The organism is Rhodomicrobium lacus (assembly GCF_003992725.1).
Classification (GTDB): domain Bacteria; phylum Pseudomonadota; class Alphaproteobacteria; order Rhizobiales; family Rhodomicrobiaceae; genus Rhodomicrobium; species Rhodomicrobium lacus.
Genome location: NZ_RZNF01000012.1, coordinates 1,360,172 through 1,585,768 on the forward strand (window position 1 = coordinate 1,360,172; position 225,597 = coordinate 1,585,768).

Annotated in this window: 208 protein-coding genes, 4 tRNA genes, 3 pseudogenes and 1 riboswitch (1 of these 216 running past the window's edge); of the genes and pseudogenes, 105 read left to right on the top strand and 110 right to left on the bottom strand. The window is 62.3% G+C overall.

What is annotated here, in order from left to right; all coding sequences use genetic code 11:
• The 6 genes from bchE to EK416_RS15640 all read right to left on the bottom strand — a co-directional run.
• Positions 1-861: the 5' portion of a magnesium-protoporphyrin IX monomethyl ester anaerobic oxidative cyclase gene (bchE, locus tag EK416_RS15615; RefSeq protein ID WP_127079104.1), read on the bottom strand. Its footprint begins 966 nt before the window's first position; 861 of the gene's 1,827 nt are visible here — the first part of the coding sequence; its start codon is at positions 859-861; its stop codon lies off the left edge, out of view.
• Positions 862-1,351: 490 nt separating this feature from the next.
• A complete protein-coding gene (locus EK416_RS15620; RefSeq protein WP_127079106.1) occupies positions 1,352-2,215 on the bottom strand; it encodes an ABC transporter substrate-binding protein in 864 nt (287 codons plus the stop codon).
• Positions 2,212-2,991 carry an ABC transporter ATP-binding protein gene (locus EK416_RS15625; RefSeq protein ID WP_127079108.1) on the bottom strand — a complete coding sequence of 260 codons (780 nt, stop codon included), beginning with the start codon at positions 2,989-2,991 and terminating at the stop codon, positions 2,212-2,214. The genes EK416_RS15620 and EK416_RS15625 overlap by 4 nt, the downstream gene beginning before the upstream one ends.
• Entirely contained in the window at positions 2,988-3,971 is a 984-nt protein-coding gene (locus tag EK416_RS15630; RefSeq protein WP_127079819.1) for a FecCD family ABC transporter permease, read from the bottom strand. Before EK416_RS15630 ends, EK416_RS15625 begins: the two co-directional genes overlap by 4 nt.
• Positions 3,972-4,125: 154 nt before the next feature.
• Positions 4,126-4,323: riboswitch (cobalamin riboswitch) on the bottom strand.
• 49 nt (positions 4,324-4,372) lie between these two features.
• Positions 4,373-5,245 (bottom strand): tRNA glutamyl-Q(34) synthetase GluQRS, encoded by an 873-nt coding sequence (gene gluQRS, locus EK416_RS15635; RefSeq protein WP_127079110.1) that lies wholly within the window; start codon positions 5,243-5,245, stop codon positions 4,373-4,375.
• 21 nt (positions 5,246-5,266) lie between these two features.
• Positions 5,267-6,439, bottom strand: coding sequence for a Fic family protein (locus tag EK416_RS15640; protein ID WP_127079112.1), 1,173 nt, complete (start codon positions 6,437-6,439; stop codon positions 5,267-5,269).
• Positions 6,440-6,684: 245 nt separating this feature from the next.
• On the opposite strand from EK416_RS15640, the gene EK416_RS15645 reads away from it, so the two are divergent.
• From EK416_RS15645 to def, 3 genes are all read left to right on the top strand, one after another.
• Entirely contained in the window at positions 6,685-7,029 is a 345-nt protein-coding gene (locus EK416_RS15645; RefSeq protein WP_127079114.1) for a cysteine-rich small domain-containing protein, read from the top strand.
• Complete coding sequence (locus EK416_RS15650; RefSeq protein WP_127079116.1) at positions 7,026-8,615, top strand: cobyric acid synthase; 1,590 nt, start codon at positions 7,026-7,028, stop codon at positions 8,613-8,615. The genes EK416_RS15645 and EK416_RS15650 overlap by 4 nt, the downstream gene beginning before the upstream one ends.
• Before the next feature lie 122 nt (positions 8,616-8,737).
• Positions 8,738-9,268 (top strand): peptide deformylase, encoded by a 531-nt coding sequence (gene def / locus EK416_RS15655; protein WP_127079118.1) that lies wholly within the window; start codon positions 8,738-8,740, stop codon positions 9,266-9,268.
• A 55-nt stretch (positions 9,269-9,323) separates the two neighbouring features.
• On the opposite strand, the gene EK416_RS15660 is transcribed toward def, so the two are convergent.
• Positions 9,324-10,025 (bottom strand): alpha/beta fold hydrolase, encoded by a 702-nt coding sequence (locus EK416_RS15660; RefSeq protein WP_181952146.1) that lies wholly within the window; start codon positions 10,023-10,025, stop codon positions 9,324-9,326.
• Positions 10,026-10,130: 105 nt separating this feature from the next.
• Positions 10,131-10,973, bottom strand: coding sequence for a response regulator (locus EK416_RS15665; protein WP_127079120.1), 843 nt, complete (start codon positions 10,971-10,973; stop codon positions 10,131-10,133).
• 113 nt (positions 10,974-11,086) lie between these two features.
• Here EK416_RS15665 and EK416_RS15670 point away from each other — a divergent pair, with 113 nt between their 5' ends.
• From EK416_RS15670 to EK416_RS15690, 5 genes are all read left to right on the top strand, one after another.
• Positions 11,087-11,413: a hypothetical protein gene (locus EK416_RS15670; RefSeq protein ID WP_127079122.1), complete on the top strand. Its 327-nt coding sequence runs from the start codon at positions 11,087-11,089 to the stop codon at positions 11,411-11,413.
• Positions 11,414-11,938 carry a sigma-70 family RNA polymerase sigma factor gene (locus EK416_RS15675; RefSeq protein ID WP_127079124.1) on the top strand — a complete coding sequence of 175 codons (525 nt, stop codon included), beginning with the start codon at positions 11,414-11,416 and terminating at the stop codon, positions 11,936-11,938.
• Positions 11,939-12,000: 62 nt separating this feature from the next.
• Positions 12,001-13,482 carry a sensor histidine kinase gene (locus tag EK416_RS15680; RefSeq protein ID WP_281023893.1) on the top strand — a complete coding sequence of 494 codons (1,482 nt, stop codon included), beginning with the start codon at positions 12,001-12,003 and terminating at the stop codon, positions 13,480-13,482.
• On the top strand, positions 13,479-13,916 hold the full coding sequence (locus EK416_RS15685) for a response regulator (protein ID WP_210211007.1): 438 nt from the start codon (positions 13,479-13,481) through the stop codon (positions 13,914-13,916). The genes EK416_RS15680 and EK416_RS15685 overlap by 4 nt, the downstream gene beginning before the upstream one ends.
• On the top strand, positions 13,909-15,009 hold the full coding sequence (locus tag EK416_RS15690; protein ID WP_127079128.1) for a response regulator: 1,101 nt from the start codon (positions 13,909-13,911) through the stop codon (positions 15,007-15,009). Before EK416_RS15685 ends, EK416_RS15690 begins: the two co-directional genes overlap by 8 nt.
• Before the next feature lie 50 nt (positions 15,010-15,059).
• Here the strand turns inward: EK416_RS15690 and EK416_RS15695 are convergent, their stop codons facing one another.
• The 7 genes from EK416_RS15695 to EK416_RS15725 form a co-directional block, all read right to left on the bottom strand.
• Positions 15,060-15,320 (bottom strand): anti-sigma factor family protein, encoded by a 261-nt coding sequence (locus EK416_RS15695; RefSeq protein ID WP_127079130.1) that lies wholly within the window; start codon positions 15,318-15,320, stop codon positions 15,060-15,062.
• A gap of 194 nt (positions 15,321-15,514) precedes the next feature.
• Positions 15,515-15,952, bottom strand: a complete 438-nt coding sequence (locus tag EK416_RS15700; RefSeq protein ID WP_127079132.1) for a hypothetical protein — start codon at positions 15,950-15,952, stop codon at positions 15,515-15,517.
• 766 nt (positions 15,953-16,718) lie between these two features.
• Positions 16,719-17,171, bottom strand: a complete 453-nt coding sequence (locus tag EK416_RS15705) for a cache domain-containing protein (RefSeq protein WP_127079134.1) — start codon at positions 17,169-17,171, stop codon at positions 16,719-16,721.
• A gap of 70 nt (positions 17,172-17,241) precedes the next feature.
• A complete protein-coding gene (locus EK416_RS15710) occupies positions 17,242-20,517 on the bottom strand; it encodes a GH36-type glycosyl hydrolase domain-containing protein (RefSeq protein ID WP_127079136.1) in 3,276 nt (1,091 codons plus the stop codon).
• Entirely contained in the window at positions 20,514-21,833 is a 1,320-nt protein-coding gene (locus EK416_RS15715) for a glycoside hydrolase family 15 protein (protein ID WP_127079138.1), read from the bottom strand. Before EK416_RS15715 ends, EK416_RS15710 begins: the two co-directional genes overlap by 4 nt.
• Positions 21,834-21,878: 45 nt before the next feature.
• The gene (locus EK416_RS15720) at positions 21,879-23,111 is read right to left on the bottom strand and encodes a glucoamylase family protein (protein WP_164730058.1); all 1,233 of its coding nucleotides are present in this window, start codon (positions 23,109-23,111) and stop codon (positions 21,879-21,881) included.
• 147 nt (positions 23,112-23,258) lie between these two features.
• The gene (locus EK416_RS15725) at positions 23,259-24,941 is read right to left on the bottom strand and encodes an ABC transporter ATP-binding protein/permease (protein WP_164730059.1); all 1,683 of its coding nucleotides are present in this window, start codon (positions 24,939-24,941) and stop codon (positions 23,259-23,261) included.
• A gap of 205 nt (positions 24,942-25,146) precedes the next feature.
• Here EK416_RS15725 and EK416_RS15730 point away from each other — a divergent pair, with 205 nt between their 5' ends.
• Together EK416_RS15730 and EK416_RS15735 are read left to right on the top strand one after the other, a co-directional pair.
• Complete coding sequence (locus EK416_RS15730) at positions 25,147-27,273, top strand: glycoside hydrolase family 3 N-terminal domain-containing protein (RefSeq protein ID WP_127079142.1); 2,127 nt, start codon at positions 25,147-25,149, stop codon at positions 27,271-27,273.
• Between the two features lie 48 nt (positions 27,274-27,321).
• Positions 27,322-29,775 carry a phosphoketolase family protein gene (locus EK416_RS15735; RefSeq protein WP_245434078.1) on the top strand — a complete coding sequence of 818 codons (2,454 nt, stop codon included), beginning with the start codon at positions 27,322-27,324 and terminating at the stop codon, positions 29,773-29,775.
• A gap of 720 nt (positions 29,776-30,495) precedes the next feature.
• On the opposite strand, the gene EK416_RS15740 is transcribed toward EK416_RS15735, so the two are convergent.
• Complete coding sequence (locus EK416_RS15740; protein ID WP_127079144.1) at positions 30,496-32,718, bottom strand: amylo-alpha-1,6-glucosidase; 2,223 nt, start codon at positions 32,716-32,718, stop codon at positions 30,496-30,498.
• A gap of 159 nt (positions 32,719-32,877) precedes the next feature.
• Here EK416_RS15740 and EK416_RS15745 point away from each other — a divergent pair, with 159 nt between their 5' ends.
• Positions 32,878-33,096: a hypothetical protein gene (locus EK416_RS15745; RefSeq protein WP_127079146.1), complete on the top strand. Its 219-nt coding sequence runs from the start codon at positions 32,878-32,880 to the stop codon at positions 33,094-33,096.
• Positions 33,097-33,200: 104 nt separating this feature from the next.
• Here the strand turns inward: EK416_RS15745 and lon are convergent, their stop codons facing one another.
• From lon to EK416_RS15760, 3 genes are all read right to left on the bottom strand, one after another.
• Positions 33,201-35,612 carry an endopeptidase La gene (gene lon, locus EK416_RS15750; protein ID WP_127079148.1) on the bottom strand — a complete coding sequence of 804 codons (2,412 nt, stop codon included), beginning with the start codon at positions 35,610-35,612 and terminating at the stop codon, positions 33,201-33,203.
• A gap of 15 nt (positions 35,613-35,627) precedes the next feature.
• Entirely contained in the window at positions 35,628-36,035 is a 408-nt protein-coding gene (locus EK416_RS15755; protein ID WP_127079150.1) for an Hsp20/alpha crystallin family protein, read from the bottom strand.
• Positions 36,036-36,218: 183 nt separating this feature from the next.
• Positions 36,219-36,506, bottom strand: a complete 288-nt coding sequence (locus EK416_RS15760) for a DUF3175 domain-containing protein (RefSeq protein ID WP_127079152.1) — start codon at positions 36,504-36,506, stop codon at positions 36,219-36,221.
• 297 nt (positions 36,507-36,803) lie between these two features.
• On the opposite strand from EK416_RS15760, the gene EK416_RS15765 reads away from it, so the two are divergent.
• The 5 genes from EK416_RS15765 to EK416_RS15785 all read left to right on the top strand — a co-directional run bounded on the left by EK416_RS15765 (position 36,804) and on the right by EK416_RS15785 (position 41,159).
• Positions 36,804-37,712: an amino acid ABC transporter substrate-binding protein gene (locus tag EK416_RS15765; RefSeq protein WP_127079154.1), complete on the top strand. Its 909-nt coding sequence runs from the start codon at positions 36,804-36,806 to the stop codon at positions 37,710-37,712.
• 57 nt (positions 37,713-37,769) lie between these two features.
• Entirely contained in the window at positions 37,770-38,504 is a 735-nt protein-coding gene (locus tag EK416_RS15770) for an amino acid ABC transporter permease (RefSeq protein WP_127079156.1), read from the top strand.
• 7 nt (positions 38,505-38,511) lie between these two features.
• Positions 38,512-39,204, top strand: a complete 693-nt coding sequence (locus tag EK416_RS15775) for an amino acid ABC transporter permease (RefSeq protein ID WP_127079158.1) — start codon at positions 38,512-38,514, stop codon at positions 39,202-39,204.
• A gap of 77 nt (positions 39,205-39,281) precedes the next feature.
• Positions 39,282-40,004 carry an amino acid ABC transporter ATP-binding protein gene (locus tag EK416_RS15780; RefSeq protein ID WP_425376128.1) on the top strand — a complete coding sequence of 241 codons (723 nt, stop codon included), beginning with the start codon at positions 39,282-39,284 and terminating at the stop codon, positions 40,002-40,004.
• Between the two features lie 237 nt (positions 40,005-40,241).
• Positions 40,242-41,159 carry a prephenate dehydratase gene (locus EK416_RS15785; protein ID WP_127079161.1) on the top strand — a complete coding sequence of 306 codons (918 nt, stop codon included), beginning with the start codon at positions 40,242-40,244 and terminating at the stop codon, positions 41,157-41,159.
• A 45-nt stretch (positions 41,160-41,204) separates the two neighbouring features.
• On the opposite strand, the gene EK416_RS15790 is transcribed toward EK416_RS15785, so the two are convergent.
• The 4 genes from EK416_RS15790 to hemE form a co-directional block, all read right to left on the bottom strand.
• Complete coding sequence (locus tag EK416_RS15790; RefSeq protein ID WP_127079163.1) at positions 41,205-41,639, bottom strand: GNAT family N-acetyltransferase; 435 nt, start codon at positions 41,637-41,639, stop codon at positions 41,205-41,207.
• Positions 41,640-41,756: 117 nt separating this feature from the next.
• Entirely contained in the window at positions 41,757-43,022 is a 1,266-nt protein-coding gene (gene rho, locus EK416_RS15795) for a transcription termination factor Rho (RefSeq protein WP_127079165.1), read from the bottom strand.
• Positions 43,023-43,455: 433 nt separating this feature from the next.
• A complete protein-coding gene (gene hemJ / locus EK416_RS15800) occupies positions 43,456-43,908 on the bottom strand; it encodes a protoporphyrinogen oxidase HemJ (protein ID WP_127079167.1) in 453 nt (150 codons plus the stop codon).
• A gap of 102 nt (positions 43,909-44,010) precedes the next feature.
• On the bottom strand, positions 44,011-45,057 hold the full coding sequence (gene hemE / locus EK416_RS15805; protein ID WP_127079169.1) for a uroporphyrinogen decarboxylase: 1,047 nt from the start codon (positions 45,055-45,057) through the stop codon (positions 44,011-44,013).
• Between the two features lie 321 nt (positions 45,058-45,378).
• On the opposite strand from hemE, the gene EK416_RS15810 reads away from it, so the two are divergent.
• Genes EK416_RS15810 through dnaQ form a run of 5 tightly spaced genes read left to right on the top strand, consistent with a single transcriptional unit; the run spans position 45,379 to position 49,145 of the window.
• Positions 45,379-46,266 (top strand): pyruvate, water dikinase regulatory protein, encoded by an 888-nt coding sequence (locus EK416_RS15810; RefSeq protein ID WP_127079171.1) that lies wholly within the window; start codon positions 45,379-45,381, stop codon positions 46,264-46,266.
• A 51-nt stretch (positions 46,267-46,317) separates the two neighbouring features.
• Positions 46,318-46,920 (top strand): Maf family protein, encoded by a 603-nt coding sequence (locus EK416_RS15815; RefSeq protein WP_127079173.1) that lies wholly within the window; start codon positions 46,318-46,320, stop codon positions 46,918-46,920.
• 9 nt (positions 46,921-46,929) lie between these two features.
• Positions 46,930-47,766 carry a shikimate dehydrogenase gene (locus EK416_RS15820; RefSeq protein ID WP_127079175.1) on the top strand — a complete coding sequence of 279 codons (837 nt, stop codon included), beginning with the start codon at positions 46,930-46,932 and terminating at the stop codon, positions 47,764-47,766.
• Positions 47,763-48,389 (top strand): dephospho-CoA kinase, encoded by a 627-nt coding sequence (coaE, locus tag EK416_RS15825; RefSeq protein WP_127079177.1) that lies wholly within the window; start codon positions 47,763-47,765, stop codon positions 48,387-48,389. Before EK416_RS15820 ends, coaE begins: the two co-directional genes overlap by 4 nt.
• Before the next feature lie 30 nt (positions 48,390-48,419).
• A complete protein-coding gene (dnaQ, locus tag EK416_RS15830; protein ID WP_127079179.1) occupies positions 48,420-49,145 on the top strand; it encodes a DNA polymerase III subunit epsilon in 726 nt (241 codons plus the stop codon).
• 19 nt (positions 49,146-49,164) lie between these two features.
• Here dnaQ and EK416_RS15835 read toward each other — a convergent pair whose 3' ends face one another.
• Positions 49,165-50,280, bottom strand: a complete 1,116-nt coding sequence (locus tag EK416_RS15835; protein WP_127079181.1) for a helix-turn-helix transcriptional regulator — start codon at positions 50,278-50,280, stop codon at positions 49,165-49,167.
• Positions 50,281-50,341: 61 nt separating this feature from the next.
• Here EK416_RS15835 and EK416_RS15840 point away from each other — a divergent pair, with 61 nt between their 5' ends.
• From EK416_RS15840 to EK416_RS15855, 4 genes are all read left to right on the top strand, one after another.
• Entirely contained in the window at positions 50,342-51,430 is a 1,089-nt protein-coding gene (locus EK416_RS15840) for a class I SAM-dependent methyltransferase (protein ID WP_127079183.1), read from the top strand.
• A gap of 136 nt (positions 51,431-51,566) precedes the next feature.
• Positions 51,567-52,322, top strand: a complete 756-nt coding sequence (locus EK416_RS15845) for a helix-turn-helix transcriptional regulator (RefSeq protein ID WP_127079185.1) — start codon at positions 51,567-51,569, stop codon at positions 52,320-52,322.
• Between the two features lie 91 nt (positions 52,323-52,413).
• Positions 52,414-53,052, top strand: a complete 639-nt coding sequence (locus EK416_RS15850) for an acyl-homoserine-lactone synthase (protein WP_127079187.1) — start codon at positions 52,414-52,416, stop codon at positions 53,050-53,052.
• Positions 53,053-53,323: 271 nt separating this feature from the next.
• On the top strand, positions 53,324-53,521 hold the full coding sequence (locus tag EK416_RS15855; protein WP_127079189.1) for a hypothetical protein: 198 nt from the start codon (positions 53,324-53,326) through the stop codon (positions 53,519-53,521).
• A gap of 260 nt (positions 53,522-53,781) precedes the next feature.
• On the opposite strand, the gene secB is transcribed toward EK416_RS15855, so the two are convergent.
• From secB to EK416_RS15870, 3 genes are all read right to left on the bottom strand, one after another.
• Positions 53,782-54,273, bottom strand: coding sequence for a protein-export chaperone SecB (gene secB, locus EK416_RS15860; protein WP_127079191.1), 492 nt, complete (start codon positions 54,271-54,273; stop codon positions 53,782-53,784).
• Positions 54,274-54,445: 172 nt separating this feature from the next.
• Complete coding sequence (locus tag EK416_RS15865; protein WP_127079194.1) at positions 54,446-54,814, bottom strand: hypothetical protein; 369 nt, start codon at positions 54,812-54,814, stop codon at positions 54,446-54,448.
• Positions 54,815-54,873: 59 nt separating this feature from the next.
• Positions 54,874-56,076 (bottom strand): MFS transporter, encoded by a 1,203-nt coding sequence (locus EK416_RS15870; protein WP_127079196.1) that lies wholly within the window; start codon positions 56,074-56,076, stop codon positions 54,874-54,876.
• A 149-nt stretch (positions 56,077-56,225) separates the two neighbouring features.
• Here EK416_RS15870 and EK416_RS15875 point away from each other — a divergent pair, with 149 nt between their 5' ends.
• Entirely contained in the window at positions 56,226-56,906 is a 681-nt protein-coding gene (locus tag EK416_RS15875; protein WP_245434079.1) for an AraC family transcriptional regulator, read from the top strand.
• Between the two features lie 3 nt (positions 56,907-56,909).
• Here the strand turns inward: EK416_RS15875 and EK416_RS15880 are convergent, their stop codons facing one another.
• Positions 56,910-57,125 carry a hypothetical protein gene (locus tag EK416_RS15880; RefSeq protein ID WP_127079200.1) on the bottom strand — a complete coding sequence of 72 codons (216 nt, stop codon included), beginning with the start codon at positions 57,123-57,125 and terminating at the stop codon, positions 56,910-56,912.
• 21 nt (positions 57,126-57,146) lie between these two features.
• Between EK416_RS15880 and EK416_RS15885 the strand changes: the two genes are divergently transcribed.
• The 3 genes from EK416_RS15885 (at position 57,147) to nudC (ending at position 59,485) form a co-directional block, all read left to right on the top strand.
• Positions 57,147-57,482: a phosphoribosyl-ATP diphosphatase gene (locus EK416_RS15885; protein ID WP_127079202.1), complete on the top strand. Its 336-nt coding sequence runs from the start codon at positions 57,147-57,149 to the stop codon at positions 57,480-57,482.
• Positions 57,479-58,459, top strand: coding sequence for a type I pantothenate kinase (gene coaA, locus EK416_RS15890; RefSeq protein ID WP_127079204.1), 981 nt, complete (start codon positions 57,479-57,481; stop codon positions 58,457-58,459). Before EK416_RS15885 ends, coaA begins: the two co-directional genes overlap by 4 nt.
• A 75-nt stretch (positions 58,460-58,534) precedes the next feature.
• Positions 58,535-59,485 carry an NAD(+) diphosphatase gene (gene nudC / locus EK416_RS15895; protein ID WP_127079206.1) on the top strand — a complete coding sequence of 317 codons (951 nt, stop codon included), beginning with the start codon at positions 58,535-58,537 and terminating at the stop codon, positions 59,483-59,485.
• A 72-nt stretch (positions 59,486-59,557) separates the two neighbouring features.
• Here the strand turns inward: nudC and EK416_RS15900 are convergent, their stop codons facing one another.
• Together EK416_RS15900 and EK416_RS15905 are read right to left on the bottom strand one after the other, a co-directional pair.
• Positions 59,558-60,160: a helix-turn-helix transcriptional regulator gene (locus tag EK416_RS15900; RefSeq protein WP_127079208.1), complete on the bottom strand. Its 603-nt coding sequence runs from the start codon at positions 60,158-60,160 to the stop codon at positions 59,558-59,560.
• 573 nt (positions 60,161-60,733) lie between these two features.
• On the bottom strand, positions 60,734-62,791 hold the full coding sequence (locus EK416_RS15905) for a thioredoxin domain-containing protein (RefSeq protein WP_127079210.1): 2,058 nt from the start codon (positions 62,789-62,791) through the stop codon (positions 60,734-60,736).
• 134 nt (positions 62,792-62,925) lie between these two features.
• Here EK416_RS15905 and mnmE point away from each other — a divergent pair, with 134 nt between their 5' ends.
• Entirely contained in the window at positions 62,926-64,317 is a 1,392-nt protein-coding gene (gene mnmE / locus EK416_RS15910; RefSeq protein ID WP_127079212.1) for a tRNA uridine-5-carboxymethylaminomethyl(34) synthesis GTPase MnmE, read from the top strand.
• A 181-nt stretch (positions 64,318-64,498) separates the two neighbouring features.
• On the opposite strand, the gene EK416_RS15915 is transcribed toward mnmE, so the two are convergent.
• The gene (locus EK416_RS15915) at positions 64,499-65,479 is read right to left on the bottom strand and encodes a CBS domain-containing protein (RefSeq protein ID WP_164730060.1); all 981 of its coding nucleotides are present in this window, start codon (positions 65,477-65,479) and stop codon (positions 64,499-64,501) included.
• Between the two features lie 263 nt (positions 65,480-65,742).
• Between EK416_RS15915 and mnmG the strand changes: the two genes are divergently transcribed.
• Positions 65,743-67,608: a tRNA uridine-5-carboxymethylaminomethyl(34) synthesis enzyme MnmG gene (gene mnmG, locus EK416_RS15920; protein WP_127079216.1), complete on the top strand. Its 1,866-nt coding sequence runs from the start codon at positions 65,743-65,745 to the stop codon at positions 67,606-67,608.
• Between the two features lie 146 nt (positions 67,609-67,754).
• Positions 67,755-68,393 (top strand): CatB-related O-acetyltransferase, encoded by a 639-nt coding sequence (locus tag EK416_RS15925; RefSeq protein WP_127079218.1) that lies wholly within the window; start codon positions 67,755-67,757, stop codon positions 68,391-68,393.
• Positions 68,394-68,459: 66 nt separating this feature from the next.
• Here EK416_RS15925 and EK416_RS15930 read toward each other — a convergent pair whose 3' ends face one another.
• A complete protein-coding gene (locus tag EK416_RS15930; protein WP_164729956.1) occupies positions 68,460-69,098 on the bottom strand; it encodes a hypothetical protein in 639 nt (212 codons plus the stop codon).
• A 57-nt stretch (positions 69,099-69,155) separates the two neighbouring features.
• Here EK416_RS15930 and rsmG point away from each other — a divergent pair, with 57 nt between their 5' ends.
• The 3 genes from rsmG to EK416_RS15945 all read left to right on the top strand — a co-directional run bounded on the left by rsmG (position 69,156) and on the right by EK416_RS15945 (position 71,679).
• Complete coding sequence (gene rsmG / locus EK416_RS15935) at positions 69,156-69,803, top strand: 16S rRNA (guanine(527)-N(7))-methyltransferase RsmG (protein ID WP_245434080.1); 648 nt, start codon at positions 69,156-69,158, stop codon at positions 69,801-69,803.
• Positions 69,800-70,636, top strand: coding sequence for a ParA family protein (locus EK416_RS15940; protein WP_127079222.1), 837 nt, complete (start codon positions 69,800-69,802; stop codon positions 70,634-70,636). The genes rsmG and EK416_RS15940 overlap by 4 nt, the downstream gene beginning before the upstream one ends.
• A gap of 116 nt (positions 70,637-70,752) precedes the next feature.
• A complete protein-coding gene (locus EK416_RS15945) occupies positions 70,753-71,679 on the top strand; it encodes a ParB/RepB/Spo0J family partition protein (protein ID WP_127079224.1) in 927 nt (308 codons plus the stop codon).
• A 131-nt stretch (positions 71,680-71,810) separates the two neighbouring features.
• Here the strand turns inward: EK416_RS15945 and rimO are convergent, their stop codons facing one another.
• From rimO to EK416_RS15960, 3 genes are all read right to left on the bottom strand, one after another.
• Positions 71,811-73,157 (bottom strand): 30S ribosomal protein S12 methylthiotransferase RimO, encoded by a 1,347-nt coding sequence (rimO, locus tag EK416_RS15950; protein WP_127079226.1) that lies wholly within the window; start codon positions 73,155-73,157, stop codon positions 71,811-71,813.
• 116 nt (positions 73,158-73,273) lie between these two features.
• The gene (locus tag EK416_RS15955; protein WP_127079228.1) at positions 73,274-75,067 is read right to left on the bottom strand and encodes a cation:proton antiporter domain-containing protein; all 1,794 of its coding nucleotides are present in this window, start codon (positions 75,065-75,067) and stop codon (positions 73,274-73,276) included.
• 126 nt (positions 75,068-75,193) lie between these two features.
• Positions 75,194-75,267: transfer RNA gene (locus tag EK416_RS15960), tRNA-Gly, on the bottom strand.
• Between the two features lie 245 nt (positions 75,268-75,512).
• On the opposite strand from EK416_RS15960, the gene EK416_RS15965 reads away from it, so the two are divergent.
• The 10 genes from EK416_RS15965 to EK416_RS16010 all read left to right on the top strand — a co-directional run bounded on the left by EK416_RS15965 (position 75,513) and on the right by EK416_RS16010 (position 89,041).
• A tRNA-Trp gene (locus EK416_RS15965) sits at positions 75,513-75,589 on the top strand.
• Positions 75,590-75,690: 101 nt separating this feature from the next.
• Entirely contained in the window at positions 75,691-75,888 is a 198-nt protein-coding gene (secE, locus tag EK416_RS15970; RefSeq protein ID WP_127079230.1) for a preprotein translocase subunit SecE, read from the top strand.
• 37 nt (positions 75,889-75,925) lie between these two features.
• A complete protein-coding gene (nusG, locus tag EK416_RS15975; protein ID WP_127079232.1) occupies positions 75,926-76,456 on the top strand; it encodes a transcription termination/antitermination protein NusG in 531 nt (176 codons plus the stop codon).
• 126 nt (positions 76,457-76,582) lie between these two features.
• The gene (gene rplK, locus EK416_RS15980; protein WP_127079234.1) at positions 76,583-77,011 is read left to right on the top strand and encodes a 50S ribosomal protein L11; all 429 of its coding nucleotides are present in this window, start codon (positions 76,583-76,585) and stop codon (positions 77,009-77,011) included.
• 5 nt (positions 77,012-77,016) lie between these two features.
• Entirely contained in the window at positions 77,017-77,730 is a 714-nt protein-coding gene (gene rplA / locus EK416_RS15985) for a 50S ribosomal protein L1 (protein WP_127079236.1), read from the top strand.
• A 310-nt stretch (positions 77,731-78,040) separates the two neighbouring features.
• Positions 78,041-78,568, top strand: a complete 528-nt coding sequence (rplJ, locus tag EK416_RS15990) for a 50S ribosomal protein L10 (RefSeq protein WP_127079238.1) — start codon at positions 78,041-78,043, stop codon at positions 78,566-78,568.
• 56 nt (positions 78,569-78,624) lie between these two features.
• Positions 78,625-79,008 (top strand): 50S ribosomal protein L7/L12, encoded by a 384-nt coding sequence (gene rplL, locus EK416_RS15995; protein ID WP_127079240.1) that lies wholly within the window; start codon positions 78,625-78,627, stop codon positions 79,006-79,008.
• Positions 79,009-79,234: 226 nt separating this feature from the next.
• Positions 79,235-83,398 carry a DNA-directed RNA polymerase subunit beta gene (rpoB, locus tag EK416_RS16000; RefSeq protein WP_127079242.1) on the top strand — a complete coding sequence of 1,388 codons (4,164 nt, stop codon included), beginning with the start codon at positions 79,235-79,237 and terminating at the stop codon, positions 83,396-83,398.
• 137 nt (positions 83,399-83,535) lie between these two features.
• On the top strand, positions 83,536-87,762 hold the full coding sequence (gene rpoC / locus EK416_RS16005; protein ID WP_127079244.1) for a DNA-directed RNA polymerase subunit beta': 4,227 nt from the start codon (positions 83,536-83,538) through the stop codon (positions 87,760-87,762).
• A gap of 286 nt (positions 87,763-88,048) precedes the next feature.
• Positions 88,049-89,041 (top strand): hypothetical protein, encoded by a 993-nt coding sequence (locus tag EK416_RS16010; RefSeq protein ID WP_164730062.1) that lies wholly within the window; start codon positions 88,049-88,051, stop codon positions 89,039-89,041.
• A 212-nt stretch (positions 89,042-89,253) separates the two neighbouring features.
• Here EK416_RS16010 and EK416_RS16015 read toward each other — a convergent pair whose 3' ends face one another.
• Together EK416_RS16015 and EK416_RS16020 are read right to left on the bottom strand one after the other, a co-directional pair.
• Entirely contained in the window at positions 89,254-90,219 is a 966-nt protein-coding gene (locus EK416_RS16015) for an alpha/beta fold hydrolase (RefSeq protein WP_127079248.1), read from the bottom strand.
• The gene (locus EK416_RS16020; protein ID WP_127079250.1) at positions 90,216-93,032 is read right to left on the bottom strand and encodes a lytic transglycosylase domain-containing protein; all 2,817 of its coding nucleotides are present in this window, start codon (positions 93,030-93,032) and stop codon (positions 90,216-90,218) included. The genes EK416_RS16015 and EK416_RS16020 overlap by 4 nt, the downstream gene beginning before the upstream one ends.
• A 240-nt stretch (positions 93,033-93,272) precedes the next feature.
• Here EK416_RS16020 and dapA point away from each other — a divergent pair, with 240 nt between their 5' ends.
• From dapA to EK416_RS16035, 3 genes are all read left to right on the top strand, one after another.
• Positions 93,273-94,160 carry a 4-hydroxy-tetrahydrodipicolinate synthase gene (dapA, locus tag EK416_RS16025; RefSeq protein ID WP_127079252.1) on the top strand — a complete coding sequence of 296 codons (888 nt, stop codon included), beginning with the start codon at positions 93,273-93,275 and terminating at the stop codon, positions 94,158-94,160.
• A 2-nt stretch (positions 94,161-94,162) separates the two neighbouring features.
• Positions 94,163-94,639 carry an SsrA-binding protein SmpB gene (gene smpB / locus EK416_RS16030; protein ID WP_127079254.1) on the top strand — a complete coding sequence of 159 codons (477 nt, stop codon included), beginning with the start codon at positions 94,163-94,165 and terminating at the stop codon, positions 94,637-94,639.
• A 610-nt stretch (positions 94,640-95,249) separates the two neighbouring features.
• Complete coding sequence (locus EK416_RS16035; protein WP_127079256.1) at positions 95,250-95,645, top strand: hypothetical protein; 396 nt, start codon at positions 95,250-95,252, stop codon at positions 95,643-95,645.
• Between the two features lie 155 nt (positions 95,646-95,800).
• On the opposite strand, the gene EK416_RS16040 is transcribed toward EK416_RS16035, so the two are convergent.
• Together EK416_RS16040 and EK416_RS16045 are read right to left on the bottom strand one after the other, a co-directional pair.
• A complete protein-coding gene (locus tag EK416_RS16040; protein ID WP_127079258.1) occupies positions 95,801-97,612 on the bottom strand; it encodes a thiamine pyrophosphate-binding protein in 1,812 nt (603 codons plus the stop codon).
• A gap of 99 nt (positions 97,613-97,711) precedes the next feature.
• Positions 97,712-98,569, bottom strand: coding sequence for a class I SAM-dependent methyltransferase (locus tag EK416_RS16045; RefSeq protein WP_127079260.1), 858 nt, complete (start codon positions 98,567-98,569; stop codon positions 97,712-97,714).
• 106 nt (positions 98,570-98,675) lie between these two features.
• Here EK416_RS16045 and EK416_RS16050 point away from each other — a divergent pair, with 106 nt between their 5' ends.
• On the top strand, positions 98,676-98,939 hold the full coding sequence (locus EK416_RS16050) for a hypothetical protein (RefSeq protein WP_127079262.1): 264 nt from the start codon (positions 98,676-98,678) through the stop codon (positions 98,937-98,939).
• A 65-nt stretch (positions 98,940-99,004) separates the two neighbouring features.
• Complete coding sequence (locus EK416_RS16055; protein ID WP_127079264.1) at positions 99,005-99,484, top strand: YaiI/YqxD family protein; 480 nt, start codon at positions 99,005-99,007, stop codon at positions 99,482-99,484.
• 44 nt (positions 99,485-99,528) lie between these two features.
• On the opposite strand, the gene EK416_RS16060 is transcribed toward EK416_RS16055, so the two are convergent.
• The 5 genes from EK416_RS16060 to EK416_RS16080 all read right to left on the bottom strand — a co-directional run bounded on the left by EK416_RS16060 (position 99,529) and on the right by EK416_RS16080 (position 107,243).
• A complete protein-coding gene (locus EK416_RS16060; protein WP_425376122.1) occupies positions 99,529-101,247 on the bottom strand; it encodes a DEAD/DEAH box helicase in 1,719 nt (572 codons plus the stop codon).
• Positions 101,248-101,865: 618 nt separating this feature from the next.
• The gene (locus EK416_RS16065) at positions 101,866-103,233 is read right to left on the bottom strand and encodes a carbohydrate porin (RefSeq protein WP_164730063.1); all 1,368 of its coding nucleotides are present in this window, start codon (positions 103,231-103,233) and stop codon (positions 101,866-101,868) included.
• Between the two features lie 97 nt (positions 103,234-103,330).
• Positions 103,331-104,257, bottom strand: a complete 927-nt coding sequence (aroD, locus tag EK416_RS16070; RefSeq protein ID WP_127079268.1) for a type I 3-dehydroquinate dehydratase — start codon at positions 104,255-104,257, stop codon at positions 103,331-103,333.
• A 21-nt stretch (positions 104,258-104,278) separates the two neighbouring features.
• Positions 104,279-105,829, bottom strand: a complete 1,551-nt coding sequence (locus EK416_RS16075; protein WP_127079270.1) for a NosD domain-containing protein — start codon at positions 105,827-105,829, stop codon at positions 104,279-104,281.
• 463 nt (positions 105,830-106,292) lie between these two features.
• Positions 106,293-107,243 (bottom strand): LysR family transcriptional regulator, encoded by a 951-nt coding sequence (locus tag EK416_RS16080; protein ID WP_164730064.1) that lies wholly within the window; start codon positions 107,241-107,243, stop codon positions 106,293-106,295.
• A gap of 226 nt (positions 107,244-107,469) precedes the next feature.
• Here EK416_RS16080 and EK416_RS16085 point away from each other — a divergent pair, with 226 nt between their 5' ends.
• From EK416_RS16085 to EK416_RS16115, 6 genes are all read left to right on the top strand, one after another.
• Entirely contained in the window at positions 107,470-108,972 is a 1,503-nt protein-coding gene (locus tag EK416_RS16085) for a UbiD family decarboxylase (RefSeq protein WP_127079274.1), read from the top strand.
• 121 nt (positions 108,973-109,093) lie between these two features.
• Entirely contained in the window at positions 109,094-109,720 is a 627-nt protein-coding gene (locus EK416_RS16090; RefSeq protein WP_127079276.1) for a UbiX family flavin prenyltransferase, read from the top strand.
• Positions 109,717-110,445, top strand: a complete 729-nt coding sequence (locus tag EK416_RS16095; RefSeq protein WP_127079278.1) for a DUF554 domain-containing protein — start codon at positions 109,717-109,719, stop codon at positions 110,443-110,445. The genes EK416_RS16090 and EK416_RS16095 overlap by 4 nt, the downstream gene beginning before the upstream one ends.
• Positions 110,446-110,482: 37 nt before the next feature.
• Complete coding sequence (locus tag EK416_RS16100; protein ID WP_164730065.1) at positions 110,483-110,914, top strand: PNPOx family protein; 432 nt, start codon at positions 110,483-110,485, stop codon at positions 110,912-110,914.
• A 95-nt stretch (positions 110,915-111,009) separates the two neighbouring features.
• The gene (locus EK416_RS16105; RefSeq protein ID WP_127079282.1) at positions 111,010-111,837 is read left to right on the top strand and encodes a transporter; all 828 of its coding nucleotides are present in this window, start codon (positions 111,010-111,012) and stop codon (positions 111,835-111,837) included.
• Between the two features lie 430 nt (positions 111,838-112,267).
• Complete coding sequence (locus EK416_RS16115) at positions 112,268-112,546, top strand: hypothetical protein (RefSeq protein WP_127079284.1); 279 nt, start codon at positions 112,268-112,270, stop codon at positions 112,544-112,546.
• 70 nt (positions 112,547-112,616) lie between these two features.
• On the opposite strand, the gene EK416_RS16120 is transcribed toward EK416_RS16115, so the two are convergent.
• The 6 genes from EK416_RS16120 to EK416_RS16145 all read right to left on the bottom strand — a co-directional run bounded on the left by EK416_RS16120 (position 112,617) and on the right by EK416_RS16145 (position 121,865).
• Entirely contained in the window at positions 112,617-115,913 is a 3,297-nt protein-coding gene (locus tag EK416_RS16120) for an efflux RND transporter permease subunit (protein WP_127079286.1), read from the bottom strand.
• A 10-nt stretch (positions 115,914-115,923) separates the two neighbouring features.
• The gene (locus EK416_RS16125; protein WP_127079288.1) at positions 115,924-117,240 is read right to left on the bottom strand and encodes an efflux RND transporter periplasmic adaptor subunit; all 1,317 of its coding nucleotides are present in this window, start codon (positions 117,238-117,240) and stop codon (positions 115,924-115,926) included.
• Between the two features lie 132 nt (positions 117,241-117,372).
• A complete protein-coding gene (locus EK416_RS16130) occupies positions 117,373-117,732 on the bottom strand; it encodes a hypothetical protein (protein ID WP_164730066.1) in 360 nt (119 codons plus the stop codon).
• Between the two features lie 427 nt (positions 117,733-118,159).
• Positions 118,160-119,137, bottom strand: coding sequence for an STM4504/CBY_0614 family protein (locus tag EK416_RS16135; RefSeq protein WP_245434081.1), 978 nt, complete (start codon positions 119,135-119,137; stop codon positions 118,160-118,162).
• A 113-nt stretch (positions 119,138-119,250) separates the two neighbouring features.
• Positions 119,251-119,327, bottom strand: a tRNA-Arg gene (locus EK416_RS16140).
• Between the two features lie 513 nt (positions 119,328-119,840).
• Positions 119,841-121,865 (bottom strand): elongation factor G, encoded by a 2,025-nt coding sequence (locus EK416_RS16145; RefSeq protein ID WP_127079292.1) that lies wholly within the window; start codon positions 121,863-121,865, stop codon positions 119,841-119,843.
• 244 nt (positions 121,866-122,109) lie between these two features.
• Between EK416_RS16145 and EK416_RS16150 the strand changes: the two genes are divergently transcribed.
• The 6 genes from EK416_RS16150 to EK416_RS16175 all read left to right on the top strand — a co-directional run bounded on the left by EK416_RS16150 (position 122,110) and on the right by EK416_RS16175 (position 129,433).
• Positions 122,110-122,592, top strand: a complete 483-nt coding sequence (locus EK416_RS16150) for a hypothetical protein (protein WP_127079294.1) — start codon at positions 122,110-122,112, stop codon at positions 122,590-122,592.
• Positions 122,593-122,731: 139 nt separating this feature from the next.
• Positions 122,732-124,156 (top strand): dihydrolipoyl dehydrogenase family protein, encoded by a 1,425-nt coding sequence (locus EK416_RS16155; protein WP_127079296.1) that lies wholly within the window; start codon positions 122,732-122,734, stop codon positions 124,154-124,156.
• A gap of 170 nt (positions 124,157-124,326) precedes the next feature.
• On the top strand, positions 124,327-125,715 hold the full coding sequence (locus EK416_RS16160; RefSeq protein WP_127079298.1) for a sensor histidine kinase: 1,389 nt from the start codon (positions 124,327-124,329) through the stop codon (positions 125,713-125,715).
• Between the two features lie 375 nt (positions 125,716-126,090).
• Positions 126,091-127,500, top strand: coding sequence for a Do family serine endopeptidase (locus EK416_RS16165; protein WP_127079300.1), 1,410 nt, complete (start codon positions 126,091-126,093; stop codon positions 127,498-127,500).
• 84 nt (positions 127,501-127,584) lie between these two features.
• Positions 127,585-128,340, top strand: coding sequence for a heme ABC transporter ATP-binding protein (locus tag EK416_RS16170; RefSeq protein ID WP_127079302.1), 756 nt, complete (start codon positions 127,585-127,587; stop codon positions 128,338-128,340).
• Positions 128,341-128,374: 34 nt separating this feature from the next.
• The gene (locus tag EK416_RS16175; protein WP_127079304.1) at positions 128,375-129,433 is read left to right on the top strand and encodes a glycosyltransferase family 4 protein; all 1,059 of its coding nucleotides are present in this window, start codon (positions 128,375-128,377) and stop codon (positions 129,431-129,433) included.
• Between the two features lie 113 nt (positions 129,434-129,546).
• Here EK416_RS16175 and EK416_RS16180 read toward each other — a convergent pair whose 3' ends face one another.
• Positions 129,547-130,035 carry a hypothetical protein gene (locus EK416_RS16180; RefSeq protein ID WP_127079306.1) on the bottom strand — a complete coding sequence of 163 codons (489 nt, stop codon included), beginning with the start codon at positions 130,033-130,035 and terminating at the stop codon, positions 129,547-129,549.
• Positions 130,036-130,223: 188 nt separating this feature from the next.
• Between EK416_RS16180 and EK416_RS16185 the strand changes: the two genes are divergently transcribed.
• Together EK416_RS16185 and EK416_RS16190 are read left to right on the top strand one after the other, a co-directional pair.
• Positions 130,224-130,934, top strand: a complete 711-nt coding sequence (locus EK416_RS16185) for a phosphatidylserine decarboxylase (RefSeq protein WP_127079308.1) — start codon at positions 130,224-130,226, stop codon at positions 130,932-130,934.
• 353 nt (positions 130,935-131,287) lie between these two features.
• Positions 131,288-131,944 (top strand): CDP-alcohol phosphatidyltransferase family protein, encoded by a 657-nt coding sequence (locus EK416_RS16190; protein ID WP_127079310.1) that lies wholly within the window; start codon positions 131,288-131,290, stop codon positions 131,942-131,944.
• An 89-nt stretch (positions 131,945-132,033) separates the two neighbouring features.
• On the opposite strand, the gene EK416_RS16195 is transcribed toward EK416_RS16190, so the two are convergent.
• Positions 132,034-132,327: a hypothetical protein gene (locus EK416_RS16195; protein WP_127079312.1), complete on the bottom strand. Its 294-nt coding sequence runs from the start codon at positions 132,325-132,327 to the stop codon at positions 132,034-132,036.
• Positions 132,328-132,464: 137 nt separating this feature from the next.
• Positions 132,465-132,596: a hypothetical protein gene (locus EK416_RS18125; protein ID WP_281023886.1), complete on the bottom strand. Its 132-nt coding sequence runs from the start codon at positions 132,594-132,596 to the stop codon at positions 132,465-132,467.
• Positions 132,597-132,849: 253 nt separating this feature from the next.
• Here EK416_RS18125 and EK416_RS16200 point away from each other — a divergent pair, with 253 nt between their 5' ends.
• The 8 genes from EK416_RS16200 to phoB all read left to right on the top strand — a co-directional run bounded on the left by EK416_RS16200 (position 132,850) and on the right by phoB (position 141,562).
• Positions 132,850-133,227: a gamma-butyrobetaine hydroxylase family protein gene (locus EK416_RS16200; RefSeq protein ID WP_127079314.1), complete on the top strand. Its 378-nt coding sequence runs from the start codon at positions 132,850-132,852 to the stop codon at positions 133,225-133,227.
• Positions 133,228-133,336: 109 nt separating this feature from the next.
• Complete coding sequence (locus tag EK416_RS16205) at positions 133,337-134,755, top strand: ATP-binding protein (protein ID WP_164730067.1); 1,419 nt, start codon at positions 133,337-133,339, stop codon at positions 134,753-134,755.
• Between the two features lie 138 nt (positions 134,756-134,893).
• Positions 134,894-135,979 (top strand): substrate-binding domain-containing protein, encoded by a 1,086-nt coding sequence (locus EK416_RS16210; RefSeq protein ID WP_127079318.1) that lies wholly within the window; start codon positions 134,894-134,896, stop codon positions 135,977-135,979.
• A 308-nt stretch (positions 135,980-136,287) separates the two neighbouring features.
• Positions 136,288-137,748: a phosphate ABC transporter permease subunit PstC gene (gene pstC / locus EK416_RS16215; protein WP_127079320.1), complete on the top strand. Its 1,461-nt coding sequence runs from the start codon at positions 136,288-136,290 to the stop codon at positions 137,746-137,748.
• 23 nt (positions 137,749-137,771) lie between these two features.
• Positions 137,772-139,073: a phosphate ABC transporter permease PstA gene (gene pstA / locus EK416_RS16220; RefSeq protein WP_245434082.1), complete on the top strand. Its 1,302-nt coding sequence runs from the start codon at positions 137,772-137,774 to the stop codon at positions 139,071-139,073.
• Complete coding sequence (gene pstB, locus EK416_RS16225; RefSeq protein ID WP_127079324.1) at positions 139,067-139,900, top strand: phosphate ABC transporter ATP-binding protein PstB; 834 nt, start codon at positions 139,067-139,069, stop codon at positions 139,898-139,900. Before pstA ends, pstB begins: the two co-directional genes overlap by 7 nt.
• 146 nt (positions 139,901-140,046) lie before the next feature.
• Positions 140,047-140,772 carry a phosphate signaling complex protein PhoU gene (phoU, locus tag EK416_RS16230; protein WP_127079326.1) on the top strand — a complete coding sequence of 242 codons (726 nt, stop codon included), beginning with the start codon at positions 140,047-140,049 and terminating at the stop codon, positions 140,770-140,772.
• Between the two features lie 79 nt (positions 140,773-140,851).
• The gene (gene phoB, locus EK416_RS16235) at positions 140,852-141,562 is read left to right on the top strand and encodes a phosphate regulon transcriptional regulator PhoB (RefSeq protein WP_127079328.1); all 711 of its coding nucleotides are present in this window, start codon (positions 140,852-140,854) and stop codon (positions 141,560-141,562) included.
• 164 nt (positions 141,563-141,726) lie between these two features.
• Here the strand turns inward: phoB and EK416_RS16240 are convergent, their stop codons facing one another.
• Positions 141,727-142,230, bottom strand: a complete 504-nt coding sequence (locus EK416_RS16240) for a GcrA family cell cycle regulator (protein ID WP_127079330.1) — start codon at positions 142,228-142,230, stop codon at positions 141,727-141,729.
• A 455-nt stretch (positions 142,231-142,685) separates the two neighbouring features.
• Between EK416_RS16240 and EK416_RS16245 the strand changes: the two genes are divergently transcribed.
• The 4 genes from EK416_RS16245 (at position 142,686) to EK416_RS16260 (ending at position 146,701) form a co-directional block, all read left to right on the top strand.
• Positions 142,686-143,867: an aspartate aminotransferase family protein gene (locus EK416_RS16245; RefSeq protein ID WP_127079332.1), complete on the top strand. Its 1,182-nt coding sequence runs from the start codon at positions 142,686-142,688 to the stop codon at positions 143,865-143,867.
• Between the two features lie 4 nt (positions 143,868-143,871).
• The gene (gene argF / locus EK416_RS16250; RefSeq protein ID WP_245434083.1) at positions 143,872-144,810 is read left to right on the top strand and encodes an ornithine carbamoyltransferase; all 939 of its coding nucleotides are present in this window, start codon (positions 143,872-143,874) and stop codon (positions 144,808-144,810) included.
• Positions 144,810-145,781 (top strand): Hsp33 family molecular chaperone, encoded by a 972-nt coding sequence (locus EK416_RS16255; RefSeq protein WP_127079336.1) that lies wholly within the window; start codon positions 144,810-144,812, stop codon positions 145,779-145,781. Before argF ends, EK416_RS16255 begins: the two co-directional genes overlap by 1 nt.
• A 74-nt stretch (positions 145,782-145,855) precedes the next feature.
• Positions 145,856-146,701 (top strand): AAA family ATPase, encoded by an 846-nt coding sequence (locus tag EK416_RS16260; protein WP_127079338.1) that lies wholly within the window; start codon positions 145,856-145,858, stop codon positions 146,699-146,701.
• Between the two features lie 50 nt (positions 146,702-146,751).
• On the opposite strand, the gene EK416_RS16265 is transcribed toward EK416_RS16260, so the two are convergent.
• From EK416_RS16265 to EK416_RS16275, 3 genes are all read right to left on the bottom strand, one after another.
• Complete coding sequence (locus EK416_RS16265; RefSeq protein ID WP_127079340.1) at positions 146,752-147,240, bottom strand: hypothetical protein; 489 nt, start codon at positions 147,238-147,240, stop codon at positions 146,752-146,754.
• A 129-nt stretch (positions 147,241-147,369) separates the two neighbouring features.
• Positions 147,370-148,395, bottom strand: a complete 1,026-nt coding sequence (locus EK416_RS16270; RefSeq protein ID WP_127079342.1) for a patatin-like phospholipase family protein — start codon at positions 148,393-148,395, stop codon at positions 147,370-147,372.
• Position 148,396: 1 nt separating this feature from the next.
• The gene (locus tag EK416_RS16275) at positions 148,397-148,684 is read right to left on the bottom strand and encodes a GlsB/YeaQ/YmgE family stress response membrane protein (RefSeq protein ID WP_127079344.1); all 288 of its coding nucleotides are present in this window, start codon (positions 148,682-148,684) and stop codon (positions 148,397-148,399) included.
• Between the two features lie 285 nt (positions 148,685-148,969).
• Between EK416_RS16275 and EK416_RS16280 the strand changes: the two genes are divergently transcribed.
• Both EK416_RS16280 and EK416_RS16285 read left to right on the top strand, forming a co-directional pair.
• The gene (locus EK416_RS16280; RefSeq protein ID WP_127079346.1) at positions 148,970-149,452 is read left to right on the top strand and encodes a hypothetical protein; all 483 of its coding nucleotides are present in this window, start codon (positions 148,970-148,972) and stop codon (positions 149,450-149,452) included.
• 197 nt (positions 149,453-149,649) lie between these two features.
• On the top strand, positions 149,650-151,374 hold the full coding sequence (locus tag EK416_RS16285; RefSeq protein WP_127079348.1) for a PHA/PHB synthase family protein: 1,725 nt from the start codon (positions 149,650-149,652) through the stop codon (positions 151,372-151,374).
• Between the two features lie 17 nt (positions 151,375-151,391).
• Here EK416_RS16285 and EK416_RS16290 read toward each other — a convergent pair whose 3' ends face one another.
• The 3 genes from EK416_RS16290 to EK416_RS16300 form a co-directional block, all read right to left on the bottom strand.
• Positions 151,392-152,228: a universal stress protein gene (locus EK416_RS16290; RefSeq protein ID WP_127079350.1), complete on the bottom strand. Its 837-nt coding sequence runs from the start codon at positions 152,226-152,228 to the stop codon at positions 151,392-151,394.
• Between the two features lie 74 nt (positions 152,229-152,302).
• A complete protein-coding gene (locus EK416_RS16295) occupies positions 152,303-152,749 on the bottom strand; it encodes a host attachment protein (RefSeq protein ID WP_164730068.1) in 447 nt (148 codons plus the stop codon).
• Positions 152,750-152,885: 136 nt separating this feature from the next.
• Positions 152,886-154,127 carry an SAM-dependent methyltransferase gene (locus EK416_RS16300; RefSeq protein ID WP_127079354.1) on the bottom strand — a complete coding sequence of 414 codons (1,242 nt, stop codon included), beginning with the start codon at positions 154,125-154,127 and terminating at the stop codon, positions 152,886-152,888.
• 199 nt (positions 154,128-154,326) lie between these two features.
• On the opposite strand from EK416_RS16300, the gene EK416_RS16305 reads away from it, so the two are divergent.
• Positions 154,327-154,680: a DUF5335 domain-containing protein gene (locus EK416_RS16305; RefSeq protein ID WP_127079356.1), complete on the top strand. Its 354-nt coding sequence runs from the start codon at positions 154,327-154,329 to the stop codon at positions 154,678-154,680.
• Between the two features lie 258 nt (positions 154,681-154,938).
• Here the strand turns inward: EK416_RS16305 and EK416_RS16310 are convergent, their stop codons facing one another.
• From EK416_RS16310 to EK416_RS16335, 6 genes are all read right to left on the bottom strand, one after another.
• Entirely contained in the window at positions 154,939-155,196 is a 258-nt protein-coding gene (locus tag EK416_RS16310) for a hypothetical protein (RefSeq protein ID WP_164730069.1), read from the bottom strand.
• 207 nt (positions 155,197-155,403) lie between these two features.
• A complete protein-coding gene (locus tag EK416_RS16315; protein WP_127079360.1) occupies positions 155,404-157,464 on the bottom strand; it encodes a M3 family metallopeptidase in 2,061 nt (686 codons plus the stop codon).
• A gap of 153 nt (positions 157,465-157,617) precedes the next feature.
• Positions 157,618-159,180, bottom strand: a complete 1,563-nt coding sequence (locus tag EK416_RS16320) for an ABC transporter substrate-binding protein (RefSeq protein WP_127079362.1) — start codon at positions 159,178-159,180, stop codon at positions 157,618-157,620.
• A gap of 33 nt (positions 159,181-159,213) precedes the next feature.
• The gene (locus EK416_RS16325; protein ID WP_127079364.1) at positions 159,214-160,101 is read right to left on the bottom strand and encodes a tetratricopeptide repeat protein; all 888 of its coding nucleotides are present in this window, start codon (positions 160,099-160,101) and stop codon (positions 159,214-159,216) included.
• Between the two features lie 255 nt (positions 160,102-160,356).
• Positions 160,357-161,496, bottom strand: coding sequence for an NADH:flavin oxidoreductase/NADH oxidase (locus EK416_RS16330; RefSeq protein ID WP_127079366.1), 1,140 nt, complete (start codon positions 161,494-161,496; stop codon positions 160,357-160,359).
• Between the two features lie 131 nt (positions 161,497-161,627).
• On the bottom strand, positions 161,628-162,884 hold the full coding sequence (locus EK416_RS16335) for a Fic family protein (RefSeq protein ID WP_210211008.1): 1,257 nt from the start codon (positions 162,882-162,884) through the stop codon (positions 161,628-161,630).
• A gap of 333 nt (positions 162,885-163,217) precedes the next feature.
• Between EK416_RS16335 and EK416_RS16340 the strand changes: the two genes are divergently transcribed.
• Positions 163,218-164,180 carry a 2-hydroxyacid dehydrogenase gene (locus EK416_RS16340; RefSeq protein WP_127079368.1) on the top strand — a complete coding sequence of 321 codons (963 nt, stop codon included), beginning with the start codon at positions 163,218-163,220 and terminating at the stop codon, positions 164,178-164,180.
• A 19-nt stretch (positions 164,181-164,199) separates the two neighbouring features.
• A complete protein-coding gene (gene glyS / locus EK416_RS16345) occupies positions 164,200-166,428 on the top strand; it encodes a glycine--tRNA ligase subunit beta (protein WP_127079370.1) in 2,229 nt (742 codons plus the stop codon).
• A 38-nt stretch (positions 166,429-166,466) separates the two neighbouring features.
• Here the strand turns inward: glyS and EK416_RS16350 are convergent, their stop codons facing one another.
• The 3 genes from EK416_RS16350 to EK416_RS16360 form a co-directional block, all read right to left on the bottom strand.
• Complete coding sequence (locus EK416_RS16350) at positions 166,467-166,748, bottom strand: type II toxin-antitoxin system YafQ family toxin (protein ID WP_127079372.1); 282 nt, start codon at positions 166,746-166,748, stop codon at positions 166,467-166,469.
• The gene (locus tag EK416_RS16355) at positions 166,666-166,998 is read right to left on the bottom strand and encodes a type II toxin-antitoxin system RelB/DinJ family antitoxin (protein WP_127079374.1); all 333 of its coding nucleotides are present in this window, start codon (positions 166,996-166,998) and stop codon (positions 166,666-166,668) included. The genes EK416_RS16350 and EK416_RS16355 overlap by 83 nt, the downstream gene beginning before the upstream one ends.
• 111 nt (positions 166,999-167,109) lie before the next feature.
• Positions 167,110-167,643 (bottom strand): FxsA family protein, encoded by a 534-nt coding sequence (locus EK416_RS16360; RefSeq protein ID WP_127079376.1) that lies wholly within the window; start codon positions 167,641-167,643, stop codon positions 167,110-167,112.
• Between the two features lie 203 nt (positions 167,644-167,846).
• On the opposite strand from EK416_RS16360, the gene EK416_RS16365 reads away from it, so the two are divergent.
• Complete coding sequence (locus EK416_RS16365; protein ID WP_127079378.1) at positions 167,847-168,548, top strand: Tim44/TimA family putative adaptor protein; 702 nt, start codon at positions 167,847-167,849, stop codon at positions 168,546-168,548.
• 50 nt (positions 168,549-168,598) lie between these two features.
• On the opposite strand, the gene EK416_RS18130 is transcribed toward EK416_RS16365, so the two are convergent.
• Positions 168,599-168,820, bottom strand: coding sequence for a hypothetical protein (locus tag EK416_RS18130; RefSeq protein ID WP_281023888.1), 222 nt, complete (start codon positions 168,818-168,820; stop codon positions 168,599-168,601).
• Between the two features lie 27 nt (positions 168,821-168,847).
• Here EK416_RS18130 and EK416_RS18250 point away from each other — a divergent pair.
• From EK416_RS18250 to EK416_RS16375, 3 genes and pseudogenes are all read left to right on the top strand, one after another.
• A pseudogene (locus EK416_RS18250) lies at positions 168,848-169,042 on the top strand (MltA domain-containing protein); the annotation flags it as partial.
• A 91-nt stretch (positions 169,043-169,133) separates the two neighbouring features.
• Entirely contained in the window at positions 169,134-169,613 is a 480-nt protein-coding gene (locus tag EK416_RS18040) for an MltA domain-containing protein (protein WP_281023890.1), read from the top strand.
• Positions 169,614-169,639: 26 nt separating this feature from the next.
• Complete coding sequence (locus tag EK416_RS16375; protein WP_127079380.1) at positions 169,640-170,269, top strand: Smr/MutS family protein; 630 nt, start codon at positions 169,640-169,642, stop codon at positions 170,267-170,269.
• A 119-nt stretch (positions 170,270-170,388) separates the two neighbouring features.
• Here EK416_RS16375 and EK416_RS16380 read toward each other — a convergent pair whose 3' ends face one another.
• Both EK416_RS16380 and EK416_RS16385 read right to left on the bottom strand, forming a co-directional pair.
• The gene (locus EK416_RS16380; RefSeq protein WP_127079382.1) at positions 170,389-172,149 is read right to left on the bottom strand and encodes a glucan ABC transporter ATP-binding protein/ permease; all 1,761 of its coding nucleotides are present in this window, start codon (positions 172,147-172,149) and stop codon (positions 170,389-170,391) included.
• A 52-nt stretch (positions 172,150-172,201) separates the two neighbouring features.
• Positions 172,202-172,969 (bottom strand): flagellar hook protein FlgE, encoded by a 768-nt coding sequence (locus EK416_RS16385; protein ID WP_127079384.1) that lies wholly within the window; start codon positions 172,967-172,969, stop codon positions 172,202-172,204.
• Between the two features lie 183 nt (positions 172,970-173,152).
• Here EK416_RS16385 and EK416_RS16390 point away from each other — a divergent pair, with 183 nt between their 5' ends.
• The 4 genes from EK416_RS16390 (at position 173,153) to EK416_RS17785 (ending at position 175,066) form a co-directional block, all read left to right on the top strand.
• Entirely contained in the window at positions 173,153-173,947 is a 795-nt protein-coding gene (locus EK416_RS16390) for a glycosyltransferase family 2 protein (protein WP_127079385.1), read from the top strand.
• Positions 173,948-174,126: 179 nt separating this feature from the next.
• Complete coding sequence (locus EK416_RS16395) at positions 174,127-174,477, top strand: lipid-A-disaccharide synthase N-terminal domain-containing protein (protein ID WP_127079387.1); 351 nt, start codon at positions 174,127-174,129, stop codon at positions 174,475-174,477.
• 243 nt (positions 174,478-174,720) lie between these two features.
• Positions 174,721-174,797 (top strand) — tRNA-Met (locus tag EK416_RS16400).
• 101 nt (positions 174,798-174,898) lie between these two features.
• Positions 174,899-175,066, top strand: coding sequence for a hypothetical protein (locus EK416_RS17785; RefSeq protein WP_164730070.1), 168 nt, complete (start codon positions 174,899-174,901; stop codon positions 175,064-175,066).
• Positions 175,067-175,327: 261 nt separating this feature from the next.
• Here EK416_RS17785 and EK416_RS16405 read toward each other — a convergent pair whose 3' ends face one another.
• Genes EK416_RS16405 through EK416_RS16415 form a run of 3 tightly spaced genes read right to left on the bottom strand, consistent with a single transcriptional unit; the run spans position 175,328 to position 178,286 of the window.
• The gene (locus tag EK416_RS16405) at positions 175,328-176,182 is read right to left on the bottom strand and encodes an ABC transporter permease (RefSeq protein WP_127079389.1); all 855 of its coding nucleotides are present in this window, start codon (positions 176,180-176,182) and stop codon (positions 175,328-175,330) included.
• Positions 176,179-177,432, bottom strand: coding sequence for an ABC transporter substrate-binding protein (locus EK416_RS16410; RefSeq protein ID WP_164730071.1), 1,254 nt, complete (start codon positions 177,430-177,432; stop codon positions 176,179-176,181). The genes EK416_RS16405 and EK416_RS16410 overlap by 4 nt, the downstream gene beginning before the upstream one ends.
• Before the next feature lie 26 nt (positions 177,433-177,458).
• Positions 177,459-178,286, bottom strand: coding sequence for an ABC transporter ATP-binding protein (locus EK416_RS16415; RefSeq protein WP_127079391.1), 828 nt, complete (start codon positions 178,284-178,286; stop codon positions 177,459-177,461).
• A gap of 325 nt (positions 178,287-178,611) precedes the next feature.
• On the opposite strand from EK416_RS16415, the gene EK416_RS16420 reads away from it, so the two are divergent.
• Positions 178,612-179,538, top strand: a complete 927-nt coding sequence (locus EK416_RS16420; RefSeq protein ID WP_164730072.1) for an ATP-binding protein — start codon at positions 178,612-178,614, stop codon at positions 179,536-179,538.
• Positions 179,539-179,541: 3 nt separating this feature from the next.
• A complete protein-coding gene (locus tag EK416_RS16425; RefSeq protein WP_127079395.1) occupies positions 179,542-181,458 on the top strand; it encodes an anaerobic carbon-monoxide dehydrogenase catalytic subunit in 1,917 nt (638 codons plus the stop codon).
• Positions 181,459-181,757: 299 nt separating this feature from the next.
• Here the strand turns inward: EK416_RS16425 and EK416_RS16430 are convergent, their stop codons facing one another.
• Together EK416_RS16430 and EK416_RS16435 are read right to left on the bottom strand one after the other, a co-directional pair.
• Positions 181,758-182,882 (bottom strand): MFS transporter, encoded by a 1,125-nt coding sequence (locus tag EK416_RS16430; RefSeq protein WP_127079397.1) that lies wholly within the window; start codon positions 182,880-182,882, stop codon positions 181,758-181,760.
• A complete protein-coding gene (locus tag EK416_RS16435; RefSeq protein WP_127079399.1) occupies positions 182,879-183,190 on the bottom strand; it encodes an ArsR/SmtB family transcription factor in 312 nt (103 codons plus the stop codon). The genes EK416_RS16430 and EK416_RS16435 overlap by 4 nt, the downstream gene beginning before the upstream one ends.
• Positions 183,191-183,733: 543 nt before the next feature.
• Here EK416_RS16435 and EK416_RS18255 point away from each other — a divergent pair.
• The 5 genes and pseudogenes from EK416_RS18255 to cydB all read left to right on the top strand — a co-directional run.
• On the top strand, positions 183,734-183,895 hold the full coding sequence (locus EK416_RS18255; protein WP_210211009.1) for a FeoA family protein: 162 nt from the start codon (positions 183,734-183,736) through the stop codon (positions 183,893-183,895).
• 61 nt (positions 183,896-183,956) lie between these two features.
• A complete protein-coding gene (locus EK416_RS17870; RefSeq protein ID WP_210211010.1) occupies positions 183,957-185,072 on the top strand; it encodes a ferrous iron transporter B in 1,116 nt (371 codons plus the stop codon).
• Positions 185,029-186,285: a ferrous iron transport protein B gene (feoB, locus tag EK416_RS17875; RefSeq protein ID WP_210211011.1), complete on the top strand. Its 1,257-nt coding sequence runs from the start codon at positions 185,029-185,031 to the stop codon at positions 186,283-186,285. The genes EK416_RS17870 and feoB overlap by 44 nt, the downstream gene beginning before the upstream one ends.
• Before the next feature lie 7 nt (positions 186,286-186,292).
• Entirely contained in the window at positions 186,293-186,538 is a 246-nt protein-coding gene (locus tag EK416_RS16450) for a FeoC-like transcriptional regulator (RefSeq protein WP_127079401.1), read from the top strand.
• Between the two features lie 70 nt (positions 186,539-186,608).
• Positions 186,609-186,863 (top strand): annotated as a pseudogene (cydB, locus tag EK416_RS16455) (cytochrome d ubiquinol oxidase subunit II); the annotation flags it as partial.
• Between the two features lie 81 nt (positions 186,864-186,944).
• Here the strand turns inward: cydB and EK416_RS16460 are convergent.
• Positions 186,945-188,039 carry a TAXI family TRAP transporter solute-binding subunit gene (locus EK416_RS16460; RefSeq protein ID WP_127079403.1) on the bottom strand — a complete coding sequence of 365 codons (1,095 nt, stop codon included), beginning with the start codon at positions 188,037-188,039 and terminating at the stop codon, positions 186,945-186,947.
• Between the two features lie 151 nt (positions 188,040-188,190).
• On the opposite strand from EK416_RS16460, the gene uvrB reads away from it, so the two are divergent.
• Entirely contained in the window at positions 188,191-191,133 is a 2,943-nt protein-coding gene (uvrB, locus tag EK416_RS16465) for an excinuclease ABC subunit UvrB (protein ID WP_127079405.1), read from the top strand.
• Between the two features lie 209 nt (positions 191,134-191,342).
• Here uvrB and modD read toward each other — a convergent pair whose 3' ends face one another.
• From modD to nifB, 12 genes are all read right to left on the bottom strand, one after another.
• Positions 191,343-192,185 (bottom strand): ModD protein, encoded by an 843-nt coding sequence (gene modD / locus EK416_RS16470; RefSeq protein WP_127079407.1) that lies wholly within the window; start codon positions 192,183-192,185, stop codon positions 191,343-191,345.
• 240 nt (positions 192,186-192,425) lie between these two features.
• Complete coding sequence (locus tag EK416_RS16475; RefSeq protein WP_127079409.1) at positions 192,426-193,286, bottom strand: SIR2 family protein; 861 nt, start codon at positions 193,284-193,286, stop codon at positions 192,426-192,428.
• 14 nt (positions 193,287-193,300) lie between these two features.
• On the bottom strand, positions 193,301-193,513 hold the full coding sequence (locus EK416_RS16480) for a hypothetical protein (protein WP_127079411.1): 213 nt from the start codon (positions 193,511-193,513) through the stop codon (positions 193,301-193,303).
• A gap of 146 nt (positions 193,514-193,659) precedes the next feature.
• Positions 193,660-193,932 (bottom strand): DUF6129 family protein, encoded by a 273-nt coding sequence (locus EK416_RS16485; RefSeq protein WP_127079413.1) that lies wholly within the window; start codon positions 193,930-193,932, stop codon positions 193,660-193,662.
• Positions 193,933-193,934: 2 nt separating this feature from the next.
• Positions 193,935-194,144, bottom strand: coding sequence for a putative nitrogen fixation protein NifT (gene nifT / locus EK416_RS16490; RefSeq protein ID WP_013420975.1), 210 nt, complete (start codon positions 194,142-194,144; stop codon positions 193,935-193,937).
• A 45-nt stretch (positions 194,145-194,189) separates the two neighbouring features.
• Positions 194,190-194,420, bottom strand: coding sequence for a nitrogen fixation protein NifZ (locus EK416_RS16495; RefSeq protein ID WP_127079415.1), 231 nt, complete (start codon positions 194,418-194,420; stop codon positions 194,190-194,192).
• A complete protein-coding gene (locus EK416_RS16500) occupies positions 194,417-194,731 on the bottom strand; it encodes a nitrogen fixation protein NifZ (protein ID WP_127079417.1) in 315 nt (104 codons plus the stop codon). The genes EK416_RS16495 and EK416_RS16500 overlap by 4 nt, the downstream gene beginning before the upstream one ends.
• The gene (locus tag EK416_RS16505) at positions 194,728-195,564 is read right to left on the bottom strand and encodes a 4Fe4S-binding leucine-rich repeat protein (protein WP_127079419.1); all 837 of its coding nucleotides are present in this window, start codon (positions 195,562-195,564) and stop codon (positions 194,728-194,730) included. The genes EK416_RS16500 and EK416_RS16505 overlap by 4 nt, the downstream gene beginning before the upstream one ends.
• Positions 195,554-196,096: a hypothetical protein gene (locus EK416_RS16510; RefSeq protein ID WP_342634634.1), complete on the bottom strand. Its 543-nt coding sequence runs from the start codon at positions 196,094-196,096 to the stop codon at positions 195,554-195,556. The genes EK416_RS16505 and EK416_RS16510 overlap by 11 nt, the downstream gene beginning before the upstream one ends.
• Before the next feature lie 76 nt (positions 196,097-196,172).
• Positions 196,173-196,526, bottom strand: a complete 354-nt coding sequence (locus tag EK416_RS16515; RefSeq protein WP_127079421.1) for a HesB/IscA family protein — start codon at positions 196,524-196,526, stop codon at positions 196,173-196,175.
• Between the two features lie 11 nt (positions 196,527-196,537).
• Positions 196,538-196,753: a 4Fe-4S dicluster domain-containing protein gene (locus tag EK416_RS16520; protein ID WP_127079423.1), complete on the bottom strand. Its 216-nt coding sequence runs from the start codon at positions 196,751-196,753 to the stop codon at positions 196,538-196,540.
• A 38-nt stretch (positions 196,754-196,791) separates the two neighbouring features.
• A complete protein-coding gene (nifB, locus tag EK416_RS16525; RefSeq protein ID WP_127079841.1) occupies positions 196,792-198,351 on the bottom strand; it encodes a nitrogenase cofactor biosynthesis protein NifB in 1,560 nt (519 codons plus the stop codon).
• A gap of 558 nt (positions 198,352-198,909) precedes the next feature.
• Here nifB and EK416_RS16530 point away from each other — a divergent pair.
• From EK416_RS16530 to EK416_RS16540, 3 genes are read left to right on the top strand one after another with little or no spacing between them, the layout of a single operon-like run.
• The gene (locus tag EK416_RS16530) at positions 198,910-200,190 is read left to right on the top strand and encodes an OmpP1/FadL family transporter (RefSeq protein ID WP_127079425.1); all 1,281 of its coding nucleotides are present in this window, start codon (positions 198,910-198,912) and stop codon (positions 200,188-200,190) included.
• A gap of 4 nt (positions 200,191-200,194) precedes the next feature.
• Positions 200,195-200,641 (top strand): YeeE/YedE family protein, encoded by a 447-nt coding sequence (locus tag EK416_RS16535; protein ID WP_127079427.1) that lies wholly within the window; start codon positions 200,195-200,197, stop codon positions 200,639-200,641.
• The gene (locus EK416_RS16540; protein WP_127079428.1) at positions 200,642-201,100 is read left to right on the top strand and encodes a DUF6691 family protein; all 459 of its coding nucleotides are present in this window, start codon (positions 200,642-200,644) and stop codon (positions 201,098-201,100) included.
• Between the two features lie 25 nt (positions 201,101-201,125).
• On the opposite strand, the gene EK416_RS16545 is transcribed toward EK416_RS16540, so the two are convergent.
• The 5 genes from EK416_RS16545 to EK416_RS16565 all read right to left on the bottom strand — a co-directional run bounded on the left by EK416_RS16545 (position 201,126) and on the right by EK416_RS16565 (position 208,447).
• Positions 201,126-202,943, bottom strand: coding sequence for an AMP-dependent synthetase/ligase (locus EK416_RS16545; protein ID WP_127079430.1), 1,818 nt, complete (start codon positions 202,941-202,943; stop codon positions 201,126-201,128).
• Positions 202,915-203,814, bottom strand: coding sequence for a beta-keto acid cleavage family enzyme (locus EK416_RS16550; protein WP_127079432.1), 900 nt, complete (start codon positions 203,812-203,814; stop codon positions 202,915-202,917). The genes EK416_RS16545 and EK416_RS16550 overlap by 29 nt, the downstream gene beginning before the upstream one ends.
• On the bottom strand, positions 203,804-205,795 hold the full coding sequence (locus tag EK416_RS16555) for an acetyl/propionyl/methylcrotonyl-CoA carboxylase subunit alpha (RefSeq protein ID WP_127079434.1): 1,992 nt from the start codon (positions 205,793-205,795) through the stop codon (positions 203,804-203,806). Before EK416_RS16555 ends, EK416_RS16550 begins: the two co-directional genes overlap by 11 nt.
• A gap of 166 nt (positions 205,796-205,961) precedes the next feature.
• Positions 205,962-207,065, bottom strand: a complete 1,104-nt coding sequence (locus EK416_RS16560; protein ID WP_127079436.1) for a hypothetical protein — start codon at positions 207,063-207,065, stop codon at positions 205,962-205,964.
• Positions 207,066-207,067: 2 nt separating this feature from the next.
• Positions 207,068-208,447: an APC family permease gene (locus tag EK416_RS16565; RefSeq protein ID WP_127079438.1), complete on the bottom strand. Its 1,380-nt coding sequence runs from the start codon at positions 208,445-208,447 to the stop codon at positions 207,068-207,070.
• A gap of 251 nt (positions 208,448-208,698) precedes the next feature.
• Here EK416_RS16565 and EK416_RS16570 point away from each other — a divergent pair, with 251 nt between their 5' ends.
• Positions 208,699-210,015 (top strand): alpha/beta hydrolase, encoded by a 1,317-nt coding sequence (locus EK416_RS16570; protein ID WP_127079440.1) that lies wholly within the window; start codon positions 208,699-208,701, stop codon positions 210,013-210,015.
• Between the two features lie 67 nt (positions 210,016-210,082).
• Here EK416_RS16570 and EK416_RS16575 read toward each other — a convergent pair whose 3' ends face one another.
• From EK416_RS16575 to EK416_RS16585, 3 genes are read right to left on the bottom strand one after another with little or no spacing between them, the layout of a single operon-like run.
• A complete protein-coding gene (locus EK416_RS16575) occupies positions 210,083-210,556 on the bottom strand; it encodes a periplasmic heavy metal sensor (protein WP_127079442.1) in 474 nt (157 codons plus the stop codon).
• A complete protein-coding gene (locus EK416_RS16580; protein ID WP_127079444.1) occupies positions 210,556-211,053 on the bottom strand; it encodes a hypothetical protein in 498 nt (165 codons plus the stop codon). The genes EK416_RS16575 and EK416_RS16580 overlap by 1 nt, the downstream gene beginning before the upstream one ends.
• Positions 211,050-211,718: an RNA polymerase sigma factor gene (locus tag EK416_RS16585; protein WP_245434085.1), complete on the bottom strand. Its 669-nt coding sequence runs from the start codon at positions 211,716-211,718 to the stop codon at positions 211,050-211,052. The genes EK416_RS16580 and EK416_RS16585 overlap by 4 nt, the downstream gene beginning before the upstream one ends.
• Positions 211,719-212,015: 297 nt before the next feature.
• On the opposite strand from EK416_RS16585, the gene EK416_RS16590 reads away from it, so the two are divergent.
• Entirely contained in the window at positions 212,016-212,510 is a 495-nt protein-coding gene (locus EK416_RS16590) for a DUF4405 domain-containing protein (RefSeq protein WP_127079448.1), read from the top strand.
• A gap of 128 nt (positions 212,511-212,638) precedes the next feature.
• Positions 212,639-213,133, top strand: a complete 495-nt coding sequence (locus EK416_RS16595) for an HMA2 domain-containing protein (protein WP_245434086.1) — start codon at positions 212,639-212,641, stop codon at positions 213,131-213,133.
• Between the two features lie 142 nt (positions 213,134-213,275).
• Here EK416_RS16595 and EK416_RS16600 read toward each other — a convergent pair whose 3' ends face one another.
• From EK416_RS16600 to EK416_RS16610, 3 genes are all read right to left on the bottom strand, one after another.
• Positions 213,276-213,749: a cyclic nucleotide-binding domain-containing protein gene (locus tag EK416_RS16600; RefSeq protein WP_127079452.1), complete on the bottom strand. Its 474-nt coding sequence runs from the start codon at positions 213,747-213,749 to the stop codon at positions 213,276-213,278.
• 105 nt (positions 213,750-213,854) lie between these two features.
• On the bottom strand, positions 213,855-214,418 hold the full coding sequence (locus tag EK416_RS16605) for a cyclic nucleotide-binding domain-containing protein (protein ID WP_127079454.1): 564 nt from the start codon (positions 214,416-214,418) through the stop codon (positions 213,855-213,857).
• 160 nt (positions 214,419-214,578) lie between these two features.
• Positions 214,579-215,265 carry a response regulator transcription factor gene (locus EK416_RS16610; protein WP_127079456.1) on the bottom strand — a complete coding sequence of 229 codons (687 nt, stop codon included), beginning with the start codon at positions 215,263-215,265 and terminating at the stop codon, positions 214,579-214,581.
• A 171-nt stretch (positions 215,266-215,436) separates the two neighbouring features.
• Here EK416_RS16610 and EK416_RS18045 point away from each other — a divergent pair.
• Positions 215,437-215,874 (top strand): annotated as a pseudogene (locus EK416_RS18045) (L,D-transpeptidase family protein); the annotation flags it as partial.
• Between the two features lie 49 nt (positions 215,875-215,923).
• On the opposite strand, the gene EK416_RS16620 reads toward EK416_RS18045, so the two are convergent.
• The 9 genes from EK416_RS16620 to ccoN all read right to left on the bottom strand — a co-directional run bounded on the left by EK416_RS16620 (position 215,924) and on the right by ccoN (position 224,836).
• Complete coding sequence (locus EK416_RS16620; protein WP_127079460.1) at positions 215,924-216,691, bottom strand: hypothetical protein; 768 nt, start codon at positions 216,689-216,691, stop codon at positions 215,924-215,926.
• 130 nt (positions 216,692-216,821) lie between these two features.
• Positions 216,822-216,986 (bottom strand): cbb3-type cytochrome oxidase assembly protein CcoS, encoded by a 165-nt coding sequence (gene ccoS, locus EK416_RS16625; RefSeq protein ID WP_127079462.1) that lies wholly within the window; start codon positions 216,984-216,986, stop codon positions 216,822-216,824.
• On the bottom strand, positions 216,983-219,226 hold the full coding sequence (locus tag EK416_RS16630) for a heavy metal translocating P-type ATPase (RefSeq protein WP_127079464.1): 2,244 nt from the start codon (positions 219,224-219,226) through the stop codon (positions 216,983-216,985). Before EK416_RS16630 ends, ccoS begins: the two co-directional genes overlap by 4 nt.
• Positions 219,196-219,714: a FixH family protein gene (locus EK416_RS16635; RefSeq protein WP_127079466.1), complete on the bottom strand. Its 519-nt coding sequence runs from the start codon at positions 219,712-219,714 to the stop codon at positions 219,196-219,198. The genes EK416_RS16630 and EK416_RS16635 overlap by 31 nt, the downstream gene beginning before the upstream one ends.
• Positions 219,711-221,198, bottom strand: coding sequence for a cytochrome c oxidase accessory protein CcoG (gene ccoG, locus EK416_RS16640; RefSeq protein ID WP_245434087.1), 1,488 nt, complete (start codon positions 221,196-221,198; stop codon positions 219,711-219,713). The genes EK416_RS16635 and ccoG overlap by 4 nt, the downstream gene beginning before the upstream one ends.
• Before the next feature lie 163 nt (positions 221,199-221,361).
• Positions 221,362-222,243: a cytochrome-c oxidase, cbb3-type subunit III gene (gene ccoP / locus EK416_RS16645; protein WP_127079470.1), complete on the bottom strand. Its 882-nt coding sequence runs from the start codon at positions 222,241-222,243 to the stop codon at positions 221,362-221,364.
• Positions 222,233-222,412, bottom strand: a complete 180-nt coding sequence (locus tag EK416_RS16650; RefSeq protein WP_127079472.1) for a cbb3-type cytochrome c oxidase subunit 3 — start codon at positions 222,410-222,412, stop codon at positions 222,233-222,235. Before EK416_RS16650 ends, ccoP begins: the two co-directional genes overlap by 11 nt.
• Positions 222,413-222,424: 12 nt before the next feature.
• Positions 222,425-223,156, bottom strand: coding sequence for a cytochrome-c oxidase, cbb3-type subunit II (ccoO, locus tag EK416_RS16655; protein ID WP_127079474.1), 732 nt, complete (start codon positions 223,154-223,156; stop codon positions 222,425-222,427).
• Positions 223,157-223,165: 9 nt separating this feature from the next.
• A complete protein-coding gene (gene ccoN / locus EK416_RS16660; RefSeq protein WP_127079476.1) occupies positions 223,166-224,836 on the bottom strand; it encodes a cytochrome-c oxidase, cbb3-type subunit I in 1,671 nt (556 codons plus the stop codon).
• Positions 224,837-225,309: 473 nt separating this feature from the next.
• Here ccoN and EK416_RS16665 point away from each other — a divergent pair, with 473 nt between their 5' ends.
• Positions 225,310-225,513, top strand: coding sequence for a hypothetical protein (locus EK416_RS16665; protein WP_127079478.1), 204 nt, complete (start codon positions 225,310-225,312; stop codon positions 225,511-225,513).
• The last annotated feature ends 84 nt before the right edge of the window (positions 225,514-225,597 follow it).

The following is a 225,597-nucleotide window of genomic DNA, read 5'->3' on the forward strand; positions in this document are numbered from 1 at the left end:
TTCGTCGCGCAGGATGTCGGTCACGCGGGTGTTGATACCCCAGAGCACCGGCAGATTGCGGGCGATGAGTTCTTCGCAGAACGCCACGAACGCCTTGCGGTTGATCGTCGGCTCTTCGTCGGCGAGGATGAAGAAGCCCACATTGTGGTCGCGATACAGCGACTCGATTTCGTCGACGACGAGCTTCGGCTTTCTCACGCGATAATCGCGCCAGAACTTCCACTGCGAGCAGAAGGAGCAGGTGAACGGACAGCCGCGCGCCATGTTCGGCGTGGCGACGCGCGTGTTCATCGGGATGTAGTGATACTTCGTCCAGTCGAGGATGGACCAGTCGGCGACGATGGTGTCGACGTCGCGGATCGGCGGCTCGGCCGGGGTGGCGATGACTTTCGAGCCTTCCTGATAGGCGATGCCGTGGACCTGGCCGCGGCTGTCGGGCCATTCGCCCTTGTCGACCGCCTTCACGAGGTTCAGCATCACCGCTTCGCCTTCGCCGCGGATGATGGCGTCGATCCACGGGGCTTCGTGCAGGATCTGGGAATACATGAACGTGCCGTGGATGCCGCCCAGCACCGTCACCACGTTCGGGTGAACTTCCTTGGCGATCTGCAGCGCGCGCTCGGCCTTGTAGATGGACGGCGTAATGGCCGTCGAGCCGACGATGTCGGGCTTTTCCTCGGCGAGGATCGCGCGAAGTTCATCTTCGGTGAGGTTATCCGTCATCGCGTCGATGAAGCGGATGTCGGAATAACCGCCCGCCTTCAGATAACCGGCGAGGTAGGCCACCCACGAGGGGGACCATCGGCCCGCGATTTCGGCGCCGCCCGAATGATAGTTTGGATGGATAAGTACAATCCGCATGCATCGCCTCCTTGGGGGGCCGCTGTCCCGTCAACGCCTTTTGATGAGTGTGATGATGTCGCGGGGTGGACAAAGCCGGAAGCGTGAGCTACGCCATGATCCGATAGGGGCCGTCGTCCGGATATGCCGCACCGACATCAGCAACGCTCCTCAGAAAGCGTCGGCGATTCCGCGACAAATCAGAAACCGGCCGGTAGAGTTGAAGGTCATCATAGCTTCTGAACCACCCTCCAGCGGATTCGGTCTGTTCCAATGGCCGGTAATAGCTTGGCAAACTTGCCACTTCGCGGCAGATATTTACCTGCGCGAACAAAGCCAAGTATCCACCCTTCTTTTATGAGGTTGGAGTGTCAGCCTTATTACCTATTATCTTCGACGATTAAGACCATCGAAGCACCATCAAACTCGACTTATTGCACCCGCTTGAGACGAATGCAAGCGGCCTTTCGCGGCGCTTTGCGCGGCGTTCTGACCCGATGCGCGTTGAATCTCACCGTGAAAACTCAGGCGTGGCTTTACTTGCCTCAAGCGCCGAAACCTGAGCGGCGAGGCTGTCGAGCGCATCCGCCAGCATCGGTCCGCCGCATGTCGTGAGCGGCTCGGGAATCACGATGCGGCGCGCGAGCGGATACAGCTTTTGCAGCGCAGGGTGCACCAGCAGCGCTTCGCCCTGATCGCGCGGGCTATCACGAACATTTGTGACGAGAATGAAATCGGGCCGCGTCATCACGATGGCCTCCAGCGACGCGAAACCGCCATGCGACAGGCCCATGTCTCCGGCGGCGTTCACGAGACCGGCGGCGGCCAGAAGGGACGTTGTCATCGATTCCCCCCCGAACACCCAGCCGCGCCGCGAAACGGCCAGCACCCGCGAATGCACGCGCGACGCCGCGGCGCGGGCGCGAAGCAAAGCGGCGTCGATCCGCGCGATGTGCGGTTCCGCGCGGTCTGGATGGCCGACGAGCGCGGCCATGCGCCGAATTTGCAGTTTCGCGTCGTTGATGGAGCGGGCGACATCGAACTCCGCGACCGGCACACCCTTCGCTTTCAATATCTGACGCGTGGCAAGCCGCGTGAAGCGCCCGGCGAGCACGAGGTCCGGTTCTGCGATAAGGGCATCCTCCGCCGTGCCGGACAATTTCGGGAAAGCGCGCGCTTCCATCGCCAGCCAGCTTTGCGAGGCGTCGCGCGAATAGGGGCTAAGTCCGGCGATCTGATCGCTGTCCGCGAGCGTGAGAAGAAGCTGGTCGGTACAGAGATTGATGGACACGATGCGGCGCGGCGAATCGGCGGCGGCGACAGCGACGGCGAGCGAGGCAAACAGCATCATGCAGGCGGCGGCGAAGCGGATCACGGCGCGACCCACGGAACGAGCACGGGCGCGCCGTCATGCTCCGCCCGGAAGGCACCGATATGGAACGCGTGCGCCAGCATCTCGGGCGACAACGCGACGGCGGGCGCCCCGGATTCGATCAGCCGTCCGTCTTTCATGACCAGCACGCGGTCCGCAAACCGCGCGGCAAGGCCGAGATCGTGCGTCACCACCAGCACGAGCGCACCGCCGAGCGCCGTGTCCCGAAGCAGCGCCATCACGTCGAGCTGATAGCGCGGGTCGAGGGACGCGATGGGCTCGTCCGCCAGCACGACCGGCGCTTCGACCGCCAGCATACGGGCGAGCGCCACGCGGGCCTTCTCGCCGCCGGACAACTCGGTGACGGGGCGGTCGGCGAGCGCGCCCAGATCGGCGGCGGCGATGGCACGCGCGACGGCTTCGGCGTCGCGGGCCGGGAGATTCGCGGGATCGGTCGCGCCATGCGGATAGCGGCCGAGCGCCACCACATCGCGCACCGGCAGCGGCCAATGCACCGCGTGGCCTTGCGGCAGATACGCGAAGCGAAGGGCGCGCTCGCGGATCGGCAGCGCCGCCGCGTCGCCGCCGCCCGCCCGGATTTCCCCGCGCGACGGCACGAGCCCCGCGAGCGCGCGGAGCAGCGTCGTCTTGCCCGCGCCGTTCGGGCCGATCACGGCGGCGAGGCAGCCGCGCGGCAGGTCGAACGACACATCCGCGATGAGGTCGCGCGCGCCGAGCCGGACACCGAGACCGCGCGCCGAGAGATAAGCCGCGCTCATGAGAGGCCGCCCGTCAGTGCGCGGCGGTCGCGCACGATCAGATAAAGAAAGAAAGGAACGCCGATGATCGCCGTCAGCACGCCGACTTTTATGTCGGTCGTCGACGGAATGAGGCGCACGGCGATGTCGGCGGCAAGAAGCAACGCCGCGCCGATGGCCGCGCTCGGCAGCAGCAGCCGCGCGGGGTCGTGGCCGACGAGCGGGCGCGCGAGATGCGGCGCGACCAGGCCGATAAAGCCGATGGTTCCCGAAACCGCCACCGCGCCGCCGACACCGAGCGCCACGCCCGCGATCACCGCGAGCCGGAGCCGCGCCACATCCACGCCGAGGCTTTGCGCCGCCTCTTCGCCGAGGCTCAGCGTCCGAAGCGCGTTCCTGTTGGCGAGCAGGATCGCCGCGCCCCCAAGGATGAAGGGAAGCGCCAGCGCCACATGCTGGAAACTCCGGTCTTCGAGCGAGCCAAGCAGCCAGAAGGTGATTTCGAGCGCGGCGTAAGGATTCGGGGCGAGGTTCACCGCGAGCGCGGTTCCCGCGCCCGCGAGAGCCGAAAGCGCGAGGCCAGCGAGGATGAGGATCAGAAGGTTTGCGTTGCGGCCCGCCACTGCGAGCAGCACGAAAACCGACGCGAACGCCGCCGCGATCGCCGCCACCGGCAGGGCGAAAGACAGCGCATCGGCGAGTCCCGTTGCGATCACGACGACCGCGCCGAACGCCGCAGCCTGCGGCGCGCCGAACAGCGCGGGCGAGGCCAGCGGGTTGCGCAACAGCCCTTGCAGCGCCGCGCCGGAAAGCCCGAGGATCGCGCCGATGGCGAGCGCCAGCACCGCGCGCGGCAGGCGGATTTCCTGCACGATGATACGTTGCGGCTCGGTCCCTGCGCCGAACAGCGCCGCCGTAACCGTATCGGGCGAAAGCGCGACCGGCCCCGCGCCGAGCGAAAGCACGGCCAGCAGCGCCGCCACCGCGAAGAGCGCCAGCATCGTCACCGGCCACTTGCGGCGCGGCGCGAGCACGGCCGCTTTTACGGCCGAATCCGTATGGGGAACCTGTAAAATGACATCCTCCGCCGACCCGCCGTCGCACGTTGCGTGTCCAGAGCGTTTCATGCGACGGAGGCCGCTTGCACGCGTCGAGACAACAGTTACAGCGCCGGCCGGTCTCCTGGCTCGCGGGTCGTGGCCGCCATCGCCTTCCCGAACGCACGCGTTCAGTGGCTTCGATGACGGCTCGCCGCTTACAGTTGCGGGGGAAGCCGCGGAATCGGGATCGAGCGTCCCTCACCGCGTTCCCGTTTCACCCGCTTGCGCGGGCACCGGCGCTCGATGCGGCCTATCATAAAGCCAAAGCGACGGCAATGCGACGGGCTTCCCGTCGCGTGCGATCAGGCGAGCCGCATATGGCTTGTGCGTGGCACGGCGGCGGGGCTCCAATGCCCGACCCCGTGGCGGAGAATTTCCGCGCAGGGCGCAGGCGGCATCTCCGGCGGCACGTCCTGCCCGAGAAAGGCGAGTGCCCGCCACAGTAGGCGGCTATCGGCGGGGGTCGGCAGTTCCTTCGCGTGCGTCTGCTTGGAAAGCTTGCTGCCATCGGCGTTGAGCGCGAGCGGCAGATGCATGTATCGCGGCTCGGGCAGGCCGAGCAGCCGTTGCAGCACGATCTGCCGCGCGGTGTTGTCGAGGAGATCGGCGCCGCGCACGACATCGGTCACAGCCTGAAAGGCATCGTCGACCACCACGGCGAGTTGATAGGCGAACAGCCCGTCGCGGCGCAGCACCACGAAATCGCCCACGGTCGCAGCGACGTCCTCGCGCTGCGGACCGAACACGCGATCGGCGAAGTCCACGACGCCAGCGGGAACGCGGAGGCGCACGGCGGCATCGTCGCGCGGCGCCGTGAAGGCGTGGCATGTGCCGGGATAGACCGCGCCGCCGATCCGGGCGAGATCGGCCCGTGAGCAGCGGCACCAGAAGACGTTTCCCGCGCGCCTGAGCGTTTCGAGCGCGTGCGCGTAGGCATCGAGCCTCCCGCTCTGAAACAACACGTCGCCGTCCCACTCGAAACCGTAAGCCCCAAGTTGCGCGAGGATGCGCGCCGCCGCCCCCGGCATCTCGCGCGGCGGGTCGATGTCTTCCATCCGCACGAGCCAGCGTCCGCCCGCAGCGCGCGCATCGCAATAGCTCGCGACGGCGGCGACGAGCGAGCCGAAATGCAAGGGCCCCGTGGGCGAGGGCGCGAAGCGGCCGATATGGGTCATGCCGCAACCCGTCGCGCTCGACTAATTAGCGAAAGGTTCCGCGCCTTGATTGAGAATAGATAGGTATCTATCATAAACGAATATTTTATGTCGTCCCTTTCCTGTGGCTTCTTTTGTGATGCCAAGACTTTCAAGAGCGTTCAAGGCGCGCAACACGGTTGGAAGCGCAAGATCGCAGTCATCCTTTATTCGGGTTGTGTTCGTGACGGGATACCTCTTCATGAAGTCATACACAGTGAACACACTTGCTGCGTGTCTGCCTGAGTTGACTATTCTCTCCTTATCTTTCGCAAACAAAGCAAGAATATTTTTTGCCGTGTCTGTAGCTTGATTTGCCGTTTCGGCCACGCCCACAAGAAAGAACCTGACCCAATCTTCCAAATTTCCGGTTTCCCTCACAGATTGAAGAAGACCATAATATTTTTCTCTATTGGTTTTGAAATACAAACTAAGATACAACAATGGCTGCTTGAGAATTCCTTTCTCGCACAAGATGAAAGTAATGAGAAGGCGGCCAAGCCGCCCGTTTCCGTCGAGGAAGGGATGGATCGTCTCAAATTGCACATGCGCCATCGCGGCTTTTACGAGCACGGGAAGGGCAGCTTTCTCGTCGTGCAAAAATTTCTCGAATTCGCCGAGCACTTCCATCAAGCGTTCCGGAGGCGGGGGAACGAAAGCCGCGTTGCCCGGTCTGGATCCGCCGATCCAATTTTGTGAAGTTCGAAACTCACCTGGCATTTTGTGCCCGCCACGCGAGTTGTTCATCAGCTTTCCGTGAATTTCTCTGATCAGGCGGAGCGATAGCGGTAGCTCTTTCAGACGCTCCAAACCATATGACATGGCTTCCACATAACAGGAAACTTCCGTCACGTCGTCTATAGGCACACCCGGCGCATCGGTCGTCTCAAAGAGCAAGAGATCGGAAAGAGAAGACTGCGTCCCTTCGATCTGAGAAGACAGCACAGCTTCTTTTCTGACGTACATGTAAATAAAAAGGGAGGGGTCAGGCAAAATCATGCTCATGCCGTCGAGCCTGCCGAGCGCAACGCTGGCTTGATCGAGCAGAGGAAAAAGTTCGTTCATCTCCAGAGGGGGATTTGGTGGCAGAGGATTCGGAACGTAGGAATTGTAATATTCCCCACCGACACCGGAAGACTTTACATATTGCCCAACGCGTCCGCTGGCTTGAGCCATCGATTCCCCTGCTAACGAAAAAAGGCATTTTCGTTCGTCGAATCACACTAACTAACATGATTGAGAGTTGCAAGAAGACATCTAACGATAACAGCGCTTTTTGTTATTATCACCGCACTTCCTGGGATAAATCACGATAACCCCTTTGCTCGGGAATCAAAAAAGCCCAAGTGAATGTTCGTCGTCGCCAGCGGCTCGTCTGTCATCGCCCGCAGCCGCTCCTGTGACACCCGAAAGGCCATGGCATGGAACCGAAAGACACTACGACCAACGAAGGCTTCAAGGGCTTCACCAACCAGGCGTGCCCGTTCTTGCCGTGTCACAAAGGCGTTCGCGGCAAGTTCAATTGCCTGTTTTGCTATTGCCCGCTTATCGCCTATGAATGCCCTGGCCCGTACATCGTCTATACCGACGCGAACGGAATGCGGCGAAAGGATTGCTCGAATTGCACCCTGCCGCATAACGGCTATCGCGGAAGCTGGAACTTCATCCAGAAGTGGCTGAAGAAACCGGAGATCTGGGACGGGCACGATCAGACGCGCGAATTCCGGCTGAAAGCGCCGCCGGTAGAAAACGAAACAGACGAATGACCGCCGACACGATCCCCGCACAGGCCGCCGAACTCATCGCCCGCATCGCCTATCAGCCCGCGCCCGAGGGACTGCCGCGCCGCGCCCGCTCGATCATGATCCAGGGCACGGCGTCGGACGTCGGCAAGAGCATGGTCGTCGCGGGGCTGTGCCGGGCGTATGCGCGGCGCGGCCTCGTGGTGCGTCCGTTCAAGGCGCAGAACATGTCGAACAACGCCGCCGTGGCCGCAGACAGCGACCTGCCGCCCGGCCCAGATGGCGAGATCGTTTACGGTGAGATCGGCCGCGCGCAGGCGATGCAGGCGCGCGCAGCGAAGGCCGCCCCGTCGATCCACATGAACCCCGTGCTTTTGAAGCCGCAGACGGATATCGGCTCGCAGGTCGTTCTGCGCGGGCGCGTGCTCGGCAATTGCCCGGCGCGGATCTATCATCACATGCGCCAGAAGATGATGCCTGCCGTGATCGACAGTCTCGACCGGCTCCGCGCCGAGGCCGATCTCGTCATCGTGGAGGGCGCGGGCAGCGGCGCGGAAATCTATCTTCGCAACTCCGACATCACGAACATGCACCTCGCCGAAGCGGGCGGCCTGCCGGTGGTGATCCTGTCGGACATCGACCGGGGCGGCACGATGGCGGCCATCGTCGGCAGCCATCTGCTTCTGTCCGAGGCCGACCGCGCGCGGGTGAAAGGCTACATCGTCAACAAGTTTCGCGGCGATTTCTCGCTTTTCGAGCCGGGCGTGAAAACCATCACCGAAGCCACGGGGTGGCCCTTCCTCGGCGTGCTGCGCTGGTTCGACAGCGCGGAGCGGCTTCCCGCAGAAGACTCGCTCGCTCTGGAGCGTCCGGCCGAGGGCGAGGGGCGCGGCGTCAAAGTCGCGGTGCCTCGCCTGTCTCGCGTGGCGAATTTCGACGACCTCGATCCGCTGGCGGCGGAACCCGGCGTTTCGCTCAAGTGGATTCAGCCGGGCAACCCGATCCCCGCCGACACCGACGTCGTCATCCTGCCGGGCTCGAAGGCGACGCGCACGGACCTCGACGTGCTCCGCCGCGAGGGCTGGGACATCGACATTCTCGCGCATGCGCGGCGCGGCGGTCGCGTGATCGGACTTTGCGCGGGCTTCCAGATGTTGGGCCGCGTGGTGCGCGATCCGCAAGGCATCGAGGGGCCGGCGGGCGAGAGGGCGGGCCTCGGCCTGCTCGACATCGAGACGGAAATCGGCGGCGAAAAGCGGCTGATCGACATCGACACCACGGACCGCGCGACGGGCTGCCGGGTGACTGGCTATGAGATGCATATGGGGCGCACGACCGGCGCAGGGCTCGAACGTCCCTGGCTCGTGCTCGACGACGGGCGCGGAGGCACCCGGCCCGAGGGCGCGTTATCGGCGAACGGCCTCATCGCGGGCGCCTACGTGCACGGCCTGTTCGGCTCGAACGAGTTTCGCGCGCATTGGCTCCAAAGCATCGGCGCGGCGGCATCCGGCCTGGATTTCGACGCGCGCATCGAAGCGGCTCTCGAAGCGCTGGCGGATCACGTCGAAAAGAACCTCGATCTCGACGCGCTGCTGGCGCTGGCGGTTTGAAGCGCGCTTTGCCTTCACAAGGCGGCGAGCGCGCCACGAAGACTTGAGCGCACCGATAAAACCTGATTTCCGCCGCAAACGAAGCCGTTGACCGCGCCGCGCGCCTCGCTTATCTGCTGAGCATGGCTATACGATCCATTGTCACGATCCCGGACGCGATCCTGCGCGAAAAGTCGAAACCCGTCGAAACGGTCGACGACGAGTTGCGAGCGCTCGCACACGACATGCTTGAAACCATGTACGCCGCGCCGGGCATCGGGCTGGCGGCGGTGCAGGTCGGCGTGCTGCGCCGCCTTATCGTGATGGACGCGCAGAAGGGCGACGAGAAGGGCAAGAATCCGCTCATTCTCATCAACCCCGAGATTCTCGCTCACGGCGACGCGCTGCGCGTTCATGAGGAAGGCTGTCTGTCCATTCCGCAGATGTACGCGGAGGTGGAACGTCCCGCGCTTGTGCGCGTGAGTTACATCGACGCCGACGGCAAGCAGCAGGAACGCGATTTCGCCGATCTTGAGGCGACCCTCGTGCAACACGAGATCGACCACCTGGAAGGACGGCTGTTCATCGATCACCTGTCGCGGCTGAAGCGGACGCTTATCATCCGCAAGTTCCAGAAGATGCAACGCGAGCGCGCCAAGGCCGAGGTTCTGTAAGCGCCGCCGGGTTTTGCAAATACTGACAAGCCCGAAGCGCCATGCTTCGATCAGCTTACGCGCTGTGCCACGCCGCCAGCGTGTGCGCCAGAAAGTCGGGCTGTTCCAGCGTGGACAGATGACCGCAATCCGGCACGACTTCGAGTTTCGCAACGGGAATCGCATCGGCGATTTCCTTCGCGAGCGCGGGCGGCGTTAACTCGTCGCCATAACCCACCACGACGAGCGTCGGGCAGCGGATCGAGCCGAGATAGGGCCGCGAATCCCGCCGCCCCATGATTGCCGTCTGCTGGCGGACGAAGACCTCCGAACCGCCTTCGAGGATCATGCTTTCGACGATAGCGCGAAGAGCATGATCGTTGCGACGGCTTGCGTGCACGAAAACAGGGAACAGCAGCCCCGGCAGATCGCCGAACTTGCCGGTTTGCGCCATCTCGATCTGGTGCTTGCGGCGCGCCGTCTGCTCCGGGGTATCCGGGCGCGCCGTGGTATCGAGCAGCGCGAGCTTGGCCACGCGATCGGGAGCGCGCCGCAGGATCTCGAAAGCGACATAGCCGCCCATCGAAAGCCCGGCAAGCGCGAAACGCGGCGGAGCGGCGGCCAGCACATCGTCGGCGAGGCCCGCTATGGAGTCGCTTCGTGTGTGGTTGGCCACCGTGACGGCCGCTCCCTGTCTGAACAGCACGGGAAGCTGGCTGCCGTAAAGCCGCGTGTCGCAGCCGAGGCCCGGGATCAACAGCGTTGGCAAGATTTCCATGATGCGTCTCTCCGGCTCCCCTCGTGCAACCCCCGTGACTTCCGACCGGGGATGCACGCGACTTGAGCAGCACATTCTTATGTAAGCGCTCTATGTAAGCGCTCGTCAACGCGCGTCGGCAGCCGACTCCGAGGCGTTCCGGGAGAGCACGCCGTTGCCGTCCTTCACGCGCGAGCGCACCTGGAAGAACAGCGCCTGCCCGATGATGGCTTTCACGGTTTCGGCGTTGAACGGCTTCGCGATGAGGAAGGTGGGTTCCGGCTTGGCACCGGTAAGCAGAAGCTCCGGATGCCCCGTTATGAAGATGACCGGAAGTTCGAGGGAACCCAGGATTTCGTTCACGGCCTCCACGCCCGAACTGCCATCCGCCAGCTGAATATCGGAGAGGATGAGATCCGGCTGGTTTTCCTTCGCGAGCTTGAGCGCGGCGCTGTGCGTACGCGCGGTGCCCGTCACGTTGTGGCCGATGCCCGTAACGATTTCTTCGAGATGAGCGGCGGTGAGCGGTTCATCCTCGATGATGAGGATGTCGGCCGGATCGAGCTGGCTCGCAATTTCATGATCCGCCGCCGCGATCAGCAGCGCGACTTCGCCCGTGTCGATATCGAGGATTTTTGCGATCGCGTCGGCGTCGAAGCCTTCCACCGACAGGAGCAGAAAGGCCTGCCTAGGCTTTGGCGTGAGCGTTTGCAGCCCATGGATCGCCTCGGAAGTCTCGCTGGCGAAGGTCGGAAAGTCGTTGGTCCCGACCGAATTCCAGATCTTCAGGAAGACGCGATAGAGCGCAATCTTCGGTTCAAGCCCCGCAGGAAAAAGGGCCGGATCGTCGACCAGCGCTTCAAGGAGCGCAACGACGTAGGCATCTCCGCTTTCCTGCGAACCGGAAAGCGCACGCGCAAATCGCCGAAGCGATGGCAGATGCGGAGCAATTGATTGCGAAACAGACATATGGCGTACCCCAAGAGATAATTGTCCAGGCGTAGTTGATTTTACTGCAACAAACGCCCGTAGCGGGTGTTCCGGTACATTGATGATTTGTGAAAATTTGCTCCCTGTCCAGAGTGGCCGGTGACTCCTCTCAACAACAAGGAACCATGATGAACGAAAACGATACGAGCGAGCGCGAAGCGAGCGCTCCTCTCCCGCAGTCGCCTCTGAAAAGCGAAGAGGCCGGTTTGGTTCTGAATTTGAAAGATGGTCCCGGAGAAAAAAAAGACGCTCCCGACGGGGCCGGCGATCTCGCGCAAACAACGTCTTTCAACCCCACTTATGATGAGGCTCGGTTCGCCGCCGGTGTGGTCAAACTCTACGAGAAGCTTCTCGCGGAGCCCATTCCCGACGAAATGCTGGCTCTTATCAACAAGATCGAAAAGCAGGAGCGCAACTGAATGGGTAATCCCGCCGATGCAAACCTGCGGCAAGAGTTGGTCAAGTGGATCCCGAACCTGCGCGCATTCGCATTGTCGCTGACACAAAGCTCGCAGCATTCGGACGATCTGGTTCAGGACACGCTCGTCAAGGCCCTGTCAAATCTCGACAAGTTTCAGGAGGGCACGAACCTGCGCGCATGGCTGTTCACGATCCTTCGCAACAGCTTCTACAATGACATTCGTTACAAGAAATATCACCAGACCGCTCCGCTCGACGACGTCGACCCGTCAAATCTGGAAACCCGCGCAACGCAGGAAAAATACATCGAGTTCAAGGACGTCTTGAAAGGACTCAGCGGCCTCGTCCCCGAGCAGCGCGAGGCAATCATCCTGATCGCGGCGGAGGGATTATCCTATGAGGAGGCGGCGGCCGTCTGTAATTGCCCCGTGGGGACCGTGAAAAGTCGCCTCAGCCGCGCCCGCCAGCGCCTTGAAGAATTCGTGAACGGTGAAAAGGCGCTTCCGATTGACGCGACACCATGAAGCCACATCGTGTATCTTTCATCGACGGCCGACATTCGGTCGCGAAAAAGAGCATGGGCGCGATGAAGGGTGTGCGCGACATCGTTTCGCTTTTCAGCGAAAGCCGCCGCGAAGCAGCGCTTCTGGGCGCGGCGGCCATTGTGCTTATCATTCTCGCCGCATTTTCCTTCTGGTTATCCCATCGCCTTGAAAACGATGCGCAAAAAGCCGCCGAACTGAACCGCTACAGTGCAAAGCTCGGCCGCGCCGCTCGAATAATGCGCACCGTGGAAAGCAGTCAGCGCGGTTTCCTGCTTACGGGAACGGAGCAATATCTTCGGCCTTACAACGAGCTGCATTCGCAGCTTCTTCCGCAAACGAGGAGATTGATCGAGAGCGCGCCGGAAAGCTTGGAGGGAGGGGACCGCCTGGAAGTTCTGCTCGATCTGATGACTCGCAAGGCCGACGAGATGGCCGCCACGGTTTCCGACGCGACGAGCGACCGGCGCGACGCCGCCCTCGCGCGTCTCAAGGACAATTACGGCATCAAGCTTTCCGAACAAATCGAAGAACACATCACCGCGTTGCAGGATGAGGCTGCGGAAAAGCGCGAGGAAATCGAAACGACCGCGGCAGAGCTGCGGGAGAAAAAAATCATCGTCGATGTCGTTGGCGGTGTCGCCATCCTGGCCTTCTCTTTTCTTAGCATCTGGTTCCTGATGAGGTCGAACGCGGCGCTGGTGAAAGCTCACGGTGCGCTTGAACGAACGAACAACGACCTCGAAGATATTGTCATGCACCGTACAGCGGCGTTGCAGCGCGCGAACGACGAAATTCAGCGCTTTGCCTACATCGTGAGCCATGACCTTCGCTCGCCGCTCGTCAATATCATGGGGTTCACGTCCGAGCTGGAAACGCTTCGCAAGGAATTGTTCGAACGGCTGGAGAAGGCGAACGCGCTGGCGGACACGGACGTACTCGGCAAGGATTTCGACGAGGCTTTCGGCTTCATCAAAAGCTCGATCGCCAGGATGGACCGGCTGATCAACGCCATTCTGAAGATTTCCCGTCAGGGAAGCCGCCCGCTTCACTCCGAATTGATCGACGCAAAGGCCCTCGTTGAAACGGTCGTGTCCAACGTGGCTCATCAAGTTCGGGAGAAGGATGCCCAAATCACGATTGGCGATTTACCGCCGATCCTCAGCGATCGGATGTCGATGGAGCAGATTTTTTCCAACCTCATCGAAAATGCCATCAAGTTCCTTAAAAACGACGGGCACGGAGAAATAAAGATAGAAGGATACTTGCGGGGTGTTGACGTCGTATATTCGGTTTCCGATAATGGCCGCGGTATCGATCCACGCGATCATCAACGGATCTTCGAGCTTTTTCGGCGGGCAGGCCCGCAGGATGTGCCCGGCGAGGGGATGGGTCTGGCATTTGTGTCCGCACTGGTGCGGCGTCTTGGCGGGTCTATCGCCGTCGAATCCGTCTTGGGAAGCGGAAGCACTTTCAAGTTGACGTTTCCCGGCACCATTGCGCAAAATAGAGGGATGGCCGCGTGAACAAGCCTGTAACAATCATCATGATCGAAGACGATCATGGACACGCCCGCCTCATTGAGCGGAACATCAGGCGCGCCGGCGTAACGAACGAGATCACGCATTTCGAAGATGGGTCGTCGGCGCTCGAATATTTCAGGCGTATCGAGAACGAACCGGCTGACATGAACCCGATCCTGGTGCTGCTCGATCTGAACCTGCCCGATATGTCTGGCATCGACATTCTTGAATATCTCAAGAACGACGGCCACCTTCGCATTGCGCCCGTGATCGTTCTCACGACGACGGACGATCAGCTCGAAATACGACGCTGCTACGATCTCGGTTGCAACGTCTACATCACGAAGCCCGTCGATTATGAGCAGTTTGCAGTAGCCATACGGCAGCTTGGCCTGTTCTTTTCCGTCATCAAGGTTCCGGACCCGCTTAATGCCTAACAAGAATCCGCGAATCCTTATCATCGACGATGATGAAGGCTTTTGCCGGTTGGTTTCAAACCGTCTTGAACGCAACGGCTTTTCCGTCGTTTCGGCCTATTCGGCGGCCGCGGGCCTCAAGGAGAACGCAGCGTCCGAATTCGATGTCGTGCTGCTCGATCACGTCCTCCCTGAACAGGATGGCCTGACCCTCCTTGCCGCGCTTCAATCGCGCTCGAACGCTCCGCCCGTCGTCTATCTCACCGGAACGCAGGATAGCCGTGTCGCTGTCGCCGCGTTGAAGGCGGGCGCGGCGGATTATGTGGTTAAAGACCTCCACGGCGATTTCCTGCTGCTGCTCGAAAACGCGATCACCAACGCAATGTTCACGACCGCCCTCAAGCGCGAACGGGAACGGGCCGAGGCCGCCGTTCGCACGGCTCGCGACGAGTTCAAGGCGCTGGCGGAGGAACGCGCGCTGCTGCTGCGCGAAGTCAACCACAGGGTCAGCAACAGCCTGCAACTTATCGCTTCGCTGCTTCACTTCCAGGGGGATGTAAGCGGCAGCGCCGATGTAAAAGCAGCGCTGAAGGAGGCGAACGGCCGCGTGCTGGCGGTCGCGCGCGTTCACCGCTCCCTTTACACCTCGTTTGACGTTCGATGGGTGACACTCTCGGAATATCTGACGAGCCTCATTCGCGATCTGGAGGATGTGTCTGGCGGCGAAAGCTCGAACAGCGTCATTTCCTTCAGCGGTTCTCCCATCCAGATTTCTCCCGACGCAGCCGTCTCGATTGGCATCGTGACCACCGAACTAATTCTCAACGCGCTCAAGCATGCCTATCCGAACGGGCGCGGCCAGGTGCGCGTATTCATTCGGGTACGCGGGCCGGAGGTCGATCTTGTGGTTGAGGATGACGGGGTGGGCACCAAGGACGATCCGCTGGAAAGAAAAAACCGGCGTGGGCTTGGTCAGCGCATCATCGCCGGAATGGCGGAAAAGCTGGAAGGCGCTCTTCGATACGAAAAACTGTCACCTGGAACGAGGGCCACGCTGACGTTTCCCATCGGCGAGCATATTCGTGTTCTGGAAAGCGAGAAGGTGCTGACCTGAAGGAGCGGTCAAAGATAACGGCGCGGCGTTCGCTGTTGGAGGCAACCGCGCTAGCTCCTTTCGAACTCCGCAATCGCCTGCAGAAGCGCTTCCGGTACGGGCTCCGCGAGAATGTCGGTCCCGATCTTCGCGAGTTGCTCTTCAATTTGCCGCATCTCCGCGACTTCCGAAGCGAGCGCGGGATTGTCCTTGAGAAGGGCCTCAAACGCGGCGAGCTCTTCTCCCAGAAGCTCTCCGTCGAGGTAGGCCGACACGATCAAGGGAAGCCGGTCGTCTCGAAAAGCTTCCGACGACGTATCGTCGGGCTCCAAGATAGGCTTCGGTTGCTTTCTCATTTGCATGTTACATACGAGGTTTAGATTTCGGTAGCCAGACGAACCAAACATGCCGACCGAAATTCTGTTCCCTCGCCAGCCCCAGAATAGCGATAACCTGCAGACCTTGAGGCAATAAAGCCGCAAAGGCAAGCCCTCCGGGCTCACTTTTGGTTAACGTTAAGGTGCCACTAGTTCGTGGCGTTCCCTGAACTTGTCCTGTTGTCACGCAGCCGCTTGTCGCGCCGCGGATTTTTTACCCGCCCCTGGCCTGTTGGCCCTTCACGGTTTTCGGACAGGCGCCGATCGTTTTTCGGGTCTTTGACGCGGCCCTGGCCGGTCGGTCCTTCGCGGTTGGTCGACAGGCGCCTGTCACGCTCGGGATCCTTGACGCGGCCTTGACCGGTCGGACCAGGCCTGTTCTGAGCAAGTCGGCGATCCTGAGAGCTGTCCTTGACGCGGCCCTGACCCGTAGGACCCGTGCGATTTTGTGCCAGACGCCTGTCACTGGTCGGGTCTTTGACGCGGCCTTGGCCACCTTGCTTGACGCGCGCGGTCGTATTCATTGCTGCTTTCTCGGTCGTACGTCCGGGAATGATCCCGTCGTTTTGTTCTTTCCCGGCAGACATGCGGGTATCCAAGTCTCCATTTCGAGCCGGGGCTGTATTATTTCCCCTAAAGCGAGTTGAGAAAATAGACAACCCGTATATCGGCAAATCACTGTCAATCGATTATTAAATATCGAGTAGTTTGAGCATGAGATTCAGGTTATATTAAAAATTGGTATTTACTATGCAGCGTTGAGCGCGGCATTCCTCTTTTCGATCTCGCCGTAGTTCCAGTCGAAAATCTCACTCACAACATGAGGATACAGGCGAAATCAGGTGAAGAATATGCCGACCCATAGCAGTTGGGTCGCAAATTTCCGCACATTACCGTGATTGGAAAATAACGTTGAGGCTAGCTTGGTTTCGCAAATAACTCGGTTTTGTTGTCGGTGACGCCCAAAGGCGAGGGACGTTTTGACGCGTCGACTGTATACCAGCACAAAAGTCGATGCCAGCGCTTTGTGTATACCCTTCGGTCAGTGAACGCGTTGAATGTGCACACGTTTATCGCGGAATGCTGGTCTGACCAAACACAATTCTTTTACCGATGCCGTGGATCGGTCGTCGCTATATGAGCGCGCTTTAACGCAGGCTTATCTGAAAAAGCCTCACGCCGTCGTGCCGCGTCTGATTTGCGGCATGGCGCTGCAAGAAGCGCCACCCCTGGCCGTTGAGACGCGGCGGTTCTGCACAAAAAAAAGCGCCGAGGACAGGCCCCGGCGCTCCAATGGTCTCGATTCGATGCCACGCCAACACCCCGGCGGGGGTGCGGCCTCAAGGCAGGATATCACTTGTAGTAGCCGACGCCGCAGATCTGGCCGCCCGCCTTGGTGACGAACGTCACCTTCTCCACCGGCTCGGTCTGGCCGGGACGCGGGAACCAATAATCGACCTCGGCGAACTTGCCGTCCGCCGCATTCTTGATCAGCTCTTCGCCAAGCTTCTTGCCCTTCTTGTCGACGAGATCGGAAAGTTTTGTGCCGCGCAGCTTCTCATTCGCATGCGCCGTGAAGACGTTGTCAGCGCCGCCCGCGCAGAAAACATAAAGGTCGCGGTCGCGAAAACCGCCGGTCGGATTGTTGAAGTCTTCGATTGCCTTCTTCTCGTCGGCCTTGACCGCAGTTACCGCCTTTTCGAGCAACGCCTTGGCTTCTGCGGCAGTCCCCGACGCCTGAGCAAGCGCACCGCCCGTAAAAGCGATCGTCGTTGCGAAAATGCCTGCCAAGAAAGAACGAAGCATCTTTTCCTCCCATTTTGATTATCTGGTTTGATGCAGTTCTTATAGACAGGAGCGCGGGCGGTGCTTCAACCTAGACCATAGACTTACCACTTTCGCGGGAACCTTTGCGACCGGCGCGCGTATCGCTGTTGAGCGTGAGAACGACGGTTTCGCCGGGTATGGGCGCGAAAGGCGCGGCCACTTCATCGCCATAACTGCGACGAAGGCCCGCAAGGTGGCGTATCAGGAGATCGAGATACAGGCCCGGTCCGCCGGAGTAGATCCGCCAGCCCGCCTCGGCCGCGGTGTCGCCCGCTCGCACGCGTTCCCACTCCGCGCTCGCCTCGTAACGGTCGGAGAAAGCCGCGTCGCTGCTGCTCGCGTAACAATTGCGTTGGCGAAGCGCCGCGTTGCCGACTGCTCCCGCCACGGTCACGGGATTGACGACGCGAAGGCCCCACCAGAACGCTTCGTCGTCGCCCATGAGCGCCATCGCCTCGCACCAGCGCAGATGCGCGTGGACGTACATCTGACCCACCTCGCGCCCGAAAAACGGCGACGACTCCGCGCGGCGGAAGATGCGTTCCTCGCCGCCGTAATAAGGAAGCGGCCGATCCATCAGGCGCACCCCGTCGGGGAAGTTGAGATGCTCGCGGATGAGACCGAGATGGGTGCGCGCCTGTTCAGCCGTGAAGAGACCGCCCGAGATCGCGCAATTCATCGGGATGAGCGAATAGGAGACGCCCGTCTTCTTGTCGCTCGGATGAAGGAGAAGCTCGGGCTCCGCATCCGCGCCGTCGAAAATCGCATAACCCGCCACCACGCCATCGCGGATGAGCCAGCGGTTGAAGTCCGCGCGGATCGCGCCGGCGAGCGCGGCGAGCCGCGCCGCATCGTCGCCATTGCCGGCGAGCGCCGAAAGGACGGCGTATCGTGAGACCTGTTGGAACAGAAGCGCCGCCGTCCAACTGCTCGCCATGCGCTCGGCGAGCGACGCGTCGGCGGGTTGCAGGGTGTCGTTCCAGTCGCCCTCGCCATAGCGCGGCAGATGCGTGCCCGGCAGGAAGCGCGCCTCGATCTCGGCAAGCTCCGCCGCGAGGTGATCTGACACGCTCGACGGCGCGGCCTCGGCCTCTCGCCATCCGACCGGCTCGGACAGAAACGCGAAATCCTGCGTCGCCTCAATGTAATCGCACACGGCCTTGAGCGGCCACACGATCACATCGCCATGGCTCGGCACGCCCGCGATCCAGGCATAGCGGTCGAACATGAACCATTGCGGCCAATCGCTATCCGTCTTGCTCTGACGCGCGATAACGCGGCGCAGAACCTCTTTCGCGGTCTCGTCGTGATGGAAGGCCAGCAGGAATTCCATCGGTCCCTGGCATACGTCGCGCGTGCCCCACGCCGCGCCCGAATATTGTTCGAGGCCGTGCGGCGCGGTGAGGTGGATAATCGCATTATGCACGAGCCACGGCAGCAGCGTGTCGAACGCAGCGATGTCGGTGTCGCCGGACTGGAGCCGCGCGCCGCGTGTGACGCTCGCCCAGAAGTCCTTCGCCGAAGCCAGCATGGCGCGGGTGTCGATGCCGCCCGCGTATTTCGCGGCGAGACGGTCCGCATCCGCAGCGTCTGTCATCGAACCTGTGACCGCGAGGCGCAGCGCATTGGTCGGTCTGGTTCGCAGGGCGATGAACGGGCCCCCCCGCGCGGCTTCATCCTTATAAAGAAGCTCGTCACCGCCGATGGCTTCGACGGCTTCTGGCGTGCTGGTGGTCAGGTGATAAACCGCATCCGGGTATTGCTGACCCCAGAGCGATTCCGGGTCGGGCCGGAAAGCGGCGCGCTTTTCAGCTTCGTCGATCTCGACGCAGCCCGCATGCGCATAGTCGAACTCGCCGAGCGTCAGATTGCCGAACACGAGGAGCCGCACCGGCGCGCCTTCGACAAGCACCTCGATTTGCAGCGCAGCGTCTTCGCCGGTCGACACCGCGCGAACCGCGATCGCGCCGCCATCGTGCTCATAGATCCAGCGCGCATCGGCCAGCCCCATCTCGAAGCGCGACGGCAGCGTGAGCAGCCGCCATTCGCCGCCGATCTCGGCCAGCACGCGAACGCCGCTCCACCGCGTGATGTTGTACGGGTCGCGCGACACGGAAAACAGCTTGTGAAACGAGGTGTTGCCGATGGTGAGCTGCGCCGCGAATGCGCCATGCATCCACGCGGTGGCCGCGAGCGTCGTCTCTTGGGGCAGAAGGCTGCCGCCGCTGCGAAGGATCGTGCCGTGCCGGCGTTTCACGAGCCGGTCTTTTTCCGTCAGCACGACGTGGCGGCTTTCCGCGCAATCGCCTTCGAACCAGGAGAGCAGCCGTCCGCTCCACCATTCCGCATGCTTTCGCTTTTCGTCGTCGCGCCCGGCATCTTCGCGGCAGGCGAGCGGCCGCGCATCGCGGAGGATGTCGCGCACGGGCACGCTGACGGCTACCTCGCGCGGGAAGAACTCGCTCGCGGCGCCTTCGGCGGAATCGATGCGCGAAAGGTCGGCGTAGCTTGTCGGCGCGGCATGGTCGGCATCGTAGACCGCGAAGAAGGTCCAGGTCGCCGTCTGCCCCGGCTGCAATTCCGCCGCGCTCGACTGCACGATGGCGCAAGCCGTTTCGTACTGAAGTCGCTCGCCGGGCAGACTTTCGCCGAACGGCAGATCGAGCGCCGCCGCGTCGCGATAGGCCGGGCCAAACACTTGCAGCGCATCGGTCGCGAAGCTCGCCGCGCCATCGAAGCAGCCGTGCGCCACCCAGGGATGACGACCGCCATCCTGCGTCATGTTCTGGCGGCTCATGATGACCGGGCCGAAACGCGGATGCCGCTCCACCGTATGGTCGATATATTGCGAGGCGTAAGCTTCGTTGCCCATCACGAAGCCGCGCGCGCCGAGGCCCAGATCCTGCACGAGGATCGCATCGCAGGGCACTTGGCCGCCGCCCGCGTTCGTCACCTCCACGCGCCAGAGCCAGAGGGGCTGCTCGGGATGCAGCCACAGCGTGACGCGATGCGCGAGCCCGTTCGTCTCGCCCGCCCACACGAACCGGTCTTCGTACGCGCCGAAGGCGACATGCGCCCCCGGCCCGACGATCTCCACCGCGCGCGGCGCGGCGCCGCCTGTGCGCAGCAAGATCCGCATGATGCCGCCGCCGACGGGCGAGCCGAGAACCTGATTGACGAGGATGCGGCGCGGGCCGTCCTCATGTTCGATGGCGAACAGGCACCCATTCGGCAGTACGGCGATGCGAAGGCCCGCCGCGTTCGCGATGCGCGCGAGGCCGAGGCCCTCTTCGCGCGGCGTGCGGAAGCTCCTGGTTGCGGTCATGATCGGGCTCCAGCTTGTGAAAGCGCAGCTTCACGCGCCGCCCATGCGGTGACGAAACCTGCATAACTCCATGTAAGGTCTTCGGCGGACGTCGGCTCGCCGGTCGTCTGGTCGAATTGTTCGGAGAGATCGCCCGAGGCGGGGATGAAGTTGCGCACGCGGGCGAGGATCGCGTCGCCGCTCGCGATGTGTTCCTCGCTCTCGCTCGGCACCGCGACGGCCAGCCGGTAATGATATTCGGCGGCAGCGAAGGTGCTGATATACCACGCGCCGCCGCTGATGTAGGTGTCGCCCTTGTAGCGGCCGAACATGATACCGGACGAACGACCCGCATTGATCGCGTAAGTGTCCCGGAACATCGCCTGCTGCCAGAGAAACGTCGTGCGCACGCGCGGATCTGCGACGCTGTGCGGACCGCTTTCGAGACCGGCATGCACCACGCCGAGGATCAGCGAGAAGTCGAGCGCCTTCTCGTCAGCCTTCTCGCCTCCCGGAAGGCGGCTGCGGAGAAGCCCCCCGCTTTCGTCCCAATAGCGATCCAGCAGATCGGCGAGTTCGTCGCGCCGTGCCGCAAGCTCAGCCGCGAAGGCCGCTTCGCCGCGCTCTTCCGCCCAGCGCGCGCCGTGACGCAGCGCCGCGTACTGCGCAATCACCGTGTTGTAATGCTGCGCCCAGTCTTCTTCCCAGATGTCGTAGCAGGGCGCGCCCGCGTTTCGCGCGGTGTAGGCGAGGTCGCCCCGAATGAGCGCGTCCGCCGCAGCGCTTCCGATCCCGTCGTCGGCGAAGCGCAGACAGGTGAGCGCGCGAAGCGCCGGGCCGTCGTTCTGCGGGCGGTGCCAGTCGAAATAGTCGATGGTGCCGTCGGCGTTGAAGCGCACGTCGCCCGGCACGCGGGCACCATGCACGGCGGAAAGCTCCTCGTCCGGGCGGATGTATTTCAGATGATCGGCTTGTGCGCGTTCGCGGAAACCGCCCGCCGCCACGAGCGCGCGGCCGTCGATGGCATTGAGTCCAAGGCTGAAGCGCACGAAATCGTGGTAGCGGCTCACCCACGCATCCGCATCGAGGCCGCGCCGGATGAACACGCGCGTCGCGTCGATGACAAGCGCGCTGTCGCGCAACCAGTGAAAGAAATAGTCGAGCTGCGTCGAGGCCGCGCTCGCGAGAACCGAACCCTGCGCAGGCCGCACCGTCTGCCCGAAGCCCGCCCGCTCCTTCACAAGCGACGTGGCCGAGATCGCCCGCGGGATCTTCGCCGCGGCGTGCCGCACAAGCGCATCGCCCCAGCGTTCGAGCGAGGTTCCGGAAGCCGTCATCGTCCCATCTCCTTCTCGCGTGAACCGCCGCGCTTGCCCCTGCCGTCAGGCGACGAGCGGTTCCGCCGTGAAGCCCAAAACCTCAAGTCCCGGTTTCACTTCCGGGCAACTCATGAACAGCCGCCACAAGAGCCCGCTTCGATAATTCTCGATCATCGCGATGATCGGTCCCTGATTGATCGCAAGGTTATCCTCGGCGACCCAGCCGACCGTTTCGTTAAAGGCATCCGCGAAGCCGAAACGTCCCCAGAGGCGCGGGCCGAGATCGAAATAGAAGTGGCGCAGCGCAGCGAGCGAGTGCGCGGGCGTGTAGGGCAGGCTCGATAGCGCGGCGGTGGGCGCGATCACGCCCTCGTCCTGATCCGGCGCGAAGGCGCGGTAACCCTTGTTGCCATCGCTCGCGGTCAGGCCCCATGCCTTCGGCCCATAGCCCTTGAAGCCTTTCGGGTTGGCGACGCAATAGCTGTAATTCACCAGCGTGTGCGCGTGGTTCTGCTGCCAGTAGTCCGCGTAGCGGTCGCGAAGGCCGCGCGGGTCGAGGCCGAGGAAGGAGTAATGTGCGAAGAAGAGCGGGCCCCCGAGATCGGGGCCGAGCGGCAGTTCGACGCCGTAATAGTCGCGGCCGTTGCGGAACACCTTACCGCGCGCCCAGCCCTCGTGATAAGGTCGCGCGTCGATGGGGTAGGTGGGCGACATCGCGGCGAGCACATAGGTAATGAGGCACTCATTCCAGCCCTCGATGCGCTGGAAAGCCTGATGCTCCTTCGTCGGCAGCCAGTGCCAGAGCATGATGTCGTCGTTCTCGACATGCGCTTGCCAGTTCACCGCGCGCCACAGAGCGTCGATCTTCGCGGCGAGCGCGCGCTCCTCCGGATCACCGTTCGCGAAATACTGGCGCGCGCAAAGGAGGCCCTGCACGAGATAGGCCGTCTCCACCACGTCCGCGCCCGCATTGTCGGACCAGAGCGAGATTTCCCGGCCCGTATTGCCGTCGATGTAATGCGGGAAGACACCGTTATATTGTTCGGCGGTGTCGAGGAAGCCCAGCATCGCGGCGAGCCGCTCAACGGCCTCGCGGCGCTCGATCCAGCCGCGTTCCGTCGCGACGATGATCGCCATCACGCCAAAGCCCGTTCCGCCGATGGAAATCAGATCGTTTCCCGTAGTGCGATCCGGGTTGCCGCGATCGCGGGCAAGCCCGCAATTCGGGTGCGCATAGTCCCAGAAATAGCGGAAGGTCTGCCGCTGCACGAGATCAAGCAACGCTTCGTCGTCCATATGGTCAGGCGTCCAAGGCTCGCTATGCACAGTCACCTCGCTTTGCGCAGTCTCTCAACCGGAAGTAACCGCACTTTTGGCCTTCTTCCAAGCCGGGTCTGGTAACAAATCCTGCCATGCCGGCGCTCTGGCGAAAATAGCGCGTTTTCAGGCGTGCTCGGGCGTTTCACGCAACTCGCCATTCTCAAGCCTGAGCGGCATGTGCAGCGACGGCGGCGCGGTGCACAAGTCGACCTTCCGCGTGTAGAAGCCATTCCCGGGATCGAACCGCCCGACGCTGATAAGAGCCGTGTCGGCGAGTTCATGCGTGAAAATGGAAGCTGCAAGATTGCGGCTCTCATCGTCGAGTTCGACGATGGATTCGTCCTGGATGATCCATTGCGGCTTATAGAGAAGCATGTTGGCGAGCAACAGGCGGCGCTGCTCGTCGAGTGCAAGCTCCTTTTCCCAGCGCCGTTCGACATTCAGGTCCGCAGAGAGCTTCCCGAGCCTCACGCGCTCAAGCGCCTTGATGGCTTCTTCGTCGTCGATTTCCTCAGCGGGGCGGGGATAGGCGAGAGCTGTCTTCAGGCTAGCGGTCGGCAGATAGATCGTATCCGGCACGAAGGCCACGCGCTGGCCGGCCGGATAGCGGATCGTCCCCTTGCCCCAGCCCCAGATGCCTGCGAGCGCCTTCACGAATGTCGTCTTGCCCGACTTCGGAGCGGCAGAGATCAGAACGCGCTCGCCGGGGGCCACCCTCACGAGCGGTTCGCTCAACGAAACGCGACCGCTCGGGGCGTAAACACAGAGCTTTTCGAGCGTCACCGAATCGTCGGGGCTTTGCTCGTAACGGATGTGCGATGTCTTGCTGCTCTTCTCTTCGAGCGTTTGCAGCGCTGTCCGGTAGCCGATGACGCGCGCGAGCATGGCGCGCCATTCAGCGATCGTGGGAAAGCGGTCAACATACCACCGAAGCGCCGCCTGAACCTGACCGAAAGCGCCGACGACCATCATCAGGCCGCCCAGCGAAAGCGAGCCGGAGAAATAGCCGGGAGCGGCAAGAAGCAAAGGCGCGAGAAGCGCGAGCCAGCCGTAACTGCCCGTCACCCAGCCGAGCGCCGCGAGCCTGTTCGCGATCTTCTGCATGATCGTGAGCACGGTGTCGACAGGGTGGCGCAGAAGTTCGCGCTCGGCCTGTTCGCCGTGCATGAGCGCAATTTCCTCGGCCGATTCGTTCACGCGGACGAGATTGATGCGGAAATCCGCCTCGGCGACGCGCAGATCGGTGTGCGCGGCGATGAGCGGTCGACCGACAAGCCAGGTGAAAAGCGAGCCGATGGCCGCATAGCCGATGGCGGCCCAGACCATGTAGCCCGGAATGGTGAACGCCTTGCCCTCGTAGACGAACACAACCTGCGCCGACAATCCCCAAAGCACGCCGACGAAGGCGCCAAGCAAGAGGGTGGACTGGATCAATCCCACGACGAGATCGACTGTGAGTTCGCAAAGCCGCCGCGTGTCTTCCTGAATGCGCTGGTCCGGATTGACGCTGATCGCGCCCGTGAGCGGCAGTTGAAACGCGCGGCGAGGCGAAAGCCATTCCTTCAGGAGGTCGAAGGTCACAGCCTTGCGCAATCGCACCTTCAGCGTTTCATGCAGCCAGGTCTGCGCGACGCCCAGACACAGCAGCGTGCTCACGATCACCAGGAAGATGACGACCTCATTCATGAAGATCGACAGATTGCGGGTGCCGATAGCGTCGTAGATGTTTCCTTGCCACGTATTGAGGCGAATCTGAACGAGCGCATTCGCTGCAATGACGGCGGTTATACCCCCACCAAACAACAAAAGACCATTGCGCGCCTTAGGACCATCTATAATTTTCCAAAGAGAGCGTATCTGACTATATACACTTTCCTGAGGCGCCGTCTCATTTTGCTTCACGGAAGACATACTTTCTAACACGCTCGGAAGAAGGGGGGTTGACCGGCTTTGGCGGTCCTTATAATCCGTAAGTCGAAGATTGACCACCCAAGGGCCAAGGCTGCGTTCGATGACGGAAGACGCTGCACGGATCGAAGGCCTGCTTCGGGCTATGACCCTCGAAGAGAAGGTCGGCCAGCTTACGATGATAAGGGCCGATTTTGACGCGGCCGGTTCGACGCTTCTGGCGCCGAAGCTGGCCGATATTGCGGCGGGCCGCGCGGGCAGCGTTCTCGATTTGCGTGGCGCGAGCGCAATCCTTATGGGGCAGAAGGCTGCCGTAGAAAACTCCCGCCTGAAAATCCCGCTTCTCTTCACGCTCGACGTGCTGCACGGCTATCGCACGATCTTTCCCGTACCGCTCGGCGAAGCGGCGGCCTTCGATCCCGACTTGTGGACGCGCACCGCGCGCGCGGCGGCTGTCGAGGCGGCGGCGGATGGCATCGCGCTGACCTATGCGCCGATGCTCGACGTGGCGCGCGATCCGCGCTGGGGCCGCATCGTCGAAAGCGCGGGCGAGGATCCATTTGTGACGGCGCGCTTCGCCGAGGCGAAGGTGAAGGGCTTCCAGACGGACGATCTCGCGCGCAGCGACGCCGTGGCGGCAACCGCCAAGCACTTCGCGGGCTACGCCGCCGTCAATGCGGGGCGCGAATACGCTTCCGCCGACTTCTCGCAACGCACACTGGAAGAGGTTTACCTTCCGCCCTTCGCCGCCTCCGTGAATGCGGGCGTTGCGGCCATCATGCCAGCCTTCATCGAACTGGCGGGCGTGCCGCTGACCGCGCATCGCGCGCTGCTGACCGGCGTTCTGCGCGAACGCTTCGGCTTCGACGGCGTGCTCATCAGCGATTTCTTCGCCGTGGCGGAACTCATCAGGCACGGCGTCGCCGCGGATGCTGCGGAAGCGGCGGCGCTCGCGCTGAATGCGGGCGTCGACATCGACATGGCGAGCGGCACCTACACCGAAGGGTTGCCGGATGCGCTCGGGCGCGGTCTCGTTCGCATCGAGACCATCGACGCCGCCGTGCGCCGGGTGCTTGCGCTGAAACTCGCGCTCGGCCTTTTCGAAAAGCCGTACGCGCGCGGCGAGGGCGCACTTGCGCCCGCAACGATCAAGGCGCACCGGGCGCTTTCCCGCGAGGCCGCCCGGCAATCCGTCGTGCTCCTGCAAAACAACGGCGCGCTGCCGCTCCCGGCTCAAACGAGCCGCCTCGCCGTCATCGGGCCATTGGCTGACGCGCCAGGCGAAATGCTCGGACCCTGGCGGGCGGCGGGCGAAGCGTCCGAAACGGTGAGTTTCCTCGCAGGTGTGGAGACTGCGTTTCCGCAAGCTACTGTATTCCACGCGAACGGCGGAGATATCCCCGCCGCGCTCGAAGCCGCGCGCGCATCGGATGCGGTGCTTCTGTTCCTTGGGGAAACCGCCAACATGTCGGGCGAGGCCAACAGCCGCGCACGGCCCGTCATTCCCGAAGCGCAGCGCGCGCTGGCCGAAGCTGTTTTCGCGCTCGGCAAGCCGGTTATCGTGACGTTGACATCCGGCCGCCCACTGGTCGCGCCGTGGCTGTTCGAGAAGGCGCACGCCGTTCTGGCAGCCTGGTTTCTCGGCTCTGAAGCTGGCAACGCGCTTGGCGACATCCTCAGCGGCGCAGCGGCGCCCGGGGGCAAGCTGCCGCTGAGCTGGCCGTTCGATGCGGGCCAGATCCCCGTCTACTACGGCGAACGACCGACGGGCCGCCCCGCCGACCCCGAAAATCACGACACGAGCAAATATCTCGACGTGCCGAACGCACCGCAGTTTCCTTTTGGCCACGGCTTGACGTACACGCGCTTCGACTACACCGAGCCGCGTGCGAGCGTCGCAACCTTGAGGCCGGGAGAGATCCTTACCGTCGAAGTCGACATCGCGAACATCGGGGATGTGGCGGGCGAAGAAATTGTATATTTGTTTATCCGCGATCCGCTCGCTTCCGTGACGCGGCCCCTGCTCGAACTGAAAGCCTTCACCAGGATAAAAGCGCTTCCCGGCGAACGCGTTACGGCGCATTTCCGTCTGGCTACGGACGCTTTTTCCTTCCCCGACGCCGACGGGAAACCGCGCCTCGAATCCGGCGAAATCGAAATCCTCACAGGCCCAGGCGCCGCCCCTTCATTGTTAAAACGCTGTCGTGTTCATATCCTAACAAACGAATAACCGGCGCGATGACCCAACTTCCTCCCCCTCAAACGGATGGTATGATACATGTCTGAATCGGAATACGAGCTTGCGAATCACACGTCTCTCGACGTGTCGGAGCTGGCTGCAGCCTTGCGCGGCCAGAACCCGCTGTTCCGGAAGTGGGCCGAAGGCTATGGTGTCGTCAAGCACCAGGACGTTACCCAGGTACGCATTTACGGGCTGGCCGAGACGCTGATCAAGGCGGGCAAGGCGAAGAACCTCGACGAGATCCTGCATAAGCTCATCGCGGCCGACCGCCTGACAAGCGCCGCGATGTGGATCGTCGTTCACATGACCTACGCGACCCGCGTCGACCTCGAAGGCCGGCCCCTCGCTCCCGAGGACTTCAAGCACGCGCCGGAAGGCCACACCGGCGGCTCGCTCAACGTCGCGCCCGCCTATGTCGGCTATTTCCTCGCGAATGCCCTGACCGGCGAAACGCGCTCATGGGTCATGGGGCAGGGACACACCGTCGCCGCCATCGAATCCGTGAACCTTCTGCTCGATAATCAGACGCCGCAGCAGAAAGACCGCTACACGCGCGACGCGGCGGGCCTGCAAAATCTCGTGCGCGACTTCTACTCCTACGCCATCGCACCGGACGGCTCGCCCGGCGTTCCGCTCGGCAGCCACGCAAACCCGAACACGGCGGGCGCGACGATGGAAGGCGGCTATCTCGGTTTCGCGGAAGTGGAATATGTCCACATGCCGCTGAAGGGCGAGAAGCTCGTCGCGATCCTCTCCGACGGCGCTTTCGAGGAACAGCGCGGCAGCGAATGGTCCCCGCGCTGGTGGCGTCCGGGCGACAGCGGGCTCGTTTCGCCGATCATGATCCTGAACGGCCGCCGCATCGAGGAACGCAGCGAGATCGAGCAGCAGGGCGGCACCGAATGGCTGAACGACCATCTGCGCATCAACAATTTCGACCCGATCGATATCGACGGAACCGACCCGGCCGCTTTCGCCTGGGCGATCCTCATTTCGGAGTTCAAGCTCGAAGGTCGCGGCGCGCTGACGCTCGCGGGCAAGCGCGATTATCCGATCCGTCTGCCTTACACGGTCGCGCGCACCATCAAGGGCTACGGCTTCCCCGGTGCCGGCACGAATCGCGCGCACGGAACGCCGCTCATCGGCAATCCGCGCCACGACGAAGCCGCACGCGCGGAGTTCAACGAGGGCGCGGCAGCTCTGTTCGTGCCGCCGGCAGAACTCGAAGAGTCCATCGCGGCGTTCAACGTCCATGCCGAGCAGCACCGCCCGAAGGAAGGCGACCATCCGATTGCTGCGCGCAATGTGGCAACGCCGACTTTCCCCGAACCCGTGTGGTCCGAGGTCGGTGGCGACGTCTCGCCGATGGCGGCTGTCGACCGCTTCTTCGTCGATCTCGTGAAGGCGAACCCGAACCTTCGCCCACGCGTCGGCAACCCCGACGAACTCGGCTCGAACCAGATGAGCCAGACGCTCGCGCATCTGAAGCACCGTGTGAACGTGCCGGAAGAGGGCGTGCCGGAATCGACCGAAGGCGCGATCATCACGGCGCTTAACGAAGAGGCCGTGATCGGCGCGGCGCTCGGCAACAAGGGCGGCCTCAATCTCTCGGTCAGCTACGAAGCCTTCGCAGTCAAGATGCTCGGCGCGCTCCGCCAGGACATCATCTTCGCGCGGCACCAGAAGCATATCGGCAAGAAGCCGGGCTGGATCGGCGTGCCGGTCATCGCCACGTCGCATGCGTGGGAAAACGGCAAGAACGAACAGTCTCACCAGGATCCAACGCTCGCCGAGGCGCTGCTCGGCGAAATGTCGGACACGTCGCGCGTGCTGTTCCCGGTGGACGCGAATACCGCCGTCGAGGCTTTGCGCACGATCTATCGCGACCATGGCACCATCGGCACGCTCGTCGTATCAAAGCGCCCGGTGCCGTCGCTCGTTTCGCCGGAACTCGCGGTAAAGCTTTATGAGAAGGGCGCGGCGACGTACTCGGGCGATCTCGCGTCAGCGGACGTTCAGTTGATCGCGCTTGGCTCTTATCAGCTGGTTGAGGCCATCAAGGCCGGAAAGCGGCTCGAAGCGAAGGGCGTCAAGGTGGCGATTACGATCGTCGTCGAGCCGGGCCGCCTGCGCGAGCCGCGCGACCACGTCGAAGGCAAGTTCGTGCTGTCCGATGCGGAACTGGAAGCGCTGTTCCCGGCGCGACTGCCGCGCGTCGTCGTCACGCATACGCGGCCTGAGCCCATCATCGGCGTGCTTCGGCGCATCGACGGCGGCCCGAAGCACCTGCGCGTGCTGGGCTACGTCAATCGCGGCGGCACGCTCGACGCGGCGGGCCTCCTGTTCGCCAACTACTCGACCTGGGCGCATATCGCGCGCGCGGCGGCGAAGCTCATCGGCAAGGACGCGCACGAAGTCCTGAGCGAGGAAGAAGTCCGTACGATCGACGGGCACGGCAATCCGCATCTCGTGATGCATGCCGTGATCTGACGGATTTGAGGCGGGATGTTCGGTGGTCCCGCCTTTCTCAGACCGGAAAAATCCTGATCGAGGAAGGGCGGGGGTAATGTCTCCGCCCTTCTTTTTTCATGATCGCGCAAACCGTTGCAACTACGCAACGCCCCGTGGAACACCTCGCAATATTCCGATGCTTTTCGCGCCTTTTCAAACAATGAAATTGCCACCAAAAAAACCTGAACACGTTCTACACATGACTTGGTGTATTCTTTGTTAATAAAAAAGTGACGATTTGTTCCTATAAAGCCTCTCATCGATGCAAGACCTGCATCTCTGAAGCAAAACGGAGCACATCATGAATATTCTCTTTGACGGCCTCTCTTCCATCTTCGCCTTCATCAAGGAAGAATTCGATCTCGACCCCGCCAACCTCTGGCTTCGCTAAACATCAGCAAGATCGAACATTCTACCGATACTCAGGTTCGCACGGCGAACGATGCAGAGCTCCAGAATTTGTATCCGTTGCGTTTAAGCAGCGACGGCGAGTCTTCAGACCTCGCCAAGGGACAGTCGCTTTTCTGAATTGAGACCGTCGAAAGCAGCAAACCGGCGATTACCGGCCGCCCGATCCGGCTCCTGCTTTCGTGATTGCCGCGCTTTCCGCGGACCGCGGCGCACACAACAGCCGAAAATCCGGCGCGAGGTCGCTCATCGCGTGCATGAGCGACCGCCACATCATTTTGCCCGCCGCACTCACGCGGCGGCGCTGTCGCCCTCATCGAGAAGAACGGCGATATTGATCTTCCCTGACCGTTCCAGCACTCCGACGGAGACCGTTCCGCTTGGCTCCGGCCGCACCGTGAAGCTGATCGACGCATCGCCGAGCCTCATGTTGCGAATCGTGATTTCGCCGAGCGATATCGGCACCGCCGGGTTTCGCAATGTGATTGTGCGGTTTGGCAAGCTGTAATGCAGCCCGAGTACCGCCTGAAGCAAATGGAACACCGCGCCGCTCGCCCAAGCCTGTGGCGAACACGCGACAGGATAAAGCGTCGGGCCCCGGCTCCGCCGACGCGGAAAACCGCAAAACAGCTCCGGCAACCGCCGCTGATCCATATAGGACGCCGCCTGGAGCAGCCCGTCGAAGATCGGGCCGATGCCTTGCGTCAGCCCGTAGCGGGCGAGGCCGATGGCGATGATGGCGTTGTCGTGCGGCCAGATCGAACCATTGTGATAGGACATCGGATTGTAGCGCGCCTCGCCTGAAGCGACGGTACGAATACCCCAGCCCGAGTTGAAACGCGGCCGCAACAGGTCATTCGCCACATGCCGCGCCCGTTCCTGCATCATGATGCCGGTTGCCATGGCATGCGCGGCATTGCTCGTGCGAACGCGACAGGGCTGCTTCTTTCCGTCGAGCGCCAGCGCGTATGTGCCCATGTCATCGCACCAGAAAGCGGCCTCGAACTTGAGGCGAAGAAGCTCCGCCTTCGCGATCAGCGTATCCGCGCGCTCGATTTCACCGAGAAGCTTCGCGCAATCCGCCGCCGCCTTCAGCGCCGCGTAAACGTAACCCTGCACCTCCACCAGAGCGATCGGCCCGTCCGCAAGCGAGCCGTCGGCATGGAACACCGCGTCGTGCGAATCCTTCCAGCCCTGGTTGACGAGCCCGTTCTGATTGGCGCGCGCGTATTCGACGAAGCCGTCGCCGTCCGCATCGCCCGGCCCCTCGATCCAATCGAGCGCCGCGATCACATTCGGCCAGATCTCGCGCAGAAATGCGAGGTCACCCGTACGTTCGACGTAAAGCCCCGCGAGCAGGACAAAAAGCGGCGTTGAATCGACGCTGCCATAATAGAGACCAAAGGGCACCTCGCCGAGCGCGGCCATTTCACCACCGCGCATCTCGTGCAGGATCTTGCCGGGCTGCGCATCCGCCGCGTCGTCGAAGGTGGTGGCCTGAAAACGAGCGAGCCGTTTCAGCACGCCGCGCGCCACGGAGGGGTCGAACCACAGAAGCTGCATCGCGGTGATGAGGCCGTCGCGCCCGAATGTGGTGGAATACCACGGAATGCCCGCATAGGGATATTTGCCGTCCGAGGTCTTCGTCATCAGCATGCGCAGGTCGGCGAGCGACCGGCAGATGATTTCGTTCGCCACGGCATTCGATGTGGTGACGCTGGCAATCTCGTGCGGCTTGCCCACCAGATCGCGGCGCGCGTGAAACAGGCCCCAAAGGAACGAATCGGCGGCGGGCTGCCCTTCGCCATCGCATTTGATCGCCACATAGAGGCGCTCGGTCTCGCGCGGCGCGAGCGTAATCTTGAAACGCGCCGTCGTCTCGGTCAGTTCGACCGGAGCGGGCTGGAAGGTAAGCGTCGTCTCGCGCACCTTTCCGTCGAGGCCGGTGTAATGAAGCGTGACCTTGTCCTTGCCGACGACTTTCTTCTTGAGGGAGCCGCGCGCGGGACGCCGCATACCGCGCACCTCGAACAGGTCGGCGAAATCGGCGTCGAAATGAAACAGAAGGTCGAGCGAGACCGGCTCCGCGCCATGATTGACGAACGCGTTGCGTTGCGCCAGGCCGCCATTGTGAAGATAGATCGTGCGCTTGATATGCACGGTGTCCTTGAGAAGCCCGATCCCTTCGCCGTCGACATGGATGTCGGGGTTGGTCAGGTCCGCGCGCATGTTCAGATTGTCGTCGCGCATGGTCGAGCCGAGCAGAAGCGGCATCTCGCCGTTGACGCATACCGACAGCTTCGACAGGTGGCGCGTGTCGTGCGAATAAAGGCCGCTGGCTTCATCGCTGGCGCAACCGATGTCGCCGTAATTGTCCATCACCGCGAAGCAATCGTTTTGCTTCAGAATGCAGCGCGGCCGCGATGGAGCGCCTGCCGAGGCGATATAGAACGGGGATTGCTCGCTCTCCGGTATCGTGTCGCAGGCGCTCGTTTCTTTCGGCGCATCCAGCATTCAAGACCTCTTCGTTCGCTGACGGTTAGGCCCCCCGACCCCTCTTGTTAACAAATGACCCGGCGCCAAAGCGCCGCCGCTCGGGCAATTGTTGATGCTTTTCAGGATATTTTACTGCATCATCGCATAAAACCGCGATCAGTTTCATGGGAGAATGACATGGCCTTCGAAGCGCTGAAAGCTGAACTCGATCTTCTCCTGCAAACGGTTGCGGACGCGCCGGAAGACCGCTTCGGCTTCTACATCCAGTTGAAGGAAAAACTGAACCAGGCTCGCGCCTTCGGTTACACGCCTCCGCAGGATCTGCTCGATCTCGAAGCCGAACTCGACAAGGAGTTCACGGAAGAGAACGTCGAGAAATTTCCTCGTCCGTCCTGATCGATCCAGCCGGGCTGTTGGCCGCCCGTCCAGCCCCTGCCGATGAACCCGGCGTTGCGCGCCTGTGAGCGCGCCGCGCCGAGACTTCGCGGGCAGCCTTGAAATCAATGCACCGAGGCCGGAGCTTCGGGTTGAGGCTCGCTTTCGAGCGCGGCCGCGATAACATCGTCCACCCGTTCGAGCCAGATGAAATCCAGGCTCTTGCGCGTCTCTTCCGGGATGTCGTCGTAATCGCGGCGATTGCGCGCGGGCAACATAACACGCGTCAACCCGGCACGGGCTGCCGCAGTCACCTTTTCCTTAATGCCGCCGACCGGCAGCACAAGGCCGCGCAAGCTGATCTCGCCCGTCATCGCCGTGTCGCTGCGCACCGTGCGCCCCGAAAGCAGCGAATAGAGCGCGGTGAACATGGCCACGCCCGCGCTCGGGCCATCCTTCGGTGTCGCACCCGCAGGAACGTGAATATGGATGTCGCTCTTCTCGAAAACGGTCGGATCGAGTCCGAGCGACGCCGCCCGGTTCTTCACGAGGCTAAGCGCGGCCTGAGCGCTTTCGCGCATAACGTCGCCGAGTTGGCCGGTGAGGATCAGCACCCCCTTGCCCGGTGCGCGTGTCGCCTCGATGAAGAGGATATCGCCACCGACCGGCGTCCAGGCGAGACCCGTCGCCACGCCCGGAACGCTGGTGCGCATCGCCACTTCATTCTCGAAACGCGGCTGGCCGAGGATGGCCACGAGGTCGCCCGGGTGGATCTGGACCTTTTCGCCGGGCGCTTCTGCAATGCGCACCGCGACGTTGCGGAACACCTTGCCGATTTCGCGTTCGAGCGAGCGCACACCGGCCTCGCGCGTGTAATCCTCGATGATGCCCGTCAAGGCGTCGTCATCGATGGCCGCCTGCTCGGCGGTGAGGCCGTTCGCTTCAAGCTGGCGCACCACGAGATAGCGCTTCGCGATTTCGAGCTTCTCTTTCGCCGTGTAGCCCGAAAGCTGGATGATTTCCATGCGGTCGAGAAGCGGGCCCGGGATCGTGTCCAGCATGTTCGCGGTCGCGATGAAGGTCACGCGCGACAGGTCGAACGGCACGCCGAGATAGGCGTCGCGGAACGTATTGTTCTGCTCGGGGTCGAGCACTTCGAGCATCGCCGCGAACGGATCGCCCTGAATGCCGCGCCCCATCTTGTCGATCTCGTCCAGCATCATGACGGCGTTGCGCTGGCCTGCCTTCTTGATGCCCTGAATGATGTTGCCGGGAAGCGACCCGATATAGGTACGCCGATGGCCGCGGATTTCCGCCTCATCATGCACACCGCCGAGGCTGACGCGCACGAAGGGGCGCTCCATCGCGCGGGCTATGGACTGGCCGAGCGAGGTCTTGCCGACGCCGGGCGGCCCGACAAAGCACAGAATCGGTGCCTTGCCCTGCGGCGCGAGCTTGCGGACGGCGAGATATTCGATGATGCGCTGCTTGATCTTGTCGAGGCCGAAATGCTCGTCTTCGAGGATCTTGCGCGCCTGACCGATGTCGATCGGCTTTTCATCCGGCAGCGCCCATGGCAGTTCCGTGAGCGTGTCGAGGTAGGTGCGGATCATGCCCGCTTCGGCAGCCTGCTCGGGCAAACGCTCGTAGCGGCGCAGTTCCTTCTTCGCCTGCGTCTCGACCTCGGACGGCATCTGCGCCTTGGCGATGGCTGCGGAGAGTTCCGCGATTTCATCGGCCTTGCCGTCGCCCTCGCCAAGCTGGCGCTGGATCGCGGCCATCTGCTCGCGCAGGACGGCCTCGCGCTGGCGCTCGTCGAACACCGCTTTCGTCTGACGTCCGATTTCCTGCGTGAGGCGCAGCACCTCGATGCGCTCGGACAGAAGCCGCGAAACCTTGTCCATGCGGATGGGCAGGTCGATGGTTTCGAGGATTTCCTGCTTCTGCTCGCTCGGGATGTCCATATACGCCGTCACGAGGTCGGCCAGCATCGAGCCCGACGTCGCGTTCTGCATCGCGTTGACGAGTTCCGTCGGCACCTGCGGCAGAAGCTCCAGGGCTTCGACCGCCTTCTGGCGCAGTACCATCATGCGCGCTTCGATCTCCGCTCCATCCTCCGATGGCTCGACGATGCGCTGCACATTCGCGACGAGCACGGGGCGTTCCTGCGGGAAGTCGAGCACGCGGAACCGCTCGACGCCCTGCACGATGACGTGATGGGTGCCGTCCGGCGCGGTGACGTAGCGCGCAATGTTCGCGACCGTGCCGACGCGGTGCATGTCGTTGCCGTGGGGCTCGGCGTTCGCGCTGTCGCGCTGCATGAGGATGCCGATCTGCTTTTCCTCGCGCATCGCCTGCTGAACCGCCGCGATGGAAATCGGCCGGCCGATGGAGATGGGAAAGAGCGTGCCCGGAAATATCGTCGTCTCCCGGATCGGAAGGATCAGGAGCGAGTTCGAGCCTTCGTTGGCGTCTGCCACGGTTTCGCCGGGCTGCGTTTCGGCCTCCGGCGACGGACCGGTGTTGGATTGATCCATTGTGCCGCTTCCTTGTCAGAGAGATTTCTTTTCGAGGGTGATGAGCAGGCAACCGTTGGCGGCCTGCCGCTGGACAGAAACGTAATGCGCTGGCGGTAGCGGAATGCGCCGCGCGAAACGTCCTTGCGGCAACTCAAGCTGATGGATGAGAGCCGTGCGCAGTTCTTCCGGCAGCGAGCGTTTGCCCGAGACGGTAAGCATGCCGCCCTCGATCACTGCATCCACGGTTTCGGGATCGACGCCCGGCAACGCGCACAGGATCAGCACCTCGGTCTTCGTTTCGAGAACGTCGACCGGCGGCTCCCAGGCCGGTTGCCCCGCCTGATGATGAACCTGAAAGAACTGCTGGTGAAGACGCTGGGCGCGGGAAAGGCGGTCGAGCGCCTCGAACCACATCCAGGTCGTGAATTCCTTTTTTGTCATGAAGTGCGTTCCTGACATCGAATGCTCGGACTGCGCATGAGACGCAACAGACCGGCCGGATCGAGGGAATGGAGATGCCTGCTATTCCTTGAAGAATATGGACGATGGGTGGGATAGCTTTCAAGGCTTCGCAATACCGATTAAGCGCTCGATCGGAATGCAAGGGTGCAGGTGTGCCGACGCTCATTCGCGCGGGGCTTTCCCGTAGAGCTTGCGAAGCTCGTCCTTCGCGCGTTCGAGCACATGCCTTCGTTCGTCGGGAAGTGTGCGGCCCGCGCGGTTGATGTAGAAGGTAAGCATCGACATGGCGGAGCGGAACGGAGGCGCCTTGCGGCGCTCGCTCCTTTCCGCCGATGCCTTCAGCGAGGCGGCGATTTTCTTCGGATCGTCGAGCGTGAACACATCGGGCTCAAGACTCAACGCGTCGCTCGTTTCGGTCACATGCTGCGACCACGTGTTCTGACGGGGCATGTGCTTTCTCCCAATGCGCCTCCATAGAGCGCATCAGGGGGAAACTCTGGCGTGCAACCGAAGTTCTCGGCAACGAATGCGTGAGTGCAAAGACCGAATGCCTGCCGCGAGGGTGTGCGTCACGGAGACGCGCGCTTATGCAAATGGCGTAAAATTGAGCACAGATGAGGCTTGCCCGTTTCACATGCAGATTTACTGTGAGCAGATGAAACATATAATGCCACTCGCGCTGGCTTTTTGCCTATCCTGACAATGCGCTCTAATCCGCCGAACCAACCAACAAAGGAGTTTGCATTCATGGCCCTTTCCCGCTGGGTACTCGGACTTGCCTTGTTTGCAATGCCGGGGCTCGCTCAGGCGCAAGATCTGACGGGTACACTGAAAAAGATCAAGGACACCGGCACCATCACCATCGGTTATCGCGAAACGTCGATCCCGTTCTCGTATCTTGGCGCTGAAAACAAGCCCGTCGGCTTCGCGATGGACATCTGCGAAAAGGTCGTCGATGCGGTGAAGAAAGAGCTGAAGGACGACACCATCAAGACGAACTACGTCGCGGTTACGTCCTCGACGCGCATCCCGCTGATCGCCAACGGCACGGTAGACCTCGAATGCGGCTCGACAACCAACAACGCCGAGCGCCAGAAGCAGGTTTCCTACACCAACTCGCATTACCTCTCGGAAAGCAAATACGTCACCAAGAAGGCCAGCAACATCAACTCGATTGCCGATCTGAAGGGCAAGACGGTCGTTTCCACGGCGGGCACGACCAACATCAAGCAGCTCAACGAACGCAATCAGGCGGATAATCTCGGGCTGACGATCCTTGCGGCGAAGGATCATGCGGAAGCGTTCCTGAACGTCGAGACCGATCGCGCGGTCGCCTTCGTGATGGACGACATCCTGCTCGCGGGCCTTGCCGCCAACTCGAAGGATCCGAGCCTGTATGTGATTTCCACGGACTCGTTCTCCAAGGCCGAGCCTTACGGCATCATGTTGCCGAAGGGCGACGAGCCGTTCAAGAAGGTTGTCGATGCCGCAACGGCTGAGATCTACAAGACCGAAGGCCCGGAACTTTACAAGAAGTGGTTCCAGAGCCCGATTCAGCCGAAGAACATCAACCTCAATCTGCCGCTGTCGCCCGCGCTCGCAAAGCAGTTCGAGGCCCCGCTCGATGCGGCCGATCCTGACGCGTACATTCGTTAATCGCATCGCGAGGCGCTCCGGCGCCTCGCTTCTTATTCGCAGCGCGGAGACGGGGCCGTGGACAAGATCGTCGATTGGTTCAGCATCTTCTGGCAGGAGTCTGCGGAGGGAACGGGCACCTATGCCTATACCCTCCTGCTCGGCCTTCAGTTGACCCTCGAAATTTCAATAATCGCGGCGCTGGTTGCCTTCGTGATGGGATCCATCGTCGGTGTTTGCCGCACGCTTCCCTCTCCGCTGGTAAGGCGCTTGAGCGGAGGCTATGTCGAGTTCTTTCGCAACATCCCGCTGCTCGTCCAGCTCTTCCTCTGGTACTTCGTGCTGCCCGAGCTTCTGCCGCGCGATATCGGCATGTGGATGAAGCAGATTCCTCACGCGAATTTCTACACAGCCGCCGTGGGGTTGGGCCTCTTCACATCGGCCCGCGTCGCGGTTCAGCTTTCGGCGGCGATCACGTCCATGCCGCGCGGCCAGAAAATGGCGGCAACCGCGCTCGGCCTGACGACGCGGCAGAGCTACACCAACGTGCTGCTGCCGATGGCCTATCGCATCGTGTTTCCACCGCTGACGTCGGAGCTTCTGAACCTCATCAAGAATTCGTCGGTCGCGTTGACCATCGGCGTGGCGGAACTGACGCAAAGCGCTCGCAACATGGACAGCTACACGTTTCAGACTTTTCAGGCCTTTACGGCGGCAACGCTGATCTACCTTGTGCTTAACATCCTGGTGACAACGGTCATGCGGCGGATCGAGCGCGGCGTCGCCGTTCCCGGCATGCTTGTTGCGAAGTGAGGCGGCGATGTTCTCGAACTTCGATTTTCAGGTCGTCATCGACGCGCTGCCCTACCTCTTCCTTCAGGGGATGGTCTTCACGCTTAAGCTGACGATTCTCGCGGCGATTTTCGGCACTCTCTTTGGCACCGTGCTCGCGCTGATGCGCCTGTCGGGCGTATGGCCGCTGCCGCAGATCGCGGGCGCGTATGTGAATTTCGTGCGGTCGCTGCCGCTGCTGCTCGTGATCTTCTGGTTCTTCTTCCTCGTGCCATTCATCGCGCAAAAGATCGTCGGCTCGCCGCGTCCGATCCCCATCGATCCGTTTCTCACCGCGCTGATCACCTTCAGCCTGTTCGAAGCGGTCTTCTTCTCGGAGATCATGCGCGCGGGGATCCAGTCCCTGCCGAAAGGACAGGTCGCGGCGGGCTACGCGCTGGGCCTCACTTATTCGCAGGTGATGCGGCGCATCGTGCTGCCGCAGGCATTCCGCAACATGCTCCCGGTGCTGCTGACGCAGACCATCGTCCTTTTTCAGGACACCTCGCTCGTTTACGTGCTGTCTCTGAACGACTTCCTAGGCATCGCGGGCAAGATCGGCCAGCGCGACGGACGCCTTACGGAAATGTATATTTTCGCCGCGCTCGTCTATTTCCTCATTTCCTTCGCGGCCTCGCAGGCGGTCCGACGCTTGCAGGCGCACACGGCAATCATTCGGTAGGGCTTCCACTCATGACCACGGCAACGACAACGCCGACTTCGGCCGCGACACAGTCCCCTGGCGCGCCCGTCATCCAGATGATCGGCGTCAGCAAATGGTATACGCCGGAATTTCAGGTGCTCGACACCTGCACGACATCGGTTCAAAAAGGCGAGGTGGTGGTCGTGTGCGGGCCGTCCGGCTCAGGCAAGTCCACGCTCATCAAATGCGTGAATGCGCTCGAACCGTTTCAGCAGGGCGACATCCTCGTCAACGGTCAGAAGGTGAACGACCCGAAGACCAACCTGCCGAAGCTTCGCTCGCATATCGGCATGGTGTTCCAGAACTTCGAGCTTTTCCCGCATCTCACCATCATGGAAAACCTCACGCTCGCGCAACGCAAGGTGCTGAAGCGCGGCAAGGACGAAGCGGAGGCAAAGGCGCGGAAGCTGCTCCAGCGCGTCGGCCTCGCCGATCAGGCGCCGAAATATCCGGGCCAGCTTTCGGGCGGACAGCAGCAACGCGTCGCCATCGCCCGCGCGCTCGCCATGGACCCGATCGCCATGCTTTTCGACGAGCCCACCTCCGCGCTCGACCCGGAAATGGTTAGCGAGGTGCTCGACGTGATGGTCGAACTTGCCCGCGAGGGCATGACGATGATGGTCGTCACGCACGAAATGGGATTTGCGCGAAAGGTGGCGAATCGGGTTATCTTCATGGACAGGGGCGCCATCGTCGAAGACGTGCCCACGGAAGAGTTTTTCGGCAGTCCGCGCTCCGAGCGCGCGCAGCTCTTCCTCTCGAAAATCCTCTCCCATTGATGAAGCGGCGAAAGTTAACGGGCGTTAACCTTCGTTAACGAGCGGTTAACGCCCCAACCGAAGCGACCTGCGGGTCAAGGCGACGCGCGCCGCCAACAGCCGACGGTTCCCGGCCCATTCCAATTTCTGCGGTTGACACCGCGTGTCTCGGGGTGGACACCGAACCGATCTTGAAAAAGCGCGCGATATCCTCGCAAGGTGAAGGCGCGCGCCGCTCCGGCGAAACAGGTTAGAGTGATGACATCAATTGCAACGGCCGCGACGGCCACGCCCGCGAAGATCGCCTATCAGGGCGAACCCGGCGCGAATTCGCATATCGCCTGCATCAATTACGACGCGTCGCTCGAACCCTTTCCCTGCGCCACCTTCGAGGAAGCGCTGCTTGCCGTTAAGCACCGCGAAGTGCGCTATGCGCTGATTCCGGTAGAGAATTCGGTCGCTGGCCGCGTCGCCGACGTGCATTACCTCCTGCCGCATTCGGGCGTGCATATCGTCGGAGAGCATTTCGAGCGCATCTATCACCAGCTCATGGCGCTGCCCGGCGTGGATCTGGCCACGCTGAAGACGGTTCACAGCCATACGCAGGCGCTCGGCCAGTGCCGCAACACAATCCAACGGCTCGGCCTGCGCCCCGTTCCCGAGGCCGACACCGCCGGGGCCGCGCGCATGGTGGCTGAGGAAGGCGACCCGACCAAGGCCGCCATCGCCTCCAAGCTCGCCGCCGAGATCTACGGCCTGCGCATCCTGAAGAGCGACATCGAGGACGCGGCGCATAATACAACGCGCTTTCTCGCCCTTGCCGACGAAGCGGTGATGCCGGCGTCCGGCAACGGGCCCACGCTGACGACTTTCATCTTCCGTGTCCGCAACGTGCCCGCCGCGCTCTACAAGGCGCTCGGCGGTTTCGCGACGAACGGCGTGAACATGACGAAGCTCGAATCCTATCAGCCGGAAGGCAGCTTCAGCGCCACGATGTTCTATGCCGACGTTGAAGGCCACCCGGAGGATCGCTCGCTCAGGCTCGCACTGGAAGAACTGGCGTTCTACTCGACCGAGCTTGTGGTGCTCGGCACCTATCCGGCGAGCCCATTTCGCGAGACGCTGAAGAAGGCGCCGCTGGACGACGATCCCCACCCGCTTTTTTCCGCGAGGTAGGCGGGTCGGCCTCGCGTTCCATCTGAAGCGGCGCATCGGCCGCTTTCACCCCTGCGGGTTGCCGGTCGGCAGGAACGACAGCCGCACGAGTTCGGGGCGCTCGAACCAGCCCGCCGCCTGCCAGAAGGCGAGGCCATCGGCGTTGTCAGCCAGGAGATCGATGTGAACCTTGCCGATGCCTTCCGCTGCCAGCGCGTCCAACGCGTTGCGCACGAGGGCGGATGCAATGCCGCGCCTGCGGTGCGTCGGCGCGACGGCGAGATGATAGAGATAGCCGCGCCGCCCATCGTGGCCGCCGAAAACGCAGCCGACGAACGCGCCATCCTCTTCCGCCGCGAAGCTCAGGCCGGGGTTGCGCCTGAGGTAACGCGCGAACCCCTCGAACGAATCCGCATCGCGCACCTTAACGCCGGGCATGGCATCGAGAAGCGCCATGATCGCGGCGTGGTCGTCGTTCGTCATCGCCTTGTAAACGATCATGCCTGCCCCCTCTGCTTTCAAAGCTTCTCCCGTGCAGCAAAAGGGCCGGAAACTCCGGCCCTTTTGCGATCGCGATATGGTTTGACGCAAGCGGCAGCAGGCAAGCCGCCCGGCGCTTTACGTATTCATCGAATCGAAGAAATCGCCGTTTGACTTCGTCTGGCGCAGCTTGTCGAGCAGGAATTCGATGCCGTCCATCGGTCCCATCGGGTTCAGGATGCGGCGCAGTACATACATCTTGCGAAGCTGGGCCTGCGGAACGAGCAGTTCTTCCTTGCGGGTGCCGGACTTCGCGATGTCCATCGCCGGGAACACGCGCTTGTCGGCCACCTTGCGGTCGAGCACGAGTTCGGAGTTGCCGGTGCCCTTGAATTCTTCAAAGATCACTTCGTCCATGCGGCTGCCGGTCTCGACCAGCGCCGTCGCAATGATGGTGAGCGAGCCGCCCTCCTCGATATTGCGTGCCGCGCCGAAGAAGCGCTTCGGGCGTTGCAGCGCGTTCGCGTCCACGCCGCCGGTGAGCACCTTGCCGGAGGACGGCACCACCGTGTTGTAGGCGCGGCCGAGACGCGTGATGGAATCGAGCAGAATGACGACGTCCAGCTTGTGCTCCACGAGGCGCTTGGCCTTCTCGATGACCATTTCGGCCACCTGCACGTGTCGCGATGCCGGTTCGTCGAAGGTGGAGCTGATGACCTCGCCGCGCACCGAGCGCTGCATATCGGTCACTTCTTCGGGGCGTTCGTCAATGAGAAGAACGATGAGATAGCACTCGGGATGGTTCGCCGTGATCGAATGCGCAATGTTCTGGAGCAGGACGGTCTTGCCGGTACGGGGCGGTGCCACGATCAGGCCGCGCTGACCCTTGCCGAGCGGCGCCACGATGTCGATGACGCGCGGGCTCAGATCCTTCGACTGCGGTGTGTCGGTTTCCATCTTCAGCCAGCTGTTTGGATAGAGCGGCGTCAGATTGTCGAAGTGGACCTTGTGGCGGATCTTCTCCGGGTCGTCGAAGTTGATCTTGTTGACCTTGAGCAGCGCGAAATAGCGCTCGCCCTCTTTGGGCCCGCGGATCTGGCCTTCGACCGTGTCGCCCGTGCGCAGGCCGAAACGGCGGATCTGGCTGGGGCTGACATAAATGTCGTCCGGTCCTGGAAGATAATTCGAATCCGGCGACCGGAGGAAGCCGAACCCGTCCTGCAAGGTCTCCACAACGCCGACGCCCGTGATCTCGATGTCGCGCGCCGCGAGCTGTTTGAGAATCGCAAACATCAGCTCCTGTTTGCGGAGCGCGCTCGCATTCTCGACTGCGAATTCCTCGGCGACCGCAAGAAGTTCCGTAGGGGATTTAACTTTGAGGTCTTGAAGCTTCATTTCTTGCATGATGGTCGACGACTTTTTTGGGGGAGCATGAGTTGGAGCGGACAGTGGAGCCCGCGAACCGGGGAGGAGAGGACGTTCGCTGAGCCGCTTGTCTTGTCTGGAGGGCAGATCGCGGCTGCTTCACTCAAATGCGGGATCGGGGTGACCGATCTTTGAACGGCAAATGTCGGACGCTTAACGACAAGCGCCAATATAGCAGCGTTTGCGCCCTTCGCAAAGACGGGAAAAAGCCCCGTCTCATTTTTTCCCGTGAGAAGAAGACGTGGAGCCGGATCCGATCAAGTTTGTTGAATCCGCCTCTGACCTTCAAGAAGAGACCGCTTTACCGATCTTATTGCGATTCAATCAGATCGGAACGGCCTCGACGGGCCCGTTTCCGCCATTTGCATTCGTTCAGCACGCTTGCGAGCAAATGTCGGGATCAAAAGCACCCCTAGAAAGGCTTCACGATGACGAGCAGGACGATCCCGACCAGAAGCAACGTCGGAATTTCGTTTATGATCCTGAAGAAGCGCGTGCTGTGCGGGATGCGGTCGGCCTCGAAATCCTTGCGCCATTTGGCGAGGAAACCATGGATGACGAGCAGGCCGATCACCAGCGCGATCTTTGCATGCAGCCAAGGCGCATGCCGCCAGTCGATATAGTCCGTGACGAAGGCGATCCACAGGCCGAGCCCCACGGTGACGATCATCGCGGGGTTCATGATCGCCTTCAGAAGCCGTCGTTCCATGACCTTGAAGGTTTCGGATTGCGGCGTGCCGACCCCGATCTGCGAGTGATAGACGTAGAGCCTCGGCAGGTAGAACATGCCCGCCATCCACGCGAAGGCCGCGATCAGGTGAAAGGACTTCAGGTAAAGATAGGCGTCATTCATGAGACTGATCATGGCAGGCCGTTCACGGGCGGTTTTCGAAGCGCCGCAAAGCCCGGCGCTTCAGATCTCGCTATAGCTCGATTCGTTCGGATCGTCCGAACAAGTGCGACGGCCTCAGCCGCGCACCTGGCGGATGAGACGTTCGACATGCTCGACGGGCGTATCCGGAAGAATGCCGTGACCGAGGTTGAAGACGTAAGGCTTGCCGGCCAGAGCCTCCAGCGTCGCGTTCACCCGGCGGTCCATAGCATCGCCGCCGGCAAGCAGCAACAGCGGATCGAGGTTACCCTGCACGGTGACCTTGTCCTGCTGGGCGGCAATCGTCGGAAGCGGCGCGGCCGTGTCGCAGCCGAGCGCATCGACGCCGGTGCGGGCCACGTAATCGGCGTATTTCGGCGAGGCGCCGCGCGGGAAGCCGATGACCGGCACGTTCGGATGCACGGCCTTCACGCGCTTCACGATCTCGGCGGTCGGTTCGATCACGAAGGCGTCGAAGTCGTTGTCGGCAAGCGCGCTCGCCCAGCTGTCGAAAATCTGCAGAGCGCGAGCGCCCGCATTGACCTGGCCGATGAGATACGTCGCCGATGCTTCAACGAGAAGATCGAGGATGGCCTTGAAGGTCTCCGGCTCGCGATAGGCGAGCAGCTTCGCCGCGCGGTAGTCGCTCGACCCATGGCCTTCGACCATGTAGCTCGCCACCGTCCACGGCGCGCCGCAGAAGCCGATCAGCGGGGTCCGATCGCCAAGCCCCGTGATGGTGCGGTCGATCGCTTCGTACACGATGGAAAACGTGGACTTCGCCTTCTCGACGGAGAGCTTCGAAAGATCGGCGAGGCTCGTGATGGGATCGAGATGCGGGCCTTCGCCCTCGCGAAATTCGAGATGCTGGCCGAGGGCGTGCGGCACGACGAGGATGTCTGAAAAGATGATCGCGGCATCGAAGTCGAAACGCCGGATCGGCTGGAGAGTCACTTCCGCCGCCAGTTCGGGATTGTAGCAGAGGTTCAGGAACGAACCTGCCTGAGCGCGCACTTCGCGATACTCGGCGAGATAGCGTCCCGCCTGCCGCATGAGCCACATGGGCGGTGCCTTGTGGGCGGTGCCCTTCAGAGCGGCAATGAACTTCGGATCGGTCTTCGGCGTGTCAGCGGCGATGTTCATCAATAAGATTCCATCTTAAGGTTCTGTTGTTTCTTATAGGGGAGGCAACTTGCGGAAACATCGCGTTGTGCCGCGTTCTTCCCCTTGTTTGGAGAGCACGTTCTCCTGCCGATGCGTCGCGACGAGTTCTTGTTGAAAAATCGCGCTTGCGGGGGCTTTCATCCCTGCTCTTTAGCCTTGCTTTGCCCCTCTCAGCAATGAATAACGTAGGGGACAACCTGTGAAGACTCAGCGCAGGTCGCGGGCCGGGTAAGAACCAAGGGCTTTTTTTCCAGAGCGTCACGAGCTGTGCGTTCTTTTTTAATTGGCGTGGAGGACTCAATGGCCCCGGAAAATGCCAAGCCCGAGCGAAGCGCCGAAGAGGGCGCTTTATCCCCGGAATTGACAGCTGTCCCCACCGCAAAGCACTTCCACCTGCATCTCGTCTCCGACGCTTCCGGAGAGACGCTGACGACCATGGCGAAGGCGGCCGTGGTGCGCCTTCCGGGCGCGAAACCGAACCGGCACATGCACCCGCTCGTGCGCAACCCGCGTCAACTTGCCGTCGTGTTGCAGCATATCGAGGCGTCGCCCGGCATCGTGCTGTTCACGCTCGCGAACCCGAATCTCGCGGAGCTTCTGGAAACGCGCTGCGAAGAGCTTGGCGTGCCATGCGTGGCCGTGCTCCGCCCCGTTTTGAAGGCATTCGAGGACTATCTGAAAATGCCGGCTCACGCGGTCGTCGCGGCGCAGCACACGCTCGACGCCGATTATTTCCGCCGCATCGAGGCGATGAACTATACGCTCGCGCACGACGACAGCCAGCGCACGGACGATCTCGACAAGGCCGACATCGTGCTCGTGGGGGCGAGCCGCACGTCGAAAACGCCGACAAGCATCTATCTGGCGAACCGCGGTTACAAGACGGCGAACGTCTCGCTCGTGCCGAACATCCCGCCGCCGCCGAACCTGACGAGCTTGAAGACGGCGTTCGTCATCGGCCTTGTCGCAAGCGCCGAAAGGCTCTCCGAGATCAGGCGCAACAGATTGCTTGCGCTGAACAGCAATAATTTTGAAGATTATGTCGACACCGACGTTATAAAGAACGAAATAGCGTTCACGAAGAGACTTTGCTCGCAGAATGGCTGGCATTTCGTCGACGTGACGAGAAAATCGATTGAGGAAACCGCCGCTCAGATCATCGCGATCTATGAGGGGAGCCGTCGCTAGAAAAATAGCACTTCGCTTTGGCTGGATCTCGAAAAGGTACCTAATCGGCGCATGCAATCGGATTATCCTGAAATCATCCTCGCGTCCGCGAGCCCCGCGCGCGCGGCAATTCTTGCGAGCGCGGGGCTGCGCTTTCATACGCAGCCGTCGATGGTCGACGAGGCGGAAGAGCACAAGCACTTCGCACGCAACATCGCGCCGCCCGATGTGGCGCTCGCGCTTGCGCGGTTGAAGGCAGATAACGTGCTTGAGACGGAACCGGGAGCGATCGTCATCGGCGCCGATCAGGTGCTCGCGGTCGGCAACGAAATCCTGCAGAAACCGAAGAGTCAGGAGGAAGCGCGCGGCCAGCTCCTGAAACTGCGCGGCCGTCAGCACCAGCTTCATTCGGCTGCAGTCTTGCTGCATGGGGGACATGTCGCGCAATTCGTCGATACGGCCACGCTCACGATGCGCGACTTCACCGACGACTTCCTCGACTGGTACATGGAGACGGCGGGCGAGGGCGTGCAGACATCCGTGGGCGCGTATCACATCGAGGGTCTCGGCATTCACCTCTTCAGTGAAGTGAAAGGCGACTATTTCACCATTCTCGGCATGCCGATCGTCCCGGTGCTCGATGAGTTGCGGCGCATTTCGGTGCTGAAGAAGTAGGGGGCGGTTATGAAACGCGCCTGTGTCATCGGCTGGCCCATCTCCCATTCGCTTTCGCCCGTGATCCACGGGTTCTGGCTGCGCGAGCACGGGATCGAGGGTGAATATGGCAAGGCGGCGATCGAGCCGAAGGATTTCGCCGATTTCGTACGGGGCTTCGCGGCGGCGGGGCTTGCCGGCGGCAACGTGACCGTGCCGCATAAGCTTGAAGCCTTCCGGCTCGCCGAACGGCGCGATGCGGCGGCGGTGGCCATCGGCGCTGTGAATACCTTGTGGCTCGATGGTGGAAAACTTCACGGCGCGAACACGGATGCCTTCGGTTTTCTGGCCAATCTCGACGAGCAGGCTCCCGGTTGGGACAAGCCGGGCGCGGCGGTGGTGATCGGCGCGGGCGGGGCGGCGCGCGCCATCGTGTGGGCGCTGATCCAGCGCGGCTTCGCCGACATCCGCATCGTCAACCGCACGAAGGCGACGGCTGACGCTCTCGCCGCCGAATTCCCGCCCGCAACGAGCTTCGCGCTTGCCGACCTTCCGGTGGCGCTCGACCGCGCGCGCTTCGTCGTCAACACGTCGACGCTTGGCATGAAGGGGCAGCCGCCGCTCGACATCGACCTGTCGCCGGTCGCCGCCGACGCGACCGTGAACGACATCGTCTATACCCCGCTTGAAACGCCGCTTCTGGCGCAGGCCCGCGCGCGTGGGCTTGTCGCGGTGGATGGCCTCGGCATGCTGTTGCATCAGGCCGCGCCGGGCTTCGAGCGCTGGTTCGGCGCGCGGCCGCGCGTGACGCCCGAACTTCGCGCGGCGGTGCTCGATGCCATCGCGGCGCGGGAGGCAGGCGGATGATCGTCATCGGGCTGACAGGGTCCATCGGCATGGGAAAGAGCACGGTCGCCGCCTATTTGCGCGGGCTCGGTATCCCCGTGCTCGACGCGGACCGCGTTGTGCACGAGCTTTACGCGGGCGCAGCCGTGCCGCTGATCGAGGCTGCTTTTCCGGGCACCACCGCGGGCGGCGTGGTCGATCGACCGGCGCTGGGCGCGCGCGTTCTCGGCTCGCCCGAAGCGATGAAACGGCTTGAAGCTATCGTTCATCCGCTCGTTCGCGCGGCGGAATGGCGCTTCCTGCGCGCCGAGCAGGACAAGGGCACGCCGCTTGCGATCCTTGAAATCCCGCTCCTTTTCGAGACCGGCGCAGGCGATCTGTTCGACGCCGTCATTGTGGTCAGCGCATCGGCCGAGGCACAGCGCGAGCGGCTTCTCGCCCGCACCGGCATGACGGTCGAAAAGCTCGAAGCCATCGTCGCAAAGCAGATGCCCGACGCCGAGAAGCGCGCCCTGGCCGACTACGTTGTGGATACGGAAGTCGGGCACGAGGACAGCCGACAGCAAATCGATGCAATCTTGAAGGATATCGTGACGCGGCCCCCGCTGGCATATCAACGCTGGGCCGCCCTTCAAGACATCTGACGCATCGAATACGGGGTCCATCAGGCGAGCATGCGCGAACTTGTTCTCGACACCGAGACGACAGGGCTCGACCCAAAGGACGGCCACCGCATCATCGAACTGGCCTGCGTCGAACTGCACAATTACATTCCGACCGGCGTTTTCTGGCACTGGTACTTCAACCCGGAACGGCCGGTGCCGAAAGAGGCGACCGCGATCCACGGGCTGACGGACGCCTTTCTTGCCGACAAGCCGCTTTTTTCCTCGCTCGCTTCGGAAATGCTGGCCGTGCTCGAAGGCGCGCGCCTCATCATCCACAACGCGGCATTCGACGTCGGCTTCCTGAACTTCGAGTTTCAGAAACTTGGCTATCCACCGCCGATCTCCATGGAGCGGGTGACAGACACGCTCGCGCTTGCCCGGCGCAAGCACCCCGGAAGCCCGAACAATCTCGACGCGCTTTGCCGCCGCTACGGCATCGACAATTCCACGCGCACGAAGCACGGCGCGCTGCTCGATAGCGAGTTGCTGGCGGATGTGTATCTGCGGCTTATCGGAGCGGAGCAGGCGGGGCTCGATCTGGGCGCACGCTCGGCGGAAGTTGCCGTCGCGGGCCAGGCAGCGGCGGTGCAGGTGCGGCTCAAGCCGCTGGCGCCGAGGCTTACCGCTGAAGAAGCCGCCGCGCACGCCGCCTTCGTCGCATCGCTCGGCGACAAGGCGATCTGGAAGCGTTATGACGATGCGCCACCCGCCCAGCCCGTGCAGACGGCGGCCTGAGCCATCGTTTCCGGGGCTCTCAGCCCGTTGTTGTCATGGTGCTGCGCAGAATGAGCTGGAGCAGCTCGCTCTGCCGGTGTGTTCCGGTCTTGGACATGATGTGCGACAGCCTGTTTCGGCTCGTCGCGCGGGTGATGTTCAGGATGCCGGCAGCTTCCTGCAATGTGCGCCCTGCGAGAAGCTCATGAACCAGCCGCTTTTCGGCTGGCGTAAGACCGAATGAAGTCATCACGTCGGTCGCCGCATCGTGTACAGGCGCGCCCGGATCCGTGATCAGTACAATTGCACGCGTTCCGATCCCGAGCGGGAAATCGGAAGTCTGCCCGAATGGCATGATTCTGACGATGAGAGGGCGCAACCCGCTTTCCTGCGGCACGAGGACTATATCGCCGCGCCTGTGCGTGAGGGCAAGCGCCGCGCGCGCGGCCTCAGCCAGACGGGCGTCGATCAGGGGACTGACCGCAGCCAGCCGTCCCTGAACAATGCGAAGGACGTCTCCACGGCGGAAAAGCCGCTGCGCGGCCTCATTCTCGTAGCAGATCTTGCGGTCTTCGGAGAGGACGGCCACCGCCTGGCCCAATCTCTCCAACGCCTCCTCGAAGGTCCGCCGCTCGCCGTCGAGTTGCGCGAGGCGTCTGTTGAGCGCAAGCGCTCGCGTCAGATGCGGCGCAGCCCGCTGCACGAACGCGACCTCAGGGGGCTCGAAGGTCTCGGAGTGGTAGGGCCGGATTACGCCAAGGCAGGCCAGGCGCTGTGCGTTTCGGGCGGCAAGCAGCGTGATCGAACCGCGTATGTCGAAACGGCGCGAGTAATCGTGGATGAATTCGCTTTTCTTGTAAGCCTCGCGCGGAACGAGAGCGTGATCGGCGATGGCAACGCCGGCCGGGACCATGGCCAGGGGGGCGGCCAGAGGGTTAACCGAGTGATAGTAATCGGCGTATTGCCGCTGCGCTTCGGGATCGACCTGCCAGCTCATTCCGAAGCCAAAACCGGAGTTGTCCGCCTCGCTCGCATGAAAAGCCGCGCCCGAACCGCCGACGGCGGCGGTCAGGTGAGCAAGAACCCGTTCCCACTTCAGCGGGTCTTCCGCAGCCTCATAAATCAGGTCGATGAGTGTTTCGAAGGAATCGACCATGGCCATTCGTATACAGTTTTATCAGCCTTAGAGAGGAAGCCGCTCGGTTTGGGCGAAGTCAATGGCTTTTCGAAAAATGCAGGATGCATTTCCATCCTGCAAATTGGAGGCATCCTCCCTAGAATGCCAGTTTACCTTGTGGAGCGGGCGGCTTCTCGCCCATGGCGAGGCGCGGGATTGTATGCGAAGAACCGGGAAAAACCTGTCCCTTGCGGCGGATCCAGCAGCACAGGGAAGCAAGCAGCGTCTGGCCACTTTCACGCCGGACAGCTTGCTGTTTCTGGCGCAGGGCATTCTCGATGATTCGGCGGATCTTCTCGAAGAAGGCGATGTTCCCGCTGCGTACAAGCTTCTGGAGCGGGAGCTTTCCGAGGTCTTCGACCTTGCAAAAAGACTGCAATGCCTAAGCCGCCTTCGCCTCATAACGCGTTCGCACCGGATGTACCGGCATTGCCGTGAAGACCCTTTCACAAGCTATGCATCAACGAAGTCCGGCGGCTACGCGGTCTCCCTCGACTTTCTCAATGGTGGCTTATTGCCGCTGGGAACGCCGAAGCCCGCCGCAATGATCTTCGACCAGCTTACGACGAGCACTTTCGCGCTTTCGGTGCGTCTCCTGAAAACGCTGACGCGCGCGTATATCGAGGATGTAAGCACCCGCCGCGCCAGCCCTCGAATTCTTGCGCTCGGCGCGGGACATCTTCGTGAACTGGAAGACGGCCCCCTCGACCTCAGTCGCATGGAGTTCACCGCGTTGGAGCGGGACGAGGCGGTCTGTGCATTCCTCAGCCGCAAATATCAGAGCCAAATCACGATTATTCAGCCTTCGTCAGGTGACATTGAAGACTTGTTTCGCGAGAAGGGCGGTTTCGATCTGATTTATGGCCCCTTGCTTCTGACGCTCCTGTCCGACAGGCGGGCGCGCCGCCTTCTCGGCGTCCTTAATAATCAGTTAGCCAGCGGCGGGAAATTGATCGTCTGTAATGTGGCCGCCACAGCGGATTTACGCGGCTACCTGGCGTTGTTCTCAAGACCGGGACTGCAATTTCGGAGCCGGCCTGATCTGAAAGCTCTAGCCGAGGGTGCAAGATCCGATGTCTTTGGCGATCCATTTAATAATATCAACTACTTAATATTGGAAAGGGTCTGAAGCTCAAGCCATAACCAAACGTTCACGCATTAATCCTAGCCCCGGTTGCCGTGATGTTTAGGCTACACTAGTGAGTTTGTGCGTGTTACGATAAATTCATGCACTGACCTCACCTCCATTCGGCGCGCATTTGGTTATGGACAGGTTTGCGATAGAGCGATTCATCGAGGACGCCAACGCGTCGAAGTCGAGCAAGGAGGTTTCCGAGCTTTTTGGAAAAGCCCTCGCAGTCTTCGGCTATGATCGCTATTGCTACAGCCTTATCACCAATCATCCATCCGTGGGATTGAACGCGGGACACGGTATCGTCTGCAATTACCCGGACGATTGGATGGATCATTACCGGATCAATCAGTACGAGAAAAAAGACCCCGTTCCGCAATTCGGGGTTTGCGCGAGCAGGCCGTTTACCTGGGCGTCGGTGCTTACTCAACGCAAGTGGCACACGGACCAGATAAAGGTCATGAACGAGGCGGAGGAAGCGCGCCTGTGCGACGGCATCGCCGTGCCCATCTGCGGTGTGAACGGTGAACTGGCTGGCTTCGGTATTGCAAGCAGCCATGGCGGCATAAACCCGGACAGGGCGCTGCTCCACAAGGTGCAGGCGCTTGCCTTTCAATTTCATCTTGCCTTCACGGAGCTGGAAAAAATCGAGTCTCCGTTGACGGAGGATATCGGCGAGGTTTATCTCACCGAACGCGAAAGGGAGATCATGTCCTGGGCGGCGGAAGGAAAGAGCGACTCCGTCATCGCCGATATCCTGGGGGTGTCCCACTCCACCGTTCGTTTTCATATGAGTAATGTTTTCAAGAAGTTAAATGCTAACGAGCGCACACTTGCGACCGTCAAGGCCATTCGTCACGGTCTGATTCTCCCCTCCTTCTTCGGCTGATTCCCGTAGGAACCTGTCAAGGTTGCTAGCTGCGAAGCGGCAGCCGTTCCGCGATTATGCCCCTCGTTGTTCACGCGTAGCGAGGGCGCTGATGATTGACTGCATTTCGATCAGTACAAGTCACCTGTTTGCGGGAAATCCTATCTACGAGCAGCACCGGCTTAGGCACGAATGCATCGTGCAGCGGCAACACTGGAAGGTGCCTACGATCCGGAACATGGAATACGACCAGTATGACAATCCGGCCGCCTGGTATCTCGTCTGGCGGGATGAGGCGGGAAGAGCGCGGGGGTCGTCGCGGCTTTATCCGACGGATCGCCCGTACATGCTGCAGGAGGTTTTTCCCCATCTCGTCAGCAACATCGCCATCCCGAAAGCAGCCGAAGTCTGGGAGGGGAGCCGTTTCTGCGTGGACGAGAAGATGCCGACCGAGAAGCGCAAGCGGATCATTCAGGAACTCATCATCGGGTATCTGGAGTTCGGACTTGCGCAGGGCATAAACCGCATCGTCGGCGTCATGTACCCGGCGTACTGCCGCAATATCTTCGTGCGTAACGGTTGGGAAGTCGAGTGGCTGGGAGACGTAGCGAGAAGTGAAGAAGGCTACAAAATAATAGCAGGTTCGCTGACAGTATCGAGGGCGGTCCTGCAGAAGGTCCGGGAGAAAACGGGTATTTATGAGAACGTCCTCAATTATGGCGAACACACTGAAATGCAGCTCGCTGCCTAGCAGCGCAGTCGAAGACGGCTTTTTTTCGGAAAAGAAACAGCAGGATGTCAACGGTATACTGGCAGCTCTGCGGTATCTCTCCCGCGAAGCCGAAGGTGCCGGCCTAAGCGAACTCGCAAAGGCACTGGTCGAGGCGGAGATGAAATGTGATCAGGACTTTCGCAGGCACACTCATTGGCAAGCGTGACGTCATGATCGTCACGATTACTTTCGACACGATAGCAACAGGATAGGCATGATGCCCTTACGTAACGAGCTGAGACCGATGGATATGGACTCCCTCTTCCCGGGAAATCCGCAACCGCTGATCGCGGAGCACGTCTCGGATATGCTTCAGTCTCAATTGACGAACGCATTCGAGGCCGCGCTCTGCGAGGGAATGCAGCCGACCGATGCCCTGGCCGTCATGTTGTCGTGGATGTCGTCGGAGATGATGCGCATCCAGGTTGACGCCCCCGCCAATCCTTGACTGCTATCGGCGCGCTGCGTCGCACAGCAATACACCAACTCCGCGCAGGCGGAGGGATTTCATGTCGGCATGATAAACCGCTTCGCCAAAGGCGAAAGCGGTTGCATGCTTTGGCCCTGGGCGGACTTCCGATGGTCAGGTCCATCCGGCGCCGCGCCGCCTCAATAAAAAAGCACCGCACTTTGTTAAAGCGCGATGCCCAGCATGAGCGGTGCTCGTCGAGCAGAGAAGGCGAACCTCCTGCTGCATCGTCCCAAGTTCTAGCTGACGGTCGGCTGCTGGCCTTCAGCGGCGCGACGGCGATAGAGACCGGCGAAATCGATCGGATCGAGCAGCAGCGGCGGGAACCCGCCCTCGCGCGTCAGGTCCGCTACGAGACGGCGCACGAAGGGGAAGAGCAGCGCCGGCGCTTCGATGAACAGAACGGGCTGAACGGCTTCCTGCGGCAGATTTTTCAGAACGAACGCGCCCGCGTAAAGCAGCTCGATGTTGTAAAGCACGCCCTCATCGCTTTTGGCTTCGCCTTCGAGCGCAAGGCCAACCTCAAAAACGCCATCCTGAATGTTGTTCACCTGCACATTGAAGTTCAGCTGCAGGTTCGGGTTGTTGCCGGGGCCGCGAAAGAAGCGCGTGGGATCCGGGCACTCAAAGGACAGATCCTTGATATACTGTCCGATGACGTTGACTTGCGGCTGACCCGGATTCAGTTCGGGCTGTTGGGTGCCGCCGTTCGTTCCATTGGTCTCGGCCATTGGCTCATTCTCCGGAATGTCTGAGTCTACGCTTTTGCGGCTGGCCACGGGCGGCGCGCCTTCAGCGGTGAGCTACCATGCCGCACACGCGACTGCAACGCCTTCGCAGGCGCACGTCGCCGTCATCCCAAGAAATGGAGCAAGGTTTTCGTCCCCGAACGGAGGCGATCTTCTATTTCGGTTCGATGCTCTGATCGCCGCCCGGCGTGCCCGGTGGAGGAATGACCGGCGTCGTGTTCGGATGAGGCTCAGGCGGCATCACGGTCGACATGTTGGGTGTATTGCGTTCCTGCGGGCGGATGACGCCGTCGTTGCGGTCGAGATGCTCGGTCAGCGTTTCGCCAGGCCGCAAGTCAGGCACCGGCACCTGAACGCGGTTCGGATCGCTCGACAGCGTATCCTCGGGCGCGGCTTTCGGCTTCGGCGCGTCGACATCCGCCTGAAGCGGAAGACTTGTGAATGCCGCCAAGGCCGCTCCCAGCGCCAAAGCCGGGAGCAGCCTGTTTGCCGCGGTGCGCGGTTCCACGGTCTTTCTCGGCATGGTCGTTTCCTCCGTTGGCCCTTTTTGGAGAACGACCGCAAGTGCCGTCAGTTCCGGCGCTATTCCGCCGGAGCCACCGCGGGCTGCGTCTTCCCATGCACCAGCGCCCATGTCGCAAGCGCGCAGATGAGGATGACCGCCGCCACGGCGGCCGAGACGAGCAGCACCTCCTGAAATCCGCCGTGAGCGCGCAGAAGGCTGATGAGCGGCACCGCGAGGCCGCCCACCGTGAAGCCGACGAAGAAGCGCACGGAATATAAGCGGTTACGGAATTCGTCGGCGACGTAGCGGCCCACCATGGCGTCGTTCAACACCACCTGTCCGTAAATCGCTGCTGTCGCCAGCACGAGCCCCGCCGCCATCGGCACGCCCGTCGTCAGCGCTGAGAGCAGCAGGCCACCTGCCTGCAACGCGGACAGGGCAACGAACAGCAACGGCAGTTCCAGCTTGTCGATGAGCCGCCCCATAGTGACCTGAGTGAGCGCGCCGCAGACGAAAATGCTCGTCGTGATCCAGCCCGTCAGCTCCAGCGGGAGCGAGAAGCCGAGCCGCTCGTCGATCACCTTCGGCATGGCGATCGTCACGATGTTGAACGTCAGGCCGCCCGCGAGGATTGCTGTCATGAAAGCGAGCAGCAGCCACACAAGGCGCTGGCGGCTCATGACGAGCGCGTGGCTCGCGGCGCCCTTCTTGCCGGTCATGGTGTCATCGCGGACGAGCGCCACGAACGCGATGCCGAGCGCGACAAGGATCACGCCGGGAACGATGAATGCCGCGCGCCATCCGAAATTCGCGGCCAGAAGCGCCGTGATGCCGGAAGCGAGTGCCGCGCCCATGTTGCCCCATACGCCGTTGATGCCGAGCGCGCGGCCGAGCTTCGTCGCGTTCGCCACAATCATGGCGGACCCGATGGGATGATAGATCGCGCTGAACATGCCGAGCATGAGCAACGACCCGGCGATCATCGGGAAGCTCGTCGATGACGCCACCGCGAGACACGCCGCGCCGTAGCCGAAGAAAAAGGCGGTCAGGAGCGCGCGCCGCCCGAAGCGGTCCGCGAGCCAGCCCACCGGAAGCGCGAAGAAACCGAACGCGACGAAAGCGCCGGTCGTGAGCCAGATGAGATCGCCGTAATCGCGGCCGAGGTCCGCCGCGATGGCAATGACGGCGGTCGGGAAAATCAGCAGAACGAAATGATCCAGCGCGTGTGCGATGTTCACGAAAAGCAGCGTCTTGTGCGGCGCGTCGCCCTTTGCGGTCATGGTGTTGGCGTATCCCTCTCTTGCTTGCGGACCTGCCGAAAGCGTAGTCTGGCCTGAAAACGCACGGGGGCCGAAAACTGTCTCAAGCGGGCCAAAATCGCAGCACCGATCGCGCCGACTACCAGAATGTGCCGCGCGCGGTCGCCGTTATGGCGAAGGACTATCCGGCGGGAGCCAGCACGCAGCCGCATTTTCACCCGCGCGGACAGCTCCTTCATGCGGTCGAGGGCGTCATGCTGGCGAAGACCGCGCAAGGGGCGTGGATCGTGCCGCCGCGTCATGCGCTCTGGATACCGGCGCACACGGTTCATTGCGTGGATTTTCGCGTGCCCGTTTCTCTTCGCACCGCCTACATCCGGGGGGAGGAAGCCGGCGTCATCCCGACGCAATGCAAGGTGATCGCCGTGCCGGTCCTCCTGCGCGAAGCGATCCTCGCCCTTCTCGAAGAGCCGGTACTTTACGACGAGAGCGGACGAGGCGGCGCGCTGGCGGCGCTCGTCGTCCACGAGGTGGCGCGCGCAGCGAGGGCGGAGTTCGAGCTTCCGCTTCCGGGGGACCGCAGGCTGGCCGCGCTTTGCGAAGCGCTGATCGAGAATTGCGCGCTTCCACTCAACATCGACGATTGGGCGATACGGTGCGGCCTTTCCCGCCGCACATTGACGCGCCGCTTCCGGGAGGAAACGGGTCTTTCCTTCGCGGAATGGCGGCGGCGGTTGCGCGCGATGAGCGCCGCGGCCCTGCTGAGCGAGGGCGCGAAGGCCGAGGCCACCGCGCGCCGGGTCGGCTATCGCAGCGCAAGCGCGCTTGTCGCCATGATGCGACGTCGATAGGTGTCAATCCGACCCTTGTTCGCCGTATGGATAAGCGTCGTGGATCTTGACAAAGAGGGCGGAGAAAGAGCACGGGATCTTTCCCAAGGCGGGACCGGTTATGATCTTTCTTCCGAGGCCGCTGAGCGCGACTTCGCATTTCCGCAGTTCGTGAAGTTCGGCATTTAATTTCGCCTTGATCCGGAAAAGCCGCTCATTGATGATTGCGGCGACGGTCACGGCGGCCCGAGGGGCTTAGGCATGAGTGAACATACGCTCGCACGACTGGCCGCGACGATAAAGGCGCGCCGCGCTTCCACTGCTTCCGCGTCATATACGAAATCGCTGCTCGACAAGGGCGCGGCGGCCTGCGCCAAGAAACTTGGCGAGGAAGCGGTCGAAACCGTGATCGCAGGCGTCGCGGAGAGCGACGAAAAGCTCCGCGCGGAGGCCGCGGACCTTCTCTATCACCTGATGGTTCTGCTCGAAGCGCGCAATGTCCCGATCGAGGCGGTGTTCGCCGAACTCGACAGCCGCACCGCTCAATCAGGACATGCGGAAAAGGCGTCGCGGCCGAAGGATGGCTCGCAGTCATGAGCATGCCGAGCCCCGTTCTGGAGTTCGAGTTGCCCCAGGCCCTGCAGCTCTCTCCCTATCGTACCTTCTCGCGCGAGGAATGGTCGAAGCTGCGCGACGGCGTTCACATGACGCTGTCCGAGGCCGATCTTGCGCGCCTTTCGGGCCTCATCGAAAAGATCTCGCAGGAAGAAGTGACGGACATCTATCTGCCCGTTGCCAAGCTCGTGAACTATTACGTTCGCGCGGCGCAGCTTCTGCACAGCGCGACGACGCGCTTCTTCAATCACGGCGACGCCAAGATGCCGTTCATCATCGGTGTCGCGGGCAGCGTGGCGGTGGGCAAGAGCACGTCGGCGCGCGTGCTTCGCGAGCTGCTTGTGCGCTGGCCGAACCATCCCCGCGTCGATCTCGTTCCGACGGATGGGTTTCTGTGGCCGAATGCCGAACTTGAACGGCGCGGCATCATGCACAAGAAGGGCTTTCCCGAGAGCTTCGACCAGGCGCGGCTACTGCAATTCGTCGCCGACGTGAAGGCGGGCAAGGCGCGCGTGGAAGCGCCCGTTTATTCTCACTTCTCCTACGATATCATTCCCGGCGAAAAGATCGTCGTCGACCGGCCCGACATCCTCATCATCGAGGGGCTGAACGTGCTCCAGCCCGCGAAGCTGCCGAAGCACGGCGACGCGGTGCCCTTCGTCTCCGACCTTCTGGACTTCTCGATCTACATCGACGCGGAACCGGCGGTGATCGAAAAGTGGTACGTGACCCGCTTCCTGCGCCTCTACAGCACCGCGTTCCGCGACAGGGACGCCTATTTCTACCGCTATTCCAAGCTGACGCAGGAACAGGCCATTGCGCAGGCGCTGAAGCTCTGGCGCACGATCAACCTCGTGAACCTGAAGAAGAACATCCTGCCGACGAGAAAGCGCGCCAACCTCATCCTGTCGAAGGGCGACTCGCATCGCGTGGAGACGGTGGCGCTGCGGAAGCTGTGAGCACCCGCCCGCTTTGCTGACTGAAGCGATGTCTCTTCATTGAAGGCCGTCGCTTCAGTCGTTAAGGTTTGAGCGATGCCGCTTCTCCATTTACCCACGATTACCTCTGAAAAGGGCCTCAACCGCCGCGCGGAGGTGCGGCGCGATGCGGCTTTCATCGACGCCCGGTTCAATGCTCCCGGCACCAGGGTTCTGGTCCTCGCCGACCTTCGGATTCCCATCCATCCGACGCCGGACCGCGCGCCGCCCGCCATTCGCTGGCTGAGTGTGCCGGAAGTGCAGGCCCTCGCCGCGCCGGCCGACTTCGCGTTTCTGGGTGAGGACGGGACGGGGGCCAGCGTGTTCGCCTGCAACGTGCCGCCCTACCACAGAGACTTCGCGGCGGTGGAAAAGGCGCTCTCTCCGCTTGTCGATCTGCGCTCGCTCGCGCTTCAGGGTGTTTCACATGAAACGGATTTGCTGATCGCGGCGGAAGCGCGGGCGCTGCTCGGCTGGCATGCCCATCAACGCTGCTGCTCGCGCTGCGGCGGTCCGCTGCATGCGATCGAGGGCGGATGGTGCCGAACCTGCGCGGGGTGCGGGCAAAGCACATGGCCGCGAACCGACCCCGCCGTGATCATGCTCGTCACGCGCGGCGACCGTGCGCTGCTCGGCCATGAGCTTCGCTTTCCGGACAAGTTCTATTCGACGCTCGCCGGTTATGTCGAACCCGGCGACGACGTCGAGCACGCCGTTCGCCGCGAGGTGAAGGAGGAGACGGGCGTGGAGGTGGGTGCGGTCGAATATGTGGCGAGCCAGCCTTGGCCCTTTCCGCACTCGTTGATGATCGGCTGCTGGGGCGAGGCTCTCACCGAGGCGATTACGATCGACCGCACGGAGTTGTCCGATGCGCGTTGGTTCGACCGGGTGGAACTTGCCTCGATGCTTGCGTTCTCTCACCCGGAAGGGCTGTTCGTCCCGCCGCGAATTTCGATGGCGCATTCGCTGATCCGCGCGTTCGTGGATGGCGTGCTTCCCCGCCCGTGAGTGGGGGAAGCTGTTCCGCCGCCCCCGTTGTCGCATCCTCGGAGCGGTGCGCCAACGCGGATGTGAGACTTCTCAATTCTCGCTGCGGGGACGATAAAAATATGCGCGTGCCCCCTCCACGATGCGAAGCAGGTCTGCCTGCCGTGAGCACTGCGTTTTGCTCAGAATCCGGCGCATGTGGCTCTTGACGGTAGGAAGCGACAGATTGAGGCGCTGCGCGACCTCGGGGAGCGACTGCGCCTCCACGACGTGCTTGAGAATGCGCGTTTCGGCCTTGCTGAGGTTATAGCTGCTGGCCAGACCTTCTATTCCGTAGGCGGTCGATCGTCCGGTTTGCGTGACGAGCAACATGGAAGCCGAGGTATCGGCCCCCGGGATGGCCCTCAGATATCCGATGGCGCTCGGCCTTCCCTGTCCCGCAATGGCAAGACAAATGGCCTGATCGCTCGCGCCATCGGCATGCCTTTTGTCGAGAGCCTTCTTCAAAGCCTCCGAGGCGGGGGTGTCGATCCCCGTGAGAACGCCGTTGGTGAAACGGACCGGCCAACCCTCGTCGATCATGGCTTGGCCGGCGCGATTGGAGAAAAGGAGGCTCCCGCTACCGGAAATGATAAAAACAGCGACGGCAATCTGATCGAACAGGTCCGATAATACTGTGGCTATGCCACTCGACATGGCGAATTCCTAAAGCAGGTTTGTGCACAAGAGTTAGGAGTGCGCAGATAAGTTGAATGAGTGGGCATCAAACGAAAAAGCGGAAATAGGCGTTGCGAAGCCGAAACCGACCCGGTTCCGGTACCGACTAAAGCAAGCAGCTACTATGACATCGTACGCACTTTAAGGCAAATCGCATGCGTGTTCTGGCACCCATCCCATTCTGGGCCAAAGAGCTTGTCTGGAGCCTTCTGCGAATTCCTATGGGACTAAAGAAGCCCTGATGTCGCGCAACGATGCTCCCGGAGCGGCTCCCCCGCTCCTGGCCTTGCAGTCATTCGAGGGGTTCAGTCGTTCGAGGCCGGATAGGCCCTCACAGCCTGCTTCGCATGCAGGACAGCGCCGCGCGGCTCAGCGCGTCGGCGCGCTCGAACCGGAAGGGTATCCGTTCCATCCGAAGCACGATACCGTGGAGGTTTCCTGGCTTGGGGGTCATAAAGCCCCGTTTCCAGCGCCGGCACGGTGGGACGCGGCTCGCGACGCAATCCCTGTATCGCGCCGCGTTGCGTTCCAGATAAAACCGGCGGCGCTCCGCTAAACGGGCGAAGCGGCCACCTGCACAGAAACGGCACGCTCTTCCTTAAGCCGCTCCTTCAGGGTAGCGGGATCTGTGATCGGTTCGGAACACCGCGGTCCGAAACAGATGTAGGCTGTCGTGTTGCCGCCGATAGCCTTCTTTCCGAAGGCAGGGGAGGAAGCCGGGAGCGTCTCGTCCGGGCTTACCCACTGCACGGTTGCGCCCGGCAAGGACACTTCCGCCAGAGCCCTGCGCCACGCGGCTGCGTCGGGACCGGCACGGTCGCCCGCGATGGCGATGGATTGCGGCGATATCAGCGTAAGCGCGCCGGAGAGAAGGCCGGTGTATCCGATGGCCATCGTCTGGGCCGCGCCCTGGAAAGCGGTCAGCAGACCGTCGGCGCGCGTCAGATAGGCGGCGTCTCCGGTCAGCGTATAGAGGTCCGCGAGGTTCTGCAGCATGGTCGCGTTCGCGTTCGGCACGGCGTCGTCACTCGCCGAGAGCGGGCGCAGGATGAGGTCGCTCGTGTCGTCCGCCGCGAAATAGTAGCCGCCCTGCTCCGCGTCGTAGTGACGGTTCATGATGGCAGTCCACTCCACCCCGTCGTCCAGATAGCGCGCCTCGCCCGTCACCTGATGGAGGACGAGAGCGGCGGAAATCATGTTGGCATAGTCGGCGGCCGTGGCGGGGCCTTTCAGCTTGCCGTCGCGCCAGGAGTGAAACAGGCGGCCGTTCTCGATCATGCGGCTTTTCACGAAGCCATAGGCATCCACCGCGAGTGCGATCCAGTCGGGCTGGACGAAGACGTCGCCGGCGCGGGCCAGCGCGCGAATGGCGAGGCCGTTCCAATCCGCCAGCACCTTGTCGTCCCAGCCCGGCTTCACGCGCCGCTCGCGCTCGGCGAGCAGCTTGGCGCGGCATTCATCCATCGCGCGCTCTTCGCTGCCGTTGAGCAGCGCCAGCGCCTTCAGGCGGTTCAGAATGGTCTTGCCTTCCCAGTTGCCGCCTTCCGTCACGTCGTAGGTCTGCGCGAAGATCGCGGCCTCTTCGCCGTGGCCGAGAATGTCGGTGATCTCCCGCGCGCTCCAGACGTAGAACTTGCCTTCGATACCGTCGGAGTCCGCGTCATAGGAAGCGGCGAAGGCGCCGCCCGGAACGATCATGTCGCGCTTGAGCCAGCCGATGGTTTCGGCCACGCGCGTCTTGAGGCGGTCGGACTGCGTTTCCTTCCAGACCTCGGTCATGAACTCGATGAGAAGCGCATTGTCGTAGAGCATCTTCTCGAAGTGCGGCACGAGCCAGCGCTCATCCACGGTATAGCGGGAGAAGCCGCCGCCGAGGTGATCGTAGATGCCGCCCTGACAGATATGCAGGAGCGTGTTCTTCACCTCCTCGATACAGGTCTTCAGATTGTAACGAAGGCCCGCGCGCCAGAGGAACTGGAAGATCGTGGTGTTCGGGAATTTTGGCGCGCCGCGAAGGCCCCCGTTCGTCGGGTCGATGGCGCCGATGAACTTTGCCGCGATGGCGGCAAGCTGCTCCTCCGAGAATTCGGGCGCCGCGCCGTAGTTCAGCCGGGGCGTGAGCCGCTGCTTCAGATAGGCGGTATTCTGCGCGATGGTCTCCTTTTCCTGCGCGTAGACCCGCGCGACGTTCACGAGCACGTCCTTGAAGGAGGGTTTGCCGAAGCGCGGCTTGTCGGGGAAGTACGTGCCGCCGAAGAAGGGCATGCCGTCGGGCGTGAGAAACATCGTGAGCGGCCATCCGCCCTGTTCCCCCAGTTCCTGAAGCGCGGTCATATAGAGGGTGTCGACGTCCGGGCGCTCTTCGCGGTCCACCTTGATGTTGATGAACAGCTGGTTCATCAACTCGGCGGTATCCTCCTTCTCGAAGCTCTCGTGCGCCATGACATGGCACCAGTGGCAGGCGGCATAGCCGACCGAGAGCAGCACGGGCTTGTCGAGCCGCTGCGCTTCCTCGAAGGCCTCCTGGCACCAGGGCCACCATTCGACCGGATTGTGTTTGTGCTGCTGAAGGTAGGGACTAGTCTCTTCGCTCAAACGATTTAACGCCATGAGGCAACCTTGTTGACTGCTTTGCCCAATGAAAGTCCGCCAGAAGCACGGCAAGCCCTCGGGACGATTATACCCAAATTTCGAAAATGTATCGTGCAACTTGTCTTTGAAGCCTTAAGAAGCAGGAAACGTTCATGACCATCTACGCGCTGTCGTCCGCGCCGGGCCGGGCCGGGATCGCCGTGATCCGGATTTCCGGGCGTGCTTCGAGAAAGACGCTGTACGAGCTTTGCAACGGACGGCTGCCTGCGCCGCGCGTGTCGAGCTTCCGGCGGCTGCGTCATCCAAAGTCACGCGAGATGCTCGACGAGGCGATGGTGCTCTGGCTTCCCGGCCCCGCGAACTTCACCGGCGAGGACATGGCGGAGCTTTATGTCCATGGCGGACGCGCGGTCGTGGCGGCGGTCATGAATGCTCTGGCCGACATCGGTCTGCGGCTGGCCGAGCCGGGGGAGTTCACGCGCCGCGCCTTCGGTAACGGCAAGCTCGATCTGACCGAGGCCGAGGGGCTGGCCGATCTCATCAACGCAGACACCGAAGTGCAGCGGCGGCAGGCGCTGGCGCAGCATTCGGGCGCGATGCGGGCGCGATACGAGAAATGGCGCCGCACGCTTCTCAAGGCGATGGCTTACGTCGAGGCGAGCCTCGATTTTTCCGACGAGGCGGACATCGCGGACGGTGCTTTCAGGGAAGCCGTGCCGGAGGCCCGCGCTCTCGTCGCCGATCTTGAGAGCGCGCTGGCCGATGGCCGCCGGGGCGAGATCCTGCGCGAGGGCATATCGGTCGCGATCGTCGGCGAGCCGAATGTCGGCAAGTCGAGCTTGCTCAACGCGCTCGCCGGACGCGAGGCCGCCATCGTCTACGACGAGCCGGGAACCACGCGCGACGTGATCGAAGTGTCGCTCGATCTTGACGGCTATCCGTTCGTGTTGCGCGATACGGCCGGTATCCGCGAGGCGACGAGCCCCGTCGAACAGGAGGGTGTCCGCCGTGCGCTGGCCGCAGCCGAGGCGGCCGACGTCGTTCTCGCGATGGTGGACGGTTCGCGCGAAGGTGCGGGCACGGCGAAGGCCAAAGCCGGCGGAGAGGCAGCCGCCTCGCCCCCATCCGCGCACATCGAGGGTGCCACCGTCACCTCATCGTCCGGTGTAAGGCTCCTCGTCGTGAACAAGGTGGACGTGGCTCCGTCACCCGCGCCCGGAAACTTCGGCAGCGAGGCGGTCTACATTTCCGCCAAGACCGGTCTCGGGCTCGATGCTCTGAAGGCGGCGCTCGTGCGGTTTGCTGGCGAGACCTATGGCAGAGGCGAAGCGCCGGCGATAACGCGCTTCCGGCATCGGCAGGAGATCGGGCGCGCGCGGCTTGCTCTTGCTCGGTTCCTCGAAGGCGTCGAAGCGGGTGAGGCGCCGGAGCTTGCCGCCGAACATCTGCGCGAAGCCGCCGACGCGCTCGGGCGCCTCACCGGTCGCCTCGATGTCGAGGATGTGCTGGGCCAGATCTTCGGCGAGTTCTGCATCGGGAAGTGACCGCAGCGACGGGAAGCCCCGCCCGTCGGCCGGAAGAAGTAAACAAACTGTTTCACATGAAACATCGGCGACTGAAAGGCGGTGAGCCCGAAGCAGCCCCAACCGGCTCGTGCGGAAGCCTGTGCGCGAAGGAAGGCAGGCCGCGGACCGCAGACCGAATGCGAGGGCCTTCCGGCTCGCACTACTCCATGATGCCGCCCCAGTGCAGGAACAGACCGATGTCGCCGAGATAGCCGTTCGGGAAGCTGAGCACGCGCGCTATCATGTGGAAGCCGCGATCCTTGAGGGTGCGCTCATAGCGCAGGAAGGTCTCGGCCGCCTCGCCGCGAAGGGTCGCTGGCCAGCCCGGCTCGCCGACATTGATCGCGCGGCCCCCGTCGCTGCAAAGCTCGGCCGGAAACTGGAGCACGAGATATTCCCGCTCGCCGCGTTCAGCCGCCTCGCGCGACCTTTGCAGGACCGTGAGCCACTCGTCCTCCGACAGGTGGGTGTCCACGAGTTGCTTCACGCGCGCCATGCGGTCGTCGCTTTTGACGTGGTCCTGGATTGCGCGCTGACGCAGTTTCTTCGCTGCTGCCTCCTGGGCGATGAGGCGGAAGTCGGAGGCGGTCAAAGGGGCATCGGGGCGCGGCTCCGGTGTGGCGGGCGTGGGTGGCGTCTTGTCCTTGTCGCGGTCGAAAGGATCGAAGTGCAACGTCCATCCGAAGATGCCTTCGCCCTGCGGCGGTTCCGGCTTCATCTGCGCGATGCGGGCGATGATGTCCGAGCGGCTGACGATCCCGACGAGCCGCCCCTCGCGCGTCACCGGTACGCGCTTGATGCCCGTGTCCACGAACATCTTGCAGATCTCCAGCACCTCGGCCCCGTCCGGCACGGTCATGACAGGAGCAGACATCACGTCGCGCGCGGTGAGGCGGGCCTGAAGTTTGTCGAGAAGAGGCTGCGCGAGCGCCTTCGGGTCCAGAAGAAGCGAGAGACGCCAGTCGTGAATTTTCTGCTGGTCCGGCGATCTGAGGCGAAGGAGGTCTCCTTCTGTGACGATCCCGACGACGACACCGCTGGAGTCGACCACGGGCAAGCCCCCGATCTGCTTCTCCATCATGATGGATGCGATCTTGCGGATGTCGGTGTCGGGCGTCGCCGTGATGACAGGTTTCGTCATGACATCTCGCGCCTGCATCGCTCTCTCCTTGAATTCATCAACGAATGACTGGACCTAATCGCAGAGGCGCCCTTTTGCTAGCGGTGGCGTCGCCGGACGATCCCAAAAAAGTGTCGCGTCTTTTCGCAAGTGCAGCAAGCGCCGCGTTCACGTGAAGCCATGCCGCCATTTCAATTGCGGCGCGGCGTTGCTATCTTCGGTGCGCGCCGAGTGGGGGTTCTCCACGTCGGCAGCATCTTCCCCGAGACGACAGGATGTGAGCGATGGCCGAGCGGGCTTTCGATGTGATTGTGGTGGGTGGCGGGCACGCGGGATGCGAGGCCGCAGCTGCCGCCGCGCGTCTGGGCGCGGCCACGGCGCTCGTCACGCACAAGGCGGCGACGCTCGGCGAGATGTCCTGCAACCCGGCCATCGGAGGTCTCGGCAAAGGGCACCTCGTCCGGGAGGTCGACGCGCTCGACGGGCTCATGGGCAGGGTCATCGACAAGGCAGGCATCCAGTTCCGCATGCTGAACCGCTCCAAGGGTCCGGCGGTGCAGGGGCCGCGCGCGCAGGCCGACCGAAAGCTCTATCGCCGCGAGATGCAGGCCGCGCTCGCCGCCCAGGACCGGCTGACCGTGGTGGAAGACGCTGTCGAGGATCTTCTGGTCGAGGGCGAGGCCGTGGCAGGCGTCGTCACGGCGAGCGGGCGCGAGCTGCGCAGCGGAGCCGTCGTCATCACCACGGGCACCTTCCTCAAGGGCGTCATCCATCTCGGCGAGACGCGAACGCCTGCGGGCCGTGTGGGGGAGGCTCCGTCCATCGGCCTCAGCGACCGGCTCTATGCGCTCGGCCTTCGGATGGGGCGCCTCAAGACCGGCACGCCCGCGCGCCTCGACGGACGCACCATCGACTTCGCGCGCCTCGCCCGTCAGCCCGGCGATGAGCCGCCCGTGCCGTTCTCCTTCATGACCGATCACATCGAGACGCCGCAGATCGCCTGCGCCATCACGGCGACGACGGCGGAGACGCACGCCATCATCCGCGCGAACATCCACCGTGCGCCGATGTACTCCGGCCAGATCGAGGGTGTCGGCCCGCGCTATTGTCCGTCCATCGAGGACAAGGTGGTGCGTTTCGCCGACCGCGAGAGCCACCAGATCTTTCTGGAGCCGGAGGGCCTCGACGATCCGGCCGTCTATCCGAACGGCATTTCCACTTCGCTGCCGGAGGACGTGCAGCGCGCGTTCATCGCGACGATCCCCGGCCTGGAGAATGTGACAATCATCCGGCCCGGCTACGCCATCGAATACGACTATGTGGACCCGCGCGAACTTGGCCCCACGCTCGAAGCGAAGCGGCTGCCGGGGCTCTTCCTCGCGGGGCAGATCAACGGCACGACCGGCTATGAGGAGGCGGCGGCGCAAGGCGTCGTCGCGGGCGTCAACGCGGCGCTGGCGGCGGGCGGCGGCGTGCCGGATTTCGTCGTGTCGCGGACGGATGGGTATATCGGCGTGATGATCGATGACCTCGTGACGCGCGGGGTGTCCGAGCCCTATCGTATGTTCACCAGCCGCGCGGAGTATCGCTTGCGGCTCCGTGCCGACAACGCGGATGAACGGCTCACGCCGCTGGGCGCTCGTGTCGGCTGCGTCGGTTCAATGCGCGAGGCTGCCTATGCCGCAAAAGCGGAGACCCTCGGCTCGGCGCGTCGGCTGCTCGAAACGCTCACGCTCACGCCCGACGAGGCGGCGCGCCACGGCATCGTGTTGAACCGCGACGGCCGCCGCCGCTCGGCCTTCGACCTGCTGGCACTGCCGGGACAGTCGGTCGGCGCGCTTGCCCGCGTCTGGCCGGAGCTGGCCGACCTGCCGCGCGGAACCGTGGAGCGGCTGGAAGTGGATGCGCGCTACGCCGTCTATCTCGACCGGCAGGAGGCGAGCATTGTTTCCTTCCGCAAGGACGAGGCCGTGGCCATTCCTTCCGCGCTCGACTTTACGGCGATCCAGGGACTTTCCAACGAGGTGCGGCAGAAGCTCGACCGCCATCGCCCGGCGACGCTCGCGCAGGCGGCCCGCATCGACGGCATGACGCCCGCCGCGCTGATGGTGCTGCTCGCTCATATCCGGAAGACGGCGCGCGCCGCGTGAGGATAGGCTGTACCCGCTGCCGAGCGTTAGCGCGATCCAAAGCCGGCAAATCTTTGTAACCGTCTTCGATTGACCCGCTATAAAGTAAACTCGACAAAAGGGCGCGACACGGCTTCGCTTGAACCGCCCATCATGGGATGCCCGTCATGATGCCGCCAGACCCAACCCGCCCTTATCCTATCGCCGAGCATCCGCGAGTCGGCTTTCTCAAGCCGCTCATCACCCGCCCAACCATCGTTGTGGGAGACTACACATATTACGACGATCCGCTCGGGCCTGAGCGGTTCGAGGAGGCCTGCGTTCTCCACCATTACGATTTTATCGGCGATCGTCTGGTCATCGGGAAATTCTGCGCCATAGCGACGGGTGTGCGGTTCATCATGAACGGCGCAAACCACGCCATGACGGGCTTCTCTACTTTTCCGTTCAACATCTTCGGCGACGCGTGGCGGGAGGGCTTCGATTTCGCGACGATCCAGGCTGGCTTTCGAGGCGATACGATGGTTGGGAACGACGTTTGGCTTGGAATGGAAGCGCTCATCATGCCGGGCGTCAACATCGGAGATGGCGCAATTATTGCCGCGCACTCGGTCGTCGCATCCGATGTTCCGGCTTACGCCGTGGTTGGCGGCAACCCGGCCCGGCTGATGCGCCGCCGGTTCGATGACGATATCATAGTGCGTCTCCAGGCGGTCGCATGGTGGGAGTGGTCCGTTGAGAAGATCACGCGGAATCTCGATGCGATACGCGGATCCGATATCGATGCTCTGGAGAAGGCGCACTAAGCGTTCGACGCTCGGCTTCGCGCCACGCCCCTTGCGAACGCGTCCACCGATGGCAGGCCGGGCGCCTCAGCGTTTCCGCGCCGTGGCGGTCGCCCTGCCGAGGGCGTCTCCGCAGCCTTTGCCCGCGAGGCGGTTATCGCAGAGCTGGATGCGGTCGAACCAGGCGAGCCATTCCTCGCCCTCCTCATGGGGCACGGGGATCGCGCCGGGCTCGAAGGCCGCGCCGCGCCACGACCGTTGCACGCCGTAAACCGCATCCCGGCCCTGAATCTGGAGGATGAGCGTATATTCACCCTTGCCGGTCGTCTTGTTCTCCGGGCAGGACAGCGCATAGAGCGCGGCGTCGTAGCCGCTCACCTTGCGGTCGGCGAGCTTCTGCATGGCGGTGGACTTGCAGGGCTGCGTCGCCTCGACCTGCTCCTTCATCGTCTCAGCGAGGGCGTCGTAGCGGAAGCCGGGGTCGCGCCATGTCTGCACGGTGACGAGGCGGTTCCAGTCGTCGGAGGTCTGCCCGTTCGGCAGGTAATCCACCTCGGCGAATTTCGGGCGGGTTTCGGTTTCCTGAACGGTCCAATCGGCGGACGGAACGGGAGCGATGAGAAACTCGGCCTCATCTGTGAACAACTTCGACGCCTCGGTTTGCGCGATGCCGCAAAGCAGCGCAACAAGAAGCGTGGGAAGGGCCATGGGAACGCGCGGCAGCATGCTGCAATCTCCAAAGCGCCCCCACTTGTACGGATACCATTCATGAGTGCTTCAAACGTGAACAGCGCCGCCGAATTTGCCCGGACCTTTCGTGTTTCACATGAAACAGTGGAAAAACTCGAATTGTACGAAAGGCTGCTCGTGCAGTGGCAGAAGGCGGTGAACCTCGTCGCCCCGAAGACAATTCCTCAGATATGGCAAAGACATTTCGCGGATTCGGCCCAACTCGTCGCGCTCGCGCCCGGCGCGAGAACGTGGGTCGACCTCGGTTCCGGCGGGGGATTCCCCGGACTCGCGATTGCTATTATGATCGCGAATCAGAAAGAGTGCGCCTGTGTGCATCTTGTGGAGAGCAACGCAAGAAAGTGTGCGTTTCTTTCCGAGGTCGCGCGGCGGACGGGGGCTCCCGCTCGTGTGCACAACATGCGCATCGCCGATGCCGCCGCAACGGGCGCGGTACCCGTTGCCGACGTCGTCACATCGCGTGCGCTGGCTTCGCTCGATGCGCTGCTGGATCTGGCCCACCCGTTCTTCGGTAATGCGTCAACCGGATTGTTTCTTAAAGGCCGCGAGGCCGAAGTGGAAATCGCTGACGCGCAGAAGCGATGGGCTTTCGAAGTCAGAAGCCACGCCAGCCTCAGCGATGCAGAGGGTCGCATTTTGGAAATCGGCAAGCCGATGCTCAGACAAGGTGGCGGGCAGTGACAAAGAGAAACCAGGCAGCAGGTCTTCGCGTCTTCGCGGTCGCCAATCAGAAAGGCGGCGTGGGCAAGACGACGACGGCCATCAACCTCGGCACGGCGCTGGCTGCGGCTGGCGAGAAAGTGCTGGTGATCGACCTCGATCCGCAGGGCAATGCATCCACCGGCCTCGGCGTGCCGGAAGAGGCGCGCCATGTGTCCACCTACGACGTGCTCGCGGGTGCGGCGGCGCTGGAACAAGCGATGACGCCGGCGGCGATCCCCGGCCTGTTCGTTGCCCCGTCCACCCGAGACCTCGCCGGTCTTGAGCCGGAAATCGCTGCGGCGCCGAACCGCGCCTACTTCCTGCGCGACGCCATCGCGTCGCTCCGCGCCTCCGAACTCGACCGCGCGCCCGCCGACCGTCTTTCTTATGTGCTCATCGACTGCCCGCCCTCGCTCAGCATCCTGACGCTGAACGCGCTCGCGGCCTCCGATGCGGCGCTCGTGCCGGTGCAATGCGAGTTCTTCGCGCTCGAAGGTATCCAGCAATTGAAGGAAACCATCGACTTCGTGCAGGCGAGCTTGAACCCGGGCCTCGAAATCCACGGCGTCGTGCTGACCATGCATGACGGCCGCACGCGTCTTTCCAATGAAGTCGCGGCCGAAGTTCGAAGCTTCTTCGGCCAGAAGGTTTACGACACCATCATCCCGCGCAATGTGCGCATCGCGGAAGCGCCGTCTCACGGCAAGCCGCTGCTCCTTTACGATCACACGAGCGCGGGCAGCAAGGCCTACATGGACCTCGCCGCAGAGATGATCACGCGCGAGGCGGCGGCGGCGGCAAAGGCGGCGTAACGGGTGCGGGGGCCGTTGCGACGCGGCCCGCATTCGGTGATTTGCGTGGGTGAGTATGTCGAGGGCTGCCGCCACGGGCGGCATGACATGATGACCATTTGCGACTGGAGAGCGACATGGAAACAAGATCGGGCGCTTTAGCGACGGGACCATCGCCCGTTCGGGGAAGCCGTCTTGGGCGGGGCCTTGCCTCCCTTATCGGCGATGCGACGCCGATTGGAACGCCTCGCGTCATCGCGGCAAACGGTGAGATCCGTCAGGTACCGATCGACCGCGTTCGGCCGAGCGCCTTCAATCCGCGCAAGAACTTCAACGAAGCGGAACTGGATGAGCTTGCCGGCTCGATCCGGGAAAAGGGCCTCGTTCAGCCGATCGTCGTCCGTCCGTCCGATGCGGCGCAAACCTCGTATGAGATCGTGGCTGGCGAACGTCGCTGGCGCGCCGCGCAGCGAGCTTCGCTTCACACCGTTCCCGTCATCGTCCGCTCGCTCAGCGACCAGGAAGCGCTCGAACTCGCGATCATCGAGAACGTGCAGCGCGCCGACCTGAACGCCATCGAAGAGGCGGGCGGCTACAAGGAACTCGTGGAACGCTTCGGCTATACGCAGGAAGAGCTTGCCGGGATCATCGGCAAGAGCCGCAGCCATCTCGCCAACACGATGCGTCTTCTGAAGCTGCCGGAGCCGGTGCAGGCGCTGGTTCGCGACGGATCGCTTTCGGCGGGACACGCGCGCGCGCTGATCGGACGCGAAGACGCTGAAACCGTCGCGCTCGATATCGTGAAAAAGGGCCTCAACGTGCGCGATGTGGAAGCGCTCGTGATGGGCAAGAAGGCAAGCGAGGGCACGGCCCCAAAGGGCAAGACCGCAGCGCCTTCAAAGGACGCCGACGCGCGCGCGGCGGAACGCGACATGTCCGATGCGCTCGGGCTTTCCGTGGTGATGAACCCCGGTTCCGGCGAAGCGGGCGAGGTCATCATCCGCTACAAGACGCTTGAGCAGTTTCAGGTGATCTACCGCGCGTTGCTCACGCAGAAGCGCTGATCCGACGCCTTTCGTCATGCGAACGGGTGGCCGCTTCGCATGAGTTTTGCCACGTGCCCTTCCGACGGCAACAGCGCCAGCGCGGTCAGCGCGAGGCGCTTGCATATGCGTGTCCGGGACCGGCGCGCCTGCTATTCCGCGACCGGCTCCGCCCAAAGATCGTAGTCGTCCGCTTCGACGATGGTGGCCCGCACGATGTCGCCCGGCTCCATGTCGCCCGCGTCCTCGAACAGCACCGAGCCGTCTATTTCCGGCGCGTCCCACGGACCGCGCCCGGTCGCGCCGTCTTCATCCACCTCGTCGATGATGACGTCGATCGTCTTGCCGACCTGGCCCGCGAGCACGGCGGCGCTCACCTCGCGCTGCACTTCCATCAGCCGCGCAAAGCGCTCGTCCTTCACCTCTTCCGGCACATGCCCATCGAGCGCACGGCTCGGCGCGCCTTCGACATTCTCATATTTGAAGCAGCCCACGCGAGTCAGTTTCGTTTCGCGAAGCCAGTCGAGCAGGACCGCGAAATCCTCCTCCGTCTCGCCGGGAAAGCCGACGATGAACGTCGAGCGAAGGCCGAGGTCAGGCACGGCCTCGCGCCAGCGGCGGATGGTTTCGAGCGTCTTTTCCTGATTGGCGGGGCGGCGCATGGCCTTCAACACGTTCAGCGAGGCATGCTGAAACGGGATGTCGAGATAGGGCAGGATCTTGCCCTCGGCCATCAGCGGCAGAAGCTCGTCCACATGGGGATAGGGGTAGACGTAGTGCAGGCGCACCCATGCGCCGAGCGAACCGAGCGCGTTGCAGAGTTCCGTGAGCCGCGCCTTCAACGGCGCGCCGCGCCAGTCGCTCGCGGCGTATTTCAGGTCGAGCCCGTAGGCGCTCGTGTCCTGGCTGATGACGAGCAGTTCCTTCGCGCCGCCTTCGACGAGCGCCTCGGCTTCGGCGAGCACATCGGCGGCGGGGCGGCTGACGAGGTCGCCGCGAAGCTGCGGAATGATGCAGAACGAACAGCGATTATGGCAGCCCTCTGATATCTTGAGATAGGCGTAATGGGGCGGCGTGAGGCGCAGCCCGGCTGGCGGCACGAGGTCGAGGAACGGCGCGTGCGGCGCGGGCGCGGCGGCGTGGATCGCGTTCACCACGGCGTCGTATTGGTGCGGGCCGGTGACGGCCAGAACATCCGGGAACGAATCGCGAATCCGCCGATCTTCGACGCCGAAACACCCCGTCACGATCACGCGTCCGTTCTCGGCCATGGCCTCGCCGATGGCGTCGAGGCTTTCGGCCTTGGCGCTGTCGAGGAAGCCGCAGGTGTTCACGACGACGACGTCCGCGCCATCATAGTCGGGCGAGATCACGTAGCCCTCGGCGCGAAGGCGGGTGAGGATGCGCTCGGAGTCGACCAGCGCCTTCGCGCAGCCGAGGCTGACAAATCCCACCTTGGGCGCGCTGGTTGCGGCCCGCTCTGCTACCGGCTTCGGCATTCGTGAAAATCTCGCTGAAACAAAAAGAGCGCCATGCGGCGCTCCTGGAAATGTAGCGTTTTCCGCCGCCGCGATAAAGGGCGTTGTGCCGAGGCTCGCATTCAACAGCGAAACAGTCAAACGACCTCGGAGCGCGAAGCAGGAACGGCGGAAGCTATGGGGAGCCGCGCCGCCATGGCATGCGGCTGCAACTCCGCGCGCACCTGAGCGCGCCGCGTCTGGATCGTTTTCTCGACCGCGTCGACGGGAAGCCCGAGCGATAGAAGCGTCGATTCCGCGAGCTGGAAGCTCGCCTCGGTGACGACCGGCACGGCATCGGTCACGCCGATGGTGTAGAGATGGCGCGCGTGTCCCTCGTCTCTGGCGCGCGAGATGATGGGCACGTCGGGCCTCAGTCGCCGCACTTCCTCCACGATGTCGTCGATCATGGGTTGGACATGAATGGTCACCACGACCGCGGAGGCTTCCATCACCCCGCACGCCTTGAGGAAGGGCGGGTTGATGGCGTTGCCGTAATAAACGGAATGCCCGACAGCACGGCCTTGCGTCACCGCGGCAGTATCGTTGTCGACTGCCGTGTAAGGCACGCCGTTTTTCTCCAGCATTTCGCAGACAAGCCGGCCGACGCGTCCATATCCCACCACGATGGCATGCCGGGTCTGTGGTTGCGGCTCGGCGGCGAGCGCCGGGTTCACCGGCCGCGGCTTCACGATGAGCGGCGTGATACGGTTCGCGAGGATCGAAAGCAGCGGGATCAGCGCCATGGTGAGCGACGTCAGCGCGAGCGAGAAGCTCGAAGCGTCGCGATTGATCACGCCCAGAGAAGCGGCAAGGGTGATGCCGACGAATGCGAACTCGCCGCCGGGCCCCATCAGCAGGCCGGTTTCGATCGCAGCCGCCCAGGGCACGCCGAATGCGCGCGCGAGGGGGATCAGAACGGCGGCCTTCAGTGCGATGAGCCCCACGACACATGCGGGCAGCCAGATCGGCCAATGCAAAAGCTCGCGAAAGTCGATGCCCATGCCCACGGTAAAGAAGAACATACCGAGCAGCAGGCCCTTCACGGGCTCGATAACCGTTTCGATGGCGTGGCGGTATTCTGTTTCCGCGAGCATCACCCCCGCAATGAACGCGCCGAGCGCCATGGAGAGGTTGGCGAGCGCCGCCACGACACCCGTTCCCACAATCACGAACAGGGTTGCCGCGATGAACAGATCCCGCGATTTTGTGCGAGCCACCTGTCGAAACAGCGGTCGAAGAAACGCACGCCCGACGAAAATGATGATCGCAATGGCCGCAAGCGCGTGCACGATGGCGTTTTGGGCTGTCTCGATCACGGAGCCGCCATGCGCGCCAAGGATCGACACGAAGATCAGGATCGGGATCACGGCGAGATCCTGCGCGAGCAGCACCGAGAACGACGCAATCCCCGAACTCGTTCGCAGGCGATTTTGCCGCGAAAGCACCTCCAGCACGATGGCTGTGGAAGACAGCGCGAGACAGCCGCCAAGAATGGCTGCCACGACGCTCGAATAGCCGAGCCACTTCACGATGATCGCGATGATCGCCGCCGTGATGAGAACTTGAAGGCCGCCGAGTCCGAACACGAGCCGCCGCATGGCGATCAGCCGCTCGTAGGACAATTCGAGGCCGATGAGAAAGAGAAGGAACACCACGCCAAGATCGGCGAAGCCGGAAATGTGGCTTGGATCGACGACGGTGAACCAGTAAAGGAACGGTGCTTCGTGAATGAACGAGCCAAGCCCGAGGGGGCCCAGTAAAACGCCGGCGCCGAGCCAGCCGAGAACCGGGTTCAGGCCCCACGCATGGACCATGGGGATGATGATCCCCGCCGTACCCAGCACGACGAGCGCGTCGCTGTAGGCTTGCATGTTGATGGACGCGCTCACTAACCCTCCGCTTGTGCTTTCATTTTTTGTACAAGCAAGCAGACGGGTGCGAAACCCTTTTCCTCACGCGTCCGTGAGTGCGGGGCCAGCTTGGCGGATTCGTCGCAAAGGCTTAGTTGGGAGGGCTGGAGCGGGTACCGGGAATCGAACCCGGGTATTCAGCTTGGAAGGCTGCTGCTCTACCATTGAGCTACACCCGCGCGAACGCCACATTAGCAAGATTGGCGCGGCGCTCAACGAAAAAAGCGGCGGCGGGGCGCGATCCACATTTTTCGAAGCCGCTTGACAAGCGCAAATTGTTCCGCGCTGCCGCGAAAAATGCTTGGCATTGCGTCGGCTTGCGTGATAGCAATCAAATCCCTACTACTGGTTAGGACCGTAGCAGGCGGTTAGGTATTGGTTCGAACCATTCCTTCCGGCGGCTTGCCCTTAACCGGATGGATGGAGGAGTGTAGCTCAATCGGCTAGAGCACCGGTCTCCAAAACCGGGGGTTGGGGGTTCGAGTCCCTCCACTCCTGCCACTTCACGGTGGCGGAGAAACTCGAAAATCGAGCATTCGAGACATTAAGAAGACGTTTGAATAGCGAAAGCGGAAGTGCTTCCGCATCGGTGTTGAGAAAATATGGCAAGAACCGGTCCATTCGAATATTTGCAGCAGGTGCGCGCCGAAACCGCGAAGGTCGTGTGGCCCTCGCGGCGCGAAACCATTGTGACCACGATCATGGTCGTGGTCATGGCGGTGCTGGCGTCCATTTTCTTCCTGCTCGCGGACCAGTTCTTCAGTTGGGGTATCGCCCATCTTTTGCGGCTCGGCCATTAAGCGCTTAAAATTTTCGTAACTAAAAGCAGCAAAACTGATGACAAAGCGCTGGTATATCGTTCACGCCTATTCGAACTTCGAAAAGAAGGTCGCGGATTCCATCCGTGAGCGCGCCGCGGCTGCGGGTCTCGAAGAATGCTTCGAGGACATCGTGGTGCCGATGGAGGAAGTCGTCGAGGTTCGGCGCGGACGAAAGGTCAGCACAGAGCGGAAGTTTTTCCCGGGGTATGTTCTTGTCAAGATGGACATGAACGACCGGGCGTTCCTTCTGATCAAGAATACGCCGAAGGTCACCGGATTTCTTGGCGCGGACAACAAGCCGCAGCCGATTTCCGAAATCGAGGCGCAGCGTATTCTCAATCAGGTAAAAGAAGGCGTGGATCGGCCCAAGCCGTCCATTTCCTTCGAGATCGGCGAGCAGGTGCGCGTCGCGGACGGTCCCTTTGCATCCTTCAGCGGGCATGTGGAGGAAGTGGACGAAGAGCGCGCGCGGCTCAAGGTCGCGGTTTCCATCTTCGGCCGGGCGACTCCGGTCGAGCTGGAATATGCCCAGGTGGAAAAGGTCTAGCGCGGCGCGCGGATCTTGGAAGTCTTGGCTTTCGTGTGGGAGGTCGGCGTTTCGCTCGCCAGGCGTGACGTCAATGGCCGAACCACAATCCTCAACCCCGGAGCTTATTGCTCCCGAGAGGCTTAAATGGCTAAGAAAATTATAGGCTATATCAAGCTGCAAGTGCCTGCGGGCGCGGCAAATCCGTCGCCTCCGATCGGTCCGGCGCTCGGTCAGCGCGGCCTGAACATCATGATGTTCTGCAAGGAATTCAACGCCGCATCCAAGGAGATGGAGCCCGGCTCGCCCGTGCCGGTGGTCATCACCTATTACGCGGACAAGTCGTTTTCCTTTGCGATGAAGACGCCGCCGGCGTCCCACTTCCTGAAGAAGGCGGCGGGTATCAAGAGCGGGTCGAAGACGCCCGGTCAGTCTGATGCCGGTTCGGTGACATGGGCGCAGGTGCGCGAGATCGCCGAAAAGAAGATGAAGGATCTTAACGCCACAAGCATCGATCAAGCTGCGAAGATTATTGCTGGCTCCGCCCGTTCCATGGGCCTCACGGTGAAGGAATAAGCGCCATGGCCGATGGAAAGCGTTTGAAGGAAATCAAGAAGGGCGTCGATCGCGAGAAGCTCTATGCCATCGATGAGGCAGTGAAGCTCGTGAAGGGCGGTGCGAAGGCGAAGTTCGACGAGACGATCGAGATCGCGATCAATCTCGGCGTCGATCCGCGCTATGCCGACCAGATGGTGCGCGGCGTATGCGCGCTGCCGAACGGCACGGGCCGTACGGTACGCGTCGCTGTGTTCGCGCGCGGTGCCAAGGCCGACGAGGCAAAGGCCGCGGGAGCCGATGTCATCGGCGCTGAGGAACTGGTCACCGAGGTCCAGAGCGGCAACATCAACTTCGACAAGTGCATCGCCACGCCGGACATGATGCCGCTCGTCGGTCGTCTCGGCAAGATCCTCGGCCCGCGCGGCATGATGCCGAACCCCAAGGTCGGCACAGTGACGACGGACGTCGCCGAAGCCGTTCGCGGCGCCAAGGGTGGCGCGGTGGAATTTCGCGTCGAGAAGGCGGGCATTCTGCACGCCGGCATCGGCAAGGCGAGCTTCAGCGAAACGGCGCTCGTCGAGAATATCAAGGCGTTCGCCGACGCGGTCGTCAAGGCGCGTCCTTCGGGCGCGAAGGGCACATTCGTGAAGCGCATCGCGCTCAGCTCCACGATGGGGGCCGGCGTGAAGGTCGATACCGCGACGTTGATCGGCGCGGGCGCGGCCGCAGCGCAGTAACAAGAGGTTTCGGGCGGCACGCCGTCCGGGAATGCCGAGGCGGCGACGCTTCGGCGCTGTCTCCGCTCACGCGGGGGCAGCCTGTCCAAGATTGCTGGCGCCAAGGGTTTCGGCCCGAGGCTTAATAATCGCCTGCATGAGACGGGGAATGGATTATGAGTGATCTCTTTGGCCGGATTTCCGGTTGGTGGATCGCGTCTTATCACGCCTCGGGACAGGACTGAGCGGTCGCTCGCCTTCCTTCGAGGCGCGCGGCGTGATCGTAGCGGCGGCCCGCAGTGATGCGGTCCGTCTTTAACGGAGAGAAGCGGTGGATAGAGCTGAAAAAAAGGAGATGGTTGAGTCTCTCAACGACATCTTCGCGACAAGCGGCTCTGTCGTGGTGGCGCGCTACAAAGGTCTGACCGTAGCGCAAATGACTGAACTTCGCCGTCGCATGGGCGGCGCCGGGGCTCAGTTTAAAGTCATCAAGAATCGTCTCGCCAAAATTGCACTTGCCAACACCGCTGACGGTGCTGGCGCGGATCTCTTCCTTGAGCCGACGGGCATCGCTTATGCGAAGGACCCCGTAACGGCGGCGAAGGTGGCAGCCGAATTTGCCAAGACGACCGACAAGTTCGTGATTGTCGGCGGCCTTCTCGGCAAGCAGGCGCTTGACGCGGACAGCGTCAAGGCTCTGGCCGCCATCCCGTCCATGGAAGAGCTTCGCTCCAAGCTGCTCAGCGTGTTCCTTGCGCCAGGCTCCAATCTCGTGCGGCAGCTCAATGCTCCCGCTCAGAACCTTGTGGGTGTCCTTACGGCGTATAAGGAAAAGCAGGAAAAGCAAGAAGCGGCGTGATGGTTTGAGGCAGGGTCTCCCAACACCAACCAATCATCGAATGCACTGAGGTCAAAATGTCCGAGAAATTTGAAAAGCTGTATCAGGAGCTGTCGGGTCTGACGGTTCTCGAAATCTCCGAGCTGGTGAAGCTGCTCGAAGACAAGTGGGGCGTGACGGCGGCTGCGGCTGCTCCGGTGTTCGCCGGCCCGATCCCGGGCGCGGCGGCGGCTGTGGTCGAGGAAGAGAAGACTGAGTTCGACGTCATTCTCGCCGACGCCGGCGCTCAGAAGATCAACGTCATCAAGGAAGTCCGCGCGATCACGGGTCTCGGCCTGAAGGAAGCGAAGGATCTCGTTGAAGGCGCGCCGAAGCCGATCAAGGAAGCCGTTTCCAAGACCGAAGCCGAAGAGATCAAGAAGAAGATCGAAGCGGCTGGCGCCAAGGTCGACATTAAGTAAGAACGCGGCGGCCGGTTCGTCCGGCCCTCGTTTCTGGACTGCAATGGCCCTCGGGCGCCCTGGTTCTCGCTTAAATCGACGGCGGGAGAGGGGCGCCCGACAGGGCTTGAAAATCGTTGACGGGATGCCATATCAGGTGGCTTCCCAAGAAATTGGCTCTATCGCGACGCCCGAATCGCTAAGGCGTGCAGGACAAGCCGCCGCCCGGTGAAAATGAGGAGATCAAATGGCGCAGACGTTTATCGGCCGTAAACGTATTCGCAAGCGCTTCGGGAATATTGCCGACGCCGCCGAAATGCCGAATTTGATCGAGGTGCAGAAGCAGTCCTACGATCAATTTCTTATGGTGCAAGACCCGGTTGGCGGACGCCCGAACACCGGTTTGCAGGCGGTCTTTGCCTCGATCTTCCCCATAAAGGATTTCTCGGACAAAGCACAACTCGAATTTGTCCGCTACGACTTCGAGCCGCCGAAATATGACGTGGACGAGTGCCAGCAGCGAAGCATGACCTTTGCCGCGCCGCTGAAGGTAAAGTTACGCCTGATCACCTTTGACGTCAACGAAGAGACCGGCTCCCGGTCCGTCCGCGACATCAAGGAACAGGACGTCTATATGGGCGATATCCCGTTCATGACGTCGAACGGCACCTTCGTGATCAATGGCACCGAGCGCGTCATCGTCTCGCAGATGCACCGCTCTCCGGGCGTTTTCTTCCATCATGACGGCGGCAAGAGCCATTCCTCGGGCAAGCTCCTGTTCGCGGCGCGCATCATTCCGTATCGCGGTTCGTGGCTCGACTTCGAGTTCGACGCGAAGGACATCGTCTATGCGCGTATCGACCGCAAGCGCAAGCTTCCGGCGACGACGCTGCTTTACGCGCTCGGCATGAACAACGAGGAAATCCTCGAAACCTTCTACAATCGCATTTCCTTCGAGGCGACGAAGCAGGGCTGGCGCACGGCCTTCGTGGCTGAGCGCATGCGCGGCCTGAAGGCGACGCAAGACATTTACGACGCCGACACGGGCGAAGTCGTCATCGAGGCGGGCAAGAAGCTGAATGCGCGCCTTGTGCGTCAGCTCGCCGAGCGCGTGAAGTTCATCGCGGTGCCGGACGAGGCGCTTTTCGGCCGCTATCTCGCCGAAGACATCGTCAACATGTCGACGGGCGAGATCTACGCCGAAGCGGGCGACGAACTCGACTCGAAGGTGCTGGACAAGCTGCGCGAAGTGGGCGTCGAAGAGCTTCCCGTGCTCGACATCGACCATGTCAACACCGGTTCGTTCATCCGCAACACGCTCCATCTCGACAAGAACCAGAATCAGCAGGACGCGCTGTTCGACATCTATCGCGTCATGCGTCCGGGCGAGCCGCCCACGGAAGACGCCGCGCGCGCGCTGTTCAAGAGCCTGTTCTTCGACGAAGAACGTTACGATCTTTCGTCGGTCGGTCGCGTGAAGATGAATATCCGTCTCGACATCAAGCAGTCGGACGAGATGCGCATCCTCACGAAGGACGACATCATTGCGGTCATCCGGACGCTGGTCGATCTTCGTGACGGTCGCGGCGAAGTCGACGATATCGACAACCTTGGCAACCGCCGCGTCCGTTCGGTCGGCGAGCTGATGGAAAATCAGTATCGCCTCGGCCTGCTCCGCATGGAGCGCGCCATCCGCGAGCGCATGTCCTCGGTCGACATCGACACCGTGATGCCGCAGGATCTCATCAACGCGAAGCCGGCGAGCGCCGCCGTGCGCGAGTTCTTCGGGTCGTCGCAGCTTTCGCAGTTCATGGACCAGACGAATCCTCTCTCCGAGATCACGCACAAGCGGCGTCTCTCGGCGCTTGGGCCCGGCGGTCTTACGCGCGAACGTGCTGGCTTCGAAGTCCGCGACGTGCATCCGACGCATTACGGCCGCATCTGCCCGATCGAAACCCCGGAAGGTCCGAATATCGGCCTGATCAACTCGCTGGCGACCTTTGCGCGCGTCAACAAGTACGGCTTCATCGAAAGCCCGTACCGCAAAGTCGTGGATGGCAAGGTGACGGACGAAGTCATCTACCTTTCCGCGATGGAAGAGGCGCGCTGTCACATCGCTCAGGCGAATGTGAAGCTCAACGACGACAACAGCTTCGCCGAAGACCTCATCATCTGCCGTCACCAGGGCGACGTGTCGCTCGTGGCGAAAGAGAAGGCGGACTTCATCGACGTGTCGCCCAAGCAGGTCGTTTCCGTGGCCGCCGCGCTGATCCCGTTCCTTGAGAACGACGACGCGAACCGCGCGCTCATGGGCTCGAACATGCAGCGTCAGGCCGTCCCGCTCATCCGCGCCGAGGCGCCGCTCGTCGGCACCGGCATGGAAAGCGTCGTGGCGCGCGACTCGGGTGCCGCCATCGCGGCAAAGCGCTCGGGCATCATCGATCAGGTGGACGCCACCCGCATCGTGATCCGCGCAACCGACGAGACCGACCCGTCGAAGTCGGGCGTGGATATCTACAACCTGCGCAAGTTCCAGCGCTCGAACCAGAATACCTGCATCAACCAGCGTCCGCTGGTGCGTGTCGGCGATCGCGTCGAGCAGGGCGACATCATCGCGGACGGTCCCTCGACCGAACTCGGCGATCTGGCGCTCGGCAAGAACGTGCTCCTCGCCTTCATGCCGTGGCAGGGCTACAACTTCGAGGACTCGATCCTGCTCTCCGAGCGCATCGTGTCGACGGACGTCTTCACCTCGATCCACATCGAGGAATTCGAAGTGTCCGCTCGTGACACGAAGCTCGGACCGGAGGAAATCACGCGCGACATTCCGAACGTCTCGGAAGAAGCACTGAAGAACCTCGACGAAGCGGGGATCGTCTACATCGGCGCTGAAGTGCAGCCGGGCGACATTCTCGTCGGCAAGATCACGCCGAAGGGCGAAAGCCCGATGACGCCGGAAGAGAAGCTTCTGCGTGCCATCTTCGGCGAGAAGGCCTCCGACGTGCGCGACACGTCGCTTCGCCTGCCGCCCGGCGTCGCCGGTACGGTGGTGGAAGTGCGCGTGTTCAATCGCCACGGCGTCGAGAAGGACGAGCGCGCGATGGCCATCGAGCGCGAGGAAATCGAGCGCCTCGCGAAGGACCGCGACGACGAACTCCATATCCTCGACCGCAACGTTTATGGCCGTCTGAAGGACATCCTGATCGGCAAGGAGGTCGCCCGCGGCCCGAAGGGTCTGCGCAAGGGCACCGAGGCGAACGAAGAGCTTCTTTCCGAAGTTCCGCGCAGCCAGTGGTGGGATATCGCGCTCAAGGACGAGCAGGCGATGTCCGGCATCGAGGCCATTCGCCGTCAGTACGACGAGGCCAAGAAGCGGCTCGAACAGCGCTTCGTGGACAAGATCGACAAGCTGAAGCGTGGCGACGAGCTTCCGCCCGGCGTGATGAAGATGGTCAAGGTCTTCGTCGCGGTGAAGCGCAAGATCCAGCCCGGCGACAAGATGGCGGGCCGCCACGGCAACAAGGGTGTGGTCAGCCGCATCGTGCCGATCGAGGACATGCCGTTCCTCGAAGACGGTACGCATGTCGACATCGTGTTGAACCCGCTCGGCGTGCCAAGCCGCATGAACGTCGGCCAGATCCTCGAAACCCACCTTGGGTGGGCGTCGCGCGGTCTCGGCCAGATGATCAACAAGGGGCTTGCGGTCTATCGGGAACAGCAGCGCATCGACGATCTGCGCAGCGCGGTGGAGACGGCCTACAAGGGCGATCCGTCGGTGCCGAAGCTCTCGGACGAACAACTGGTCGAACTCGCCGAAAATCTCGGCAAGGGCGTGCCGGTGGCAACTCCGGTGTTCGATGGCGCGCGCGAAGCGGACATCAACGCGATGCTGAAGGCGGCGGGTCTCGATACGTCGGGGCAGGTGACGCTGTACGACGGACGCACCGGCGAGCCGTTCGACCGAAAGGTGACCGTCGGCTACAAGTACCTTCTGAAGCTGCACCACCTTGTCGACGACAAGATCCACGCCCGCTCGATCGGGCCTTACAGCCTCGTCACGCAGCAGCCGCTGGGCGGCAAGGCCCAGTTTGGCGGCCAGCGCTTCGGTGAAATGGAAGTGTGGGCGCTGGAAGCTTACGGCGCGGCGTACACGCTTCAGGAAATGCTGACCGTGAAGTCGGACGACGTCGCGGGCCGTACGAAGGTCTACGAAGCCATCGTGCGCGGCGACGATACGTTCGAGGCGGGCGTGCCGGAAAGCTTCAACGTGCTCGTGAAGGAAATGCGAGCGCTGGGCATGAACGTGGAACTGAAGCAGACACGCGGGGCGGAGCCAGCGCCGGAGGCAACGCCACGGCCTCCTCAGTTCCAGTTGCCGAAGCGGCCGAAGACGCCGCAGGCCGCAGAATAGAAACAAGGGCGGGTACCGGCTTCGGCTGGTGCCCGCGTCGGCGTTTCAGGGAAATTGGCGAGGCACAGCTTCGCAGTCCGCCAAACGGGGCGGACATCGGTCGGAGAAGCCGCGGAAGCGGCTCATAGGAGCGACGAATGAATCAAGAGATCACGAATCTCTTCAGCCCGCAGGTGCCAACTCAGGTATTCGACCAGATTCGCATCTCGATCGCAAGTCCGGAAAAAATACTGTCGTGGTCTTACGGCGAGATCAAGAAGCCGGAAACCATCAACTACCGCACGTTCAAACCCGAACGCGACGGCCTCTTCTGCGCGCGGATCTTCGGCCCGATCAAAGACTACGAATGTCTTTGCGGCAAGTACAAGCGCATGAAGTACAAAGGCGTTATCTGCGAAAAATGCGGCGTGGAAGTGACGCTCACCAAGGTGCGCCGCGACCGCATGGGCCATATCGAACTGGCTTCGCCGGTCGCGCATATCTGGTTCCTGAAGTCGCTGCCCTCGCGCATCGGCCTTCTGCTCGACATGGGCCTGAAGGATCTCGAACGCGTGCTCTACTTCGAGAACTACGTCGTCATCGAGCCGGGGTTGACGCCGCTCAAGGCGGGCCAGCTTCTGACCGAGGAAGACTTCAACAAGGCGCAGGAAGAGTACGGCGAGGACGCGTTCCAGGCGGGCATCGGCGCGGAAGCCGTTCGCGACATGCTCATGGCGCTGAATCTTGAGCAGATGCGCGAGCAGATCCGCCAGGAAATCGCGGAAGCCACGACCGAACTCAAGCCGAAGAAGCTCGCCAAGCGGCTCAAGGTGATCGAGGCGTTCATCCAGTCGGGCAACCGGCCGGAATGGATGATCATGAAGGTCATCCCGGTGATCCCGCCGGAATTGCGCCCGCTCGTGCCGCTCGACGGCGGCCGCTTCGCGACCTCGGACCTGAACGACCTTTATCGTCGCGTCATCAACCGTAACAATCGTCTGAAGCGCCTGATCGAGCTTCGCGCGCCGGACATCATCATCCGCAACGAGAAGCGCATGCTTCAGGAAGCGGTCGACGCGCTGTTCGACAACGGCCGCCGCGGGCGTGTCATCACGGGGGCCAACAAGCGGCCGCTGAAGTCGCTCGCCGACATGCTGAAGGGCAAGCAGGGCCGCTTCCGCCAGAACCTACTCGGCAAGCGCGTCGACTATTCCGGCCGCTCCGTGATCGTGGTGGGCCCGGAACTCAAGCTGCACCAGTGCGGCCTGCCGAAGAAGATGGCGCTCGAACTGTTCAAGCCGTTCATCTATTCGCGGCTCGATGCGCAGGGCTATTCGGCGACCGTGAAGCAGGCGAAGAAGCTCGTGGAGAAGGAGCGTCCCGAAGTCTGGGATATCCTCGACGAGGTCATTCGCGAGCATCCGGTGTTGCTCAACCGCGCGCCGACGCTTCACCGTCTGGGCATCCAGGCGTTCGAGCCGGTGCTTGTCGAAGGCAAGGCGATCCAGCTTCACCCGCTCGTCTGCGCTGCGTTCAATGCCGACTTCGACGGCGACCAGATGGCCGTCCACGTGCCGCTGTCGCTCGAAGCGCAGCTTGAAGCGCGCGTGCTCATGATGTCGACGAACAACATCCTGCACCCGGCGAACGGCGGCCCGATCATCGTGCCGTCGCAGGACATCGTGCTCGGCCTCTACTATCTCTCGATCCTCAAGGAGAAGGAGCCGGGCGAGGGCGGCATCTACGGCAGCGTCGCCGAAATCCAGCACGCGCTCGCCGCCGGCGCGGTGACCCTGCACGCCAAGATCAAGGGCCGCCACACTGGCGTCGATGAAAATGGCAAGCCGCAGACGAAGGTCTACGACACCACGCCCGGCCGCCTCATGCTCGCGGAAATGCTGCCCAAGAAGCCCGGCATCAGCTTCGACCTCGTGAACAGGCTGCTGACGAAGAAGAACATCGGCAAGGTGATCGACGCCGTCTACCGTTCCTGCGGTCAGAAAGAAACGGTCATCTTCTGCGACCGGATCATGGCGCTCGGCTTCCACCACGCGTACAAGGCCGGCATTTCCTTCGGCAAGGACGACATGCTCGTTCCGGAAACGAAGAAGAAGATCATCGGCGACACCGAAGCCCTCGTGCTCGACTACGAACAGCAGTACAACGACGGCCTCATCACCCAGATGGAGAAGTACAACAAGGTCGTCGACGCCTGGGCGAAGTGTACGGACCGCATCGCAAAGGAGATGATGGACCGTATCTCCGCCGTTCAATACGACAAGGAAACCGGCCGCGAGAAGCAGATCAACTCGGTCTACATGATGGCTCACTCGGGCGCGCGTGGTTCCGAAAAGCAGATGCGTCAGCTTGCCGGTATGCGCGGCCTCATGGCCAAGCCGTCGGGTGAAATCATCGAGACGCCGATCATCTCCAACTTCAAGGAAGGACTGTCGGTTCTCGAATACTTCAACTCGACCCACGGCGCGCGAAAGGGCCTCGCGGACACGGCGCTCAAGACGGCGAACTCGGGTTACCTCACCCGCCGTCTCGTCGACGTGGCGCAGGATTGCATCGTGACGGAACACGATTGCGGCACCGACAGAGGCATCAAGCTCGGAGCGGTGATCGACGCGGGCGAAGTGCTCGTGTCGCTCGGCGACCGCATCCTCGGCCGCGTGCCTGCGGACGACGTCGTGCATCCGTCGACGGGCGCGGTCATCGCTCCCGCCGGTGAGATCATTACCGAAGTGGAAGCCCGGCTTCTCGATGAAGCGCAGGTGCAAGAGGTGCGCATCCGCTCCGCTCTCACCTGCGAACTCAAGAGCGGCATCTGCGGCAAGTGCTATGGCCGCGACCTCGCTCGCGGAACCTCGGTCAACATCGGCGAAGCGGTCGGCGTCATTGCGGCGCAGTCCATCGGCGAGCCGGGCACGCAGCTTACCATGCGCACGTTCCACATCGGCGGCACGGCTCAGGTGGCCGACAATTCGTTCATCGAAAGCAACTTCGCGGGCAATGTGGAGATCCGCAACCGCAACGCGGCGCGCGACAGCCAGGGACGTCTGGTCGCTCTGGGCCGCAACATGGCGGTGGTCATCAAGGACGACGACGGTCGCGAGCGCGCCGTTCACAAGATCGCGCAGGGCTCGCACCTGAAGGTGGACGACGGCGATGTCGTCAAGCGTGGGCAGCGTCTGGCTGAGTGGGATCCGTATTCCCGCTCGATCCTTACGGAAACCGATGGCGTGGTCGAGTTCGAAGACCTGCTGGATGGTATCTCGGTCAACGAACAGTCCGACGAAACGACGGGTATCACGAACCGCGTCATCGTCGACTGGCGCGCCAACCCGCGCGGCTCGGCTCTGCGCCCGGCCATCGTGATCAAGGACAAGGTCGGCGGCAAGATCCTCAAGCTGGCGCGCGGCGGCGAAGCGCGTTACCTGCTCTCCGTGGAAGCGATCCTTTCCGTGGAGCCGGGGCAGAAGGTGAAGGCGGGCGACGTGCTGTCACGTATCTCGCTCGAAAGCGCCAAGACGCGCGACATCACGGGCGGTCTGCCGCGTGTGGCCGAGCTGTTCGAGGCGCGGCGTCCGAAGGATCACGCGATCATCGCGGAAATCTCCGGCACGGTGCATTTCGGGCGCGATTACAAGAACAAGCGCCGCGTCCTTATCCAGCCGGATGAGGAAGGGCTCGATCCGGTCGAATACCTGCTGCCGAAGGGCAAGCACCTCGCGGTGCAGGAGGGCGACCGCATCGAAAAGGGCGAGTTCATCCTCGACGGCAACCCGGCGCCGCACGACATCCTGGCGATCAAGGGCGTGGAAGAGCTTGCATCGTTCCTCGTCAACGAAATCCAGGAGGTCTACCGCCTGCAAGGTGTGACGATCAACGACAAGCATATCGAAGTGATCGTGCGCCAGATGCTCCAGAAGGTGGAAGTGACCGACGCGGGCGACACCGAGTTCCTCAAGAACGAGCAGGTCGACAAGATCGAGTTCGACGAGATGAACGCGATGGTCGAAAAGGCAGGCGGACGTCCGGCAACGGCGGTTCCGGTGCTCCTCGGCATCACGAAGGCCAGCCTGCAGACGCGGTCGTTCATCTCGGCGGCCTCGTTCCAGGAGACGACGCGCGTCCTCACCGAAGCCGCGCTCAACGGCAAGGTCGATACGCTCGACGGCCTGAAGGAAAATGTCATCGTGGGCCGCCTCATCCCGGCGGGCACCGGCGGCATGATCAGCCAGCTTCGCCGTGTGGCGAGCCACCGCGACGATCTCATTCTTCAGGAGCGGAACAAGGCCAGCGCAAAGGCGCTTCCTGTCGCGCAGGACGGCGAATCAGTCGCCCCGGGTTTGCCGCGCGAGGTTCAGGTCGTCGAATAAACGACCGCCTAAAGGACGAAAAAAGCCCGGCTTATGGCCGGGCTTTTTGATTCTGACACGGTGCAAGCAAAAAAAGCGGCGAAAAAGAGCCCTCAATCCCTTGGAATATCTGAATCCTTCCGTTAAAGTCGCATTTACCGACGAGATGATGCTGCTTTGCATCGGGGTGTTTGGCGGCACCGGTCGGGGGCGGGGAACTAAACGGAAGCGTTCGATTAATCCTGGTGAGACTTCGGCCTCTACATATGCAGGACAGAAACAGTCAACTCGGTGGAGCGCCCCTCCGATGAGGTTAGGGAACGTAAGCCTGCCCGTGTTCGCGTCTGCCGTCCTTTGCGTCGGCGCGCTGATCACCCCCGCCCAAGCGGTGCCTTCGCAGCCGTGGTATCTGGCCGCGTTCGATCACGTCATGCGCGTGCTCGTCAATAGCGAGGCGCCCTCGGTGCAGATGTCGAACGGCGCGGCGGAACAGCAGCAAAATGTCGATTCAGCCTATTTCAGCCGCGTAACGAAAGAAGCGGGCACGATCACGCTCCGCGGTAATGTCCCTTCCGATGGCGATCTCAAGGTGCTGCAAGGCGTTGCCGCCGCCATCGCGCCGGGTGCCTCGGTCGTGGACAAGACGCGCATCAATCCCGGTGTCCCGAATCGCGACGTCTGGCTGGCGGCGATGACATTTGCCCTTCGCCAGATCGGAAAGCTTAACACCGGCTCTGCGTCCTTGAGGAATTCCGCAATCATCATCGAGGGCGTGACGAACGCGGACGATGATTTTGCCGTAATCCAGAAGAAGGTTCGCGAGGAAGCTCCGAAAGGCTTGAATCTGCAGGTGGCGCTTAAGCCGCACGATGTCCGTTCTTTCGTCTGGCTGGCACAATTGCAGCAGGGCGCTATTCATCTTAGCGGCCATGTCCCGCCAGAGTGCGACAAGGTCATATTCGGCCACGCGCAAGTGCTGTTCCAGAGCCTGACGATCAACAGCAGCATGGAAGTGGCCAAGGGCGAGCCGAAGGGTTGGATCGAGGCCACGAAGGTGGCGCTTGAAATGCTGTCGTTGCTCTATTCCGGTAACGTGGCCATCACCGATACGGTGGTGAAGATCGACGGAATCTATTCGTCGCCTGCAATGGTCGACCTGCTGAAAGTTTATAGCAAACGACTGCCGGAAGGCTTCACGCTCGAAACCAACATCCTGGAGCCGGTTGCCCGCGCCCCCGCTGCGCGAGCTGAGGACATGAACTTCGCAGCTCATCAGGCGCGCGCATCCTTCAATCCTTGACCCTCGACGCGCGGCTTTATGCGCCGGTCGATGATATCCATGGTGCGTGTCGGCACAGCGCCCGCATCGTGAGCAGGCTTCGCCAGAGGGAAGCAACCCGCGGCATTATCCAATGCCGCGTCCGCTCCGGGGTCGTCCTGCTGCAACGTAAGCGAGGCGCGTATCTTCAGAGCGATGGCTGATCGCGCTCTTCACGGGCTCCCGCGCAACCCTCAAACCGAAAAAATCTCTTGCGGCTCGGGAAGCGGTGGGCGCGGCAAAGCACGCCATGTCGAGTCGGCGTCGATCAGGAAATCCGCGATAAGGCGCTCGCTGAAGCGGTCTTTCAAGAGTGGCGCGTGCCCCTCGTTCGGGATGAGCACAGGCGTCAGGCGCGGGTGACGTGCCTGCATTTCCTGCACGGTCGCAGCCGACAGCAGGTCGGAATGTTCGCCGCGGATTACCATGACCGGGACGGATCGCAAGGATTCGAAATGCTCCCACATTGTCGGGACCGGCTTTGAAATGTCGATCTCCGAGAGCGCCTTGCCGATATTGGGGTCGTAGGCCGGGGCGGGTCTTCCTTCGGCATCTTCGTTGAAGAGCTGTCGGGTCCATGAGCGCCAGCCCGCATTGTCGAGGGCGGTGAACTGGCGCTTGTTGATGTCCCGAACCACGCGCACGGCCTCGTCCCAATCGGCGGGCACCGGGATCTTTCCGGTGTAACCCATGATGCGCGCGAGACCGGCCGTCTCGATTGCAGGCCCGATGTCGTTCAGAATGGCGCACCCGATCGCGGCGGGGCGCGTGATGGCGAGCAACATGGTGATGATGCCGCCCCGAGAAGTGCCGAGCACGGCGACATCGGACCGGCCGCGCAGCGTGAGAAACGCCTCGACATCCTGCAACTCGATCAGCGCCGAGTAATTCCGCCAGTTCCTGTCCCATTCGGACCGGCCACGCCCGCGATAATCGAGGCAGTAGACGGTGCGCGGATGGGTTGGATGCGTGGACAGCGCCGCCGCAAGGTCGTGGAAGTCGCGGCCGTTACGGGTCAGCCCGGCAAGGCACAGAAGCGGCCGCGCTTGCGCATCGTCGCTGCCGTATTTGCGGACATACAAAACGAGATCGTCATGGCTGCGGTAGAAGATGTCTTCCGTTTGCGGAACCGCGGCGCCAGCCGATCCGTATGTCGTCATTGAGCGTCGTCCCTCTCCGCCGGTTCATCGTCATCGCTGGTGCTGCCGCTCAGATCCGCGATATGCGGAATACGTCCCGGCCGTCCGCGATGCAGGTCTTCCACAAGCTGGAATTTTGCCTTTCCGCTTTCAAGACGGCAACGATAAAGCTGCACGCTTTCCAGAATCCGCTGCACGTAATTTCGTGTCTCGGTGAACGGAATACGCTCTACCCAGTCGACCGGGTCTGCGTTGCGCGCGCGCGGATCGCCGAAATCCTTGATCCATTGTTTCACGCGCCCCGGCCCGGCGTTATAGGCTGCGAGCGTCAGCACATAAGAGCCGTCGTAACCGTCGTAAAGCTTGGCGAGGAAGGCGGAACCGAGCGTCACATTATACGACGGGTCCGACACGAGCCGCCCGAGGTCGTATTTCATGCTGTTCGCGGACGCGACAAGCTTCGCCGTCTGCGGCATGAGCTGCATCAGGCCGCGCGCGCCGACACTGCTGACGGAGCCGGTGTTGAACTCGCTTTCCTGGCGGGTCAGCGCGTTGAGAAGCGAAACCTCAAGCTTGCTGCTGCCGCCGAGCGTGTCAAACTTCGGGAGCAGCGTCGGGAAGGCATAGGCTTCCACCGGATAACCGCGCAGAAGCGCAATCTTCGCCGCGCGGATTGCAACGTGCGGCGGCGCGATCCGTTCGAGAAGCTCCAGCATCAGAACGATCTGCTCCGGGTCGTTCAGCTGGCGGGCGAGATCGAGCGACGACAGCACGAGAACGGACGTCATGTCGAGCTGCTTCGCGATGACGAGAGCCTTGAAGGCGTCTTCCTTCGAGAACGCCGCGATGGCCTCCTTCGATGGCTTGATCGGCGCGCGGAACTCGCAAGCGGGCTGCCGTTCCAGCGCTTGCCGTGCAAGCGAGCCGTAATAAGTATGCGCGCGGTCGGCCGCCTCCTTGAACAAGCGCTCGGCGTCCTTGCGCTTGTCGAGTTCCAGCCTTGTCCGGGCGAGCCAGAAAGCGGCGCGCGCCTCGTCCCGCGAGAATCCCTTGATCGCATAGGCCGCCTCGAAATGTTTCTCGGCAAGCTTCGTGTCCTTGAGGAAGCGCAGGGCGATCCAGCCGGAAAGAAACTGCGCTTCTGAAAGATCTTCAGCGCCGAGCGGACCGTGTTTCGACGCGATGGCGTAGGCTGTGCCCACCCGGTCGTCATTCAGCGCGCGGCGAACCTCCGTGCGGCGGAAATCCCACCACTTGTCCGGGTCGGCGAAATCGGCCTTTTCGGGATCGACCGAGCGCAGGATGGACCACAGGCGGTCGTCCTCCTTCGCCTTGCGCACCGACTTAAGCCGCGCCAGGAGCGAGAGCGGACCGCGCGAAAGCTCCTTGCGAAGATCGAGGGCGTCCTCGCGTGCCTTTTCTTCGAGCGTCGATTTGGCGGCCTTGTCGTCTTTGGCGGTGGCGGGGGCGTTGTCGTTCGTTTTCGCGTCCGCAGAGCTGTTTTCCGGCTTAACGTTCGCGTCTGGCTTGGCGTTCGCCTCCGGCTTGGCGTTTGCGTCTGTCTTCGATTCGGGCTTGGCCTCGGCGTTGCTGTCCGCCTTCGTTGCAGGCTCGTCGGTCTTCTTGGCGCTGGCGTTCTTGTCGGCGGCTCTCGGCTCTTCTGTCTTCATCGCCGCGAGATGCAGATGCGGTGCCACTTGGCTGCGTATCTTGTCCGGGAGCGCGGCGTGCTGTGTCGCCGCGACGGGAGCGGTCTCGCTGTGACGCTTGCCCTTCGCGCGGCCCGTCGATTTTCCCTTTCGCCCGCCGCGGCCGTGGATCGCCTTGCCGCCGGAACGCTTCGCGCGGACGCGCGCCGCGCCCTTGATACCCTTGGCCTCGCTCGCCGCCACCTTGCTGCCGGGGTCGTCCTTGGCGCGCGCGCGCGCATCGAGCATTGCCGTTCGCTGGCGCCTGTCATCGTCGGTGAGAAGCGATCCGAAGCGCTGCTCGAAGCGGTCCTGCGCGGCAGCGTCGAACGCGTAGCGGGCCCAGGCGTAGCGCACGAGGGCGGCGCCACGCTCGCGCTCGCCGGTATCCATCAGAGCGCCGCCGAGGGCAGCCGTGCCCGCGCCGGAGACCGGTTTGCGGTTCGTATAGAACTTCAGCACCGTGGCGGCGGGCGCGTTTGCGAGGAAGAGGCTCTTTTCGATGGTCGGATCGACGGGCGGTTCTGGAAACAACGGATTCGCGGTGCGGAACGCCATCGTGTCGTCAAAGTCGGACGCCGCGCGCACCCTCCGCCATTCGGCGAATGTGCGGGCGGACGGGTCTGAAATCTTCTTGATCGCGTCGCGTGCGTTGGAATCGTTGCCCTTGGCTGCGGCGGCGAGCGCGTCCTTGATCGCGGCGGCATCCCCATCGCTGAGCCGATAGGAAAGCACCGGGTCAAGCGATGCCGTCATGTCCTCTTTCGGGAAAGGCTTCGGGAACCTGAGATCGACGGCCGGAATGAGAGAGGTCTCGCCCTTTCTCGGCTCCGTGGCTGGCGGTACGCCTTCCGAACGGCTCGCTGGTGCGGCCTGCACCGCGACCGGCGTCGGCTTCAGGCTCAGCCCACGATTGACCGCAGGCGTCGGCGCGGGCATCGTCCCAGAGAATTTCGAGGGCTTGGCCTCTGCCGCCGTTTTAGGATCGGACGCTGTTGACGCGGAGATGGAGGGCTCTTTTTGCGACGGCAGAAGATACGGTACGAAGCTCACCGCAAAAAAGCCAAGCGCCGAGCCGATGATGATCGCTTTCACGAAGCGAAAGCGATCGGCGGGCGCGTTTGATTGGGGGTCCGGCGTTGACATTTCCCTATTCGAGTGGCGGATTTTCGTTGGCAGCGCGTCCCATCAAACCTATGGTTTTGCCTCGTCAAGGATTTTACAAGGCTACCTGCATACGCTGTCATGATTGATGGGCGTTTAATCCGGCAATACAATGACAAGCTCCGCCGCGGCTCAAGACTCAAATTCGGGGAAACAAGGCCCTGGTTAACGCGCCGTTAAGCAATTCCGTAAGAATGACAGCAGTCAGGTGAGGATGGAGAGATGTTCAAGGGCTCTTTTACGGCGCTTATTACGCCCTTCGATGGTGAGGGCGTCGATTATGATGCCTTCGAACGCCTCGTTGAATTCCAGATCCAGTCGGGCACACACGGGCTGGTTCCGGTCGGCACGACGGGCGAGTCCCCCACGCTAAGCCACGAAGAGCACGACCGCGTCGTCGAGACCTGTATCGCCGCCGCAAAGGGTCGCGTGCCGGTGATCGCGGGCGCCGGCTCCAACAGCACGGCGGAAGCGATCGCGCTGTCGCGGCATGCGCAGAAGGCAGGCGCCGACGCTGTGCTGGTCGTAACACCCTATTACAACAAGCCGACGCAGGAAGGGCTTTATCAGCACTTCAAGGCGATCAACGACGCCATCGATATCCCGATCTTCATCTACAACATCCCTGGCCGCAGCGTGATCGATATGTCGGTTGCGACCATGGCGCGGCTGTTCGACCTGAAGAACATCGTCGGCGTGAAGGACGCGACCGCTTCGCCCGTCCGCGCGAGCCAGCAGCGCGCCGTGCTTGGGCCGGACTTCATACAGCTTTCCGGCGAAGACGGCACCGCGCTTGCCTTCAATGCGCATGGCGGCCATGGCTGCATCTCCGTGTCGGCCAACGTCGCGCCGAAGCTGTGCTCCGATTTTCAGAACGCCTGCCTCGCGGGCGATTACGCGAAGGCGCTGGAACTCCACGACCTCCTGATGCCGCTGCATGAAGCGCTGTTCGTCGAAACCAATCCCGTGCCGGTGAAGTATGCGGCGTGGCGCCTCGGCCTTTCGAAGCCTGACACGCGCTTGCCGCTGACGCCCCTTTCCGAAGCCTCGAAGGCGCGCGTGGACGCCGCGCTCGAAAAGGTCGGCCTCTTGCAGCGCGAGGCCGCTTAAGCATGGCAGCCCCCGCAGCGACATCGGTTCGAAAAGTCGTCGCCGAAAACAGGAAGGCGCGCTTCTCCTACTTCATCGACGATACGTTCGAAGCCGGCATCGCGCTCGGCGGTTCGGAGGTGAAGTCACTGCGGCAGGGCAAGGCCAATATCGCCGAGTCTTACGCGACGGAGCAGGGTGGCGAGATCTACCTGATCAACGCCTATATCCCCGAATATCTGCAGGCGAACCGCCTGAACCATGAGACGCGCCGTCCTCGCAAGCTTCTGCTGCACAAGCGCGAGGCGAACAAGCTCATGGGCGCGATCCAGCGCGAGGGTATGACGCTCGTGCCGCTGCGGATCTATTTCAACGACCGTGGCCGCGCGAAGCTCGAACTCGCCCTCGCGCGAGGCAAGAAGCTGCACGACAAGCGCGAGACGGAAAAGAACCGCGACTGGGAACGCCAGAAGGGCCGCCTCATGCGCGAGCGCGGCTGATGCCGCAGGCGGCGGGGCGGATCGCGGTCCGGCTCCTTCCGCCCCGAACTACTTGGCCAAAACTTCCCCAACCTGCCTTTCATGACGATTTAACACATGGGCGCGTGGCAAGAGCCGCACCTCGCGCTCATGCGCGTTTCGACGCACGTCGATGAGCGCTGCCGTTACCGCTTTGTCGCAACCGAACTTTTTTCGCGAAGTATTCGGCCGCGTAATTGCCGCGTTGGCGTAGCAAGGCAGGTGTTGATCTCGCTTTTGACGTCAGCTCCACGCAGGGTTGCCGAGAAATGATTGTGCTAACGTCTCTTTTTGACGGGTTGCCCCCTGAATTGCGCTTGGTGTGTGTATAAACATGCACATGTGTGTATAGATGGGCATACTATTGCACCTTTCTCACACATTTAGAGCTTTCGTGAATTTGCTCTCCGCAAAAATGAGGAATTAACGAAATAGTAACCAGTTCAGTTGTTGTTAGGAGGGGTCCTATTCTGAAGCTCACCGGTATCGTCGCCGCGCCGCATCAGCCAAACGCAACACACGGGGAATTGCTATGACTCAGATTAACACCCGGACGATCGTCGTCCTGTTAGCGTGTTTTGTGGCGTTAGTAGTGCTTGTCAAATCCCAGCACGGCCGCGTTTCCGCCGCCGTCATTCCGCAAGCTACCGTCGTCAAGACGGCGGTTGTCGAAGCGCCCAAGGCTGTCCAGCCTGCGGCCCTCAAGGTTGCATCCGGCGTTCAGGTCATTCCTGCCGAGAAATGCAATGTCGCGCTCAAGAGCGGCGGCGCTTTCGCCGTTCTCGCCGAGCCGGTCGCCTGCAACGGCGTCGCCATCGAATCCGTGAAGATCAACGTGTCCGACAAGCCCTGCACCGCCGCGAACAAGTCGGACTTCCGCACGCTCAGCCACTCCACCGTCTTCGATGGCAAGTTCGGTGTCTACGTCGAGAACAAGCCGCAGGCGCGCTGCTTTGAAGTCGCCGAGATCACGGGCAAATATCTTTGATACAGCCCTTTCAAAAAAGATGCGGGAGGCGGAGTCGCTGCCTCCTCCGCGAATGGCGAACCAAAAAGGCGGTCTTCGGGGCCGCCTTTTTTGCGCGTGCGCAAACCTTCATCCCTCGGTAGCACGCTCGGCGGTATGCCGACGCTTTGCCTTCCTCACATGGAGATCGACCCTTCGCGGAAGCCGGTCCGGTCGAGCCAGACATTCAGCAGCACAGGCTTCCCGGCTTTTGCGGCTGCTCGCGCCCGTCGAAGCGCTTCGGGCACCTCGGCATTCGTCTTGACCAGAATGCCTTCCGCGCCGAACCCCGCGGCAACCTCATGATAGGCCGTCCGCGCCAGAACGGTTCCAACGTCGTCGCCGAGCACCTTTTCCTGTTCCCGCGCGATCTGCGTCCAGCCCGCGTCGTTGCCCACGACCGCGATCACCGGAATGCCGTGGCGAACGAAGGTGTCGAATTCCGCAAGGCTGTAGCCGCAGGCGCCGTCGCCGAACAGCGCCCAGATTTCCGCGTCCGGCCGCGCCAAGGCCGCTCCCAGCGCGAAGCCCGCGCCAACGCCAAGCGTGCCGAACGCGCCGGGATCCAGCCAGCCCAACGGCCCGCGCGGGCGCAGGATGTAAGACGCCGTCGCGACGAAATCGCCGCCATCCGCAACGAAAACTGCGTTCTCGCCCGCTTGCCGGTCGAGCGTGCGAAAGAAGGCGATGGGGTTCACATGCGCTCCCTCGCCGGCCGCTTGCGTGTCGATATCGGCCTCTCGCGCGGCATCGCGCCTTCGAAGAGAAGCGAGCCAGTCTTCGCGGTGTATGCGTCCCCTCTCGGCGAGCGCCCGCAGGAAGAAAGCCGCATCTCCGATAGCCTCGATGGTGGCGCGGCGATTGAGGCGCGCGTCCTTGCGGCTGCGGTTGGCCGCGATCAGCGTGGCCGTGTCGCGGATCTGCTTGCCGTAATCGAGCCGGAAATCGCACGGCACGCCCGCGAGGATGACACAGTCGGATTCCTTAAGCGCATTGCGTCGCTGATGCCGCAACTGGAGCGGATGATCGCGCCCCAGGAGTCCGCGCGCCATGCCCGACAGGAAGACCGGGATGCCGAGCCGCACGATTGCCCCGGCCAGCGCTTCCGTGTCCGTGCCCGTTGCCAGGGCCTGACTGCCGACGATGGCGAGCGGTCGCTCCGCTTTCGCGAGCGCGGCAGCCGCTGCGTTCACGCTCGACGACGCCGGGCTGGGAACGCGGATCTTCAGCGGGCGTGGAGCAGTCGTCGCCCTCGCGCCGCCGAACATTCTTTCGAGATGCCGGTTGAGATAAAACCGCAGCGCCCTCGCGCCAAGCGACCGCCCCCGGCCGCCTGCCTCCGCGTACCACTGGCGCACCAGCGTTTCAGGATAAAGCAGGTCGATGGGGCATTCCATGAACGCCGGACCCTGCACGCCCTCGCGGGCCACGGCAAACGCCTCCTCCAGCGCCGGGGCGATGTCGCGTACGCGGCGCAGTTGCTTTACGATCTTCGCATGCGGCGCCACGACAGGACGCTGGTCGATGTCCTGAAGCGCGCCGCGCCCTTGCAGCATCGTCGGGGCCGCTCCGCCGAACAGGATCAGCGGCGACTGCGCAAGTTGCGCGTTCTTGAGCGGCGTGACGATGTTCGTAAGGCCCGGCCCCGCGGTAACGGCGGCAACGCCCGGCACACCGGAAAGCCGGGCCATTGCGTCGGCGGCGAAAACCGCCGTGGCTTCGTGGCGCGTGTCGACGACGCGAATGCCCGCATCCTTCGCGCCGATGAGGATCGGCGAGATATGCCCCCCGCATAGCGTGAAGACCGCCGTCACGCCCTGCGCCTTGAGCGAGGCCGCGATCACATCTCCTGCATGCCTTGCCGGCTTTGCGAGAGCCTCACCCTGCGCATCGCTTTTGAGCGCAGCGACGCCGTCGCGCGCGTGCCCCTTTTCCAGCACTACGGCCATTCATTCCTCCCTGACCAGGCGCGTCTTGGTGCGCTGCCGTGGCGAGGGGCAGTTTATACCGCGAAGATGATGCGCTCTACCGAGCCTATGGTCGGGGGATTACGCACGCGCGGTGACGATCCATGCGTTGCCTTCGATGAACACGCCGCCATTCTTGGCGCGATCCGCGAACGCCGCGCGCACCGCCCTCCTCGCTTGCTCAAGCACTTCGCCCCGCAATTCGCCGAGCACACGCGAGAATGGGCCGGTTTCAAACGCCTGCTCAACCGCATCCTCGATGGCGGCATCGCGCGTCTCTCCGACGCCGTAAAGCATGCGACAGCCGAACGGTTCGAGCACGACGTGCGAAAATCCGGCGCCGGACAGGATCGATGTAACGCGCGCGGGATTCCCGAAGGAAAAGGGCCCCGGTGCGTCTGGCTCGGCTGGCGGCGCGGGCGGTATGAGCCCTTTCACCGCGCGGGCCGGTATGCTGACCAGCTCATTTTCCGCTGCCGGACGCCAGCACACGAAAGAAAGCCGTCCGCCCGGTTTCATGGCCCCGTGCAGGTTCGCGAATGCGACGACCGGTTCGGCGAAGAACATCACGCCGAAGCGCGAGAACATGAGGTCGAAATGCGCGCGTGGCAGGGCATGTGTCGCGGCGTCGGCGAGTTCGAAGCGGACCGGCAGGGCCGCCGGAGACGCCGCCGCACGCTTGCGCGCGAAGGTCAGCATCGGTTCCGAGATGTCTACGCCGAGCACGCTGCCGGTTGCGCCGACTTCCTTCGCGAGTTGAAGTGTCGTGCTGCCGGCGCCGCAGCCCACGTCGAGAACGAATTCGCCCGGCTTCGGCGCGGCGGCATCGAGCGCGGCGCGGCCAAGCGGCGCAAGCATGCGGTCGATTCGCTCATGGTTGACGACCCAGATTTCTCCCTTGCGTCCATTCCATTCCGCGCTTTGACCGTTTTCCGCCATGGCCGGTTCTCCTTTTCCCTTTACGGAGCATAAGAGCGTCGAGCTTGACAATATCAACAATGAAGCGGTTTTCTCGGCTGCGTATTTTGTCGATGAGAGAAAGCCGATGAATTTTCCTGTCAAAACGATTGTATTGCTTGCTTCGCTTGTCCTTGCTTCAGCCGCCTCCGCCGCGCGGCCCGAATGTGATGTCGCAGCCGACCTCTATAATCAGCAGGTCGAGGACGTCGCCGAGAAAATGGCCGCCTACAGGCAGTGTCTCGCGGAGAGCGAGGGGACCGACGATTGCTCGAAAGAGTTCAAGCGGCTCAGGTCCGCTCAGGACGATCTTGAATCTGCTGTGGGCGACGTCCAGAATTATTGTTACTGATTGCCGGCGCGCAGCGACAGGCGCACGCCTCGCCGCTTGGCGGCGCCATGATCAGGGAGCAGCACTTGTCCGAGCCCGCCAAGCCGATCGCAATTTATGTCGACGCCGACGCATGTCCGGTGAAGGCGGAAGTGTACCGCGTGGCCGAGCGGTGCGCGCTCAAGGTCTACGTCGTCAGCAACAGTGCGATCCAGATTCCGAAATCGCCCCTGATCGAGCGCGTGCTCGTCGGCAGCAATTCCGATGCCGCCGACGACTGGATCGCGGAGCGTGTGTCGCGCGGAGCCATCGTGATAACCGCCGACGTGCCGCTTGCGCATCGCTGCGTCAGGGCCGGTGCGGACGTCATCTCGCCGACCGGCCGCGCTCTTACGGATGCCTCGATCGGTATGGTGCTCGCAACGCGTGACCTGATGGCCGATCTGCGGTCGGGTGGGCAGGTCATCGGCGGACCGAAACCGTTCCAGCCGCGCGACCGGGCCAACTTTCTTTCGGCGCTCGATCTCGCGGTGGTCAGGCTGAGGCGCGACGGGTTCGGGGTGTAGCGTCGCGTTTCGGCGCGCGAAAGTTCGAGCCATGCAAAAGCGGTTCAGGCTTTGCGTGAGCCCGCCGAAGCTTGCGGCGCTTTTCTGCCGCGGCCGCTCGTCGTCTTCCGGCTTCGTTTCATCGCGCCCGACCGGGGGGGCGAGTCCCCGTAGCTTGCGCGCGGCTCGGGGCGCCCGTTCATGGGCACGATGGTGATCGTGTCATCGCGCTTTCCGGTTCGCATCAGGGCGCGGGTAAAGTCCGGCGCGGCCCGCGCACTCACCTCGAACATGCTTTCGCCCTCAAGTATCTGGATGGCGCCAATGTCCCGGCTGGTGACATCGCCCGCCTTGCAGATTAGGGGCAGGATCCAGCGCGGCTCGGCTCTCTGCTTCCGGCCGACCGAAACCCGGAACCAGACACCGCCTTCGAAATCGCCGCGCGGGGCTTCGACTTCGCTGGCATCCCGTCCGCTGTTCACGAACTCTTCCGGTGTCGGGCGACGCGTCTGATTTTGACGGAAGAACGCCGCCGCGATTTGCTCCGGACTCTTCGTGGCGAGCAGATCGCGCGCGAAATCAGCTTCTTCATCGGTGAGCGGACCTTCAAGCGAAGGATCGTTCATGAGCCGTTCGCGGTCGCGCTGGATGATCGTCTCGGCGCTCGGAACCGGCATCCATGACACCTTCACCTTCGCGGCCTGCAGCAGCTTGTCGACGCTCCGGCGCTTGCTGTGCGGTGTGATGAGAACGCTGACGCCGCTTCGTCCCGCGCGCCCGGTCCGCCCGCTGCGATGCAGAAGCGCCTCGCTATCCTTCGGCAAATCGGCGTGAATGACGAGGTCGAGGGTCGGCAGATCGATGCCGCGCGACGCCACGTCCGTTGCGACGCAAACCTGAGCCCGGCCGTCGCGCATCGCCTGAAGCCCGCGGGTGCGCTCGGTCTGGCTGAGTTCACCCGAAAGCGCAACGACGCCGAATCCGCGATTGCCGAGGCGGCTTGCAAGATGCTTCACGCCTTCACGCGTGGTGCAGAAGACGAAGGCGCTGCTCGCCTCGAAATAGCGCAAGATATTGATGACGGCGTTTTCCCGCTCGCCCGAAGCGACGGCAACGGCGCGATAATCGATGTTGGCGTGCTGCGTCGCGCCGCTGTTGGAGGAAATCCTGATGGCGTTTTTCTGAAAGCGGCGGGCGAGCGTTTCGATCGGCTTCGCCACGGTTGCCGAAAACATGAGAGTGCGACGCTCTGGCGGGGCGGCCTTGAGGATGAACTCCAGATCTTCCCGGAAGCCCAGATCCAGCATTTCGTCGGCCTCGTCGAGAACCATCGCGCGCACTGCCGCCATGTCGAGCGAGCCGCGCGTGATGTGATCGCGGAGGCGTCCGGGCGTGCCGACGACGATATGCGCGCCGCCCGCGAGCGACCGGCGTTCCTGCCGCATGTCCATGCCGCCGACGCATGACGCAATTCTCGCGCCTGCGGGTGCGTACAGCCATTCAAGTTCGAGACGCACCTGAAGCGCCAGTTCGCGCGTAGGCGCAACGACGACGGCGAGCGGCTCCGAACCGGCCGGGAAGCGTTCCTGACCGCGCAGCAAGGTGGAAGCCATGGCGAGACCGAAAGCGACTGTCTTGCCGGAGCCTGTTTGCGCGGAAACGAGAAGATCGGCTTCGCCGACATCCCCTTCAAGGACAGCGCGCTGCACGTCGGTCAGCGTCGTATACCCTTGTTTGGCAAGCGCCTCCGCGAACAGGGGAGACACTCCATCAATAACCATCATGTGAGGCGCTTTCGGTTCTCAATTTAGAGGCGGCAGGATGATAACGTCACCCTTAGCGGCGAGTGGGAGCAGACAGCTAAAGCTTTGACAGCCTTTAAACGGCTGAAGCAGCTTTTCGGACCGCGAAGCATGTTTGTGAGGGCCGCTTAAAATGGCAGCTTTGCAAGGTTTACGCAACTTCGCCGGTTACGACCAGTCCGAAGGTTGCAGAACACGGCCGGGGTGAGGACACGCTGCGGTGGTGTCGATGCGCCGAGGGCATCAACCGGCTCTCTCTCGATTACGCTTTGCCATGCAAACCGAGCACAGTTTCGCCCTTCATTTCCACGACGAAGGAAAAATCGTCGACCTGACTTTGCGGGCAGAAGCGCCGGGCCGTGGCTATCGGAGCAGTCGGACAACACCCCCTCGATATGGGAGCGGGACCGGGTACCCCGTCGAACTCCGGGTGGTTCGCCCATGGTGGAGGCCGCCATCGTCGCCCCGACCGCCTTCCCTCGCGACTTTTGCATCTGACGCGAATTCGACGGGCGCGCTTTCGCCGCCCGTCGTCTTGGGATTTCCCGTGCCTCGCACGTGTCAGCCCCGGCGCAGGTCGGAGCTGACACGAAGGCGGTTCTAGAAAACGACCTTCAACTGCATTCCGACAGCGACCACGTCATCGATATGCTTGAAGTAGAAGCTGCCGGGATCCATGATGTACTGAACGTCAGGACGGATCGAGGCCCATTTGTTGATCTGGTAGGTGTAGCTCAGTTCCAGCGCTTTTTCCGCGAGTGTGAAATCGGAAAAAGCGCCGGTCGTGGCGGCTGCCTTGATCCTTGCGTTTTCAAGCAGCTGCTCGTTGACGCTTGCCTGCACATAGCCGAACGCGAGAACGTCTTTCGGGCGTGAATCGAAGACACCCTGGTAAACCAGTCCGGCCGACCACCAATCTCTCAGCACCGCCGTTTCCGGGTTGGACCACATGTACTGCGCGAACACGCTCAGTCCCCGGCTGTCGTCGCCGGCAACAGTCGTGATCTTCTGATCGATCATGATGTAGGTTCCCTGCCTCTGACCGATATAGTCGCTGAGGCCGAGTTCCTTCACATTCGAATTGTCGTAGACATAGCCGACCTTGTAGTGGCCCGGATAGGCTGTGCCCTTGCCGGGTTCGTACGCGACTTCGACCGGAAGGAGCGTGCCCGTCGTGCCTTCGGCAAAAGGATTGAAGGCGTTCTTCTCAAGGCCGAGGCTCGGGTTCACCTGGAACAAACCCGTTCTTACATAAACCTCGGGAGTTACCTTGTACGTCACTTCGGCGCTCCAGCGGGCATTCGGATAGTTATACCAGCCGGTGTTCGCGGACTGTGCGAGCGGGTGGGCGCAGAAGGCGGCGTTGACGAAGTTCGTCAGCAACTGGGTCATGCCGAAGTCATTGCCCATCGGGAAATAACCCAGCTTGTAGTTCACCTTGCCGTCGAGAATGTTCTGATCGAAGCTGGCTTCGGTGATGCGCGTCCACTGGCCGCCATAGTTTTCCTGAATCGGGAAGCGGTTGCCCGCGAGTTCCGATGAGGTGCCGCGGCCCATACGGTCGTTGAGCGTCACGTGAAAACGGCCGTCGGTCCAGTTGGCGAGCTTGGCCATATCGAAGTCGGCGCCAAGCTTCACCTGCTGCGAATAGCGGAATCCCTGATCGAGGCCGCCGCTTACGACGCCCATCGTCTCGGACACATAGTCGCCGCGGAAGGTGATGCCTTCCGACACCAGCTTGGAGCGCCGCCCGTTCCAGCCGCCCGTCAGATACTTGTCGTCGAGCGGATCGCCGACGGCATAAGAACCGAACAGGCCGTCCACGGGGCCTGCCGCAGGCGCGCTCGACGCCTGGAGATCCGCTGCCCAGGATACGCCGTGAGGCATCACGGTCGTACCCACGAGCGCCAGCGTTCCAACGCAGATAAGATTGGTAATAGGCAGGCGACGCCTGCGAAGTGAAGACATTTTAACCCCCCTCAAGTGAAAGCAAGCCGGACCCTTCGATCCGACATCAAGCAAACGGTCCGGATGCCGCAGTCCCATGCGGCATCCGGACTGGCCATCAAGCGCCGGTGATGGCCTTGTGAATGGTCTCCAGCACGGACTGGAGAGCGTGCACGTCGATCTGTCCCGGTGCGGACGCTTGCCCGACCATGCCGAACGTGGCCGCCGATCCGAACAATTCGCCGGTCAGGCGGGAAACGACGCCCGTGCCGCCCATTGCCATGGTGATCATGGGTTTTTCGGTGTAGCGGCTGCGCATTTCCCACGTGGCCGTGAGAAGCTTCAGCACGTCGCCCGCATCCTTCGGCATCGCCGCCAGCTTGAGAACGTCGGCGCCGAGAACTTCCATCTTGCGAAGCCGACGAACGAGTTCGTCCGCATCCGCGGTGGCATGGAAGTCGTGGTTCGACATCACGACCGCCACACCGGCTGCATGCGCTGCCTTGACGATGCGGCGCACGGCCTTCTCGTCGCGCACCAGTTCGACATCGATCAGGTCTACCTTGCCCTTTTTGACGATCGTCTCGTAAAAATCGGCATAGGCCTTGTCATCGATTGCCGTAACGCCGCCCTCTGCCTTGGTCCGGAAGGTGAGAAGAAGCGGCTTTCCGTTGATCGCGCCGGCAACGTCCTTCGACAATTCCGCGACGGCATCGGCGTTGAGCGCGATTTCGAGATAATCGACCCGGAACTCGATGAGATCGATCGAGGGATCGGCACCGACCTTCGTAGCGAAGCTCCGCACGGAAGCGGGATCCTTCGCCGTGATCGGGACGATGGTTTTCGGCTTGCCCTCGCCGATGGCGATGTTTCGGATCACCAGCGGCTTCGTCTGCTTGGGCGCTGCTTTGGCGACCGCTTCTTCCTTGGCGACAGCGGAAGGAGCGATAGCGGGCAGCCCCGTTGCGGCTACGGCGGCGGTGACGAGACCGGTGGTAAGAAGCAGACGGCGTCCCACCTTGCCGGATAAGATGTTGTTAGGCATTGGATTCACTCGCTTGCGAAATCAGTTGTTTCGAGAAACCGCGTTGGCAAGCGGTGTGCTGAGCATGGAGGTCGCGCCGTCCACGGTCGTAGCCGTCGCCGTGAAGTTCGCCGCGTTGGCGGCTTTTGCGGCATCGGCGACATAGGTGAAGGAACCCTTCCCCGAAGCGTCCAGCGGCACATTCGCAAAGCCGAGGTAGATTTCGGCTTCCTTCGAGGAGGCGTCGGTATTGGCGAAGAATTCGATCCGATAAAGGGTCTTTGGCTGACCTTCGACCTCGCCCTTGATTTCGACGCCGCTGGCGGCTGGGTTCGCGGCGACGAGCTTCGGCGCGGACTGGTTATGGTTCGGCATCGGCTCGCAGTCGGGAGCGGTCACGCCCGGCGCGCAGATCTTCTCCATCTTGCTGGTGTCGCCATCGATACCGCCGCCCCGGTTCCCGACGAAGACGTCGTGCTCAAGGCCCGGAACGCCGAACACGATGGCGCCCTTGTGCTCCGGGAGACAAGCGCCGCCCGCGAAGCAGCGCTCGATGTCCTTGCCGTTGTCGAACATCGAGTTGGCCGTGATGCGGTTCACGGCAGGGCCGGTGATACGGTTGCGGCCGGGGGTTCCGTTCGGGCCAGGAGCAGCCTGGGGACGGACCGAAACGGCAACGCGGTTCCCCGTCATGATGTTGCCATCGACGATGTTGCCCGTACCGGAGAGCGTCACGGCGGAGGAGAGCTTCGTGAAGGTGTTCGCCGCGATGTAATTGCGGTTCCCCCAGTTCAGCTGCACACCGTCCGACTGGTTTTCGAAGTGGTTGCGCACGATGCTGTTATCGTTGCCCCACAGGATTTCGAGTCCCTGGGAGGGCTCTTCGATCGTGCCGTCATTGGTGATGAAGTTGTCGGCGAGGAGGTTGAACGCCGCGCCGCGCGTCAGTTCCATCGCATCGCCGTTGTTGAAGAAATAATTGCGAAGGATCTTGTTGTTGTTCGTGGTGGTGGATGTCGAGGCGCCCTTTCCGTCATCGCCTGTAATCATGATGCCTGCGCCGCCATGATTGCCGACGATGCGGCTGTCGCGGATCACATTGCGGCTCGCGCGGTTGATAAGCACGCCGATACAGAAATTACGGATTTCTATGCCGGCGATCTCGACGTCCTGCGTATCCTGAAGGACGATCCCCGGTTTCGTCGTCGTGCGCACGTTGGTGCCAAACTGGCCCGGCACTGCGCCTGGGCAATCCTTCGCGCTCGGGCCGACATAGCCTGAGCCGTCGATCGCAACGAAACTTCCGTTTTCGTCATGGAGCGGGAAGCTGATTTTCACCGGCCCCTTGATGGGCGGGAGTTCGGACTTCACGACGATAGCGTAGGGCGCGGGGCCGACGGCATCTATATCGATTTGATAATGGCCGGGGTTCTTGTTGTTTTCCTCAAGAGCCCAACGGAGCGTTCCCGTGCCCCCATCGTCGCCGTAACGAGTGACTTTCAGGACTTCGACCGCCGGATCGGCCTGAACTTGCTGGCCCAACAGTGCCAGCGGCAGAACGAAAATCGCGGAGGCGCGTTTCAGTTTGCCCATTTTCTCCTCCAAGTGAACCGCCCGACGAGATTTTTCCTCGGGACCGATTATCGTCACCCATCGGGTGACGGCGTCGCGATCCTTCGGTTTCATCGGGCTTCACCGATCTGAGGGCTAACAACCGTCAGACGAGGAGAAGCTTTTCAGTAAAATACGGGGAGGCCTCATGCAATTCTGACAACATTCAGACCATTTATCCAAATTTAAGCCAAGTGATCTTTGGCCTCATTGGATCTAAGTGGTTCTCATGCGCCGGCGGGATTTGCTCTCAACCTGACCGTTCTCCGGATCGTTACGATGGGAGCACCGTAGGAGCGGCGGAACGGAATTTAAAATACCATTGCGATATTTCACATATATCGGACCGATAGCGTCAACGGAGCCGTCGGGGGGCATGGCGCGCGGTCGCAATGCGAGTCTTGAGACCGGCGTTTGAGACCGTCATTTGGGCAAAGAACGGAGTTCAGGCGCGTTTTCGGGCACGCGGGAGAGAGAGCTTTTCCCGGGACTCGCCGTCCTCGGCCTCTTCCTCGGATGCCGCCACTATCCGGGCGATCACCGATGCTGCCACGGCGTTGAGTTGCATCCCCTTTGGTCGGACGATTGCCGGGTGGAAGCCCATTGCGGGCTCGTCCAGGGAAAATATGCAGGCCTGATCCGGGCGATAATCTCGCGTCTCGGACTCCGGCAGGATCGCAATCGACCCCGTCTCCGCGCGCCACAAATCCTTGATGATACGCACATCGGGGCAATCCATGGCGACGTGCGCGGACATGCCATGCGCGTGGAACCAGCGGATGAACCTTTCGTAGCTTCCGCCTCCCGAGGGGCGACGCAGGAGCATCAGGGGAAAGGGCGCGATATCCTCCATGCGCAGCGTCTCTCCCCAAGACGGGCGTACGAGGGACTTCGGGACTATCACCGAAACACGTGATGGCGGCAGGAGATCGACGATCAACCCGGCTTCTGGCGGCGGCGCCTGCATAATGGCGAAATCGATGCATCTCTGGCCGAGCATCGATTCGAGCCAGTCGCTGTCGCCAAGCACCACCCTGAGCTTCACGTTCGGGAAGTGGCCGCAAATCTCCCGCAGCGGCTCCATGAGATATGACGCACATGTCGAAGAAACGCCGATCACGACCCAGACCGGGGAGCATTGGCTTGCCTTCATCTCCTCGGAAAGTGCGTCGACCTCCGAGAGGATGAGCTTCGCGCGCTCATAGAGAAGACGTCCCTCCTCCGTCACACGGCACCAGCGGGTGCCGCGTTCGATGAGCTTCACTCCGAATTCCTCTTCCAGTTCCTTCAAACGCAGGCTGAGCGGCGGCTGCGCCATGTTCAGCGCGGCCGCTGCCTTGCTGATCTGCCCATGGTCTACGATGGCACAAAAGTACCGTAATCGTTTCAAATCCACGCTCATACCCCCTCGATATGCCGAAAATATCGCAATGGTATTTCCCTTTCTTGTGCCGCTAAGCCTATGGATAGGACCAAGGCATGAAGGAGAAAATGAGGCATGACGGCGCAGACGAATTAGAAAACAACGACAGAATAGTCAAATGAATCCCAAATTATCTTGGTTGTTCCGGCTACGTCCTGCGAGGCGTCAAGGATCAACATTGCCTAGCAGGGAGAATAATATGTTCTCTGACGGAACAATAGAAGCTGATGATGTAATCGACTTGCGGTCGGCTCTCGCTTTACTGGAGCAGAATCCGGGGCAATTGGTTACCACGGACGTACCGGTCGACCCGCTCGCCGAATTGTCGGGCGTCTATCGTTATGTTGGCGCTTCGGGTACGGTCAAGCGCCCCACCCGGGTCGGTCCGGCGATGATCTTCAACAAGATCAAGGGCTACGAAGGATCTCGCGTCCTTATCGGCCTTCTTGCCAGCCGCAAGCGTGTTGCACTCATGCTCGGATGTACACCTGAACGTCTGGGCTTTCTTTTGAACGACGCAGTCCAGCACGCGATACCGCCGGTCGTCGTCGGCCGTGAAAAGGCGGTTTGCCAGGAAGTCGTTCATCTGGCTTCAAATCCAGACTTCGATATCCGCAAATTGCTTCCTGCGCCGACGAATACCGAGGAGGACGCGGGGCCCTATTTCACGATGGGCATGGTCTACGCGTCGGACCCCGAGACCGGCGAGTCGGACGTCACCATCCACCGCATCTGCGTACAGGGCCGCGACGAACTCTCGATCTATTTCGTTCCCGGACGGCACATCGACGCGTTCCGCATGAAGGCGGAGGCGGCGGGCAAGCCGCTGCCCATTACGATCAGCATCGGCGTCGACCCGGCCATCGAAATCGGCGCCTGCTTCGAGCCGCCCACAACGCCGCTCGGCTTCGACGAACTTTCCATCGCCGGCGCGCTGCGTAAACGGCCTGTCGAACTCGTGGATTGCCTCACGGTTCCTGCGCGCGGCATCGCGAACGCCGAAATCGTGATCGAAGGCGAAATCCTTCCGAACGTCCGGGTTCGCGAAGACCAGAACACCAACACCGGCAAGGCCATGCCGGAATTTCCCGGCTACACCGGCGATTCCAAGGCAGCTCTCCCGGTGATCAAGGTGAAGGCCGTAACGCACCGCCGCAACCCGATCATGCAGACCGTGATCGGCCCTTCGGAAGAGCATGTGAGCATGGCGGGCATCCCGACCGAGGCGAGCATCCTGTCGATGGTGGAACGCGCCATGCCGGGCAAGCTGCTGAACGTTTACGCCCACACCTCGGGCGGCGGCAAATATCTCGCCATCCTGCAATTCAAGAAATCGGCTCCGGCCGACGAAGGCAGGCAACGGCAGGCGGCATTGCTGGCGTTCTCGGCGTTCTCGGAACTCAAGCATGTCATCATCGTCGATGAGGATGTCGACCTCTTCGATACAAACGATGTGCTCTGGGCCATGACGACACGCTATCAGGGCGACGTCAGCACGGTCTTCATACCGAATGTTCGCTGCCATCCGCTCGATCCGTCGGCCACGCCGGAATTCAGCCCCTCGATCACCCAGGCGGGCAATTCCTGCAAGGTCATCTTTGACTGCACGGTGCCGTTCCATCTGAAGGACCACTTCCACCGCAGCAAGTTCAAGGAAGTCGACGTGAAGCGTTTCCTGCCGGATTTCGATCCGGCCTCGTAAGGAGCGAAATACCCCTCTTCCTGGCGGGAGAACGGGGGCGAGGATCGGTTCCGCATCTCCTCCATCGTTGGAGGAGGGGAACGCGAGAACCGATCCTTATTCCTTCGTCAAGGAGCAACACATGGAAAAGCGACGCCTGATCGTCGGAATCAGCGGTGCGACCGGATTTCAGTTTGGAATAAGGGCGCTCGAATTACTCAGGGAGCTTGGTGTCGAAACCCACCTCGTGATGTCCAAGGGCGCCGAAATGACCCGGCATTACGAGACGGATCTCAAGAGCGAAGACGTCCATGCGCTGGCGGATGTCGTACATCCCATCGGCAATCTCGGCGCAACGATCTCCAGCGGTTCGTTTCGAACGATGGGAATGCTCGTCGCTCCCTGTTCCATGCGCACCTTGGGCGCTATCGCTGCCGGCATCAGCGACAATCTGCTGACGAGAGCTGCCGACGTCGTTCTCAAGGAACGCCGCAGGCTCGTGCTGATGACACGCGAGTCGCCGCTGCATCTCGGTCACCTGCGCAACATGGTCGCCGTGACGGAAATCGGGGCGGTCGTCTTCCCGCCTGTCCCGGCCTTCTACATCAAACCCCGGTCAATCGACGACCTGTTTTCGCACACCGTCGGCAGGGCTCTCGACATGTTCGATCTGGATGTGAAGTCGCTCAGGCGATGGTCGCCTGACAAGCCCGCGAGAGCCGATATCGAACACACAATCCCAGCGATGGGAGCACGGAGAGCATCATGATTGGACCAATCGTCAACGGCGCGGCCGTTGTTATCGGAAGCATCAGCGGCGGCGCACTGGGAGAACGCGTTCCAGCCCGGGTGAGAAACGCGCTGCCGATGACCTTCGGCGTCGCTTCCATGGCGCTCGGCATAGCGCTCATCGTCAAGATCAAGTTTATCCCGGCCGTTATTCTGGCGCTGCTGCTTGGATCGCTGATCGGCGAGCTGATTTCGCTCGAAGCTGGCATCCAGAAGTTTGCGGCGAAGGCGCGCCGCCTGATCGACGCGATTACCCCCGCCCGCAGCAACGGGGTTTCCCACGAAGAGTTTCTCGACAAGTTCGTTGCGCTCACCGTGCTGTTCTGCGCGTCGGGCACCGGCATTTTCGGCTCGATGAACGAGGGCATGACGAACGATCCCTCCCTTCTTATCGCCAAGTCGGTGCTCGATCTGTTCACCTCGGCGATTTTCGCCACCGCGCTCGGCTTCTCGGTCGCCGTGATCGCCATTCCTCAATTCGCCATTCAGGCCGGACTTCTCCTCGGCGCCGAGCAGATCCTGCCGCTGACCACGCCGGAGATGATCGCCGACTTCTCAGCCTGCGGCGGCGCGATCATGTTCGCAACCGGCTTCCGTATCTGCGGGATTAAGCCCTTCCCTATCGCGAACATGCTTCCGGGGCTTCTTTTCATCATGCCGATTTCGGCGATGTGGGCGCGCTATGTCATTGGTATCGGGGGGTGAGCAAGGCGGATCTCCGAAGCACAAGCGGCGCAGAGAAATGACCGACCTGCAGAGAATCATTTCGTTCATCTCAAGGAATCACGTCCTGACGGTTTGCAGTGCAAACGATGGGACACCCTGGGCCGCCAGTTGCTTTTACGCCTTCGACTTCAATCGGATACGGTTCCTGATCCTCACAAGCCTCGAAACGCGCCACGGTGCCGAAATGGTCCGAAACGCGAAGGTGGCGGGAACCGTATCAGCACAGCAGTCCGCCGTCGCGATGATACGAGGACTGCAATTTGCCGGAACCAGCCGACAGCTTGAGGGAGATGACGCGGAGCAAGGAAGGGCGATTTATTATCGAAAATTTTCGTTCGCCCGCCTTCGCCCCGCGCCGATCTGGACCATCGATCCCGAAATTCTCAAGCTCACCGACAACAGGCTTGGCTTCGGTACCAAGATCATCTGGACGAGGCCGGAAGATTGAACGCTTTCCCGCTCTCGGCGGACATCCTGATCCGGCGAGTACGTCAGGTTTGGATCGGGATCGACCCGCGCCGCGCGTTTTCTATCGAGGACATCATGACCAAAAAAGCCATCGCGTGCGTAGCGTTTGCCTTTGCCTCGGCCACTTCAGCCGTTCATGCCGGCACCCCTTCCGAACTTCAGCCGGGCCTCACGACCGGCATCGCTCTCGGCGCGGCTGGCCAACTTCCGCCTGGTGTCTATGATGTCGTGATCGGCAATTACGGGTCGAGAAATTCTTCCCCCGGAAATATTGACGATCTCGGTGCGGTCGTTCCCTCATGGCTGATCTGGTCGACGCCCTGGACGATCGCGGGAGGCCGCCTTCTTTTCGATACGGCGACGCCTTATGTCGATCTCGCCGTGAAGGACGGCCCCTCCATGAGCGGCTTCGCCAACACGATCTTCGACGCCCAGCTGAAATGGGATCTCGGCGGCGGTTTTTACGGCGGCTTTCAGGCGGGCGTGTACCTGCCGTCGCGAACAGCGGTCGGGCGCGATCTGACGTCCTTCCAAGGGATCGCGGCGCTCAGCTATTTGAAGGACGGCTGGAATCTCTCGACATCGGTGATTTACGGTACCGGCGGAACGGCGGGCGGCGTTGACTATTCGGACTGGCTCAATATCGATCTCACCGCCACCCGGAAATTCGGTCCGTGGGAACTCGGCGCCGTTGCGTTCTATTCGACCGATCTCGGAGCACGCGACGGCCTCAGCCAGTTGGCGTTAGGGCCACTCGTCGGCTATGACTTCGGCTCAGCCATCGTCCAGCTGAAACTCACCCGCGATGTGTATGAACGAGGCTACGAAGGGCACGACACGCGCGCGGCCGTCAATATCTCCTTTCCTATCTGGGTTGGCGATCGGTGTTGCGAGAAGCGGTGACGGCATTTTCCGGTCGCCACATCGTGCTCATATCGACGTCAACCCAGTAAGGCGCCGCGCAAGCTGGATCAAGATCGAACCGACACCACCGGCACCGCCCACGACAAGCAATGAAGGCCTTCCCGATCAGCAAGCAAAAGGTTTGGGATATTTCCGGATAACAATGCAAGTCAAAGGACAGATTTTTTCAGGTTGAAAATGCTAACGCTTTGATATCAATAACGTTTGTTGCGCCGGGCAGAATGTAACTGCGAACACCTCGTGATTGAAGTCGCGCACCGCGTCCGGCCGACCACGAGCCGTCCATACTCGACACAAGTTGAAATTGCCCTCCTTGGAATTTTGGCACTCTCGACACTTGAGTGCTAATAGCATATGAGTGTTGCCATCGTCGCCCTGCGTCTCGGGCACCATTTCAGGAGATTCAGGTATGAAATTAAAGTTGCGAAGCTCAGATATTCAGCACCGCCATGACATTACGTTGCCCGGAGCCTGGACTGGCGAGACGATTGACGTCGCGTTGGAAGGCGGTCTTCGGGGCAACCTCGAAACGATCATGCAGACCGATGCAAATACATGGCATTTACGTTGGTTGTGCGAGGAATCATCGTTGAACGGACGAACTTTCGAACTCGCACGGATGATTTCGACCATCCATGGGCCACACCAACAACCCGACTGGAATTGTCGGTTGCTGCTCGCTGATTAAGCCTTCTATGCAGATAACCGCATGCCGTCATGTTTGATAGCGCACCATAGGCAGCGAAGACGAAAACGTTCTAATCCATATCGTGCCTTGAGCTTTCAGTAATAGTCGGCTGTCCACAAGGTGACAAAACGGGTGCCGCGGGCTGCGGCTCCTTGGTCCCGATTTTTCGCTCCCTGTGCAGGCTGGTCACGAATGTGCTGCCAAACCGCGCGTAAAGCGCCGGAAGCACGACAAGCGTCAGAAGCGTCGCGCTGATGACCCCGCCGATGACGACGGTTGCGAGGGGCCTTTGCACCTCCGCGCCCGTGCCGGTAGCGAGCGCCATCGGCACGAAGCCGAGCGAAGCGACGAGCGCCGTCATGAAGACGGGCCTCAACCTCCCGAGCGCGCCGGTCACGACCGCATCCCGCCGGGGCATCCCGTCCTTCTGAAGTTTCTGAATGTAGCTCAACATGACGAGGCCGTTCAGCACGGCGATGCCGGACAACGCTATAAAGCCCACCGCCGCCGAAACCGAGAACGGCATGTCGCGAAGCCACAGCGCCGCGATGCCGCCGGTGAGCGCGAGCGGCACCGCCGTGAAGACGAGGGCCGCGTCGCGCGCCGAGCCGAGCGCGGAGAAAAGAAGCAGGAAGATCAGCAGCAGGCATGCCGGCACGACCAGAGACAAGCGATGTTTCGCTAGCGCGAGGTTCTCGAACTGACCGCCCCATTGAATAAACGAACCGGCGGGCAGCACCACTTCCGCCTTTACACGGGCCTGCGCTTCGGCAACGAGCGAGGCGATATCGCGACCGCGCACATTTGCCTGCACCACGACGCGCCGCTTGCCGTTTTCGCGGCTCACCTGGTTCGGCCCCTCCGAGAACTCGAACCGCGCCACGCGCTTGAGCGGCACGCTTTGCGGCGGGGCGCCCTGCGCCTGGGGAAGCGGAACCGGCGTATTTTCGAGCGCGGCGAGATCGTCGCGAACGGCTTCGGGCAGGCGCACGACGATCGCGAAGCGACGGTCGCCCTCGAACACAACACCCGCTTTCCGGCCGCCGATGGATGCGCCGATGATGTCCTGAACGGTTCCGACCGAGATACCGAGGCGCGCGGCTTCATTCCGGTCGATCGAGATATCCATGAAGGGAAGCCCCTCAGCCTGTTCGACCTTCACATCCACCGCGCCGCTCGTTTGGCGCAGGATGCCGGCGATTTTGTTCGCCGCTTTCAGCATCGCCTCGGGGTCTTCACCGAACACCTTCACCGCGAGATCGCCGCGCACACCGGCAAGAAGCTCATTGAAACGCATCTGGATGGGCTGCGTGAACTCATAGATGTTGCCCGGAAGACGCGAGACGGCCACGTTCAGCCTGGCGATGAGGTCGTCCTTTGAAAGCGCGGGCTCGGGCCAATCGGCGCGCGGCTTCAGGATGATGAAGGTGTCAGACGCGTTCGGCGGCATCGGATCGGTGGAAACTTCCGCCGTGCCGGTCTTCGAGAAGACGAAAGCGACCTCCGGCGCGGCGCTCAGTGCTTTCTCCACGCGAGTTTGCATCGCCTGCGATTGAGTGAGCGATGTGCTCGGGATGCGAAGCGCGTGCATGGCGAGATTCTTTTCGTCGAGTGTCGGGACAAACTCCTGTCCGAGCCGCCCGAACGCGAAAACGGATGCGCCGAACAGCGCCACGGCGAGCGCGATATAGGGCAATGGGCGCCGTACTGCCGAACCCAAAACCGGGCGATAGGCAGCTTTCAGGCTCCGCACAAGCCGGTTCTCCTTCTCCTCGACACGGCCCCTGATGAAGATCGCAATCATCGCTGGCACGGCGGTCAGCGACAGCACGAAGGCGGCGGCAAGCGCGCAGATCACCGTCAGCGCCATCGGCTCGAACATCTTGCCTTCGACGCCGGTGAATGTGAGCAGCGGCACATAGACGAGGATGATGATCGCCTGACCGTAGACCGATGGCTCGATCATTTCCCTGGCAGCGCGCGAGACCGTTTCGAGACGCTCGTCCAGCCGCAGCAATCGCCCAAGCTCGTGCTGGCGTTCGCCGAGCCGTCGCAGGCAGTTTTCCGCGATAATCACCGCACCATCCACGATCAAGCCGAAATCGAGCGCGCCGAGGCTCATGAGGTTCGCGCTGATGCGCCCCTCAACCATACCGGTGGCGGTAATGAGCATGGAAACCGGGATCACAAGCGCCACGATGAACGCCGCGCGGATATTGCCGAGGAACAGGAACAGCACCGCGACAACCAGCATCGCGCCTTCCGCGAGGTTGGTCGCCACCGTCGCGATGGTCGCGTCCACGAGCTGCGTGCGGTCGAGCGCCACATTCAACGCGATATCCGGCGGGAGCGTTTTCCGCACTTCGTCGAGCTTTTCGACCACGGCCGATGAAATCGTGCGGCCGTTGCCGCCGATGACCATAAGGGCCGTGCCGACGACGACCTCTTCGCCGGAACGGCTCGCGCTGCCGGAGCGCAGTTCGCGCCCCACGGCGACGGTCGCCACGTCGCGCACGCGCACCGGTACGCCGCCGCGAGCCGTCACCACGACATCGGCGATTTCCCCTGTCGTCCGGAGCTGACCGCGCGAGCGCACGATGATGCCCTCGCCGTTGCGCTCAAGATAACCCGCGCCACGATTGAGATTGCCGCGTTCGAGCGCCAACGCGAGATCGTCGAACGACAAGCCGAGGGCGACGAGCTTCGCGGGGTCGGGCTCGACGTGATACTGCTTCACGAAGCCGCCAATGGCGTCGACGCCCGCAACACCCGGCACGAGGCGCACCTGCGGCCGGATCACCCAATCCTGAATTTCGCGCAAGTAGGCGGCCTGCTCGATCGCAGTTTCCAGCCGTCTTCCTTCCGGCGTCAGGTAGTTGCCGTCCGTCTGCCAGCCGGGCTTTCCGTCGACTGCGCGTGCGGCCTTTGAAAAGGAGACGGTCCACATCACGATTTCGCCGAGCCCCGTTGAGATGGGGCCGAGCTTCGGCTCGACGCCAAGGGGCATGGCATCGCGCGCTTCCTGCAACCGCTCAAGCACCTGCTGGCGCGTGAAATAGACGTCCATCCGATCGCTGAAAACGGCTGTGACTTGCGAGAAGCCGTTGCGCGAGAGCGAGCGGGTGTATTCAAGCCCCGGCGTACCGGCGAGCGCGGTCTCTATCGGGTAGGTGATTTGCTTCTCGACATCGACAGGCGACAGAGCGGGGGCAAGCGTGTTGATCTGCACCTGATTGTTGGTGATGTCGGGGACGGCATCGACCGGAAGGCGTCCAAGCGACCACATGCCGATGCCCGCGACGACGGCTGTCAGCACAAGCACCGCCCAGCGCCTGCGCACCGAAAAGGAAAGAATGCCTTCGATCATGTTCGTTCCCTCAGTGCGCGTGCTCGGCGGAGCCCTTGCCAAGCTCTGCCTTGAGAATGAACGTGTTCGAAACAGCGACGTTTTCGCCGGGCGATACGCCGGAGACAATTTCCGCTGTCTCGCCATCCTGCCTCGCGATGGCGACCTTCCGTTTTTCGAAGCCGTTCGGTGTTCGGACGAAGACCGTGTGCTCGCCTTCTATCCTCTGGATCGCGGCGATGGGCACACTGGTTTCAACGGCGTTTTCATCGATGGCGATTTCGGCCGTAACGAAGGTTCCGGGGCGCCAGATCAGATTCGGATTGTCGACCAGCGCTATGGCTCTTGCGGCCCGCGTATCGGCCGCAATGACAGGGCTGACGAAGATCACGCGCCCGGGCGCCGTTTCCTTCGAGGACGCTGCCCTGATCAGCAGGGTGTGCCCCTCCCTGACACGATCGAGATCGGCGGCGGGAAGGGTAATATCCACCCACACCTTCGACAGGTCGGCGATAACGTAAAGCTCCGACTCCTGCCCCTCGCGGCCCACTGGCGCGCCGAGGTCGACGCGACGCTCCACGACGCGGCCCGCGATCGGCGAGCGGATTTCGTGGCGGCGCAGCGCCTTGCCGACCGCGTCCACGCTTGCGCCCCCCTCCTTCGCCTCGACGGCCGACGCCGCCTGCTTCGAAAGGGCGTCGATGTCGCGCGCATCGATTCCGAGGGCGAGAAGCTTCTGGCGGCCGAGGTCGGTTCGCACGCGCGCCTCGGAATAAGCGGAGCGCGTCCTGAGATATTGCTGTTCGGGCGTGATCTGCTTCTGCCACAGGGCGCGGTCGCGCTCGTAAAGCGTCTTCTGCAACGCGAAGGACACGAGCGCCGAGATGTATTCGCTGCGGGCCTCGGCCACCTCGCGGCTTTCCAGCGCCGCGATGACCTCGCCCTTCTCAACGGTGTCGCCAAGCTTCTTCCGGAGATCCGAAACGATGCCCACGACATTGGCGGGGATGCGCGCGATGCGATCCTGATCCATGGCGATCACGCCCGGCATCACGAGCCGTTGGACGATGCGTCCCTTGGATACCGGAGCGACGGCAATACCCGCTGCGTCGATCTGATCTTTGGAAAGACGCACGCCTTCGCTTTCGCCTGCGTGGTCTTCCTCGCCGCTGTGGTCGCCGTCATGCTTGCCGCTCGCGTGGTCTTTGTCTGCGGCGGTGTTCTTTGTGGCAGTTGCGTCGACCGGCCGGTGCGCGTCTCCGACATGCGCGAACGACATGAAAGAAGCAAAACCCAACGCGGTAACGGCCAGCGCTATGCCGCTGAAGAGCAGAATTCGTCCGGTCATGATCGATACGTTCGGGGCGTGCCCGCCTTCATAGCTCTCTGATTTGGAAATAGCCGCGTCGCGCGAAGCGTATCGGGCGGCGGCGTCAGGGCCGTGCCAGGCAGCGTTCGGCGCGTCGGGCGCTATCGCAGATCAGACGCGGGGCGGAGGATCGGACGTCGGAACCGATGAGGGCAGAAAAGGCGCATCCACCGCAGCCGCGTAGGCGGTCGCAGACAAAAGCAGGGCAAGCCCGCCTATCGGCGCAAGGCGGACGAGCATGGGAGAATGGCAGGCGCAGGCCGCAACGCTGTGCTGCAAGGCTCCATCATCGGTGCGGTCGGGGACGCTCACGGTTTCACCGGTCACGCCTTCAAACGCGGAAACAGGACCGTGAGCGACGGCATGGGAGGCGAATGCGAAGAGCAGCACCGCGATGCAGGCAAAGCGATGGGCGGCGCGAATGATCGCGCTGGCCGCCTTCATGATCGCTTCAGCTTTAGCCGGTGACATCCCTGCGACTTTCGATTGCAGTCGTTATAGAGATAAACCGGGGCGGTGAATGCAACCCTAAAGCGATGACATGATTAAGCTCGCCGAAGCGCTGTACTAAGTGGGGCGCCAATTCACCGCCGCTAATCGACATCGGCAGCAGCTCATCGTTGCGCGCGATGATTTAGGCAGGCTGCTGAAAAACCCAGCTGCTGACATGGCTAAGTAACGTAATACGGAATTAGAAATTTACTGCACAGAAAGCCCCTCCTTCTATGCAGTGATGCGCGATTAGCCATCGCGCCGAGGCATAGCAAACCGTTCCTCGATAATCAAACGGGCGCAGTAGCGGGGCTGAGTATCCTCTCGGCCTGACGCTGCATTCAAACGCCCTGTGCCTCGCGGTGCAGGGCGTTTATTGTGAATGAATCCGCATTGTATAGCTTCGTCATTTCGTCGAGTGGTGGGCCTCGACCATAAACAGGATCGTTGTTGCAGTAAGATTCAACGCGTATCTTGCCAGGTATTCTGGAACGACAAGCGGAGAGGCCCCCTGCCCGTGACCGCCGTTCTTATTCCGCAGCGTGGGAATGCCGCTTTCCAACAGCGAGCGGACAGATGAGAATTGCGACTCAAAATATTGCGGGAACAATCCCTCTTTAATGCATATCGCTATCAGGTTTTTTGCGGTGTCACCGGCTTTTGTCGTCCATCCGCGCAACTCGCAGATCGTTTTCATCGTACTTTCGAATGCCTTTAACGAATCTACGAGACATTCCTTATATCGACCGTGCCGATAATGTTCGTGTGCTGACAAGAACTCGTCGTTCGTTCCTGCGAATTTTTTATCGCGCAGAACCGCTAAAGTAGGCTTGACAGCCTCGGCATGCACAAAATCCGAATCAATGCGAATGATCTGATTAGACTCAAACTGATAGCCAATGCCATGCTCCTTAAAGCGCTCATTCAGCTCAGAAACTGCGTCATTCGGCGAAATATTTCTGTCCGTTCTATCAAGATAGCGCGTATTTTTTGCGATAACACTAAATATAAATTTGAAACATAGCTCAACGACATCTAGGGCGCGTTCATTATTTTTTTCTTCTAAAAAGAAGTTAAATATAGAATCTTGATTTGATTTAGGATATTTGGTTAGCTCAAATACGCCGTACTCACGACAGAGAGTTTTATTTACGAACTTGTAAGCATCTGCCGCGTGGCTTGAGTCGTAATGATCGGTACCAAACGCATCCTCGATAATATGAACGATCTGCACCCGCAGCGCTTGCGGTAGCTCGTCATAGACGTAAACGTCAGGCATTTCGCCCCGAGCGCGCTTCTGACGTTTGGAAAAAAGATCAAAGACACCCATAGCATCTTCCTTATGGCTGCGGATAATCGATAAATTGTCGTCGGGAAATTCCAAGCTCTCGGCACCGCTCTCCACTCACCTAAAGGCTTACGGCAGGCTTATCGCGCAAAACGTGCGCGCCTTAAATCCGCGCTTGCGCTGCGCAACGCATTGTTTTGCTAAGGAAATGGCGCACCGGGGAAGATTCGAACTCCCGACCCCCAGATTCGTAGTCTGGTGCTCTATCCAGCTGAGCTACCGGTGCGGAGCAGTGTCGCGCTTGGCGATCTGCGAAGGCCCATATCTCTAGCGGGTTAAGCGCGGGTGTGCAAGCGTTCCGTCGCGAAATTTCGGACCTTTTTCGACCGCGATTGCTGACGCCCGTTGCGACACCGGAAACGGCGAACCCGCGCCAATCGCGCGGCGCAGCTCTGTCCGTGCAGCTATCGCCTTTTTTTCCGCGCCGCTCGCGGAAAAAGCGAATGCCGAATCTGCCGAAAGCTATTGTCAGCGCATTGAAATGATTGGAAATTAATGGCCGTCCTGGCGTCAGGCGGTGTGTCTCCTCCCCCGACGCAAACGCCGTGCGCTCTACCGCCGTTCTGTGGCTTTGAACTCGATTTCCCCCGCCCCCTTTCAACCTGGTCTGTCGCGCGCAACCGAGTCTGCAACGCGCAGCCGTCGCGCCACCCGGCACAGCGTCATGCCGCAATCGGATGCGGCACAACGCTGCGGTTGAGATCGGCCGTCTGCGTGAAACGATGCCAAGCAGGGTGATCTACACGCTTTTTTGCTGAGAGCGCTCCGCCACGATCTGGTCGGCGACGCGGCCCGAAAGCTCGATGAGATGATCGAACTCGGCCTTGAAATGCCCCGCTCCCGCAGTCGCCGACCGCAATTCGATGATGAGGTCGTGGATTTCGGCTTCCGGAATGTGCGCCTCGATGGTGTCCCAGCCGGTCCAACCCGGCCGCGCATCGAAGCCGAGGATCTGCCCGCGCCGCGCGGATATCATGCCGTTGACCTTCGCCGTGGCTTCGCTCGGCACGGAAATGCTGACGGCGGCGACCGGCTCCAGCAGCACGGGCTGACACTTCGGCATGCCCTCGACCATCGCGAGACGGCCCGCGAGACGGAAAGCCTGATCCGAGGAATCGACTGTATGGTAAGAGCCGTCCTTCAGCGTCACGGCCACGTCCACCACCGGAAAGCCGAGCGGCCCGGTGCCGAGATAATCGCGCACGCCCGCTTCGACCGCCGGGATGTAGTTGCGTGGCACGGCGCCGCCCGTGATCACTTCCGCGAAGGCGAAGCCCTCGCCACGCGGCTGCGGACGAATCTCGACCACGACATCGCCGAACTGTCCATGCCCGCCGCTTTGCTTCTTGTGGCGACCGCGCACCTCGACGCTCTTGCGGATCGTCTCGCGATAGGGGATTTGCCGCCGCCGCGTCTCGGCCTTGACGCCAAAGCGCCGCGCGAGCCTTTCCAGCGCGACGCGAAGATGCATCTCGCCTTGTCCCCAAAGCACCATCTCGCTCGTTTCGCGATCCTGCGCGAGTGAAAGCGTGGGGTCTTCATCGATCAGCTTCGCGAGCGCGGAGGTGAGCTTGATCTCGTCCTTGCGGTCTCCGACGGCGATGGCGAGCGCGTAGACGGGCTTCGGCGGCTGCACCGTTTCTGCCGGCGCAGCAAAGCCCTTGTCGCCCGAAATCGCTTCACCCGTATGAATGCCTTCGAGCTTTCCAAACGCGGCGACTTCTCCCGCTTCCGCCGGGCCACGCTTCTTGATGTCGGGGCCGAACACGGAGAAGACGCCGGAAATGCGTTCCTCGCCGGACGCGCCATAAACCGCGGCGCCATCCGCGAATTGCCCCGCCAATACGCGCGCAAGCGAGAGCTTGCCCGCGTGTGACGTGTGAATCGTCTTCACCACATAGGCTGCCGATTTCGCCGCGCCCAGGCCGAGCCTTTCGGCGGTTTCCGCGACGAACGGGGATTCGTGCCGCAGGGCCTTGAGCAGTCTGCCGATACCGTGACCCGCTTCCGCCGAGCCGAAGAACACAGGGCAAATCTGGCTGCGCTTGAACTCGGTCACGAGGTCCGCGAAGACCTGATCGCGGCTCGGCACAGTGTCGCTCAAAAGCTGTTCCATCAGCGCGTCGTCATAATCGGCGAGCTTCTCAAGCATTGAAAAGCGCTGTTCGGCCTCGAATTGCGCGATGTCGTTCGGAATATCGATCAGTTCGCTGGGGGCGTGCGGGCGATAGACGAATGCGCGTTCGAGCGCCAGATCGACGAATCCGCTCACCGCGCCGCCTTCGGTAATGGGAACCTGCCGGAGCACGAGCGGAAGTCCGCTGGCGGGCTGCAATGTTGTAAGCAATTCGGTGATATTGCCGCCGTTCTTGTCGATCTTGTTGATGAAGAGAAGATGGGGGATCTTCGCGGCTTCGAGAGATTTCAGCACGCTTTGCAGCGCGTAAAGCTTCTTCGGGTCGGCTTCGCAGACGACGACAGCGGTGTCGCAGGCGGGCAGCGCCGCCGTGCCGTCGAACTGGAACTCGATAGAGCCAGGAAAATCGAGCGCCGTGAAGCGGTCGCCCAGATACTCGAAGCTCGCGACGTTCGCTTCCACGCTCATGCCGTGGTTCTTCGCCTCCGGCGTCGTGTCTCCGACATTGTGTGTCGCGCCGGCTCGGGCGAGGATGGCTTCGAAAAGAGAGGTCTTCCCGCTGCCTTGGGGGCCGACGAGTGCGATACAGCGGGGGCTTCTGCCCCCTGCATTTCCATTTCCGCCCATGTGCTTCGTCCTGTGTGGAATTATGCAATTGCGGGCGTGCCGTCAGCACGAGCCGCGACGAAAGTCATGGTCGCCCCGGACCGGGGAAGAAGCAAGCGCCGCGATGGGTCGGCGGCCGGTTCCGCACATGCGCGAATTGACGCCGAAGCCTCTGCATAAGAGCCGCGGCGCGATTGACACGATACCCGGATGATGGTTGCAAGCTTCAGGTGTTGTTGCCGAGTTCCAAGCCGCGAGACTGTCCATGAGTTACGAGTTCGACGCGAGCCTCATTCATCCCGAACCCGCCGCCGAAGCTTTGCCGCCGGACCTTCGCAATGCCGTCGAAAGCGCGAAGCGGATGCCAAGCGCGTTCGCCAATGCGAAGCTTCACGGCGAAAACGAACTGCGGCGGCTCGTGCAATCCTGCAATCGCATTGCCTGGGGAACGGTCCCGCCCGATCTCCGAGCGCCAAGCCGAGAGGAAGCGGATGCGCTCGTCGCCGCGCTCGCGCCCGACGCCCGTGAGAAGCTTCTGGCCGAGGCAAAGCTCGCGGCCGAGCAGCGCCGGTTCGTCGGCATCCTTCATCTCATCGAGACGGAAGTGGCGGCTCAGAAGGCTGCGGAGTCGGCCGACCGCGCCCGCTACGAAGCGGAGCAACGCGAAATCGCGGAATTCGAAGCCTTCGACGCGGCGGGAAAGGCCGCCCGCTTCGAGGCTTGGCGCGCAGCGAGAGCCGGCGCCTGAGAAAAGAGGCGCCCGCTGATTGCTTGCCCAAAGCTTTTAACCAACAACATTACCGTGAGCCCAGCCGGCGCGGCTTGCCAAATCGGGCCGCTCGCGCGAAACAGGACGTGCAGGAATCGCGACGGGGAACGGAACGGCCATGCCTCAGCTTTTGACGCCGGACATCTGCGTGATCGGCGCGGGATCGGGCGGGCTGTCCGCCGCCGCCATCGCCGCTGCCTTCGGTGTCTCCGTGGTACTGATCGAGCGCGGCCCGATGGGTGGCGAATGCCTTAACACGGGCTGCGTGCCCTCGAAGGCGTTGCTCGCAGCGGCGAAGCGAGCGCACCAGATCCGCGACGCCGAGAAATTCGGCATTCGCGCCGGCAATCCCGGCATCGATCACAAAGCCGTCGCGGCGCATGTCGCGGGTGTTGTCGCGGCGATCGCGCCGAACGATTCCGTCGAGCGGTTTAATGGCCTCGGCGTGGATGTCATCAAGGCGAGCGCGCGCTTCGTCTCGCCCGACACCGTCGAGGCGGGAGAGTATCAGATCAAGGCGCGCCGCTTCGTCATAGCCACCGGATCGATCCCCCTCATTCCGCCGATCCCCGTGCTCGACCGCGTACCCTTCTTCACGAACGAGACCATCTTTCAGAATACGCATCGCCTGCCGCAACTCATCATTCTCGGCGGCGGCCCTGCCGGGCTCGAACTGGCGCAGGCTCACAAGCGGCTCGGCAGCGAGGTGACCGTCGTCGAGGCGGGCAAGGCGCTCTCGCGAGACGACGACGAGTTGCGGCAGCATCTGCTCGACCGGCTGCGCGATGAAGGCATCCGCGTGCAGGAAAACGCGCGCGTCGAGAGAATCGAGCCGTTCGGAAACAACATCCGCGTCGTGTTTGCCAATCTAGGCCGGACCTATTCCATTGAGGGCACGCACCTGCTCGTCGCGGTCGGCCGCGCACCCGCCGTCGCCGACCTTAACCTCGAAGCCGCCGGGATTGATTACAGCGAGCGCGGCATTCAGGTCTCAAGCGGGCTTCGCACCTCCAACTCGCGTGTGTACGCCATCGGCGACGTGACAGGCGAAGTCAACCTCACGCACGCCGCAAACTATCACGCGTCCATCGTCATCAAGAACGCGCTTTTCCGGCTTCCGGCGAGGGCCGATCATTCGACCATCCCGTGGGTGACGTTCACCGACCCCGAAGTCGCCCACGTGGGATTGACTGAAGACGCGGCCCGCGCGCGCTACGGCAAGCTTGCCATCCTTCGATGGCCCTATGCCGAGAACGACCGCGCCCAGGCTGAGCGCGAGACGAGCGGCTTTGTGAAGGTCATAGCGTCGCGCGGCGGCAAGATCCTCGGAGCCGGAATTGTCGGCGCGCAGGCTGGCGAACTCATACAGATGTGGAGCCTCGCCATGCAGAAAGGCATATCCCTCAAGGCGATGCAGAGCATCGTGGTGCCTTATCCCACGCTCTCGGAAATGAACAAAAGAGCCGCCCTGAACTATTTTGCACCGACCGCGCAGAACCCCATTCTGCGACGCATCATTGGACTGCTTGCGAAATTCCGCTGATTCGCGTTATTTAGAAGCGTTGGCAACAGGGTTCTTTGACGCGTTTGGACACCCGGGCTTCAAAAGATCGCGAGCACGGCGGAGCGCATTTTGCGCTGGACCGCGAAGAGAAGCGTGCACCCTCGAAAATCGGCTCCATCAGAACGAGCCTTCCGGCAAGGCTCCTGTTCATGACGATCCTGTTCGTGATGGTGGCCGAAGTGCTCATTTTCGTTCCCTCCGTCGCGACCTTCCGAAAGAACTGGCTGATGGAACGCGTCGTTGCCGCGAAGGTGGCAGCGCTCGCGCTTGAGGCGTCGGGCGGCGCGGAACTTCCCGAACGGCTTCGTCAAGAGCTGCTGACGACAGCGGGCGTCCATGCGGTGTCGGTGCGCCGCCCTGAAGTGCGCCGTCTCGTTCTCGGCATGCCCGACGAAAAACCGGTGGCGGAGGTTTTCGATCTTCGCGACAGGAATGTGGTTCAATTGATCCCCGATGCGCTCGCCGCACTGATTGCCCCACCGGGCCGTCTGATCCGCGTCATCGCCGCGCCCGACATCCTGCGCGCTGACGAAGAGATCGACGTCGTCATCGACGAAACGCCGCTCCGGGCGGCGGAGTGGCGTTATGCCCGGAACATCTTCTGGCTTTCGATCATCATCGCGATCATGACCTCGGCGGCCGTCTATCTCGCGCTGTCCAGACTTCTCGTCGCGCCGATGATGCGCATCACGCGCAACATGGTTTCCTATCGCGAAAACCCGGAGGATATGACGCGGATCATAACGCCGAGCGGGCGCGACGACGAAGTTGGCGTTGCCGAGAAGGAACTCGCCAACCTGCAAACGCAGCTCTCCGGGCTCCTGCGCGAAAAGGCGAGGCTGGCGAACGTCGGGTTGGCCGTCTCGAAGATCAATCACGACCTGCGCAACATTCTCGCCAGCGCGCAACTTGTTTCGGATCGCCTCGCCACCGTGCCAGACCCGACCGTGCAGCGCTTTGTGCCGCGCCTGATCCGGGCGCTCGATCGGGCGATCATGCTGTGCACCAACACGATGAAATACGGGCGGGGCGGGGAAACGCCACCGAACCGCACCCGCGTTGCCCTTGCACCTCTCGTCGAAGAGGTCACGGAGAGCCTCGGCGTCGAGGAATTGAAGAGCGTCCGCCTGATCGTCGACGTCTCTCCGAAGATCGAGCTTTATGCCGACCGCGATCAGATTTTCCGCGTGCTCGCCAATCTCGTGCGGAACGCGATGGAAGCCTTGCGAGAAGCCGAGCCCGCTCCCGAAGACCCTTGCGTGAAGATCAGCGCCACCCAGGAGGGCAGGCGCGCGGTCATCAAGGTGAGCGACAACGGGCCGGGGGTGCCAGCCAAGGCGCAGGAAAATCTGTTCAAGGCGTTCCAGAGCGTAGCCAAGGCGGACGGCAACGGCCTCGGCCTCGTGATCAGCGCCGAACTCGTCCGCGCGCATGGCGGCGACATCCGTCTGGAGGACTCGCCCAAAGGGGCGTCCTTCGTGGTGACATTGCCCACGGCGGTCGGGGTAAAAAAGCGCGCATTCGAGAAGGCCGCGTAGAAAAGCGCGACGGCGATATCTTGAGGATGGGCTTACGGGCTCCGGTTGATCACCCGAAGACACCCGCATGGATCGGCTGGACCCGATTCGACGCGTCGAAGCCGATCGTCACCGGTGTCCCTCGTCCCGCGTCCGATTCGTGCACGGCGCTGCCGCTTCGCTTGTGCGCTATCCTCGCGGAAGCGCCAACCTCGCCATGTCTTCCTCTTGCATCGCAAGCTCTGCCGCTCTTTATATTTCGTTGGCGATACCTGGATCAGCCCGCGTTCGATGGAAACATCGGAATGAGGGTAGCTGGCCAAGACGGGTTGGAACTGACGGTGCCTCCAGCGGCGGCTGATCGAGGGTAAATTCACTGCTCCACGGGGTCTTTCCATGCTCTATTCGGCTGCCGTTCGAACGAGTTTCGTGCTTGCCGTCCTTCTGGCACTACCCGCTGCCTCTTTCGCGCAGGCGGTGAAAAAGGCGCCCGAGACGCGCGAGCAGGTCGTTTTCTCCTATGCGCCGGTGGTCAAGGCGGCGGCGCCCGCCGTCGTCAACGTCTACGTCCGCCAGCGCGTGCGCCGCGACAGCGCCTTCAACAATCCGATCTTCGAAGAGTTTTTCGGCCACGGCTTCGGGCGCAGCGAGCGCGCGCAAAATTCGCTCGGTTCCGGGGTGATCGTGACGCCGAACGGCGTGGTTGTCACCAATAACCACGTCGTGCAGGGAGACGCCGGCACGGAAATCAAGATCGCTCTCGCCGACGCCCGCGAGTTCGATGCGAAGGTCTTGCTCAAGGACGAGCGCACCGATCTTGCCGTTTTGCAGATCAAGGGCTCCGACATCGAATTTCCGTATGTCGGCCTCGCCGATGCCGATCAGCTCGAAGTGGGCGACATGGTGCTCGCCATCGGCAATCCTTTCGGCGTCGGGCAGACGGTGACGAGCGGCATCGTCTCGGCGCTGGCGCGCACGCGCGTCGGGATATCGGACTATCAGTTCTTCATCCAGACCGACGCGGCGATCAACCCCGGCAATTCGGGCGGCGCTCTCGTCGACATGCAGGGGCGGCTCGTCGGCATCAACACCGCGATCTTCTCCAAGAGCGGCGGCAGTCAGGGCATCGGCTTCGCGATCCCGTCGAACATGGTCCGGCTTGTTGTCGAGTCCGCGTTGCAGGGCGGTTCCGGTGTGCGGCGGCCATGGCTCGGGGCGAGCATCGCTGAGCTGACGCCGCAGATTGCTGACGCGGTCGGTCTCGACCGCACGACGGGCGTGCTCGTCGCAGCGGTAACGGACGGCGGTCCGGCTGCGAGCGCGGGCATCCGTCCGGGCGACATCGTGCTTGCGGTCGACGGCAAGGATGTCTCCGACGCCAACGCCTTCCAGTATCGTTTCACGACGAAGGGCACCTCGGGCGAAGTGAGCCTCGACGTTTTGCGCACAGGCACGCGCCGCAAGGTTTCCATCCCGCTCATGGTCGCGCCCGAAACGACGCCGCGCGATCTGCGCGACATCAACGGCAACAACCCGTTCGGTGGCGCGAAGGTGGCGAACCTGTCGCCCGCCGTCGCGGAGGAGCTGTCGATCAACGAGACGAGCGGCGTTGTCGTGGTCGAAACGGAAGCCTATTCCATCGCGCGTCGCCTCGGGATCAAGCCGGGCGATATCGTGGCAGAGATCAACGGCGAGAAAATCGAAACCACGCGCGCGCTTGAAAAGATCGTCGGCAAGGGGGCGCGTGTGTGGCGTCTGGGTATCCGGCGCGGCGGCCAGACAATCCGAACCGTGATCGCGGGATAGGACGCCGCTTCCGCGATTGCACGGTCGCGGCCTTTCCGCAAGAATACCATCAGCGCAGGCGACGAACCGGAGGCAACCGACGATATGGCGCTCGCTCTCGAAGACGTAACATTGAAAGCCGGGCGCGCGACGCTCCTGAAAGGTGTGTCGCTCGCTGTGGAGCCGGGCCGTGTGACGGCGGTGCTCGGGCCGAACGGCGCGGGCAAATCCACCGCGCTGTCGGTTCTGGCGGGCGATCTGAAGCCGCAAGGCGGGCGCGTCGTGATTGAGGGGCGCGACATGGCGGCCATGTCCAAGAGCGAGCTGGCGCGGGTTCGCGCGGTCGTCGGCCAGCATGCCGCGATGAGCTTTCCGCTGACGGCTTACGAGGTGGTTGCGCTGGGCGCGCATCCCTTCGCCGGGCCGGAGCGCGACGACATCGTCGAGGAATCGATGGCGGCGATGGACGTGCTGCACCTTGCCGGGCGCGATTACCCCACCCTGTCCGGCGGCGAGCGACAGCGCATCCAGATCGCCCGCGCGCTCGTGCAGCTTCGCCCAGCGGCGAGGGATGGCGCGCGCCGCTATCTGCTGATGGATGAGCCGACCGCGCATCTCGATCTGAAGCACAAGATTCTCGCACTCGAATGCGCGCGCGCTTTCGCGGATGCGGGCGGCGGCGTGCTGTGCATTCTGCACGATCTCGGGCTCGCGCAGGAATTTTCCGACGAGATCGTGTTGCTGAAGGCCGGCGCGGTCTTCTCCGATGGCTCTTCCGGCAACAGGCTGACGGGCGAAACGATCTCGGCGCTGTTCGAAATTCCGGTTTGGCGGTCCAGGTCGCTTCTCGCGTCTCTGTGACGGCACCGCGCGCCCGATCAAAAGGGGGCTTGGCGTGACGCGCTTCATCTTCGCGTTTTCCGGCGACCTCGAAACACCGACCGGCAATTACGCTTACGCGCGCAAGATCCTCCCGCCGCTGAAGGCACGGCTCGGCCTTGAGCCGTTGGCGCTGCCCGCCGGGTTTCCGCTCGCGTCAGGCGATACGATGCGTGAAGCGCTGGCGGTTCTGAGGGCTGCTTCTGGCCCCGACACGGTTCTGTTTCTCGACGGCCTCGTCGGCTCTGCACTTCCGGCCGATGCGCTGGGCGCGATCGCGGGCGCGAAAGTCGCGCTCGTGCATCACCCGCTGGCGCTCGAAGACGGGCTCGACGCGTCGACGAAGGCGCGTTTGCTTCGCAGCGAGGCGGATGCGCTTGCGCTCGCCGATGCCATCATCGTGCCGAGCGAAGGCACCGCGCGCGACCTCGCCCGCATCTTCGACGTTCCGCCCGCAAGGCTTGCCGTCGCGCTGCCCGGCGTGCTCAGAGGGGTTCGCGCCGGGGGATCGGCGCCGCACGATCCGCTGCACATCGTCAGCGCGGGAACGCTCACGCCCCGCAAGGGCCATGCGGTGCTGGTCGATGCTCTGGCGCAAATCGCGGACCTGACGTGGCGCGCGACCATTGCGGGGGCGCTCGATCTTTCGCCCGAAACTGCGGCAGCGGTTCGAGCCAAGATCGCGGCGCATGGACTTGGCGACCGGGTGCGGCTCGCGGGACATGTCGATGAGGCCGCGCTTTCGGCGGTTTATGCCTCCGGCGATATCTTCGCGCTGGCGAGCTTCCATGAGGGCTATGGCATGGTTTTCGCGGAGGCGATGGCACACGGGTTGCCCGTCGTGGCTTCGGGCGACGGCGCGGTTCGCGATACGGTTCCGGGCGAAGCGGGCCTTGTCTGCGCGGCGGGCGATGCGGATGCTATCGCTGCGGCGCTTCGGTCGCTGAGTATCGATGCGGGACTTCGCCGGAGGATGGCCGAGTCTGCCTGGCGTCACGGGCAGACGCTTCCGAGCTGGGACGCTTGCGCTGCGATCATCGCGCGGGTGCTAGAAAAAGTCGCCCACCTCGGTTGAAGGGAACGGAAACGCCGCGAAGTCGACAATCCGCCGCCTCGCGGGATTACCGGGCACATCCCGCGCGCAAGATGGAAACCCGGCTTCAAGCCGGGTTTTTCAAAATTCGCAGCCTATTTCTTTTCAGGCTGTTGCGCGGCGGATTCCTCTTCCTTCGGGGCGTCCTTCACCTGAACGTCGCCCTTGGCGTTGATCGTCACCAGCGCGCCGATGTCGGCGTTCGAGTTGCTGTCATAGCTTGTCACGCGCCACGTGACTTCGTTCTCGGTGCCATCCTCTTCGACCGCGAGAAAGGCATTCGGCAGCTTCTTGTCCGCGATCTGCTTCACGGGAACGGTTTTGAACACCTTCGAGGTGTTGCCGTCCGCGCTGACGGACATGAGTTGCAGCACGAGATGGGCCTGCGTCGTATCGCCCGCCGGTACCGTAAGCACGGTGGCGCGGAACACGCCCGACACGTCGGATTCCGACCACGTGCCGGCCGTTGCGACCTCGGTCACCTCAGGCGGGATCGAAAGCGTAAGTTTTTCCGCGTCTTGTGCCCGCGCGGACGAAAGTGCTAGACAGGCCACAATAATTGTTGCGGCGATTCTGGCGTGCATTGAATTCTCCCAAGGAACAGCGAGGCTGACCCGATCGGTACCGCGGCGCTTTTAACGGGTTGGATATGCGTCGGTTGTGACAATTGCGTGTCAGCGTGCCCAAGACCATCCTGACGACAGTTACATTCTGTGACATCGAAATCAAGAACCGCGATCAGCGGTTTAACACAACTTGCCGGGGGATTATAGTGGCTGGACCTAATGCACTCTCTCAGTTTCAGGCGATCTTTTCGCCTATCCATAAAGATGGTTATAAATTCGTAGGCATCGCGGCGGCGGTCACGCTCGTCGCGTTCTACATCTGGGACACGCTGGGTTTCCTCTGCCTTCTGGTGACGCTCGCGCTCGCCTTCTTCTTCCGCGATCCGAAGCGTGTCGTTCCGGACCGCGAGGGCCTCGTGGTCGCGCCGTCCGACGGCACGGTCATCAGCGTCAACCCGATGCTGCCGCCCGCCGAACTGAACCTCGGCACGGAGCCCATGACGCGGGTGTCGGTGTTCCTCTCGCTTCTCGATGTGCACGTGGCGCGCGCGCCCGTTGCGGGTCGCATTCTGACCGACGTACATACCGACGGCGTCTACAAGAATGCCGCCGCCCCGGAAGCGCCCTCCGAGAACGAGCGCCAGTCCTTTACCATCGAGACGAAGACCGGCACTAAGATCGGCGTCGTGCTCGTGTCGGGCTACGTGGCGCGGCGCATCATCACGAACGTGAAGGTCGGCGACGCGGTCACCGCGGGCGAGCGCATCGGGATCATCCGGTTCGGCAGCCGCACGGATCTTTACCTCCCGGCGGGTACGGTGTTCGTTTCGGAAGGACAGCGCATGATCGCAGGCGAAACCGTGGTTGCGGAACTTGGTTTGACGGAGCCGACGCCGCGCCGCTTCGCGCGCGTGTAGCGGTCCGATTCCGACATTTGCATCCGTGTGCAGCACGCTTGCGAGCAAATGTCGGAATCGAAAGGACCTCTAGCAACATCATGATTCTAGTGGAGCTTTTGAATTTGACATTTGAGCGAGAGCGCGCAGTCACCGGGACTCGAATGTCAAATTCGCTCCGCTAGAGCGCCGCGTTCTTGGGAACAGTCAGAGGGGCGGCGCGCATAACGCCGCATCCCCGACGCCATTTTATGAGTTGCGTTTTGTCGTCGAAAAAGCTCCCATGAAGAAATTATGACACGGGAGGCAGAAGAGGTGCGGGAAGGTTGCGGCTTGCGCGCGCAGTGCCACGCGGGTGAAATGCGGGGCAGATCATGAAGCACCAGTCCGGGCGGCCTTTCACGGTGATAGGCAGAAACGAGGCTCCTACCGCGAAACCTTCGCTGAAGCGACGGCTCGTACTGCTTGTGCCGAATACATTCACCCTCGCCGCCGTGGTTTGCGGATTAACGGCGATCCGGTTCTCGCATGACGGCTATTACGCGCTGGCGATGTTCGCGATCCTCGGCGCCGTCGTGCTCGACGTGGCGGACGGCTACGCCGCCCGGCGTCTCAAGGCCGAATCTGCCATGGGCGCGGAACTCGATTCTCTCGCCGACTTCCTGAACTTCGGCGTTGCGACCGCCATGCTGCTCTATGACCGCCACCTCCATGAATTCGGCCTTGCGGGCTGGGCGATCGCGGCGGCTTACGTTCTGACGACCGGATTGAGGCTCGCGCGGTTCAACATACAGGCGCGCGCGCAAAAAGCGTTTCTGAAGGAAGGTCACACCGAGAAGCCGAAATGGTTTTGCGGTCTGCCTTCAACGGCGGCGGCGCTGTCGATGATCGCGCTCGATACGGCCGTCGTGTCCCTTTTCCCTGCGGAGGCGAGCCCGGTCATGGCGATTGCTACGCTGACAGCGGCAGCGCTCATGGTCAGCACACTACCCGTGCCGTCGCTGGGTGCGATCTTCGGTCGACGGCGCTAGCGGTTACGCCCGCCGCCACGAGCGCAGGGCGGCTCTCGTGAAACGAGCGTTGCGGATCGCCGCAGCGCTCGCCTCAAGCTGCTCGCGGATCAGTACTGAACCGGGAAGTTCGCCTGCGTGTTCACGCGCTCCCAGAACGTCGTGTTGTTGTAGTGGGGACCGGGATAATTATACAGGCCGGTGTTGTACCAAGCGAATGGCCGCTGATACTGCCAGCGCGGACCCGACGCGCCGAAAAAGCGCTCGACCAGCGTAGGCTCCTGCGGAGCCACATAGAGCTGATAGGACCGGGGCTGCTGTGCCCGCCGGGGCGCCGCATCGCTCTGGACGGTCGTACCGACGACGGCAGCAGCCAGAAGGGCAGTGAAAAGAAGTCGCGACATCATGATCTCCCGCTTAACGCATGCCTTCATGAAAGCCTAAGCGGGAGCGAAGTTCCGACGCCACCGCCCTTACTTTTCAGTATAGGCGCGAGAGGGCATCTTACTAGTGAGGTTTTGCCACTAAGTAAAAAATAGCGTCAGGCGTAGGATTCGAGGCCCATCGCTGGCGAAAAGTCGTCGCCGCGAAAACGTTGGCGCAAAATCTCAAGCTGGCCGCGCTGCGTGGAGTGCAGAAGCATCACCTGACGCTTGATCAAACCGTAATTCATCAGCTTCTCGGCGTGATCGGCTGGGATGTCTGTGACGAGGCAGGGGCGTTTGATGATTTTTTCGAGCGAAGAGCGTTCGCTTCGGGACATCCGAATGGCTGGCATTGCACACTACCCCATACGCAGAAACCGAACCTTATGGTTGGTGAACCGTAGGTTCCTTGTAAACAAATCTATTAAACCTGAATGCGGCAAAAAAGGGTAACTCTGACGTTTCAAAGTGTATCAATCACAAAAAAAGGAGCCAACAGCGATGTCGCAAGCGCTTGGCAACGAGCCTGTACCATCGGAACTGCGGCTGAGCGCGGACAAGACCATGCTCCGCGTTACCTTCTGCGACGGCTTGGAGAGGGAGCTTCCAGCGGAACTTCTTCGGGTCGAAAGCCCGAGCGCCGAGGTTCAGGGGCATTCGCCTTCGGAGCGAAAGCTCATCCCCGGCAAGCGCCTCGTCACCATCCTTTCCATCGAGCCGGTCGGCAATTACGCGGTGCGACTCGTGTTCAGCGACGGGCACCACACCGGCATTTATTCCTGGGTGTACCTTTACGAGCTTGCGCGCAACAAAGACGAGGTGTGGCGTACATATCTTGACCGCCTCGAAGCGGCAAGCCTCAGTCGCGACCTTGTCTAAAGCTTAACGGGGGCGTCGAAAAACTGTCGCAGATATTGGTTACCCTGACTCCATGGCCGGCAATTCTTCTACAATAAACGTCTCAAGCGGCGAAGGACAAGGGAACGGCATGCTCGAAGTCTATCGGGAGAGCGACAGCAAGCGCTTTGGTGTCGGCATTATTCAGAGAAATATTTTCATGCCCGTGCCTGAAGGCGATAACGCATCGCGCGGTTTCGCACCGCAGCCCGGGGTTCTGTCGCGCCTCTACCTTCGGCGCTGGCTTGTCCTGCTTGCCGCGGCCGTCATTGTTGCGCTCTCGATGTTTCATGGCCTCCCGTGGGCCGGGACTGCGGCCGCGGTTGTGACATTTGCAGCGGGTGCCGCCATCATCCCTACGTCGCGCACCCGTGCCCGCTATGATGCCGTGAGTGCGGACCGGGCTAAAGAGGAAACGCTCGCGGTGGCGAAGCCCATAGCCGATGCACTCCCCGATCCGGCCATTCTTCTCGCTCGCGACGGAACGATCCTCGCGTTCAACGGCAAGGCCCGCGATCTTTTCGACGGACTGAAGAACGGCTCGCATATATCAAGCGCGACACGCAGCCCGCAGGTGCTTGACGCGGTAACAGAATGCGGCCCTGCCAATCAGCAGCTGACGGTCACCTTCAGCGAGCGCGTACCGGTGGAGCGGCATATGGCGGCGACGGTCTCCTGGCTCGTGTTGCCGTCCAGCGCGGGACCGTCCATCCTCGTTTATCTCCGCGATCTGACCGAACAGCGGCGCCTCGACCAGCTTCGCGCAGACTTCATCGCCAACGCGAGCCACGAGATCAAGACGCCTCTGGCTTCGCTTTCAGGATTTATCCAGACGCTGCACGGTGCTGCTCGTCACGACGAAGCGGCACGCGACCGCTTCCTGCCGATCATGGCCAAGCAGGCCGAACGCATGGCGCGGCTCATCGATAATCTGATGTCCCTCTCTCGCGTGGAGATGCGGGCGCACCTGAAGCCGCAGGGCGAGGTTGCCATTGCCGAACTTGTCGAACAGGCCTGCGAGGCTCTGGAGCCGATGGCGGCGGAGGCGAATATCGTGGTTGCGGTCGAGTCCGAGGTCGGCGCCGTGACGGTGTTGGGCGACCGGGACGAACTCACCCAGGTCTTCATCAATCTCGTGCACAACGCGCTGAAATACGGCCGTAAGGGCGGCTCCGTGCAGGTGAAGCTCAAGCGCCAGCGAAGCGGCTCGCAGGACATGATAGCCATCAGCGTCAAGGATGACGGGCCCGGTATTCCGGTCCAGCACCTGCCGAGGCTGACCGAGCGCTTTTACCGCGTGGCCGGCGCTGCCGGACATGAAAAGGGCGGTACGGGGCTTGGTCTCGCGATCGTCAAGCACGTCGTGAACCGCCATCGCGGAGAGCTTCGCATCGCGTCCGAGGTGGGTTTCGGGTCGATTTTCACGGTGCTCCTGGCTGAACATAAATACAACCGTGGAGCGGTTGAGGTTGAAATAAAACCGGCTGCACGGCCCACGCTGGAAGAATAAGAGTGCTTGTCAAATCAGTGTGTTAATCTGTCATTAAAGGTTCACTGCCCTTACATAAAAGAGACATGGCGCTGCCCTAGGGTTTCAGCGCGTTGAACCGCCGAAAGGTCTTGGTTCCAATTCTCAAGGGAGAGCACAGTGAATTATCGTCTCACCGCCCTCGTGGCGGCTACGGCGGCTGTCGGCCTGTTCGCGGCCGGTTCCGCTTCTGCCCGCGATCAGGTTAAAATCGCCGGTTCCTCGACGGTCTTCCCCTATGCGAAGATCGTCGCCGAGAACTTCGCCAAGGCGAATGCCAATTTGAAGGCTCCCGTCGTCGAATCCGGCGGCTCGGGCGCAGGCATCAAGCAGTTCTGCGACGGCGTCGGTGAAGACAAGATCGACATCGCCAACGCGTCGCGCCGCATCAAGAAGGGCGAGCAGGAAACCTGCGCCAAGAACGGCGTCGCCGACGTGGTCGAAGTGAAGTTCGGCTATGACGGTATCGTGTTCGCTTCCGACGTCAAGGGTCCGGCTTTCGCTTACGAAGCGAAGGACTGGTTCAACGCTCTCGCTCCCGAAATCGCGGTTGACGGCAAGCTCGTCGCGAACCCGAACAAGACCTGGAAGGAAGTCAACGCCGAGTTCCCGGCCTGGGAAATCGTTGCTTACATCCCGGGCGAGAAGCACGGCACCCGTGAAGTTTTCGAAGAGAAGCTTCTGGTCGCGGGCTGCAAGGCCACCGGCGCGGACAAGCTCATCGCCGAGAAGCTGAAGGCCGCTGGCACCGCCGAAGACAAGCTGCACGGCGCGACCGAAAAGGCTTGCGCGAAGGTCCGCAAGGATGACGGCGGCAAGCATGCCATCGACATCGACGGCGACTACACGGAAACCCTCGCTCGTCTTCAGGCGAACAAGGAGTCGATCGGCGTGTTTGGCCTCGCCTTCTACGAGAACAACACCGACAAGCTCCGCGTTGCCACCGTTGGCGGCGTGACGCCCTCCGTCGAAACCATTGCGGCTGGCAAGTATCCGGTTTCCCGTCCGCTCTTCTTCTACGTCAAGAAGGCTCACGTCGGCGTCATCCCCGGCCTGAAGGAATATGCCGAGTTCTTCGTCAGCGACAAGATCATCGGCGAAGATGGCCCGCTCGCCCAGTATGGCCTCGTTCCGCTGCCGGAAGCCGAAGCCAAGGCTGTTCGCGATACCGTCAAGGATCTGAAGCCGCTGGCTCCGCTCAGCTAGGACTGCATAGGTGCCGGGGCTTAGCCCCGGCACCCCGATCGGAAGCGTGTGGCGTAAAGTAACCCCACAGTGTTTGCGCCACACGCGAGTTGCCTTGCCTCTTCATTGTCTTCTAGGAATTGCGCGGTCTGTAGTATCTTCTCCGGCGAAGACGTGCGCGCAGGACACCTTTCAAATGCGGAAATGCAAACAGCCGGACCCCGCAGCGGAAAGCACCAATGCCGCACCGAATGGCGCATTTGCGATGGCCGACGCCGTGCAGCGCCTGCCTATGATCGAAATCGTCGGATTCTCTATCGGAGACGGCCGTGTCACTTAGCGCATTGCTATTTTTTCTGCTTTTTGCCGCAATCATCGCCTTCGTTACAGGCTTCTTGCGAGCGAAGCGTCTGTCGCCCGATAATCCCCGCGCGATGCACTCGCGCCCTGGTTATCACGGGGGCTATCTCGCGCTCTGGACGGCGCTTCCCGCCATCCTCGTGCTGCTCGTCTGGTCCGCCATCGAGCCTCGCTTCATTCAGGCCGAGGTGGAATCAAATCTTCCGCCGCAAGTGCTTGAAGGCTCAAAAGGGCAGATCGGTCTTGCGATGGGCGTCGTCCGCAGTGTCGCGACCGGACTTGAAAGGCTTACGCCCGCAGAGGTCGCCGCTGCCAAGACGAGCCCAAAAGAAGCCCAACGCCTGCTTGAGAGCAGGGGCGTGGTCATAGCCAGCCCGCCCGATGCCGCCGTGATCGCCTCCGCCGAAGAGTTGAACACCATCCGCCATCTGAGCAGCCTCGCGAAAACGGCTGTCGCGGCCTTCCTCGCGATCTTCGGCTTCATTTTCGCCTTCCGGAAGCTCTCGCCGAACCTGCGCGCTCGCAATCGCGTCGAGCAGGTGATCATCCTGGCGCTGATGGCCGCGTCCTCGGTCGCCATCATGACGACGGTCGGCATCGTGCTTTCGGTGCTGTTCGAGAGCGTCGAATTTTTCAAGCACGTGTCCATCCTCGACTTCCTGACGGGCACAGTCTGGGATCCGCGCTTCGCAGGGGCGGGGGATACCGAAGGCCAGGGACAGTTCGGCTTGCTGCCGCTCATGTGGGGCACGCTCTACATCTCCTTCGTGGCGCTGGTCGTCGCCGTGCCGATCGGACTGCTCGCCGCCATCTACATGTCGGAATACGCGCACCCGAAAGTGCGCGCGACCGTGAAGCCCGCGCTGGAAATGCTGGCGGGCATTCCGACCATCGTCTACGGCTTCTTCGCTGTGGTGACCGTCGGCCCGTTCCTCAACTTCGTCGGGTCCGAGATCGGGCTCGTGATCCAGCCGACCAGCGTGCTCACGGCGGGCATCGTGATGGGGATCATGATCATCCCCTTCGTGTCGTCGCTGTCGGATGACATCATCTCCGCCATCCCGAATGCGCTTCGCGAAGGGTCCTACGGACTCGGCGCCACGCAATCGGAAACCATCAAGCGCGTGGTTCTGCCGGCCGCGCTGCCCGGCATCGTCGGCGCGATCCTGCTTGCGGCCTCGCGCGCCATCGGCGAAACGATGATCGTGGTGCTCGCAGCGGGCATCGCGGCGAACCTCACGCTGAACCCGGCCGAATCCGTGACCACCATCACGGTGAAGATCGTCAGCCAGCTTACGGGCGACCTTGAATTCAACACCCCGCAGACGCTCGTCGCGTTCGCGCTCGGGTTTACGCTTTTCATCCTCACGCTGGGCTTGAATGTCTACGCCCTCTACATCGTACGGAAATACCGGGAGCAATACGAATGAGCGCGGTCGCCCAAGATCCCAGCATGTCTGAAAGTGACGCTGCGGAGGAAGTCAGCCGGTTCGATAATCCAGCGCTGATGCGCAGGCGCCGCCGCGAGGAACTGCGATTTCAGGCTTACGGCCTGATTGCCATCGCGCTGGGTCTGTCGTTCCTCGTCATCCTCTTCGGCACGATTATCCGCGATGGCTGGACGGCATTCTTCCAGACATCGATCGAACTGCCGATCAAGTTCGATGCAGCCGAGATCGACCCGGACGGCACGCGCAGCTCAAGCGCGCTCGCTCAGGCGAATTACCAGAAACTGGCGAACCAGGCGCTTTACGGCAAGCTTGGCATCGACGGGGCGAATCGCGCGCAGCGTCAGGCGGCGAATGCGCTCCTCTCGCGGGACGTCGACTCGCAGCTCCGGGCCATGGTTGCCGCCGATCCCAGGATCATCGGCACCACGCAGAATGTCTGGGTTCTTGCGAGCGGCAACGTGGACGCCTTCGCGAAGGGCAAGATCGACCGCGAATTGCCCCAGCAGAACCGGCAGATTTCCGATCAGCAGATTTCGTGGATCGACAAGCTGACGGCGTCGGGAACGATGCAGAAATCTTTCAACACCGGCCTCTTCACCAACACGGCGTCGAGCCAGCCGGAAACGGCGGGGCTTGCGGTGGCGCTGCTCGGCTCGTTCTACATCATGCTGATCGTGGTGTTGCTGTCGGTGCCTTTGGGTGTGGCCGCCGCCATCTATCTTGAAGAGTTCGCGCCGCGGAACCGCTTCACCGACATCATCGAGGTAAACATCAACAACCTCGCGGCCGTGCCGTCGATCGTCTTCGGTCTGCTCGGTCTGGCGGTGTTCATCAACTTCGCCGGGTTGCCACGCTCCGCGTCGATCGTCGGCGGGCTCGTGCTCACGCTTCGGACGTTGCCGACCGTGATCATAGCGACGCGCGCGTCGATTACCGCGGTGCCGCCGTCGATCCGCGAGGCGGCTCTGGGGATTGGCGCGTCGAAAGTGCAGAGCGTGTTCCACCACGTGCTGCCGCTCTCGCTTCCCGGCATCATCACCGGAACGATCATCGGCCTCGTCCAGGCCATAGGCGAAACGGCTCCGCTCCTCATGATTGGCATGGTTGCCTTCGTGGTGGACGTACCGCAATCGCCGCTTGATCCCGCCACGGCGCTGCCCGTGCAGATCTACATGTGGGCGACGGAGGCCGAACGCGGCTTTGTTGAAAAGACAGCGGGCGCAACCATCGTCTTGCTCGGCATTCTCGCCGTCATGAACATTATCGCCATGGTCCTGCGGAAAAGGTACGAACGCAAATGGTAGATTTCTCTATCGAACCGGGTGCCCTCAATTCCAACCCCGCTCCTTCGGCTTCGCCAGCGGGACAGCCGGTCGACTACAAGGTCAACGCGCGCAATGTCTCGGTCTTCTACGGAGAAAAGCAGGCGCTTTTCAACGTCGGCATCGACATCCCGGATCGGAGCGTCACGGCCTTCATCGGTCCCTCGGGCTGCGGCAAGAGCACGTTCCTGCGTTGTTTCAATCGCATGAACGACACCATTGCCTCGGCGAGGGTGAAGGGCGAAATCCTGGTCCAGGGGAAGAACATCTATGGTCCCGATGTCGACCCGGTTCAGGTGCGGGCACGTGTCGGCATGGTGTTTCAGAAGCCGAACCCGTTTCCGAAGACGATCTTCGAGAACGTGGCTTACGGTCCGCGCATTCACGGGCTTGCCAAGTCGAAGGCCGATCTCGAAGAAATCGTTGTCAGGAGCCTGCAACGGGCCGGCCTCTTCAACGAAGTGAAGGATCGCCTCGACGGCGAAGGCACCGGCTTGTCAGGCGGGCAGCAGCAGCGGCTTTGTATCGCTCGCGCAATCGCGGTCAGCCCGGAAGTCATTCTGATGGATGAGCCGTGTTCCGCTCTCGATCCGATCGCCACCGCGAAGATCGAGGAGCTGATCGACGAGCTTCGCGAAAACTACTGCATCGTCATTGTGACCCATAACATGCAGCAGGCGGCACGCGTTTCTCAGCGCACGGCCTTTTTCCATCTGGGCTACCTTGTGGAAGAGGACACGACGGATCAGATCTTCATGAACCCCAAGGACAAGCGCACGCAGGATTATATCACGGGGCGGTTTGGCTAGTGTCACGGGGCCTGCACCCGATGCGCCGCGTCTCGCGGCGGCACAGGGCAGGTGGCGCAGGGTGGATACGCTGCCCCGTCGGCCCGAGACGCTGATAACAGGTCGGCGCGCTTCCTGGACGCGCGAACGCACCGGAGGAAACGGTAGTGTCTGGAAACGCCGACAGATCTTACGAAGGGGAACTGAAGTCGCTCGACACGATGATCGCCCAGATGGGGGGCCTTGCCGAGCAAGCCTTGGGGCAGGCCATCGACGCGCTTTACCATCGCGACCCGGACCTCGCCGAGGTGACGCTGGCGAACGACCGCAGCATCGACACGCTGGAGCGACTCGTCGACGAACTCGCCATCTCGATCATCGCCCGTCGAGCGCCGGTTGCATCGGATCTCCGGCAGATCGTTACCGCGATCCGCATCGCGCTCGACCTCGAACGTATCGGCGACTTGTCGAAGAACATCGCCAAGCGCGCCATCGCTATCGCCGCCGAACCCCGACCGAACCAGGTCATGACGGGCTTCGTGCACATCGGCGAGGCGGCGCTGCGGCAACTGAAGGATGTGCTAGATGCCTATTCGCAGCGGGACGCGGACGCTGCTCTTGCCGTCTGGCAGCGCGATCACGAGATCGACGCCATGTATAACTCGCTCTACGGCGAGCTGCTGACGACGATGATGGACGAGCCCCAGAGCGCCAGCGTTTACGCGCATCTCCTGTTCGGTGCGAAGAACATCGAACGCATCGGCGATCACGCAACGAACATCGCGGAAACGATTTATTTCCTGATCCACGGCAAGGCGCTTGGCGATGAGCGCCCGAAGGCAGACAGCACGAGTTCGCTGACGCTCGGGCGCCTCGCGTCGGTGAAGAGCTGACGGAGCAGGATGAGTGGCGGCGCTGAAAAGGTCACAGCATGGGCGGGCGCTGGAAGGTGCGGGGTAGCAGAAGCAGACGATGAATGCCAAGATCCTGATTGTCGAAGATGAAGAAGCCCTTGCTCTCCTCCTGCAATATAATCTGGAAGCGGAGGGGTTCTCCGTATCGATCTCGCAGCGGGGCGACGAGGCGGAAGTGGCCATCGGTGAAGACCCGCCGGACCTGATCATCCTCGACTGGATGCTGCCGGGCCTGTCCGGCATCGAACTGTGCCGCCGCTTGCGCTCGGGTAAGACTGCGCGTTCGATCCCCATCCTGCTTTTGACGGCGCGCGGAGAAGAGGCAGACCGCATTCGCGGTCTGACCGTCGGCGCGGACGACTATGTGGTGAAGCCGTTCTCGGTGCCCGAGCTACTGGCCCGCGTGAAGGCGATCCTCCGCCGGGCCGCGCCCGAGCGCATTTCGCAGACGCTGGAAGTCGAAGACATCGAACTCGACCGCGAAACCTATCGCGTGATGCGCAGCGGTCGCGAGGTGCGGCTCGGCCCGACCGAGTTCAAGCTTCTCGAATTTCTGATGGAAAGCCCCGGCCGCGTATTCTCGCGCACGCAACTGCTGGATGGCGTATGGGGGCGCGACGTTTATGTGGACGAGCGCACGGTAGACGTACACATCGGCCGCCTGCGCAAGGCGATCAATCGCGGCAAGGAAAGAGACCCGATCCGTACCGTTCGCGGCGCGGGTTATGCGCTGGGTGAGAAATTCCCGGGGCAGAGCCTGTCCGAATAGCGGCGGCTGAGCTTCCGAAAAGATGGAAGCCGAGGCTTGCGGCCCCGGCTTCACTCCCCGCTGTATTCTGTAACTTAAAAGCCACAGATCAAAACAATGCTGCACATCGTCAACAAAAGTTTCGATCAAGCTTTGCGACTCACCGTATAGATGAGTTGCGCCGGTCACATGGCGCGGCGTTTCTTGGCGACAGGGTTGTATGCGATCGCCGAGTGGTGTTCGCAGTACGGGCTTCCGGAATTCTTCCGGCGTCCGCAAAAGTGAAAACCTTCCTCCATGGGATCGCCGATCGGCCAATGGCACATGTTTTCCTTCAGATCGACCAAGCGGATCAATCCTTCGGGTGCGGGCTCCAGATCCGGCAGCGTCAGCGGAATAATGGTTGCTGGCTTGCGTTGCTCAGGCTCCGGCGCAATCTTCAGTGCCGTGTTGCCGAAGGTACGATATTGAACTTGCGGCGACCGCGCAGGGAAAAGTGCAATATTCGATCGCGGACGGGCCGTTCTGATGCGCGAGGTGGTCGCGCGGCCGGCGAGTCCGAGGCGATGTACTTTTCCAATAACAGCGTTACGCGTAACTTCCCCAAGTTTCGTAGCGATCTGGCTTGCACTCAAGCCGTCGGCCCAAAGCTTTTTCAAGAGTTCAACACGCTCGTCTGTCCAACTCATAAATTTTAGCTCCTCGTTCATTCCGGCGGACGAACCGCGAATAAGGTCGTGACCGCTGGACGGATGACCAGCGGGGCCACGGGCGCTAACGCAAGACAAGGAGACACAAGCGTAATCCCGACGCCCGGACACTCGGGGCGTGCCCTCCAGGAGGGCTATCGAGAACGCATTTCACTGAGATACAAGCTTCGCATCGATACTATGCGAGGTGGTGTATGCGGCTACGCGCATTTCGGAAGGCGATGGCACCACTCCATCTCATGGGAGCATAATTGCACAAAAGAGCCGGTCCGACAAATTTCAGAAACCTTAACGAAGGCGTAAATCGTTACATTTGGGGTGCGCTGTGTCTTTTATGCCGGTTGACACTGCCGCGAACTGTTGGAAAATAAGCTCACGAGCCTGAGCCGCCCGCCAGACGGAGCGGCTTTTTTAATTTGAAAACGAGTGGAAAAATGTCTGCGGTTCTCGGGACCTATGCGCGGATCAATGTCGAATTCGAGCGCGGCGAAGGCGCGTGGCTCGAAACCGCTGCGGGGGAACGATATCTCGACTTCGGCAGCGGCGTCGCGGTCAACGCTCTCGGGCACGCTCATCCGCATCTCATCGCGGCGCTGACGGAGCAGGCGCACAAGGTCTGGCACACCTCGAACCTCTATCGCGTGCGCGGTCAGGAACGGCTGGCGGAGCGGCTTTGCGCGCTGACCTTCGCGGATAAGGTGTTTTTCGCCAACTCCGGCGCCGAGGCGATGGAATGCTCCATCAAGATGGCGCGCAAGTATCACTCCTATAATGGGCAGCCGGAGCGCTGGCGCATCATCACTTTCGAAGGCGCGTTCCATGGGCGCACGCTGGCGACCATCGCCGCGGGCAATCAGGAAAAGCATCTGAAGGGGTTCGGCCCGAAGGTGGACGGCTTCGACCAGGTGCCCGTGGGCGACCTCGAAGCTCTGCGCGCCGCGATCACGCATGAAACGGCCGCGCTTCTGATTGAGCCGATCCAGGGTGAAGGCGGCGTCCGCCCCGTAGGCTGGCCGTTTCTTCGCGCGCTTCGCCAGATCGCGGATGAGCACGGCCTTCTTCTTGTTCTGGACGAGGTGCAGACCGGCGTGGGCCGTACCGGCAAGTTCTTCGCGCATGAGTGGGCGGGCATCGAACCGGACATCATGGGCATCGCCAAGGGGATCGGCGGCGGCTTCCCCGTGGGCGCATGTCTTGCGACCGAGAAGGCGGCCTCCGGCATGACGGCGGGGAGCCATGGCTCGACGTTCGGCGGTAATCCGCTTGCGATGGCCGTGGCAAACGCGGTGCTCGACATCGCGACAAAGGCGGAATTTCTGGGCCATGTCCAAGAGATGAGCTTGCTTTTCAAGCAACGGCTTGCTGAAATCGTAGACCGTCACCCACGTATCATCACCGACATACGCGGCGAGGGACTCATGCTCGGACTCAAATGTAAGGTGCCCAGCACGGACGTCTCTAGCACGCTTTTTGCAGAGAAGCTGCTCACGGTGTCCGCGGGCGATAACGTCGTCAGACTTCTGCCACCGCTCATCGTGACGGAAGCCGAAATCAAAGAGGCGTGCGAAAAGATAGAAAGCGCATGTGCGAGGCTCGATGCTACACTTCCAGCGTAATTCGATGATCAAAGAGCCCTCGGCTCCGCGTCATTTTCTCGACATCGACGACTACGACTTCGATAAGCTCCGGCTTATCCTCGACAACGCGCACACGCTCAAGAAGCTGATCAAGACCAGCCCTCCTTCGGCGTGGCCGAAGGTTGCCGAGGGCAAGGTGCTTGCGATGGTGTTCGAGAAATCGTCCACGCGCACGCGCGTCTCGTTCGACGTCGCGATGAGGCAGCTCGGCGGCGAGACGATCGTGCTCAACAGCAACGACATGCAGCTCGGGCGCGGCGAAACCATCGCCGACACCGCGCGCGTGCTGTCTCGCTACGTCGACGCGATCATGATGCGCTGCACCTCTCATGAGGCGCTGATCGAGCTTTCCGAGCACGCTACGGTGCCGGTCATCAACGGTCTGTCGGATCGCTCGCATCCCTGTCAGATCCTCGCCGACATCATGACGCTGGAAGAGCACAAGGGCGACATCGCCCCGCTCAAGGTGGCATGGATCGGCGACTTCAACAACGTGACCGCGTCGTGGGTTCACGCCGCCGTGCGCTTCGGCTTTGCTCTGACGCTGGCGACGCCGAAACCTCTTCAGCCGCCCCGGAGCTTCCTCGACTGGGCCAACGACGAAGGCGGCCGCATCACCGTTGTGGAAGACCCGACCGTCGCGGTCGACGGCGCCGACTGCGTGGTGACGGATGTCTGGGTTTCGATGGGCCAGGAAAACGCCGCCGAGCGCGAAACGCTGCTGGCGCCCTATCAGGTGAGCGGCGCCCTCATGGAAAAAGCCGACAAGGATGCCATATTCATGCATTGCCTGCCGGCGCACCGCGGCAGGGAGGTAACGGACGACGTTATCGACGGCCCGCAATCCGTGGTCTTCGACGAAGCCGAAAACCGGCTGCACGCGCAGCGGGCTATTCTCGCATGGTGCTTCGAGAAGGTTTGATGGGTGGAGATTTTGCCGGCGATCCCGGCGTGAAGTACAACGACTACGTTCTGCCATTTCAATTGGAAGCGTCGGGCGCGCGCGGGCGGCTCGTGCGCCTCGGTCCCGTGCTCGACAGCATTCTCGGGCGTCATGACTATCCCGAGCCGGTGCTGCTCCTTCTCGGCGAGGCGGTTACGCTGACCGCGATGCTCGGCGCGGCGTTGAAATTCGATGGCAAGTTCATCCTGCAAACGCAATCCGACGGCGCTGTGGGCTTTCTCGTCGTGCATTACAGCTCTCCCGGCCAGATCCGTGGCTATGCGAGCTATGACGCTGACGAAGTCGCCCATCTCCTTAACGGAGCCGCTCCCAAAAAGCCGCTGATCGGCAATGGCCATCTCGCGATGACCATCGATCCCGGCGCCGGCATGGAGCGCTATCAGGGCATTGTCGCGCTGACCGGCAATACGCTCGTCGATGCCGCGCACGAGTATTTCGACCAGTCCGAGCAGATCCCGACCTTCATCCGCATCGCCGTTGCCCGGCAATACACGGCGGGGGAGGACGGCGAACCGGGCCGTTGGACGTGGCGCGCGGGCGGCCTGATGGTGCAGAAGCTGACGCGCGAGGGCGGATATGAATCCGGCCGGGATGTTGGCACCGACGAGGTGGACGACGACGGCTGGCGGCGCGCGCAGGCCCTGGCGACCACGGTACAGGATCATGAATTGCTTGATCCGACGCTCGGCTCGGACCGGCTGCTCTATCGCCTGTTCCATGAAGAAGGCGTGCGTGTCTTCGACGCGGCGCCCGTGGAAGCGCGCTGCAACTGCTCGCGCGAGCGTGTGGAAGCGATGCTCGAACAGTTCTCGGCCGATCAGGTGGAGGCCATGGCCGAAGACGGCACGATCGTCGTGAAATGCGAGTTCTGCAACACGCAATACAGCTTCGACGCCGATCGGTATCTGCATCCGGGCGAGCCGAATTGACGGCGGCCTGAAGCGAAACACAATGGGACACGGGCGCAACCCGTGTCCTTGTCATATCTGGGGAGACGGACGGCATGCGCTTTGAAGGAACCGACACGTACGTCGCCACCGATGACCTGCGCGTGGCCGTAAACGCGGCCATCGTGCTGGAGCGCCCGCTTCTCGTGAAGGGCGAACCCGGAACCGGCAAGACCGTGCTCGCGCATGAGGTCGCAGCCGCTCTCGGCGCGCCGCTGATCGAATGGCACGTCAAGTCCACCACCAAGGCGCAGCAGGGCCTTTACGAATACGACGCGGTGAGCCGCCTGCGCGACAGCCAGCTCGGCGACGAGCGCGTGAAGGACATCAGGAATTACATCCGCAAGGGGAAGCTGTGGGAGACGTTCGACGCGCCCGTGCGGCCGGTGCTGCTGATCGACGAGATCGACAAGGCCGACATCGAGTTTCCGAACGACCTGTTGCAGGAACTCGACCGCATGGAGTTCCACGTCTACGAGACGGGCGAGGTCGTGAAGGCGGCCGTGCGCCCCGTGGTGATCATCACGTCGAACAACGAGAAGGAACTGCCCGACGCGTTCCTGCGCCGCTGCTTCTTCCACTATATCCGCTTCCCCGACCGCGACACGATGCGCGCCATCGTGGACGTGCACTTCCCCGGCCTGAAGCCGCGCCTTCTGCATGAAGCGCTCAGCATCTTTTACGACATCCGCGATGTGGCGGGGCTGAAGAAAAAGCCCTCGACTTCGGAGCTGATCGACTGGATCAAGCTGCTCGTCAACGAGGACATCGACCCCGAAACGCTGAAGGAGCGCGACCCGCGCAAGCTCATCCCGCCGCTGCACGGCGCGCTGCTCAAGAACGAGCAGGATGTGCAATTGTTCGAGCGGCTGGCATTCCTGAGCCGGCGGCGGGGGGAATAACGCGGCGGTATTCGCCGGCTTGACGGCGTCGCCTGATGCAAGCTCGCCCATCATTGAAACACGAGCGGTGGGGGCAGCGGCACTTCGCACACGCGCTCAATACGGACTGCGGAGCCCAGCAACACCTCTCGGTTCGTCGCTGCGGGAATCGTCCAGTAATCGCGCGCCATGTCGAATATGGCCTGAAAGTATTTCTGCGGATAGGGCGCCAGTGCCAACTCGTAACTGCCGACGTGGGACCGAGGCGAGTCTCTCACCGGCGTCACCTCATAGATGATGCTGGTTCTTTGATATTTGTTTCGGAATGCGACCCCTTCCTCAAGCGTCGGGGTAACGAAGACGCAATCGAGGCGGCTCGGCGCGTCGGGGGCATAGAGTTTGCGGGAAAGCTCCAGCACAACTTCCTTGAAAGAGTTCGTTGGAAGCCCTTCTCCCACCTTTGCCTCGTAAAGGCTGAACAAGCGTCCCCAGTTGCCTTGATATATGATCGAGCCAATATGCAGTGGCAGCGGCGCGCAGTGAAAATATCTTTGCGCCATGATCACCTCCTTCTGGTTGAAGGTGCTAACTACCTAACTGACTCGACTTGGGCGCGGGGTGCGGCATATTGAATATCGCTATGTAAAAGATAGGGAAGTGTATTCTTTCGGCATTTGCCAAGTTTCAGGTCAAACCTCCTCGCGCAGCGCATCCAGATCCAGCGTCGACCGCGCGCCGATATCGCCCGCCCTCGCCGCGAGGAATGCATCCGCCGCGCGCCGCCCCTCGTCGCGCAGCATCGCGAGGAACGCCGCCTCGGCGTTGAGCTTCGACGACGAGCCAAGCTCCGCGATCACCTCGCTGCCGATGCGGTGGATGCGCATCTTCGCCCAGCGCGCGCCTTCGCAATCGCCCGCGTCTGCCACCTGTTTCAGGATCGCGATCATGCGCAACTCCTTCAGCAGCGTGGCATTGAACGACACCTCGTTAAGGCGGTTCAGGATTTCGCGCGCGGTCTTGGGCGTGCCGCCGCGCTCGACCGGGTTCACCTGCACGAGGATGACGTCTTCGGCGGTGCAGCCGCGCACCAGCGGCGTGATGGTGGGATTGCCGGAATAACCGCCGTCCCAATAGGGTTCGCCGTCGATAATCACGGCCTGAAACAGCGTCGGCAGGCAGGCCGATGCCAGCAGCACATCGGGCGACAGCTCGGCGTTGGTAAAGACGCGGCCGCGCCCCGTGCGCACATTCGTGGCGGTGATGAAGAGTTTCAGTGGCACTTTGGGCAGCAGATCGAAGTCGATGCTTTCTGCGAGAATTTCGCGCAAGGGGTTGCTGCCGCCGGGGTTCAGGTCATAGGGCGAAAACAGGCGTGCCGTCATGTCCAGCGCGACGAACAGCGGCGAGGTGTCGATGGACCAGCGGCCGAGCATCACGTCGAGGGGGCTTCGCTGGAACGGGCTGAACCTTGCCGCCTCGCCAACTCGCGCCCAGAAGGCGTCGAGTGAGGCGCGCGCGCCCTCGCTGCCACCCTTGCCGAGACCGCAGGCCATGACTGCGGCGTTCATCGCGCCCGCAGACGTGCCGGAGATGCCCTCGATACGAAGCCAGGGCTCTTCCAGCAGCCTGTCGAGTACACCCCAGGTGAAGGCCCCATGCGAGCCGCCGCCCTGGAGCGCGAGGTCTACGGTTACGGGCGAGCGCTTCTGTTGCATGCTAGACGACCTTATTGCGTTGATAGGCCCACCAGAGCCCGAGCACGATCAGCGACCCGATGAGCGCTGACACGATGTCCCGCATCGAGACGGCCACGGTCTCGAGATCGGGCAGCAGGTTGAACACGCGAAACAGCGCGCCGCCCACTATGGCGCCGAGCAACCCGAGCCCGAGATTGGGCCAGAAGCCGAAGCCGCGCCGTTCGCGCGTCACGAGGATACCGGCGAGCGAGCCGCCCGCGATGCCGATGACGACCCAGACGAAAATCTGCGAAAGACTGAAGGACATTGCCGAACCCTCTTTCCTGGCTTGCTTGCGTCCTCAATATAGGATGGGAAGACTTAAGTTGCCCTTGAGTTTCATGGGCGAAGGCGGGGTGGCCAACAGACTTTAGCGTATCAATTCACGTTGTTTCTTTGATGTCTACTTGTAATGGCGAAGAAATATTTTCCTCAAAAATCGGTTTCAAGCTTCCATGGTTCATTCAATATGTCTGCGCGGCGAAGGTGCGTTCTGTGAAATTATACCCTATAGTAAACGGAGGAGCTTCGACAATAACAAGGGAGACGCGTCATGCCGCAAGCGCCAGAGCCTGCCACCTTCGACCTCTCGCCCGTGCTGAAAGCCTACGTCGAATCCATAGATGTATGGAAAAAGAACTACGAAACTCTGGCGAAAAGCGCGAGAGAGATTCAGGGGTTCGCCGCGGAAGGCCAGGGTGGGCACGGCGCGGCCCCGGCTGCGCCCTCATCGCACGATACGGAGCCATCGACCGCAGCTTACGACACCGCTGTAGCGCAGTGGCAGAAATCCGGAGAAGACCTGTTCAAGCGCTTTGCTCAGAACCAGGTTGAATTGTGCCGCTTCTTCGCTTCCCGCTGGGAGCAGTATCTGAGCCTGCCCGATCAGGTCGCGAAGTGTCACACGGTCGGAGAGTTCGGTGCTCTTCAACACGCGTTCCTGACCCGGTTCGCAACCGATTACATGCAGGAAAGCGAAAAGCTCGCGCAGCCTTTCGCGGAGTACATGGCAAGCCTCGGCGATCGCCACGCCTGACGCGGACCTGCGCAGGCGCAGGCGGTTGCCGGCGGTCCATGCTTGATTTTTCTGGCTCTGGCGAGTGATCCCGCCCGTGGCTTTTCCGTACGCTTTCCGCGCGTTAACACATCGCGTTACCGATTGAACTCTCGGCGCGGGCGCCTTTTCGTGCTAATCCCCCCCGTGAATGGGCAAGTATCCGCATCGGAGGGGCCATGATCGGAAGCACGAGCGCGATCGACCGCGTTTTTCATTACACGCTCGCCAAACAGACGGGCGGCATATCGCCTGCCGCACTGGCGCTTTGTTACATGGACTGGGCGCTCCATCTATCGATGGCTCCGGGCACGCGACTTCAACTCGGCTGGAAGTTTTTCACCGACACGCTCGCGCTTCAGCGTTACACGCTGGCGACACTCACGAGCGGCGATCTGTCGGCTGGTGATTGTCCGCCTCCGGCCAAGGCCGACCGCCGTTTCTCGCATGAAGACTGGCAGCGTTATCCCTTCAACGTGATCCAGCAGAGTTTTCTCGTCTGGGAAAACCTCTGGGACGCCGCGACGAAGAACGTCCACGGCGTCAGCAAGGAACACGAGCAGGCTGTCAACTTCCTTGCGCGCCAGATGCTCGACATGGTGGCGCCGTCCAATTTCATTGCCACGAACCCCGAACTTCTGGACAAGACGGTGCGCGAGGGCGGCTTCAATCTCCTTCGCGGCGCACTCAATCTCGCCGAGGACAAGCAGCGCGATGCGGCGGGGCTGCCGCCAGCGGGCGTCGAGGAGTTCAAGGTGGGCGAAACGCTCGCCGTGACGCCCGGCAAGGTGGTCGCCCGCACCCGGCTCATGGAACTGATCCAGTACAGCCCGACGACCGCGAAGGTGCATCCGAACCCGGTGCTGATCGTTCCGGCGTGGATCATGAAGTATTACATTCTCGATCTGTCGGCGCAGAACTCGCTGATCAAATATATGGTCGATCAGGGCTTCACGGTCTTTGCGATCTCGTGGAAGAACCCGGACGAAAGCTACGCCGACACAGGCATGGACGATTACCGCCGCTTCGGTATCCTGGAGGCGCTGAAGGCGATCTCGCAGATCGTGCCGGAGCGCAAGGTGCATGCGCTAGGCTACTGTCTCGGCGGCACGCTCCTGTCGATCGCGGCGGCGGCCATGGCGCGCGACGGCGACGACCGGCTGAAGTCGCTCACGCTGCTCGCCGCTCAGACGGATTTCAGCCAGCCCGGCGAGCTTGAGCTTTTCGTGAACGAGAGCCAGCTCGCCTTCCTCGAAGACATGATGGGGGAGCGCGGTTATCTCTCATCCGCGCAGATGGCCGGGGCGTTCCAGCTTCTCCGCTCGAACGATCTCATCTGGTCGCACATGATCCACGACTACATGCTCGGCGAGCGGACATCCATGATGGACCTGATGGCGTGGAACGCCGACCCGACGCGCATGCCCGCGCGCATGCATTCCGAATATCTGCGCGACATCTTCATGGGCAACCAGCTTGCCGAAGGGCGCTACCACGTGGACGGCCGCTCGATCGCGCTGCGCGACATCACAGCGCCGATCTTCGTCGTCGGCACGGAAACGGACCACGTCGCGCCGTGGCGCTCGGTGTATCAGATCAATGTCCTCTCCGACACCGACGTGACCTTCGTGCTGACGAGCGGCGGCCATAACGCGGGTATCGTGTCAGAGCCGGGGCGCAAGCACCGCCATTACCGCATCGCGACATCGCGCCACGACACCCCCTATGTCGGGCCCGAGACGTGGTTTCGCACCAACACGCCGAAGGACGGCTCGTGGTGGCCGGAATGGGCGCGGTGGCTTCGGGCGGGATCGAACGAGGCTGTGCAGCCGCCGAAGACCGGCGCGCCGAAGGCTGGATATCCCGCGCTCTGCGACGCACCCGGCACTTATGTTTTTGAATGACAGGCGGGCGGCGCGGATCAATGAGAGACGAACGTCGCTACGGGCACCTGCCGCAGGACATCGCGGCTGACGCCGCCGAACAGCATTTCGCGGAAGCGCGATTTCGAATAGCCACCCATGACCAGCAGGTCGCAGTCCTGGCCCATCAGCCGCACGATGGCGTCGGCCGCGCCATTGTCGCCCGCATAGGCGACTTCGCTCGCAGCCGTGATACCGTGGCGCGAAAGATTGGCCACGAGGTCCGCGCCAAGTGCTTCCGCCGCCTTGCGCTCGCTTTCGCGCTGGATCACCGTCACCGCGCGAACACTTGAAGCATCCTTGATCAGGTCGAGCGAGTCGAACACCGCGCGAGCCGCCTCGCGTGTGTCGTTCCATGCGATGATGACGTTCCGGCCGAAGGTCTTCTGCGGCTTCGCGGTCGGCAGGATCAGCACCGGACGCCCGCCGCCCATCAGCGCGATCTCGGAGAAGTCGTTCCATGCGTCGGGCAGATCTTCGGATTGGGCACCGCAAACAACAAGATCGGCACCGTGGGCATTTCTCACGATGGCATCGGAACCGGCGGCATAAGACGCGCTGAAGCAGCGCCATTCGAAGGTGAGGCCGCTATTGAGAAGCACGCCTTCAAAAGCCTGTTTGGTTTCCGCGGCTGCTTCCTGTCCCGCCTTTTGAATGCGGGAGATGACCTCCTCGGAAACGTCAGCCGGGAACTCGCCGTATTCGGGCACCTGCGGGATGAGGTGCAGTCCGATCACATGGGCGGACCGCGGAGCCGCGATTGCGACTACCGGTTCGAGAATGGCGCCGACCGTGCGGCCGTTGGGCAGATAAACCAGGATTGTCTTGATGGGCATCGCGCACCTCCAACCTGTCGCTTCCCCGGAAACTCCGCCGCATCGGCCAAAATCCGGCCGCGAACGCGCGCGCTTCAGATCGGGAACTCATCCCCAATATACTCCCGAACGCTTCCATTAGGAACCTTGGTGAGGTCCTTCGGCACTTCACCGATAACGACGGCGCGCAGTTTTTCGCTCAGCGCGGTCCGGATGACGCCAAGCGTTTCCGGTGCGGCCACCACCAGAAGCCGGTCGAATTCGTTGTTCTCCAGTCGCTTGTCCAGCTTTGCCGCGAGTGCGACCGCGAATTTTCCTTTCTCGACCTGATGCAGGTCCGGGCGCTCGATGGCGTGCCGCGATACGTTCGCAGATTCATGAACGCGGCCTGGCCTGTCTCTCTCAAGCTCATGGTCGGGCTTCAGCGTCTGGCGTTCATCGGAACTCGGCACCTCGGTGAGGGCCTTCGCGCGCCCTTCGGACAACAGAAGACGCGCCCGCGCGCCGTCTGCGATCAGGATGTAGGTTCTCACGGGCTTCATCGGCGATACTCCATGCAAAGGAAACATGGTCTCTTGCCTGTCTCAACAATCCCTTGACGCGTCTGTGCCTGACGCGTTGCCGCGCCCCGATCAGGACGGCTGCCCGCATGGCGCTGGCAAGCCCGCAAACCCGCGTTCAGGGGCATAGATAGGCGCGCGTTATCGGCACCGTCTCGATCTTTTTGGCAAGCTGGATCTGGAAGACGCACAGATCGTAATAGCGGAAGCTCACTTCGCAGCCCGCCAGATAATACTCCCACATCCGGCAGAAGCGTTCGGACAGCATCGCCGCGGCCTTGCTTCTGTTTCGCTCGAAATTATGCCGCCAGATCGCGAGCGTCTCGGCGTAATGCAGCCGCAAGACCTCGACATCGGTGATGAACAAGCCGGATTTCTCGATGGCCGGCACGATTTCGCTCAGCGCGGGGATGTAGCCGCCGGGGAAGATGTATTTTGCGATGAATGCATTCGTATGTCCGGGGCCGGAAAGCCGCCCGATGGTGTGCAGCAGTGCCACGCCATCGTCTTCGAGGCAGTCCTCGACCTTGCGGAAGAAGGTCCTGTAGTTCGGCACGCCGACATGTTCGAACATGCCGACCGAAACGATGCGGTCGAATTTTTCGTCGATGCTTCGATAGTCCGCGAGACGGAAGTCGACCCTTCCCGCGCCTTCCTCGCCCGCTTCGATCCTTTTCTTCGCGTAGGCTTCCTGCTCCTCGCTCAGCGTGATGCCGACCACGGTCGCGCCGCGCTCCCGCGCGAGATGGAGCGCGAGGCCGCCCCAACCGCAGCCGATGTCGAGCACGCGCTGGCGTGGCGTAAGACAGAGCTTCTTGGCAATGTGGCGTTTCTTGGCGATCTGTGCCTCGTCGAGGGGTTGGTCGCCTGTCTCGAAATAGGCGCAGGAATACTGGCGATCCTTGTCCAGAAACAGCTCGTACAGCGACCCCGGCAAGTCGTAATGACGGCTGACGTTGCGCTTTGCGCCGTTGGCGTCGTTCCATTGCCGGACGAAGCGCGTCAGGCGGCGGAACTTGTCCCCGGCTCGCATCCAGATGGGGAAGTCCTTGCGGGTCAGGTTTTTCGCGAATAGTGCGAGAAGTTCGTAGAGCGTTCCGGATTCGATCTCGATATCGCCATCCATCCACCCTTCCGCGAAACCGAGCTGGGGGTCGGCGAGGAAGGCCCTTTGCGCCTTTCCTGTCGAGAAGCGCACGGCGAGCGGTTTCATATCCCGGTCCCCGAAGGCCCGGACCTGACCACGGAAATCCCAGACGCGCAAATGCCCGTCGCGTACCACGGTTTCAAGAACTTGCCACAGCGGCCAGGACGACGCCGCTCGCCGCTCCTCGTTCTGATGGGTGATCTCGTGGACCATCGGTAAAAACTCGTAATTCGGCCACGCATCCGATTATTGTTACGGATGTCAAATGCATGAGCCAGTTTAACTCACGCTTGAAAAAATCGGCGAAAGACAATGTTCCCGCCGATTGCTATATTGCTTTGCGCCATATCAAGGCGATTGTAACAAGTGCATGGGACGATTAAGAATTCGGTCAGAAAACGGGTCTCAACAAATGCAAAACCTCAAGTTGGAAAAGCGCGACTGGCAGCCTCTTCTCGATCATATCTCCCGCTCGGAAGGCGCTTACAAGGTCACGATCGAGGTCGACCGCGCGGACATCGGCGCTCAAGTTCAAGTGGAGAATGTCGATTTTCGCGGGGTGAGCTATGACCCGAAAGATGATGACATCGCCATTGACGCGGGCGCGATCGAGCACCGGATACACAAGCCGAAGGATCTTTCGGTTGCTGTCGAGGGCGCGGAACTGATTTCGCTCGAAATTCTCGACGAGAACCACGCGGTGAACTCGATCAAGTTCAAGCCGCGCCTCAATCTGCCCGATCTGTTGCTGCCGGGCGATCAGTAAGCGCGTCGCCGCAAGGCGTTGATCGACCGGGATGTTCGGTTGATCAAAGGCGACCAGCGGCAAAACCGGCGTCTTGCCACTTCGAGCACGGCATCGGTTTTTGCCAAGCCGCATCTCTTTCGAGCGAGACGGGCATCCGCTCAAATCTTATGGGAGTCGGGCACCGCTCTTGCGGATTGCTTGAGCGCGTCCGGATGAAGCGGTTTTCCGATAAGACGCGCCAGAAAATACGGGCGCGCTTCTTCAATCGGATACGCTTCAGTCGTCCAGCACGGTCTTGATGAGGAAGAAACGGATCGCGTCGGCAAGGATCACCTTGCAAACCCGCTGATGACCCTGTTCGTCCTCAAGCCTCGCTTTGGACAAAAGAGCCGAGATGTTGGTCTGCTCGGTTTGCGAAAGCTGGAGGATCTGGGTCATCTGGTCGATCACCGCCATGCCGTCAGAGCACGTCACGGCGCGTGCCGGGCTGGCGAGCGCGGCAACAATCGCGAATGAGCACAAAAACCTTTTCATCTTGAGTCAGCGACCTCGACCCGCTTGCCCGGCGACAAGAGCTGTCCACCGGGAAAATTCTGATAGCCGTTTGAGCCACGACGCACAAGCCAAGAAAATCCGGCTTGATTCGGGCAGCATCACAAGAAGTTCTACGATGGCAGGCTTTCCCGCGCCTTGTCGCATCGATGCATCACTGGCGAAGCGAGGGGCGCGGAAAGCGCCCGCTCAGGCGGCGGCATCCTCGGTCAGTCCACGCTTATCGAGGAGCGGTCCGACTTCGGGATCGCGCCCGCGAAAGGCGCGATACGCCTCATCCGGCTTCAGCGTGCCGCCGCTCGAATAGACAAAGCGGTGGAGACGCTCGGCCACCTCCGGATCGAATGCGCTTCCCGCTTCCTCGAAAGCGTCGAACGCGTCTGCCTCCATGACCTCTGCCCAGAGATAGGTATAATAACCCGCCGCGTAGCCGCCGCCCGCGAAGATATGCTGGAAGTGGGGCGGGCGATGGCGCAGCGCGATGGCGTCCGGCATGCCGAGCTTCGCGCGTAGCTCGGCCTCGAACGCGGCCGGGTCGGTGACGCCCGCGCCATCGGCTTCGTGGATCGCGAGATCGTAGAGCGCCGATGCCGTGTATTCCGCCGTTGCGAAGCCCTGATTGAACTTTCGCGCCGCGTGCAGCTTGTCGACGATGGCCTGCGGAAGCGGCTCGCCGGTTTCGACATGCCGCGCGAAGCGGTTGAGGATTTCGGGCTGAAGCGCCCAGTTCTCGTAAAGCTGCGACGGCAGTTCCACGAAGTCGCGGTCGACGCTCGTACCGGAAAGGCCCGGATAGGTGACGTTTGACAACATGCCGTGCAGCCCGTGACCGAATTCGTGGAACAGTGTGCGCACGTCGTCGAGGCTCAGGAGCGATGGCTTGCCCTCGCCGCCCTTGGTGAAGTTCAGAACGTTGACGATGATGGGCAGCACCTCGCCGTCGATGCGCGACTGCTCGCGGAAGTCGCTCATCCAGGCGCCGCTGCGCTTCGACGTCCGCGCGAAATAATCGCCGACGAACAGCGCGACCGGCTTTCCGTCGCGGTTCTTCACGGTCCACGCGCGGACGTCGGGATGATAAAGCGGCACGTCTCGCCGCTCTTCGAAGGTGAGGCCGAACAGGCGGTGTGCTGTCTCGAACGCCGCCGCGATCATCGCATCCAGTTCGAAATAGGGCTTCAGCGCCGCGCCGTCGATGTCGAACTCGGCCTTGCGGCGCTTCTCGGCGTAGTGGTGCCAGTCCCACGCGGCGAGCGGCTCGTTATGCCCCTCCGCCTGTGCAAGCGTTGCGAGCGCGTCGGCTTCCGCATCGGCGCGGCGTTTCGCACCGGCCCAAACCTTTTCGAGCAGGTCGCGCGCGTTGGCGGGCGTTTTCGCCATGGCATCGTCGATCTGATAGGCGGCATAGGTCGAAAAGCCGAGCAACTTCGCGAGTTCGGCACGGAGCGCAAGGATTTCGCTGATCAGCGGCGTGTTGTCGGGCGAGTCGTCGCCTCCCTCGCCGCGCGCGATGTAGGCGCGATAGGCTTTTTCGCGCAGGTCGCGGCGCGTGGAAAATTCGAGGAACGGCTCGATGCTCGCCCGCGACAGCGTGATGACGTGCTTGCCGGAAAGGCCGCGTTCCTCCGCCGCCTTCGCCGCGCCCTCGCGCACGAAATCGGGCAGGCCCGCGAGGTCCGCCTCGCCGTCGAGCACGAGCTGGAACGCCTTCTCTGCGGCGAGCACGTTCTGCGAAAACGCCGTGTGGAGTTCCGAAAGCCGGGCGTTGATGTCCGTAAGGCGTGCCTTGCCCGCCGCGTCGAGCTTGGCGCCCGCGCGGATGAACCGCTTGTGATAGCGTTCCAGCAGGCGCCGTTGCTCGTCGTCGAGGCCGAGCGTGTCGGCTTTTTCCGCCAGCGCGTCGATGCGCTCGAACAGCTTCGGGTCCGTGTAGATCGCCATGGAGTGCTTGGCGAGCTTCGGGCCGATGTCGCGCTCGATCGCCTGCCGCGTGTCGTTCGTGTCCGCCGATGAAAGGTTGAAGAAGACGTTCGCGACCTTCGTCAGCGCGCGCCCGGCGCGTTCCAGCGCCTCCACGGTGTTCGCGAAGGTTGGCTCGTTCCCGTCATTCGCGATGGTCTCGATCTCCGCGCGATGGGTTTTCATCGCGTTTTCGAAGGCGGGGATGAAATCCTCGTCGCGGATCGCCTGAAAGGGGGGGAGGCCGAAAGGTGTGTCCCAGTCCTGAAGGAGAATGTTCGATGAAGTCACGCGGAATCCTTTCGGCTCAAAAATGCACCTGCGCCTGTCACGATCCGGATTTGGTCTTTGAATCTGCGTCGGACAAGTCGTCAGGACTACCTGCGAACCGTCGCCGACGAAAGGACGCGGCCGCCTGAATTTGGCTGGCGGCCGCTCGCAAGTCTATTCCATATCGAAAGGTTCGTATTTGCCGCTTTCGCCAAGGACCGTGCCCCAGACCTTGTGCGACCCCTGATGGTCGCTCCGGCTGAAGGAAATCGGCGTTCCGAGCCCCAGATCGAAGTCGCGCATGTTTTCAAACGCCTCGACAAGTTTTTCGGCATCGAGCTGAGGCCCCGCCCGCCGAAGCGCCTCGATCATGATCTGCGCTGCCACATAATATTCGAGCGAAACGTAATCCGGCGTTTCACCCCTGAAATATTTTGAAAGCGCCGCCTTGTATTCGAGAATGAGCGATGAATAGCCCTCCACGGCCGGCACAACCTCGGTGACGATGACGCCGGCGGCGTATTTCGGCCCAAGGAGCATCAGTTCATCGCGCAAGGCGATGGGGCCGACGGCCGAAATATTGGTGTAGATCAGCCCCGGCACGGCCTCGCGGCTTTTCTCGATGAACTTCGCCGCCGCTCGGTAGGTCGCCACCATCACGACCGCCTTGATTGGCGTTTTGGAGGTTTTCAGCAGATTGATCGCCGGCTCCACATCGAGCGAGTTGCGGGGGTAGGTCATCTTGAGGATCGCTCCCCCGTCGCCGCCGCGAAGAGCGCGCATCGCCTTCGTTACGCCGGCATAACCAGCCTCGCCGAAGCCGTCCTGCTGCATGAAAACGGCGATCTGGTCGGGCTTCAAACGTTTGACCTTCACGAGATAGCGGACGACGGTTTCCGTTTCTTCCGCGTAGCTGGCGCGGTAGTTGAAAACGTAGCGGTCCGGGGGATCGCGGCGCAGGACGCTTGCGCCCGAGTAGCCCGCATAGAACAACGCCCGGCGCTCAAGCGCGTAAGGCGCTGCCACGGCGGCCGTTGCCGTTCCGAAATTGCCGATGAAACCGAAAACCTGCTCGGTCTCGTAAAGCTGCTTCATGGTTTCCGCGGTGCGGGCGGGTTCATAGCCGTCATCGGCGGCGATGAGGCGCAACATGCGGCCATGAACGCCACCCTCGTCGTTGACCTTCTTGAAGGCCGTCTCTATGCCGACCCGGATCTGATAGCCGTAATCCTTGTTCGGGCCGGAAAAAGGAAGCGATGCACCGAACCGGATTTCGTTGTCCGATACGCCCCGAACCAGGCTGACCGTCTGAGCGGCGAAGACGCCGACGGACGGCGGAAATGATACTGCGGCCTGCGGCGCGGCATTTGACTGGGGCGCAGACACGCTTTCAAGATTGGCGAGGTCGCGATTGGCAGCCGCGCAATCCGTTTTCTTGTCGGCCAGATCCTTCGTGCCTTCGGCCAGGCTCGCCTTGAAAGAAGCGAGGATCGTTGCGCTTTCGGTTTCGCTCGCGGCGGACGTCTTGACGACATCGACGAACTTGTCGGCAACCGACTTCACGCGCGACTGCGCGATGTTCGGGCAACTCGCGGCCGTCCCGAGAACGTAACCCACGCGCGTTGCCAGACTGCGGAGCACGCCGCCCTTGTCGTCGCGCGGCGCTGACCACGCCGGATCAAGCGCAGACGCAACGACCAGCGCGCCCAACAAACCCATTGATATTCGCATTTTCATTCAAGCCTCCCCCCGAGTGCCCTGTCTTCCTTTTCAGCGTTTCTGTTCTCCGGCGGCGATATCGCCCAGGCGCTTCAGACCGTCTCTGCTTCCCGTCAGGCCCGGGTTGAGCCGCAGGGCGTTGCGATAATCTGCAGCGGCTTCGTCGCGACGACCGACAAGTTCGAGAATGTGACCGCGCGTATCGAACAGATCCGGATCGAATGGCCGCATTGTCAGCGCCTTGTTTGCATCGTCCAGAGCGCGCGCGGCATCGCCCATGCTGTAATAGGCCCAGGCGCGATTGTTGTAGGCGTCGGCGTCTTTCGGCCTCAACTGGATGAAGCGCGAGTAGTCGGTGACGGCGCTATCGAACAGCGCCATGTCGCGAAGGACGTTCGCCCGTTCGAAATAGGCATCCGCGCTCTCTGGATTGATCCTGATCGCCGTCGAGAACTCTGCGATCGCGCGCAGGCGATCCCCGCCTTCGCGATAGATTGCGCCGCGCGCCAGATGGACCCACGTCGCCCGCGGATTGAAAGCGATCGCGGCATCGTAATCACTCAAGGCCCGAGCGATGTTTCCCTGCGCCCGGAAGACTTCGCCGCGCGCGAAATAGGCGCCGTCGAGCTTCCTGTCGATTTCGATCGCTTTCGTGAGATCGTCTGCTGCCCGGTCGAGAAGACCCTGCCGAGTGAGGGCGAGGCCGCGCTTGTAAAGGACCTCGGCATCGCGGGGGTCGAATTCCAGCGCCTTCGTATAATCTGCTATCGCGCGGGTGAAATCGCCTGTCGCGCGATAGGCATCGCCACGCGCGGAAAAAGCCGTCGGGGTGGGTGCCTTTGTCTCGATCAAGGCAGTGCAGGCGGAGATCGCGAGCCTGGAATCCTCGTCCTGCAAACAGTCGAAAGCCGTACCAGCAATCGATGCGGAAAGCGGCATCGCCACCGCCAACCCGATCAACCAGACATGTACGCGTGATTTTCCAGACAAATCACAGGCTCCGGGGCGCGAAAAAAGCCAACAACTGGCCCAAGCGATCCGGTAAAGAACATTTTTAAATGAATTGCGCACTCTCGACTTCAGTCTAAGTCGATCTGCGAGTTGGTAAAATTTGAAGCTGGTGCTGTGCCGGGATGGAAAACCGGCAAGGATTTACCGCCCGGGCGCTTCTTCAGCAGCCCGGGCGGTCAATTGTTACGAGCGCCGCTTCACGGCATAGCCGTATTGCAGAGGCCAGCTCTTGTCTCCGCCGTTGAGTTCGCGCTCGGCGCGCAACGCGAAATACGGATCGCGCAGGAACTCGCGGGCGATCAGCACGAGATTGGCCTCGCCGCCGGTGATGATGTCGTTCGCCTGCTGCGGTTCGGTGATAAGCCCAACCGCGCCCGTGCGGATGTCCGCTTCCTCGCGGATGCGCCGCGCGAACGGCACCTGATAGCCTTTCGCCACCGGGATCTGCGCGGTGGGCGTTAGGCCGCCCGTCGACACGTCGATCAGGTCTACGCCGATGCGCTTCAGGTGCTTCGCCAGTTCGACGGATTGCGTGTCGTCCCAGCCTCCCGGAACCCAGTCGGTCGCGGAGATGCGCACGAACAGCGGCAGGTCGTCCGGCACGATGGCGCGCAGCCGTTCGGCGACCGTGAGCGTAAGGCGCGCGCGGTTCTCGAAGCTGCCGCCCCATTGGTCGGTGCGGTGGTTCGACAGCGGTGACAGGAATTCGTGCAGCAGATAGCCGTGCGCGGCGTGGATTTCGATGACCTTGAAGCCCGCCTTCAGCGCGCGCCGCGTTGCGTCCTCGAACGCCGCGATCACATGGGCAATGCCTTCCTCCGAGAGCGCGGCGGGCGTCGGGCTTTCCGGGCCGAACGGCACGGCGCTCGGCGCGACCGGGCGCCAGCCGCCCTGCTCGGGTGGAAGCGCCTTGCCGCCATTCCATGGCGCGTCCGTGCTCGCCTTGCGGCCCGCATGCGCGATCTGAATGCCCGGAACCGCGCCCTGACTTTCAATGAAACGCGCAATGCGAGCGAGCGGCTCGATGTGATCGTCCGACCAGAGGCCGAGATCGTAGGGGGAAATACGCCCCTCCGGCACGACGGCGGTCGCCTCCGCAATCACGAGCCCCGCGCCGCCGCTCGCGCGGCTGCCGAGATGGACGAGGTGCCAGTCGTTCGCGAAGCCGTCCTTCGCCGAATACTGGCACATGGGCGACACGGCGATGCGGTTGCGGAACGTCACCCCGCGAAGCGTGAGCGGCGTCAGAAGATCGACCTCGGGAATGCCGACGTCCTGCCGCGTGTCAGCCTGCCCCGAGCGTTGGCTGCTGTAATCCGTCATGATGCGATCCTTTCTCGCATGACAATGCTTTCGGGGCAGATGTGGGCATTGTTCGAGATTTGTGAACTAGTGGCGCGCGGAAAAAACGGCCATGCTCGCGGTCGCAGGTGTCGCGGCCTCTCGAACAGACTCTATTTTGCGGGGTAGAGCCCCGGAAACCATCGGTGCGCCAGAGTTGCGGGTAGCGCTAGCCGAAGCGGTGCCCTTGGAGAACTCGAAGTCAGTACGCCGAATGAATTCAACTGGCTGGCCAGACGCGAAGCCGTTCTATCCGATCCATGTATCAAGCTGGCAATGTCTCCCCTAGGTAGCTCTCCCCTGAACAGAACAGCTTCCATAACAAGAGTTGCCGATTTACTGAAAGAGCCAAGTCGGGCCTCTTCGTCTGCCCATGTTAAAACCCTTGCTCGCAATCGATCTGGTTGCATGAGATCGCTCATGTAATCAATCTGGTCAATGCAGGTTGCAAGAAAAAATTTCGTAAAATTGATAAGAGCTTCTTCGCTCAAGGTACCTCGGCCATCGAGGTCATTGCGTCGAGGGAGGTCGCATTCAGACAGTAAAGCCTTGTATTTATCGACGTTCCGCGCCAGACCGCGCGCTATAGACCACACGCCGCCAGTGTCCAAGGCATTTCGCATCATCGCATGAGAAACGAGCCTTACCACCCTGCCATTTCCATCTAGGAATGGATGAATCCATGTCAGCCGGTGATGGGCTGCTGCACAAGCAATAATCGTTTCTGCACGACCGAGGTTGGCGTAGGCTTCCTCATATCGGCGCATGAAGCGTGGGACTGCCCCTGGGCTAATCGCCACCAAATTTCCAACTTGAACATGATGCTCCCGGTATTCTCCCGGAATAACGGGCAGTTTTTGATTTGTTTTCGGGATCTCTACCCAACGAAGCTCTTCCGGCAGGCATTCAACAAAGCGCCTATGAATCTCAAGAATACTTGATTCTGACGTGGGCGAGGAAGGCAAATTACCTTCGTCGATAAATCTCTGCACGGCGATATGTGCTTTAGCTTCAAGCTGAAGATTACGCTTTTCAGGGTCTGCATCGTAGACCTCGTTCAACGCGCGCTCTATTGCTATAGGGTGCGTGTGGTGTCCTTCAATGAGATTACTATAGTAGCAATTCATATTTCTAACTAATTCGCATAAAGCGACTTGTATGCCCTTGGGCAGGCTGGCTTTGAATTCGGCAGCCTTATAGGTTAAATCTACCGCTAATTCGCTGATCTCGCTACGCCATCGAGAGTCTTCTCCAATGCGCATCGGATCCATAAGCGCTATACGCTCTCCGCAGTCTTCGATAAGAAGATTTTCCTCGGAGAACGATTTCTTCCTTGCTGATGGCGCTTTTGCCCTTGGCGGCTTTGCCATGTGAATCTCCGATGGTCGTTGGCTTGGCGGGTTTTCTGGCGTGTTCCACGGCGCTTTCCGCTTGTATCATTTTTCTGGAAATATCCTTATAGTCAATGGGCTTGTTGCGTCTTATACCGACGAAGTCGGATCGATGTGGCGACCGCTTTGGCGGGTTTTCTGGCGACTTCCGGCGTAGAAATTGAGCTTGGCGTTTGGCTGCAAAAGGGCTTAGCGCATTTACTTTCCGACAACATTCGCTTGCCAAGCGATGGCGGGCGCGCGATTTGATCATGCGCATAAAGCGTACATTGCGTACGCCTGTTCGCGTATGCGATCCGATAGAAGACGGCCATGACCAGACCCAAACTCCTCATGACGCGCGTGCTGAGCCCCGCCACGATCTCGCGGGCGCGGCGCGACTACGACCTCGACCTGAACGAGGCCGACGTGCCGTTCACGCCGGATGAACTGGTCGCGCGCGCGGCTGGCAAGGACGCGCTGCTTATCACGCTCGCAGACAAGTTCGGCTCGGACGTCATCGCGAGGCTCGACCCGTCGGTGAAGGTCATCGCCACCTATTCGGTGGGCCATGAGCATATCGATCTTCAGGCGGCGAAGGCGCGCGGCATCCGCGTCGCCTATACGCCGGACGCGGTGACGGTGGCGACGGCGGAAATAGGCTTTCTTCTGATCCTCGGCGCGGCCCGTCGCGCGAGCGAAGGCGAGCGGCTGCTTCGCGCGAAGGCGTGGCGCGGCTGGCAGCCCATGCAGCTCATCGGGCGGCGGCTCGACGGCAAGCGGCTCGGCATCTACGGCATGGGCAAGATCGGGCAGGCCATCGCCAAGCGGGCGCGCGGCTTCGATATGGACATCCACTATTTCAACCGGCGCAGGCTCGACGCGGCGGACGAGCAGGGCGCGACCTGGCACGCGACGCTCGACAGTCTCCTCGCCGTCGCCGACATCCTCTGCATCGCCGCTCCGTCCACATCCGAGACGCGCGGCTCGATCAACGCCGCCGCGCTCGCGAAACTCAAGCCGGGCGCCATCGTCACCAACATCGCGCGCGGCGATCTCGTGGTGGATGACGACCTCATCGCGGCGGTGAAATCCGGCCACATCGCGCATATCGGCCTCGACGTCTACGCGAACGAGCCGGACATCCATCCCGGCTATTACGACCTCGAAAACGCATTTCTTCTGCCGCACATGGGCACTTCCGTCATCGAGGCACGCGACGAGATGGGCCGCGATGCCTTGGACAATATAGACGCCATTCTTGCGGGGCGCGAACCGCCCACCGCGCTCGTCTGATCAACGAAAGCCATTCGCCATGCCGAACCTTCTGCTCGAACTGTTCTCCGAGGAAATCCCGGCCCGCCTTCAGGGGCGCGCGGCTGACGATCTCGCAAAGCTCATGACCGAGGCACTCACGAAGGGCGGCTTGACCGTCGGCGCGGCACGCACCTTGTCGGGCCCGCGCCGCATCGTGTTCATCGCGGACGACGTGCCCGCGCATTCGGCGGCGACGGTGGAAGAGCGCAAGGGGCCGCGGACGAGCGCGCCCGCCAAGGCGCTGGAAGGTTTCGTGAAAGCGGCGGGACTCACAAGCATCGACGAAGCGCAGGTCGTGAAAGACCCGAAGGGCGACTATTACCTCGCGAAGAGCGAGAAGCCGGGCCGCGCCGCCTCGGACATCATCGCCGAGGCCGTGCCGGAGATCATCCGCAAGTTTCCCTGGCCGAAATCGATGCGCTGGGGCACCGGGCGGCTGCGCTGGATCAGGCCGCTGCACTCGATCCTCTGCCTTTTCGACGACAAGCCGGTCGCGTTCGAGGTGGACGGCATCAGGAGCGGCGATATCACATTCGGGCATCGTTTCCTGAGTGGCGAAAATATCACTCAACCTAAGGTTGTGAAGATTGATTACATTTCAGACTATGCAGAAACATTGATGCACGCTAAGGTTGTGGTCGCAGGAGAACACCGGGCGAAGGTGATCCTTGAGGGCGCGCACACCGCCGCCTCGGATGCCGGGCTCGCTCTTGTTGAAGACCACGGGCTGCTTGCTGAGAATGCGGGGCTCGTCGAGTGGCCCGTGGTCCTTTCCGGCCAGTTCGAGGAAAGCTTCCTCGATGTGCCCGAAGAAATCCTCATGACCTCCATGAAGGCGCATCAGAAGTGCTTTTCGCTGCGCTCGGCGAAGACCGGGAAGCTCGCGAACCGCTTCATTCTCGTTTCCAATCTCGAAGCTGAAGACGGCGGCAAGGCCATCGTTGCGGGCAACGAGCGCGTGATACGCGCGCGCCTCTCGGATGCGAAATTCTTCTGGGAGAACGACCGCAAGCGCCCGCTCGAAGGGCTGACGGCGCTGCTCGGTCAGGTGACGTTCCATGAGAAGCTCGGCACGCAACTTGAGCGGGTAGAGCGCATCAAGACGCTGGCGCGCGAGCTTGCGCCCATCGTCGGCGCGGACCCGGACGATGCCGAGCGCGCGGCGCATCTCGCGAAGGCCGATCTCATGTCGGAGACGGTGGGGGAGTTCCCCGAACTTCAGGGCATCATCGGCCGTTATATCGCGCTCGCGCAGGGCGAAAAGCCTGCGGTCGCCGACGCGATTGCGGAGCATTACAAGCCGCAGGGGCCGTCCGACGCCGTGCCGACCGCGCCGGTTTCCGTCGCGGTCGCGCTCGCCGACAAGCTCGACATGCTCGTGGGCTTCTGGGCCATCGACGAGAAGCCGACCGGCTCGAAAGACCCGTTCGCGCTTCGCCGCGCCGCGCTGGGCGTGATCCGCATCGTGCTGGAGAATTGTCCTCGGCTCCCGCTTTGGGTAGGATTTGTCGTTTTGGGGCGGCGCGCTATGAGTGCTCTTTTACGAAATGCCGCGCAGACGAAGGTAACAGTTCCTGTAGCAAAACTAGGGTCTGACGAGACGTTGAAAGAGATTTTGCGGCTTTCAGAAAAGGCGGCGTTGTTACTTTCTTCTCCAGAACATCTTGAAGTCCCCCCTCAGCAGTGGGAACGTGAAAGAGCGAATAGTTTGCTCGCCTTCTTCGCGGACCGCCTGAAAGTCTACCTCCGCGATCAGGGCGCGCGTCACGACCTCATCGACGCGGTGTTCGCGCTGCCGGGGCAGGACGATCTGCTCATGGTTGTCCGCCGCGTCGAGGCGCTGGGCCGCTTCCTCGAAACCGACGACGGCAAGAGCCTGCTGGCGCTGGTGCGCCGCGCGCTGAACATCCTGCGCATCGAGGAGAAGAAGGACGCGCGCGCGTTCGACGGCGAACCGGCGGCGAAGCTTCTGAAGGAGAAGGAAGAAAAGGCCCTCGCCTCGGCGGTGAAGGCCGTGGGCAAGGACGTCCGCGCCGCGCTCGCGACCGAGGATTTCGAGGCGGCGATGGCGGCTCTGGCCAAGCTCCGCGCGCCGGTCGACGCCTTCTTCGACAAGGTGACGGTGAACGCCGACGCCGCCGACATCCGCGAGAACCGGCTGACGCTGCTGGCGCAGATCCGCGCGCTCACGCTCGACATCGCCGATTTCTCGAAGATCGAGGGATAAAAGAAAAGCGGTCGGGTGTGCCTCGGCCGCTTCACTCGCTATTCGAGCAAATCGCTGTGAGAGCCGAAACGCACCAAGATCAGTGTCTCGGGATTTGGTTTTTGGTAGATCAGAAGTAGGTCAGGCTTCAGGTGACATTCGCGATGATCGACCCAGTTGCCGGTGAGCTGATGGTCGCGCCATCGGGCCGGCAACGGCTCGTCCACTGCGAGATATTGCAACGCGGCGTTGAGCAATTCATCCAGCTCGCCGCCGCGCAGCGCCGCTCTCAGTGTTTTGTGGTCCTTCTTGAACCGCGTCGTTGTCTCGATCTTCCTCATACAGCTCTTCGAAAAGCCGCTCGATCGATCCGACCTTGATCGTTTTCCCCGCCCGCGCGTCCTCCATCGCCACAATCGTTTCCTTGTTGGGAACGAACGGATCGAAAGGAAGCGCACCCTCACGCGCGACACGAATTAACAAAAGGCGAACAACATCCGATACAGTAAGTCCGATCTCAGCCAGAACGGCTTCTGCGTCCTCTTTCGTTTTGGTGTCGATGCGCGCCCGCACGACTTGGTTGAGTTTCATTTTTGCCCATAGCCATCCCAGTTAAATGCCCCCCTGGAGGGGCAGAGATTTGTTCATTGTGCGTTCAATGTAGCTACAATGTAGCTACAAGTCAAGCGCCGTTTCTCGCGCTCACCCCTTGTTCCACGGCGAATCCGTGCGCTTCGCGCTCGACCCGCTCTTGCCCTCGCCGCGCGGCACCTCTGTAAACTCGACATCGATCACGGTTTCGCTGCGGACCGGGCCTTGCGCATTTGCCTGCGGCTCGGGCCGCGCACCCGGCTGAGGCCGCGTCTGCCAGCGCGCGCCGCGCGCTCGCACGCCATAGGATGCGCCACGCCAAAGGAGCCCGCGCACCGCCGGGAGCAACAGCAGGATCGCCACCGCGTCGGACACGAAGCCCGGGATCATGAACAGGATGCCGGCGAGCGATGTCGTCCCGCTGTCGAGCAAGGTCTTTTCGGGCGACCCGCCGCTCCGCATCGCTTCCATCACGCGGACGCCGACGAGGCGGCTTTGCGATTTCACGAGAAACGCGCCGACCGCCACACCCGCCGCCAGCAGCAAAAATGTCGGGATCCCGCCGATCCAGCGGCTTACCTGAATGATGGAGGCCACCTCCAGCACCGGCCACGAAATCATGAGAAAGAGAATGACGAAGGGCATCGAGACGCTCGGTCCTCGGTTGGATTGAAAATTCGCACTCCCTCATATGGGAGCGAAGAGCGATTTGCGGAGAAGGATGCAAAGATTTCGGTGACGCTTGCGTCAAAGGGCGCGCGGCTATAGCCAGCACGCTCCGAAGCTCTTATATCACCCACAGGAAGTCTCACACAACATCGGGCCCGACGGGGGTCAGGAGCGGCGGTTTGACGAGCGACATTTTCGACCTCACCAATATTTTGCTTTTAGCGGTTGCGGTTGCGATCTTTCTCAGGTTGCGGAGCGTGCTTGGCCGTAGAACCGGCGATGAAGAAACACGACTTGGGAATTACGCGCGCGATGCGGCTCCCGCGCGGGACAATGTTGTTCCACTTCCGAGGGCTGAGCCAAGACCCGGCGTTACCCCCCAGGGCGGTCCCAGCGTAGACGAGCGGGTCGGCAATTTCCCCGAGGACAGCGCCGTGCGCGCGCCCCTGCGCCAGATTGCCACATCCGATCCGTCTTTCGATACGGCGTCCTTCATAAATGGCGCGAAGATCGCCTACGAATCCATCATAACCGCTTATGCGAAGGGCGATCGCGAGACACTGCGCCACCTCCTTGCGCCGGAGGTCTTCGACAGCTTCAACGTGGTGATCAACGACCGCGAATCGCGCGGCGAGACGGTCGAGTTCCACTTCGTGGGCATGTCGGCGAGCGAGATCGTGGAGGCCCATCTTTCCGGCCGTATCGCTCATATCAAGGTGCGGTTCGTGAGCGACCTCGTGACGGCAACGCGCGACAAGCACGGCGCGGTGGTCGACGGCGACGACAAGGCCGTGCGTCAGGTCACCGATATCTGGACCTTCTCGCGCGACGTGGCCTCGCCGAACCCGAACTGGCAGCTCGTCGCAACCGACGCGGCGTGACCGCCGATCCTCCCGAAGCCGCGCTCTGGCGGTGGCAGCATGGCGGTGCGTCATCTGCCGTGCTTTCGCTGGAGCCAATGGACTTCGCGCAAATTCCCGGCTGGCGCGACGATAATCATGCGGATGCGCTGGCCTGCTATCTCCGTTCCGCCGCGTTCGCGCCGCACCTTCCGCGCCCTGCTGGTGATCCGGCGCGGTTCATCGCCGACCGAGAGGCGGCTCGCGTCTTCTTCGAGGCGCACTTCCTGCCCTGCCGCGTCAACGCCGACCAAGGTCTTCTCACATCCTATTTCGAGCCTGTGCTTCGAGGCTCACGCAGGCGTTCCGCTGCTTTCCCCGTCCCGGTTTGCCGGCGTCCCGCCGATCTCGCGCTGCTTCCCCCTGAACACCCGCTCGCCACGCAGGGACTGAGCGCAGCGCGCGCCACGGCCGCAGGTTTCGAGCCGTATTTCACGCGCGGCGAAATCGAGGCGGGGGCGCTCGAAGAGAGCGAGAGTGCGCTTCTCTATCTGGCGGATGCCGTCGATGCCTTTGTCATGCACGTGCAGGGCTCCGGCTTCGTTCGAACTGGACGACGGAACGCGAGTGCGTCTGACCTTCGACGGCAAGAACGGCCATCCGTACACGTCCATTTCGAAATGGCTGATTGCACACGGCAAGCTCGCGGCGGCGGACGCCGATCTCCCCGGCATGAAAGCCTGGCTTCGAGCGAAGCCGGGCCGCGAGGCTGTTCTTCACGAAAACCGCTCCTATATCTTTTTTCGAGAGCTGGGCGCATCCGCTGCCGCTCCGAGAGGGTCTTCGGGAGTGGACCTTTATCCCGGAAGGAGCCTTGCGGCCGACCCCGCGTTTCATCCTGCGGGAACGCTGCTATGGGTTTCGGCCCCGCTCCTCGTTTTGGAGGGAAAACGGTTCCAGCGGCTCACCGTCGCCCAGGATACCGGGTCAGCGATCAAATGGCCACAGCGCGGCGACATCTTCGCGGGAACGGGCGACGCGGCGGGCGAAAGTGCTGGCGCGGTGCGCCATTCATGCGATTTTATCGTTCTTCAACCAAGGCGCTAGTTAGCGCGATCTATGTGGGAAAAGGGATGGAAGGCCGCCGAAAGAAGCGCCTCCTCTCGAAAGAGGAGATCGAGTTGTGGGCCCACGTGACCCGCAACGACGAGCCGCTTTCGCGTCCGAAACCGGACACCCTTGCATCGAGTGAAGTAGAGGAGGCAACTCCCCCGTTTGCTGGCGGCGCTGCCACGGCGAAGCCGCTCGACCCGGTGCCGGCGCGCCCCGAACCGGCCATTACCCGTGGGGGCGCAACGCCCGCACCTCTCCGCCCGTCACCGCCTCCGCACCAACCTTTCGATCACCGGATCGTGCGGAAGATCGCGCGCGGGCGCCGCGAAATCGACGCCAGGCTGGACCTCCACGGCCTGCGCCAGCACGACGCCTATGTCACTCTTCGTGCCTTCCTCGCCCGCTGCCAGCTGGAGGGCCACCGGCACGTGTTGATTATCACAGGCAAGGGAGGTCGCACCGATTCCGACAGCCGGGATTTCTGGAACAGCGAGAAGCGCGGCGTCTTGAGAAGGCTTGTCCCGCACTGGCTGTCCGAGCCGGAATTTCGCGCCCACGTGATTAGTTTCACCGAATCGGCGCACCATCACGGCGGCAGCGGCGCACTCTATGTGACGATCCGCAGGCGCGGCAAACCGGGCTCTGTCTGAGCGGCCGCGTCGCCGTTACCGGCTCGCGATCTCAGCCTGACTCAATCCGACGAAGAGATGCTGATCGGATTGCAGGACTCACAGAGTCGCGCCCGATTTGCCGCACCATGCTGTAGCGCTCACTCCGCTGCGCGGGCGGCGGGTGCATCCGCCTCGTCTTCCTTGAAATCGCCCGCCTTCACGAGCCGCTCGAAGATGCCGCCAGCCTCGGCCAGCGCCGCGAACGTGCCGGCTTCGACGATCCGCCCCTTTTCGAGAACGAGGATCTTGTCCGCGCTTGCGACGGTCGAGAGGCGATGCGCGATGAGAAACGTCGTGCGTCCGCGCCGCACGCGGTCGAGAGCGCGCTTGATCTTGAGTTCGGTTTCGTTGTCGAGCGCGCTCGTCGCCTCGTCCAGGATCAGGATCGGCGCGTTCTTCAGGATCGCGCGCGCGATGGCGATGCGCTGGCGCTCGCCGCCCGACAGCGCCGAGCCGCGTTCGCCTATGACAAAGCCGTAGCCGCCGGGTTTTGCGAGGATGAAGTCGTGCGCTTCGGCGAGACGAGCCGCTTCCTCCACCTCGGCGTCCGTCGCGGTTGGGCGCCCCACCCGGATGTTTTCCGCGATCGAACGGTTGAACAGCCCCGCGTCCTGAAACACCACGGCGATGGACTGGCGCAGCGAGTTCAGCGTCACGTCGCGGATGTCGATTCCGTCGATGAGGATGCGGCCTTCCTGCGGATCGCGCAGCCTCTGGAGCAGCGCGAGCGTCGTCGTCTTGCCTGAGCCGGTAGGGCCGACAAGCGCGAAGGTCTGCCCGGGCGCGGCGTCGAAATCGAGGGCGAACACGCCCTGATCGCTGTTCGGGAAGCGGTAGGTGGCATGATCGAAGGTGACGCGGCCCTTCACGTTTTCAAGCGGCACCGCGCCCGTCTTCTCGATGGTCATGCCGCTCGTGTCGAGCAGGTCGAAGAAGTTTTGCAGCGTCGGCGCCTGCATGAAGATGCGCGCCACGAAGCTCGAAAGCTGGTCGAGCTTGGCGATGAGCAGCCCCGCAAAGCCCACAAAGGCCACGATCTCGCCGACCGTCACCTCGCCGCGCTCGGCAAGGATCGCGCCGATGGCAAATACGGCGACCATGGTGATCGTGGCGGCGGCGCGCGTCAGCACGGTGAGCATCGCCCACCAGGTGAGCACGGGATATTGCGCGCGCAGGAGATCGGCCATGAGGTTGCGCAGCGCGCTCGTTTCATCGAGAAGGCGCGTGTAGCTTTGCACCACGGTCACGTTGCCGATGACATCCCCGACCCGGCCGAAGACATCCTGATGGTAAGCTTCGACGTTTTCCTGCCCGCCCTGCGTCCGCTTGATGATGATGGTGTTCGCGAGGAAGTAGAGGACCGCGAGGGCGCCGAGCAGCGCCGCGAGCCGCGTGTCGATGGAGATGGCGACGGGGATCAGCAGGACGATGCTGATGATGGCGGTCAGGTGCTCGCGCAGGAACGAAAGCCACAGCGCGAAAAGCTGATCCGTCCCCGCGAGGATGATGCGAACGAGCCGCCCTGTTCCGTGCTGGGCATGATAGCTCACCGGCAGGTTGATCGCGCGCTCGAAGGCCGCGCCCATGGCCGCAAGCCGCTGGCGGTGAGCGAGGCGGTCGGCCATGATCGACAGCGCGACGCTCGCGATGATGTTGAACAGCCCGAGCGCGGCCCATATCCCGATGATCGGAAAAGCCTGACCGCCCTTCGACAGCGCGTCCACCACGCGCCCGAAAAGGATCGGTTCGGCAAGTTGCACGATGGCAATGGCCACACCCGCCGCCACGAGCGCAATCGAGAGCCAGCGCTCGGAGGCGAGCATGCCGAGAGCGCGAACATATATTCTGGCCATCTTCATGATGCGCCGACCCGATCAGATCATTGGTTGAAGCGTCGCTGGACGGATGAAACTAAGCGGCTCGCGCCGTCCGCTTCGCATGCGGGGCGGCGATACCGACGGTTTTTTGCATTCCGTCGGAGAATATGGCCACGATCCGGTCGTCGGCAAGAAGCGAAAGAGTGGCCACGGTGCGTCTTGACCAGCCATCCGGCGCGAGTTTCGTCACCTTGACGCGCCCCGCTTCGCAGGCGAAGCAGGTCAGCGCGCCGATAGGATGCATAAGCCGCAGCCTTCGTCCATCAGGCGCCCGCACCGGCAGAGAAAGCTCCTCTGGCGCGTTCAGCGCCGCGCCGCCCTTGGCCTCGAAGATGTAATCCTGATCGATGGCGTGCCAGCCGTTGTGCGTGCCATGACCGCCGAGACTAACGAAGCAACGCCATACCGCGCCGATCGCCGCGTCGGCCGAGATGCAGACCCACCGAAAACGGAGAGAGACGCGCTCGCCCTTCGAGCCGATGATGGCGGCATGACCCGCAGGCAACGAGGTTGCCAGAAAGCCGGCTTCGCCGCCGCCGTCGATGCGGTCGGGAAGCCCGGCGCTGCTCGTGGGGCTCCGCACGCCCCCATGAGGCAGCGGCAGGTTGCAGCCGTAGGCGATGGAACTTGTGGCGAGCGGTTCGAGGTAATTCTGCGGAAGGACGAGAGGTTTCGGAGGGCCATCAAGATTTCCGGCGGGCCAGCCGAGGATCGGCTCCGCATGCGCGGTAACGATGACGCCATCCGCGCCGAGGGCAAGCGGCGCTGGAAACGCGTGGGATCTTGCGCTGCGCTCAAACATGGAAATCAGCCGCCGGATTCGGAACGTGTACGCTGTGTTGACTGTCACATGAACCCGTCACCAAAGGATGAATCGCGCGAACGGCTTGTCCACAGCGGTTGTGTGGCCACGAAAAAGCCTGCTATGAGCGGTTAAGGAAATCGAAATGGGCTTTGCGGAAGCAAGCTTGCGAAGGTGGCGGTCATGACTGTTGCGGTGGTGATCCCAGCGCTGAACGAAGAAGGAAATATCGGCCGTCTCGTCGAGGAAACGCTGCGCGCCATCGCGCCGGAAGTTCTCGGCGAGGTGATCGTGATCGACGACGGCAGCACCGACGGCACTGGCGCCGAAATCAAGGCGCTCGCCGCCCGCGATCCGCGCGTGCGCTACATCCGCCATCGTGCTCGCTCCGGCCAGAGCGCCGCGATCCGCACGGGCGTTCTCGCCGCGCAATGTCCGCTGATTGCCACGATGGACGGCGACGGCCAGAACGATCCCGCCGACATCCCCAACCTTCTGAAAGTCCTCGGCTCGCCTGCCAAGGGCGGCCCGGCGCTGGTAGGCGGCGTGCGCGTGCGGCGCAAGGCAGTCGGCTCGCGGCGCATCGCGAGCCTTCTCGGTAACCGCGCGCGCGCCGCGATCCTGAAGGACCAGTGTCCGGACTCCGGCTGCGGCATCAAGGTTTTCTGGCGCGAGGCGTATTTGCGGCTGCCGTTCTTCACGAGCATGCACCGCTTCATGCCCGCGCTGTTTCAGATGTACGGCCACAAGGTGGAGTACGTCCCGGTGAACGACCGGCCGCGCGTTGCGGGACAGTCGAAGTACACCAATTTCAACCGCGCGCTGCTCGGCATCTACGACATGATCGGCATCGTGTGGTTGAGGCGGCGCACGCGGGTTCCGGAGATCGTCGAGGATACGCTCGGCGTGGCGCGGCTGAGGGAAGCCGCTCCGATTCGCCGGGTGGGAGCATCCGTCGCGTCGCGGCAGACGCATTGAGGCGTTTCGGGGCGCGTGGAGAAGCGCGCGGAGTACAAAGGCAGAGTTTTCAGACGCGTTAACGCGGAAAGCTCTGGCATCGCATGATCCCGCTTCGGTGCGAGCGGGTGCCCAGGCTTCTTTCGGCCTGTCCGGCAAGCCGGTCGGCGGGAGAGCCTTCAGCCCAGGACGGGGATAGCATGGACGTCGCAAAGTTCAGCCAGTGGTGGGCGCAGGTTTCGGAAGTCGAGATGGCATGGGTCATCTTCGGCTTCGCGGCACAGTCCATGTTTTTCATGCGCTTTGTTCTGCAATGGATAGCGAGCGAGCGCGTGAAGCGGTCCATCGTGCCGGAGACTTTCTGGTATTTCAGCTTTGCGGGCGGCTTGATGCTGTTCGTCTACGCGGTTCATCGAGCCGATCCGGTGATCATGCTGGGGCAACTCGCCGGCCTCTTTATCTACGCGCGGAACATCTATCTCATCTGGGCGCATAAGCGCTCCGAGCAGGTGGCCGCGAGCGCGCCGGACGGTCTTCGCGCGGCGGAATAGGCGCCTGACGGCATTCGCCGTGCAGTCGGGATGCGGCCGGTTTCGAGAAGTTTGATGCGCGGGGCGCGCGGATGTCACGCGCACGCACCATGTCGGAAGCGGGTGCGAGGATTTTGCGCGGCTCGCCGTTTCTGCGGCAAAGCCGTCGCTGCGCGGATATGGAAACGCCGCGCGACTTTTTTCGGCGAAACGTGAAGGTATGTGTTGCGGTTTCCGGCAGAACGGCCTATGTCAACTTTGTGACGCGGGGTGGAGCAGCCCGGTAGCTCGTCAGGCTCATAACCTGAAGGCCGCAGGTTCAAATCCTGCCCCCGCAACCACTTTTGCAGTACGCTGATCAGCGACTGCCAGCGTCGCAAATCCCGCTTCCATTTCCAGAGTTTTGTTATCGTTTGCCGCCTTCGGCTGCACGATGCGCGTTATGAGTCCGCGCACGAACCGCTTCGTGGTTTCCTTCCTTGTTCTGAGCGAGGCGGTTTCGTCCGCCATCCTCGAACGCATTGTGAACTACAAGAGCGTTCTCGAAAGCTACCCTTCCCTTTTGTTACCGCTGAGAGCCTACGCCGAGAGACAACGTATCCAGCAATGAGACATGGGCCACGAGCGCGGGCGTGGGCTTCTACAGTTTGGACTATCAGCCGCTGCGACAGGAGCCGACACCTGAGCCGCTTTCCGGAGACGCGCCACCGGACGACCCGCAAACCGCGCTGTCCAGAGCAGGCGGACATGCCTGTCGCTCCGACCCTATGAGCCGGCGCATCCAATCTCAAGGCAACGAACCGTCTTCATGCTGCATTGACGAAGGGCAGCCGACGGCTGCGGCAAAACAAGCGGCGCTCATCCAACCTGTTTAGTGGTCCTCCCGCAGCCAGGACAGTCTGCTTATCAGCCGTTGCAAAAGCACGTCCAACGTGAAGCCGATAAGCCCCACGATCAGAACGATCGCGGCAAGGCGATCGTATTCCAACGTGTCGCGGGCATCGTTGATGGCGTAGCCGAGGCCCGATTTTACCCCGAGATATTCGGCGGGCACGAGAACGATCCAGCCTACGCCAAGCGCGAGCCGGATGCCTGTCAAAATATCCTGCGAGATGGCGGGCAAGATGACCGCCGTGAGTTGGTGATAGGAATTTGCACCCAGATTGCGCGCAACCTTGAACCAGGACGGGTCTATGCGCCTCACGCCCGCGGCGGTCGAAAAAAGGATAGGCCATATCGCGGCGGCGGCGATCAGAAAGACGATGGCCCCCTCCCATGTGGAAAAGGCCAGGATCGCAACCGGCATCCAAGAGAGAGGGCTGATCATTCGAAGAAACTGGAAGGGTACGTTCGTGATCTGCCGCGCAACGCTTGAACGGCCGATCAGGATGCCGAGCGGCACGCCCAAAACCGTCGCCCATACGAGGCCAAGCCCGACGCGCCAAAGGCTGGGAGCGGCGATGCCCCACACCTCGCCCGAGCTGACCATCTCGCCCAGACTTCGCAGGGCCGGGATCGGCCCGAATCCCGCGAAGGACGTCGTGTTCGGATTGATCGCGACGAGCCAGCCGCCCAGCGCCCAGACGAGGAAAAGGCCGCCGATCCCAGCCGCCGTAAGCGCCACCGATCGAAACCGAGCGAACAGCGCGCCGCGCCGCTCGCGGGACAAGCCCGGAATGCGTTCCGCAGGGTAGGCGGCAGCTTCGCCGGCAACGTCAACCGTCATACCTGCACGATCTCCTCGCGCACGAACGGATCGCCTTTCGAGACGCTTGGGTCGTCTTTCCACGCGGGGAACTTTTCCAGCGCTTGCTTGACGAAGGTGTAGTCCACGAGATCATCGGCAACGAAGGCGGGGTCGAGTTCTTTCAGGAACGACGTGTCGCCAGAAACGACGGTCTTGCTGAGGGCTTCGACGATGAGTTTCGTGGCCGACGGGTAAGGCCATGGCTGGAAGTCGATGCGACCGTTGCCCCATTCGGGATGCTGGATCGCCTTCCCCGGCCCGTAGGTTTCGAGGTCATACTTGTTGATGGCACGGTCGACGACTTCCGCCGGGACGGGCAGATAACCTTCGCCGTCCTTGGACAGGAGCCGCGCGACTTCCTTCTTGTTCTCGGACGCGTAGATCGACGCGCGCACGATTGCATTGACGACCTTTTGCGTCCACTCGGGCTTCTGCTTCGTAACCTGCTCGTTGACGGTGATGACGCAGCAGGGATGGTTCTTCCAGATGTCACCCGTAAAGCGCAGCAAGCGCGCGCCAGCCTTGATTTCGCCAAGCGCATTGAAGGGCTCGGCCACGATGTACCCATCGATCTTCTTCGCGGCGAGCGATGGTGGCATGTCCGGGGGCGGGAGGATCTGGAGATTGACTTCGTTCGGAGCGATAGGCTCGCCCTCACCCTTGATGACCGGGGTCAGGCCTGCCGACCGAAGCCCTATCTGCAGAACGATGTTGTGCATCGAATACCAGAACGGCACCGCGAGCTGTTTGCCGCCAAGTTCGGCGAAGGATGTCGCGGATATGTGCTGACCGACGACGAGGCCGGACCCGTTGGTGTGCCCCCATGACACGATTTTCGCCGGGAACTTGTTGTTGTAGCGCATCCAGACGGGGATCGGCTTCAAGAGGTGAACGACGTTGAACTTCGCGGCGGCGAAGCCTTCGACGAGCGCGGGCCAGCTGCGGATCAGAGTGGGCTTTTCGGCTTCGAGCCCTTCATCCCTGAAAAAGCCCTTGGCGTAGGCGACGAGAAGCACCGTCGCGTCGGTAATCGGGAGATAGCCGATGCGGACCACGTCATCTTCCGCTGCGTGCGCTGCTTGCGGATAGCCTCCCAAAGCGGTCGAAAAAGCCGCCCACAGTCCCCCGGCTGCAAGCATGTCGAGGGTCTGTCGCCGCGTTATGCCGCCGCCCTCGGCTTGTTGTTGATCGTCATGCCGCGCGTCGACTCCTTCGAGCTTCGTTGCCATTGATCCCCTCCGGACTTTCCTCTGCCTCAAATGCTCCAGTCGTCCGCGCCCTCGGCGAATGCGAGACCGGCCGCGCCTTCGTAAGCCGAAATAAGTGCGTGGCGCGCCGTCTCGAACCCTTCGTTCCCCGAGCCATGCCCGGCCCGGCGGATCGTGATGTCGTCGCGAATGCGGCCGGGCGACGCGGTCATGATGAGGGCACGATCCGCCATGATGGCCGCCTCGTTAACGTCGTGGGTCACGAGGACAAGCGTGATCCCCAGGGAACGAGCGATTCCTCGGATGTCCCGCTGAAGAGCGCTTCGCGTGAAGGCGTCCAGCGAGGAAAACGGTTCGTCAAGAAAAAGCGCGGCGGGGGCAAGCGCGAGAGAACGGGCAAGCGCGACGCGCTGCTGCTGGCCGCCTGAGAGATCCTGCACGTTTCGCTCGGCGAACTCGCTCAGTTCCACGAGTTTGAGAAGTTCCGCCACGCGGGCGGGCGCTTCCCGGCTCCTGCGGCTGAAGCGATATCCGAGGGATACATTTCCCGCGACGGTCAACCATGGAAGAAGCGATGGCTGCTGAAACATCATGACCCGGCGAGGCGAAGGCCCCTGCACGAGCGTGCCGTCTATCCGCACCTCTCCGGCGGACGGGGTGATGAGACCGGCCATGATATGCAGTAGCGTCGACTTCCCGCACCCGGATCGACCGATCAGGGCAATGCATTCGCCGGGCTCGACGGTGAAGCTTATCCCATCCAGAGCCGTTTCTTTGGCGTGCCGGTAGCGGTGCGAGATGCCTGAAACCTCGATGCGGGAACCTCGGGGGGGCTCTTCCGCTGCGAGATGGTCCGCCGTCTGTGTCTTAGGCATGTCGGTCCGTTAGAGCTTGTACGAGCGGTTCCGGCGCCCTTGGCATCCCACTATAATCAAATGGCCAATCCAGCTTCCAGCAGAGGATGAATATCAAACCAAGATAAAATGGAATTTATCTCTGTGAACAACAATGCAAACGAATGCTTCTAAAAAAGCCGAACGAATAGGTGGTTTATTTTTTGCAGTCGCGCCTGTTGAGCAAGGTTCAAATGCGCAGCGCGTAGCGCTTCAAGCGAAGGAGATTTGACAGGTTCCGAGTTCACCTCAATCTTGGCGAAGGCAAAAAGCTCGATTTTGCTTCCCCGGAGATCGGATGCCTCAAGTGTCAACGCGTGAAGCAACGGACAGCGACGCAGAGCCTCGTACCGCCCTCAAGATCGCGGTTGCGGGCAAAGGCGGGGTAGGTAAAACCACAGTTGCGGCGGCCTTGGCGCGCGCGCTCGCCAGCCGAAATTTCAAGGTCCTCGCGGTGGACGCGGACCCGGACGCCAACCTCGCAAGCGCACTTCCGCTCGACGCGCCTGACATTCCTCCACCGCTCGCCACACAGCGCGATCTGCTGAAAGCTGTCGCAAGAGAGCATGGCGGATTACCCGCGGGGCTTTTCCTCCTCAATCCCGTTGTCGATGACATCCCTGTGCCGACGGTTTTCTGGGGCCAACGCAACCGCCTTGTCGTGTTGGGCTGGACGGCGCGGGGCGGCCAAGGGTGCTATTGCGATGAGAATTCGGTACTTCGCGCGGTGTTGCAGCGCCTGACCGCCGAGCCGGGCGAAGCCATTGTGGTGGACGGAGAGCCGGGGCTGGAGCATCTCAGCCGCGGAACGCTCGCGAGCGTCGATGTTCTTCTCGCTGTGCTGGACCCCGGCGCACGGGCCGTTCAAACAGCGAAGACCATTCGCTCTCTGGCCTCCGATCTGGGCATTCCCTGGTGTCTTCCCATCCTGTCCGGTGTCCGAAGCGCGGACGAAACTGGCAAGATTGGAGACTCGCTGGGCGACTGGCGGCTTTTCGGCGCGCTTCCTTTCGATCCCGCAATTGCTCGGGCTGATCTTGACGGACATCCGCCGGTCTTCGGAGCGGCGTTCGCCTCCGAGATCGAGCGCATCGTGACGGCGCTGCTTGCTCTCGATCATCGCCTGCACCAACCCGTGCAGTTTGCCCCGCGCGCCCACACGCATATCGGGCCAGACGGCAAGCCCTACGTCCATACGCACGCCGTCGACCCGACGCACAGCCACGAACACTGAGCCATGGCACCGTACAGCCTGAAGGACTACAAGCGCGGCTTCCCCAAAAAGGCAGACGTGCGCGAGCGAACGCCCGACCCCGGCGTGCGCGAGATGATCGACCATCTCGACGAATGCGGTATCGAAACCTGCTTCGACCGCTTCGACAAGCAGGGGACCTGCGACTTCGGACTCGCGGGCATTTGCTGCACAAATTGCAACATGGGTCCGTGCCGCATCACCCCGAGAGCCCAGCAGGGCATCTGCGGCGCCGACAAGGATCTGATCGTCGCCCGCAATCTTCTGCGCGCCCTCGCAGCGGGCGTGGCCGGACACGGCGCGCGGAGCCGCGAAGTTCTGCTCGCGTTGAAGGCGACCGCCCGGGGCGCCATGCCGGAAAGCCTTAAGGGCGAGGCAAAAATCCGGGGCACAGCCAAGGCCTTCGGTCTCGATCCCGCAGGCGACCTGAACGCGCTCGCCGAGCAGATCGCCGACATCCTGCTCGCCGACATGGCGCGCGCCGAACCCGGTACGCATCGCACCTTGCAGAGCCTTGCTCCGCCCGAGCGGCTCGACACATGGGCTGATCTCGACATCATGCCGATCGGCTCCTACCACGAGGTGTTCGAGGCGCTCGCGCGCACCGGCGTGGGCACCGATGGCGACTGGCGAAATGTGATGCAGCAATTTCTCCGCTGCGGGCTGACGTTCTCCTGGAACAGCGTCACCGCAGGGGCCATCGCGCAGGATTGCCTCTACGGCCCACCCCATCGCTCCCGCATCAAGACCGATTTCGCAGCGTTGGAGACCGGCACGGTGAACGTTGCGCTCCACGGGCATTCGCCGGTGCTGGCCTCCGTCATCGTCCGGCTGGCGGACGATCCGGCGGTGAAAGCCGAGGTCGAAGCCGCGGGCGCCACCGGATTGCGCTTCTATGGCATCTGCTGCACCGGCTTGTCCGTCCTCTACCGGCAGGGAAATGTGTCGCCGCTCAGCAACGCTATGGGCGCTGAACTTGTACTCGGCACCGGCCTGATCGACGCCTGGATTGCCGATGTTCAGGACATCTACCCCTCGATAATGCAGGTCGCCGCCTGCTTTCACACCACGGTCATCACGACCAGCGATTCCGCGCGGCTCCCCGGCGCGCTTCACATCGGCTTCGATCACACCCACAGCAATCTGGCCGATGTGGAAGGTCTTGCGCGCCGCATTCTGCATGTCGCTATCGCATCGTTCAAACGGCGGCAGCCCGAGAAGGCTTTCCGCCCCAAACACGGGTTCGACGCCGAAGTCGGCTTTTCCGCCGAGAATGTTCTCCAGTCTTTCGGCGGGGCTGCAGCGCTTGTCGATCACCTCCGCACCGGACGGTTGAAGGGCGTGGTCAACCTCGTGGGCTGCAACAATCCGAAAGTTGTTTATGAAGAAGCGACTGTCGTGGTCGCGCAGCACCTCATCGCGAACGACATCCTCGTGCTGACCAATGGCTGCGCGTCGTTTCCGCTTCTGAAGCTTGGCTTCTGCACCGAAGATGCGCTGCGGCTGAGCGGAAAAAGTTCGCGTAGCGTTCTTGAAGAGGCGGGGCTGCCGCCGGTGCTGCACATGGGCGAATGTCTCGACAACGCACGCGCGGCTGGGCTGTTTCGGGCTGTTTCGGATGCTGCGGGGCTGCCGCTCAAAACCATGCCCTTCGCCTTCGCCAGCCCCGAATGGTCCAACGAGAAGGGCATCGGAGCCGCCCTCGCGTTCCGGCTGCTCGGCCTCGATTCCTATCACTGCGTTTTTGCCGCGACCCTCGGCTCGGAGAACGTACAGCGCTTCCTGGAGGAGGGAACCCGCGAACTGCTTGGCGCCGTCGCCATCGTCGAGACGAGCCCTTTGGAATTGGCAAGCCGCATCGTCGCCGACCTTGAGCGCCGACGCGCGGCGCTGTCCGGCTGACGCCTTTGCATGGAAACTTCGGCCCGTGTGCGCTAATCGCAAGAAACGATAAACCTCGGGTCGGGCGAATATCCCACCGTTGCGCCGGGAGGCGTCACAATTCACGGTATATGATCGCTCGCGCGGTCTCATATTCAGCCCGTCGATGCTATGAAAGTCGAGGAGGGTCGTTTTCGGACGCTCGCCCCTATCGAACGGAAGTCCTCTTCTGCGCAGGACTTCCGCAAGGAAACCGAGGCTCGTTCTCAAAGACAAGTTTGGGTGAACTTGCCCTTGCATCCAGCGGTTAGGCCGCTTTCTCAGCGTCGTATCTTCACAAGGTGCATCGTGAGCGCCACGCCGACCGCCGCGAGCGCCCCCATCGGCAGCCAAGCGGCCGACAGCTTCGCGCTCAATGCCAGCGATCCGATCGCAGCGCCGATGGCCCCGCCCAGATAGTTGATCGACGAATTCCATGCGATGGATGCGGTCGCATGCGCGGGATCGTGCGATACGAGGGCGTGCTGTTGCGGCGCGACGCTGGCCCAGCCGGCCAGTCCCCACAGGAAGCAGCCCGCGCCAGCACCCGCAGGCGACGCCCAGCCAACCAGAACGAAGCTGATCACCAGAAACGCCAACAGCCCCAATGTCGCCCGCGGCGGCGGCAGATACCTGTCGATGACGCGCCCGATCAGCAGGGCGCCCACCATGCCGCCCAGTCCCCACAGCCAGATGAGGGCGTGGGTCGAGGCCTCCAAGCCCCGAGCGGCCGCGATCTCGGCCAGATAGGTATAGAGCCCCAGCGAGGCGATGCCGGTCCATAGCGTCACGCCGAGCGTGGCGAGGCTAAACGGTGTTTGCAGCGCCGCCAGCCGATCCCGCCACGCGAGAGCAGGCGCAGAGGGGAAGCTGCCACGGGCAGCCACTCCCACCGCGGCGGCCAAGCCGGCCAGCACGATCAAGCCGATGGTCCAGCGCCAGCCGAAATGGCTTTCGATCAGCAGCCCCAAAGGGACGCCGAGGGCAGTGCCGACGCTCAGGCCAGCCAGCACCAGCGCCAGTGCCTGACCGCGCTGACTGGCGTCCACCATCCCGGCGGCGCTCGATGCAGCCAGCGGCGAGTAGAGCCCCGCACCGATGCCAGCCAGCAGTCGCGCGGCCAGCAAAACCATCAGCGAGGGGGCCAGCATCGTTGCAACATTGCCTGCCGCAAATAGTCCAAGTCCGCCCAGCAAGGCCGTGCGGGTCGTGTATCGTCCTGCCACGAAGGCCAGTGCAGGTGCGCTCACCGCGTATGCGGCCGTGAACAGCGCCACGCCCAGACCGATCATGGCTTGGCTGGTGCTCAGGTCACGCGCCATTGCGGGCAGCAGGCCGGCCAACACATAAGCGTCGAGGCCCAGCGCGAATGCGCCGAGCGTCAGCGGCCACAAGGAACGGATCATGTTTCGATCTCAGCCGCCAGCACCACGTCGAGCAGACCGGGAAACTTCGCGTCCAGCACTTCGCGGCGCAGGCTGATCCAGCAATTGCGCCCTTCCGGCCGGGTGCGGGTCACGCCCGCTTCGCGCAGGATACGGGTGTGATGGGTCACCGTGGACTTGGCCATGCCCGGCCCAAGGTCGAGGCTGTTGACGGCCTCGCGTTCGGCAAGGATGCGCACCATGCTGAGCCGTACCGGGTCGCTCAAGGCGAACAGGACGCGCGCCAGACTGACGTCTTCTGGATCGGGATGTGCGTAGGTGCGGACCATGAAACGACAACTGTTCGGTGATTGCCGAACAATTATTGTTCGATGATCGTCGAACTGTCAAGCGACTCCCGAGCAGTTTGCGCAACGATTGCCACTCGCGAACCGTCACGATACCGGCGAGGTCGGGGCTCTAAGCGGTGTTCCCGCCAATGTGTGCCGCGCCGGGGAGTTTTGGCGTCCTGAGTTCCATGTGGCTGATGTATGTCGTGATGTGCGTGCTTCATTCGGAACCTTGGCTTTCGCTTGTCTTACCGACTTCGGGAAAACGGTCGCCGAACGATTGAACCCCAGCTCGAATGATAAGTCCGGGCACAGTCAGGTTGGGAAAAAGGCCATCGCTTGCCGAGATCACCTTAGAATTACTCTAGTTACAAATAAAACAAATATGTTGACCTTGTGATATTTTGAAATCTACTTTTGGGGTGCCGTAAAGGTTTCCTGCCGCAGACTTGCTCCCATCACGGAGAGGTTAGGCGTCTTTGTAATGGAAACCTCCGATTTCCACGTCATTTCCCTCGTTCGTTCAAGGTTTTGCCGCGCATCATGATCACTCTCGAAAATCTCAGGGTCGGCGAGAACGCCCGCGTTGTCGGGTTTTCTTCCGGCGATCGAGGCTATCGCCAGCGCCTTCTCGCAATGGGCTTGACACCCGGCGCGACCTTCTCGGTCCAGCACCGCTCGGCGATCCGATCGAGATCAAGGTGAGAAATTTCAAACTCACGCTTCGGAAGGGCGAAGCGGCCATTCTGGAAGTCGAACGTCTCTCATGAAATGCCATCACACCATTGCTCTCGCCGGCAACCCTAATTGCGGCAAGACGACACTTTTCAACGGTCTGACCGGGGCGACCCAGACAATCGGCAACTGGCCGGGCGTCACCGTGGAAAAGAAACTCGGCGCCTATGCCTGGAAGGGCACAAGCTACGAAATCGTGGATCTGCCGGGCGTCTACCTGCTTGCGAATGTCGGCCGCGGCTCGGAAGACGAGCGCGTCGCGCGCGATTACATCCTGAGCGGCGAGGCCGACCTGATCGTCAACATCGTCGATGCGTCGAACCTCGAACGAAATCTATACCTCACCACTCAATTACTCGAAATCGGCGTTCCGATCATCCTCGCGCTGAACATGTCCGACCTCGCGGAGAGGGGCGGGGTGGCGATCGACGCGGCGGCGCTCGGTCAGGCGCTCGGCTGTCCCGTCGTGCCCATGGTTGCGAGCAAGCGCAAGGGCGGCGAGGCGCTGAAGGCGGAAATCGCCCGAGCGGTGCAGGCTCCCTCGGCTCCGGCCGGTCGCCCGACGCAGGTTCCCGCAGTCGAAGCGGCAATCGATGTTCTGGCACCGGCGCTGTCCGATGCGGCGAAGGCGGCGGGTGTCGATCCGCGCTGGGTCGCGCTGAAGCTCATCGAAGGCGACGATCGGGCGGAGCGGATCGCCGGGCCGAGCCTTACGGAAGAGGCGAAGCAGTTGCGCGCCGACGTGGAGAAGGCATGCGGCGAAGACGCCGACATCGTTATCGCGGATGGCCGCTTCCGTTTCATCGCCGAGATCATGAAGGCGTGCCATCGCCAGAAGCACGCGGTCTCGACGACGCTCACGCAGCGCATCGATGCCGTGGCGCTCAACCGCTTCCTCGGCGTGCCGATCTTCCTCGTCGCGATGTACTTGATGTTCCTCTTCACCATCATGATCGGTGGCGCATTTATCGACTTCTTCGACAAGGGCGGTGAAGCACTGTTCGTCGACCTCCCCGAGCAGGGCCTTGCCGCCATCGGTGCGCCGGATCTCGTGCAGGTGATCGTGAAGGGCTTCGGCAGCGGCTTGCAGACACGCGACATTCGTGCCGATCATCGCCTGCCTGTTCCTGTTCCTCTCTTTCCTTGAAGACTCCGGCTACATGGCGCGCGCGGCCTTCGTGATGGACCGCGCCATGCGGGCCATCGGCCTGCCCGGCAAATCCTTCGTGCCGCTGATCGTCGGTTTCGGCTGCAACGTGCCCGCGGTCATGGCGACGCGAACGCTCGAAACGCGCCGCGACCGCATCCTGACCATCATGATGGCGCCGTTCATGTCCTGCGGGGCGCGGCTGCCGGTGTTCGCGCTCTTCGCAGCGGCGTTCTTTCCCTGGAGCGGACAGAACATCGTTTTCCTCCTCTACATCATCGGCATCCTGTTCGCCGTGATGACGGGGCTCATCCTCAAGCACACGCTGCTTCGCGGTGAGGTCTCCCACTTCATCATGGAACTGCCGCCCTATCACGTGCCGACCATGCGAACCGTGGTCATTCAGGCATGGCAACGGCTGCGCCGGTTCATTCTCAACGCGGGTCAGATCATCGTGCCGATGGTGATGGTGCTGAGCGTTCTCGCCAACATGGGCACCGATGGCAGCATCGGCCGCAAGGACACGCAGGATTCGGTGCTGGCGTCCGTAAGCCATGAGCTGATGCCCGTATTCAGGCCCATCGGCCTTACGGACGAGAACTGGCCTGCGGCGGTTGGCTTGTTCACCGGCATTTTCGCGAAGGAAGCGGTCGTCGGCACGCTGAACGCCCTTTATTCACAGGTCGATCAGGCGGCAGGCGAAGGCCGCGAGAAGGCCGGAGAGGAGCCCGTGTCGGTGCTCGACAAGCTGGGTGAGGCCGCCGCGTCAGTCCCGCACAATCTCGCCGAGATCGGCAGCAAGATCGTCTCGCCTGCGATAGACGTCGGTTATGTCGGCGACACGGCGCAGGCGGCGGAGAAGCTCGAAGTCAACAGCCAGGTATTCGGCGCCATGCAGTCGCGCTTCGACGGCACGGCAGGCGCTTTCGCGTACATGCTGCTGATTCTGCTCTATGTGCCCTGTGTGGCCGCGCTCGGCGCGATCCGGCACGAGGTGGGCCTACGCTGGACCGTCTTCGCGACAGTCTGGACGACTGGCCTTGGCTACATCACGGCAGTGTCGTTCTACCAGGTCGCAACATACAGCCGCGATCCGGCGACGGCACAAAACTGGCTGATGACTTGCGCGCTCGTCTTCTGCGTTGCCCTGCTGTCCATGTGGCTTGCCGGGCTCGCGCAAGGGCGTCGTCTCGCGGCGCTTCCGGCGAAGTGAGGGCGGCATGATCACCCTGTCCGAACTCGGCCGCTATTTGCAGAGCCGTGGGCAAGCGACGCTTTCCGAGATGGCGATCCACTTCGGATCGTCTCCGGATGCCGTTCGCGGTGCGCTCGACCTGATGCTTTCAAAGGGCCGCGTTCGGAAACTGTCCGTCTCCCAGGCGTCGTGCGGTTGCGGGTGCTCGGTTTCCTGCGACTGTGTGGAAGTGTTCGAGTGGGTGGGGCCAAACTCTGGGCCCGCTCACTGATTGGATCGTCCCGATCTCGTCCTTAAGGACTGAGCCGCTCACGAAACTGTAAACAGCTGCCTGTGCCGCACTGCCCAAGGTCGAGGTAGGCGAGCGGACCGCATCATGGGCTCGCACGGGCATCGAACGGCGTGTCGCGATCAACGCGATCGGCCCGGTATGGGACGGCAATCAGGTGTGGCTGATCCTCAGCGCGGGCGCGATCTTCGCGGCGTGGCCCGCGATCTATGCCGCATCCTTCTCGGGCTTCTACATCGCGTTGTTCCTCGTGCTCGCGACGCTGATCCTTCGGCCGGTCGGGTTCGAATTCCGCAACAAGATCGATACCGGCGCCGCCTTCTCCCAGCGGGCCGGGGTGAGGGAGAGGGGCGGCTGCAAAGTGGCTGCCCTTTTGCGTTTCGCAGCTTTAGCGATAGGCCTGCCGATTCGCTATCTCGCAGATTTTCTTTTCGGCTCCGGTCAGATCCTTGCAGGGATCGTTTCTCGGGCTTGCCACCGGAGCGGGCACGGTAACGGAAGCCGCCGCCGTGCTGTCCACGAACTTACAGGGCTCGCCGGGCCGCGTGCGCACCTTGGAGCGCGCGACCACGCATTTATATTGCTCCCAGCCTGGAATCGGTTCGTCGAGTTTCACCTCGTTCCACTTGGGATGTCCGATCCGCTGCAACTCATCGAGATTCGATCGGATCTGGCGAGCCATCATCGAGACATTGTCGCAGTTCGCTCCCTTGAAATCATATGTGATCAGCGCCGATAGCACGGCGGCGGCTGGGACGTCGTGATCGAGCCAAGGATAGTCTCCCGCCGAAAAGCCCGCGCTCTTGTAAAGTTCGAACACGCGCGGGTCATCGATAGGCAAAAGCGTCAGTTGCTGCATGCGAGCATCGTTCGATGAAAGCAGCTTCGTCGGTTTGCCCGCGACGGAAACGAATGCGTCGATGGAGGCATCGTCGAAGAAATCTACGAAAAGTCGGTCCAGCGCCTGGTCCGGCGAGATCATCACGGGCGAAATCGGAATGTCCAGCATCCCGAACAGCAGCGTCGACGTAACCTGTGTCCCGCTGTTCGACGCGCCAGTTGCGACGCGCTTGCCCCTAAGATCTTTCATCGATTTTATGCCGCTGTCTCTCCTCACAACGATGTGGATTTCTTCAGGATAGAGCGAGAAGACATATCGGAATCGGTCCACATACTCCTGAAGCTCCTTGTCTTCCTTCCGGTAAAGGCGGACAAAGGAAAGAACGTCATGTTGAGTGAGCGCCAGTTGGACAAAAGGCTCTAGGCGGAGCTTTTTCAGGTTGTCAATTGCACCGCCGGTTTCCTTTACGACGACGGGAGTATTGCAGACCTTCGAAACGATTGTGTTGATGTTATTCCCAAACTGGAAGTAGGTCCCAGTCTTCGACCCGGTCAATATACCAAGATTGGCCATATCCTGACCGTACGCAGTCCCCGCCACCAGTATGACGAGAAAAGAAAACGCAACCCGTAGCCCCAGCATCGCTTCGCCCCGTGCCCCCAACGCAAAACTGCGAAGGTTTTAAGACAGTTTCGACTTAAGTTAAAGTCCTATGGCGTGGCGACGTCATTGAAAACGGCGTTCAACGCTCCGCGATCTAGCCGAACCCACCTTCCGATGGCATATAAGGCGCATGGAAAAGACGCGATCGGTCAAGGCTTCGGCCGGAAAAGCGAAGACTTCGGGCGCGAAATCGGGCACCCGTCGCGGCTTCGAGGAAGCTCCGCAGGCAGCGTTCGAGCACGACGTCGCCTACACGTCCGAAAGCACTGCGCATCTCATCCCGGCTTTGCGCAATCTCAAGCCGACCGGCGCGATGCCGCTGCCGTCGCATGTGCAGGGCAAACTGCCGCCCATCGGCGATCACCCGCTGCTCACCGGCGAAAACATGCCGATGTTCATGCCGCATCGGCCACCACGCCCGGAGAAGAGCGAGGGCGGCAAACCCTTCGTCATCAAGTCGGATTTCGAGCCGCGCGGCGATCAGCCCGCCGCCATCCGCGAGCTTGTGGAAGGCGTCACCAAGCTCGAACGCGAACAGGTGCTGCTCGGCGTCACGGGGTCCGGCAAGACCTTCACCATGGCAAAGGTGATCGAGGAAACGCAGCGTCCGGCGCTCATTCTCGCGCCCAACAAGACGCTTGCGGCGCAGCTTTACGGCGAGTTCAAATCCTTCTTCCCGGATAACGCGGTCGAGTATTTCGTTTCGTATTACGATTATTATCAGCCGGAAGCGTATATCCCGCGCAGCGACACCTACATCGAAAAGGACTCGTCGATCAACGAGCAGATCGACCGGATGCGTCACGCCGCGACGCGCGCGCTGCTCGAACGCGACGACGTGATCATCGTCGCGTCAGTCTCGTGCATCTACGGTATCGGCTCGGTCGAGACCTACTCGGCGATGACCTTCACCATTCAGGTGGGCGACCGCATCCAGCAACGGCAGATTCTCGCCGACCTCGTGGCGATCCAGTACAAGCGCAACAATGTCAGCTTTGCGCGCGGCGATTTCCGCGTGCGCGGCGACACGATCGAAATCTTTCCGGCTCACCAGGAGGACCGCGCGTGGCGCATCTCCATGTTCGGCGATGAAGTGGAGAGCATCGCGGAGTTCGATCCGCTGACAGGCGAGAAGACCCAGGATCTCGCGCTCGTCAAGATCTACGCAAATTCACATTACGTCACGCCGAAGCCGACGCTCAACCAGGCGATCCGGGGCATTCAGCAGGAGCTTCAGGAGCAGTTGCAGCGCTTCAACGCGACGGGCCGTCTGCTCGAAGCGCAGCGGCTGGAGCAGCGCACGCAGTTCGACATCGAGATGATCGAGGCCACCGGCTCCTGCAACGGCATCGAAAATTACTCGCGCTGGCTCACGGGCCGCGCGCCCGGCGAGCCGCCGCCGACCCTGTTTGAATACCTGCCCGACAATGCGCTCGTGTTCGTGGACGAAAGCCACGTGACCGTGCCGCAGATCGGCGGCATGTTTCGGGGCGACTTCCGGCGCAAATCGACGCTCGCCGAGTTCGGTTTCCGGCTTCCGTCCTGCATCGACAACCGCCCGCTCCGCTTCGAGGAGTGGGACGCGATGCGCCCGCAGACGACCTTCGTCTCGGCCACGCCCGGCAAATGGGAGATGGAGCAGACGGGCGGCGTCTTCGTGGAGCAGGTCATTCGCCCGACGGGCCTCATCGATCCGCCGGTGGAAATCCGTCCCGTCAAGACGCAGGTCGACGACCTCATCGACGAATGTCGCAAGACGATCGCGCGGGGCTATCGTGTGCTCGTCACCACGCTGACGAAGCGCATGAGCGAAGACCTCACCGAATACGCACATGAGCAGGGCCTCAAGGTTCGCTACATGCATTCGGACGTGGACACGCTGGAGCGCATCGAGATCATCCGCGACCTGAGGCTCGGCGCGTTCGACGTGCTGATCGGCATCAACCTCTTGCGCGAGGGCCTCGACATTCCCGAAGTGGCCTTGGTGGCCATCCTCGATGCCGACAAGGAAGGCTTCCTGCGGTCGGAAACGTCGCTGATCCAGACCATCGGCCGCGCGGCGCGAAACGTGGACGGCCGCGTGATCCTCTACGCCGACAGCATCACCGGCTCGATGGAGCGCGCCATCGCGGAGACGAACCGCCGCCGCGAGAAACAGATGGCGTACAACACAGAGCACGGCATCACGCCGCAATCGGTGCGCAAGAATATCGGCGACATTCTCGCCAGTGTTTACGAGCGCGACCACGTGACCGTGGACGCGGGCTTCGCGGAGGGCGCGCAGACGCCGCTCGTCGGCCACAACCTTCAGGCCGTGATCGCGAATCTCGAAAAGCGGATGCGCGAGGCGGCGGCGAACCTCGAATTCGAAGAGGCGGCGCGGCTGCGCGACGAGGTCAAGCGCTTGCGCGACGTCGAGATGACGATCATGGACGATCCGCTCGCGCGCCAGTCCGAGGTCGAGGATCGGGCGGGCCGCTACGACGGCGGCGGGCGCACATCCTGGGTGCCGCAGATCGGCGTCGATGTCGCCGAGACGACCGGCGAAGGCGCGGGCAGGAAACGCGGCAAGCTCAAGGCGGGCGAGAAAAAGGCGGCCGGGGCGGCGCTGGCGAAAAGCCCGCTGTTCACAACGGGCGAAGGCTCGGACGCGCCGCGGGATTGGCAGGCCGCCGCCGAGGCGAATACAAAAGCCGCGACCGGAGCAGATGCGGAACCGGGATCGCGCATCGCCAAGCCGGCGGCGTCGAGCCGCGAAAGCCGCAACATGCAATGGGGGCTGCCCGCAAAAGCGCTTTCGAGCGGGGGGGAGGCCGGTTCGCGCGAGGAAAACGCGTCTAAAGAGAGGGGCGCCTCGCCGCTCTCGCGGCCGCACAAGCCATCGCTGGACGAAATGGGGCCACACGCCGAACGTCCGCTGCCGGGCGGCAAGCCCGCCCCGTCGCGTCCTGCGCCTGACCTGAAGACGCTCAAACCCGGCAAGACCATCATTGTCGGCGAGGACGGCGACGATGAGCCGAAGCTGCGCGGCAAGCGGCGGCGACCGTTGAAGACAGGCCGCCCGGGAAGCTGAGCGACAACGCGCCTGCAAAAGCTATATCGCTGCGGGAATCAAGAGCGATGGTAACCCGCGTTCCGATAAAGCCAGTGGCTACGCGGGGGAGCACACGACGCCCCTGCAACATTACGAGGCAAATCAGACGGGGCGCGACGCGCTGTAGATTTGCGACGGTATCGGCTTTTTCAGCGTCGCATCGATGCCGATTTCCGGGCCGCTCCAGGCTAACCGTCCGCCTCGATGGCGACGGCAACATCGGCCGGGCGCGCTGTATAGGGCCATGATGAGACGATGAGGCCAGCACCCGCGCGGACATAGTCGCTCGCGTTGTCGGGATGAATGCCGCCCGCCGCGGCAAGGAGCGCCCGGGAGCGGGCTGCGTCCGCGAGCGAGCGCACATCTGCCACCTCGCCCGGTTCGAATTTCTCAAGCTGAATGATGTCGAACCCGGCGTCGAGGGCCTCGCCCGCCTCTTCCACGCTCTTGACCTCGACCCCGATCTTCTTTTCCGGAGCCTCGCGGCGGAGCCTGTCGGCGATGTCCGCGAGGTTGGCGTCCGGCATGAACGCGCGATGCTCGGGAAACACGAGGATCGTTTCGGACAGCCCAAGGCGATGCGGCACAGCCCCGCCAGCTCGCACGGCCATCACCGAAAGCCGCCGCGCGCCCGGCACCGTCTTGCGCGTACATGCCACGCGGATGGCCGGATCGACGGCCTCGACGGCATCCACGAGACTGCGGGCCGCCGACGCGATGCCGGAGAGGATTTCCACGAGCGTTTGCGACGATTTCCAGGCCGCGTGCAGGGCATTGGCGTTGCCTCGTGCCTTCAGCAACAGGTCGCTCGCCGCAGCGCGCGTGCCGGACCGAGCGACGATTTGCGCTTCCGCGCCGGCTCGCCGGATCATCGCGGCGGCTATTTCGATGCCCGCCACGGTCATGGCCTTGCGCGCGCGAAACATCATGCGCCCCGGACGGCCACCGATGCCGAGCGAGAGCGTCGTCAGATCGCCATCGGGCGTATCTTCGGCGAGGAGGGAATCGATAACGGAGACTGGCAGCGGCATTGGTGCATTCTCCACGGCCGCCGCTCGACAGGCCGCCGCCTTCCTTGGTAAGGAAGGGTCAGGATGAGGGGCATGCGGGCCTTGCAATTTGCCCCTCACCCTACCCTTCTCCCGTTGGGAGAGGCAAGCCGGGAGCGTCGATGCGCTCCGATTCCCATGGCCGCAGTCAAAATGGCCGCAGTCCGAACGGCTACCTTCAGCAGCCGAATTCGGCTTTTTCCGTCGGCGCAATCCTGCTCGTCAGGACGCTTTTGCGAGAGCCGGTTCGTAGGGGCGTTCGTCGATACCGGTGAGTTGCGCCGCGAACTCTTCGAGCGGCATGGCGATGCGCTCGACATTATAGACTTCGAGGAAGCGCTCTTCATTCCGCGTGAGCGTCTCGGGGAGCACGGCCCAGTGCTTGTCCGACGACCGCTTCATGATTTCCCACGCGAAGATGCGCTCAAGCTGCGTGTTGAACCGGCAGCCGAGGAAAACGAAGCTGCGTCCCTTGCGGATGTCCTGCACGGCCTCCGGGATGGGTGTTTGGATATCGATTTCGGTCAGCACTTCCACGAAGTCCGAGTCCGATACGAGGAAGTTCGAGGCCGGAGCCACCGAACCCAGCGGCTGATAGAGCAGTGGCGCGCTCGCGGCGGCGGCATCGGCGGAGCTAGGCGTGCCGTCCGCGTTGAAGAAATGATACCATGAACCGTGATATTCCGCCTGGCTGACGCCCTGCACCACGCTCCAGCCTTCACGGCCCGCGAGCGCCTTCTGGGGCAAGTCGTCGTACCACGCGTGAACGAGAAGCTTGAGCGCCGGGACCGAGGCCAGATAGCGGTGAAGCGCCGTCGGCGGCATGTTCGAACGGAACGCCTCCGTCATCGCGGCGGCTACGGTCTTCCGGTGCTTGAAGTTTTCGATGAACTGAGCCGCTGCCGTGAGATTCTTTCGAATCTTGTGCGGCACGGTCGCTTTCGCGGTGAGGCGATCCACGAGGATTTCGGGAGACTCGGGAACAGCGGATGGTCCGGCCAGTTTCAGGACGCCCGGCCCGAGGTAAGGAATGACGGTTCCCCCGTTCAGTCCCTCGCGTATCGTCTCAACCACGTTCGTCACGATGTCTCCTCCGCTCAGTTGAGCGATGCCGCCCTATGCGACGAGAGTTCTGCGGGATGCAGACGGAACACGCCGCGTCCGCCCGAAAGCGGCTGGTACGAGTGGAACCCGCCATTGCTGAGGCGGTCGAACCACGCCTGTGCGCTGACGCCTGCCGGGCGTTCGCCGATCTCTGTAACGAGGCCGTTCGGCGTAAAGCGTACGTGCACCAAAACCCGTTCCGACATTTTGCATCTCCTTCTTCTGACATTCACCGCGACGTTTGTTCGCAGGTCTTGTTTGATTTTTGTCAGATATGGAGATGGTATGCCAGTAAACCTTGCTTCAGCTTTTCGTTATCGAAAGTTGAAGCGCGCGAGAGTCAAAATAAGACTCAGGCCGAATGCTTTTTCTTTACTACAACGATACCTGTCGCGGCGTTCGGGTCTGTGGTGAGTTGCCAGCAATGCCCTGCGCCGTTCACGAGATGCAGGTCGAAACGTTCGTATTCCTTGAACGGGTCTTCCGTGTCGACGTCGGACGGATCGCAAAGCGTGATCGAAAGGCCGGGAAACCGGGCGCGAAGTGCCGATATGGCCCCCGCTCCCGCGTCCGCCGCCGAGAGAACCGCATCGATGCCCGCAAGGTCTTCAGCAGAAAATGGCATGATCAATCAGCGAGCTTTTTCGCTTCGACCGTGAGCGGCAGCTTCGTGTCCACAGGAAGATCCGGCAATTCGAGACGCCAGCCATTGCCGAGCGTGATGACGCCGCCCCACATTTCGGGCTTTTCCATCTCGACGATGGGTTCTTCCAGATCCTTCTTGGGCACGTAGATCGTAAGCTTGCCCTCGGTGCACTTGCGGATCATGACCTTCATTGAATTCTCCCTGGCTCCCCGGAGCCGTTTTGTGGCTGGCGGCCGCTACAAGGGGCTGATTTCGCCCTCGAAGCAACCAACGACGATCTTTTCGTTAAATTCGACGAGATAGATGTTCGTCTTCGTCTCGACATGCATCCCGACATTGACGATCTCGCCCTTTTCGCCGGCAGCGACAAGCAGGCTGTCCTGCGGCGCGTCCGGAAAGGAGCCGTCGTTGAAAAGATCCTGTGCGGCGCTGACCATCTGGCCCCACTGGAATTTCGGCGCGTTCATGTGTTCGTTCCTTCTTGGGGCGTCTCTTCCTCATCGGGATCGTCAACGAGCATGAGTTCCCTGCGCTTCATGCCCACGCGATGCCCGGTTTCGATGAATTCGACGCCATAGATATAGAATTGCTGCAAAAATGTCCCGATGCTGACGACGAAGCCTTCCTCGCCCTTTCGGCAGAGGATTTCGCCGATTTCCTTGCCGGGATAGGTGCCGTCGTTGCGCACCACCTTCTTCGAGCGCACCTTGTCGCCATAATAGAAATACGGCGCGTCGTTCAGTTCGACGATGTCGCTGTCGCGGCTGATATTCGTCATGTTGAAGCCTCGCGCGTTTTTTCGGGAGCACCGGCGGACGGAAACGGCACCACGTTGCCTTCGAATTCGGTCGCCATCTGCGCGTCGATCCGTTTCAGAACGAGTTCGCGAACGAGTTCGTCCGGATCATCGCGCATGGCCTGAAGCATACCGGGGATCATGCGGCTCGCCGCTTCGTAACGCACGCGCCAATCGGGATCGCGGTAAAAGCCGGCGAGTTCAGGCGGCGAAAGCCGGCGCGCCACCTCAAGGCGCACGCCGTCGTCCGGGTCGGTCGCAAGCCGCCAAAGCATGTCGGCATCGATGCGACGGGCGACGACGCGGCGCACCTCCGGCTCGTCGTCGGAGATCATCGCCACCAGCTCGTCGGGCGCGACGCGGCGCGCAACCACAAGCCTCACGTAATAATCCTCGTCGCGCATCATGCCGAAAAGATCGGTGGGATCGACAAGCTGCGCCACGCGTATGCGGACTTCGCGATGCGGGTCGCCGCGCAGGTTGAGGAGGTAACGCTTCGGCAGCCGTCTTGCGGCATTCCAGCGAACAGCCTCATCGGGATCGCTCAGAAGAGCGGGAAGGCGGAAGATGTCCGCGTGCTTCGCCGCGATGGCGCGCACCTCGAAATAGGGGTGGTTGAGATAGTGGTTGGCGAACTCGCGGTTCCAGTCGAAGAAGCGGTCGACGCGGCGTGCATAGCGGTCGTTCACGCAGGCGTGGCGCAGCTTGCAGCGTTCTTCCTCGGCAAGATCCCGATGACGGCAGCCCTTGCAGGCGACCGCCTGGCCCTGCCAGTCGATCGCTTCGTTGATGTCGGTGTCAGCGTCAGTCGTCATCGTCTTGCCCCATACGATCGAGCACGCCCTGCAACACCCTGGCGCCGATCTTGTCGGTCGGGTCCAGTTCCAGAAGCTTCCACACGGCGGCGCGGGCTTCGTCCATCTCCCCGAGCCGCATATTGAGATACGCATATCCTTTCAGCGAGAACAGGAAAAACCGAGGCAGCATGGCCCCGAAGTCGCCGAACTGCGCATCGTGGGCGGATACGAGCCGCCAGTCGTCGCGAAGGCCCAGATCGCGTGCCGCCTTGCGGATGCACTGTTGCGCGATTTCCAGCGTCTCTTCCAGCCGGTTCTTGTAGAAATAGAAACGGTAAAGCCCGATCAGCACCGCCGCATGGTCCGGCGCTTCCTGCCTCGCCTTGAGGAGGTGGGTTTCGGCAATCTCCGCGTTCTGGTACGAGGCGGCGGCGAGATCCAGATAGCGCTGCGCCTTCTCGGGGAGGCCCGCACCGAGAAGCGCGGCGGTCAGGAGCGCATCTTCCATCGGATGCGCTTCCCCTTTGCCGAACTCGATTGCAGGACTCATATCCATCCTTATGGTCCGCACTCTTGCGAACGGTCTCGAAAAAGATGTCTTTCCGCCTCCGGAGAAGCGGAAAAACTTATTGGACTTTAAGCTCGGTAATGTCGAACAGCACCGGCTGGGCGGTGCTGCAACCGCCAGCCTGCTGCTTCGGATCGTGAAAGACAAAACCCGACTGAAGTGGGGTGTCGGAAAAATCGATCGTCACCCCCTCCAGAAGAAGACGGCTCTCGGCACCGAGAAAAAGCTTCAGGCCGTTGATTTCGATCACCGCTTCGTCCGTTCGAGGCTCGGCCTCGACGCTGAACTCGGCGGAAAGACCGGAGCAACCGCCCGGCGCCACCTTGAGACGGAAGCCGCTACCGGGCTTGCCGTCGAAGCGAAGAAATCGCCGGATCACTTTTTCTGCTGCTGGAGTAACCGTCAGGTTCATACCTTCAATCCTTACGCAGAACGGGGATGAGCCGGATCCGGAACGCACGTGCCTTCGACCGGGCAAACCGCCGCGCACTGCGCGTCGTCGAAGTGGCCCACGCATTCGGTGCAAGCCGCCGGGTCGATGAAGTAGACGCCCTTCTTCACGCTGATGGCGGCATTCGGGCACTCGGCTTCGCAGGCCGAACAAGCGGTGCACTGGGAGGCGATGATCTTGTAAGCCATAGGGTTCAACTCCTGTCTATGGGTCTGGGTCGGGGCGGCTAGGCCGCGGTGAAGGCACCCTGCCGAATATCCGCATCGCCGCGCGCGGCGTGCACGATTTCGCCAGATTGGACTTTTTCTAAATATTCTTTGAAGTATGCAAGCGCAGATTGCTCGATGTACTCATGCGCGAAGCGATCGACCGGATCGATGCCGGCCTTGAGCAAGCCTTCCTTCGGGCAGGTGCCGATCCGGGCCACGAAAACGGCCGTGCAGTCGTTGATCGCGCGGATCACCGTTTCGAGCTTGTCGTCGTCGCCGAAACCGCCCTGGCAGTAAAGATCGACGCGGCGATGACCGATGAACTTCGCGCCGTCCGTCGAAACCTCGTAGATCTGGAATTCGGTCGCGTGGCCGAAGTGTTCGTTGACGCGGCCGTTACCCTTTGTCGCAACCGCGACCTGGATGGCGATGTCGCTCTTTTCTCCCGCGAGCTTCGCCACTTCGTCCGCCTTGGCGGCCTGCGTTGCGTCGCGCTCCGCTTCCACCTTCGCCTGATACGCCTTGCGCGCTTCGAGATCGTAGTCGATTTCCATCGCCATGACCTTCTCTGTCGTGAACTCGTCGCTGCGGTCCTCGCCGAGGAGGCCCACGGCGTCCGCACGGCACTGACGGCAGTGGCGCATCATGTTCATGTCGCCTTCGCACGCATCCTGCAACGCCTTCAGCTCCTGCGCCGTCGGGCCGCGCTGACCGTTCAGGCCGAAAACGGTGCCGTGCTCGGGCGCGGAGATCAGCGGCATGATGTTGTGCAGGAAAGCGCCGCGCGCCTTCACCGCCTTGTTCACCTCGACCAAGTGCTCGTCGTTGATGCCGGGGATCATCACCGAGTTGATCTTGCAGAGGATGCCGCGCTCGGTCAGCATTTCGAGGCCGCGAAGCTGGTTTTCGGAGAGGATGCGAGCCGCCTCAACGCCGGTATAGCGCTTGTGCTCGTAGAAGATCCAGGGATAGATCTTCGCGCCGACTTCGGGATCGACCATGTTGATGGTGATCGTGACGTGATCGATGTTGTATTGACAGATGCGGTCGACGAGCTTCGGCAGCATGAGGCCGTTCGTCGAGACGCACAGCTTGATGTCGGGTGCGGTCTGCGCGACGAGTTCGAATGTCTTGAAGGTCTTCTCGGGGTTGGCGAGTGGATCGCCCGGCCCGGCGATGCCAAGCACCGTCATCTGAGGTATGGTTGAGGCGACGGCGAACACCTTCTTCGCGGCCTGTTCGGGCGTGAGCCGCTCGCTCACCACGCCCGGGCGAGATTCATTCGCGCAGTCGTATTTGCGGTTACAGTAGTTGCACTGGATGTTGCAGGCGGGGGCCACCGCCACATGCATGCGCGCAAAGTGATGATGCGCCTGCTCGCTGTAGCAGGGGTGGTTCTTGACCTTTTCCCAGATTTCCGGCGGAAGCGTGCTTTCAGTACCCGTCGAGCCGCAACCGGATTTCCCCGGTCCGGCCTTTGTCTCACACCCTTTGCTGGCGGCAATCTTCTGGAGCAAATCGTTCAGCGGCTTGTTCTGGCCTTCGCCGGTGTCTGCAAGCTGTTCTGCGTCAAACATCATCGATCCTCGTAAAGGCCCGCCGCATGGAGGGTGAAGGCCGATGCGGCCCGTGCCCCCGGATGCGCCGCTGTTCGAGCGGCTTTCTGAAGACGGTGAAGCAATGACCGTGCCACAGGCCAGAACGCTTCTAAAATCGGGGCTGGCGGTGTGTCGGCACGCGACGGGCTGTCGCGTTTCTTACACGTCGGTGAACCGCCCAAGGCCTTTTGTACGAAATGGGCCAAGTGAGGTTCCGTAGCGCCGGGCACGCAAGCAAGTCGGGATGGTTTTTCATTTCGCCGCGAATGCCGGGGCAGCGATTTCATCATCGGGACTGCCTCGCGCATTTTTGTCAGCGCCGCGCGCCAGGAGGTGAAAAAGCGCTTCTTATTATTGATAAAATATATGGACATTATAGAATATCGTTGACCGATCTGCTTAAATTCCGGCGGGGCCGGCAATCTTGAACCGGTATCGACCCGGGTTCCGCCTGGCGATCAAGCCTCGGGCAAAGGCTTCTCGCGTCCTTGGGAGAACGGCGGTTCCCCGCTTGGGGCACACGAGAGGAATTGGGGCATGTCTTTTCAGAATAAAATGAGCGGCGCGATTCCGGCGCTGTTTGCAGCCGCTGTCGCCTTGAGCGCACCGGCATCCGCGACCGAAGGCTATTTCTTCAACGGCTACGGCATTCAGGCCGAAGGTATCGGCGGCGCAAGCATCGCATATCCGAAGGACGCGGTTGCCATCGCGAGCAATCCGGCTTCCGCGCTGTTCCTCGGCAACCGGTTCGATGTCGGCGCCGAATGGTTCCGCCCCGACCGCAGCGCGACGATCACGGGGAATGGCTACGGTCTGAATGGAAATTACGACGGCAACGCCCGTCAGGACTATCTCATCCCGCAGGTCGGCTATGTCACGCAGGTGACGCCGGATCTCGCGCTCGGCATCGCCGCCTACGGCAACGGCCTCGGTTCGAGCTACAAGAAGAACCCGTTCTTCAGCAACCAGACAACCGGTTTCAGCTTCGAGCAGTTCTTCATTTCGCCGACGGCGGCCTACCAGATCGCGCCCGGCCACTCCATCGGCGTGTCGGTCAATCTGGCCTATCAGCGCTTCAGCGCAAAGGGCCTGTCAGGCTTCACCGCTTCCTCGTCAGAGCCTTTATCGCTCACGAATAAGGGCACCGACGAAGCTTTCGGCATCGGCGCGCGCATCGGCTATCAGGGCCATGTATCAGACCGCCTGACCCTCGGCGCCACCTATGCCTCCGAGACTGCGTTTCAGGATTTCAAGGCTTACAGCGGCCTGCTCGCCGATCAGGGCGGCTTCAATGCCCCGCAGAATTTCGGCGTGGGCTTTGCCTACAAGCTGACACCGCGTGTGGATCTTACCGGCGAATACCAGTTCATCAACTACAGCAGCATCAACGCGGTCGGTAACGCGGGCCTCACCACGCTGTTCAGCGGCAAGGCGCTAGGCAGCAGCGATGGCCCAGGCTTCAACTGGAAGGATGCCAACGTTTTCCGCATCGGCGCAAACTGGCAGGCGACGCAGCAATTGCAGCTCCGCGCGGGCTATGCCTATACGAACCAGGTGATCCGCGAGGAGGAAACTTTCCTCAACATCCTTGCGCCCGCCACGGTGCAAAGCCACTTCACGGCTGGTTTCACCTGGGAATCCGCGTCGAAGAAGTGGGAATATAGCGGCTACGCGTTCTACGCGCCCGAAACCGAGGTGAAAGGGCATAACTCGCTCGCCGCGTTCGGCGGTGGCGAAGCGAACATTCGGCTTTCCGAGGTCGCGGTCGGCTTCGCCATCGGCTACAAATTCGACGAACCGAAGCGCTATAAGGATTAGCGAGATGGCATCGATATCGAACGCACTCATAGGGGGTGCCCTGATCGGGGCGGCCTCGGCGGGGCTGCTCCTCGTCAACGGCAGGGTAGCAGGCATCAGCGGCATCCTCGGTGGCGCGATAAGAGGCGAGGCGGGCGTCTGGCGGTGGACCTTCGTCCTCGGCCTCATCGCGGCCGGGTTCGCCCTCCCGGCCGTTGCCCCCTATGTGTCCGCGTTTGATATCAACCCGGTCGGCAGCCCGACCGGCGACATTCCGGCCAGCGTGACGACACTCGCCATTGCGGGCGTCCTCGTGGGTTTCGGCACGGCGCTAGGCACGGGCTGCACGAGCGGCCATGGCGTTTCAGGTATCTCGAACCTGTCGCCGCGCTCGCTCGTGGCGACACTGACTTTCATCGGTGTTGCCGCTGTGACGGTCTTCATCGTTCGCCACCTCGCTGCGGGGGCTTGAATGCGCGCGATAACGTCAGCGATCTTCGGCTTCATCTTCGGCGCGGGCCTCGTCATTTCGGGCATGACCGATCCGAACCGCGTCCTCGGTTTTCTCGACGTCGCGGGCAACTGGGATCCGACGCTCGCGTTCGTGATGGTCGGCGCGATCGCCGTCACCCTCCCGGCCTTCGCACTGGCGCGGCGCGTCAGAAATGCGGCGCTCGGCGGTCCCATTTCGATCCCGGACCGCAAGCGCCCGATCACGCTGTCGCTCGTCATCGGCGCGGCAATCTTCGGCGTGGGCTGGGGCTTGTCCGGCATCTGCCCCGGGCCGGCAATCGTTATCCTGACGACGGCGACGGTCAAGGTGTCCGTGTTCTTCGCCGCGCTCGTTCTGGGGCTATGGATCGCCTCCTTGGTGCCTGCCCGGGCACAGAGGCGCGAGCGCGACGATGCGCTGCAAAACCTCATCCGCTAGCTGGGCCTTTAAACTGGGGCGGCGTTCAAACCTTCTCGTTTTCGCGATAGAGGCCGTCCACCACCGGCGTCAACCGCGTGATCACTGCTTGCCGCTTCACCTTGAGCGTGGGCGTGAGATCGCCGTTCTCGATGGACAGCGGCTCCGGCACGATGGCGAAGCGGCGGATATTCTCCACGCGGGAGTGCCTGGCGTTGATCGCGTGGATGCCCTCCTGAATCTCCTCGCGGATTGCCTCCATCAGCGCCGGGCCGTCGGCCATTCCGCGCTCGCTCGCGAACCGCTCGGCAACCGCCTTGTCGAGCGTGATCAGCGCGCCGAGATAGGGACGCCGCTCGCCGCAAACGATGGCGTGTTCGACCAGCGGAAGCGCCACGAGTTCCATTTCAAGGTTGGCGGGCGCGACGTTCTTGCCGCCGGATGTGATGATGATGTCCTTCTTCCGGCCCGTAATATAAACGTAGCCGTCCAGATCCACGCGGCCGAGATCGCCGGTGCGCAGCCATCCCTCCGTGAAAGTGCGCGCGGTCGCTTCGGGGTCTTTGGCGTAGCCCGTGAACATATACGGCCCGCGTATCAGGATTTCGCCGTCGCGGTCGATCTTGAGGTCGAGGCCGGGATAGGGTTTGCCGACCGATCCGATTTTTGTCGCGCCCTTCAGGTTCGTGGTGCCGACGCCCGCGCTTTCCGACAGTCCCCAGAGTTCGCGCACGGGTAAGTCGAGGCCGGTCAGGAAGCGCAGCGTTTCCTCCGGGATCGGCGCGGCGCCGACACCGAGATGCTTCGCGCGGTCGAGGCCGATGAGGCGCTTCGCCTTCCGATGGAAAAGCCGCGATGCCACGGCTTTGGCCAGCGCGGTTTTCAGGCCGATGGGTTCGCCCGCTTGTTCCTTGCGGTGCCATTCCCGACCGACGCCAAGCGCCCACCGCGCAATCATCGCCTTCGGTCCCCTAGCAGCCGCGAGCTTGCCTTGCACGGCGCTGGCAAGTTTCTCGTAAACGCGCGGCACGCCGAAAAAGAAGTCCGGCCGCACCTCCGGCAGATGCTCGCCGAGGCTCGAAACGTCGCGCGCGAAGTAGACGGCATTGCCGACCATGATCTGGAAATGGATCGTGAGAATGCGTTCGGCGATGTGCGCGAGCGACAGATACGAAATCGTGCGGTCGCCGCCGGTGACGTCGAACAGCTTCAGCACGAGCGCCGCCGTCTTCGCGAGCGCGTCGTGGCTGATCTGCACGGCCTTCGGCGGGCCGGTCGTGCCGGAGGTGTAGATGAGACAGCCTACATCTTTCGGCTGGATCGCCTGCAAGCGCCGCTCGACCTCCGCGTCGAAACGGTCATCGCCCTTCGCCATGAACGCGTCCCACGTCATTTGCAGCGGGTCCGCCGCATCCGCGCCGCGCATCATGACCACGTGCCGGAGATGGCTCAATCCTTCGCGCTGGCTCGCGATGCGGCGGAAGTGCTCATCCTTCTCGGCAAGCACGACTGCACATTCCGAATGCTCGATGATGTAGGCCGCGTCCTGCGCCGACGCCGTGAAGTAGATGCCCGCGACATTCGCCCCGACCATCATGGCTGCGACGTCCATGATAATCCATTCGGGACGATTGTAGCCGATGATGCCGACCGCATCGCCCGGCTTCACGCCGAGCGCGACCAGCGCCCGCGCCGCGCGACGCACCTCGTCGCGGAAGATATTCCATGGCGTCGGCGTCCAGCTCTCCGCATCCCGCACGTAATAGGCGGGCGCATCGCCGCGCCGCGCCGCCGTTTCGAGGAAGCGCCGGGGCGGAGAAACGAAAGGCTCATCCTCAAGCGGCGCCGGTTCCTGCCTCCTCATGATGCGATCCTCCCAGGCTCATCATTGTTCTGGCTTCTTCGGGCGAGGCGATTTCGCGCCCCGCACTCGTGGCACATTTGGCCAGCGCCTCAATCAGCGCGCCGTTGCTTTTCGCCTTATCGCCGTTCGGCAGGTAGAATGTGTCTTCGAGGCCGGTGCGCAGCATGCCCCCGAGTTCCGCCGCGCGCTGATGAACGGGCCAGATTTCGGTGCGGCCGATGAGCGTCGTCTGCCAGAGCGCCCCGTCGCGGCGATATTTCAGCAGCAGCGCGAGCAGGTCGGCGTCAACCGGCATGCCCGAGGCGACGCCCATCACAAAATTGTACTGCGCGGTCTTCGCCATCCCGTTCTCGACGTAAAGGCCGACCGAACGCACGATGCCGACATCGAAGCATTCGAACTCCGGCAGCGAGCCCGCTTCCGCCATTGCGAGGAGAAAGCCCTGCACCTTCGACACCGGGTTGTCGAACAGCAGCGGCGGCCATGCCCAGCGCCCGTCTGAGCGAAGCTTGAGATAGTTGAGGCTGCCCGCGTTGCAGGCCGCGATTTCGGGCCGCGTGCGCTTGATGCAGGCGACCGGGCCGGAAATGTCGGGGCCGACCGTGCCCGTCGTCTGGTTGATGACGATGCCGGGGCACGCCGCGCGGATCGCATCGACGGCAGCCGCAGCGACCGCCGGCTCCCAGGTCGGCAGGTGGCCGAGGCCCTCGCCTTGCGCGCGGAAGTGGATATGCACGATAGCCGCGCCCGCGTTCCAGGCTTCACGAGCGGAGACAGCCATCTGCTCCGGCGTCACCGGAATCATCGGATGCTGGCGCGGGTCGGTGAGCACGCCGTTCAGCGCGCAGGTGAGGATGGCTTTATCGGACATCTGCGGGCGCATCCTCCGTTTCTATTTCAAACAACAGTGCGCCGCTTGCCACCTGCGAGCCCGCGCCGGCATGCACCGCCGCGATGCGGCCCGGTGCGAGCGCTGTTACGCGCGTTTCCATCTTCATGGCTTCGATGAGCGCCAGCGTCTCGCCCGCCGCCACGGCCTGCCCCGGTTGGGCCAGCACCTTCACGAGCAGGCCCGCGACGGGAGCGGCGATGCGCCCCGCGTCCGCCACGTCGTCCGCTCGGGCGTGGTCCGGCTCCGCGAAGGCGAAGGCTGCGCCGGCGATGGCGAGATGAAGCTTTGCGTTGCCCCATGCCGCCGTTGCGCGCCGCCGGACGCCGTCCGCCTCGAAAACGATACGGGGGGGAGCGTTCTCGATCAGCGCGATGTCGAGCCGATCGCCGCCGACCGCAACCGCCATCGGGCCGGAGCGCGGACGCGTATAGGTGAGGCGCTTCGTTTCGACGCCGCAAGTGAGGGTGAGCGAAAAATCGAAGGCGCTGCCGGACCAGAACCATTCGCCCGCGCCGCCGCTGCCCTCGGCATGAAGCGCGGCGGCGAGCGCCCAGTGCAACGGTGCGGGGCGAGCCTGCGCGAATGGCGACGCTTCATCGCCCGCCGCCGCATGCGTCCAGTCGTCGAGCGTCGTCGTGGCGATTTCTGCGCGCTCGAACGCCTCGCTGCGCAGGAGCGCGATCAGGAATCCACGGTTGTTGAGAAGGCCGAGCAGCGGGACATCCTCCAGCGCCGAGGCGAGCCTGCGCGCCGCTTCGGTGCGATCTCGCCCCTTCGCGATGGCCTTAGCCACCATCGAATCGTACCACGGCGAAACCTCGCTCCCCGTCTCGACGCCGGTATCGAAGCGAATGGAGCCGCCTTCCTGCGGCGCGAAGTGGGCCACTATGCCGGTTTGCGGGCGAAACCCGTCATAAGGGTCTTCGGCGCAGAGCCGCGCCTCGATGGCGTGTCCGCGGATCGCGATTTCCCTCTGGCGGAGCGGGAGCGGCTCCCCGGCGGCGATCCTGAGTTGCCAGTCCACCAGATCGACGCCGGTCACCATTTCCGTGACGGGATGCTCCACCTGGAGGCGCGTGTTCATTTCGAGGAAATAGAAATTCCGCTCTGCGTCTGCGATGAACTCCACCGTGCCGGCGTTGCGGTAGCCCGCCGCTTTCGCCAGCGCGACCGCATAGCCCGTCAGCCGCTCGCGATGCGCGGGCGTGAGCACGGGGCTCGGCGCCTCCTCGACGATCTTCTGCCGCCTCCGCTGCGTGGAGCAGTCGCGCTCGAAGAGATGAACGACATTGCCGTGATCGTCGCCGAAGATCTGCACTTCGAGATGGCGAGGGTGCTCGATCAGCTTTTCCAGCATCAGCCGGTCGTCGCCGAACGCGGCCTTCGCCTCCCGCCGTGCCGCTTGAAGCGCGTCCGGCAATTCCGCCGCCGCATGGACCGCGCGGATGCCGCGCCCGCCGCCTCCCGCGACGGCCTTCACCAGCAGAGGAAAGCCGATGGCGGTCGCCTCGGCGGTGAGGCGTCCGTCGGCCTGATCCCCGCCGCGATAGCCCGGAACGCACGGCAGACCCGCCGCCTCCGCGATGGTTTTCGCAGCCGCCTTGTCGCCCATGGAGCGGATGACATGCGCAGGCGGCCCGACGAACACCAGCCCCGCCGCTTCGCACGCCTCCGCGAAGTCGGCGTTTTCGGCAAGGAATCCGTAGCCTGGATGGATTGCTTCCGCGCCGGTCTTCGTCGCGGCGTCGAGGATGCGGTCGATGTCGAGGTAGCTTTCGCGCGGTGGCGGTGGGCCGATGCGAACGGCTTCGTCGGCTGCGCGGGTGTGCAGTGCGTCGGCGTCCGCGTCGGAGAAGACAGCCACCGTCCGATACCCCATCGCGCGCGCCGTGCGCACGACCCGGCAGGCGATCTCACCGCGGTTCGCGATCAGAAGCTTGCGAAATCGCCGTGCCGTCATTCTGGCTCCGCTCGTTGCGACGAAACTAAATTATTGCATAACAGTCATTCGCGCAACGCATGGGACGCTAGCTAAACCGAAAGGCGAATAAAAAAACGCCGCCCCGGAAGAGCGGCGTCGCCTTGAAGACAGTTCGATTTGGGGGCGTTCCGCTGCCGCACGCCGATCAGGAGCGCGGCGGCGCCTTCACCGCCAGCAACAGGTTCGACGGCTTGCCCCAGCGATAGCCGACCGTGAAGCCGAGCGGTCCCTTGCTTTCCTTCTTGAAAAGGTCGACGAGCTTCGGCTGCTGCGCGTGGCGGAACTGCGCGATGGGCGCCAGATAGGTGCCGAACGGCTGAAGCTGCCAGTTTGCGTCGAGATACTTCACCGGGATGCCGGTGTCGTCCTGCACGAGCGCTGCCGAATGCTTCAGGAGAAAGTCGCGCACGTCGGAGAAGCCGGGATTATGCAGCAGGTAGGACGCGCTTTTGATGAAGGCGTCGCCCTGGCCGTAGCCTTCGAGAAATTTCAGGAAGCCGCTTGCCTGCACACCCTTGTTGGAAAGGTCGGTCTTGAAATAGTAGATCGTCTGCTCTTCGCCATCCGCGCCCGCGAGCACGATCTTCGCGCCCTTGGCGGCGGAGTCGATGCCCGGCTCGTCGGCCGCGTGCAGCTTGCCTTCGCGGTCGAGCGCGACAAGGCTCACATCCTTGATCTCCTTGCCGGAGCGGGCGGCGAATACATAGATGATCGGCAGCGTACCCGACAGCTTGCGGCGCGAAAGCTGATGGCCCATCTCGCTCGTGATGAAGTAGCTGTGCTTCAGGAGGTTGCCGAGCGCGGCGCGGGTGCCGTTCAGTTCGTTATTCGCCGTCCTGACGGTCAGGTCGGAAAGCTCCGGGATCGAACCCGAGGGCTCAAGCCCTGCCATGATGATGGTCTTTGCCTTGGGAAAAAACGCATTGGCGTAAAGATAGTCGGGGCCGGAGAACAGGTAATAGAGTGTCGGCTCCTGCTGCTTCACGTTATCGGAAGACCAGCCACGCACTTTCGAGAGCTGCTTGTCTTCGAGCTGTTTCCAGCTCGTGTCCATGAAAGCCTGATGTTTCTTGAACGCGGCATCCTTCGCCACGGCCTGAAGCGGCGAATTTTCCGACGGCTGGATACCGGCGAGCACGCGCGCGATATCGGTCTGCGCCTGACCGTCGGCGGCCATGAGAGCGCCGGGCAGGGCTGTCAACAATGCAATGCCGGCGAGGAAGGATCTGACGGGGAAACGGAATATCATGGTCAAGCTATTCCCTTGCTGAGAGCCGCGCTGAACTTTGCCGAAACTGCGTAGAGAAGAAGCCCCGTGATCATGAGACCGAGGCTCGCGAGCGACTGTCCGGGCCGCTCGATGAGAAGGTGGACAAGCACGAACCCCGTCACCCCGAGGAAGAAGACGGGCGTCAGAGGATAGGCCCAGGCCTTGTAGGGACGCGGCAGGTCCGGGCGGCGCACGCGCAGCACGATGACGCCCAGGACTGTCAGGAAAGAGCAGAGCGTGAGCGCGAACTGGATGAATTCGAGCACCGTCTCGAAACTCTGCGTCAACAGCAGCGCCGCCGCGACGACAAGCTGGAACACGATGGCATTGACCGGCACGCCCTTGCTCGACGTTTTAGCGAACACAGCGAGCATCGGATTGTCTTCGCCCATGGCCTGCGCCACGCGAGGCCCGATCCACGTCATGGCGCTGACCGCCGAGATCAGTCCCAGGCAGATGAGCGCGGCGACGATCTGGCCTCCCGTTTCGCCGAAGATGTGCCGCCCGGCGATCAAGCCGACTTCGATCTGGCCGGCGAGTTCGCCGATCGGCGTCGTGTAGAGGAACACGGCATTGAGGGCGACGTAGAGCGCGGTCACGATCAGCACCCCATAAAGAAGCGCGCGCGGAAGGGTCTTTTCCGGCTCCTTGATCTCGCTCGAGATGTAAGTTGCGGCATTCCAGCCCGAATAGGCATAGAGAACGAAAACGAGGCTGATGGCGAAGGGCGCGCTCGTCAAGTACCCGAAATCGGCCCCGGACGGCGCGAAGGAAATGGGCTGTGGCTCGCCCCATATGAAGCCGGCCGCGATGAAGCCGACGATGAGGCCGAGCTTGATGAAGGTCGATATGTTCTGAAGCACGCTTCCCGTCCTCACGCCCATCAGATGCACGATCGATACGGTGATCACCAGAGCGACGCCAAGCGTCAGGACCGGCGCGCCGGGGAAAACCCCCGCGAAATACTGGCCGAACGCCATGGCCGCGAGCGCAACCGGCGCGGCGAAGCCGACGGTGGCGGAAATCCATCCGGCCATGAAGCCGACGGCGGGGCGGAACGTGCGCGACAGGAAATTGTATTCGCCGCCGGAGCGCGGAAAGGCTGCTGCAAGCTCTGCATATGACAATGCACCGCAAAGTGCCACCAGGCCGCCGACGACCCACAGCATGAGCAGCGAGAAGCCTGAAGGGATGTCGCGGACCTGGAAGCCGAGGCTTGTAAAGACGCCCGTGCCGATCATGTCGGCGACTGCGAGCGCAGTTGCCGTTACAATGGATACCTTGGGCAGGTCCACCGACCCGAATTTGCCCCCGGACGAAGGCGCGCCAGTATCCTGCGCGTGAACCGATGCATCACTCATACCCTGCTCATATCAATTAAAGACGATTTCAACAATTCCACCGGGAAGGTTAACACTCCGGTAGTTGCGTCATGGCAACTTGGGCTGCGCGTTCAAGCGGATTGTACTCTAGCGGGAAAGGCATTTAGAAAGTCCTTTCGGCTAAGCTCGGGAAGCGGCCCATGATATGGTCACGATTGCGGGTTATCCCGTTCCGCACGTGTGGCGAGTGCAAGCCGCCGAATATGTTTGTTGGTAGCGTGCGAGTATCCGTGTCCGTCCTGTCGAGAGTATCCGTCGAGTTTTTTTCGAGGCTGCGTTTCCCGATTGTCGCAGCACTCTTCCTTGCGGCGGCTGGCTGCCGGTCCGAAACGGACGCCGTCGACTTCGCGAAGACCCCGGATGCGTCGGCCCTGAGCATGGAGCTTCCTCCATCGGGGTTGGCGGCGACGAGCCCCGCCGCAGGCGACCGCCTGAACCGATCCGCCAAGCAGGGCGTTCTCAAACAGCACAATCCGAAAGCCGCGACGGCCCCGTCTGCCATCGCCCTGGCCTCGGCGTCCGCCGAACAGCGGCCAGTCGAAAGGCGTGCTCCCGCCGAGATGCCTGCGATGATGGCGGTTTCGATGCCGGTCGAGGCACAGGCTCCCTCGCTTCTCGTGCCGGTCAAGATGGTGAAGAAAGGCTCGCCGATCAAAGCCGAACCGCCGCTCCTGCCGCTCAGGCAGACGCGCACGAAGCTCGTGCCCTTGCAAAACGCGCCATTTCCCTATCGCGGCGTCAATCCGATGACGGGCCACCCGTTCCTCAATGTGAACGACGGCGGCAGGCGCGGCCACGGCACGTCGAGCGGGGCGGTATACTGGGAAGACAAGACCTACAGCGATAGCCGCACCTTGCTGCACATACCCCGCGGCTTCGACCTCCGGCGCCCGGCGCTCATGGTGCTGTTCCTGCACGGGCATGGCGCCACCTTGCAGCGCGACGTGATCCAGCGGCAGCGCGTGCCGGAGCAGGTGTCCGAGGCGGGCGTCAATGCGGTGCTCGTCGCGCCGCAACTCGCGTCCGATGCGGCGGATTCGAGCGCGGGCAAGCTTTGGGAGCCCGGCGGCCTTCGCCGCTTCCTCGACGAGGCAAGCGACGAACTCGCGAAGCTGCATGGCGATCCGCGCTCCAGGGCCTATTTCGACCGCATGCCGATTGTGATCGTCGCCTATAGCGGCGGTTACGCAACGGCGGCTTCCTGCATCCGTCACGGCGGCGCGGACGAGCGCTTGCGCGGCGTGGTGCTGCTCGACGCGCTTTACGGCGAGACGGACACCTTCGCGAACTGGATTTCATCGCGCGACAAGGCATTTTTCCTCAGCGCTTACGCGTCGTCCACGCGGGCGCGCAACACGGAGCTTGCCGACATTCTGAAGGGCAAGGACGTGGCGCTGAACACCAAGCTGAAAGGTCCGCTCCGCAGCGGAAGCGTGACGTTCATCTCCACCGAACCGGGCACGGATCACCGCGACTTCGTGACGAAAGCGTGGGCGCATTATCCCATAAGGGATTTGCTGCAAAGGCTCCGCGTCGAAACGCGGTGATTCACAGGCTTCAGCTTGTCGAAGCGTAATGTCTACTTCACGGGTCGGGGCCATGTTTGGTGCCGCATTATCTGCGCGGTGGCTCGGCCCTCCAATCCGCGAGCTTTAAGCGCCCTTCGAGCGACATATCCAGCGCTGCCGAGGCAATAATATCCTCAATCACCGTCTCCAGCCGACGACGCGCGTCCCGGGCTTCCGCCATGGCCTTCCGTGTTGCGTCGCCATCATAGGGATCGGCGCGCAGAGCGAGGCGCAGCGCGTCTCGCGCCCGGTGAGCGGCGGCATGCTTCTCGTCAACCTCGCTGCCGCGCTCGGCGTACGCGGCCTTGAGGCGATCGGCATCTTGCGCCGGAAGCTGCGCCGCAAGTCTCTCGAATTGAACGGCCGGGCCACCCCTGCCGCCGTGAAAGGCCGGTTTGAGCAATGCGGTGAGCGAAAACGCCGCTGCGCAGCAGATGAAAAAGATGTTCAGGGCGAGCGACCAGAAAAGCAGTCGGCGACGCGGCCTGTTCTCTGTGGCGATGGTGTCTTGCGCGCTCATCAGAAGGTTCCAATCGCGGTTTCGGACTGAAAGATTGCGGCGATGGTGTCGGTGGTCTGTTCGTCCTGCGTGATCTTCTGTGCCCAGAAGATGCCGAGCGCGATGCCGCAGGCTGCCGCAAGCGAAAGCGCGGCAGCTCCAGGCAGAACAGGGCGTGAGAAAAGCCGGTTGCGCGCCTGGCTTTCCGGTTCGTCGCGCCGTCGCGCCGTCGCCGGCCTGATGGCGTAAGCCCCGGCTGAAGGGGGCATCTGAGCAGGGAGAGGGTCGGGCAGCGCTGCGAGAAGCCGCGCAGCGATAACCTCGCCCTCGGTTTTGGATGGCGAGGCAGCGAGACCTGCGCGGATGAGCCCGTCGAGACGGCGCGCTTCCGCCAGAGCAGCCGCCGCTTCCGCATCGCTGGCGACGAGACGCTCGGCGGCGCCTTGATCCGTGTCGGGCCACCCGGAAAGATCGCTGCCGTGACTATCGAGGAGATCCTGAAAACGGGCGCGGATCATGGGTGGCTCCCTGACGTGAGGTCATCATGTTGCGCGCGAAGCACGGCGCGCAGCGTTCGCTTGGCACGCACGAGGAGCGCTTCCACGCTTGAGACCGTCGTCTCAAGCACGGCAGCGGCCTCGGCATTGCTGAGGTCTTCGTAATAGGTCAGCACGATAGCGGCGCGCTGTCGGTCCGGCAGATCGGCAATCGCGCGCGCCATTGTGGCATCGGCTTCCTGCCTTTCGAGGTTCGCATCCGCCGAAGGCTGCGGGTCCGGTATCTCCGCCGCGTCGTCGAGCGGAGCGAAACTTCTCTGCCGCTGCCTGTTGAGGCAAAGATTGACGACCACGCGATAAAGCCACGTCTTGAAAGCGGCCTCGGCGCGCCAGCGCGGCGCATTCAGCCACACACGGAGCATCGCCTCCTGCGTGATCTCCTCGGCATCGGCGGGGTTCGCGAGCATGCGCCGCGCCAGCGCGAGCGTTCGAGCGGCATGGCGGGCAGCAAGGCGACGGAAAGCGGCCTCGTCGCCCTGCGCCACGCTTCGCATCAGGGTTTTGTCGCATGCATCGTCATAGGTATCGTCGGTCTCGACGGCGCGACGGACTTCCGCTCCGTCCGGGTGCGCATCCTTATGGGGAGGCGACACCACGAATGGCCTCGCGCGCGTTTCTTGCTTCATCCATGCAACTGCCCCGGTAGACACGCGGTCGCCTCCGCCTCGTCGCGCAAGGCCCGCATTGGCGCCTGCTTACCATCTTGGACACGGCAAGCGCAAAGATCCTGCGCAATGACCGTCCGCGCGGGCGTGGCGTACGACCGAAGGAAACAGCCGCAGAAAGCTGCGCAGGTTTTCGCGCCGCCGCCGTGTTCAAGCTTCAGGACGGCGGGCTTCTTTCCACAACTCGCCCGGTCGGATCGAATGAAGAAACCGCAAGGCGCCTCCTCGGAGGGGCAGCTTCGGCTGAAGGAACATGACATGAATGGTTTTCTCGGGCGCGTGACGACGCCTTTCACGTTTGGCCTTTTCGCGGTGTCCGCGATTTCGGGTGTGGCGTTGTTTTTTCACCTGGGCTCAAACCTTTTTCACAGCATGCATGAATGGCTGAGCCTGCTTTTGTTCGTGCCGTTTCTGTTGCATGTTTCGCGGCACTGGGGCGCGATGAAGGGCTATTTCCGGCGCGGCGCGATGGTGATTCCGCTCGTGCTCTCGCTCGCCGCCGCTGCGGCCTTCATAATTCCCGCAGCGATGAAGGGCCCGACCGGTTCGCCGCGAGCGGCCGTCATGCTGATGGTGCAGACACCGCTCGACACTCTCGCCCCCGTGCTGAAGACAACGCCCGATGCTTTGAAGGCGAGCCTCACCCAGCGCGGCTATAAAGTGGCCTCGACCGCCGAGACACTTGCGAGCGTGGCGGCTGCCTCCGGTGCGCCGGCGATCAAGCTGCTGGTCGAAGTCATTCCGTCCCGGTAATCGGCCATCGGCCGCAAGCGGTCGGTCCGGCTTGGCCTTCTGAACAGCACCGTAGCCTTGACCGGCCATACCGGCCCCGATAGCTTGTTTTAAGCCCGCATGTGATCACTTCTCTCGCAGGACCAGCCGTGCCCCGCTTCGCTCTCGCCTCCCACTGTCGTGGTCGCTTGCGTCTGCGCTCCCCGCGATGGCGCGCCAAATCAGCGCTCGATGCCCTGGTGCGGGCGGTCGGAGCGATAGAGGGCGTGGAGCGTCTCGAACCCAACCCGAGGGTGGGCAGCCTCCTGGTGTTTTACGATCCCGTTCGGTTGCCGCCTTCATCGTTGCTGGCCCGGCTTTCCCCGCTGCTCGGTGAGGAAGAGGCGTCAGCCGTGCCACAGCGCGACGGGAATGATGGCGCCAACGACGATAGCGAAACCCAAGCTCGCGACGCCAACCGCTGGGCGGTTCCCGCGGTCAGCCGGGACATCAATCGTGCCGCCAAGATCGGCATGCTGGCGACCACGGGTTTGACTGTGGCGGCGCTTGGTTTCAATCGCCGTGTGCATGCCATCGCCGGCGGCGCAGGTCTCGCCTTTCTTGCGGTGCATCTGCTGCATCATCGCCGCAAGATCTTGCGGTAAGCGGACGAGACGCGACGCGCGCGGATGGGCGAACTGCGCTTTCGGCCCTTGCATCAAAGCGTCGACGTCGCACCGCATCGCGGGCGTCCTCGAAATCGCCATCGCGTTCCATCTGCCCGAGTAGCGCGACGCGATCGAGGCGTCATGCAGCCTTTTCGGCTTTCTCGACTTCGGCAAGCCTGCTGTCCACGCGCCGGATGTCAGCCGCAAGTCCGTGCAGTCGAACGAGCAGCTTTTCGGAGATGTGCTGCGCCAGTTCGGGGTGCTGCTCCATCGTCGCGCGGAAAGCATCGCGGGAGAATGCCAGCGCCCGCAGACGCTCCTGCGCCGTCACGGTCACGCTATGAACGGTTTCCACCAGCATGCCGAGTTCGCCGACAAGCGTGCCGGGCCACAGATCCTCGACGTAAAGCTCGCCACCCTCAATGCGAGGGCAACCAGCCTTTCCGGTCATGATCAGGTAAGCGGTGCTGCCGGTCTGGCCTTCGGTAATAAGCTCGGCGCCTGCCTCGAAGAATGTCTTCTGGCCGACAGCCGCAATCGCTTCAAGAAGCTCTTCAGAAAGCCCACTGAAGAGGGGAACCTGCTGTAAAAGCTCGATTTTATGGTCGAGCATAGAACCACCCGTTTCTTTGATTCGGCCAACTCTCCTACACGTTTACAACTACCGAGGTAGAGTTTTGTTTGATTCGCCTCGGTTCGCAACGATATTAACGAAACCCTACTTCTCGCCGCCAAATCGGCGAGTGGGTTGGCGCGGGTCGCTTTTAGTGAAAGCGTCGGTTTGCGTCTCCGCTTCGACCGTCTCCGGTCCCGGCAGAGGCGCAGCACTGTCCTTCTTTTCGAGCAGCAGTTCGAAATCGCGCAGATCCTTCGCGAAAGATCGCAGTCTGAGAAGGAGATTGTCGGCCAATTGGCGCGCAATGCTCGGGTCGCGCTGCATGACGCGCGTCAGCCGGCTGCGCCGCAATGCAAGCGCGCGCACGCGTTCCGAAGCCTCGACGGTGAGCGGATAGACGGTTTCCACGAGCATCGCCATCTCGCCCACCAAAGCGCCCGCCCCGATCGGCTCACTCTGGATACCCATCCCCGGAAAGCCCGCGCAACGCACTGAGCCGGACAGAACAAGATAAGCGCAGTCTCCCGCGCCGTCTTTCCTTGTCAGAAGCTGCCCGGGCTCGAAATACACCTTCTTCCCGGCTTCCAGAATCGCGGTGAGTTGCTTCTCCCCAAGGCCTTTGAAAATCGGCAGTGCTCGAAGAAGCTCGACATTGGAATCGAGCATTGCTGAGGAACCTATCGCTTGAGTGGCCGAACTCCTTCAACCCATACGAACGGGTCCGAACATTGCGCGATTCGGTTATGCAACTCAAGGTTGTTTTTGATGCAGAAGCCCTTCGCGGTGCGGCGCGAAACAGGGGTCTTCTCTGTCGAGAAACCGCGCCTTACGGCACAAGCTTGTAGCCGCCTGCCTCGGTGATCAGCAGTTCGGCCCGCGACGGGTCTTTTTCAATCTTCTGCCGAAGGCGGTAGATGTGGGTCTCCAGCGTGTGCGTGGTGACGCCCGCATTGTAGCCCCAGACTTCATGCAGGAGCACATCGCGCGAGATGACCTTTTCGCCCGCGCGGTACAGATACTTGAGGATAGACGTTTCCTTTTCGGTCAGCCGCACCTTCGCCCCCTTCTTGTCGACGAGCAGTTTCGCCGACGGGCGGAAGGTATATTCGCCGATGGTGAACACCGCCTCCTCGCTATGCTCATGCTGGCGAAGCTGCGCGCGGATGCGGGCCAGAAGTACCGCGAAGCGGAAAGGCTTGGTGATATAGTCGTTCGCGCCGGACTCGAGGCCGAGAATCGTGTCCGAATCGGTGTCGTGCCCCGTCAGCATGATGATCGGATTTTTGAATCCGTTCTTGCGAAGGATGCGGCACGCCTCGCGGCCGTCCATATCGGGCAACCCCACGTCGAGGATCACGAGATCCGTATGCTGACCCTTGACTGCTGTGAAAGCTTGCGCGGCGCTGTGCACGACCTGCGGATTGAACTCTTCATGAAGCGCCAGTTGCTCGATCAACGACAGCGCAAGGTCTTGATCATCGTCGACAACCAGGATATTGCGCGTGTTGCTCATTTTAAACTCCGGGCGGAAGATCGCGCTGTTTGAATTAAACGACGGTACTGGCCGACGCAAAGGGTGACTTAGGTGCCTAAGGCGAATGTACAGCAAAAGCCCCGCCGGAAAACGCGAAAACGCACATTGGCGCGCGTCCTAACACTATCGGACGCCGCTACGTCGGGGATTATGACATACGGTCATTTACAGTTTTCCGTGGCGCTTGGGAAGTCTGGTATTCGCTCCACGAAGCGTGAGGGCGACGGCGCCACGCCGTTGGGCCGATGGCGGATCTTGACGGTGTATTATCGACCCGACAGACTGCGCCGGCCGCTCGCTGGAGTGCCGGTTCGCGCCAATTCGATCACCAACGGCTGGTGCGATGCGGCGACAGACCGCAACTACAACCGCAGGGTGTCGATGCCTTACCCGGCGAGCGCCGAGCGGCTTTGGCGAAACGATTCGCTTTACGATCTCGTCGCCGTGCTCGACTACAATATCGCACCCCGCTCCAAAAGGCGCGGCAGCGCCATTTTCATGCACGTTGCGCGCAAGTCGTTCGCGCCGACGGAAGGGTGCATCGCCACGACCCGTGCGCACCTTCTCCGCTTTCTCGCGGCGACGAAAGCGGGAACCGTGATCGCGGCCGGGCGAAACGCGCCGCCCCGTCCCGCGATCAGCGCGGCCGCCTCGGATTCAGGTAAAGGTCGGCTTCCTGCTTGTCGATCGCGAGCGAAATGGCGCCCTGCCGAACACCTCTCACCACGCGTCCGACATGGCGGCGTGCCGCGCCGTTGAACTTCAGCATGCCGCATATGAGTTGAAGCGTCGTCACCAGAAGCGTGGAAGGCGCGCCGTCGAGCGTCACATCCCAGCGCCCGGCCATGTGGAACACATGGCCGTTCAGATGACCGATGCGCGCGCCTGTCTGGTCATAGAGCGTGTAGTCGCCGCCGAAATTGATCCAGTCCTGCCGCAGCCTGTAAAACCGCGCTTCGCCGCCTTCGATCAGAAAGAACGAGAACTCTTCCGGCAGGCCCGGCCATTTGCGCGCCGAGCGCTCCACCTGCACAATCTGGTCGTGTCCGTCGATGTTGAGCGACCACGATGTCACCGGAAAGCCGCGCGCCCCCGTCGAGAGCTGCACGCTGCGCCCCACCAGCAGGTCGATGCTTCCGCGCCACGTCATCGACGGAGTGAAGAGCTTCAGCACGACCCGTTTCGCGCCCGGCTCCTCGGATTTCCACAGGCCCTCTCGATAGGTGATCAGGCCAGCGCGTTCGCCGCCTTCGAGCACCTCGCCGATCACATCGCTGTCCGCCGTGAATTGCCGCGACTTGGCGCGATGCCGGGAATGCACGAAAAGGCCGACCTCGACATCGTTGAGGCCGGTCCACCACATATCCACGGTGAAGTTCCTGGCTGCCGCCTTCGCCCGACCCATCCGCGTACCCCTCAGAATCACCTGCGCGAAGCTTGCGCCAATTCGGGGTTCGAGGCTGCGGGAATGCGCCGCAATCCACAGCCGCATGCACCGAGACCGGATCAGGCCGCGATCGGAACGCCCTTCCCGCTCAGACGCCCGCCTGCGGCTTCTCCGGCGGATCGTCTTCGAGCGCGCGCCACGCGGCGCCGTCGAGATCTTCATATTGGCCGGACTTCAGCGCCCATATGAACCCGCCAAGGCCAAGAGCGCCGAGAAACAGGGCGATGGGGATCAGCCACGCAAGCGAGGTCATGCCTTGATCTCCAGTTTCGCGGTACGCAGCCGAACCGCGTTCAGCGTGACGAGGATGGACGATGTCGACATTGCAATGGCTGCGACGAGCGGGTTCACGAAGCCCGCGATGGCCAGCGGCACGAACACGATATTGTAGCCGAAGGCGATGGCGAAGTTCTGGAATGACATGCGCCGCGCCTTCTTCGCCGTGGCGAGCAGTTCGACTACCGGCGAGAGCTTCGCGCCTTGAAACACAGCGTCAGAGGCCGTCTGGCTGATGTCGGCTGCGCTCGATGGCGAGGCGGAAGCGTGCGCGGCCGCGAGTGCGGGCGCGTCGTTCAGGCCGTCGCCGACCATGAGCACGCGATGCCCCTCAGCCTTCAGCTTGTCGAGACGCGCAATCTTTTCGTCGGGCTTCAGCCCCGCGCGCCAGTCCGCGATGTGCGCGGCGGAGGCTGCGGAGGCGACGGCTTCGATGCGGTCGCCGGACAAAAGCTCCACGCGATAGCCCGCGCGGGTGAGCGCATCCACGGTAACGGCGGCGTCCTCGCGAAGTTTGTCCTCGAAGCGGAAGGCCACCGGCGCCGCGCCGGGCCGCGTATACCAGAGTGATGCCGATGACGCTTGCGCGTCGTCCAAGCCGCACCAGGCGGCCGAGCCGAGCCGTTCCTCGCCGCCATCGGTCGCCCAACGCAGCCCGAAGCCCGGCTTTTCTTCCACGCCGCCTGCCGCCGACACGGCGCCGAAGCGTGCCTTTGCCGCCTGCGCCACGGCTTGCGCGTAAGGATGACGGCTTGCGGCGGCGAGCGCAGATGCGGCCTTGAGCGTTGCGTCGTCGATCGTGTCGCCGTTCGCGAGCGAAGGAATGCCCGCCGTCAGCGTGCCGGTCTTGTCAAACACGGCCACATCGGTTTCAGCGAGCCGTTCGAGGCCGTCCGGCGCCTTCAGCAGAATGCCCTTGTCGAAGAGACGCGCGGACGCCGCGACCTGAACGGCGGGCACCGCAAGCGCCAGCGCGCAGGGACAGGTGATGATGAGCACCGCAATCGCGATGGTGAGCGAGTGTTCCCAGCCCGCGCCCGCGATCATCCAGCCGATGAACGAAGCCAGCGCGAGGCTGTGCACCATCGGCGCATAGAACCGTGCGGCACGGTCCGCGAGGCGCACATAACGCCCGCGCGCCTGCTCCGCCGTCGCCATGAGCCGCCCGATCTGCGCAAGGAGCGTGTCGCTTTCGGCGGCGCGTGCCTCCATCTCCACCGGCCCGCCGAGATTGACGGAGCCAGCATAAACGACCGCGTCGACGGCTGCCGTGCGCGGCGTCGTCTCGCCCGTGATGAGGCTTTCGTCGACCGTCGTCGTGCCGCTTGCGATCACGCCATCGGCGGGGAAGCGCTCGCCCGCTGCAACCGCGATGCGCATGCCCGGCTCGACAAGCCGCGAAGGCAGCCGCTCGACGGTGCCGTCCTGCGCGATGACATGCGCCCATCGGGACTGAAGGCCGATCAGGTTTTCCGCCGCGCCGCGCGCCTTGACGCGCACCCGCTGATCGAGGTAGCGGCCGATAAGCAGGAAGAACAGCAGCGTGACGCAGGCGTCGAAATAGACCTGATCGGTGCCCCGGAACGTCTGGTAGAGGCTCATGATGGCGGACAGCCAGATCGCAAGCGAGATCGGCACGTCCATGTTCACGCGGCCGCGCTTGAGCACACCCCAGGCCGAACTGAAGAACGGCTGCCCCGCATAGGCCACCACCGGCAGCGCGATCACGGCCGAGAGCCAATGAAACAGCGCGTGCGTCGGATCGCCTGCGCCGCCTCCCTTGCCGGACCACACCGACACCGAAAGCAGCATGATGTTGGCGGCGGCGAAACCTGCCACCGCCAGCCGCGCGAGGAGGGGACGCGCGGGATTGTTCTTTTCATTGTCGACTGTTTCGGGGGCGAGTTCGGCGGCCTTGAAGCCTGCCTTATCCAGCGCGTCGACGAGGGGGGCGACCGCGCCCACGCCCGCGCCCCGGTCGAAGATTACGGTTGCCCGGCGGGCCGAAAGGTTGGCGCGGGCTGCAGCCACGCCGGGGACGCCGAGAAGCGCGGTCTCGACCTTCCGCATGCAGCCGCCGCAATGCATGTCTTCAACTGCGAGCGTGATCGTGCGGGATGCTGAAGGCGCGCGGATGTTCTCGGGCGATGAAGCCGCCTCTGGCTGCGCGTTCTTGAACTCGACGCCTAGTGCGTCTGCTGCGATGGTTCGAGCCATAGTCTTTCCTTCACGCGGTAGATTGCGGGCGTGCCGCCTGCCCACGGCTTCTCGGCGTCGAACGCCAGGATCCATTTGCCCGTGTCAACGTGCTTGATGTCCGCTTCGTAGAGTCCGGCGTCGATCTCCTTGAAAGAAGCGCCGTGGCTCTTTTCGCTCGATGCCGGGCGCTCGACATGGCCGGAGATGGCTAGCCCTGCGACGGGGGCGCCGCTCGCGTCTGTCATGGTGACGAGAAGGCGCTCGCCGCGCAGCTCGAGCTTGTGATGCCAGCCGAGAGCGGCCTGCGCCTTCGCCTCGGCCAGCGTCTGATTATAGCGCAAGCCTGCTTCGTAGCTCGCGCCGGTCGCCTCGCCCGGCTTCGTCGAGATCGCCATATAGACGAACACGGCATTCACCGAAGACATCACCCCGAAAAACCCGAGAAGTATAAGGAGGACGTGCTTGCCCTTGAGGCCGCCGCGTTCGCCCGTCGTCGCTGTGCTCATCGTCCCGGCCCCTTGAATGTCGTCTCGCGAGCGGTTTCGGTCCCGTCGTCCCTGTCACGAGCGGTAATGGTTATGGGCGTCGTCGCGCCGAGCGTGGCGGCTTTTTCCCGTGGCACGCTCACATAGACCTTGATCGAACGCAAATCGTCGGGCGCAACCGTGATAGGCGGGTTTTCGCCGTCGATGCCGACGACGTTGATCTTCGCTTCGGGCACGCTGACGGAGAGGCCGAAGCTGCGCGTTTCGCGCCGCTTGTTGAGCAGGCGTATCTCATAGCCGTTGCGGATGCTGCCGTCGCTGAGTTGCACGAAGAGCGGATTACGATCCGGCACGACGTTCATCTCGAAGATCGTCTTCTGAGACAGGCCGAACAGCATCAGCCCACCCACGAGCGCTGTCAGACCGGCGTAAAGGATCGTGCGCGGGCGGATCAGGCGGATCGGTGCGCGTTTGCCGTGCGCCTCCGCCTCAAGGTTGCGGTAGGTGTCGTAGGCGATGAGCTTGGTCGGGCGACCGACCTTGGTCATGATCTCGTCGCAGGCATCGATGCAAAGCGCGCACTGGATGCATTCGAGCTGCGCGCCGTTGCGGATGTCGATGCCCGCAGGACACGCCACCACGCATTGATTGCAGTCGATGCAGTCGCCTCGCCCTTCCCATGTGTCGCCCTTCTTGTGCGGTCCGCGCGGCTCGCCGCGAAAGCCGCGATAGGTGATGAGGAGCGAATCCGCGTCGAACATCGCGCCCTGAATGCGAGGCCACGGGCACATGTAGGTGCAGACCTGCTCCCGCGATAAGCCGCCCAGCACATAGGTCGTGGCGGTAAAGATGCCGATGAAGATATAGGCGATCGCCGGAGCCTCGAAACTCACCAGTTCCATGAACAGCGTCGGCGCATCGGCGAAATAGAAGACGAGCGCGCCGCCGGTGGCGAGGCCGATGAGAAGCCAGGATACATGCGTTCCCGCGAGCCGCCATGTCTTGTCGAGCGACCACGGCGCCTTTGCGAGCTTCATGCGCGCGTTGCGGTCGCCCTGCCAGATACGCTCCACCGCTATCATGAGATCGGTCCAGACCGTCTGCGGGCAGGCGTATCCGCACCAGACGCGCCCTGCCAGCGCCGTCACAAGAAACAACAGCAGCGCCGATATGATGAGGAGGCCCGTGACGTAATAGAATTCCTGCGCCCAGATTTCGAGGCCGAAGATGTAGAGCCGCTGATGGGCGAAATCGAGTAGCACCGCCTGATCGGGCAGCGTCGGCCCGCGGTCCCACCTTAGCCACGGCAGCAGGTAATAGATGCCGAGCGATACGGCCATGAAGATCCACTTGATGCGGCGGAACTTGCCGTGCACGAGCTTCGGAAAGATCGGCTCGCGCGCCTTGTACATGGACGTGCTCTGCGTCGGGGGGGACACCTCGGCGCGTTTCCTGCCCGGAGTCGGGCTGGCAGCAGGAGTGATGGACGTCGAGATGTCGGTCATGGTGTGCTCCAGAATAAGGGCACGGGCGTAAATCGAATCGCAGCAGCACATGGCTTGCTACCTCGCTTCAGCTCCAACCCCCGTTGGGAGAAAATGGGCAGGGCGCGCCGGGTGTTCCGGCTCGCCTCCGCCCGCGTCCCTCGCCAGCGGTCGGGGGACGGTGTTACTGCCCGCCACCGAGCGAATGCACGTAGATGGCAAGCTTCTTGATGGTCGCCGGATCGAGACGCCCCGACCATGCCGGCATGACGCCGCCGTGGCCCGTGGTGATCTGGGTCACGATGGCTTCTTTCGTGCCGCCGTAGAGCCAGATATTCGCCGTGAGGTTCGGCGCGCCGACCTCCGGGTTGCCCTTGCCGTCGTCGCCGTGGCAGGTGACGCAAGCGCCGTCGCCCTGGAAGACCGCCTTCCCGCGCTCGGCAGCCGCGCCATCATGCGGCAGGTTCGAGAGCGAGCGGACAAACTCTGCCGTATCGTCGATCTGGGAAGGCGTCAGGAGACCGTCAACCCCGAAAGCGGGCATCTGGGAAATGCGTGCCTCGGGATGTCCGCTGCGGATGCCGTACTGGATCGTCTGAAGGATCTGGTCGAACGTGCCGCCCCACAGCCAGTTGTCGTCGTTCAGGTTCGGGAACCCTGCGGCGCCCTGCGCGCCGCGCCCGTGACACGCCGCGCAATTGTCGCCGAAAGCGACCTTGCCGCCCGCCATTGCGAAATTCAGAAGCTGCGGGTTGGCCTTGATGTCGGCGAAGCTGTCCTTGACGATCGCCTCGTTCAACTTCGCCTGACTATCGCGCACGGCCTGAAGGGCTTCCGTGACGTTCGTGCGCTCGCTGTAGCCGAGAATGCCCTTGGTGTAGTCGGACACGAGCGGCCATGTCGGGTAGGCGACCCAATAGGCGAACGACCAGATGATGCAGGCGTAGAACGTCCACAGCCACCAGCGCGGCAGTGGTGTGTTGAGTTCGGCGATGCCGTCCCACTCGTGCCCCGTCGTGGCGGTCCCGGTGTGGGGGTCTACGGTTTGCTCGTGCTTATCGGCCATTGGTGCCCCCGGAGGTAAAGTCGTCTGAATCCAGCGGAATTCGGCTCGCTTCTTCGAAACTCTTCTGGTTGCCGGGCCAGAAAACGAAGGCCAGCACGGCGATGAAGAGCGCCACGAAGACAAAGAGCCCCGTCATTGCCGAGATGGATCGAACGGTTTCGTAAGTCATGTTCTTTCCTCCTCAGCGCAGGTTGGGGCCGGATGCATCGTACTTCGCGAAGTCGACGAGCGTGCCGAGCACCTGGAGGTACGCGATCAGCGCGTCGAGTTCCGTCACGTCGCCCTGCTTGGCGTCGAACTTGCGGACGACGGCCTTCGGGTAACGCGCGGCAACGGCGCCACCTTCCGGAGTGTCGGGTTTCGTCTGCGCTACGATGTCGAGCTTCGCGTTTTCGATCTGCTCGTCGGTGTAGGGCACGCCGACTGCGCGAAGCGTCTTCAGCCGTTCAGCGATGTCGTTATAGTCGAGCGTGCGTTTCCCGAGGAAGGGATAGCCCGGCATGACGCTTTCCGGCACGATCGAGCGAGGGGCGGTCATGTGCGAGACATGCCACTCGTCCGAATATTTGCCGCCGACGCGGGCGAGGTCCGGCCCCGTCCGCTTCGAGCCCCACTGGAAGGGATGGTCGTACATGCTTTCCGCCGCCAGGCTGTAGTGACCGTAGCGCTCCAGTTCGTCCTTGAGCGTGCGGATCATCTGGCTGTGGCAGGCGTAGCAGCCCTCGCGGATGTAGATGTCGCGGCCCTTGAGTTCGAGCGGCGAGTAGGGCCGCACCCCTTCCACCTTTTCGATGGTCGATTTCAGATAGAACAGGGGTGCGATCTCGACGAGGCCGCCTATGGAGACCACGAAGAGAATGCCGACGAGGAGAACGAGAGAGTATTTCTCGAACGGTGCGTGACTGAGTTTCATGTTCGCCTCCTACACGGCCGGAACGGTTTGCGGGTTGCGAAGCTCAGGCGCGGCTGCGATCCTGGGCTGGTCGGCCACGTCCACCGGTTCGTCGCCGCGGATGGTGCGGAACACATTGTAGGCCATGATGAGACCGCCGGTGAGGTACAGGAGACCGCCGGTGGCGCGGATGATGTAGTAGGGGTGCATCGCCTCGACGCTTTCAACGAACGAGTATTGCAGCACACCGAGCGAGTCCGTCGCCCGCCACATCAGGCCCTGCATGATGCCGGACACCCACATCGCGGTGATGTAAAGCAGGATGCCGATGGTCGCGACCCAGAAGTGCCACTCGACGAGCCTCTGCGAATACAGGCCCCGACGCTTCCAAAGCCACGGGACGAGGCAGTAGATCGCGCCAAAGGATACCATGCCGACCCAGCCGAGCGCGCCGGAATGCACGTGACCGACGGTCCAGTCGGTGTAGTGCGACAGCGAGTTGACGGAGCGGATGGCCATCAGCGGGCCTTCGAAAGTCGACATGCCATAGAAAGCGACCGACACGACGAGGAAACGGATCACCGGATCGGTGCGCAGCTTGTCCCACGCGCCCGACAGCGTCATCAGGCCGTTGATCATGCCGCCCCACGAGGGCATCCACAGCATGATCGAGAAGGTCATGCCGAGCGTCTGCGCCCAGTCCGGCAGCGCCGTGTAGTGGAGGTGGTGCGGACCGGCCCATATATAGAGGAAGATCAGCGACCAGAAGTGAACGATCGAAAGCTTGTAGGAATAAACGGGCCGTTCGGCACGCTTCGGCACGAAGTAATACATCATGCCGAGGAAGCCCGCGGTCAGGAAGAAGCCCACCGCGTTATGGCCGTACCACCATTGCGTCATGGCGTCCTGCACGCCGGAGAAGGCCGAATAGCTCTTCGTTCCGAGGAACGACACCGGCACCGCGAGATTGTTCACGATGTGCAGCATCGCGATGGTGACGATGAAGGCGAGGTAGAACCAGTTCGCCACGTAGATGTGCGGCTCCCGGCGTTTCATGATCGTGCCGAGGAAGACGAGCAGATACGCCACCCACACGATGGTGAGCCACAGGTCGACATACCACTCCGGTTCCGCGTATTCCTTGCCCTGCGTGATCCCGAGCACGTAGCCCGATGCCGCCATGAGCAGGAACAGCTGGTAACCCCAGAACACGAACCAGGGCAGCCAGCCGCCGAAGAGCTTCGCCTTGCAGGTCCGCTGAACCACGTACATCGAGGTGGCAAGCAGCGCGTTGCCGCCGAAAGCGAAAATCACCGCGGAGGTGTGAACCGGGCGCAGGCGGCCGAAGTTCGTCCAGGGCAGGTCGAAGTTCAGCGCCGGGAAGGCGAGCTGCCAGGCGATCATGTCGCCGAGCATGAAACCCGCCACGCCCCAGAACACCGTCGCGATCGTTGCCGCCTTGATGACGTTGTCGGCATAGAAGTCGGCCGGTTGGCTCGCCGCGCCTGAAAAGGCCTTGCCCGCCAGGAAGACGGTTCCGGCCAGAGCAAAAAGCGCGAAGACGACGGCATGAAACTGCATCACGCTGTCGGGCGAGAAAAGGGCTATAAAGACGCCGAGGGCTAACCCTCCGAGAGTGAGGACGAGCGCTCCCCAATCGAGAAGCGCTTCGCCTCCTGTTTTAGTGCTCGCAACTTCCATGATGTTCTCCCCGTCAGCCGACGAATGCGGGCCTACGTTTGCGATCTTTGCGAGAATTCCTACGCTGCCGCTTGGCAGCCTTGATTTCGATCAATTCCGGGGTGGCCTATCACACATCCATCATGAAGTTGCAGGATTGAAAGGGTTTTATCGCCTTCACTTTTCCGAGAGGCGAAGCCTTTGCAGACCATCAAGGCGCGGCTCCGATCGCTAATCATCTCGATGCCGGCCAAGGCGCGGGTTTCGTCCGGGGCATCCCTGGCTGAAACGAGGCTGAAATGACAATTGTGCACGACCCGAAAATCGGCGGCGAGATGTGGGACGACTTGTGACGGTGGTCTTTGAAGGAGTCGGTGACGCCCGAAGGTGATCGTCAGATTAATGCGGCTGCAATCTAAGATTGTGCTTGAGGAAATGTGAACGCACGAGTAGACTTTTGCGCAGGGAATTGGATCCGTTTTGCGTCAGTCGCCATGTCTCATTCGCTCTTGCGTGTTTCCGCCGATGTCGACTCAGAGTTCGACGCGTATCTTCGTGCCGCCTATATGGACGAGCGAGTCGCGATGATGGTTCAGAAAATCGGCTACATCGCTGCCTGCATCGACCTGTTCCACTGGAGGCACGTCATCGATCAGGCACTCAGGGAGGTCGAGGCGGAGCGTGCGACATCGCAGTGAAGCGCGCCGCAGCAAGGGAATTTGAGTTCTCCCGGACCCAGGATTAGCCTTTGCCGCTTTCCGCTGGCCAGCGCGCGGCGTGAT

What these genes read in the sequence shown, in the direction of transcription:
- EK416_RS15850 (WP_127079187.1), top strand. Translation starts at nt 52,414, where the DNA reads ATGATTGACTGCATTTCGATCAGTACAAGTCACCTGTTTGCGGGAAAT.
- EK416_RS15645 (WP_127079114.1), top strand. Translation starts at nt 6,685, where the DNA reads ATGGAACCGAAAGACACTACGACCAACGAAGGCTTCAAGGGCTTCACC.
- secB (WP_127079191.1), bottom strand. Translation starts at nt 54,273, where the DNA reads ATGGCCGAGACCAATGGAACGAACGGCGGCACCCAACAGCCCGAACTG.
- EK416_RS16065 (WP_164730063.1), bottom strand. Translation starts at nt 103,233, where the DNA reads ATGTCTTCACTTCGCAGGCGTCGCCTGCCTATTACCAATCTTATCTGC.
- EK416_RS15740 (WP_127079144.1), bottom strand. Translation starts at nt 32,718, where the DNA reads ATGCTGGATGCGCCGAAAGAAACGAGCGCCTGCGACACGATACCGGAG.
- EK416_RS16115 (WP_127079284.1), top strand. Translation starts at nt 112,268, where the DNA reads ATGAAATTAAAGTTGCGAAGCTCAGATATTCAGCACCGCCATGACATT.
- phoB (WP_127079328.1), top strand. Translation starts at nt 140,852, where the DNA reads ATGAATGCCAAGATCCTGATTGTCGAAGATGAAGAAGCCCTTGCTCTC.
- EK416_RS16085 (WP_127079274.1), top strand. Translation starts at nt 107,470, where the DNA reads ATGTTCTCTGACGGAACAATAGAAGCTGATGATGTAATCGACTTGCGG.
- EK416_RS16480 (WP_127079411.1), bottom strand. Translation starts at nt 193,513, where the DNA reads ATGTCGGAACGGGTTTTGGTGCACGTACGCTTTACGCCGAACGGCCTC.
- smpB (WP_127079254.1), top strand. Translation starts at nt 94,163, where the DNA reads ATGGCAGCCCCCGCAGCGACATCGGTTCGAAAAGTCGTCGCCGAAAAC.
- EK416_RS16530 (WP_127079425.1), top strand. Translation starts at nt 198,910, where the DNA reads ATGTCTTTTCAGAATAAAATGAGCGGCGCGATTCCGGCGCTGTTTGCA.
- EK416_RS16310 (WP_164730069.1), bottom strand. Translation starts at nt 155,196, where the DNA reads ATGAAAAGGTTTTTGTGCTCATTCGCGATTGTTGCCGCGCTCGCCAGC.
- EK416_RS16160 (WP_127079298.1), top strand. Translation starts at nt 124,327, where the DNA reads ATGACGATCCTGTTCGTGATGGTGGCCGAAGTGCTCATTTTCGTTCCC.
- EK416_RS16495 (WP_127079415.1), bottom strand. Translation starts at nt 194,420, where the DNA reads ATGAACGCGCCGAAATTCCAGTGGGGCCAGATGGTCAGCGCCGCACAG.
- EK416_RS16325 (WP_127079364.1), bottom strand. Translation starts at nt 160,101, where the DNA reads ATGCCGCTTTCCGCATCGATTGCTGGTACGGCTTTCGACTGTTTGCAG.
- EK416_RS16485 (WP_127079413.1), bottom strand. Translation starts at nt 193,932, where the DNA reads ATGCCATTTTCTGCTGAAGACCTTGCGGGCATCGATGCGGTTCTCTCG.
- EK416_RS15885 (WP_127079202.1), top strand. Translation starts at nt 57,147, where the DNA reads ATGAGTGAACATACGCTCGCACGACTGGCCGCGACGATAAAGGCGCGC.
- EK416_RS16180 (WP_127079306.1), bottom strand. Translation starts at nt 130,035, where the DNA reads ATGCACGCCAGAATCGCCGCAACAATTATTGTGGCCTGTCTAGCACTT.
- EK416_RS15930 (WP_164729956.1), bottom strand. Translation starts at nt 69,098, where the DNA reads ATGCTGCCGCGCGTTCCCATGGCCCTTCCCACGCTTCTTGTTGCGCTG.
- EK416_RS15680 (WP_281023893.1), top strand. Translation starts at nt 12,001, where the DNA reads ATGAAGGGTGTGCGCGACATCGTTTCGCTTTTCAGCGAAAGCCGCCGC.
- EK416_RS16060 (WP_425376122.1), bottom strand. Translation starts at nt 101,247, where the DNA reads ATGATGGTTATTGATGGAGTGTCTCCCCTGTTCGCGGAGGCGCTTGCC.
- EK416_RS15650 (WP_127079116.1), top strand. Translation starts at nt 7,026, where the DNA reads ATGACCGCCGACACGATCCCCGCACAGGCCGCCGAACTCATCGCCCGC.
- EK416_RS16405 (WP_127079389.1), bottom strand. Translation starts at nt 176,182, where the DNA reads ATGACGGTTGACGTTGCCGGCGAAGCTGCCGCCTACCCTGCGGAACGC.
- EK416_RS16545 (WP_127079430.1), bottom strand. Translation starts at nt 202,943, where the DNA reads ATGAGGAGGCAGGAACCGGCGCCGCTTGAGGATGAGCCTTTCGTTTCT.
- EK416_RS15700 (WP_127079132.1), bottom strand. Translation starts at nt 15,952, where the DNA reads ATGTCTGCCGGGAAAGAACAAAACGACGGGATCATTCCCGGACGTACG.
- EK416_RS15780 (WP_425376128.1), top strand. Translation starts at nt 39,282, where the DNA reads ATGATCGGCGTCAGCAAATGGTATACGCCGGAATTTCAGGTGCTCGAC.
- EK416_RS16280 (WP_127079346.1), top strand. Translation starts at nt 148,970, where the DNA reads ATGCCGCAAGCGCCAGAGCCTGCCACCTTCGACCTCTCGCCCGTGCTG.
- hemJ (WP_127079167.1), bottom strand. Translation starts at nt 43,908, where the DNA reads ATGATCAGTCTCATGAATGACGCCTATCTTTACCTGAAGTCCTTTCAC.
- modD (WP_127079407.1), bottom strand. Translation starts at nt 192,185, where the DNA reads ATGCCGCTGCCAGTCTCCGTTATCGATTCCCTCCTCGCCGAAGATACG.
- lon (WP_127079148.1), bottom strand. Translation starts at nt 35,612, where the DNA reads ATGGATCAATCCAACACCGGTCCGTCGCCGGAGGCCGAAACGCAGCCC.
- hemE (WP_127079169.1), bottom strand. Translation starts at nt 45,057, where the DNA reads ATGAACATCGCCGCTGACACGCCGAAGACCGATCCGAAGTTCATTGCC.
- EK416_RS16460 (WP_127079403.1), bottom strand. Translation starts at nt 188,039, where the DNA reads ATGCTGGGGCTACGGGTTGCGTTTTCTTTTCTCGTCATACTGGTGGCG.
- def (WP_127079118.1), top strand. Translation starts at nt 8,738, where the DNA reads ATGGCTATACGATCCATTGTCACGATCCCGGACGCGATCCTGCGCGAA.
- EK416_RS16650 (WP_127079472.1), bottom strand. Translation starts at nt 222,412, where the DNA reads ATGACTTACGAAACCGTTCGATCCATCTCGGCAATGACGGGGCTCTTT.
- EK416_RS16435 (WP_127079399.1), bottom strand. Translation starts at nt 183,190, where the DNA reads ATGGTCCGCACCTACGCACATCCCGATCCAGAAGACGTCAGTCTGGCG.
- EK416_RS16205 (WP_164730067.1), top strand. Translation starts at nt 133,337, where the DNA reads ATGCTCGAAGTCTATCGGGAGAGCGACAGCAAGCGCTTTGGTGTCGGC.
- EK416_RS16350 (WP_127079372.1), bottom strand. Translation starts at nt 166,748, where the DNA reads ATGAGGAAGATCGAGACAACGACGCGGTTCAAGAAGGACCACAAAACA.
- EK416_RS16305 (WP_127079356.1), top strand. Translation starts at nt 154,327, where the DNA reads ATGCAAAACCTCAAGTTGGAAAAGCGCGACTGGCAGCCTCTTCTCGAT.
- EK416_RS16565 (WP_127079438.1), bottom strand. Translation starts at nt 208,447, where the DNA reads ATGAGTGATGCATCGGTTCACGCGCAGGATACTGGCGCGCCTTCGTCC.
- EK416_RS15715 (WP_127079138.1), bottom strand. Translation starts at nt 21,833, where the DNA reads ATGACGGCTTCCGGAACCTCGCTCGAACGCTGGGGCGATGCGCTTGTG.
- EK416_RS16045 (WP_127079260.1), bottom strand. Translation starts at nt 98,569, where the DNA reads ATGGCGGAAAACGGTCAAAGCGCGGAATGGAATGGACGCAAGGGAGAA.
- EK416_RS15690 (WP_127079128.1), top strand. Translation starts at nt 13,909, where the DNA reads ATGCCTAACAAGAATCCGCGAATCCTTATCATCGACGATGATGAAGGC.
- EK416_RS16120 (WP_127079286.1), bottom strand. Translation starts at nt 115,913, where the DNA reads ATGATCGAAGGCATTCTTTCCTTTTCGGTGCGCAGGCGCTGGGCGGTG.
- EK416_RS15760 (WP_127079152.1), bottom strand. Translation starts at nt 36,506, where the DNA reads ATGCCCCGTCAGAACACGTGGTCGCAGCATGTGACCGAAACGAGCGAC.
- EK416_RS16410 (WP_164730071.1), bottom strand. Translation starts at nt 177,432, where the DNA reads ATGGCAACGAAGCTCGAAGGAGTCGACGCGCGGCATGACGATCAACAA.
- EK416_RS15810 (WP_127079171.1), top strand. Translation starts at nt 45,379, where the DNA reads ATGGCCCCGGAAAATGCCAAGCCCGAGCGAAGCGCCGAAGAGGGCGCT.
- nudC (WP_127079206.1), top strand. Translation starts at nt 58,535, where the DNA reads ATGCCGCTTCTCCATTTACCCACGATTACCTCTGAAAAGGGCCTCAAC.
- EK416_RS15855 (WP_127079189.1), top strand. Translation starts at nt 53,324, where the DNA reads ATGGACTCCCTCTTCCCGGGAAATCCGCAACCGCTGATCGCGGAGCAC.
- ccoN (WP_127079476.1), bottom strand. Translation starts at nt 224,836, where the DNA reads ATGGAAGTTGCGAGCACTAAAACAGGAGGCGAAGCGCTTCTCGATTGG.
- nusG (WP_127079232.1), top strand. Translation starts at nt 75,926, where the DNA reads ATGACAAAGCGCTGGTATATCGTTCACGCCTATTCGAACTTCGAAAAG.
- EK416_RS15815 (WP_127079173.1), top strand. Translation starts at nt 46,318, where the DNA reads ATGCAATCGGATTATCCTGAAATCATCCTCGCGTCCGCGAGCCCCGCG.
- EK416_RS16520 (WP_127079423.1), bottom strand. Translation starts at nt 196,753, where the DNA reads ATGGCTTACAAGATCATCGCCTCCCAGTGCACCGCTTGTTCGGCCTGC.
- EK416_RS16550 (WP_127079432.1), bottom strand. Translation starts at nt 203,814, where the DNA reads ATGTCCGATAAAGCCATCCTCACCTGCGCGCTGAACGGCGTGCTCACC.
- EK416_RS15660 (WP_181952146.1), bottom strand. Translation starts at nt 10,025, where the DNA reads ATGGAAATCTTGCCAACGCTGTTGATCCCGGGCCTCGGCTGCGACACG.
- uvrB (WP_127079405.1), top strand. Translation starts at nt 188,191, where the DNA reads ATGGAAAAGACGCGATCGGTCAAGGCTTCGGCCGGAAAAGCGAAGACT.
- EK416_RS16630 (WP_127079464.1), bottom strand. Translation starts at nt 219,226, where the DNA reads ATGGCTCGAACCATCGCAGCAGACGCACTAGGCGTCGAGTTCAAGAAC.
- EK416_RS15730 (WP_127079142.1), top strand. Translation starts at nt 25,147, where the DNA reads ATGACGGAAGACGCTGCACGGATCGAAGGCCTGCTTCGGGCTATGACC.
- EK416_RS16375 (WP_127079380.1), top strand. Translation starts at nt 169,640, where the DNA reads ATGGAAGGCCGCCGAAAGAAGCGCCTCCTCTCGAAAGAGGAGATCGAG.
- EK416_RS16015 (WP_127079248.1), bottom strand. Translation starts at nt 90,219, where the DNA reads ATGACGACATACGGATCGGCTGGCGCCGCGGTTCCGCAAACGGAAGAC.
- aroD (WP_127079268.1), bottom strand. Translation starts at nt 104,257, where the DNA reads ATGCCTAACAACATCTTATCCGGCAAGGTGGGACGCCGTCTGCTTCTT.
- EK416_RS16195 (WP_127079312.1), bottom strand. Translation starts at nt 132,327, where the DNA reads ATGTCGCGACTTCTTTTCACTGCCCTTCTGGCTGCTGCCGTCGTCGGT.
- EK416_RS16605 (WP_127079454.1), bottom strand. Translation starts at nt 214,418, where the DNA reads ATGCTCGATTCCAATGTCGAGCTTCTTCGAGCACTGCCGATTTTCAAA.
- EK416_RS16100 (WP_164730065.1), top strand. Translation starts at nt 110,483, where the DNA reads ATGACCGACCTGCAGAGAATCATTTCGTTCATCTCAAGGAATCACGTC.
- EK416_RS15785 (WP_127079161.1), top strand. Translation starts at nt 40,242, where the DNA reads ATGACATCAATTGCAACGGCCGCGACGGCCACGCCCGCGAAGATCGCC.
- EK416_RS16090 (WP_127079276.1), top strand. Translation starts at nt 109,094, where the DNA reads ATGGAAAAGCGACGCCTGATCGTCGGAATCAGCGGTGCGACCGGATTT.
- EK416_RS16295 (WP_164730068.1), bottom strand. Translation starts at nt 152,749, where the DNA reads ATGAAGCCCGTGAGAACCTACATCCTGATCGCAGACGGCGCGCGGGCG.
- nifB (WP_127079841.1), bottom strand. Translation starts at nt 198,351, where the DNA reads ATGTTTGACGCAGAACAGCTTGCAGACACCGGCGAAGGCCAGAACAAG.
- EK416_RS16515 (WP_127079421.1), bottom strand. Translation starts at nt 196,526, where the DNA reads ATGAACCTGACGGTTACTCCAGCAGCAGAAAAAGTGATCCGGCGATTT.
- EK416_RS15765 (WP_127079154.1), top strand. Translation starts at nt 36,804, where the DNA reads ATGGCCCTTTCCCGCTGGGTACTCGGACTTGCCTTGTTTGCAATGCCG.
- EK416_RS16510 (WP_342634634.1), bottom strand. Translation starts at nt 196,096, where the DNA reads ATGAGTCCTGCAATCGAGTTCGGCAAAGGGGAAGCGCATCCGATGGAA.
- EK416_RS16155 (WP_127079296.1), top strand. Translation starts at nt 122,732, where the DNA reads ATGCCTCAGCTTTTGACGCCGGACATCTGCGTGATCGGCGCGGGATCG.
- EK416_RS16620 (WP_127079460.1), bottom strand. Translation starts at nt 216,691, where the DNA reads ATGGGTCGGGCGAAGGCGGCAGCCAGGAACTTCACCGTGGATATGTGG.
- glyS (WP_127079370.1), top strand. Translation starts at nt 164,200, where the DNA reads ATGCCGAACCTTCTGCTCGAACTGTTCTCCGAGGAAATCCCGGCCCGC.
- EK416_RS17870 (WP_210211010.1), top strand. Translation starts at nt 183,957, where the DNA reads ATGAAATGCCATCACACCATTGCTCTCGCCGGCAACCCTAATTGCGGC.
- EK416_RS15710 (WP_127079136.1), bottom strand. Translation starts at nt 20,517, where the DNA reads ATGACCGCAACCAGGAGCTTCCGCACGCCGCGCGAAGAGGGCCTCGGC.
- EK416_RS16320 (WP_127079362.1), bottom strand. Translation starts at nt 159,180, where the DNA reads ATGAAAATGCGAATATCAATGGGTTTGTTGGGCGCGCTGGTCGTTGCG.
- EK416_RS15675 (WP_127079124.1), top strand. Translation starts at nt 11,414, where the DNA reads ATGGGTAATCCCGCCGATGCAAACCTGCGGCAAGAGTTGGTCAAGTGG.
- EK416_RS15640 (WP_127079112.1), bottom strand. Translation starts at nt 6,439, where the DNA reads ATGGCTCAAGCCAGCGGACGCGTTGGGCAATATGTAAAGTCTTCCGGT.
- EK416_RS16300 (WP_127079354.1), bottom strand. Translation starts at nt 154,127, where the DNA reads ATGGTCCACGAGATCACCCATCAGAACGAGGAGCGGCGAGCGGCGTCG.
- gluQRS (WP_127079110.1), bottom strand. Translation starts at nt 5,245, where the DNA reads ATGACCCATATCGGCCGCTTCGCGCCCTCGCCCACGGGGCCCTTGCAT.
- nifT (WP_013420975.1), bottom strand. Translation starts at nt 194,144, where the DNA reads ATGAAGGTCATGATCCGCAAGTGCACCGAGGGCAAGCTTACGATCTAC.
- EK416_RS16290 (WP_127079350.1), bottom strand. Translation starts at nt 152,228, where the DNA reads ATGCCCATCAAGACAATCCTGGTTTATCTGCCCAACGGCCGCACGGTC.
- EK416_RS16430 (WP_127079397.1), bottom strand. Translation starts at nt 182,882, where the DNA reads ATGATCCGTTCCTTGTGGCCGCTGACGCTCGGCGCATTCGCGCTGGGC.
- EK416_RS15625 (WP_127079108.1), bottom strand. Translation starts at nt 2,991, where the DNA reads ATGAGCGCGGCTTATCTCTCGGCGCGCGGTCTCGGTGTCCGGCTCGGC.
- rplK (WP_127079234.1), top strand. Translation starts at nt 76,583, where the DNA reads ATGGCTAAGAAAATTATAGGCTATATCAAGCTGCAAGTGCCTGCGGGC.
- EK416_RS16020 (WP_127079250.1), bottom strand. Translation starts at nt 93,032, where the DNA reads ATGTCAACGCCGGACCCCCAATCAAACGCGCCCGCCGATCGCTTTCGC.
- EK416_RS15835 (WP_127079181.1), bottom strand. Translation starts at nt 50,280, where the DNA reads ATGGTCGATTCCTTCGAAACACTCATCGACCTGATTTATGAGGCTGCG.
- EK416_RS16335 (WP_210211008.1), bottom strand. Translation starts at nt 162,884, where the DNA reads ATGGCAAAGCCGCCAAGGGCAAAAGCGCCATCAGCAAGGAAGAAATCG.
- EK416_RS17785 (WP_164730070.1), top strand. Translation starts at nt 174,899, where the DNA reads ATGAGTCCGCGCACGAACCGCTTCGTGGTTTCCTTCCTTGTTCTGAGC.
- mnmG (WP_127079216.1), top strand. Translation starts at nt 65,743, where the DNA reads ATGGCCGAGCGGGCTTTCGATGTGATTGTGGTGGGTGGCGGGCACGCG.
- EK416_RS15775 (WP_127079158.1), top strand. Translation starts at nt 38,512, where the DNA reads ATGTTCTCGAACTTCGATTTTCAGGTCGTCATCGACGCGCTGCCCTAC.
- EK416_RS16010 (WP_164730062.1), top strand. Translation starts at nt 88,049, where the DNA reads ATGAGGTTAGGGAACGTAAGCCTGCCCGTGTTCGCGTCTGCCGTCCTT.
- EK416_RS15845 (WP_127079185.1), top strand. Translation starts at nt 51,567, where the DNA reads ATGGACAGGTTTGCGATAGAGCGATTCATCGAGGACGCCAACGCGTCG.
- EK416_RS16040 (WP_127079258.1), bottom strand. Translation starts at nt 97,612, where the DNA reads ATGGCCGTAGTGCTGGAAAAGGGGCACGCGCGCGACGGCGTCGCTGCG.
- EK416_RS16270 (WP_127079342.1), bottom strand. Translation starts at nt 148,395, where the DNA reads ATGCAACAGAAGCGCTCGCCCGTAACCGTAGACCTCGCGCTCCAGGGC.
- rimO (WP_127079226.1), bottom strand. Translation starts at nt 73,157, where the DNA reads ATGCCGAAGCCGGTAGCAGAGCGGGCCGCAACCAGCGCGCCCAAGGTG.
- EK416_RS15925 (WP_127079218.1), top strand. Translation starts at nt 67,755, where the DNA reads ATGATGCCGCCAGACCCAACCCGCCCTTATCCTATCGCCGAGCATCCG.
- EK416_RS16260 (WP_127079338.1), top strand. Translation starts at nt 145,856, where the DNA reads ATGCGCTTTGAAGGAACCGACACGTACGTCGCCACCGATGACCTGCGC.
- EK416_RS16200 (WP_127079314.1), top strand. Translation starts at nt 132,850, where the DNA reads ATGTCGCAAGCGCTTGGCAACGAGCCTGTACCATCGGAACTGCGGCTG.
- EK416_RS16105 (WP_127079282.1), top strand. Translation starts at nt 111,010, where the DNA reads ATGACCAAAAAAGCCATCGCGTGCGTAGCGTTTGCCTTTGCCTCGGCC.
- EK416_RS15755 (WP_127079150.1), bottom strand. Translation starts at nt 36,035, where the DNA reads ATGACAAAAAAGGAATTCACGACCTGGATGTGGTTCGAGGCGCTCGAC.
- EK416_RS16330 (WP_127079366.1), bottom strand. Translation starts at nt 161,496, where the DNA reads ATGACGGATTACAGCAGCCAACGCTCGGGGCAGGCTGACACGCGGCAG.
- EK416_RS16540 (WP_127079428.1), top strand. Translation starts at nt 200,642, where the DNA reads ATGCGCGCGATAACGTCAGCGATCTTCGGCTTCATCTTCGGCGCGGGC.
- EK416_RS15735 (WP_245434078.1), top strand. Translation starts at nt 27,322, where the DNA reads ATGTCTGAATCGGAATACGAGCTTGCGAATCACACGTCTCTCGACGTG.
- rho (WP_127079165.1), bottom strand. Translation starts at nt 43,022, where the DNA reads ATGCAAGAAATGAAGCTTCAAGACCTCAAAGTTAAATCCCCTACGGAA.
- EK416_RS15745 (WP_127079146.1), top strand. Translation starts at nt 32,878, where the DNA reads ATGGCCTTCGAAGCGCTGAAAGCTGAACTCGATCTTCTCCTGCAAACG.
- EK416_RS16425 (WP_127079395.1), top strand. Translation starts at nt 179,542, where the DNA reads ATGGCACCGTACAGCCTGAAGGACTACAAGCGCGGCTTCCCCAAAAAG.
- ccoO (WP_127079474.1), bottom strand. Translation starts at nt 223,156, where the DNA reads ATGAAACTCAGTCACGCACCGTTCGAGAAATACTCTCTCGTTCTCCTC.
- EK416_RS15875 (WP_245434079.1), top strand. Translation starts at nt 56,226, where the DNA reads ATGGCGAAGGACTATCCGGCGGGAGCCAGCACGCAGCCGCATTTTCAC.
- EK416_RS16265 (WP_127079340.1), bottom strand. Translation starts at nt 147,240, where the DNA reads ATGGCGCAAAGATATTTTCACTGCGCGCCGCTGCCACTGCATATTGGC.
- EK416_RS16145 (WP_127079292.1), bottom strand. Translation starts at nt 121,865, where the DNA reads ATGGGCGGAAATGGAAATGCAGGGGGCAGAAGCCCCCGCTGTATCGCA.
- EK416_RS16170 (WP_127079302.1), top strand. Translation starts at nt 127,585, where the DNA reads ATGGCGCTCGCTCTCGAAGACGTAACATTGAAAGCCGGGCGCGCGACG.
- EK416_RS16635 (WP_127079466.1), bottom strand. Translation starts at nt 219,714, where the DNA reads ATGAGCACAGCGACGACGGGCGAACGCGGCGGCCTCAAGGGCAAGCAC.
- EK416_RS16130 (WP_164730066.1), bottom strand. Translation starts at nt 117,732, where the DNA reads ATGTCACCGGCTAAAGCTGAAGCGATCATGAAGGCGGCCAGCGCGATC.
- secE (WP_127079230.1), top strand. Translation starts at nt 75,691, where the DNA reads ATGGCAAGAACCGGTCCATTCGAATATTTGCAGCAGGTGCGCGCCGAA.
- EK416_RS16240 (WP_127079330.1), bottom strand. Translation starts at nt 142,230, where the DNA reads ATGAGTTGGACAGACGAGCGTGTTGAACTCTTGAAAAAGCTTTGGGCC.
- EK416_RS16575 (WP_127079442.1), bottom strand. Translation starts at nt 210,556, where the DNA reads ATGAGCGCGCAAGACACCATCGCCACAGAGAACAGGCCGCGTCGCCGA.
- ccoS (WP_127079462.1), bottom strand. Translation starts at nt 216,986, where the DNA reads ATGACCTCGCTTGCGTGGCTGATCCCCATCGCCCTGTTTCTCGGCGCT.
- EK416_RS16125 (WP_127079288.1), bottom strand. Translation starts at nt 117,240, where the DNA reads ATGACCGGACGAATTCTGCTCTTCAGCGGCATAGCGCTGGCCGTTACC.
- EK416_RS16555 (WP_127079434.1), bottom strand. Translation starts at nt 205,795, where the DNA reads ATGACGGCACGGCGATTTCGCAAGCTTCTGATCGCGAACCGCGGTGAG.
- EK416_RS15905 (WP_127079210.1), bottom strand. Translation starts at nt 62,791, where the DNA reads ATGGCGTTAAATCGTTTGAGCGAAGAGACTAGTCCCTACCTTCAGCAG.
- EK416_RS16580 (WP_127079444.1), bottom strand. Translation starts at nt 211,053, where the DNA reads ATGATCCGCGCCCGTTTTCAGGATCTCCTCGATAGTCACGGCAGCGAT.
- EK416_RS15900 (WP_127079208.1), bottom strand. Translation starts at nt 60,160, where the DNA reads ATGTCGAGTGGCATAGCCACAGTATTATCGGACCTGTTCGATCAGATT.
- EK416_RS16535 (WP_127079427.1), top strand. Translation starts at nt 200,195, where the DNA reads ATGGCATCGATATCGAACGCACTCATAGGGGGTGCCCTGATCGGGGCG.
- EK416_RS16380 (WP_127079382.1), bottom strand. Translation starts at nt 172,149, where the DNA reads ATGAAGATGGCCAGAATATATGTTCGCGCTCTCGGCATGCTCGCCTCC.
- EK416_RS15865 (WP_127079194.1), bottom strand. Translation starts at nt 54,814, where the DNA reads ATGCCGAGAAAGACCGTGGAACCGCGCACCGCGGCAAACAGGCTGCTC.
- EK416_RS16665 (WP_127079478.1), top strand. Translation starts at nt 225,310, where the DNA reads ATGTCTCATTCGCTCTTGCGTGTTTCCGCCGATGTCGACTCAGAGTTC.
- EK416_RS16450 (WP_127079401.1), top strand. Translation starts at nt 186,293, where the DNA reads ATGATCACCCTGTCCGAACTCGGCCGCTATTTGCAGAGCCGTGGGCAA.
- EK416_RS16255 (WP_127079336.1), top strand. Translation starts at nt 144,810, where the DNA reads ATGGGTGGAGATTTTGCCGGCGATCCCGGCGTGAAGTACAACGACTAC.
- EK416_RS15720 (WP_164730058.1), bottom strand. Translation starts at nt 23,111, where the DNA reads ATGGACGACGAAGCGTTGCTTGATCTCGTGCAGCGGCAGACCTTCCGC.
- EK416_RS16500 (WP_127079417.1), bottom strand. Translation starts at nt 194,731, where the DNA reads ATGACGAATATCAGCCGCGACAGCGACATCGTCGAACTGAACGACGCG.
- rplA (WP_127079236.1), top strand. Translation starts at nt 77,017, where the DNA reads ATGGCCGATGGAAAGCGTTTGAAGGAAATCAAGAAGGGCGTCGATCGC.
- argF (WP_245434083.1), top strand. Translation starts at nt 143,872, where the DNA reads ATGATCAAAGAGCCCTCGGCTCCGCGTCATTTTCTCGACATCGACGAC.
- EK416_RS16150 (WP_127079294.1), top strand. Translation starts at nt 122,110, where the DNA reads ATGAGTTACGAGTTCGACGCGAGCCTCATTCATCCCGAACCCGCCGCC.
- EK416_RS18125 (WP_281023886.1), bottom strand. Translation starts at nt 132,596, where the DNA reads ATGAATTACGGTTTGATCAAGCGTCAGGTGATGCTTCTGCACTCCACG.
- EK416_RS16600 (WP_127079452.1), bottom strand. Translation starts at nt 213,749, where the DNA reads ATGCTCGACCATAAAATCGAGCTTTTACAGCAGGTTCCCCTCTTCAGT.
- EK416_RS15630 (WP_127079819.1), bottom strand. Translation starts at nt 3,971, where the DNA reads ATGCTGGCGCTCTTCGCGGTGGCGGCGCTGCTGGCCGTGCTTTCGCTC.
- EK416_RS16610 (WP_127079456.1), bottom strand. Translation starts at nt 215,265, where the DNA reads ATGAGCAACACGCGCAATATCCTGGTTGTCGACGATGATCAAGACCTT.
- EK416_RS16390 (WP_127079385.1), top strand. Translation starts at nt 173,153, where the DNA reads ATGACTGTTGCGGTGGTGATCCCAGCGCTGAACGAAGAAGGAAATATC.
- EK416_RS16395 (WP_127079387.1), top strand. Translation starts at nt 174,127, where the DNA reads ATGGACGTCGCAAAGTTCAGCCAGTGGTGGGCGCAGGTTTCGGAAGTC.
- EK416_RS16585 (WP_245434085.1), bottom strand. Translation starts at nt 211,718, where the DNA reads ATGAAGCAAGAAACGCGCGCGAGGCCATTCGTGGTGTCGCCTCCCCAT.
- EK416_RS16190 (WP_127079310.1), top strand. Translation starts at nt 131,288, where the DNA reads ATGAAGCACCAGTCCGGGCGGCCTTTCACGGTGATAGGCAGAAACGAG.
- EK416_RS16385 (WP_127079384.1), bottom strand. Translation starts at nt 172,969, where the DNA reads ATGTTTGAGCGCAGCGCAAGATCCCACGCGTTTCCAGCGCCGCTTGCC.
- EK416_RS15945 (WP_127079224.1), top strand. Translation starts at nt 70,753, where the DNA reads ATGGAAACAAGATCGGGCGCTTTAGCGACGGGACCATCGCCCGTTCGG.
- EK416_RS15840 (WP_127079183.1), top strand. Translation starts at nt 50,342, where the DNA reads ATGGCTTTTCGAAAAATGCAGGATGCATTTCCATCCTGCAAATTGGAG.
- EK416_RS16245 (WP_127079332.1), top strand. Translation starts at nt 142,686, where the DNA reads ATGTCTGCGGTTCTCGGGACCTATGCGCGGATCAATGTCGAATTCGAG.
- EK416_RS15820 (WP_127079175.1), top strand. Translation starts at nt 46,930, where the DNA reads ATGAAACGCGCCTGTGTCATCGGCTGGCCCATCTCCCATTCGCTTTCG.
- EK416_RS16560 (WP_127079436.1), bottom strand. Translation starts at nt 207,065, where the DNA reads ATGATATTCCGTTTCCCCGTCAGATCCTTCCTCGCCGGCATTGCATTG.
- dapA (WP_127079252.1), top strand. Translation starts at nt 93,273, where the DNA reads ATGTTCAAGGGCTCTTTTACGGCGCTTATTACGCCCTTCGATGGTGAG.
- EK416_RS16355 (WP_127079374.1), bottom strand. Translation starts at nt 166,998, where the DNA reads ATGAAACTCAACCAAGTCGTGCGGGCGCGCATCGACACCAAAACGAAA.
- ccoG (WP_245434087.1), bottom strand. Translation starts at nt 221,198, where the DNA reads ATGACCGACATCTCGACGTCCATCACTCCTGCTGCCAGCCCGACTCCG.
- EK416_RS15870 (WP_127079196.1), bottom strand. Translation starts at nt 56,076, where the DNA reads ATGACCGCAAAGGGCGACGCGCCGCACAAGACGCTGCTTTTCGTGAAC.
- EK416_RS16275 (WP_127079344.1), bottom strand. Translation starts at nt 148,684, where the DNA reads ATGTCCTTCAGTCTTTCGCAGATTTTCGTCTGGGTCGTCATCGGCATC.
- coaA (WP_127079204.1), top strand. Translation starts at nt 57,479, where the DNA reads ATGAGCATGCCGAGCCCCGTTCTGGAGTTCGAGTTGCCCCAGGCCCTG.
- EK416_RS16050 (WP_127079262.1), top strand. Translation starts at nt 98,676, where the DNA reads ATGAATTTTCCTGTCAAAACGATTGTATTGCTTGCTTCGCTTGTCCTT.
- EK416_RS15705 (WP_127079134.1), bottom strand. Translation starts at nt 17,171, where the DNA reads ATGCTTCGTTCTTTCTTGGCAGGCATTTTCGCAACGACGATCGCTTTT.
- EK416_RS16075 (WP_127079270.1), bottom strand. Translation starts at nt 105,829, where the DNA reads ATGGGCAAACTGAAACGCGCCTCCGCGATTTTCGTTCTGCCGCTGGCA.
- EK416_RS15665 (WP_127079120.1), bottom strand. Translation starts at nt 10,973, where the DNA reads ATGTCTGTTTCGCAATCAATTGCTCCGCATCTGCCATCGCTTCGGCGA.
- rpoB (WP_127079242.1), top strand. Translation starts at nt 79,235, where the DNA reads ATGGCGCAGACGTTTATCGGCCGTAAACGTATTCGCAAGCGCTTCGGG.
- EK416_RS16165 (WP_127079300.1), top strand. Translation starts at nt 126,091, where the DNA reads ATGCTCTATTCGGCTGCCGTTCGAACGAGTTTCGTGCTTGCCGTCCTT.
- EK416_RS16360 (WP_127079376.1), bottom strand. Translation starts at nt 167,643, where the DNA reads ATGCCCTTCGTCATTCTCTTTCTCATGATTTCGTGGCCGGTGCTGGAG.
- EK416_RS16095 (WP_127079278.1), top strand. Translation starts at nt 109,717, where the DNA reads ATGATTGGACCAATCGTCAACGGCGCGGCCGTTGTTATCGGAAGCATC.
- EK416_RS16415 (WP_127079391.1), bottom strand. Translation starts at nt 178,286, where the DNA reads ATGCCTAAGACACAGACGGCGGACCATCTCGCAGCGGAAGAGCCCCCC.
- EK416_RS16505 (WP_127079419.1), bottom strand. Translation starts at nt 195,564, where the DNA reads ATGACGACTGACGCTGACACCGACATCAACGAAGCGATCGACTGGCAG.
- pstB (WP_127079324.1), top strand. Translation starts at nt 139,067, where the DNA reads ATGGTAGATTTCTCTATCGAACCGGGTGCCCTCAATTCCAACCCCGCT.
- coaE (WP_127079177.1), top strand. Translation starts at nt 47,763, where the DNA reads ATGATCGTCATCGGGCTGACAGGGTCCATCGGCATGGGAAAGAGCACG.
- EK416_RS16340 (WP_127079368.1), top strand. Translation starts at nt 163,218, where the DNA reads ATGACCAGACCCAAACTCCTCATGACGCGCGTGCTGAGCCCCGCCACG.
- EK416_RS15915 (WP_164730060.1), bottom strand. Translation starts at nt 65,479, where the DNA reads ATGACGAAACCTGTCATCACGGCGACGCCCGACACCGACATCCGCAAG.
- pstA (WP_245434082.1), top strand. Translation starts at nt 137,772, where the DNA reads ATGTCTGAAAGTGACGCTGCGGAGGAAGTCAGCCGGTTCGATAATCCA.
- EK416_RS15790 (WP_127079163.1), bottom strand. Translation starts at nt 41,639, where the DNA reads ATGATCGTTTACAAGGCGATGACGAACGACGACCACGCCGCGATCATG.
- EK416_RS16285 (WP_127079348.1), top strand. Translation starts at nt 149,650, where the DNA reads ATGATCGGAAGCACGAGCGCGATCGACCGCGTTTTTCATTACACGCTC.
- rpoC (WP_127079244.1), top strand. Translation starts at nt 83,536, where the DNA reads ATGAATCAAGAGATCACGAATCTCTTCAGCCCGCAGGTGCCAACTCAG.
- EK416_RS16590 (WP_127079448.1), top strand. Translation starts at nt 212,016, where the DNA reads ATGAATGGTTTTCTCGGGCGCGTGACGACGCCTTTCACGTTTGGCCTT.
- ccoP (WP_127079470.1), bottom strand. Translation starts at nt 222,243, where the DNA reads ATGGCCGATAAGCACGAGCAAACCGTAGACCCCCACACCGGGACCGCC.
- dnaQ (WP_127079179.1), top strand. Translation starts at nt 48,420, where the DNA reads ATGCGCGAACTTGTTCTCGACACCGAGACGACAGGGCTCGACCCAAAG.
- mnmE (WP_127079212.1), top strand. Translation starts at nt 62,926, where the DNA reads ATGACCATCTACGCGCTGTCGTCCGCGCCGGGCCGGGCCGGGATCGCC.
- rplL (WP_127079240.1), top strand. Translation starts at nt 78,625, where the DNA reads ATGTCCGAGAAATTTGAAAAGCTGTATCAGGAGCTGTCGGGTCTGACG.
- EK416_RS18255 (WP_210211009.1), top strand. Translation starts at nt 183,734, where the DNA reads ATGATCACTCTCGAAAATCTCAGGGTCGGCGAGAACGCCCGCGTTGTC.